The organism is Mesorhizobium sp. M0663, from assembly GCF_040320585.1.
Classification (GTDB): domain Bacteria; phylum Pseudomonadota; class Alphaproteobacteria; order Rhizobiales; family Rhizobiaceae; genus Mesorhizobium.
This window is the reverse complement of record NZ_JAMYPX010000002.1, coordinates 288,358-509,532: the sequence shown is the minus strand read 5'-3', so window position 1 is coordinate 509,532 and position 221,175 is coordinate 288,358. Positions and strand designations below refer to the sequence as shown.

The following is a 221,175-nucleotide window of genomic DNA, read 5'->3' as shown; positions in this document are numbered from 1 at the left end:
ACCCGCGCCATCCAGCGTACGGCCGGTCGCGCCCACCACATTGGCCATAGTGCCTGCCAGTACAGCGCTCGATGCTGCCGCCGAGCCTAGCGACCAGGTCAGCGCGACATTGTCGTTGATGGTCGAGGCGCGTGGCGTCAGCACGGCGAACTGCAATCTTGCCGTGCCGCCCTTGATCCGCACCTTGCCATCGAGAAAGTCGAAGAGCTTCTGGCTGGCAAAGCCCTGCGCATCGGTGACCGGCACCGGCATGGCATTGAAGGAGAAGACGGTGCGGTAGGCGCCGCCCTGCCCGGTCGTCCTGGCGGTAAGCCCCGCCCTGGGCGGGGCAAGGCCGGCTTCTCTGGCGGCGGCACGCGAAAGCGTCCGGGCAAGACCTCGGGTCATTTGGTATCTCCATTCTTGCGGGATTGAAAACGGGGTCGGCTGGGCCGCCGCACGCAACAGCGGCAAAAGCTCATGGACATTTGGATCAGTTATGTGTATCTATACACAACATGAAGAGCGCCGATGTCATTCACAGGCTGTTGGCGGATGGCTGGTACGAAGTGGCTCGAAAAGGAAGTCACGCCCAGTTCAAGCACAAATCCAAGCCGGGCCGGGTGACAGTTCCGCATCCCAAGCGCGACATCCCGATCGGCACTCTCAAGAGTATTGAAAAACGATCCGGCGTGAAGCTGAGGTAGAGAAATGCGGAACTATATCGGATTGATCCACAAGCAAGCGGACAGCGACTTCGGCGTCTCCTTTCCCGATTTTCCGGGCCTGGTGACAGCCGGCGTCAACCTGGATGATGCCCGTGCCATGGCCGGGGAAGCACTGGCCTTTCATGTCGAGGGGCTGGTCGAGGATGGCGAGGCCATTCCCGTACCGTCGTCCCTGGAGGAGGTGATGTCGGACAAGGACAATCTGAGCGGTGTCGCCATCCTGGTTCCCTTGAAAGCTGAAGCTGCGAAGGTCGTGCGTGTCAACGTCACCATTCCGGAAGATGTCCTCGATCAGATTGACCGATATGCGGAGCGCCACGGCTACAGCCGATCCGGATTTCTGGCCGCTGCGGCGAAAAAGGTAATGCAGATCGAGGCGGCGTAGCGCCCTGGAAGGCGCGACTGGAGATGAAGCTCTTTGGGTCTTGTTCGGTTACTTTCTTTGCGGATCAGGCCGTCAGACAAAAACAACCATGTCTTATTTCGTGAGGCACGGTGCCTATGTTCCGCCGCAAATGCGACCGTACTTGGCAAAATCAGCCTGCGAATTAGTTCATAGACTTCAAGGGAGTATCAGACGATGACCATGTCCAGAGCCATTGCCGCCATGTTCGTAACCGCCGCGCTGGCAGGCTGCGCGCAGACCGAAGCACAGCAGAGAACCAGCACCGGTGCGCTGCTCGGCGCCGGCGCCGGCGCGCTTGCCGGCCAGGCGATCGGCGGCAACACCAAGAGCACGGTCATCGGTGCCGGAGCCGGCGCCCTGCTGGGCGCCGTTGTCGGCAATGCCACCACGCCGCAGCCGCCGCCCGGCGAACAGCTTTGCCGCTATCAGGACCGCACCAGCGGCCGCATCTACACCGCCCCCTGCGACGACCGCTACTACAACGGCGATTATTGAGCCGGCGCGGGCTGCAAATCACGACAAGGCCGGCGGGACAGCACCCCCCTCTGGCCTGCCGGCCATCTCCCCCTCAAGGGGGGAGATTGGGTATCTTGTCTGCTTCCGCCAATCACCAACGTTGCAGGATTGGCGGCTAGGGCGAAGCTGCTGATCTCCCCCCTGGAGGGGGAGATGGCCGGCAGGCCAGAGGGGGGCGCCTCGCGCCTTTCGGACCTTATCCTACCTCCCCTCCAGCCTCGCCGCCTTCTCCAGCGCAGCCAACTGCGCCTCGTCCAGCGTCAGGAACCCCATAATATGCTGCACCACTTCGGCCCGCGCATTGCTGAGCGCGCTGTGCAGCTCGAAGCCGTTCGGCGTCTTGGTCTTGGCCAGCCACTCGCCATAGGACGGGCGGCGGTAATAGCCGGTTGCGGCCGCCAGGTCGGCCAGCACCATTTCGCCGTCCTGGCCTGAGAACACTCTGAGATAGGCCTTGGCCAGGGCATCCTGCGCCTTGGCCGGGCCGCCGGCCTGGCTGGAATGGGCGAAGCGTTTGCCGCTCATGCGCCCTGCCCGCCCGAAGCATCTTGCACACCCTGCGGCATCAGCCCGCCGAGCCCGTCGAGCAGGCCGCTGTCGCGCGCCTGCACTGCCGCCGGCACGGCATCCCTGGCGACCTTGCCGGCGGCAGCCATCGCCGCCATGCCGGCCTGTTCAGCTTGAGCCTTGGCTCTGGCATCGCGTATTCCCGCCACTTCGTCCTGGCGGCGAAAAATGCGCTGCGGGCTGCGGCCGGCGCCCTGCACGATCTTCAGCGCCTCGTCGCCGTCGATATTGTCCATCACGCCGGGATCGAACTGCGCCATCTGCATGGCCGTGGTGACAACCTGGATGGTGTCGCGCGCCTCGGCCGAACGGCGCAGCACGTCGAGCGGGCCGGTGAAGGTCGGCCGCAGCGCCTTGCCGGCAAGGCTCGCCGGCGGCAGGAAGCGGCTGTCTTCCTCGTAAAGTCCCTTGTCCTCGAGAATGCCCAGCTCGCGGTCGAGATTAGAGGCAAAGCCGGCCTGGATGATCGAGCCGGACGGCCCGAGCAGCGCGCCCTTCTCCTCCTGCCGGATCAAGGCTTCGGTCGCCGTCATCTGCGGGTTCTGTACCAGCGTCTGGAACAGATTGACGAACATCATGTCGCGGATCTCCTCGGCCCGGCTGTCGGCATAATTGAAGGCATAGGTCGGGTTCTGGCCGGTGGCGATCGGCGCGATCAGCGGCCGGCCGGCATCGTCGATGAGGCCGGGATAGTTCTCGCCGGGATTGAGCACCGGCACATAGTCGAGCCTTGCCTTGGAGGCGGTCGCCGGATCGGTGATCTGCTGCAGCGCGCGCAGGCCGGAGCGCCGCACGGCGTTCTCCTCGCGCACCGTCGTCAGCGCCTCGATGGTCGGCGAGATGCCGTACGGATCGCCCTCGTAGCGGCGCCAGTTGAAGCACGACACCGGGAACGAGCGAAAACCGCTTTCCCTGACGATCGCCTCCTCGTCCTCGATCACGTGATAGGAAGCGAACGCGGTATCGAGATACTGGTAGGAGCCGCTCAGACTGTACATCTTGCGCTCGTCGCGCGGCTGGATGCACTGGATCAGCGAGATTTTCGTCTCGCATTTGGCGGGGTCGTCGACCAGGATTTTGATCCGCGCCGGCAGTCTGTCGTAGCCGAGCAATTGCGCCGCCTGCCGCGCCGTGCGCTCGTAGCGGCGGTGGAAAATGTCGACCTGGCCCCAGCGGTTGCGGGAGAGATAGCCCTCGACCACCGGGATCGAGGCATAGCGGATCAGCGTGCCGCCAAAACCTTCCTCGGCATAGAGATACGCCGGGCCATAGCGCACGACGTTGCGCAGGCAGGCCTGCGTTGCCGGCACGAAGTTCGAATTGGCGGAGTAGCGCAGCGAGAAAAGGAAATCGCGCAGCGCTTCCGCCCATTCCTTCTCCTCGTCGGTCTCCTCGTCGTTGATGGCCGCGGTCGACAACCCATGCCATTTCTCCGACTGCGGGATGATCAGGCTTTCCAGCCCCGCGGCCAGCCGGTTGGCGGCCGAGTTTATGGTGTTGGCGTAGACCCGCGCACCGCGCCGCTCCTGCCGCTCGGCCTGCGAATCGAAGCCGGCCTTTCGGCTGCCGCTCCACATGTCGGGCGCATCGGGATCGCAGAATTCCGACACCGCCTCCCAGACATGCTCGTACTGGCTGCGCTCGCTCTCCAGTTCAGCCTGTCGCGACAGGATATCGCGAGCACGGGAATCGCTCATGGTCAGCCTCGCTTGATAAACTCAATTGGAAAAAAGAAGTGGCGGGCACGCCGAAGCGGCCGATCTCCCCACTTGAGGGGGAGACGTCCGGCAGGACAGAGGGGGTCGTCTCGCGTGGACCGGCGACCCCCTCTGTCGCCTTCGGCGACATCTCCCCCTCAAGGGGGGAGATCGGCAGCGCCTTATTCCGCCGGCGTCGTCTCCAGCGCGGCTTTGCGCCCAAAGCGCTGCACCACGAAACGGCCCATCTTCTGGCCGGGTACTTCGATCAGCGTATAGGTGATCCAGGACAGCAGGCACACCACCGGCAAGACCACGACAACAACGATCGCAAAGCGCAGCGGCGCCGACAATTCGTGGCCGAACTGGGTTATGACCAGAGCCGCCACCGGCTGGAGAACCAGCAGATGGATCAAATAGATGCTGAAGGAAAGCTCACCCATCAAATGAAAGAACCTGTTGGCGAGCGTCATGGCGATCTTTCTGGCCACGATGCCCGCCATTCCCGGCAGCATCCGGTAGAGAACCAGGGCAAAGAACCCCAGGACGAGCGCTTCGCGCATCAACAGCTTGCCCAGCCCATAGCCGCCGCCGAAGGGCAGCGCCGCCAGCAGCATGGCCAGTGCCAGATGCACGAAGGGCCGCTTCTGCCTTTGATGGACGACGCCCGCCAGCAGCATCCCGCACAGGAAAATCTGCATCTTCAACGGCAGGAACGACGGCATCGGAAAATGCACCGACAACTGCCCCATCAAGAACACCATCGCGCTGCCGGTCGCCGCGGTCAGGATGGCCGCCCATAGCCAGTCAAGCCTGCGCACCAGCAGCATGATTGCCGGAAACAGTGCGTAGAACTGCATCTCCAGCCCGAGGCTCCAGTCGGGCAGCGGCGTGCGATAGGCGAAATTCGGCACCAGGCCGAACAGGAACAGCAGATGAGCGCCGATGTTTTTCAGGCCGCTGTCGAGATAACGCTCGGGCGCCTGCGGCGACCTCAGCAGGAACTCGTCGATGACCATTCTCGACCCGTAGAGATAGGGGCCAAGCGCCAGGGCAGCGAACAGCATGACGTAGAACAGCGGCGCTATCCTGAAATAGCGGCGGGTCCAGAATTTCAGCCAGGTTTCCGGCCTTTGCCACGGCTCCTTGGCCTGGCGCAGCTGGTAGTGGAACACCATCAGGAAGCCGGACAGCATGATGAACAGATCGACGCCGAGATCCGGTTCGCCCAGAATAGGAATCTGCCAGCCGGTCAAAAGCAGGCAGTGCCCGATCAGCACCCAGATCGCGGCGAGCGCCCGAAGCCCGTCCAGGCACTCGATCCGCGATGACCGAGCTTCTGTCATGCCGAACTCCTCGATTGCCATGTTGCAATGCAGCATGGCGGCTGAGGGAGGAATGTCAACCGTGCGGAAGGAACACGATTTGCGCTCGGCTGTTACGGAGAACGCGGAACACCTGAGGGCAATTGTAGAGGCATGCACTTGAACACCCGGGGCGCGAAGGATCGCAGCTTACGCGATCCCGGCAGGCAAGCTCCCGTCTATCTCTTCTTCACCAACCTTGCATGCCGCCGCCAGTACCACCAGGCCAGCACCCGGTTGCGGAACACTCTTCTCATGGCGCCCATGTCACACCCCCAGCAGCACGCGGCGCTGGCCGGTGAGCTCACTGGGCGACAAATCGGTCTTCACCGTTCCGGCGGTGCCGTCATTGGCCGCAAGCTGGGCCCGCAAGGCGGCTTCGCGCGCCTGTACGTCCTTGTCGGCAATGGTCGGTGTCGGCGGCAACGGCTTCAGCGCCGGCGGCTTTTGAAAAAGGCACATGGTTTTCTCCAGAGTGAGAGGCTCTTGTCCAGTCGTAGAGCAGAAAATCCTCGCCGTTCCTGCCATAGCCCGGCAGGCGGCAGCGTTGCGTCGCGCCGAGCCGGCCTAGCCAGCGCAGCGCCAAATCATTGGCGGCCAACGCTCGCGCCTCGACCCGCCAGGCGCCGCGCGCCGCAACCTGCGGCCCGAGCACGGCATGAAAGAATTCCGTAATCCCAGGCACGCAGCGCCTCATGCGGCGCGTGCCCCAGCTCCAGGCGATCCACAGTCCGCTGCGCTGCTCGGCAGCGCCGAAGCCGGCCTCCGGATTGCCGTCGAGCTCGGCGACGTAGGCAAACCCTTGCAGCGCCATCAGCGCCAGCAGCGCCGGCGACCACTCGTCGAACTGGCAGTCGATCTCGGCCCGGTCCTCGGGCCGGAGGTTGGCGGCGATGTAGGAGAGGTCGCGCAGGGTGGCGGGAATGATGCGGAGGATCATGTTGGGTCACTTTCCGGCACGCTGCGAAGCGGAGAGCCCTAGGGAAACGAGGCGCCAAGCTAGATTGACTCTCTTTGCCGTCTGGATTTCCTTGGCCTGTGACTTGTGGATGTACCTATGGGAACAAGCGCATGACTTGTAGTAACTGCGCGCCGATCGAGGAGACCCGTACGATCTTTAGCACCGGTCGTCTCGCGGCGGCGATCACGATGGCCAAAGAGGCCATACGCGACGGTATTCTGCAGGAAGTACCGGGTGGTCCTATGTCGAGTGTCATCCCGTTTTCGGATCTCAACCCGGATGGACCATGGGACGATCTGCTTCGTTACCGCTTTCGGTGCACGACCTGCGCACAGGTTTTCTTGCTCTCCGCAGAGACCTATCATGGCAGCGGCGGCGAATGGGCTAAGGAGCCCGGCTAAGCTTTTCGGCGCTTCGTCCTATGCGTCCGCCGCGAATCTCAGTCCTGGCGTATCTTCGCGGACATCCGGCTGTCGATCTCGGTCAGCTTGGCGAGAATGCCTTCCTGCGCCTGCACCATCGCCTGTTGAACGCGGATCAGCTTGAAGGTGAGCCAGATCGTTACCCAAAGGCTTGCTGCGAGATAAATCAGCATCGGCATCCAGGAGATGAATATCCCGAGCAGCGAGTTTTCCGATTCCATATTGCCCCCCTAATATGATGTTGCCGCTACATCGTCGTTTTGCCGCCGGGCGTGCATAAACGCAAGCATCGTCACCGAAACGCCCCCAGCGGATCGCTCTGCCCGGCCTTCCGCCGCGCGGCCTTGAACACCGCCGGGTCGACCTGCGCTTCCCTCAGCATCATCACGCCGTAGCAGGTCGCGGCCATCAGATCGTGGCGCAGCTTCACCACTTGGCCGTCCCTGCGATGATAGAGACGGAACTCCTCGAACCAGGGCAAAAGCGTCGAAACCACCTTGAAGCGGCCTGATTGCATGCGGCCGAGCATCGGCCTCGACCGATACCGAACCGTCGGCGAACTGCGCATGGCTGGCGAGCATGTTCAGCCCATGCGCTGAATACTGCCTGGCAAGTGCGGTGCCGGCACCCTCCAGCGTCTCGCGGCGGCCGTCGCGCGGCCATGCCCATGGCAGCCAATCGCCCCACGGTTTCAGCGTCAGCGCCTGCATGGCGGGAGTCTGCTGCGAGGCACGGCAGGCTTTCGTGACATAGACCACATCGGCCTCCGTATCCCAGGCGAGCTCGACCGCCGCCGAGGGATGGTCCCAGCCGAAATCGAGCGCGCCGAGCCTTGGCCAGTAGCGCGGCAGCGGGAACGGCTCGCAGGCGATCAGTTCCTCGGCCACCGGAAAGATGCGGCCGGAGCCGAGCACCGGAATGCCTTTTGCCCTGGCTTCCCGCTCATGCGCCGGATAGGCGGCAATGATCTCGGCGCGCTGCTGCGGCGTATAGTGCTCGGCATCGTCGATGGTCATGAAGGTGACGTGACGGGTCATTGTTTTTCACCCTCGCGGCATTGAATCGTGGTGGCAGGCACTAGACGTATGGTGTTGTTTGACAAAGAACTTTCCGATGGCGGGACAGCGCCCCTCTCTGTCCTGCCGGACATCTCCCCCACAAGGGGGGAGATTGGATGTCATCCTGGTTTTCGCCAATCTTCAACGGTTGCAGGCAGGCGGGACGCGGAAAATGCCAATCTCCCCCCAAGTGGGGGAGATGTCCGGCAGGACAGAGGGGGGCGCGAAGGAACGCGAGTTGTACGAGTTCGCAGCACTGTCACCCCTTGCCCATTCCTCCCACCTCCCCCGCCGACAAGAACAACAACACCACATCGCTCATGCCGAGCAGCGGCGTGAAGGTGACGATGGTGATGCCGCCGGTGGCGTTGGTGCGGGTCAGCCCTTCGGAATAGATGTCGAGCGGCGGCTCCTCGTCGAACCAGACGCCGTGCAGCGTTTCGCCCTGCCATTTCTCGCGACCCTTCTCGTAGCTCTTGAACGACAGCACCGATTCGTCGGCCTGGACGTCGCCGCCGCCGCCCCAGCGCACCACGACGCTGTCGAGCGCGCCCGGCGCCCGTCCCGCCATCGTGCTGACGATGGCGTCGGCCGGGATCATGCCGGTGCCGGCCGCCTGCTGCTGCGGCGGGCCGATCAGGATGCGCTGCGGGTTGTCGCGCGTGCTTTCGCCGGTGACGCCGGCCGCCCACATCCGAACCGGACAATCGAAAACCTTGCCTTGCCACCAATCTGGATAGCGGCCGGTGAGGTGCATCGCCCATTCGGCGCCGCCGGCCCTGGTCTTGCCGAGCTGGTTGCCGGCCATGAACAGGCGCTCGCGATTGGTCGCGCCGGCTGCATGGAACTCGGCCTGCCTGGGATAGGGCCGATAGGCGGCAAGCTGGTTAGTGCGGCGCCTGCGGTCCAGCTCCGCCAGCAGGCTGAGATATTCCGTCCTTGCCGCCCGGCTGTGCGAGGCCTTTTGCGAAGCCCGGCTTCTCGAGGAACGGCCTAAGGACGGCTTCGAGGCCGCGGATGCGCTGCCTGATTTCGTCATCGCTCAATGCATCCAGATTGTTGATGTTGACACTAATATCCTTGGGCAGCACCGACAGCACGAGCTTCAGGTACTGGTCGGGCTTTTCGGCGCGCACCTCGGCGATAACGCCGGCGCCATGGGCGCGAAAATCGGCGCGGATCGCTTCGAGAAAGCCGTCGGCCAGCGTCTTCTTCGCCCGCTTGGTTCGGCTGCCGGGTGCTTGATCGTGCGGCTGCGAATCGCCGGTGGAAGGAGCTTCGGCCATGCCCTACTCCGCCGTCCCAGCGGAGACCGCCGGCTTCTTGTTGCCTGGCCGCACGATGCGCTTGCGCGGCCTGGCCTTCTTGCCGGCGCGTGCCGACTTCGGCTTCCGCGGCTGGCTTGCCGGTTTCGCATCAGTCGTCGTGCCGGGCTTCATCGCACCGGCGTCGGGCAAGGCATTCAGCCTTGCCCTGAGAATTGCCACCGCCTTGCCGTCGAGTGCTCCCGACGGGAAGCCAAAGCCGCCGACCGCATCGACGGTGCCGCCGCGCACCATGCCGATCCGCACGCCGGCGGCCACCTGCTCGAAGCGGCCATGGCGTGCATAGGGTGCGGTGCCGGCGAACTCGCCAATGGCGCTGACGACCTCGCGGCCGTCATCGTCGGTGATGATGGTGGCATAACGGTTGGACATGGGGTGTTCTCTGAAGTGGGCGCACGGGCGCGTTGGGAAATCTATGGACGATAGGTGGTTGCGGACCGGGATAGTCGGTCGCGTTCATTTGCGCCGACATACCTCGGCAGCACACGCAACATTCGGTCGAACAGGAGCCCGAAATGAAAAACCCGCCTCGGCGGGCGGGTCGTTGGAGCCAATTGGCACCATACCCAGATTAGTAGCACAGCTGCCGGCACAAAGCAAGAACAAAATGTGGCGCGGTGGAAGAAAATGCACTGACGACCTCGCACCCTCGTCGGTGAACGGCTGGAAGGAGGGGCGAAAAAGGCGGGCATTGCGTGAGACTTGCGTTGATGGGATGGTGGTTGCGCTTGAGGGGAACGCTTTATGGGCAATGTCACCAGTCACTACGGCAGCGACGGCATCGTCGATCGCATATTGGCCGCGATCCCGGACGCCGACCCGGCCGGAAAACTCGCGGCCGCGCAACTCTATCCATTCGATCAGCTCCATGGCCGCGAACTGATCGCCACGCGGGAGCATGCGGCCCGTCTTGCTCCTTCGCCGACAGATCGGATCCTGGATATCGGCAGCGGCATTGGCGGGCCGGCAAGGTTTCTGGCCTCGACCTATGGCTGCCAGGTCGACGGCATCGACCTGACACCAGCCTTTGTCGCCGCGTCGAGCCGACTGACCGCACTCAGCGGACTGGCAGACAAGGTTCGCTTCCATCAGGCCGACGCGACGAAACTGCCTTTTGGCGACAGCACCTTCGATGCGGCGATCTGCTTCTATGTCGGCATGAACATCGAGAACAAGGCCGCGGTCATCGACGAGGCCTGGCGCGTGCTGAAACCGCGAGGCAGGCTGATCTGGACCGAAGCCGTGCTCGCCGGCGGCGAGCCCTACTATCCCATGCCCTGGGCGGTTTCTGCGGCGACCAGCCACCTCGCCGATCGGGAAAAATTGAAAACCCTGTTTGTCGATATCGGATTTCGCATCGACGAAATCGTCGACGAAACCGGCGAACATGTTGAGCTGGCGCTGAAGAGGGCCAATTCCGGCATCGTGCCCTCGCCGGCGCAGCAGCAGGCAAATGAAGTCGTCATGGGCGCGGAATTCCTGCAGCGCCGCCGCAACTACATCCGAAGCCTGAGTGACGGAAAACTCGCCTCGCTCGCCGTGATCGTCTCCAAACCGGCCTGAAACAAAAAACCCGCCTCGGCGGGCGGGTCGTTGGAGGCAATTAGCACCATACCCAAATTAGTAGCATAGCTGCCGGCACAAAGCAAGAACAAAATGTGGCACGGCGGCAGAAAAATGCGAATTCCGTTCAGCGCCTCACCTTGTCCGCCTCCCGATTGACCTTCCAAGAAGACCGCTAGGCTGCATTCCTTCGCGCCCCTCTCTGTCCTGCCGGACATCTCCCCCACTTGGGGGGAGATCGGCTTTCGCGCCGGCTTTCGCCAATCTCCAACGTTGCAGGAAGAGCGCAGCGCCGAAACCGCCAATCTCCCCACTTGAGGGGGAGATGGCCGGCAGGCCAGAGGGGGGTACTGTCCCGGGTGCTGTCCCGCCGACTTCACAGCCGGCAACACAAGCAACGTTCGATCGAAAAGAAGCCTGAAAACAAAAACCCGCCTCGGCGGGCGGGTCGTTGGGGCCAATTGGCACCATACCCAAATTAGTAGCATAGCTGCCGGCACAAAGCAAGAACAAAATGTGGCGCGGCGACAAAAAATCCGAATTCTCTTCGGCGCCTCGCGTTGCCCGCCAGCCACTTTGTGGGCGCGAACGCAGCGTCGGCAATTGGCGGTTCCTCCATTTGCCGGGCATCTCACCGGCCGACGAGCAGCCGCAACCGCGGATCAGAACAGGCATTCGCGCGTTTGAACCCCAGCCAATGGGAGCGAAAGCCATGAACGTCGCCAATCTGCAACTCGAAGGCCTGCTGATGGCCATCGCATCGATCAATCAGGTCCTGGTCCGCAAGGGCGTGCTCTCCGTCGAGGAGATAGACATCGCATTGCGCAAGGCCGAAGCCAGCGAGACCAACGAGGAAAGGTCCGAAGGCATGTCGGCGTCGAGCCGCGACGCCGTCAACTTCCCGATCCGACTGCTGGAGTTGGCCAATCAGTGTCAGCCGGAGACGGACATGCCGTCCTTCTCGAAACTGGCGCGCATGGTCGGTCAGATCAAGGAACCTTACAACGACCAGATGTGACGCGGCGATCATAACTGACGCCGCGACAACGGCTTGCCGCGGCGGGGTGGCAAGACTGCTGGCGGCGCCTGCTAGCGGCCCTGCAGGATCTTGATCAACTTGCTGCTGTCGGCCCCCGGCGAGGAAAGCCTGCGATAGTCCGCGTAAGTCAGCCTGCCATTAGCAACGGCATTAAAGAGCCGGTTACAAAAGGCGCTGTCGTATTTTGCGACACTGACATTCATGATTGCTGCGTAAGTCTTTCTTTCGTTGAGCGGCGTGGACCTCTCGCGTGCAATGCATTCGTTGATCGCCACGCGCTTGGTGACAGGGCTGCCTTCAAGCGTGGTATGCATCGTGTTGAATTCGCCTTCGGTCAAGGTAGTGCAGCCGGCAAGCAGAGACGCGCCGATCATGGCGGCAGCAAAACGCGTGGCGATGTTCATGAATTCCCCCTCAAGACCCGCGTCTTGCTTAGCCCGCCGAATGTTGGAAGTACAGAGGGGAATGCAGGCGCATCTACAAAAAGCATAAACCTCGAACGCTCGTACTTTAGCTGTCGCTTTTATTGTGCGCGACCTGCGGATGGCCGGGATGACGGTACCCGGCCGCTCTCGATCGTCACGACGATGCTGGTGCGGATCGTGCTGCCGATCTGGCCCTGGTTGCGATCATGGACCCGACCGCCATTGTCGCAGCCACCCTTCTGAGCGCCTTTACGAGAACGCCGGATCCGAGGTTGGGGATCATCCCCTGCCAAGCCTCAGCGCCAGGACCCTGCCCGGCCCGTGCACGGCGGCGAACAGCAGCCCGGCCAGGAAGGTGAAGTGATCGACGAAGAAGCCGAACTCGGCCTGGTTGCCGGCCCAGTGCGACGGCCCGTGGAAGGCGAAGCCAAGGAACAGCACATAGGCAGCGGCGACGAGTGCTGCCCATGAGAAGAAGGCGCCGGTCAGGAAGCATAGAACGAGGACGACCTCGAGCAGGGCTGCGCACCAGGCCAGGAACAGCGGGAACGGAAACCCGGCCGCCGCGATATAGCCGGCGGTGGCGCCGATATCGATGAATTTGAAGATCACGGCCATCAGGAAGACGGCGGCGAAGATCAGCCGGCCGATGAGGATTGCCGCGGTCTGCCACGGCGACTGAACGGTTGATTGAGCGGTTTCCAAGGTCATGATGTCCTCCCAAGAGTTACGATGATTGTGCCCCAAGGACGCACCACCAGCCGCAAGCCCGACATCATCCCCCGAAAAACCTGCAGGATACAAGCGCGTAGCGAGAAGGCCTCGCAAGACCAGGGTTCCTCGCCCCCATTCATGGGGGAGAGGTGGCGCGGCGAAGCCGCGACGGAGAGGCGCCGGCAAAGAAAAGGCCCCTCTCCGGCCGCGGAGCCTGTCCTCGGGCTTGCCGAAGGCAAGACCCGTGGGCGGCCACCTCTCCCCCCGCTTCGCGCGGGGCGAGGAACCCAAGCCTGGCTCTACTCCGCAGCCTTCGGCTTACTGATCGGCTCCCGTACCGTTCCATACTGGCTGCCCCAGCGGTCGGTCATCGCCCAGCGTATGTCCCAGAGTTCCGGGAAGAAGCGGTGGCGGGCGCCGGCTTCCAGCAATTCGACCGGCCGGCCCTTCAGCGATTTCGCGCCGAGGCCGATCGTGCGGTGGATGAGATAGAGGTGGTTGGCACGGAATTTCTGGAACAGCTCGTCGAACTCGATCAGCGCTTCGGCAACGACATAGCTGTCGCCGTGATCGTAGCCGGTATCGTAGACATCCTCGACCGAAAGGCCGCGGTCGTCGAGGTATGACGCCTTGAAGGCCCGCCACAGATCCGGCGGCAGACGCAGCAGCTGCTTGAAACCCGGCGATTCCTGACCGCTGCCATTGCCGAGCTGCAGCCGGATCTGCTGGTATTCCTTGGGCGACATGGTTTCGAGTAGGTCGAGCTGCGCCGTCATCAGCCGCATCAGCCGGTGCACGCGCGCCATCAGCGTGACGATGCGATGCGTGTCCTGCTTTTCCAGGAAATCAACGACATCGACCAGCGTATAGGCGATGAGCTTCATCCACAGCTCCTCGACCTGGTGCACGATCTGGAACTGCAGCTCGTCGGCATTCACCATCTCGGCCAGCGGCTTCTGGCAGGCAAGCAACCTGTCGCATTTGAGGTAGACGCCATAGTCGCGCATCTCAGGCGTTTCGATGCGGGCATAATAATCCTGCTTGTCCATGGCCATGCTCCTTGCCCCGGCCGTTCGGCCGCAGGCGCTTGTTGGATCCCGGTCCCCCGAGTCTAATCGCTTTCTTGCCGAACATTGTCCCTTTCTGTTATTCGATTGGCGGGAAACGAAGGACGAAAATTGTCGCTGAAGCAGATTGGAAGAACGAATGATGCTGGATGCGGTCGACCGGAAGATCGTCGCGGCGCTCGAACGCGAGGCCCGTATCTCCTTTGCCGCGCTCGCCGATGAGGTCGGCTTGAGCAAGACGCCGTGCTGGAAGCGGGTCAAGGCGCTTGAGGACGCCGGCGTCATCCGCGGCTACTCGACCCGCATCGACCCGGCAAAACTCGGCTTCGGCATCGAAGCCTTCATCCAGGTGTCGATCGATTTTGAGCTGTCGGACGCCTTCGAGGCGGCAGTGCAGAAGCATCCGCTGATCCGCCGCTGCCACGCCACGACTGGCGAGGCCGACTATCTTCTGCAGATCGTCACCGTCGACATGATGGCGCTCGACAGGATGCTGCGCGAGGAGCTCAGCCGGCTGCCCGGCGTGCGGCGCACGATCACCTCGATGGCGATGCGCGAGATCAAGGGCGGCATCTCGTTCGCCAATGCCGTCGGGCATACGCAGACCAAGCGATAGACCGGTCAGGCCCTGGTCATCAATTCGCGTCCCAGCCGCTTCGGTTGCTCGGCGCGCAGAACCACATTTGTCGTCACTGTGCCGTAGTGGCCGATGCTGTCGACGATGCTTTCAAGATCGGGCGGTGACGGGACCACGACCTTGACCAGAAAACAATCCTCGCCGGTCACCCGCAGCACCTCGACCACCTCCGGCAATTGGGCGAACTTCTTCAGGCAGGCCTGGATATGCTCATGCGTGGTGCGCAGGCGGATGACCGCCATGGTGCCGAGCCCGAGCGCTGCCGAATTGATCACCGCCTTGTAACCGGTGATGACGCCGCGCTCCTCCAGCCGCTTCACCCGTTCCGAGGTGGCGGGCTGGGACAGTCCGACGCGGCGGCCAAGCTCGGAGATGCCGATGCGGCCATCCTCCTGCATGATCTCAATGATCGCCAGATCGGTGGGGTCGAGCCTTGGCCGATAATCGCCGTTCCGCATGATCGCCTTTAATCCATCGGATTTCGTCGCTGCTTTCCGATGATCTCTCATTCCGCCACCTGGGAGAAGACCTAGAATTGCACGCGCTGCATCAGGAAAGAAGGGCTTCGCATGACCGACTTCATCATTGTGCCGGGCATCGGCGGATCGGGCAAAGCCCACTGGCAGACACGTTGGCAGCAGGCAAACCCGGCGATGCGGCGGTTCAACCCGGCAAGTTGGGACGCGCCGGACCTCGACGACTGGGTGGCTGCGCTGGAAACCGCTGTATGCCAGGCAAGGACACCGCCGGTGCTCGTCGCCCATAGCCTCGGCTGTCTGCTCGTCGTACACTGGCAGCGGATCTCCCCCCGCTCTATCGGCGGCGCGTTGCTGGTCGCGGTTCCGGACCCTGCGTCGCCGGCCTTCCCCTCCTCCGCCCGGGCCTTCGCCGACGCACCGCAACAACGGCTTCGCTTTCCGTCGCTGATTGTCGCCAGCACCAACGATCCCTACGGCTCGCTGGACTATGCCAGGGCGAAATCCGAGCGATGGGGCAGCGATCTCCATATCGCCGGACCGCTTGGCCACATCAATGGCGACAGCGGGCTCGGCGACTGGCCGGCGGGAATGGAGCTGCTGACAGCTTTTCTAAGTCAAACGCAGGCAATCGCCCGAGGCGCCGTGCTTCAGCCGTAACCGCACCAGGACGGTTATCGCGCCGCCGCCCTGATCTGGTTTGCGCCGCGCCTCAGTTCGATGCTGCGGCAGGCGTGCTGAGTTCGAGGAACGGTACGGTCGAGCCCGGGATCATCGACTTTGGCAATTCGCCGTTCCATCTCTCCGCCTTGGTCAGTTCGACCAGCAGCGGATTGTTGGCGATTGCGGCGGCGCGAGCCTTGATGGCGCCCGCGGTCGCATCGCCTTCGACCCTGGTCTTGTAGGCACTGGCCTCGGCTTCGGCCTTGACGCTGTCGGCGCGGCCCTTGGCCTGGGTGACGGCGATATCGGCCTTGATCTTTTCCTGCTGCAGGTTCTGTTCCTGCTTCTGCACCTCGACCTGCGCCGTCATCCTGGCTTCGACCGCCTGCTCGTAGGCGTCGGAGAAGTCGATGTTCTCGACCTGCACGCTGTCTATCATCACCGGGCCGTCGGTTACCGCCGCGATGGCGTCGGCGACGTCCTTGTTGAACTTCGCCCGGTTCTGGATAACCGACACCGCGTCGTACTGGCCGAACACCGTCTTGATCTCCTGCGGTGCTTTCCTGGCAATGACACGGTCGGCCAGTGCCTCGATCGATCCATAATTGGTGTAGACGTTGCTGACTTCGGCGGCCGGCACGTGGAAATTGACGGTGACGCGCATGTCGGCCGGCTGCTGGTCGCGCGAATAGGCCTGCATGGCCGGCAGGCCGCTGCAATCGTTCTGGTTCTCGCAGCCCCATTTGAGCACCTGCTGGCGCAGGCTGATCTTCTCGACACGCTGTAACCACGGCAGCTTGAAATGCAGTCCGGGATCAACGACCGAACTCAGCGCTCCGTTGGTCAAGAGCACGCCGCGGTCGCCCTGATCGATCGTGTACCAGGATCCAAACAGCACAAAGACGCCGAGCGCCACGATGACGAGTGCGATCAGGCCGGAACCGATCGACCCCGATGCCATCCCCGGCTTGCCCTGCGGACGGCTTGAATTGCCTTGCGTTTCGGTCATCACCCCACCCCAACCTGATTGCCCGTGCTGCTTTTGCCCACAATAGTGGCGGCATTGCAATCCTCTGGATATGGAAGGACCTTCGCGCCAGCCGGCCGGACCAGCGGGGTGGTTCAGGCGGTCCAGGGCAATCCCTACGCCGGAATTGCTTTACGGCACCTGTGTAATGCTGCCGCTGCCTCGGACCTCCGAACGCCGCATGGTCGGGTGCCCGTAGACGTCGACGTCACCGCTGCCGGAAATCGTGACATCCGCATCCGCCTGTGCGGTAATCTCTGCGTCGCCGCTGCCGCGAATCTCGATCCGAGCGGATTGGGCGACAAGATTCCTGAGCCGGCCGGTGCCCGAACCGCGGATCTCCAGATCGACCGTCTGGGCGGTTCCGGTTGCGGTAACGCTGCCGCTGCCGCGGATGTTCAGCCGCAACCCGGGCTGATTGATCTGCGACAGGGCAAGGTCGCCGCTGCCGACCACTTTCCAGTCTGAAATTGCCGGCCCCGACACCCTGACATCGAGCCGGGATGCGAACCAGCCCGGTTCGCAATCCAAAGTGAGTCTGCTGCCTTCCATCCGCACATGGTCGATCAGGGTCGACTCGCCGCTGACGACGGCCTCAGCCTTGTCACCCGGCTGATAACGGACTGATGCTGGCAAAGCGATCGTGAAACTGCCGTCGTTGCGGAACGGCAGCGTAACCTCTTTTCTAGTCGATGTGGTTGCTCCGCAGGTTGATTGTCCACCAATCCATGAACCCCCGGCGTTGATCCAATCCGGCGCTTGTCTGTTTGGCGCCGTTCCGGACGGAAGACCGCCGACACTTTCCTGGAACCGCCCTGGTTTCCGGAACCGCCCTAGCGGATTTCCCCTGCAGCCGCGGCAGCGGGCTGGGACGCGTTGCCTGGCGTCTCCTTCTGCCGTTCGGCATCGGTTTTGCGCTTCGGGCAATCCTCGTAGTCGTGGTCGCGCCCACCGCAGTAGGAGCAGCATTTTGCTGGCGCGTCGGAGCGAAGCATCGTTGGCATGCGCAAGAATGCACGAAAGCCGACAGATTGCGAAGGCTTGCGCACCGGCAAGGTCGATTTCGCCACGGAACCGCTGCCGCCGCATGAAAGTTATCTGCTCATTGCAACGGGAGCACAGGACATGGCCGACGACCCGAACCGCTACGAGACCGGAGCGAGGAAATATCCGGCAAAGACGAACCCCGACGCGGCCGACGAATTTTCGCAGGATGCGGCCGGCAACAAGCCACCTCCCGGCGGCATGGGATTGACCAGGCCGGCTGACGATTTCGACGACAGGACCCTGCATTCGGAGGGCCAGAACCCGCCGCGCGCAGCGATCCGGCCAGACGGCAAGGCCACCGCCAAGAAGCCTGGCAAGGACGCAAGACGATGAACGTCGCCAATCTCCAGCTCGAAGGATTGATGATGGCGATCGCGGCCGTCAACAACGCGCTGTCCACAAGGGCCTGCTGTCGGTCGACGAGGTCGACATGGCGTTGCGCCGCGCCGAGGCGGCGATGACCAGCGACGAGCGTCTCTATGAAGACATGTCGCCATCCAACCGCGACGCCGTCTGCTTTCCGCTCAGGCTGCTGCAGGCGGCCAACAATGCCCAGGGTGAAACCGGCGTACCGTCCTTTGCCGAACTGGCCAGGATGGTCGGCCGGACCAAGGAGCCCTATAACGACCAGATGTGATGGAGGACGCCATGGCCGACGACAAATCCAAGACCAAGCAGGATCGCAAACTGGTCTCCGGCGAAGAGCCATACGAGGTCGCTGCGTTTGCCCGCAAATACGGCATACCGCAAAGCGAGGCCGCGACCATCATCAAGCGTTACGGCCCCTCGAGGAGGAAGCTCGACGCGCATATGGCGAGCCGCAACGCCTGATCCAATTCTGGCGGCGGCCGCCGTTCACGCCGGAAGCGTCCCTGCCCTGCCGCCTTGTCGAGAGTATCCGCACCGCCGGGCGGCCCCTCGGGCTCGCCGCTGCGGGATTCAACGCCCGGTTTCGATAGCCGCGGAATACTACCGCGGCGCAACAACTCATTTACCTCGACGCTGTACCAGTCCGGTGAGCAAAGCCGGGGGTCGGATGCAGGAACAATTATTGCGCTACGAATGTGTCATGGAGCCGAACGGCCGTTGGATGGTGTGGGACATCGTTCACGATCTGCCGGCGCAATTTTCGCAAATCGCGCTGATCGGCCTGAGCCGTCGTGAAGCGGTTTCGCTCTGCCGGCTGCTCAACGAGACGAGCCGTTCCGAGACGCGGCAGAGCCGGGCCTCCTGAGAAGCGCGTGCGTCTCAGGCCTGCCCAGGCTAAGAGGATTTTACATGCGATCGACAATATTCGGTCTGGTCTTGCTGCTGCCGGCCGCCGCCCTGGCGGAGCCGATCGAGACGCAGAAGATCATCACGGCGGCGACCGGCGACTGGAACGGCGACGGCGCCGCCGATCTGGCGATGATCGTCGAGACCGAGCCCGGCTCTCCCATGGACCTGTATTTTTTCCTCAAAGATCGCGATGGCGATTTTCTAAAACCTGCCGGGATCGTGCATGATCAGATTGACGGGGAATGGAAGGATTACGACCGGCCGGGCCCCGCCACATCCGACACCGAGCCCGAACTCACCGCGCTCCCCAACGGTTCGATCAAGCTCGATATTCCGGCGATGGAGATCGGCAGCGAGCGGACCAACAAGACGCTGACGCTCGCCTGGCGCAACGGCACGTTCGTCGTCGCCGGTTTTGCCTACGAGTATTGGGATTACATGGACGACAATGTTGCCGGCGACTGCGACTACAATGTGCTGACCGGCAAGGGCAAAAGCAGCAAGAAGCTGGCGGACGGCAGCACCAGGCAAGCGACCGTATCGGTCGAAGGCAAGGTCATCCCGTTCGCGGAGTGGACCCCGGGCACTGGCTTCAGCGCTTGCGGAGAGTGAGAGGTTTCGGTTGCCTCACTGCAGCGGCGGCTTCCACAGCAGGCTGTTGCGATCGGCGGACTTGACGCGCAGCCAGGTTTCGCGGCCATCGCGCAGCACCCGGAGCGGGATCTCGGCACCCGCCGGGCCGCTCTTCCAAAGCTTGCGATAAAAATCGGCAAGCCCATCGACCGCCGCGTCGCGGACATCCGAGATGACGTCGCCCTGGCGCAGGCCCGCCTGGGCGGCCGGGCCGCCCTCGGCGACGCTCATCACCACGACCTTGCCGTCGCTCTCGGCCGAGAAGGCGCCGAGCCACGGCCGCGGCGGCCTGGCGACCTGGCCGCGCGTCAGCAGATCGTCGAGGATGGGCGGCAGAAGATCGATCGGCACCACCATGTTGATGTCGGCGACCTCGCCGTTGCGGCTCATCTGCAGGCGCAGCGAACCGATGCCGAGCAGCCTGCCATCTGCGCCGATGAGGCCGGCGCCGCCCCATGAGGGGTGAGCCGGCGCCGTGAAGATCGCCTCGTCGAGCAGATATTCCCAATAGCCGGCGAATTCCTGCTTGGTGACGATCCGCGCCCGCACGGAGCGGCCGACGCCGTCGGCGAGCACGACGGGATCGCCGATCTTGGCCCTGGACGCATCGCCGAGCGCAATGGCGGGCAGCCCGAGCGGCGCCAGCGCCTGCACCAGGCCGAAGCCCGACTCCTGGTCGTAGGCGAGCGCATGGGCGGGAACCACGCGCCCGTCCTGATCGGCCAGCCAGACCTCCTCGGCCTCAGTGATGAGATAGCCGATGGTGAGTACCAGCCCGTCGCCGCGGATGACCACGCCACTGCCCTCGCGGCGGGTGCCAAGTGTATTTGCCGTGAAGGCGTCCTCCGGCACGGTGGCGCGGACGGCCACGATGGATCGCAAAAGGGGCTCGATATTCATGCTTTGGTTCCTGGCAATGTTCGCAGGCTGATATGGGCTATAGGTATGGCGCAGGTGATCAGGCGCAAGAGGCGGCGCCGGCTTTGGCGTGGACCGGCGCCGCGCCGTTCGCGCCGGGGTTTTGCAATAGCGCCGGCAGCCCTATCTGTACCTACGGCTATCCCAAGCTGCCCTATGCAAAGTTCCTCCGCCATCACCCACGTTGACATCTGATATCCTCCCAACCCAACCCTTCCAAAGGCCTCCCAAATGAACGACTACGCAACGGACCAATACACGCCGCCAAAAGTCTGGACCTGGAACAAGGCAAATGGCGGCGCTTTCGCCAGCATCAACCGGCCGACCGCCGGCCCGACGCATGACAAGAAACTGCCGGTCGGCAAGCATCCGCTGCAGCTTTATTCGCTGGCGACACCGAACGGCGTCAAGGTGACGATCATGCTGGAGGAACTTCTGGCGCTCGGCCACAGCGGCGCCGAATACGACGCCTGGCTTATCAGGATCAACGACGGCGACCAGTTCGGCAGCGGCTTCGTCGAGGTCAACCCCAACTCGAAGATCCCGGCCATGATGGATCGCAGTGGGAAAAAGCCGGTCCGCATCTTCGAATCCGGCTCGATCCTGCTCTACCTCGCCGAAAAATTCGGCGAATTCCTGCCGACGGAGCAGCCGGCTCGCGCCGAGACCCTGTCATGGCTGTTCTGGCAGATGGGCTCGGCGCCCTATCTCGGTGGCGGATTCGGCCATTTCTACGCCTATGCGCCGACGAAGATCGAATATGCCATCGACCGCTTCGCCATGGAAACCAAGCGGCAGATGGATGTGCTCGACCGACGCCTCGCCGAAAGCGAGTATTTAGGCGGCAGCGACTATACGATTGCCGACATTGCGGTGTGGCCCTGGTATGGCGGGCTGGCCAAGGGCCGTATGTATGACGATTCCGGCGAGTTCCTGCAGGTGGAGCAGTACAAGAACGTGCAGCGCTGGGCCGACGCCATCGACGCGCGGCCGGCGGTCAAGCGCGGCCGCATGGTCAACCGCACCTTCGGCGAGCCTTCGAGGCAGCTGCACGAGCGCCATGACGCCAGCGATTTCGAGACCAAGACGCAAGACAAGCTCGCGGCGGCCAAAAGCTAAGCGGATGACGCGCCGATCTCCCGCCTTGTAGGGGAGATCGGCAGCTTCGGCCGACTGCTCAAGCTCGCCTTCACCGCCGCCATCCACAGCCGGTCGATGTTGGCCAGGAATTTCTCGTCGAGTTTGTCGAGGTGCTTCCAGTACATGCCGTCCTCGAAGAGATAGCCGAGTTCCTTCTCGATCCTGTCGGCCTCCTCCGCCTGATCGAGCCGCAGGCCGGCAAGCATCTGCGCCTTCATTTCCGATATTCGCGAGGGAGAAAGCGCGCCGAGTTCATCGAGCGTCAGCCGCGGGAAGACCAGCCGGCTGCGCGGCAGGTCGGATAGGTTGACGCACAGGCAGCCGCGCCGAAGCGCATGGATGAGCAGGCGGGCCGACTTCGCCTCGAGGTTGCGCAGGGTGACGTCGTTGCGCAGCGGATCGGCGCGGCCGACGCCGTAAAAATGCGTGTTGCCGGGCTGGTCGTAGATCATGTCGCAGCCAAGGAATGCCAGCACGTCCGGCTTCTGACTGTGGATCGTCCAGTAGGCCGCCGTCATCGACATGGTGCCGCCGGCATAGACGAAGCCGCCAAAGCTGTTTTGCGCCGGCACGTAATGCGAGGCGCTGAAGATCTGCGCCTGCTGCAGGGGACCGCCTTGCGGCATCCGCTCCGCCGGGAAATCGCCGGCATGGACGAGGAAATCCCAGTCGGGGCGCACGCGCCAGGCGTTGTTGATGGCGACGATCTTGCCGAAGGCCTGCTTGGGTCAGGCGGCGCAGCGCACGACATCGGGGGCGCTACCGATCAGCAAGATCACATTCGGCGTTCCGTCGATCACCACAACCCTCTCGACCGGCCGAAATGCATCTCGATGCCGCCCGGTTGAACGGCTTTATAGCCTCAACGGCCCATCGAAAACACCAGCCGGATTTAAGCTGGCATCAACAAAAGGGAGCTTGCCAGCCGGTTGTAAAATGTGGCCTTAGGCACTGTCGTACAAACAGCAGGCAGGTTTTCCCACTAGCCCAAAAACGACGATATGAGTTGGGCGATATATATTAGTTGACTAAACTAGCGGAACGTCCAATGCACATTCCCAGAACCGAACATGTCCTGTCTAGACCATGATATCTATATGGGACATTACTACATAAGCTGAACGCGACCTCGACGGTTCGGCGGCACAGCCCTCAGACGCCGCGGCTTTGCCTCCGCGCTTTTCGCCCCGGATCCGTAGATCAACCGGACGACGAATAGGAAATATCCAACCTGCATGACGATCAAGGTCAAGATCGTCCAGGCCAGCGTCTTCCAGATTGAACCCGTCGCAAGGTAAGTCGAGATCGCCACGATGGACGATGTGGTGGTCAGCCCCACCAGGAACTGTGGAAAGTTCATGACTTTTCTGCGCCGCCCCGAAACTCGCTATAGCCGGGACGAACTCCCCTAACCCATTACCCCGGACCAACGTTTTCACTATTTCAGCAATTGCGCAAGCACCAAATAGAACAGCAGTTAACGCATGCTTCCGTGATCAAGGGCTGCATGTCAGGTCACCAAGGTGGGCTGGCTTGGACGGCGGCTGCGCGTCCCTCCCTCCCCAACCAGCTCTCCATAACCCCTCACCGCCCCATCAAGCCCACGTATTCGCCACGTCTCCCCTTCCCGTGCCTCAAGATGGGACGGGCCGAGCGGGACTTTCCCTCCGCCGTCCGGCAGGTCCAGCACGTAGACGGGATTGCAGATGCCCGACAGGCGCGCACGCAAGGCGCTGACCAGCGCCTGGCCCTCGGCGATCGTGGTGCGCCGGTGCGCCATGCCGCGCACGAGATCGCCGTGGTGCAGATAATAGGGTTTGACGCCAAGGCGATACATCAGCTCGCGGCACAGCTCTTCCAGCACCTCGACCGTATCGTTCACGCCTTTCAGCAGAACGCTCTGGTTCAGCAGCACGAAGCCGCCCTGCCGCAACGTGCGGCAGGCCCGCTCGGTCGCCTCCGTGATTTCGCGTGGATGGTTGAAATGGGTGACGACAGTGACCATCAGCCGGCCCTGCAAGGCTTGAATCAACCCGCCGGTGACGCGCGACGGCAGCGCGACGGGTACGCGAGTGTGGATGCGCAACAGCCGCACATGCTGGATCGCCTCGACACGGGCGCGGGTTTCCGCCAGCGCCCTATCCGGCAGCGATAGCGGGTCGCCGCCGGTCAGGATCACCTCGCGGATTTCCGGATGGACCGCGATATAGGCGAAGGCTTCGTCGAGAGCTTCGCGCGTATAACCGCGGCCGATCGACGTCAGCTGCTCCTTGCGAAAGCAGAACCGGCAATAGACCGCGCATTGATAGGTCGGGAACAACAGAACCCGGTCGGCATGTCGATGCGTCAATCTAGGCACGGGACTGAAGGCGTGGTCGGCGATCGGATCGTCGAGTTCGCCCTCCTGCTCTGCCAGTTCGTCGGGCGACGGGATGACCTGAAGCCGTATCGGATCGGCGGGGTCGTTCCAGTCGATCAGGTCTAGATAGGCCTTGGGAATGCGAACCTTGTGGCGCGTGGCCGCGGCTTCGGCCGCCGCCCGCTCGGCTGGCGACAGCGGCAGCGAATCCAGATCGCCTACATGCCGCACGCCCTCGCGAACATCGTCCCGCCATGCGGCATCCGCCTCGCGAGCGCGCCGGTCATCGGCTGCCACGCCGGCCGCATCGAGCGCCATGCTGGCGTCGGGGATGTCGGGATGTGAGGTCATCGCAGGCTCCTTGAATTTCGGGCCGGGGTACAGCATTGGAGCCAGGACTTGAAGGCAATAAGCGGTGTTTGGCCGGGTTGGAGGGCGCGGCAGGAAGCCACAACCGGCCATTGATCAGAACAATCGTCCAACATCGCTGACGCAAAACATTAGCTTGCTCTTATATTAGCTTGAGCGTATACACATAAACGGCCGGTGATCTACCCCCCAACCGGTTAGGCTCGGCGCCAGTTCCCTCCCTACCCCTCAGGTCAACGACGCCGGGCCGCTCGGGCCCGCCCGGTCGCCCGCGGTCGAGACCGGATCGACCTCTTCGATGTCGATCATGCCCCTGCTCAAGCAGCACCCAACTGAACATACCAGCTGAACACATCGGCGATGCCCGCGTCTGTCGGCCTTCCCGTCGCCGGCCGCGGTCGCTAATCTCGGATTGCGAAAAAGCTGGAGAAGAGCGTATGGCGAACGACTTGTCGCCAAGGCTTTTGGAGATCGTCAATGCGCTGCCCTTGCGGCAGGGCATGCGAGTGCTGGAGATCGGCTGCGGACCGGGTGCTGCAGCGCGCGAGATCGCGCGCCGGATCGGCGGTGGGCACGTGCTGGCGATCGACCGCTCGGCCAAGGCCATCGCGCAGGCCGGGGCCGCCTCGCGCGCCGAGATTGCGGCAGGCCGGCTGAGCCTTCGCCAGGTCGCCATCGAGGATTTCGAGTTGGAAGCCGATGAGAAGCACTTCGACATTGCCGTTGCGGTGCGCGTCGGCGCGCTGGACGGGCGTCATCCCGAAGCAGGAAAAATTGCCCTGCGACGGCTCAAGGCGGCGTTGACCGCGCAAGGCCGGCTGTTCATCGACGGCGGCGATCCGCTGCGCGAAATTGCGATACATGGCTGAGCACCTCGTGCTTGGCTTCCGGAATCGAGCGTCTACGTGACCGTGAGCGGCAGAGCCGGCCTCAGCTCCGCAACCCCGGCGCCTCCTGCCCGGTGCGCTCGACATACTCCGTATAGCCGCCGCCATAGGTGTGGATCCCCTCGGGCGTCAGTTCCAGCACCCGGTTCGACAGCGCCGCCAGGAAATGGCGGTCGTGCGAGACGAACAGCATGGTTCCCTCGTACTGCGACAGTGCCGTGATCAGCATCTCCTTGGTGGCGATGTCGAGGTGGTTGGTCGGCTCGTCCAGCACCAGCAAATTGGGCGGATCGAACAGCATCAGCGCCATCACCAGCCGCGCCTTCTCGCCGCCCGACAGCACGCGGCATTTCTTCTCGATCTCGTCGCCGGAAAAGCCGAAGCAGCCGGCCAGCGCCCTGAGCGGCGCCTGGCCGGCCTGCGGAAATGCATCTTCCAGCGTCTGGAACACGGTGCGCTCGCCCTCCAGCACTTCCATGGCGTGCTGGGCGAAATAGCCCATCTTGACGCTGGGCCCGCGCGCCACCGTGCCATTGTCCGGCTCGGAAGCGCCAGCGACCAGCTTCAGCAGCGTCGACTTGCCGGCGCCGTTGACGCCCATGATGCACCAGCGCTCGCGGCGGCGCACCTGAAAATCCAATCCCTCGTAGATCGAGCGGCTGCCATAGCCCTTGTGCACGTTCTTCAGCGTCACCACGTCCTCGCCGCAGCGCGGCGCCGGCTGGAAGTCGAACGATACCTTCTGGCGGCGCTTGGGCGGCTCGACCCGGTCGATCTTGTCCAGCTTCTTCACCCGGCTCTGTACCTGGGCGGCATGTGAAGCCCGCGCCTTGAAGCGCTCGATGAAGGCGATCTCCTTGGCCAGCATCGCCTGCTGGCGCTCGAACTGCGCCTGCTGCTGCCGGTCGGCAATCGCCCGCTGCTGCTGGTAGAATTCGTAGTTGCCGGAGTAGGCGGTCAGCGAACCGCCGTCGATCTCGACCACCTTGTTGACGATGCGGTTCATGAACTCGCGGTCGTGCGAGGTCATCAGCAGCGCGCCGTCATAGTTCTTCAGGAACTGCTCCAGCCAGATCAGGCTTTCGAGGTCGAGATGGTTGCTCGGCTCGTCGAGCAGCATGGCGTCGGGCCGCATCAGAAGGATCCTGGCCAGTGCCACGCGCATTTTCCAGCCGCCGGACAGCTTGCCGACGTCGCCGTCCATCATCTCCTGGCTGAAGCCAAGGCCGTCCAGCACCTCGCGGGCGCGCCCGTCCAGCGCGTAGCCGTCGAGCTCCTCGAAGCGGTGCTGCGCCTCGCCGTAGCGGGCGATGATCTCGTCCATCTGGTCGGCTTGGTCAGGGTCGCCCATGGCGTGCTCGAGCTCGCGCATCTCGGCCGCCACTTCGCTGACCGGCCCGGCGCCGTCCATCACTTCGGCCACCGCACTGCGGCCCTCCATGTCGCCGACATCCTGGCTGAAATAGCCGATGGTGACGCCGCGATCGACGGAGACCTGGCCCTCGTCGGGCTGCTCCTCGCCGTTGATCATGCGAAACAGCGTCGTCTTGCCGGCGCCGTTGGGGCCGACCAGCCCGACCTTCTCGCCCTTCTGCAAGGCGGCGGAGGCTTCGATGAAGACAATCTGACGGCCGTTCTGCTTGCTGATGCTTTCGAGACGAATCATGGTTTTCCGGGAAAGGCCAAAGGAGCGTTCCCGCGCCAATACGCGATAGGCCGCGCCGGCGGAAGCCCGCAGTAGTGAGGCGCCCCGCGCCAAATTGTCTGAACCCGCCAGTTGCTTCCCGGCTGGATCAGGCTTTGACGGCGTAGGGATGAGCCGGCGGATCAGCTATCGGTCAGGGCTTTTGTCGTCGCCAGTTTGACCCCGGCGGCGGCAAATGCCGCATTGTGTCGGGCGATGATCTCCGCGGCGGTCTCGCTGGCGGCGTCGAGCGTGCTGTGGGCGTCGGAAACCACGGTGACGCCCAGGCCCGCTGCAAAGGCGCCCTTCACCGTGGCCGCCACGCAGAAATCGGTCTGCGCGCCGATCAGAACGACCTCGCCGGCGCCCTGCCCGGCCACCCATTCTGCAAGGGCGGCATTGCTGAACGCATCGCCGACACGCTTGGCGAAAGTCGGCTCGTCCTCGGCCTGGCCGAGCGCCGGCCACACCGACCAGCCCGGCCCACCCGGCGCCAGAGGATCGCCCTGCGGGCCGTCATGCCTGATGAAGGCGATCTTGCGCCCGCTGCGCCGTGCCCATTCGATCAGCGCGCGGGTGCGGGCAACCATGCCGTCGGCATCATGGATCGGCGGTTCGGCGACACCGTCGAACATGCCGGTCTGAAGGTCAATCACGATGAGCGGCGCAGCGGCCGCGGGGCTGGTCCCTGACATGGTTTTTTATAGCACGAGGGCGGAGCTGATCAAGGATCAGGGCCGCGATGGCGCGCACGGGCAACCGCAAGTGGCTGGAGTTCGAGATATGTGACAATCCGCTTGCAGCAGCGCTAACATAGCGCGCCATTGGGATGTGGGTCAGTTCGAAATTCTGGCTATCGGCCGTGACCGGATTGCATTCGTGGCAAGCTCCTGCGAAGAAATTACCATGACACATGCAGCCGTAGCTTTCCTTGCGATCGTGACTTCGGTGTTGGTCGCGATCCTACCCGCACAATCGCAAGAGTGGACGCCCTCGGAGGACGCGGTTCGAGATGCAACGGAAACGGTTGGTCACTATTTCCTTTCGCTCGATAACCAAGAATATGGGCGGGCATACGAAATGAAAACTGATACCGCCAAAGCTTCGATCCCATCGAACGCCTTCGTGGAGCAAAGTAAACATTTTCATTCTCAGGCCGGCGCTGTGCGCGAGCGCCGGCCACTCAAATTCACGTGGTTGAAGGACCCGGCGAACGCTGCCTTTCCTGGCGTTTATGCCGCAGTCGACATAGCGGCGAAATTTGAAAACATCGATCGTTACTGCGGCTATATTGTTCTCTATCAGCGGCCGTCAGGTGGAAATTTTCGAGTCATGCGGGTCGAAAGCAACTTCATCGACAACGCTACCGCGAAAAGCATTGAAAAGACCCAATCGAAACTCGAATTGGATCGAGCATGGGCCGAGTTGTCGGCTAACTGTCCGAATTTTCCATCGTGAAGGTGAGGCAATTTTTTTGTACTTTCCGCGCACCATCGGCTCTCGGCTTCCCTCGCTTCGATCAGCGCAACGATGTCGGCGATCTCTTGCAGTTTGCCGGCCCTACGACGCGAACGCAGCGAGAGCGCAGCTTTTGTCCTCACCCAATCCGCCCGTCACGGCATAGGCGCCGGCGGTGCGCTTGTCACTAAACCCAAGCGCGATGTTATCTCGTCCGATCGCCCTTCGCAAAGTAGCCGGCGGCCCGGACGATCACACCCGGCCCGATGTCCCATCCTCGCCAAAAATCCCGGTCACCCAGTCGATGAACACGCGTACCCGTGGCGCCAGCTGGCGGTTCTGCGGGTAGAGCGCCGACAGCGGTGTCGGCGACGGCGGGTAATCCGGCAGCACTTCGACAAGCGTGCCGCGTGCGAAATCCCCGGCGAAGCGGTAGTGCGGCGCCTGCACCAGGCCGAAGCCGAGACGCGCCAGCTCCGCCATGGTGTCGGAGCCGTTGACCGTCACCCGGTTGGGCAGGCTGACATAGCGCAACGCGCCGCCGACGGTGAATTCGAGCGGCATGACCTCGCCGGTCCGCGACGAGCGGAAGCCGACCATCAGATGGCCTTCGAGATCGTCGAGGGTTGCCGGCATGCCGAAGCGTTCGCCCGCGAAGCGGCGCGGCCAACCTGACTGGTTGCCGCCCGGAAAGGCGGCGCCAGCCTCCGTGCCTCACTTCAACTCCACCCAGACCGGCGCGTGATCGCTGGCGCCGGTCTCGCCGCGCACGTCGCGGTCGATGCCCGCCGCTACCAGCCGGCGCGACAGCTTCTTGCTGAGCAAGATATGGTCGAGGCGCAGGCCGGCATCGCGCGGCCAGCGGTTGCGGCGATAGTCCCAGAATGTGTAGAGCGTCTCGTTCGGGTGCTTCTTGCGCAGCGCGTCAAGCCAGCCCTGGTCGACCAGCCGCTGGAACGATGCGCGGCTTTCCGGCTGGACCAGCGCGTTGTCGTCATAGGAGCGGGTCGGGTAGATGTCGCGCGGCTCGGGCACGATGTTGTAGTCGCCCGCCAGTACCACCGGCAGGCCGGTGTCGAGCAACTGCGCCGCATGCGCCTCCAGCCTCTCGTGCCAGGCCAGCTTGTACCGGAATTTCGGGCCGGGCTGCGGATTGCCGTTCGGCGCGTAGAGGCAGGCGACGACGATGCCGTTGACCGCTGCCTCGATGTAGCGCGCCTGCTGGTCACTGTCGTCGCCGGGCAGCGCCTCGCGGGTCAGAACGGGTTCTGCGCCACGCGAAAGGATGGCGACGCCGTTCCAGGTCGGCTGCCCGACCCAAACTGCGCCGTAGCCGGCGGCCGCCAGCACAGTGCGCGGAAACTGCGTCTGTCTGGCCTTGAGCTCCTGCAGGCAGGCGATGTCGGGTTTGGTGGCAGCCAGCCATGCGAGCAGGTTCGGCAGCCGACTGTTGATGTTGTTGACGTTGAAGGTGGCGATCTTCATCGGCCTGCTTCAACGCACGATGCGTTCGGTCCACGCCTTCACCGCATCAGCGAGCGTCTTCAGATGATCGGCGGTGGAGAAGCCGGAGATGTTTTTGCGCGGCTTCAGATCATGGTCGCCGTCTTCCAGCCAGAAGATCTCGATCGCGTCGGACAAAGCATAGGTCGCGACCTCGTCTTTGGTCCCGAACTCGTCGCGCGTGCCTTGGAAGATCAATGTCGGCGTCTTGAGATCGGCGAGGTGCTTTGTCCGAAGCTGCGTCGGTTTCCCCGGCGGATGGAAGGGATAGCCAAGGCAGAGCAGGCCCGAGATCTCGCCCTTCGAAAACATCTCGTCGGCGATCATCGAAGCGACGCGTCCGCCCATCGACTTGCCGCCGATGATCAGCGGACCCTTCACGCCCTTCGCCCGGAGGTCGGCGATCGCCTTGACGTATTCCGGGTTAACCGTCTCGGCGCGCGGCGGCGGCTTGCGGTGGCCGTAGCGGCGAGCCGCCATGTAGTGGAATTCAAAGCGCGCAACGCGGAAGCCGGCCTCGGCCAGCGCCTTGGCGGTGGCGGTCATCGAGGCCGAGTCCATCGGCGCCCCGGCGCCGTGGGCGAGTAGGATGGTGATTGGGGCGGTGTCGGGACCGTCGAAGAGGAAGGTTGTCATGGGGACTCCAACGCTGGTGACACCTTCTCCCCTTGTGGGAGAAGGTGGCCGAGCGAAGCTCGGTCGGATGAGGGGTGTTCCAGGGAACGCCGACGCCTCATTTCTTCCAACACCCCTCAACCGTCTCGGCGCCGCGCGCCGATCCACCTTCTCCCACAAGGGGAGAAGGAGGCGCTACTACCTCACCCTGCCGACTTTTGCGCCAGCTGCAAATCCACGAACTGTATCCCCTTGGCCGCCATGCGCGCCCATTCGGAATTGGCGTCGAGCTCGAGATAGCGCACCCAGCGACGCCGCGCCTCGGCGAGATTGCCGGTGTCGAACTCCAGCCTGGCAAGGTTGAATACCGCATCGGCATAATCAGCGTCCAATGCGATCGCCTTGAGCAAATGCCGGCGCGCCGACGCCGCCCGCCCCTCTTCGCTCATCAGCCCGGCGAGATTGAACCAGGCCTCTACGAAGCCGGGATCGAGCTTTATCGCGCGGGCATAGTCGTGCGCCGCCTCGGCCGCGTGGCCGGCGGCGCGCAGGCAGTTGGCGCGGTTGAAAGCGGCGATGGCATCGCTTGGGTCGATGACCAGGCAGCGCCGGTAGAGCGCCGCCGCCTGCTCGTGGTCTTCAGCCCCTTCCGCCGCCTCGGCATCGGCGAACAGCTCTTCCAGCGTGTCGTCATCCTGCGTTCCCAGATCGAACAGCAGCTGGCCGTCGAGTTCGCTCTGGCCGCCCTCGAGATAGATCGCATCGGCCCGCCCATGCTGTGAGCCGACGGCGAGCGACTTGGCGGTGAGCGAGGCGACCGGGCCCGACCGGTGCACCGAGCGCGCAATCGCCCCCCATGAGGCGCCGCCGGCAACCAGCCCGGCATATTTGCGGGCGAGGATCAGGTCGCGAAAGGAATACGGTTCGCAATCATGCTCGAAGGCATCGAACAGCGACAAAAGGTCGAGATCCTCGCCGGTCAGCCGCGACTGGTCGATCAGCGACTGCCGCGACAGCGCCGAAGCCTCCGGCGCTTTCATCAGGCCGAGCAGGCGCAGGAAGCCGTTCTCGCTGACCAGCTTGCGCCCGGCCGCGCGCTCGGTGACGACGCGGCGCTCAATCTCGGCATCATCGGCCTTGGCGAGGAACGTCCGCCCGAATACCACATGGGTGGTCCGTCTGGTGACTCCGCGCCGCAATTGGCCCTGCCGGCGCGCGACCTCGCGCGCCGCCATGCGAAGCGGAAACGCCGCGAGCGCGCCGATAGTGCCGAAGATCGTGCCAGTGGGCGCCGTCACCCTTTGCTCTTACCGACGGCCTGCAGCAGATTGGCCTTGAGCGGGTTTTCCTTGGCGCCGCCCTTGGCGGACTTTGCTTTGGCTGCCGGTTTCGTCGCCTCATCGGCCTTGCTCTTGGACTTGGCCGGCGGCTTGGCCGATTGGGACAGGCTCGCCTTCAGCGCATCCATGAGATTGATGACATTGCCGCGCTCGGGGGCCGCCGCGATGATCGGCTTATGGCCCTTCAGCTTCTCGCGGATCATCGCCATCAGCGCGATCTCGTAGCGGTCCTCGTAATTCTTCGGTTCGAAGGTGGTTTCCTTCTGCTTGATCAGCGCCTCGGCCAATTGCAGCATTTCGGGATCGGGGTTTCCGGCCGGGATATTGCCGAAATACTCAGCCGTGGCACGCACTTCGTTCGGATTCCTCAAGGTGCAGACGAACATGCCGTTCTCGCGCGCGCCGATCGTCACCACGCGCTCGCGGCTGGACAGCACCAGGCGGGCGATCGCCAGCTTGCCGGATTTGCGCATGGCTTCGCGCAGCACGGCGAAGGTCTCCTCGGCCATTGCGCCGTCCGGCGCCAGGTAATAGGGCGCGTCCTGATAGATGACGTCGACCGAATGCTCGTCGACAAAGGCCTCTATGTTCATCGTATGATTGGATTCGATGCGTACCGCATCGAGATCGGAGTCCTCGATGATGATGTACTGCTTGTCCTCGTATTCGTAGCCCTTGACCAGGTCTGAACGCTCGACCAGCCCGAGTTCGGGGTCGACCGGCTTCATGTTGATGCGGTTGTGCGTCTTCTTGTGCAGCTGGTTGAAGCTGATGCGCTCGCTGGCGCTGGTCGCCGGATAGAGCCGGACCGGACAGCTGACCAGACTGAGCTTGAGGTAACCTTTCCAACTTGCCCTGGGCGCCATGAAATACTCCTACGCGGCCTTGTGCTGTTGAACTGTTCGCAGCGTTCATTCGTCCGGAGGACGAACGGGACTGCCGAAATCCTACATTGCCCCTTACAATACCGGCAAATCCCTAGCGAAATCTTCCATCTCGGCTGAGGGGTCGGCGGTGGGACCCGGCGGGAAGAATAATTCAAATTTTCTGGAGCGTCGATGGAGTCTAGATGGGGCGGCTCGCAGGGTGCAGATGCCGGCGGGACAGCGCCCCCCTCTGTCCTACCGGACATCTCCCCCACTTGGGGGGAGATCGGCAGCTTCAGCGCTCCGCTCAATCCTGCGACGTTGGCGATTTGCGAAAGCCGAGGCGACGTCCAATCTCCCTCCTTGTGGGGGAGATGTCCGGCAGGACAGAGGGGGGCGCGAAGGATCGCGACGGATGTCATTTCGCGCCGTTGCGTTTACTTGTTCGAAAACGCCGGCAAATCCCTGGCGAAATCTTCCATGTCGGCCCAGGGATCGCCCGACGTCGCCAGCAGGCCCGGCAGCGACGAATAATTCAGATCCTGCGGAGCGTCGATGGATTCCAGATCACTCCAGCTCACCGGCGTCGAGGCCGGCAAATTGGTGCGGGCGCGCAGCGAATAGGGAGCCGCAGAAGTGTGGCCGCGCGCATTGCGGTGATAATCGATGAAGATGCGCCGCTTGCGGTTATCCTTGCCCATGGTGGTGGTGAAAGTGTCGGGCGCGGTGGCGGCAAGATGCGTCGAGATGGCGCTGGTCGCCTGGTGCAATTTCTTCCAGTTCTGCTTTTGCGTCACCGGCACTGATATGTGGATGCCGTGGCCGCCGGACGTCTTGGCGAACGGCACCAGCCCTAGCGCTTCCAGCTCGCCCTTAATGTGCACCGCCGCCTCAACCACCTCGCGCCAGGCGATCCCCTCGCCCGGGTCGAGGTCGAAAACGATCAGGTCCGGCTTGTCGAGCCGCGTGCGATGGGTGCCCCAGGTGTGGAACTCGACGACACCGAACTGCGCCAGCGCCAGATAGCCCTTGGCGTCTTCCACCGAGAGATAGGATTTGGTCTCGCCCTCCGAATTGGTCGCTTCGAAAGTCGCCACAGAGGACGGCATGCCGGTGAAGGCGTGGCGCTGGAAGAAACAGTCCTGCGGCCTGCCGGTCGGGCAGCGCACCAGCGACACCGGCCGGCCGAGAATGTGCGGCAGCATGAAATCGCCGACCAGCGCGTAATAGACGGCAATGTCGAGCTTGGTCGGGCCGGTCTTGCCGAACAGCCGTCGCGTCGGGTTGGTCACCCAGATGGTGGCGAGGTCGGCCTCGGCGATCAGCCGCTTGCGCTTGGCCGAAACCGGCGTCGACAGGCCGACGTCGCGCAGGCCGCGGAACACGGCATGGCGCAGCGCATTGTCGGTGGTCCGGTTGGCGTAGTGGATATGCGCCGAAAGCAGCGGCCGCACCCAGTTCATCTCGCGCATGATTTCGCGGGGAACCCCTTCGGGCGCGGATGCACCCGCCCTTAGCGGCTCCAGCCTGGCCAGCAATTCGCCGGCGGTCCTCGCATCGAAGCCGGTGCCGACCTTGCCGCGATAGTGCAATTCGCCATCCTCGAATTCGCCGAGGCCGAGTGCGGCCAGCCCCTCGGCCGCGTCGGAGACAGTGTAGCCGGCGATGACGAAGTCGCCGGTCTGAAGCGCCTTGGTCTTGGTCCAGGTCTTGGTACGGCCGCTCTGGTAGATTGCCGTGGCGCGCTTGGAGACGACACCCTCGAGCCCCATCTCGGATGCCTGGTCATAAAGTGCTTGGCCGTCTCCTTCGACATGATCGCTGAGCTGGATGGCCGAATTGGCGCCGAGACCGGACAGCAATTGCGAAAGCAGCGCCTTGCGCCGGCGGAGCGGCGCTTGTCTCAGGTCCCAGCCGTCGAGATACAGAAGATCGAAGGCGTAGAAGTGGAGCTTGTTGCCGGCGCCTTCGGCCAGCGCGTCTTGCAAAAGGGCAAAGCGGCTGATGCCCTTGGCGTCCAGCGCGACGACCTCGCCGTCGATGATCGCCTCGCGGCACGGCAGCCTGGCGAATGCAAGCGGCAGGTCGCCATAACGCTTCGTCCAGTCGAGGCCGGCGCGGGTGATCAGCCTGACTGCGCCGCTAGCGAGATGCGCCATGGTGCGGTAGCCATCGAATTTGATCTCGTGCAGCCAGACTTCGCCCGTTCGGGCCGCTGGCTCATCGCCGCCCGGCGGCTTCGGAACCTGCGTAGTCAGCTGCGGCTCGATCCGGGAAGGCGGCGGCGCCTTGACGGCGCCCGGCAAAGCGCCGGGTTTCAGCACCACCGGCCTGGCAGGTTTGGCGGCAGGCTTCGGCGTTGCCACCAGCTCCTCGATGCGGCGTCCGGATTTGACGCTTTCCGGGCGGGCTTCCAGTATGTCGAGCTTGGCGTCGGCGGCGAGATCGCGCTCCTTGAACAGCAGCCAGTTCTTCTTGCCCTCATCCTCGCCGGGCTTCGGTTTCAGCCGCGTCAGCATCCAGCCGCCATTCAGCTTTTCGCCGGCGAGGCGGAACTTGAAGGAACCGGTGCGCAGGCTCTTCTCGACATCGTCCATCGGCGCCCAGACGCCGGTGTCCCAGACGATCATCGGCCCGCCGCCATATTCGCCTTCGGGAATGACACCTTCGAAGTCGATATACTCGAGCGGATGGTCCTCGGTCTCGACCGCCAGCCGTTTGTCGGCGGGGTTGAGCGACGGGCCGCGCGGCACCGCCCAGCTCTTCAGCACGTCGCCGACCTGCAGGCGCAGATCGTAGTGATCGGCGGTGGCGTGATGCTTGTGGACAACGAAACGATTGCCCTCACCGGCAACCAGACCGCCGGCTGGTTCCGGCGTCCTCGTGAACTCGCGCTTGGCGCGATAAGCCTTGAGCTTCGAAGGAGCTGGCATGGACTAGGCGCGGGTGGTGGGCAAAAGCAACGAGCGCGGCATCAAAATCCCATCGCAGCGGCGCTCCAATGTCACGGCATGGATCCCAGGGTCTCCGCGACGTCGCTTAGCTCCTGCTCCGCCCTGGGATGACGAAGGATGGCAGGTCACGCCGCTCAATCGTCGGTGGCCGGCGTCAATTCGAGCTCGGCCGGCGACAGGCCCTGCTGCAGCTGGCTGAGCCGGAATTCGTCGACCCAATAGGCCTCGCCGTCGACCAGCACCCGCGCGCTGTAGCTGCCGGCCGAAAAACGCTGCGCAGTGATGTACACCTTGTGGCGGTCGAGCGCGTTCCGCACCGCGGCGCGCCTGGATTTCTGACTGGCGACGGAACTGGCCATGCTGGTTACTCACGCACAAGCCGCAAGGCGGCGTGCCTTAAGGATGGCCGAGAGCGTGTCGGCTGTCAATTTGGCGGTCGCTGCGAGCCGCGCGCGGTGGCGCCTCCCGCTCTGTGGAAACCGAGCCGGTGCGCTATATTGCCCTGGCGGCTTGGAACGCGATGCTGATCCGGAGAGCTTCACATGACATTGACGATGCGCAAACTCGGCAGCCAGGGGCTGCAAGTCTCGGCAATCGGTCTCGGCTGCATGGGCATGAGCCAGTCCTATGGCCCGGCCGACGAGGCGGAATCGACCGCCACGCTGCACCGCGCCATCGAACTCGGCTGCACCTTCCTCGACACTGCGGAAGTCTACGGGCCGTACGCTAACGAGGAACTGCTCGGCCGCGCGCTGAAGGGCCGGCGCGATGAGGTGACGATCGCGACGAAATTCGGCTTTCGCATCGAAAACGGCAAGCAAGTCGGCACCGAGCGCGACAGCCGGCCCGAACATATCCGCGAGGCTTTGGAAGGTTCGCTGAGGAGGCTCGCCACCGACCACGTCGACCTCCTCTATCAGCACCGCGTCGATCCGGCGGTCCCGATCGAGGATGTGGCGGGCGCTGTCGGCGAGCTGATCGCTCAGGGCAAGGTCCGCTTCTTCGGCCTCTCTGAAGCCGGCGCCGCCAATATCCGCCGGGCGCATGCCGTGCATCCGGTGTCGGCCGTGCAGAGCGAATACTCGCTATGGGAGCGCAATCTGGAACCGGAGATCATTCCGCTGCTGAAAGAGCTCGGCATCGGCCTGGTGCCGTTCTCGCCGCTCGGCCGCGGCTTTCTCACCGGCGACGTCAGGCGCGCCGAAGATTATCCGGAGGGCGATTACCGGCGCGGCGATCCGCGCTACCAGGGCGCCAACTATGGCGCCAACATGCAGGCGGCGGCCACGGTACTCGACATCGCCGCCGCCAAGCGCGTCAAGCCTGGTCAGATCGCGCTGGCCTGGCTGCTCCACAAGGGGAGCGGCTTCGGCATCGACATCGTGCCGATCCCCGGCACCAAGCGCAGAAAATACCTCGAGGAGAACGTCGCCGCGGCTTCGATCAGGCTGGACCCAGCCGAGATGCAAGTGCTCGACGACGCGCTGGCGCCGGGAAAGGTCGCCGGGCCGCGCTACGGCGAGCGCACCATGGTGATGATCGATCGGTAGGTCTTGCCTGCTCCCGTTCTTGCGCAAAGCTCCGGCCTTGGCTAGCATCCGCCGGCAGGCACCGAGCGGAGGAGAACGTCGCGGTGGACCGGCTGGAGCGCCGTTGCGTCCCTTCAAACACGAGTTGGGCGCTCGAAGGACACTCCATTTTTGAATCGACGCAAGGAACCTTCCGGAAAACCCCTTCCGGTTTAGGGGTCGTGCGCTCATCTGGGAGGAGACTAAATTGATCAACAGACGTGAATTCCTGCTGTCGTCGGCGGCGATGGGCGCTTTGGCGCTGGCCGCTCCGCAACTGGCTTTTGCCCAGGACAAGCTGACCATCCTTGGTTCGGTGCCGAGCCTCGGCTTTCCGTTCTTCGTGCACATGCTGAACCAGATCAAGGCGGAAGCTCAGGCGCAAGGCGTCAACCTGATCGAGAGCGACGGCCAGAACTCGGCGCCCAAGCAGACCGCCGATATCGAGGCGGCGCTGGTGCAGAAGGTCAACGCCATCGTCATCTCGCCGCTTGACGTCAACGCGCTGGCCCCGGCCATCGAAGAAGCGGTGAAGGCCGGCGTTCCCGTCGTCACCATTGATCGCCGCGTTGAGGGCGTCGAGGGCATCCTCGCCCATGTCGGCGCCGATAACGTCAAGGGCGGCGAGGCCGAAGCGCAGGCCATGGTGGCGGCATTCCCGAACGGCGCCAAGATCTTCCATTTGCAGGGCCAGCCCGGCGCCGGCCCGGCGATCGACCGTAACAAGGGCGTGCACAACGTCCTCGATCCCATGAAGGACAAGTACCAGATCATCTTCGAGCAGACCGCCAACTTCGCCCGCGCCGAGGCGCTGTCCGTCACCGAGGCCGGCCTTGCCGCCAACGGCAAGCCCGACGCGATCATCTGCGCCAATGACGACATGGCGCTTGGCGCGGTTGAAGCCTGCGCGGCGCGCAACTTCACCGACGTCAAGATCTACGGCTTCGACGCGCTTCCCGAAGCGCTGGTCGCCGTGCGCGACGGCAAGCTGGCCGGCACGGTCGAGCAGTTCCCCGGCGAGCAGTCGCGCACCGCCGTGCAGATCGCCGTCGCCTACGCCAGGGACAAGACCGAGCCGAAGGAAAAGCTGGTGCTTTTGACACCGATCGTCATCGGCAAGGACAATCTCGACAAGGCGGAGAGGCTGGGCGAGACGAAGTAGGCGAAGCCGACGGGACAGCACCCCCCTCTGGCCTGCCGGCCATCTCCCCCTCAAGGGGGGAGATTGGATGTCACGTCGGCTTTCGCTAGTTTTCGATCTTGCAGAAGAGGCGAAGCCAATGAAGCTGCAATCTCCCCACTTGAGGGGGAGATGGCCGGCAGGCCAGAGGGGGGCGCTGCCTCGCCAGCCTTGCGTGACAACCGAATGATCGAGGAGCAAACTTTGCCCAAGGCAGCCGCCATCGCGCCCTCTCCCGCCCTGCTCACCGTCGAGGGCGTGACCAAGCGCTTTGCCGGCGTCACCGCGCTGAACGACGTTTCGCTCGAAGTCGGCCCCGGCGAGATCCTCGGCCTGCTCGGCGAGAACGGAGCCGGCAAATCGACGCTGCTCAAGATCCTGTCCGGCGTGATCCCGCCGTCCAGCGGCCGCATCGTCTTCGATGGGGTCGAATTCAGCCCGCACAATCCGCAGGATGCCAAGCGCCACGGCATCGTCACAATCTACCAGGAACTGAGCCTGATCCCGACGCTGACCGTGGCGGAGAATATCTTCATCGGCCGCGCACCGCTCGGCCGGTTCGGGCTGGTCAGTTGGCGGAAGATGGAGGAAGATTCGCGCGCGATCATCTCTCGCGTCGGCCTCGACCTCGACCCGGCGACGCCGGTGTCGGCGCTGTCGGTGGCCGAGCAGCAGCTGGTCGAGATCGCCCGCGCGCTATCGCTGAAGAGCCGCTTGATCATCATGGACGAGCCGACCTCGGCGCTGACCGAAACCGAAGTGCACAGGCTGATGTCGATCATGGACCGGCTGCGCAAGGATGGCGTCGCCATCATGTTCGTCACCCACCGGCTGGAGGAGGCCTCGGCGATCTGCGACCGCATGACGGTGCTGCGCGACGGCAGGCTGGCCGGCCATCTCGACCGCGAAGGCGGGCCGATCAAACTGCCGAAGATCATCGAGAAGATGGTCGGCCGCGCCGCTTCCGAGCTCTATGCCAGGCCGACGCAGCGCGACGTCGCCGGCGACGTCCGGCTCTCGGTGCGCGGCCTGCGCACGGTGCGCGATCCGCAGGCGCCGCACGCGATCGTGCTCGAAGGCGTCGATCTCGACCTCAAGGCGGGCGAAATCCTCGGCGTCGCCGGGCTCGTCGGCTCCGGCCGCACCGAGCTCGCCCGCGCCATCTTCGGCGCCGACCGCATTGCAGCCGGCACCATCATGCTCGACGGCAAGCCGATCGCGCCCGCCTCACCCGCCGACGCCATCGAGCTCGGCATCGGGCTGGTTCCGGAAGACCGCAAGCACCAGGCAATCTTCGCAGCACTCGCCATCCTCACCAATTTCTCGATCGCCGCGCTCGACCGCTACTCCAATGTCGGCTTCATGGCCGAGCGGCGAGAGCGCGAGGCGCTGGCGAACTATAGGAAGACGCTGTCGATCCGCATGGCCTCGCCCGAGCAGGCGATCGAGGGACTGTCCGGCGGCAACCAGCAGAAGGTCATCCTTGCCCGCTGGCTGGCACGCGACCCCAAGGTGCTGATCGTCGATGAACCGACGCGCGGCGTCGATGTCGGCGCCAAGGCGGAAGTGCACCAGATCCTGGTGGAGCTCGCGGCGCGCGGCATCGCCATCATGATGATCTCGTCCGAGCTGCCCGAAGTGCTTGCGGTGTCGGACAGGATCGTCACCATGCGACGCGGGCGCATTACCGGCGAGATGCCCGGTATCGAGGCGACCGAGGAGAAACTGATGGAACTGATGGCGCTCGACCAGAAGCAGGAAGCAACGCAATGACCAGCACGACCGAACGGAGCCAGCGCGGCGGCGTCAATATTGCGCGCCTGCTGATGAGCTTCGGCCCGCTGATGTTCCTGGCGTTGCTGATTGTCGTCTTCACCGTGCTGAAGCCGAGCTTCATCGACCCGATCAACCTGTTCAACATCATGCGCCAGATCTCGATCACCGGGCTGATCGCGCTCGGCATGACCTTCGTTATCCTTACCGCCGGCATCGACCTGTCGGTCGGCTCGCTGCTCGCCTTCTGCGGCATGGTCGCGGCGGTGGTGGCCAAGGGCGGCACCGCCAACACGCTGTCGCTGTCGACGTCGGGCACGCAAGGCTATGGCTGGTTCGCCGCCCTTCTCGCCGCCGTCGTCGTTGGCGCCGTGGCCGGCGGCGTCCAGGGCTTTGCCATCACCAGGCTGAAGGTGCCGCCCTTCGTCGTCACGCTCGGCGGCCTCACCGTGTTTCGCGGCCTGACCTTGACGATTTCCAATGGCGGCCCGATCTCCGGCTTCGACGCCTCGATGCGCTGGTTCGGTACCGGCCTGATCGGCCCGGTTCCGGTGCCGGCGATCATCTTCGCGATTGCCGCGATCCTATGCCATATCGTGCTGCGCTACACACGTTACGGCCGCGCGGTCTATGCCGTCGGCGGCAATGCCGAGGCGGCACGGCTCTCCGGCCTGCGTGTCGACCGCATCCTGATCTCGGTCTACATCATCGTCGGCTTCTTCGCCGGCCTCGCCGCCTTCGTTTTGTCGGCGCGGCTCAACTCCTCCGAAGCCGTGGCCGGCATCGGCTACGAGCTGACGGTGATCTCGGCGGTCGTCATCGGCGGCACCTCGCTGTTCGGCGGCATCGGCAGCGTCGGCGGCACGGTGGTCGGTGCAGGACTGATCGGCGTCTTGCAGAACGGGCTGCAGTTCAACAACGTCTCGTCCTACACGCAAAGCATCGTCATCGGCCTGATCCTCATCCTCGCCGTGGCCTTCGACCGCTGGCTGAAATCGCGGGTAAGGCGGTGATGGCGGAGCGAACGCTGCGGTGCCATAAACTGCCCGGGAGGTGCCAATGCCCCAAATAAGAACCATGACCGAACAGGACGTTCCGGCGGTGTCGCGGCTGCTTGGAGGGTCCTGGCGCTACACCTATTCGCCGATCCTGGGTGCCGAGACCACGGCACGGCTTTCGGATGAGAGGCACGCGCCGGAGCGGCTGGCGGCCGAGCTCAGGGACGACAGCAAGATGTCCTTCGTCGCCGAGCGGGCTGGCGGCTCGCTCGCCGGTTATGCGATGGCAGCGATGGACGACAAGGGCGAGGTCGTGCTCGAGCGGCTCCATATAGACAAAAGCGAGTACGGCACCGGTCTTGCCGCCAACCTGCTGCATGCCGTTCTTGCCGCGCATGCGGGTATTCCCAGCATCGCCCTGGAAGTGATCGAGGGCAACGACCGCGCAATCGCCTTCTATCGCAAGCACGGCTTCGAGGTCGTCGAGCGCCGGCCGGCTGCACACGGCGTGGGCGGCCACGCCTCGCTGATCATGCGCCGGCTGCTGCCACGGGCTTAGCAAGCGAAAGCGGCTGAGCGCGTAATCTCCCCCCTTGAGGGGGAGATGTCCGGCAGGACAGAGGGGGGCGCCACGCGTGAAGCGCCAACCTTCTCTTTCGTCCCACAGGGCGTCGCGCCAGGACGTACCGACCCCCTCTGTCGCCTTCGGCGACATCTCCCCCTCAAGGGGGGACATTGGCGACTTCTCCGACCGCTCAGGCCGGGGCGTTGACGCGCTGTGCGCGCGTTGCCCAGTCGGCAACCGTCGCGCCAGCAACGCTCTCGCCGGCAACCATCCCGTTCGTCTGCGGCGCAAGCAGGTCGTTGCGGCGGGCGAAGGCGACGAAGGCGGACACGGTCCATCTGCCGTTTCGAAGTCGCGCTTTGGAAGCCTGGCCTTAGAAGTCCATGCCGCCACCGCCGGGCATCGGAGGCATGGGCGTTTCCTTCTTCGGCTTCTCGGCCACCATCGCCTCGGTCGTCACCAGCAGGCCGGCGACAGAAGCGGCGCCCTGGAGAGCAGTGCGCACGACCTTGGCCGGGTCGATGACGCCTTGACTATAGAGGTCGCCGAACTCGTTGGTCTGCGCGTTCCAGCCATAGCCGAAATCGGCCGTCTCGCGCAGTTTGCCGACGATGATCGAGCCTTCCGCACCGGCGTTCTCGGCGATCTGGCGCACCGGCGCTTCGATGGCGCGACGCACGATCTCGACGCCGGTCTTCTGGTCGGGATTGTCGACGGCGACGTTGTCGAGCGCCTTCGCCGCCCTGAGCAGCGCTACGCCGCCGCCGGGCAGGATACCCTCCTCGACCGCCGCGCGTGTGGCGTGCATGGCATCGTCGACGCGATCCTTGCGCTCCTTGACCTCGACCTCGGTCAAGCCGCCGACGCGGATGACGGCGACACCGCCAGCGAGCTTGGCCAGCCGCTCCTGCAGCTTCTCGCGGTCGTAGTCGGAGGTGGTTTCCTCGATCTGGGCCTTGATCTGGCTGATGCGCGCCTGGATTTCATCCTTGCGGCCGGCACCGTCGACGATGGTGGTGTTCTCCTTCTCGATCAGCACCTTCTTGGCGCGGCCGAGCATCTCCAGCGTGACGTTCTCAAGCTTGATGCCGAGGTCTTCCGAGATCGCCGTGCCGCCGGTCAGGATGGCGATGTCTTCGAGCATGGCCTTGCGGCGGTCACCAAAGCCCGGCGCCTTGACGGCTGCAACCTTCAGGCCGCCGCGCAGCTTGTTGACGACAAGCGTCGCCAGCGCCTCGCCTTCGACGTCCTCGGCGATGATCAGTAGCGGCTTGCCGGATTGCACGGCGGCTTCGAGCACGGGAAGCATGGCCTGCAGGTTGGACAGCTTCTTCTCGTGGATCAGCACATAGGGTTCTTCGAGCTCGACGCGCATCTTATCCTGGTTGGTGATGAAATATGGCGAGAGATAGCCGCGGTCGAACTGCATGCCTTCGACCACTTCCAACTCGGTCTCGGCGGTCTTGGCTTCCTCGACAGTGATGACGCCCTCATTGCCGACCTTTTCCATCGCCTCTGCGAGGAAGCGGCCGATCTCGGCATCGCCATTGGCAGAGATGGCGCCGACCTGAGCGATTTCGTCGTTCCTGGTCACCTTGCGGGCATTGGCCTTCAGTTCGGCGATGATTGCTTCGACCGCCTTGTCGATGCCGCGCTTCAGGTCCATCGGGTTCATGCCGGCAGCAACCGCCTTGGCGCCTTCCTGGACGATCGACTGCGCCAGAATCGTCGCGGTCGTGGTGCCGTCGCCGGCGGTATCGCTGGTCTTCGAGGCGACCTCGCGCACCATCTGCGCGCCCATGTTCTCGAACTTGTCCTCAAGCTCGATCTCTTTCGCCACCGTCACGCCGTCCTTGGTGATGCGCGGCGCGCCGAACGATTTGTCCAAGACAACGTTGCGGCCCTTGGGACCGAGCGTCACCTTCACCGCATTGGCGAGGATGTCGACGCCGCGCAACATCTTCTCGCGCGCTTCGGTATGAAATTTCACATCTTTGGCAGCCATTGGAACACTCCTCGATAGGCAGCTTTTCGTTGACTGGAATGCTTGTTCAGGCCCCCTCAGGCAGCCTTCTTCATCTCGCCCGTGGCTTCGATCACACCCAGCACGTCGCCCTCTTTCATGATGAGCAGATCCTCGCCATTGAGTTTGATCTCGGTGCCGGACCATTTGCCGAACAGAATGCGGTCGCCGACCTTGACGTCGAGCGGCTGCAACTGGCCGCTGTCGTCGCGCGCGCCGGGGCCGGCGGCGATGACCTCGCCCTCCTGCGGCTTCTCCTTGGCGGTGTCGGGGATGATGATGCCGCCCGCGGTCTTTTCGTCGACCTCGATGCGGCGGACCAGGATGCGGTCATGCAATGGACGGAACGCCATGTCGTTCTCCTCTCGGGACAAACAGATTTTCGAACATCCTCCTGACCGGACCGGCAATATCGGCCCGGCACGGGGCGCGCGACCCCTTCATCAGGCATCGCGCGCATACGAACTAGTCGCGCTTTTTTCAGCTTTCAAGAGGATCATGCAAAAATTTTAGCACTCGACGCCTGAGAGTGCCAATACGCTGTAATTGTTCGCACATTCGCCGTTTCCGGCGCGATGACCCGGCCGGATTTCCAAATCTGTCCGTCTCCTGAGCCGCTTGCGGCGGCTGGAACCTATGTGGAAGGCGAGGCGTTTTGCAGACGGAGGTTCATTGGGAAAGGAAGGATTGCATGATCAGCAGGGACTTTCAGCTCCAGATGCAAGGGTTTGGCCTCACCACGGCGGAGATCCACTACCGCCTGCCCGATCATCGAAGCCTTCTGCAGCTCTACATCTGGCAGGAATACGATATTGCCCCCGATTTCCCGACGCTGAAGCATTTCCTCGATTTCTGGGAGCGCGAGATCGAAGGCCCGCTGCATTCGGTGCGCGTCGCCCATCATCACCTGATCCAGCCCTCCGCATGGCGGGCCGTAAACGGCATTATCACCGTCCACTGAGGAGCAAGCCGGTTATTCCTCCTCGTCGGGCCCTTGCAGCAGTTCGATCAGCGTCGCTACTCTTGCCGTCGGCAGCGGTCGGCCCTCGTTCACCAGCGCCTCGTCGGCGGCGATCCAGGCCAGGGCCTCGCGCAATTCCTGGACCGTCCCGTCCGTCGCCGCAATGTCGGCGATCACGGCTTCGTCGACCGGGCCCAGCACAGAAATGATCTCGTCGCGTGTCATGGTCAGCTCCATCTGCGAGTGCCGGGAACGGGCCCGGCAACACAAGAAATCTGGGTCTTGACCTGCTGCAGACAATAACCGGCCGGGGAAGTCAGCGTTGGCAATTGAAACCAAACAGGCAATCTCCTGCCGGACATCTCCCCACAAGTGGGGAGATTGGCAGCCTCGCCGAACCGACCGAAAAACCGGCCCGAAAAACCGGCAACGCGAGAGCCACCGGGTCTTGACTTGCGGCGGACAATAACCAGATCGATGGCACCGGTCGCCGAAATGGGGCCGGCGAAACCAGGGAGCGCCCGCTCTTTGGCGCTCCTCGTATCTATGTTGCTCGATGGAGGATGTAGCTATGAGAACCGCATTCGACTTTTCCCCGCTCTATCGGTCGAGCATCGGCTTCGACCGCGTCTTCAACCTGCTGGAAAATGCGCCGCAGGCTTTCGACGCCTGGCCGCCCTATGACATCGCGCGCAGCGGCGAGAACAACTACCGCGTCACCATCGCCGTAGCCGGGTTTTCCGAGGACGACCTCGAAATCACCCATGAACCCAACCTCCTGATTGTCTCCGGCCAGCACAAGGAGCCGGACAACGCGGAGTATCTGCATCATGGCCTCGCCGCACGGCCCTTTACCCGCCGTTTCGAGCTTGCCGATCACGTCAAGGTCGCAGGCGCCTCGCTCGACAACGGCCTGCTCAGCATCGATCTGGTACGTGAGGTGCCCGAGGAGATGAAGCCCCGGCGCATCGCCATCGCGACCGATGTCGCCTCGCCGAAGACCGGGCCAAAGGTCGCGCAGGTCGAAGCAAACAAGCAGGCTGCCTGAATGCACCAGTCGAGAAAGGAGACTATGCAATGGCTATTCGTGATCTCATTCCCTGCGGCCGGGAGAACAATCAGGCCCCCAGCCTGTTCCGCAACGGCGATCGCGATCCGTTCCTGACGCTGCATCGCGAAATGGACCGCCTGTTCGACGAGGCGTTCCGCGGCTTCGACACGCGGCTGCCGTCGCTCGGTGGCTTCTCCGCCGCCCGCGTCAGCTGGCCCAGTATCGACATCGCCGATGGCGAAAAGGAGATCCGCGTCACCGCCGAGATCCCCGGCATGGACGCGAAGGACGTCGAGCTGCTGCTCGATGACGGCGTGCTGACGCTGCGCGGCGAGAAGCGCGAAGAGACCGAGGACAAGGACAGGCAGTTCTCCGAACGCTTCTATGGCCGTTTCGAGCGGCGTATCCCGCTCGGCTACGAAGTCGACGAAGACAGAGTGAACGCCGCGTTCCGGAACGGCGTGCTCAGCGTGACGCTGCCCAAGACGGAGCGCGCCCAGGCCAAGGCCAAGCGCATCGCCATCGGCAAAACCTGACAGCTCGCAGGACGACGCCCCCTTCTGTCCGCCGGTTGCGGCTGACAGAAGGGGCAAATGTCGATGACCCGTTCTCCCGACGCTCCGGTTCCGCCTGACCAGGCGCAGCACGCCCTGCAGTGCCTGACGACCGAGCATTTCGTCCTGCAAAACGCTCGCGCCGCGACCATTCAGGAAGCGAACCAGAGAGCCGATCTGTTCCTGACCTCGGTCTCGAGCGCAACGATTGCCTTGTCCTTCGTCGCGCAGGTCACGGAGATGGGCAGGCCGTTCGTGTTGTTCAGCCTGATCTTGCTGCCTTGCCTGTTCTTCATCGGCCTGGTCACTTTCGTGCGCGCTGTGCAGGTTGCCATCGAGGACATGGTGCATGCCCGCGGCATGGCCCGGATCCGCCACTATTTCGTCGAGCTGGCGCCCGTGCTGCAAAAATACCTTGTCAATTCCACGCATGACGACCCCTCGGCGGTGCTGGTCGACAAGGGCCTGAGACCCTCGCCGCTGCAATATTTCATGACCACCGCGGGGATGGTGGGCACGATCAATGGCGCCATTGCCGGCGTCTTCACCGGCATCGTTGTAAAGTCTGCGTTTGGCGGGGGCATGACGCCCGGCGTGATTTGCGGGCTGCTGGTCTTCGCCGCATGCATTCTCATCCTGCGGCGTTACCATAGTCGCGCCTGGGCGGCGGCCGAACAAAGTTTGCCCGCCCTGTTCCCGGGCGACACGGCCAAAGCGAGGACATAGCCGTCCGGCAAGTTTGCGGAAAGTGATGGGCGCCGCCCTTGCGTCTTGCGCGCCAATTGACCATCCTCGCCAACATCACTTTGCACCGCGGCCGGGGGGTTCGCACATGCCGACGCTTTATGCGCTGAAACCGGCCTTCCAGGCCAGGTTGCGGCCGCTTGCCGACGGACTGGCCAGAGCCGGCGTCACCGCCAACCAGATCACGTTGCTGGCCGCTGCCCTCTCGCTCGCCACCGGCCTTGTGGTGGCAGCCCTTGCCGGCCACCGCGTGGTCTTTCTGCTGATGCCGCTCGTGCTGTTTACGCGAATGGCGCTGAATGCGATCGACGGTATGCTCGCGAGGGAACATGGCCAGGCCTCGAAGCTCGGCATGTATCTCAACGAGCTCTGCGATATTATCTCCGACCTCGCTTTGATCCTGGCCTTTGCCGTCATTTTTCCTGCTTGGGGCGTCGTTGCATTCGCGATCGCGGCTATGATCGCGGAATTCGCCGGCGTGCTCGGCATCGCCGCAGGAACCGGGCGCAACTATGCCGGGCCGTTCGGCAAAAGCGACCGGGCGCTGGCGCTCGGCATCCTCGCCGTGCTTATCGCGTCCGGCCTGTGGGTCCCGGCGCTCACGCCGCTCGTGTTTCCGGCCATGGCTACACTCTCGCTGGCGACCGCCATCAACCGGATACGCAGCGGCCTTAACGGGAGCGGCAGCTGAATTCCGGTCTCGCCAGGGAGAACAACATGCTTCACCAACAGACGGTTGCCGCAGTGGCTTCAGCCAATATCGAGCGGGTGGCGCAGGAGCGCAGCTTCAAGAGCCATGACGGCACCGAGATCTTCTACTGCTATTGGCCGGCGCTGTCGGAAAACCGCAAGGGCGCCATCCTGCTGTTCCACCGCGGCCACGAGCATGGCGGCCGCATGGCGCATCTGGTCGACGAGTTCGAGATGCCCGACCACGCCTTCTATGCCTGGGATGCGCGCGGCAATGGCCGCTCCGCCGGCGAACGCGGCTATGCGCCGTCGTTTGCGGCGCTGGTGCGCGACATCGATTGTTTCGTGCGCGAGATTGGCAGCGACGGCTTTGCCCGGCGCGACATCGCGCTGATCGCGCAATCCTTCGGCGCCGTGCTTGCCGCCGCCTGGGTGCACGATTACGCGCCCGACATTCGCGCCCTGGTGCTGGCCTCGCCGGCCTTCTCGGTCAAGCTCTACGTGCCCTTCGCCAAGCAAGGCATTGCGTTGTGGCAGAAGCTGAAGGGCCGCTTCTTCGTCAATTCCTACGTCAAGGCGAAATTCCTGACGCATGACCCCGAGCGCATCGCCTCCTTCGACGCCGACCCGCTGATCACCCGGCCGATCGCCTCCAACATCCTGGTCGAGCTCTACGATCATGCCGCGCGCATCGTCGCCGACGCCCGCGCCATCACCGTGCCGACACAGCTTCTGATCTCCGGCAGCGACTGGGTGGTGCGGCATGGACCGCAGCACGAATTCTTCGTCAATCTGGCGAGTCCGGCCAAGGAGCGGCACGTGCTGCCCGGCTTCTTCCACGACACGCTGGGCGAGCGCGACCGCCACAAGGCACTCGACCTGATCAGGCCCTTCCTCGAAAGCCAGTTCGCGGCACCGGAAGAGCCGGTCGACCTGACCGAGGCCGACCGTGCCGGCTACACACGCGACGAGGCCGACCGGCTGGCCTCTCCGCTGCCGCTGCTGTCGCTAAGGGGCCTCTACTGGGCAATCAGCCGCGCCTCGATCCGCATGGGCGCCTGGCTGTCATCCGGCATGAAGACGGGGATTGCCACCGGCTTCGATTCCGGCTCGACGCTCGACTATGTCTATGAGAACGAGGCGCGCGGCATCAGCCCCATTGGCCGCATGATCGACCGCACCTTTCTCGATGCCATCGGCTGGCGCGGCATCCGCCAGCGCAAGCTGCATCTGGAGGAGCTGATCGGCAGCGCCGTTGAGACGCTGAAGGCCGCCGGCCGGCCGGTCCATATCGTCGATATCGCCGCCGGCCATGGCCGCTACGTGCTCGATGCCGTGCAGAAATGCGCCGCGCCGCCGGCAAGCGTACGGCTGCAGGATTTCTCCGAGCTCAACGTCTCGCTCGGCCGCAAGCTGATCGCCGAGCGCAAGCTGCCGGCGACCGTCTCGTTCCATCAAGGTGACGCCTTCGACGCCACGATGCTGGCCGGGCTCGACCCGGCGCCGGATCTCGCCATCGTCTCGGGGGTCTACGAATTGTTTTCCGACAATGCCATGATCGCCCGCTCGCTCGGTGGACTGGCCAGCGCCATGCAGCCCGGAAGCCTGCTCGTCTACACCAACCAGCCTTGGCATCCGCAACTCGAGATGATCGCGCGCAGCCTGACCTCGCACCGCGGCGGCCAGGCCTGGGTGATGCGCCGCCGCACGCAGACCGAGATAGACCAGTTGGTGGCGGCCGCCGGCTTCGAGAAGCTCGACCAGCGCATCGACCAGTGGGGCATCTTCACCGTTTCGGTCGCGCGGCGCGTCTGAGCATGGACTTGCCTGCCTCTGCCTTACCTCGCGATGCCCCTGCCCTTCCGGCCTTGCCGCGCGAGCCGTATCCCGGGATAGTCCTGCGCGCCGCATTGTGGCTGTCATTTCTGGCGCCGTTCTTCTACGCCACCTACGGCTTCGCCAATTGGCTGGCGTCGCGGCGCGACGATATCGGCAGCATCGTGTTCGGCTGGGAGCATGGCATCCCGTTCCTTGCCTGGACGATCGTGCCCTACTGGTCGATCAACCTGTTCTATGGCTTGTCGTTGCTGTTGAACAATTCGAAGAGCGGCGTCGACCGCCTTGCCGGCCGCTATCTGACGGCACAGATCGTCGCCGTCGCCTGCTTCATCCTGTTCCCGCTGACTGCGACGTTCGTGCGCCCGCAGACGAGCGGCCTGCCCGGCTTCATGTTCGCCGTGCTCGGCGGCTTCGACAAACCCTTCAACCAGGCGCCGTCGCTGCATATCGCGCTGCTGGTCATCATCTGGGACCATTGGCGTCACAGATTGACCGGCATCGCCGGCGTCGCCTGGCATGCCTGGTGTTTCCTGATCGGCGCCTCGGTGCTGACAACGTGGCAGCACCATTTCATCGACATACCGACCGGCGCGCTGCTCGGCCTTTTCGCGCTGTGGCTGTTTCCGCGCGACGGCGAGCTGCCGTTCGCCGGCTTCCGCCTGACCGGCGACCCGAAGGCGCGGCGGCTGGCGCTGTTCTATGCGCTCGGCGCAACCCTTGCGCTGGCCGGCGCCGCTGCCGGGGCATTGGTCTCGGCGCTATGGCTCATCCTGTTGTGGCCGGCACTGGCGCTGGCCATAGTCGCTTTCGCCTATGCCGGCGCCGGCGCCACGGTGTTCCAGAAAACAGCCGATGGCCGCGTGTCGCTGGCCAGCCGTCTTCTGCTGTGGGCCTACCGGGTTGCCGCCAAGGTCAATGTGTGGGCATGGACGCGAAAGCTTCCGGCGCAGATCGTCATTGCCGACGGTGTTTCCCTTGGTCGTTTTCCGACCGCCGCCGAGGCCGACGCCTTCGGCACGGTGATCGACCTTGCCGGCGAATTGGAAAGGCCGCGTGGCGCCTCGATCCGCTGGTTGAGCCTGCCCATGGTCGACCTTTTGCCGCCGTCTCGCGAGGCGCGTGCGCAAGCGGTGGCGGCGATCGACACGGCGCGGGGCCAGGGCACGGTGCTGGTCTGCTGCGCGCTCGGCTTCCAGCGCAGCGCCGCCGTCGTCGCCGAATGGCTGGTCGCCAGCGGCCGGGCCGCCACGCCGGATCAGGCGCGAGGCCAGCTCGCCGCCGCGGGCCGGCCTGTGCATCTTGGCATGGACGCGGCGACATGACCGCCTATCGTGACAAGGCCGAGACGTTCGCCGCCGGACTGATGGTGCAGGTGGCGTGGCCGCTGCTGTTGATTGCTGCTGCCTTGCTGGCGGCGCCGGTCATCGGCCTGGCGGCTGCGCCGCAAACATCGTCGCTGTCCGCGGCGGCCTGGCTGATCGCCGCCGCGGGTGCCATAGCCACAATTATTCTCTCGGCCCTGCTTTTATTCGACGCGCTGCTGTTCCGGCTGATGGCCAGCCACGCCAGCGAAGCAGGCGGCGGTGCGGCGATCGACGACGTGCTGGCGCGCATGCGGCTGAAACCCACGGCGGCCGGTGGCCGCTCGCTCGACCAGCGGATGGCCGGCACGCGCCGTCTGCTCGCCAAGCAGCGTATCGCGTTTGGCCTGTTCGCGGCGGCCTCGGTCGTCGCGGCATTCTTTTGAGCCCGTCCATGACAAAGCTTCGCGTCAGCACCTACACCTTGCTGCAGACGGTGACCTCGGTCGGCCTGTCGGCACTGGCCTGGGTGGTCACCGGAGTGCGGCCGATCTGGAACGGCAGCCAGCCATCGGACCGGCAGCGCATCTACTTCGCCAACCATGCCAGCCACGGCGATTTCATCCTGCTGTCGGCCTGCCTTAGCGAGAAGGAGCGCGCCCGTACCCATGCGGTGGCGGCCGCCGATTATTGGAGCAAGACGCGGCTGCGCCGTTTCATTGCCGAGGACATGCTGTCTTCCGTGCTGATCCACCGGCAGTGGACGGATGAAACGCAGCACCCGATCTCGATCATGCTGTCGGTGCTCGACCAGGGCCATTCGCTGATCCTGTTTCCCGAAGGCACGCGCAACATGACCGACGAACCGCTCCTGCCGTTCCGCTCCGGCCTCTACAATCTTTCGATGGCGCGGCCCGATGTCGAACTCATCCCGTGCTGGATCGAGAACATGTCGCGGGTGCTGCCCAAGGGGCAATTCGTGCCGGTGCCGCTGCTTTGCCGTGTCGTCTTCGGCGCGCCGATCGCCATTCAACCGGGTGAGGAACGCCGCGCCTTTCTCGACCGCGCCCGCGAAACGCTGCTGGCGCTCAACCCCCGGCCGCAGCGAGACGATTGAGGACCAAGGCAAGATGCTGCCGATGATGCACGAAACCCTCATTCTGATTGTCGGCCTGCTGGCGGTGCTGATCAGTGCCAGCGTCGTCGCCGGTGTCTTGTCATGGCGCGCGCCAAAGCCGTTGTCGCCGACGCTGGTCAACCTCACCCAGCGCATCAATGCCTGGTGGGTGATGGTGGTGGCGATCACCGTTGCCTTCTTCTTCGGCCGCCCCGGCATGACCATCCTGTTCGCGCTGATTTCGTTCGCCGCGTTGCGCGAATTCGTGACGCTGACGCACAGCCGCCGCAGCGACCACTGGGTGCTGCTCGGCATGTTCGGCATCGTCATCCCGTTCCAGTACTGGTTGGTGTGGACCGCCTGGTACGGCCTGTTCACCATCTTCATCCCGGTCTACTGCTTCCTGCTGATGCCGGCGATCACCGCGCTGCACGGCGACACCGAACGCTTTCTCGAGCGCGTCTCGGCGCAGCAATGGGCGGTCATGATTTCGGTCTACTGCGTCAGCCACGTGCCGGCGCTGCTGACGCTCGAGGTGCCAGGCTTCGAAGGCCGCAACCTGTTGCTGATCGCTTTCCTGATCATCACCGTGCAAGGCAGCGACGTGCTGCAATATATTTTCGGCAAGCTGTTCGGCCGGCATCTCCTGGCGCCGACGGTCTCGCCGTCGAAGACTTGGGAGGGGCTGGTCGGCGGGCTGGCGGCATCGAGCCTGCTCGGCGCGCTGCTGTCGTTCCTGACGCCGTTCTCGCCGCTGCAGGCAGCCGGCGTCGCCTTCATCGCCTGCCTGATGGGCTTCCTTGGCGGGCTGGTCGCCTCCGCCATCAAGCGCGATCAAGGCGTCAAGGACTGGGGCCATCTGATCGAAGGCCATGGCGGCATGATGGACCGTGCCGACAGCCTGGTCTTCGCCGCCCCGGTCTTCTTCCATACGGTGCGCTATTTCTGGACTGTATAAAGGTTGGCCCCGTTTGCCGCGGCGGACGGTTCAGCGCGACCTTGCGAAGATAACCTGATCCGTTTCGTTATTACCACTTTCGCGAAAGCGGTAATAACCCGACCTGCCGCAGTCTTCGCCGCGCTCATTTTGCCGCGGCGAGCGGCTCTTTCTTGCGCGCCGGCGTCAGGCGGCGCATGCGGCGTTTGGCGGTGGTCTTCAGCGCCACCGGCGGAGCGCTGGACAACGCACCGAGCACCGCGCCTACCATGCCATGTGCGACGAAATCGGCGTTGATCTCGTTGGCCAATCTGGCATCTGCCTCCTGGTTGTCGCTGTCGGCTCCCGACCACAAGACGATGCCCACTCGCAACCTTGGTTTGGCGCGTTTCAGCCGACGGACCAGGAACCGCCCGTGCTTGACGGAATCCCGGTTCAAAAATCCGACGACGACAGTATCGACGGCGTCGAGCTCAAGGCGGCGAATGCTCCCCGGTTCCATCTCGGCGAAGCTCGCTCTCAACACCGTAGCGCCCTGGACTTCGAGCACCTGCGCCAGCATGGCGGCAGCCGCGTCGTCGAGTTCGCCGCGCCCTCCGGCGCACAGCACCGACATGCCCGTGCCATCCGGCAGTTCGGTGTCTTCCTCGCCCTGAACCTCCCCCTGAACGTGCTTGTCCTCGCGTGAGCCGTGGTCCTCGGCCGCGGCCGTGTCGTCCGCTTCCGCCTCCTCCTGCGCGCTGTCGTCGAGGTTCGCCACCATCGTCAGCGCGCTGCCCGCGACCTGCTGTCTTTGCTCATCGCTCAACACACCACGCACCCGGTCCTGCTCGCCGAGCAGAAGTGCGGGAATCGCGACCTTGTCGTAGAACTCGACCAGATATTCTTCCTCCAGCATCTCCTCGGCATGGTCCGTCGCTTCCTCGGGATCGCCGGCCAGCAGCCGCTGGTAAAGCCGGGCGTGCGGTTCGAGCACGGGTTCGTTGCCGAACAGAACGTCGAGGAATTCGAACTGCGGCACATGGCGGCCGAGCACGACGAGGCAGACCGTGAGCGGCGTCGACAGAACCAGGCCCAATGGCCCCCAAAGCCAGGTCCAGAAGATCGCCGCAACGATGATGGCCAATGGCGACAGCCCGGTGCGCGAGCCGTAGAGCCAAGGTTCGATCACGTTGCCGGTGATCAGTTCCACCACGACGAAAAGCCCTGCAGTCCAGAGCACGAGCGACCAGCCGGGCGCCACGGCCAGCGCCAGGAACAGAGGCAACAGCGTCGCTATGACCGGGCCGATATAGGGAACGAAGCGCAGCGCCAGCGCCAGCAAGCCCCACAGCAATGGATTGGGTATGCCCAGCAGCCAAAGTCCGATTGCAATTGGGACGGCATAGACGATGTTCACGACCAGTTGCATGAGCAGATAGCGGCCGACGCGCTTGCCGGCATCCTGCAGCGCCTCGGTGGTTCGATGCAGATCGCCATAGCCGACGAGGCGTATGAAGCGATCGCGCAGGTCCTCCCGCTCGAGCAGCATGAATATGACGACCACGACGATCAGTCCGGCCGATGCCAGCGGGCTCAGCAGCGGGCCGATCAGATTCTGGAGAACCTCGAGCGGTCGTTCGCGCGCGACGATTTCGACCGGGATCGGTTCCCGCGGAGGCTGATCGGCGGCGGGTTGTGCGGGCTCGGGTCTGTCGAGCTCCTGGCCGACGCGTTCGATCACCCGGCTCAATCTGGAAACGATGCCGCCGCCGACGCCGGTTTCCTTGAGCGACCGGACCTTGGTCAGGATATTCGCCTGGTAAAGCGGAATGTTCTGCGCCAGTTCACTGACCTGCGTGGCGACGATGAAGGAGAACAGAGCCAGCACCGTGAATGCGCCGAGCACACTGGCGATCACGGCAGGAAGACGCGGAATGCCGGCTCGCTTGAGTGCCGACACCATGGGCACGAGCGCAAAGGTAAGCAGCAGCGCGATTGCGATCGGCAGAAAGACCTCGCGCCCGAAATAGAGCGCCGCGACGGCCGTCACGACCGACGCTACGCTGGGCAACGATGTGCGCGGAAGCGCCCTGGCCGCGGAAACAATGCCCGCCCGCCGGGGCTCCGACAGGTGCGCGTCGTTTCGACGATTTGCCGCCACTTGATACCTCCGCCCCGCCGTCGCCATGATCGGGCATATTGAGCCGGCGTGCAACTTCGCAGCGTCTCACCCAGCTGGACGCCGATTGCCCTGGTCGGCAGCGCGGCAAATTCAGTCATGGTAGAATTTTTTGCATTAATGACGTCACGGGCAATCCTGTTCCATGTCTGCGCCAGAACGTGGAACTTTTGGGTCAAAACACCGTTCCTTCGTAGATCGCTGATGGACAACCTCAAAGCAGCAGCTCAGGAGGAATGATCATGAACATCAAGACGCTTTGCATGGGCGCGATGGCGCTTTCGATGATGACCGGCGCAGCGCTTGCCGCCGGTGCCACTGGCACTTCGGCGCTCGACGATCCGCAGAAAATGAACCCCTTCTTCACCGACGCCGGCATGAAGACCATGAAGTCGGAAGCCGAATTCAAGGCGGCATGGATGGCCATGTCCACGAGCGACCGAGCCATGATGTTGAAGGAATGCAGCGACGCAGGCATTGCCACGATGCATGCCGACTTCTGCAAGATGGCCAACCAGCTCGGTGGCGCCAACAAGTGATCGTTGCCAATTGAAATAACGCACCAAGCGAAAGGGCGGGCAGGTCTGTCACTGCGACCTTCCTGTCCGCACGGGCGGGCGCTCATCTATTTGAACTCGTGCCGGAATATCCGCGTAAAAGGCCACGACTTCGATTGCCGTGGCGCCATTGGCATGGCTTGGCCGGAGCGCATGTCGCGAAGCGGCAATGCCACTACCGCCCAGGGGGTCCCAGTCTGCTCACAATCCGGGTTTTCCGGTCGGCCGTCCGCCTGGCATTAGCGGTCGGCACGCTTGGTTACCGGCACGCTGCCCCCGGCACGCTTGACCTCGCCGCCAACCGTGGGATAGGCCGGGTAATGAGCCAACCACCTCCGCACCGGAGTCCCACGAAAGACCTGCCATGACCGACGCGATCATAAGAGACAGCAATGGCACGGCGCTGCACGAGGGCGACTCCGTGACCCTGATCAAGGATCTCAAGGTCAAAGGCACGTCGGAGACGATCAAGCGCGGCACGCTGGTGAAGAATATTCGCCTCACCGGCAATCCCGGCGAGATCGAATGCAGCACCAGGCAGGTGAAGGGCCTGGTGCTGAAGACCGAGTTTTTGAAAAAGGCGTGATCGCCTCGGCACCCTTCGCTTCGCTTCCATATCAGTCGCTCTCGAATCGCTCATGTGAGTGAATCGCCCACGCGAGGAACTGGAGGAGCCGCGCCCTCCCCCTATGTTGCACTGCGTTAGATTTGTTGCATTGCAATATCGTCGCATCGGGTCGAGCCTCTGCGAGGTGGGCATTCCTTGCATGAGGTGATTGTGTCGGCATCATTTCGGCCTGACATCGAAGGGCTGCGCGCGCTGGCGGTGGCGGGTGTCATCGCCTTCCATTTTGGTCTGTCCGGCCTGCCCGGCGGCTTTGCCGGCGTCGACATCTTCTTCGTCATCTCCGGCTATCTGATCACCCGTCACCTGGTTACGGAAATCACCGAGACCGGGCGGCTGAACCTCTGGCGCTTCTACGCCCGGCGCGCCCGGCGCCTGTTGCCGGCGGCACTGTTCGTCATCCTCGCCACGCTGTTCACGGGTTACTTCATCCTGTCGCCGGAGGAACAGGCGCTTTATTCGAAAGGCGCCATGTTCGCCTCCGCCTACATGATCAACCTTTGGCTGATCCGCTGGTCGTTCGACTATTTCGCCGCCGACGCCACCAACAACCCGTTCATCCACTTCTGGTCGCTCTCGGTCGAGGAACAGTTCTATTTGGCATGGCCGGCGCTGCTTCTCGCCGCCGCTTGGCTGCGTCCCGGCAAGCGCGCCGCTATAATCGTCATCGGCGTCGCCGGCGCGGCCTCCTTCGCCGCCTGCGCCTGGCTGACGGAAGTGTCGCAGCCCTGGGCGTTCTATTTCTCGCCGCTCAGGGCCTGGGAATTCGCCGCCGGCGGCCTCGCGACCATGGCGCCGGCAAAGATCTGGCGCGACCGGCCGCTGCTGGCCACGCTCCAGGCATGCCTCGGTCTGGCACTGATCGCCTGGGCCTATCTGATGCTGGACGAAGACTCGCCGTTTCCCGGGGTGAATGCGCTGGCGCCTGTTGCCGGCACCGTGCTGCTGCTGCTCAGCGGCAGCGGCGGCCGCAATCTGCCGAGCGCCGTGCTGGCGCTGCCGCCCATGCAATGGTTGGGCCGGCTGTCCTATTCGCTCTATCTCTGGCACTGGCCGGTCATCGTCTATGCGGCGATGGTGGTTCCCAGCCTGTCCATCCTGGACCGCCTTGCCTGCGCGGCGCTGACGCTGCTTCTATCGATGTTCACCTATCATTTCATCGAGAACCCGATCCGCCGCAACGGCTGGCTGATGGCCGGAGCAGCGCGGGCGCTGGTGCCCGCCGTCGCGCTGACCGGCGCCGGCGTGGTCGCGGCCTATGGCAATGCGCGCTTTGCCGAGCACAATCTCAGCCCCGAACAGCACGTCATCGCCGACAGCGCCGCCCAGCTCTCCACCGTGCGCGCGACCAATGGCGGCTGCGTGCTCGATTTCGAGACCGTCAAGCCGAAGCCCTGCATGTTCGGCCGCAAGGATGCCCAGCGCTCGGTCGTGCTGTTCGGCGACTCGCATGCCGACCATTGGTCGACGCCGCTGATCAAGGCGGCCGAGAAGAACAATTTTCGCGTCGTCACCTTTCTCAAATCCTCCTGCCGGGCTTCGCGGGTGACGACCTGGAACTGGCGGCTGAAGCGCGACTACACCGAATGCGATCAATGGCGCGAGCAGTCGGTCAAGGACATCATCGCGCTCCACCCGCAACTGGTGGTGATCTCGGAGTTCTCGATCGGAAATGTGATGAAAGAATCGCCCGAGGAGTTGAAGCACGCCGATTGGCAAGCGCAGTGGCGGACCGGCCTCAGCTGGACGCTTCAAGCCTTCAGCCAGGCCGGCATCAAGGTCGCGGTCATCAGGGACGTTCCCTACAATGCAAGCTACGCCGACAAATGCGTGGCGCGGGCGCTGTGGCGGGGCCAGACGCCCGCGACATGCGACACGCCGAGGATCATGGCGGCAAACGACGACATCGCCACCATCGAGCGCGATATCGTGCGCTCGACACCGAACGCTGCTTACATCGACATGACCGACCGCTTTTGCGACCAGACCACCTGCCATGTCTTCATCGACGGCAAACTAGCCTTCCGCGACCGCCACCACTTGGCGACGCCCTTCGCCGAAACGCTGGAACCGGCAGTGGAGCGGGCGCTGTTTTCGGATGTGATGGCGGCGGACGTAAAGTAACGGTTCCGGATCTTGTCGGATCACGACCCAGCCCTCGGCAAGCAACCATGCGGGGGTCAGCTAAGGATAAGACCCGCCAGGAAAACCGTAAGGATAAGCGACAGCGGAACTGCAAGAAGGCAGCACAGCTCGAAAGCTCGCCAAGAAGTCATTGGGCGCTTTTCCATGTTGGCCTCCTCCCTCAACGGCCAGACCGAGACGGCAGTTCCGCTTAGATAGTGCTCACCCCCACCACTCATCATGCAATTGGCGCAACTCGTTCCGCTTCCTGGTCATCCATCGTGCACGCGCCAGATGTGTCGCCCACGCCCGGAAAGCCCTCTCCGGCTCCTGCTCCGGATCAATGTGCAGAACGATGCGGGCGACCTCACGCCAATCGGTCCCTTCAGCCGACGCGTCGAGCAGCCGGATATAAGTAAGCATGCGATCTTCGTCATAACCGGTCGGCACTGAAGACGTCGGCGCTGCGTTCGCGATATGAGAGTTTGGCGGCTTTGGCATTGCGACCTACCAGCAATGGCGCACCGTAGCAGCCTATAAAGAAGCCCGCGCCCTTTGATCGGAGGATGCGCCGATCGAGATTCGCCTCGACGGTCGGCAAATGGCGGCCTCAGGCGGAGTTCACCGCCCAGCTGGGCTCACGCCTCACCACGTCGTGATCGGGTCGAGGCAATCTATCTATTTTAGTGGAACCTAATTTAGTCGACGCAATTATGCGTGCGTGAGAAAGCGTGAAATCCAGACCGTCACTGAAAGCCGGCTATCGCGAGATCAGTTGGCCGATGATCCAGTGATTGCAGTCGATTTGACGGAACGGATATTACAGGCGGCCGACAACGACAGGATTGTCTGCCTCGTTGTGGCAACGGAGCAACTGGAAACCGACCGCATCGAGAAAGCGGAGCCTAAGGAGACCAGGATTGCCACAAGCTTCGTCCGGGACTTTGAGGTAATGCTGCTTGTTCTTTATGCGGCCTACGCCCTCGCTGTGCTGGGTGCGACCGCGTTCGTTTTGCTGGAATTGGGCCATGTTCTGTAGGCAGACGTCGGCAAAAGACGGGACTGACGCGCGATTGCCGCTGTTTGATGAGAGGAGCGGCCACGCTGCGTCGACGATCCGACCCCGGCGCAGCCAGCGGCGTTTTCGCGCCAGCAGGCGCTAAACTTCGGGCCCGTCCGTTCCTTACATCTTGCCAATCTATGGAACGAGGCTGCCCCTCGGGGGTTTTTCTATTAGAGGGACGTTAAAGAAGGAGGTAGCTATGAAGAAGCTCCTGCTTGCCTCGGTGATCGCCATCGCCTCGGCGGCTTCCGTGATCGGCCCGGCGAATGCCGGCGGCAGCGTCACGATCGGCATCGGCAACGGCTATGACGACGACTATTATTATCGCCACCATCGATATTCCGATTACGACGATGAGTACGTCCCCCGTTACCGCTATGATGTCTACGACGAGGACTACAGGCCGCGCTACCGGTACCACCACCGGCGCTGCCACACCGAAGTCATCAAGCACTGGCGTCATCACCACCGGATTATCGAAAGAATCCGTGTCTGCCGTCGTTGACGGATCGATCCGGCCGGTATTGCCGGCCGGATCGGCGGGGCTTCTCACCTCGGCTTGCGCATCAGCATCATGCCGTAATGCACGGCCAATATGTCGAGCCCGATCTTGAGTAGTTTCACCACCACGTCGCGCGGCTCGCCGGCCTGTTCGGCCAGGCTCTTGACCGTTGCGTCGGCACAGCAGACCTTTTGCACGATGCCGGCGATCTCCCAATGGACAAGCGCCCTGGTTGCCTCGGCATGGTCGCGGCCGGCGGACAGGATGTGTTCGGCGACGCCGCTGCCGGTACGGCCGCCGTCGACGCGCTCGGCCCAAGCCATCGGCTTGGCGGTTGCCTCGGACGAGTTGCGGAAATCCTGGCGGTAGCGCATGCCCGCCTCGCGCTGCTGGCGCGACAGCGAGGTGAGGCCGCTCAGCGGGTCGACGTTGCGCACCCGCACGATGCCGCCGGTCGCTGTGTGGCCGTCATTGGAGACCTCATAGAGGCGCGCTCCCTCCTGCGTCCCCTTCGCCAGCCGCTTGCGGCCGAACCGGTCGTCCTTCAGTGCGAAATCATGGCCGATCTCCTTGCGGATGCGCACCTGCTCGGCCTCGCCTTTCGGCAATCGCGGTGGCCTGGCTGTGGCCTTTTGGGCGGTTTTGGTGCTCATCGGCTCGGTCCTCCTAGGTTTTGGTCGTCGGGCTCTGGCGAACTTCCAGCCTCATTGCAGCGGGCTCAAATCGCTTCGGCCGGCAGCGTGCGCAGGAAGCGCGCAGCGTGATAGGCGCAGTAGCTTTTCGAAGGCTTTGTGCGCAGCCCGCAGCACAGCATGTCCAAACCGGGGCGGCTGCCGGGGGCGTCGTTTTCCGCATCCTCCTGCGGCGTCGTGTCGAGCGGCGCGCGGCAGCGCTCGAACAGGCAATCGATGAAGCGCATGGCAACGAAATGCGGCTGGCGACCGCCGGCGGCGATCGGGCGCGGCGCCGGCATTTCGAGCGGCGCGCCATCTGACCCGGTGATCCGAGTCGGACCCGGCTGCCAGGCCGGCGGCGCCAGCCTGGCCGACAGCCTTGCCGGGCGGCAGCGTGGCTCGGCCTTCGGAGCCGACTCCGCTTGATCAGCAGTGCTTGATGGCTCAGGCGCCGAATTTCCGAGCCGGCCGCCAGAGCGTCCGCCACACCAGCCTTTGGATCTGGCAAGGCCGATGGCGCGCAGACGGGCGGTGCGGTGGACGATGCCGATGATGGCCGCGCGCGAGGCCGGGCGGCCGCGCAGCGCGGTCAACCGGGTGGCGATCTTCGCGGCCGACAGCCCGCTCATCAGCCAGTTCTCGATTTGTTCCAGTTCCGAGGCGGAATAGCGGGCGCCCATGATGTTTCATTTCCTGCAAAAATGGTTGTGTGCGGCGCCGGCTTCGCCGGCCTCAGGCTCGAAAGCCGGTCAGCCTTCGCGTGGTCTGCTGCGATCGAGCTTCATCTCGGCCGCCTGCCTTGTTGCGCCGGACACTGCCTTGTCCGTCCGCTCGTCGAAGGCGATGACCGTGCCGTCTTCGGTGCGGATGCAGGAAACCGCGGCTTCCGCATTGCCGGCCGGCAGGTAATTCGTGGCCGGAGCCGCGAGGGGAACGGCTCCGGCCGTTCCGGCCGCTTGCGCTGCCGGATCCGAGGCGCGAGCCTCGGGCATCGTCCCGGCCGGGGAGGAGGACAGCCGCGACGAAGGGGAAAGGGTTGGCACATGACTACCTCGGCCGCCGCCTTGGCGCTGAAGGGCGGATTCGAGGACCGAAAGCTGGCGGAGCGACTTGTGCATGACCACATAAGAGCATAACTCAAACCATAATGCAAGCGATTCTTGCATAGACGAAACCGAATCTTGTGCCTCAGATGGAGCCATGGTGAAAACTGCACTGTCGATCAAGGTCGGGGCGGCGATCCGCCGGGCGCGCAAGCAGCGCGGCCTGGTGATGCGCCACATTGCCGAGCACAACGACACCGATGTCGCTGCCGTCGGCAATTGGGAAACCGGGCGCAACCTGCCCAAGACCGAGAACCTTTTGAAGACCGCCGCGTTCCTGCGCGTCGACCCGGTGGCGCTCGGCAAGGGCGAGGTCGTCTTCCTCGAAGATGCCGGGCCGGTTGCCGATGCCGAGATCGTCACCGATTCCGGCCCCCTGCCCGCCGGGCCGATGGACATCCAGCTTCTCGGCACCGCCGTCGGCGGCGACGATGGCGACTTCACCTTCAACGGCCAGCCGGCCGGCTATGTCCAGCGGCCGCCGGGGATCCGGCATCTGCGCAACGTGTTTGCGCTGCACGTGCTGAGCGATTCGATGGTGCCGCGCTACGAGCCCGGCGAGATGATCTATTGCGGCGGCCGCGAAGCGTTGCCCGGCGACCATGTGGTGATCGAGACGCTGCCCGAGGAGAACGAGCAAAACGGCAAGGCTTTCATCAAGAAGCTGGTCAAGCGCACCGCCGCCGAGCTGATCGTCGAACAGTACAACCCGCCCAAGACGCTGTCCTTCAACCGCTACGCCATCAAGAACGTCTTCCGCGTCATCCCGCTCAAGGAATTGCTGGGGTATTGAGGGCTTGTTGCCTTCTCCCCTTGTGGGAGAAGGTGGATCGGCGCACAGCGCCGAGCCGGATGAGGGGTGCTGGAAGGAACGCGGCGGAGGAAATGTAGAAGCGATTTTTATGCACTTACGCCATCAAGGTAGCGATCCGTCCAACACCCCTCATCCGACCGAGCTTCGCTCGGCCACCTTCTCCCACAAGGGGAGAAGGGAAGAGCAGCACGCCCGCCCCCTCAAGCCCGCCTCGACTGCAGCTCTCGACCGTTGAGCAGGCGCGCCTCGGCGCGGGTCCGTTGCCGGTCGTCGATGAAGGCGGCCTGGATCGAGACGGCGGCGCCCGGCAGGCCGTCGGCCCGACAGGCCTTGCAGATCAGGCGCCCCGAAAGTGCGGCCAGCGGCGTCTCCGGCCTCACCCCATGCCGCTTGAGCTCGGCCGGCTTCCACCACCTGTTGCGGCCGCAGTCGATGCATTCGACGGCAATCGAGACAACATCGGCGATCGTCGCTTCCTTGCCTGCCAATGCCATGGTCATCCCCATCGTTGTTCCTGCTTTGTTCGCAACATTATCGGTTTTTGGAGCGGAGTCGAGTCGGTTCCGCTTACATCAACGTGAAAGTTTCACTTGTTCGATTATTTGAGTTATGCTTTTATCTCGAGCAGGCTTGAATCGGCGCGAGCAACAGAACCTCGCCCGCTCCGTCCGGCCGGCAGCAAGGGAATGACGATGGACCCAGCCCAGTTCGCCCATGCTTGCGGCTATAGCGGCGACAGCCCGGCCATGCTTGCCGCTTTCGCGGCCATCCGCCAGGACGGCATCCGCAAGGCACGCCAGGGTCATCGCCAGCGCAAGGCGGCGATCGACCGGATGAAGCCGAGCCGCGCTCTGTTCCTGGCGGCGATCCGCCCGGCGCAGTCGGCCGAGGAGGCACTCGAGGATGCCACCCGCTTCCTGTCGATGTTCCGCAACATGCCGCGCTGGCGGCAGGAAAGGCGCGCCGCCGACCTCGCCCGTGCCAGACAGCAGCGCCTGTTCGCCCGCTTCTTCCGCCGCTACGGCCACCGCCTCTGGGCGCTCGAGGCCACCTGAAGGCGCGCGGGCCTCCCTTGCAAGTCAAAACGGATATTGCGATCGCTGACACCGCGCCGTATGTCTCCGCGCGATGAGCGAGATCGAATTCCGTCGCGCGCAGGCGCCCGACCTGCCGGCGATCGTTGCAATGCTTGCCGACGATGTGCTCGGCGCAGACCGGGAAGACCCGTCCACGCCGCTTGCGCCATCCTATCTCGATGCCTTTAGCGCAATCGATACCGATCCCAACCAGTTGCTGGCCGTCGCCGTCAACGCCGGGCAAGTGGTCGGAACGCTGCAGCTCAGCTTCCTTCCAGGCATTTCGAGAAAAGGCGCCTGGCGCGGCCAGATCGAAGGCGTTCGCGTCGCCCGGCAATGGCGCTCGCGCGGCCTCGGCAAGCTGATGATCGAATGGGCGATTGAAACATGCCGTTCGCGCAATTGCAGCTTCGTCCAGCTCACCACGGACAAAGGTCGACGGGAGGCGCACGCTTTTTACGAGCGCCTCGGCTTCACCGCCAGTCATCTCGGCTACAAGATGGCGCTGTAGCGCTCGGCTGATTGCCGAAGTCGGCGCTGCCCCTCATCCGCCTGCCGGCACCTTCTCCCCGTATAGCGACGGGGAGAAGGGGCTGTCCGCAAACTCGGCACTTTCCTGCAACGTTAGTGATTGGCGAAGCCATCGACGAAAGCGTCCTTCTCCCCGTCACTATACGGGGAGAAGTGCCCGGCAGGGCGATGAGGGGCGGCGCCAACCTGAAGCGATTGCCCCTTCACCTGTCGTCCGCGCTGCTTGACAATCCACCCATAATGTTCTCTTTATGTTCTCATCAAAACTCGAGACAATGCGGCGTTCGAACCGCCGCGGGCGAACGGGCCGGATGGAAGCCAACATCCTCCACGCGGATCTGGATGCCTTCTATGCCTCGGTCGAACAGTTGCTCGACCCGGCCTTGCGCGGCAAGCCGATTGCCGTCGGCGGCGGGGTAGTGCTTGCCGCATCCTATGAAGCCAAGGCGTTCGGCGTGCGCGGCGGTATGCCGGGACGGCGGGCGCGGGAACTCTGCCCGCAACTCATCTTCGTCGGCGGCCATTTCAAGGACTATCAGCGGCTGGGCGATGCGGCAATCAAGGTGCTCGGCGATTTCACGCCGGTGGTCGAGCGGATTTCAATCGACGAGGCCTTTGCCGACGTCGCCGGCTGCACCCATTTGTTCGGCTCGCCGGCCGAGATCGCCGGCAAGATCCGCCGCCGCGTGCGGGCCGAGCTCGGCCTGCCGATCTCGGTCGGCGTAGCCCGCACCAAGCATCTGGCCAAGATCGCGTCACAGGTCGCAAAACCGGACGGGCTGGTGATGGTCGATCCGCGCCGCGAGCTGGAGTTCCTGCACCACCTGCCGGTCGAGCTGATGTGGGGCGTCGGCCCGGTCACCAGGCAGCGGCTGGCCGGCATCGGCGTCAACACCATCGGCGAGCTGGCGAAGACCAATGGTGGGGCGCTTGAGCGCCTGCTCGGGCCGGCGGCGGGAGAGAAACTCAACGCGCTGGCGTGGAACCGCGATCCGCGCAAGCTCGAGACGCAGCGCCGGGCGCGCTCGGCGGGTGCGCAGTCGGCGCTTGGCCGAAAACCGGCCGAGGAGCAGGTCTTCGTGCCCGCTTTGCTGCATCTGGCCGACAGGGTCGCCACAAGATTGCGGGCGAAATCCCGGCCCGGCCGCACGGTGACGGTTCGCGTCCGCTTTGCCGATTTGCGCTCGGTGACGCGCTCGATCACGCTCGACCAGCCGATTTCGGCAACCGCCATGCTGGCCGAGATCGCCGAGGCGCTGGTGCGCAAGGTGCTCATCGACCATCCGCACGAAAAGACAATCTCGCTGCTGGCGATCGCCGTATCGCATCTGGAGCAGCATGCCGGCCTGCAACTGGAACTGCCGCTCGGGCTTGACGACGACCGCCGCCGCCCCGGCACCAGCAAGGGCGCGGCGCGCTGGACCGCGGATCGCGCCGTCGACAAGATCCGCGACCGCTTCGGCTGGGAGGCGGTCGGCTACGCCTCCGTCGCGCTCGGGCTACAGCGGTCGGTTCCCGACGCATTTCGCGAGCTGGCCGAGAAGGAACTGTGAGCCTCGATTACACTTTGGTTGCCAAGTCGCCGGAATGACGTTGAAGGCTGCGCCGTTGTGAATTTATCTTGGGACCAGTTGGTCGTGCACCGGTTTGGGTATCAGCCAGACAGGGTAGCACCCGCTCGCAAATCCTTCCGCCTTCACCTCGAACGACAGGAGATCGGCATGGGACAGAACGCCGGATATTTCGCGCTCATCGTTGCCGGACTGGTGACCAACGCAACGACGCTGGCCAAGCCGCTCACCCCGGACCGGGCGATTCCATCCCTGGGCGATATCAACTCGCCGCTGGCCAGCCCGCTATTCAAGCAGGTCAAGGCTGGGCCGCTGGAGATAAAGCTTGAGGAAACCACGCTTGCCGATGTCGAAAAAGCCTTCGGCGGAGCGATGCACGATGAAGGTGACGCCGGAGATTCACGCCACTGGCTTTGCTATGCCGGCCCCGACGCCGGCGGATCGCCGTCGATCTTCTGGTTCGTATCCGGCGAGATGGGTGGCTCCGACCACGGTGTCCTGTCCGTCGCCCTGCAGCCGAACCCGGAAGGCAAGGTGCCGGAAGGATGCGCCGGCGCGCCTGCCAGCCTGACAGCTATTGAACTCGACACGCCCGGCGTCGGAGCGCCGCTGAGCGACGTGGCCGCGAAATTTGGCGCCGCCAAGCCCGATCGTTACGGCCATTTCGGCTTCGCCGCCTCTTATCCTGCTTCGTCTCCCGACCAGAAGGACGCCACGGTCACGCAGACGCTCACCTACACAGCCGGGAACGGCAGGATAACCGGCGTGGCGGTGACGCAAGTCACCACCAATTAGGGTGTCCCCGCTCGGTCGGCGAATGGTTCACGTGTGAATGATCTGCCGCGCCCAAGCCAGGCGGCCTGGTTGCTGGCCACCTCGTTATGCAGATTGGTTCTGATGTGCCGCCCGGGCCCGCCCTCCACCTGCAAATGCGACATTCGAGGCGGCCCTGGTCGTCAGACCAAAAGCGTTGCGCCGCCCCAAGCGATCAGGGCGGTGCCGGCCGCACGGCCAACCCACGGGCCGGCAGGAAACACCGGTTCGACGAGAACCCGCGAAGGTCCGGAAATGACCCAGAAGCGGGCGTTCGGCAGCGATCCGAGCAGCAACGATTTTGGCAGGACCGGAAATCGGAATGGAATGCTGCAATCATCATCGTGTCCCGTCCAAGTTGTGGACAGTTCCTTCTCAAAGGCGCACTCTTAGCATGCGAAACGCGAGCTAGCGTTTCGTGCAACGCTTCACATGCTTGACTTGCGTCGGTGATTATCTGACCCACCCGGACACTTCCGGGTGGGCAGACCTCACATTGTGTCGCCTATCCGTGATCAGGCTACGGCCTAAGGCACGTTGCAGCCCGTTTCCGGATCAACTGGGAGGTAAACAACATGCCTGATTTTCAGCGCAGAGAACTTCTTGTTCAAGGAAGCGCGGCTCTTGCCGCAATTGCTGCTCTCTATACCTCGCGCCGGGCTTACGCTTTTCCAACACGGCCGAACGAGGAAGTTATTCGATGGCTGGATCAGCCGACCGAAAATCCCGATCCGGTGGGTATCCAGAAGCAGCTTGTCTGGGAGGATTTGGATAGCTGGATAACGCCAAACGACAAGTTCTTCAGCATCTCGCATTTCAACCGACCAACGATCGACGAGAAGACATGGTCGATGGAAATCGGAGGCCTGGTCAAGAAGCCCCTGGAGCTAACGCTCGCCGACATCAGGGCGCGACCGCGGCAGGAGGTCGTTTTCACAGTGGAATGCTCGGGCAATCACGGGTTTCCCTTTTTCACCGGCGGCATCGGCAATGCTCGCTGGGCAGGAACGCCGCTCGCCCCGATCCTTGAGGAAGCCGGCGTTCTGGAGAAGGGCATCGAGGTCGTCTTTTTCGGTACCGACACAGGCGAGATCCCGATACGCGACGTCAAGATGCAGCAGAACTTCGCTCGTAGCATGTCGCTCGCCGACGCGATGAACCCCGACAATCTCCTCTGCTATGAAATGAATGGAGCCGCCTTGCCAGCGCCCAATGGCTTCCCGGTACGGCTCATTGCGCCAGGCTGGTACGGGATCGCCAACGTCAAGTGGCTAAAGCGCATCGAGGTTCGCGATACGCGGTTCATGAGCCTTCTGATGGCCCGTGACTATGTCACCATCCGGGAGGAGGACCACAACGGTGAGACCGTATGGGCCGAGACGTCAGTCGGGCGAGCGCTGATAAAGTCCGCGCCTGCGAAGGTTACCCGGAAAGACTCAGATTACCGCATCGTTGGAGCAGCCTGGGGGGCGCCGATCGACCGGGTCGAAGTGCAAATCGATCAAGGGCCTTGGGCACCAGCGACCATTGACCACAGTGAGGAGGCAGAACACGCTTGGAAAATCTGGTCCCTGGCTTGGGCAAATCCCTCTCCTGGAGAACACACCGTAACCTCGCGCGCGGTCAGCACCACGGGACAAATTCAACCGGCGATGGACGATCCCTTGATAGCCAAGAAACACACATACTGGGAGAGCAATGGCCAGGTGACGCGCCGCGTGCGTATCGGCTAGAGGATTTTGCCGCCAAATGGAGTCATTTGGCGTCCGCATAAATGCGGCAAAACAGATAGTTAGAGCGAGTTACCGGTTCCAAGAGAACCGGAACCGCTCTAAGAACTTGCTGCCATGTGGCAATTGCGTTTGGGTCACCCAGGAGGAGGCTGCCTGATCGCCATTTCGCACTATTTCCAGCGCTCTCCTCACCCCTCCACGGCCCTGATCTCCGCGTCGACCAGGCACCAGGGCGCATAGCGGAAATCGCGGATCTGGATGACCTGATCGTCCCTCCATTCGACCAGCATGAAGCCGCGCACGGCGCCGTAGGCCGCCTGCGGGTCGCGGATGAGGATCGCCGGCCGGCCGTCGACGAAGCCGAGCGACAATGTCCAGTCGCTGATACGGTCGTAATTGCCGAAATAGGTCGAAACCTCGGTCTTGCCGCGCAGGCGGACGCGGTTGACGACGTCGAGCCGCACGTCCTCGGCGATCAGTGCCCTGACCGCGTCGAAGTCGCGCGCGTTGAACAGGTCGACATAGCGCCGCAGCCGGCGCTCGTCATCGGCGTCGAGCCTCGGCGCAAGCGCCTGTTCGGGCTGCAGCGCCAGCAGCTTGAGCTGCGCCCGCCCGCGATGCAGCGCGGCTTTGGTGGCGGCGAGCGTCGTGCCGGTCACCTCGCAGGTCTCATGCAGGCTGAGGCCGAGCACGTCGACCAGGATCACGGCGCTGCGCTGCGGCACCGAAAGCTGCATGAAGGAGCGCAGGCCGGTCTGGGCGGCGAGCCGGCTGTCGGCGCTGCCGGAGGGATCCTCGATGACGCTCATGTCGGCCTCGGTCATGCGCGACCTTTCCCGATTGCGCCGCCGCAGATGATCCTGCGCGGCATTGTGGGCGATGCGAAACAGCCATTGCTCCGGCCGTTCGACGATCGCACCGCCGTCGATCGCCTGCAGCGCCTTGATCAGCACCTCCTGGACGATGTCCTCGCCGTCGATCACCGAGCCGGCCATACGCGCGCAGTAGCGATGCAGCCTTGGCCGCAACCCGACGAGCATCGCCTCCAAAATCGCCCTGTTCATTTTCGGCGTAGCGTCCCCTTTCTGCGCGAGCGGCACGGCAGGCGCTACCCGGCTTTCTGATCCGCCAGCATACGGTAATTGCCGATGACTTTGACAGGCGATCGCAATGCCGGGGTCGAACGGCGCTCGGCGTGGTTTTCCGTAAACGCCTTGAAGGCCGCAAGCCCGGTCAGCGCCGACGAATCGCCGTCCTGGCCGACGATATGGACGAACGAGCCGTCGTCCAGCTCGAGCACGAGATAACGCACCGTCGGCGGTGCCGCCTCGCCCAGCGCTTCAAATACTTTTTCGACCAGCACGCGGTTATCTTCCAGGTCGGCTTGCTTCACACCGTATCGAATGAGCGCGTAGTTCATCATCGTCTCCTGACTGGTTGGTATGAACGAAGGACGACCGGCTGCGCTGAAAAGATTCTCCGTGCCGAAGAATCTTTTCGGTTGCCCGCATCGTCTTTCCCGCGTGGGCGGCTGCGCGGCAGCCATCAAGCAGGAGAGACGATCATGCATATCCAGTTTGCCGAGCTTCCGGTGTTCGAGCAGGACCGCGCCAAGGCGTTCTACACCAGGCATCTCGCCTGCCAGGTCATGGCCGACCAGAAGATGGGTGATGGCGGCTGGCGCTGGATCGAGCTGGCATTTCCGCATGCCGTGACGAACCTGCATTTTGTCAGGCGCGCCGACGACGCACCCGGCGCGGAGCCGGTATTGGTGCTGGTCGACGAAAATGTCGGAGCAATGATCGCGGCGCTGAAGAAGGGCGGCGTCGAGATCATCACTGAAGCGCATGAGGCGCCGTGGCAGCCGGGGCGCACGGTGGCGGAGTTTCGCGACAGCGAAGGCAACCGCATGGTCCTCGCCAGCCGATAAGGCACCGGAGCCCTCTGTCCGGCGGGGCGTCGTACCTAAGTCCTACCTCCGGCCGGACCATCGGCCGTACTTCCTTCGTATTATTATTTCGTGACCTCTGCGCGCCGGAACCTTCCCTTGCATCGGGCGTTCGGGCGCTGTATCGCGATGCCTCATATTTAGGCAGGCGGAGGAAATACGAATAAGGGCGGGTGGCAAAACAAACATGGGCCGGGGAGGAGCATCTTACCATGTCGAACCGTAAAATCGGAATGTCCCACAGTTTGGGGCTGCGCGTCGCTGACCTCAAATCCAGAATGCAAAGTGCCCAGATTACCGAGCATGAGATCAAGACGTTTCAAAAGGTTGCCGCCATTATGGGCGGCGCCACAGGCTCACTGCGCCTCGATGCGGACGATCTGATCGCCGCGTCTTTCCTTGTCGATCCCTTGGAAGATCTCCCGCTCTCCAGTTGAAGGCGCTGAACGCAGGTCGAAATCCTATCGGGTTTGAACCTGCGATTGCCGCCGGCGGAGCATCCGCCAGCCCAAGCCGCATGCGAGGATGACGTTGGCCAGCGCTAGACCAGAAAGCGCGGCCAACGTCCCGTGCGGGCCGAAGCGCTCCAGCAGCAATGCTCCGGCCGAGGGTGCCGCCGCCTGGGCGATCAGGCTCGGCATGGCGAGGCGGCCCATCAGTCTCGCGTAGCCGTTCGAGCCGAACAGCGCGAGCGGCAGCGTTCCCCGGGCGATGGATTCGAGGCCGATGCCCGCGCCGTAGAAGCCGAGCGCCAGCGGGATGATCGGCATGCCGGCCCAGAGCGTCGAAACGCCGATCGCCACAAACGTAACCGAGGCAAACTTGGTGAAAATCGGATGGTGGTAGCGCGCGATCATCATCTCGATCGCGCGGGCCGCCACCTGTGATGGACCAACCAGCACGCCGAGCCCGACGGCTGCGGCAAGCGCCATGCCGCTGCCTTGCAGGATTGTGAGCAGATGCACCGATAGTGTCGACGAGATCACCGCTGCGAGTGTCAGGGTCGCGGCCAGAACGATCACGATCGACGGATCGGCTTGGTTGTCGAGAATGGGTGCCGCCTTCTTCACTCCCGGTTTGACTGCCGGTTGCGGCGGCTCCCGGGGCAGGATCACCAGATAGAGCGGAAGCGCAATCACCAGCTGAAAGGCGGCGTAAACCAGGCAGGTGCCGCGCCAGCCGACCTCCCCCAGCAGCAAGGCTGAGATCGGCCAGCAGATGGTGCTCGCAAGGCCGCCGAACAGCGTCAGCATGGTGATGGCGGAGCGCGCGCCGTGGCCGTAGTGGCGGCCAAGCGTTGCGAAAGCGGCATCGTAGAGCCCCGCTCCCATGCCCAGGCCGATGACCAGCCAAGCCGCGATATAGGCCGCAAGATTAGGGGCAAGAGCCAGCCCGATCTGGCCGAGCCCGATGCATCCGGCGCTGAACGCCAGGACATTGCGGCCGCCATGCCGCTCGATCGACGACCCGACGCGCGGAGAGATCAATCCGGCCACAAGCAAGCCAAGAGACAGGCCGCCGACAACCCATGCCAGCGGCCAGCCGGTATCGGAGGAGACTGCCGGCGCGATGACCGCGGGAAGATAGTAGGAAGAACCCCACGCCATGATCTGCGTCAGGCCAAGCGCGGTGATGATCGCGCCGCGGCTGCGCAGGATGGCCGGCGAAGGCGGCGAAAGACTCATGCCGCGACGCTGCAGCCACAGCCGCCTTTGCCGACCGCCTTCGCCTTGGCGTCGGCGACACAGCACGCATCCACCGCTGCCGGCGCCGGACCGCCGCAGCACCCCTTGTCGGCCACGCCGATCCGCGGCACCGTGCAGACGCCGGTCTCGGGCAGCACGAGCTGGACATTGTCGGCCGCCACCATGTCTCCGGCGATCGCCGCCGCGACCGAGCGGACCTGCTCATAACCGGTCAGCAGCAGGAAGGTCGGCGCGCGGCCATAGCTCTTGATGCCGACTGTGTAGAACCCTTCCTCTGGATGGCTGAGCTCACGGTGGCCGTGCGGCGGCACGTCGCCGCAGGAGTGCTCGTTGGGATCGATCAACGGTCCCAGTGCCTTGACGCTTTCCAGCCATGGATCGAGCTCGAGCCGAAGCTCACGGGTCAGCGACAGATCCGGGCGTTGTCCGGTCGCGGCGATGATGCGGTCGACCGGGCCAAGCGCCTGCAAACCGTCCCTGGTCTGGCCTTCGACGACCAGCCGGCCGTTGGCATCGCGGATCGAAACAGCCGCAAAGCCCGTCACCAGCCTGACGCCGCCGCTCTCGGCGAGTTCGCGCACTTCGGCGCCGAGTTCGCCGCGTGCCGGCAATTGGTCGGCATCACCGCCACCGTAGATGCGCACCAGGTCGGTGCCGCGCGTTGTCCAGATGAAAGCGGTGCCGGCCTCCACATTTGCCAGGCTGGCGAGATCCAGCACCGCATTGGCGGCCGAATGGCCGGAGCCGGCGACCAGCGTCGTATTGCCGGCATAAAGGCTGCGGTCGCGGCCGAGAATATCGGGGATGCCGTAGGCGATGCGGTCGGCAAATTCGGCCTCGCCTTCTGCAGGAATTCCGCCGGCGACGAGCGGGTTCGGCATCTGCCAGGTTCCCGAAGCATCGATGACGGCACGTGCGCTGTCGCGTCTTGTACCATCGGCAGTCTCGACCGCCAGCATGAACGGCCGGTTCTCGCGTTCCTTGCTCGAGACCTTGTCGGCGCCCCAGCGCGAAATGCCGACGACCCGGGCGCCGGTTTCGATCGACGGCGACAATTGCGGAAGCGTTGCCAGCGGCTCGAGATAATCCGCGACGAGGTCGTCCGCGGTTGGGAATGCCTCGGGCTCAGGCATCCGCCAGCCATGCGCCTCGAGCAGGTTTCTGGCCGCCTGATCGACGCAATAGCGCCAGGGCGTGAACACACGGACATGGCCCCAATCCCTGAGATTGGATGCAACCGCATTGCCGGCTTCGTAGACTTTGACAGGAATGCCCCGCGCGATCAGGTGGACCGCTGCCGCCAGACCGACCGGCCCGGCGCCGATCACCGCAACGGGGAGTTTTTCGATCATCTCCATGTCTTCCATCCTTCCGGTAATTTCGAATTATAATGGCAAAAAAATCATGCCGCCGTTTTGGCGGCCGCTTCCGCCGATGCCGGCGCACAGGTGGCGTCGGCGCAGCATTCGTCTGCGAGGTATCCGATGAGCCCGTTCATGGCGGGATAGTTGGCCCGGCAGATCAGCGTCGTCGCCTGGCGCTCCTGTGTCACCAGGCCGGTGTCGACCAGCCGCTTGAGGTGATGCGACAGCGTCGAGGCAGCGATGCCCAATCTGTCCTGGATACGCCCGACCGGCAGCCCCTCATCGCCCGCCCGCACCAGCGTCCGATAGAGCTGCAACCGCGTCGGGCTGCCGAGGGCTTCAAGTTGCGAGGCTGCTTTTTCGAGTTTCATGGAAATAAGCTATTTCCAGAATCGCTGCACGTCAAGCAAATTTCGACAAAAATCGAAATAGGCCGATATCTAGACGACGCGCTTGCCGCTGGCGTCGATGACCACCTCGCCGTCCTCCTTGGTGAACGGTCCGATATCCGGATTGGGCAGGATATCGAGCACGGCTTCGGAGGGTCGGGCGAGCATGGTGCCGAGCGGCGTCACCACGATCGGCCGGTTGATCAGGATCGGATGCGCCAGCATGAAATCGAGGATCTCGTCGTCGCTCCACTGCGGGTCGCCCAGGCCAAGTTCGGCATAGGGCGTGCCCTTTTCGCGCAGCAATTGGCGCGGCGTCATGCCCGTCGCTGCGATCAGCTCGACGAGCTTTTCGCGCGACGGCGGATTTTTCAGATATTCGACCACCTCAGGCTCCTCGCCGGACTGCCTGATCATGGCCAGTGTGTTGCGCGAGGTGCCGCAATCGGGGTTGTGATAGATGGTGATGGTCATTGCGCAGCTTTCATCTGTCCGGCTGGTTTCGGTTGGGCGAGCAGCCACCCTGCCAATGCCATGGCGAGCAACGCGCCCAAAAGTTCGGCGCCGATGAAGCCGGGCAGATCGGCGGGGCGGATCCCGGCAAAAGTGTTGGAGAACGCACGGGCGATGGCGACGGCCGGATTGGCGAAGGATGTCGATGCGGTGAACCAGTAGGCGGCGGTGATATAGAGCCCGACCAGCCAGGGGATCGAATCCGGACGGGAACGCAGGCCGGCGAGGATGGTGAAGACCAGCCCGAAGGCGGCGACCAGCTCCGCAATCCATTGCCCGCTTCCGGTCCGCACCGTCGCCGACACTTGCAGGATCGGCAATTCGAACATTGCATGCGCCAGGAATGTTCCAGCGATGCCGCCGGCAATCTGGGCGGCGACGTAAGCCAGCGCTGCGTTCGTTTCGATCTCGCGTCGAAGCGCGAATACCAGCGTCACCGCCGGGTTGAAGTGCGCTCCGGATATCGGCCCGAATATGGTGATGAGCACGACCAGGATCGCCCCGGTCGGCAAGGTGTTGCCGAGCAAGGTGAGTGCGACCTCGTCGGTCAGCTTATCGGCCATGATACCGGAACCGACCACGGTGGCGACCAGAAGAGCCGTGCCGAGGGCCTCGGCAACAAGGCGGCGGGGAAGATTGCCGGAGCTCATCTGGCTAGCAGTTGCAGGTCACGGCCTGGATGACAGGCTGGCAAAGTTCCGGCGCGCCGTTGCAGCAATCCTCCATGAGGTAGGCCAGCAGATCGCGAAAGCCGGTCATATCGGCGAAGTAGCGCACGCTGCGGCCCTCTCGTTCGGTCCGCACCAGGCCGGCATGCGACAGGATCTTGAGATGGGCCGACATCGTATTCGGGAACGCGGCGAGCCGTGAGGCGATCTCGCCCGCAGCCACGCCCTCGGCGCCGGCCCGCACCAAAAGGCGAAAAACGTCCAGCCGGGTCTCCTGGCCGAGCGCGGCAAGTGCCGAAAGGGCGAGCGTCTTGTCCATATTTCCAGATTTCCAGAAATGGGGAATAGAGTCAACGCGCGGTGTCGGTGGCGCAATGCAATCGCTCGAGGTTTGAAGTCGCCCTCTGCTCTGAGCGTTGGCGCTGCCCCTCACCTGCCTGCCGGCACCCTCTCCCCGTATAGTGACGGGGAGAGGGGTGCTCTCGTCGCTGCTTTCGCCAATCGCCAGCATTGCGAGAAGGGCGCCGAGGCCGCGGTCAGCCCCTTCTCCCCGTCCCTATACGGGGAGAAGTGCCCGGCAGGGCGATGAGGGGCGGCGCCGACTTCGATAATTGGCCGTCTCCAACACCAACCTGGCGCAATCGCCTGTCCAAAGCGATTGCCCCGCGCCGGCGACGGCCCACCCCGGCTGATCAGCCAGGCACTGTGGCGGCGACCGCATCAGCGCGACCAAGGCCGGCAGCCGCTTTTCTGACCCGCTGCAGATGCGCCTGACGTCCGGCGGCCGAGACGCTGTCCATCCGGTAGAGCGCCAGGAATTTGGTCCGGCACAGCGGATGGCAGACGGAGCGGAAGCCGCGCAGCAGGGTCCGCCGGCCGGGCTGTCCCATGATCCACGACATCAGCGGCGTGGCGCCACATGTGGTCATTGCCATCACCCGGCGTATGTGCCGCAATTTGGGCCGCGGGCCGCGTCGTTCCGTCGGCATCTCGAAAGCGAAGCCCGGCACCAGCACACGCTCCAGCCAGCCTTTCAGCATCGCCGGAAGGCCATACCACCAGGTCGGATAGATGAAGACGACCGCCTCCGCCCAGAGCAGCTCCTGCGCATGTTCGTGCACCGGTTGCAGGTTCGCCGCCTTGTCGTGGTAACCGCGCCATTCCCGCGTGCGCATGACCGGATCGAAGCCGGTCGCATAAAGGTCGAGCAGGTGGACCTGATGGCCGCTTTCGGCAAGCGTCTCCAGCACCGTGTCGCGCACGGCGCCGTTGAAGCTGTCGGTGCAGGGATGGCAATAAACGACGAGGACCTTCATCTTGCGCTCGGTCGCGAGAGTGCATGCAAGCGCGTCGCATGCAAACAAGCCACCCGCAGACGTAGTCGATCAGCTGTTTTCATGTGAAGCCCCGCAGCCCCGGTATCAAGACGCAACAGCTCCGGTCGCGTCAAGGCCCGTTCGTGCGCAGACGTGGGCTTGCTGGGGCCAAAACCTAACAGTGGATTCGGTTTTCGATCAGCATTGTTCCAGAAAGCCTGCGCCCTAGCTTCACGGCGTGTCCAAAGCGTCAGGAGAGAAAACATGCACGCAGGAAAACTGAGCGGCAAGATCGCCTTGGTGACGGGCGCCTCTTCCGGCATCGGCGAGGCCACCGCCTTGGCGCTGGCGGCCGAGGGCGCCACGCTGGTGATTGCCGCGCGGCGCGCCGAGCGCCTGGACGACCTGGCGAGGCGGATCCGTGAAACCGGCAGCGCGGCACTGCCGATTGCCGTCGACGTCACCGACGAAACGCAAGCCACGGCGATGGTCGAGCGGGTCCAGCAGGAGTACGGCCGGCTCGACATGCTGCTTGCGGTTGCCGGCGTCGGCGTCGCCGCGCCGTTCCGCAACACGACGCCGGAAGAATACCGCCGGATGGTCGACGTCAACATCCTGGGCCTGCTTTATCCGATCCATGCAGCACTGCCGTCGATGCAGCGGCAAAGCGCCGGCCACATCGTCGTGGTCTCGTCCGGCACCGGCCGTTACATCCACCCTTCGGTGGTCTATTCCGGCACCAAGCACGCGGTGAGCGCGATGGCGGAATCGCTGCGTCGCGAGATCGGCAAAGATGGCATCCGCGTCACCTGCATCGAGCCCGGCGCCGTCAAGACCGAGTTCACCCAGAATATGCGCGCCGATGTGCGCCAGGCGGTCGAGCAAAGGCTGGGCGACATGGAGCAGCTGGAAAGCGAGGACATCGCCGCCGCCATCCTTTATGCGGTGAGCCAGCCGCCACGGGTCAACGTCAACATCCTGACGCTCTATCCGACCGAGCAGGCGTGAGGGCCGCAAAGGTGGTACCCTGCGCCGCCCCCGCAGCCCTGCAGCATCATCCGCCGATCATCAGCGTGAACACAAGCTGCCGCAACTTGCCGCCCGGGCCGAATTCGACCCGGTCGAAATCGCGGCTCGCCTGCCGTTGTGCCTGCGAGATTCCGGCGAGCCGTCTCGTCACTTCGATCCTGATCTTGCTGCAGCCACGGTCATCGGCGACGGTCAGGCCAATGGTGGCCGCCTCGATCTTGTGCACCATGTCGACGATGCTGGCGCCGTGCACCTTCTCGTGGGCGGCGAGGCCAGCTGCGAAAACCTCCCAGTTCTTCTGGATTGCGCCCGGCAGCCGCGCGGCCGGCTTCGGCAAGGTGTAGGTGATGATCAGCTTCGGCTGCGCCGACACCAGCACGCAGGCGTCGCCTTGCGGCTGGTAGTCCCTCACCCAGGTCAGCTTGAAATTGGTATGCGCGATGACGCGGCGTTCGCCGAGCAGCGGCCCGCGCCCGCCGATCGAGGCGTAGAGCTCCGGCCCGGATTGCCCTGAGATGGCATAGGTCTCGACCTTCTCGACCGCCTGCCAGCCGGCATGCGCCGGCGATGTCGGCAGGAAGGCGAGCAGCAGGCAAAGGCGAATGGCTGTTTTCATGCAAGTCCTCGCAGCCGCTGCGCACGACTCAAACGATATGCAGTTCCCTTCCGTGGACATAGCCGGCGGCCGGCTATAGTGGGATGCTCGTATACAAGAATCCACAGGCAACATCATGTCGCCGCGACCGAACATTGCCCGGCAACGCCCTGCCCCCCGGGCCCAGCCTCCCGGCGTCAGCCTCTGTCGCGCGCTGTCGAAGCTTGGCCTGTGCTCGCGCAAGCAGGCCGAGCTTCTGGTTGCCGAGGGGCGCGTGCGGGTTGCCGGCAAGATCGTGCGCAACGGCTCGATGCGCGTCGATCCCGGCCGCGACCGCATCGAGGTCGACGGCCGCCGCGTCGCCGCCGAGCGCAAGGTCTATCTGATGCTCAACAAGCCGCGCGGGCTGGTCACCACTCGCGACGACCCGCAGGACCGCGGCACCGTCTATGATTGCCTGGCAGGGCTCGACCTGCCTTTCGTCTCGCCGGTCGGCCGCCTCGACAAGGCCAGCGAAGGCCTGCTGTTGATCACTAACGACACGCGCTTCGCGCAGCGCCTGCTCGATCCCGCCTCGCATGTCGCCAAGACCTATCACGTGCAGATCGGCGCGCTGCCCGACGAGGCCATGCTGGCGCGGTTGCGCGCCGGCGCGACAGTCGACGGCGAATTGCTGACGGCCCGCTCGATCGAATTGCTGCGCGGCGGCACCAGCACCGCCTGGCTGGAGATCGTGCTCGACGAGGGCCGCAACCGCCATATCCGCCGGCTGCTCGCCGCCCACGATGTCGAGGTGCTGCGCCTGGTGCGGGTGGCGATCGGCCAATTGCAGCTCGGGGAGCTTGCCAAAGGCAAGGCACGCCATCTGAGCGCGGAAGAGCTGGCGATGCTTCAGGCCTAGCCGGCTGGCGGCGACTCGATAGTCAGGCAGCTGCCAGTCGAAGCCCACGTGACGCAGCAAGCAGCGCGGGCGGACAAGAGTCGCTTTCGACTCCTGGCGGATATTCCTGACCGACCGCTCACACGGGTTCGACCGATATCAATGTCTATCGGTATTACATTCCGTCAGCACACCACAGATCGCAGCCGGCGGCGTTGATTTCCTGCATAAAAATCTCGAGCGATTCTTGGGCAGGCATGGGAAGCTGGCCAACCAACGGGACAAACAAATCGATCAGGGCCTGGCGATGGTCTGGAGAGATGCTCTGCGCGAGATAGGGACCATCTGCTCTCAGCGATTCAACAAGAACTATCTTGTTTCCCTCCTTCAGAGCCGGGTCAGCCAGAAAAATCGAGGCGCCACGAAACATTTTCTCTATGCCTCCTCGAGCTTTGGCTCCGTTGGGGCGCAACATTTCGGCAGCGTTAGGTTGGTGCGCTAGGAAATCATTGAAAGCTATCTGCGAAGCGGCAGCAGCCCGAATCAAAAGCGCGAATGTCTGCGTAGCTTCATCCTGCAGAGGCAATGAGCTATTTTGGCTATAGAGCGCGAGTAGCGACCGACTTCTGTCCATTACGAAAGACAGTGCTACCAGGTCGCCCTCATCGTATGGCGGCGAACCTATCAAAGCCCCGCCGTCCCAAATCTTGTGCAGTAGATCCCGGTCCGTTGGATCTTCAAGATTTGGCAATTTGCCTTCAATCCGGCGCTGCTGCAAAAGTTCATCCAACTTGGCGAACAAATCCTTCGCATAAGCCGAGCCTGTTGGTGGAACATGGGCGTGAGCCCATGTCGAAAATAGGATGGCAAAAATCGACCACACCAAACGTTTCACGGCCGTTCCTTTACTTGACTACCTTCAGAGGGCGACGGCGTTGTGCAATCAAGGCCAAGCGATAATCGATATTGTCAATCGGAGCGCCACACTCCTTTGCTTCGAGCAGAAATTTGCGAGCCTCCTCGAACCGCAGCAAGCGCTTCTCATACAGAACCGCCAACGCCAACCGATGGCACCAGTCTGCTGGCTCCATTTCAATTGCGTGCAGCAAGGCCTTTTCTGACTCGTCGTACCGGTCTGTCAATTCGCGAAGAAAAATACCGTATTGATTATAGGTCCAAGCTGAAACACCCGAGAGTCCGAACACCTTGTCGAACGCCTTTTGAGCCTCTATGGGCGCGTCTGTTTCGAACGCCATCAGAGCGGCCAGATTCTCCCACACCTTAACATAGTCCGGCTTGAGTTTGATCGCGCGCTGATACGCCTTTTTGGCGTCGGCGAAACGGGCCAGATGATGATGATAAACAAAGCCGAGATTGAACCACGACCATGCGTGCTCCGGATCGATTTCAACGCACCGCAGCGCAAGTTTCTCAGCTTCATGGTAGCGGGCGAACCGGCGACGGAGCAGTCCCGACAACTTCCCTGTCGCCCAGCGGTAGCGTGGATCGATTTCTATTGCCCGGCGATAGGCCTTTTCAGCCGACAAATAGTTGCCGATTTCATCGAGCATTAGCCCAAACGATGCCCAGGCGACGCAGGCATCTTCTGTGGTTGCATCGAGGCGGCATTGCTTGAATGACTGATAGGTGGATTCCGCGATCTCCCACGCCGAGTTCCCAAGGCGGTGTGTGTCGGCAACGCAATCCCAGATGATCGCGTTGCGCGGGTGCGCGGCTATTCCCCGTTGCAAGGCGGCCAAAGCCAGCTGCGGCGTTTCCATTTTGTCGCGCAGGAACAAGGCAAGCAGGATATAGTCCCGCCCGGTGTGCACCTCGCCCTCTGCGCGCGTAACGTTCTCGGCACATAAGTCAGGGAGATTGAGCTTCTTGAACTGCTGAGCGAAGAAAAGGCTCGTCTGCGCGCTACGGTGCGTATCGATTTTCCACCGCTCGTAGAAGGCATGGACGCTCGCTTCGCTCAAAGCCATAGTCGGCCCTTCGGCAACTCCGCAAAACCAGACAAAATTGTCGACAAATCGCCAAAGCTGTTCCCTGTCGGATACAGCATCAATTGCCCGCAAGAGAACCGACACCGCGGTGTCCAGGCTGCTTTCCTCGGCCTCCAGTTCGACAAGCCCTGTCCAGGGATCGAGGTTAGCGGGATCACGCTCTATCTTCGCAACCAACGTCTCGCGCGATTCAAATTGAAATGTAAGGGGTTCATCAGTTGTCATTGTCGGAAGAAGCCTTGGCTTTGCCGCACTGGGCCAGCACCTTGCCGATGGCGGCGGATGAGCCGGCAAGCGGAAAGCTGTTCTCGCCATATTTGCCCGAGGCGACCGTGACCTCGCCCTTGGAGCGCAGCAGGGCCAACAGCGGGTCGGTGCTGCTCAATTCCACGGTGAAGGTGTTGTACATTTCTTCGAGTTGAAGCGTCTTGGTCACCGCCTTGCCGCCGGCCTTGAACGCGAACGAAGCGATGCCGGGTTCCAGTTGCGGACCGCTGTCGCCCAAATCATAGCTCAGCGTCGGCTTGCCGAAACAGGCCAGCGTCAGCTGGGCGCCGCCATTCGATCCGCCGCAGACCGACGCCATCAGCACTTTGCCGCCCTCCTCTTCCTCCAGTTTCGCCGTCCAGCCGCACGGCGCGGCAAACGCCGGCTGCGCCGCTTGCAGGACGACCTGAGCGGCGACGCAACCCGCCACGACGAATTTCGCCAATCCGCTTCGCATGATCTTCCCTTCCCAAGTCATCGAACCATCGTCGGCCACGTGGCATCAAGGACTATACAAAACAAATTGTCCCGTGGCATTACCGGCGACACCAGGGCGCTGTAGCAATTCAGGCGATTGATTTTCGATCGAGTGGAAGCGGCACCAGCACCGCCTGGCTGGAGATCGTGCTCGACGAGGGCCGCAACCGCCACATCCGCCGGCTGCTTGGCGCCTACGATATCGAGGTGCTGCGCCTGGTGCGGGTGGCGATCGGGCAATTGCAGCTCGGCGAGCTTGCCAAAGGCAAGGCACGCCATCTGAGCGCGGAAGAGCTGGCGCTACTTCAGGCCTGAAGTGCTGGCTCCAGGGGCCTTCGCACCGAACGGGTGATTGACATTAACATTCCTGTTTCATATTTTCCTTTTATGAAACCGAAATGCGACAGCGCAATTGAAGGGCTGGTCCGACGCGAAGTGGCTCGGCAGCCGGAGAGAAAAGCATGAGCACGGCGTTGCGGGCGGTTCCCAGATTCCTGGACGAATTGGGCACGTTTGGCGGTCTCAAGGGAACCGACATTGCAAACATCACCGACGTGTCCAAGGCCACGGTTTCGAGGTGGAAGGCCGGCGACATCAAGCCCCAGCCGCGCAGCGAGCTCATTCTATCGGACCTGCACTATATCGTCGGCCGACTGCAGGAATTCTACGAGCCAAGCGATATCCGCACCTGGCTTTACGCTCGCCACCCGCAATTGAACGGTGAAAGGGCGATAGATCTCATTCACGACGACCGCGCCCTCGACGTGCTCAAAGTCATCGACCGGCTTGAGAACGAGGTCTTTCTGTAATTGGCGATCGCCGGGCGGATGAGACGAGACAGTCGGCTCATCGATGCTATCGAGGAAATGGTTCCGGTCGAATACTCCGGGACGGTTTGGCGTGTGGTGCGCCAGGGCCGCAGCCCGATCCAGTGCTCGAGCTCCGGCGGCCGTTGGGACGATGGAACGTTCGACGTGCTCTACACCTCGCAAGAGCGCGAAGGTGCCTTGAGCGAGATGAGATTCCACCTGACGCGGGGGCAGCCAGTGATCCCTTCGCGCGTCAGATACAATCTCTTCGAGATCGATCTTGCTTTGGACCGGACGCTCAGACTGCTCGACCTGGCAGCCTTGCAGACCCTTGGCCTCGACACCGCGCGCTACGGGCAGCTTTCGTATCAGGAAAAGCACGCCGAATATCCGAGGTCGCAAGACATCGGCGAGGCCGCGCATTTCCTCGATTATGACGGTCTGATCGTGCCCAGCGCGCGATATGATTGCCTGAACGTCGTCGCGTTTTGTGATCGGCTGCCGGCCGGAGCGATGAGGATCAGAACCGATCACGGGGAAATTGCCTGGGCAGCGGCGGCCCCGCTGCCATCCATCCCCCGCACGGGTGATGCGGCCAACGGAAGTGGCGCGCTAACATTGCCTCCAAGTGCAGAGGTCTAACGCGCAAGGGAGGATCCATGCGTATGCTCCGACTGATACCGCCGCTGCTGGCGCTGCTGGCCGTCTTGCCATTGAACGCTGAAGCGACCACGAAGAAGTACCCTAAGGGCCACGGCACGAATTGCGCCGAGAAGGACCAGGCGTGCCAGAAGAAATGCCAGGCTGTGCCGATCGACTACAACAGCGTCAAATCCATCCACGGGCGCAACGAATGTCTGAATAATTGCACCATCGGCTACGATCAGTGTCTCGGGGCACCCGCCCGAATCCAGGAACAGACAACCCAGGAGGACGTCGCGCAATAGAAGCCCGCTAGATGGCTCCAATGCGCAAGAGACATAGGTGTGATCGAATGACGGCGACAGCCCGCCGTCGCCTTCATGTGCGGCCGCCGACTTCGTCGACATGGCGCGCGCATGTCCTCTGGATCTTCATAGACGCGAAACGCGCCCGATTGGCGGAGCTCCTCGGTGCCGTAGCCGCCGCCTGAGCAGGCCGACGCCCAGCAGGACCGTGCGATGCGTCACCCGCCGCGCCGCGTCATGGATTTCGGCAAAATCCAGCCCATATTCCTAGATGTGGAGCTTTGAGCGTGAAACTCGCGCGTGCGGTCCTGCTTGCCGCGGCTTTCGTGGCTGTTGCGGCCGTTTGTCCCTCTTCCGCAACCGGAGAGGCGGACGGCCGGGAGAAAATTGTGCTGCGCGTCGAGATAGACGGCGCCATCGGTCCAGCGAGTGCCAGGCAGCTCGAGGAAGCGCTGGCGGTGGCCGCGGACCGAAATGCCCAGGCTCTCATCCTGCAGATGGACACGCCCGGCGGGCTGGTCACCAGCATGCGCGAGATGATCGCGGGCATTCTCGCCTCGCCGGTTCCCGTCATCGGCTATGTCGCGCCCGCCGGCGGGCACGCGGCGAGCGCCGGAACCTACATCCTCTACGCCACCCATCTGGCGGCGATGGCGCCCGGCACCAATCTGGGCGCGGCAACGCCGATCGAGATGGGCGGGCCGCTGCCATCGTTTCCCGGCGGCAAGAACGATGGCCCCGAGGCGGACAAGGACAAGAAGAACGCACCCGCGGGCGATGCGATGATCGCCAAGGCGACGAACGATGCCGTTGCCCTGATCCGCAGCCTGGCTGAATTGCGCGGGCGCAATGCCGAATGGGGAGAAAAGGCCGTGCGCGAGGCGGCCAGCCTGTCGGCCGGCGCGGCACTGCAGCAGCATGTCATCGACTTCGTCGCCCGCGACACCACCGAACTGCTTCAACTGGCCGACGGCCGGACAGTCGAGATCGCCGGCAAAAAAGAGGCAATGGCGACCAAAGGACTGCCGGTCGAAACGCTCGAGCCAGGCTGGCTCATCCGGCTTCTCGCCGTGATCACGGACCCGAACATCGCCGTCATCCTGATGCTGGTCGGCGTTTATGGCCTCGTCTTCGAATTCACGAGCCCGGGCGCGGTCGCGCCCGGCGTGATCGGCACGATTTGCCTTCTGCTCGGACTCTATGCGCTCAATCTCCTGCCGATCAGCTATGCCGGCCTTGCCTTGATGCTGCTTGGCATCATCTTCCTGGTCGTCGAAGCCTTGAACCCGACTGTGGTCCTTGGGCTGGGAGGCGTGGCTGCGTTTCTGCTGGGCGCAGCCATGCTGCTCAGGATCGAGGGGCCCGGCTTCGAGATGTCGTGGGCCGTTATCGGCACCGCCGCCGCCCTGACGCTCGGCCTGGCGCTGCTGACCGGCAGCTATCTGTGGGCGGCCCGCAAGAACGTTCCGCGTGTTGGCGCACAGGCCATGCAGGGGCTGCCGGCGGAGGTCCTCGACTGGCAGGGCAGCGAGGGCCACGTGCTCGCCCGGGGCGAGCGCTGGCGGGCAAAAGCCGACGAACCGCTTGCTGTGGGCGACAGCGTCGAGGTGGCTGATGTCAGGGGTCTGGTGCTGACGATACGGCGCCGCAATGTGAGAAGCGATGGAGCAAGGCAATGATCATCGGTTATGTGGCCTATCTGGCAGCAGCGCTCGTCGTGGTCATGTTCCTATCCGCGGCCATTCGCATCCTGCGGGAATATGAGCGCGGCGTGGTCTTCACGCTCGGCCGCTTCACCGGGGTCAAGGGCCCCGGCCTTATCATCCTCATCCCCTTCGTGCAGCAGATGGTGAAGGTCGACCTGCGAGTGGTGGTCCAGGACGTCCCGCCGCAGGACGTGATCTCGCGCGACAACGTCTCGGTGAAGGTCAACGCGGTGCTGTATTTTCGTATCGTCGACGCCGAGCGGGCGGTGATCCAGGTTGAAGACTTCATGACCGCCACCAACCAGCTGGCACAGACCACGTTGCGCTCGGTGCTCGGCAAGCATGAGCTCGATGAAATGCTGGCCGAACGTGACAAGCTCAACAGCGATATCCAGGAGATTCTCGACCAGCGCACCGATGCCTGGGGCATCAAGGTCTCCGATGTCGAGATCAAGCATGTCGACCTCAACGAGAACATGGTCCGCGCCATCGCCAAGCAGGCCGAGGCGGAACGGCTGCGGCGTGCGAAAGTGATCAATGCCGACGGCGAACAGCAGGCGGCGGCAAAGCTCGTGGAGGCCGGCAAGATGCTGGCCGAAGCACCGCAGGCCATGCAGCTACGCTATTTCGAGGCTCTCCATGACATCGCCGGTGAGCGCTCGTCGACGGTCGTGTTTCCGGTGCCGATGGATCTGCTCGGTCATTTCATCAAGCAGGGTGGTGGAGGCGGAGGCGGCTGAGCGCGTAATCTCCCCCTCAAGGGGGGAGATCAGCACCCTCACCTCCGCCACGGCGGGACCGGCGCAAAGCGTTTGCCGATCCAGTCGGCGAAGGCACGTGTCTTGGCGGCTTGCCCCTTGGCCGAAGGCGTGACGACATAGACGGCGCCTTCGTCGGCAAGCGTCCAGTCCTCCAGCACTGGCACCAGCCGGCCGTCGGCGAGCTCGCGTCCGACCAGCCAATCCGTGCTCATCATCAGTCCGACGCCTTGCACGGCGGCTTCGACCAGCACCTCGGCGTCGTCGGTGACCAGCGGCCCGGAGACCTCGATACTGACGCGGCGACCCGTGCTGTCGGTCATCTCCCAGGCCGGAAAGGTCTGGAAACCCGAGAAGCCCAGGCAGCTGTGTTCCAGCAGCGCCTCTGGCGCAGTCGGCGTGCCCCGGCGGGCGAGGTAGGACGGCGCGGCGCACAGCAGCCGCCGCCGTGTCGCGACCTTGCGCGCCACGAGCCGCGAATCCTGCAGCGCGCCGAGACGGACGGCGACATCGAAATTCTCGGCGACGAGATCGACGAAACGGTTGGAGAACTCGGCCTCGATACGGACGTCGGGAAATTCGGTGAGAAACTGCGGCAGCAGGGGGCCGATCCACATGCGCCCGAACGAGCCGGGCAGCGCCAGCCGCAGCACGCCGCGCGGCCCGCCGCCGGCATGCGCCGACGCGACAGCCTCGGCCTCGTCGACCGCAGCCAGGATGGTGCGGACCCGGACGAGAAATTCCGAACCCGCCTCGGTCAGCGACACGCTTCGTGTCGTCCGGTGCAGCAGGCGCACGCCCAACCGCTCTTCCAGCGAGGCAAGGCGCCGCGACAGGATCGTCGCGTCGCGGCCGATGCGAGCGGCCGCCTTGGTGAAGGAGCGTGCTTCGGCGATTGCCGCGAAGGCGGCCATTTCGGCCAATGCTGCCGGTTCGTGCGATTGCTGCATTATACGCATAACTCAAATGCAAAGAGCAAGGATTACATACCTATAGCGCAGCAGCTAGCTTCACTCAATCCCGGCCCGTCAATCGGCCCATCACCCGGAGTGAGACATGAAAGCGATCGAACTGACTGCCCCGAGACTGGACGCGTTTCGCGCGGCCACCGTTCCCACGCCTGAACCGCAGCGCGGCGAAGTGCTGATTCGCCTGCGCGCCGCAAGCCTCAATTTTGTCGATGTCGCGATAGCGAGCGGCAACTATCCAGGTCCGAGCTTTCCGCTCATTCCCGTCGTCGACGGCGCCGGCGAGATCGTCGGTATCGGCGAGGGCGTGTCGAGGCTCGCCATCAACGACCGCGTCATCGCCCATGCAAAACCGCGCTGGATCGGCGGCCGTCCGCGGCCTTATGAGACCAGAGAGATGCGCGGGCTGACACTGCCCGGCTCGCTCGCCGAATATGTCGCGCTGCCGGCCAATGCCGTTGTGCCGATGCCGGCGCATCTGTCCTTCGAAGCGGCAGCGACGCTGCCGATCGCCGGCACCACCGCGTGGAATGCGCTTCGCGCCGCCGATGCCGGGCCGGGGTCGGTCGTCGTCCTGCTCGGTACCGGCGGTGTCTCGATCCTGACCCTGCAGCTGGCCAAGGCAGCCGGCGCCACGGTCATCATCACCTCGTCGTCGGACGAAAAGCTGGCCCGCGCCAAGGCTTTGGGTGCCGATCACCTCATCAACTACCGCGAAACAACGGACTGGGACGCCAAGGTGCTCGAATTGACCGACGGGCTCGGCGCCGACCTGATCGTCGAAACCGGCGGCGCGGCGACCTTCGCCCGCTCTATCAATGCCGCGGCGCCCGGCGGCACGGTGTTCGCCATCGGCTTCGTCACCGGCGCCGAGGCCACCACGAACCTGCTGCCGATCATCATCAAGGCACTCAAGGTTGTGGGCAACAACACCGGTTCAGTATCCGACCTGCGCGACGCGGCGCGCGCAATCGGCGCCGCCCGTATCGATCCGGTCATCGACACGGTCTACGGCCAGCACCAGGCGACCGAGGCCTACGCCCACATGGCGGCCGGCGGCCGGCATTTCGGCAAGCTCGCGTTCAGTCTGTCGTGGTGAGCCTGAAAAAGGAGCGGCGTTGAAGCTGCCGATCTCCCCCCTCGTGGGGGAGATGTCCGGCAGGACAGAGGTGGCGCTCTCCCTCCAGCCTATCAGGCAATAGCAGTTCGCGCACCGACGTGAGGTTCTCAGCTCATCAAGTTGAACTGAACGCCGGCGATCCTTCACGCCCCCCTCTGCCCTGCCGGGCATCTCCCCCGCGAGAGGGGATTGGCAGTTCTACCGCCTCCGCCTAAATCAGCTTCTCCAGCGTGATCGGCAGATCCCGCACCCGTTTCCCGGTGGCGTGGAATACCGCGTTGGCGATCGCCGGCGCCACGCCGACGATGCCCAGCTCGCCGACCCCCTTGCCGCCCAGCACCGAGGAATGCGGATCGGGAATACCGACCGAGATCACCTCGATGTCGGGAATGTCTGCATTGGTGGCGATGAGATAGTCGGCGAGGTTGTTGTTGACGATGCGGCCGTGGCGGCGGTCGACGATGCCTTCCTCGAGCAGCGCCTGGCCGATGCCCATGATGATGCCGCCCTTCCACTGGCTTTCGGCGAGCTTGGGATTGTAGAGCCGGCCCGAATCCAGCGCCGACACCACGCGGGAAACGCGAACCGTGCCAAAGTCCTCGTCGACGCGGACTTCGATGAAATGCGCGCACCAGCTGTGGCGGGAATAGTCGCCCTCGGTGTGCGGCAGCGCCATGGCTATGGTGGTGTAGTTCTTGTAGCGGTCCTCGACCGTCGAATTGGCCGGCATGGTGTCGCCCTTCGCCTCGATATGCTCGCGCCCGACGCTGCTGAGCAATTCGGCGATCGAAACTTCCGGGCCGTTGCCGCGCGGTGAAGCGATGCGGCCATTGGCGACGACGAGCGTGTTGGCCTGCAGTGCATGGAACGGCGAAGCCGGATCGCTGATGGCGAGCCCGATCAGTTGGTCGAGCGCGGCACTCGCCGCCTTGTGGACGGCGCCGGTCATCACCCCGGCCAGCCGCGAACCGCCGGTGACGCCGGCACGGGCATAGCGGGAATCGCCAAGCTTGACGACGACGTTTTCCGCCGGCACGCCCACCACCTCGGCGGCGGTCTGCGCCAGGATCGTGTAGGTGCCCTGCCCCATGTCGATCGATGAGCTTTCGACCTCGACCGAGCCGTCGGCGAGAATGCGCACGACCGCCTCGCCATAGGCGCGCCGCACCGGGTAGGTGCCTGCCGCGACACCCCAGCCGATCAGCTGGTTGCCGTCGCGCATCGAACGCGGCCGGGGGTTCCGCTTCGACCAGCCAAAGGCTTCGGCGCCGGCCGCGAAGGCCTCACGCAGCTGCCGTGTCGACCACGGCTTCTTCGCATGCGGATCCTGCTCGGCATAGTTCCTGAGACGGATTTCCAGCGGGTCGATACCGACCTCATAGGCGAGCTCGTCGATGGCGCTTTCGATGCCGAAGGCGCTCGGGTTCTCGCCCGGCGCGCGCAATGCCCCCGGCACCACCGTGTTGACTCGCACGACGTTCTGCCGCGACGAGAAATTCGGCGTCGCGTACATGACCGAGGTGACCGAGCCGAGCGGCTCGACCCACATGCCGTCGACCGAGGTCTCGTTGACGCCGCGATGCACGATCGACTGGATCTGACCCTCAGCGTTGGCGCCGAGCGCCACGGTCTGGCGCGTCGCCGCCCGTCCGCCATAGGCGGTGAAGGTCTGCGGCCTGGTGACCGCCAGCTTCACCGGCCGTCCCAGCATTTTCGCGGCGACTGCCGCTACAGCGCCGTAGCCATAGGCAAACGCCTTGGAGCCGAAGCCGCCGCCAATATAGGGCGAGACCAGTCGTACATTCTCGAACGGCACGCCGAACCATTCGGCATAGGTCCGCGCCATGCCGTCGAGCCATTGGCTCGGCTCCCAGACCGTCAGCTGGTCGCCCTGCCACTTTGCGATCAGGCCATGCGGCTCCATCGGCGCCTGGTATTCGCGCGGCGTGTTGTAGGCGTTGCAGATCCTGACCGGAGCCGAGGCGAACGCTGTCTCCGCCTCGCCCCATTCCTTGGTCATCGCATCGACCGGGATGCCGTCGCCGGCCTTTGGATCGCTGAGGTCGACGATCGCCGGCGCCTCGTCATAGGCGATCTTGACCAGCGTCGCGGCGGCGACCGCCTGCTCGAAACTCTCTGCCACCACCGCCGCGACATGCTGGCCGCTGAAGGTGATGTCGCGCGCCAGCGGGCAATAGGCGACGTCCGGCGGCGGCGTGCCCAGCCAGTCCGTTGCGGTTCTCAGCGGCAGGATGTTGTCGGGCGTCAGCACCAGCAGCACGCCGGGCGACGCCTTGGCCGCGGTCGTGTCGATCGAACGCACCCGGCCGGCGGCAATGGTGCTCTCGACCAGCACCGCATGGGTAAGCCCCTCGAGCTGCTGCTCGACGGCGTATTTGGCGGCACCGGTGATCTTGGCCGGGCCGTCGACGCGCGACAGCCGGCCGCCGACCTGATCGGCGAGGACGGCACCGTCCGAAGCGTCGCCGCGTTTGGCATCGCCGGGTCTTGTTCTCAACTCGTGAACGGTCATGCCGTTTCTCCCATTTTGAGGATGGCGCGGGCGACGACGCGTGGCGCCAGTTCGATCTTGTAGTGGTTGGCGCCATGGTCGACGGCGCCCTCGACGGCGAGCAGGCTGGCTTGCCTGACGACCTCCGGCTCGAGCACTTTGCCTTTCAGCGCCTCTTCGACGGCAAGGGCGCGCCATGGCTTGGTGGCAACGCCGCCAAGCGCGACGCGCAGATCGCGAATTGTCCTTCCGTCGGCCTCGAATTCAATGCCGACCGCAGCACTTGCCGCGGCGAATTCATAGGACTGGCGGTCGCGGACCTTGAGATAGGTCGAGCCGCGGGCGGCGGCCGAAACGGGAATGCTGATCGCGGTGATCATCTCGCCGGGCTCGATCGCATGTTCCCTTTCGGGCGTGCTGCCAGGCAACAGGAAAAAATCATCGACGGCGACCTGACGGTCGCCGAGATGGACGATCGCGTCGAAGGCGACGAGTGCAACCGCCAGGTCGCCGGGATAGGTGGCGATACAGGCCTCGCTGGTGCCGAGCACGGCATGGCCGCGGGTGACGCCGCCGATCGCCGAGCAGCCGCTGCCGGGCGAGCGCTTGTTGCAAGCGGGGAAATTCGCCGGATCGCGGAAATAGGGGCAGCGCGTACGCTGCATCAGATTGCCGCCGATCGTCGCCATGTTGCGCAGCTGAGCCGACGCCGCCTGCCACAATGCTTCCGAGACTGCGGGGAACCGACTCTTGATATCGGCATGGTCGGCGACGCGGCTCATCCTGGCCAGCGCGCCGATCGTGGCGCCCCGGTCATCAACGGCAATCGTGTCCAGTCCCTTGAGATGGGTGATGTCGACCACGGTCTCGGGTTCGGCAACGCCGCATTTCGCGAGATCGACAAGCGTCGTGCCGCCGGCCAGAAGCATGGCGCCGGGAAGTGCTGCTGCCTCACGGGCTGCATCGACGGAGCCGGCGCGGAGATACGAAAAGTCCCTCATGACGCGGCCTCCACGGCCGCCTGGCGCACGGCGGCGACGATATGCGGATAGGCGCCGCAGCGGCAGAGATTGCCGGCCATGTATTCGCGGATCTTCTCATCCGAGCCGGCATGGCCTTCGCGAATGCAGGCGACCGCCGACATGATCTGGCCCGGCGTGCAATAGCCGCACTGGAAGGCATCCTGTTCGAGGAAGGCGGCCTGCACCGCATGCAGCGTGCCATCCTCCCCGGCAAGCCCTTCGATGGTGGTGATGTCCCTGCTTTCAGCCTGAGTGGCAAGCGTCAGGCAGGCCAGCACGCGTTGGCCGTCGATATGAACGGTGCAGGCGCCGCACTGGCCCTGGTCGCAGCCCTTCTTGGTGCCGGTCAGGCCGAGATGGTCGCGCAAGGCGTCGAGCAGGGTAACGCGCGGTTCGACCTCCAGCTCATGTCGATGTCCGTTGATTCGAAGTTGGATTGGAGTTCGGGTTTTGCTTGTCATGGGGCGTCTGGCTCCAGTTGCTTGACGCGGGAGGGGATAATCTGGTGCCCGGCCAGCGAGCGGCAAGATCAGCTTATGGCTAGGTGAGCTAATCTCCCCCCTTGCGGGGGAGATGCCCGGCAGGGCAGAGGGGGGTCGGTTCGACTTGGCGCGAGCTCCGGGAAGGCTGCGGCTTGCGAGGTCGAAAGACGTGACATACCCGATCCCGTGATTACATGAGAAAGGCGCTCCACAATCGGAGGCGCCTCCGCTTATTACCTAAGGGCCTGCTCCGCCCTGTTCAAGCCCAGGATCGAAAATGATCAAAATTGGAGGAAATTGGCAGGGCAGCCGGCCGTCATGCCTGGAGACAAAAAAGCACCACCGGCCCAAGCCGGTGGTGCTCTCTGAACTGTCTGTAGGGGCAGGACAGTCCAATGATCCTGAGGGGATCGTGCTCAACGTGGGCTCATTTTTGCCCCACGGCATCGGCCGAACAGATGACGAGTGCCGGCCGCGAGGAAATATCCTCCGTCGTCATCCACCGGACGTCATCCACCGGCCGTGCACCGGAGGCGGGCAAGATGCCTCCGCCTGCCGGAACGCCGGCCCAGACTCGATCCTGTGATTATATTTACTTGCGATTATATTTGTCGGAGACGTAACGAAGGTGGAAGCGTCTGCGTTCTTGAGACGGGGCCTGCCTGTCCGGTTATGCTTCGGATCAACACTGGAGAAAAAATTGGCCGCGGAGCCGCCCGTCATTTCTGGAGACAAAACCGAAGCCGCCGTTGCAAAACCGCTGCGCGCCGACGCGCAGCGCAACCGCGATGCGCTGGTCGAGGTCGCGGCAAAAGCCTTTGCCGCGCAAGGTGTCGATGCCTCGCTGGAGGAGATTGCGCGCCAGGCCGGCGTCGGCATCGGCACGCTCTACCGGCATTTCCCAACCCGCGAGCACCTGGTCGAGGTGGTTTATCGGCGCGAAGTGGAAGGACTGTGCCAGGCGGCCGACGAACTCGCCCGCGATCATGCGCCCGACATGGCGCTCGAACAATGGATGCAGCGCTTCGTCGACTACATCGCCACCAAGCGCGGGCTGTCGACAAGCCTGCGCATCCTGCTCACGACCAACTCAACCCTGTTCTCCGACGTTTCCGGCAGGGTGACGCTCGCCTTGCGGCGGCTGATCGATGCCGCGGTCGCCGACGGCTCGATCCGCGGCGATGTCGATGCCTCCGACGTGCTGCATGCGCTGGGCGGCATCTATTCGGCCCCGGACACCAAGGACTGGCGCGACCGCTCGCGCCGATTGGTGTCGCTGCTGATGGATGGGCTGCGGTTTGGAGCGGCCAAATCCGGCCCATCCAAGGAATAACGAATGCAGTGACTGTCCTTATTTCAGCGAGATGCTCATACCGCTGAGATCGGCATTGACTTGCAGGCCTACCTGCCTGCCCGTGAGTTCGAGTTGGGCACCCTTGTCATTGGTCATGACGATCACCTGGGCTCCTTTGCCGAGCGCGCCGCCACCGCCCGCTGCACCGTACACCCCCGTCACATCCCGGGCGCGGCGTATGTGGCGCACGGTACCTTTGAAATAGGTCTTGGAGGCGCCGAAGGCGAGGCCGCCCGAGATGCCGCCGACCGAGATGGGATATCGGCGACCATGGAAGGTCAGTGTGCCCTCGCCTCCGGAGCCGCCGATGAAAAAGGCCGCCTTGTAGACGGCGAAGCGGATCGTACCGCTGTCGGCATGCGCGACGCTGGCAAAGCTAACTGCCGCCGCAGCGATGACGGCAACTGCGACTGAACGAAATCTGGACGAAATCTTCATGATGAGAACTCCTCAAGATCGCCGCATGCCCAGCCGGCCGGGCACGTCGGCGTCGTATCAAAGTCATAGCTGAACAGTCTCGCCCGTCATTGGTTCCAAGCACGCGGCCTGAATCCGGCTGCGAGAAGACCGCCACGAAACGAGGCGGATGGCGAGCATAGTCCTGGCTGTAAGAACAGTGGCCGAATGGTGGGGATGATCGTAGGTGTTGAGGCGGAATGGTATTAGTCTGCGCTGTCTGGGGTTTCGGGAGCGCGGCAAAGGAATGGACTTCAACTCACGACATGGCTACCTGCTGATCGGTGGCCTGATCCTGGTCGGTGCCGGGCTCCTGGTCGTTTCGCTGATCGTCAATCTTCGCGTGGCGCACAGTGTGCGTGACGACGTACGCCATCGTGAAAAGCTGCTGGAATATTATCGCAATATCTTTTCGCAGCTGGGCGTGATCCTGATCGGGATTGGCGTGTCCCTGTTCATCTTCTTTTTTCAGCAGAATTATCAGGACCAGCGCAAACGCGAAACGGAGCTCCAGCAGGTTCTCGCCAAACTGGCGGCGCGTGTTGCCCGCGGCAGCGCTGTCGTGGAGGCCCTCGGCGAATTCGACGCGCTGCTGGATGATGGCGGCGCCTATGTCAGTCCGGAACACGGCGGAAACAATGCCGCCGTCAGCGCCCACGGAACGGCGCTCGCCAAGCAGGTTTCGCAGATCCTTCTGGTCGAGCGCGACGTCGATGTTCAGGGGTTCGATATTCTCAATCTGTCACGCGATTTCGAAGCATCGTTCGTCGTCAACGAGCTCAACCCAATGCTATGGTTCAACATCGTCCGGGACGAGAGCGACATCAAATATGCCACTACCCAGATCGCCCTGGATTACAAGGACCTGCAGGATGCGATCGGCGGCGAGCCGATCGAGGTTGCGATCGCCAATCCCGAAAAGGAGCGGAAGATCAAGCGGGAGGTGCTCGACGTCTTTTATGATGCCGATCTGCTGCGCCAGCGCAGCAGGCGGTTTCTCGGCCGCGCGTGCTGGCTTTTCAGCAACGGGCGCGGCTTCGTCAAGCTTGCACCGGCCAATGAAATCGAAGCCGATGCCAGATCGCACCAGGAATGGCTCGACCGGTCGAAACCCTTCCTGACGAAGGCGACATCGGGCAGCGGCGATTGCTTCAAATTGCTTCAGTACGGCCCGGCGTCTTTGAGTTGAGAACGAGCCAAACACTCAACGACCAGGTTCGACCCATTGCGGACGATCAGTCAGGCGCCACAAACGCGTATGACTTCATCAGATCAAGTGTTGTCTCGGCGCGTACAGAAAGGTTGTCTGGCACCTCGATCCGAACGAGTAAAATGTCTGTTCCTTGATCAATTCCGAACAAAGCGGCAATCGGTCGGGGACCATCGAAATGGCACGATGCCCATCGCTGTGGAGATGCATCTGTATCGGTTTCTTTGAGCTCGTCTTCGAGAATCCTACGCAATCCGACATCAAGGGCCTCGCCAGCCATGTGACCGAGTTCATCGATCAGCGGGTTCCAATTAACTAGCCAGACCCAATTCTGCACCCAGGCCACCTGCTGGTCTCCAATTTGGGACGAAAGCCGACTGGTCTCGTTAGTCGGTCTTTGCATGATTTGTCGAATCCGCTATCGGCGATTCCTACCATAATAAGCTTGACTGCTTTTTGACCATCTCGGCTGTTGGCGGCAGCCAGCTGATTGAATTTTGACCTAAAGCGGTTCAGCTTTTGATAGTCGCTGACCCGCTCCAAATATCTGTTTTTACGCAATTATGGACGGAAAGCCGCTCCGCACTTTCCTGGAATTGCTCTAATCTCCCACGCGCCGCAGCGTGCCGAGATGATTGTCGTCGAGAAATTCGACGGTCATGGCCGACGCCTTGCCGTCGGGGCCGACCGCAAAGCTGACGGCCGAGGGCCTGTCCGGCATCTCGGCATCAGGGAAGGTCACGAAGAGCTCGCGGTCGAAATGCTTCAGGGAATAGGACCGCGCACCGGCAGGCCCGACCTTGAGGACAAGAGTGTCTCCTTCGCCCGATACAATAGCTTCGCCGAAGAAGTCGTTGAAGTAACGGCCTGCATAGGCCCTGGCCGGCTCGACGGGACTTGCTGGAGAGGGCGGCGCGGCATAGGTGGCCTTGGCCGCCGCAATCACCGGGCCGAACATGCTCGCATAGATATTATTCCATGCCTTTACCTTATCCTTCCCCAGCGTTCCGTCGAAAACGAGATCGGCGAAGCTGTCGGACAGCCCCTCCGGCACGCCTGTCGGAAAGGCGTTGGCGACGACGACGATGCCAAGCTTCTCCTCGGGGAAGAGCATCACCAGGCTGCGTGCGCCGGCGCTGAAGGCGCCCGCGTGACCCCAGATCGGCCCGTGCCGGCCGAATTCGATATTCCAGCCGAGGCCGTAGAAGGCCTCGCCTCCGGAGACGGGATTCTTGCCGCGAGCCGTCAAGGGAATATGTGTCTGGTCCAGCGCATCGGCGGCAATGAGTCTCTTGCCGGCATAGACCCCGTTGCCGAGCACAAGGCGCATCCATTGCGAGAGGTCGCGTGCGGTGGAACTGACGCCGCCTGCTGGCGCCTGCGCATCCGGATAGCGCTGGACTTTCGCGGTCCAGGCGCCATCGATTTTGGCGTGAAGCTCGGCGCGGTTGGCGTGCTTGATGAAGTCCGAATGACGGGAGCTGGTCGAGGCCATTCCAAGCGGACGGTAGAGCTTCTCTTCGGCGACCTCTTCCCATGATTTGCCCGTCGGCTTCGCGGCCGCGACGGCACCCTCGGTCAGTCCGAAATTGCTGTAGGAATAGCCGGCACGAAAGCTCGATGACGGCAACACGAACCGCAGCCGGCGCAGGATCTCCGCGCGGTCATAGCCGATGTCCTCGAGGTCGTCGCCGGCGGTGCCGGGAAGCCCGCTGCGGTGCGCAAACAGGTCGCGGACCGTGAGTTCGCTGGTCGGATAGGGCTGGGCGAGCCGGAAAGCCGGATCGAGGTCGGCGATCTTGGAATCCCACGAAGCGATCCCGTCGCTGACCAGCGCCGCCACGACGGTGGCGGAGACCGGCTTGGAGAGCGAGGCGATCTGGAAGACCGTGTCGGCGTCGACGGCCTCCGGCTTACCGGCCTCGCGATGTCCGAATCCCTTGAGGAAGATCACCTCGTCGCCGTGCACGACGCCGATGGCCAGACCGGGCACGCTACCATCCGCGACGACGCCTTCGGCAAGCAATTCGAGCTTCGCAAGGGCCGCGGCGATCCTGTCTAGTGGGATGGTATCGGCCGACGCCGCTTTCGGCAAAAGCACCATGATTGCGATGAAGGCCAACCTCCAACGGAGGTGGTTCCGGTTTGTGAATAGCCGCATGCTCAGCCCCCTCCGCCTCCCGGCGTGCACTATCGCAGGCCGGCGCCGGGAAGGCCAGCCTCACGCTCGACCCACCATCCATTGACGGATGTCCGCTTCACACCAGTCGAAATTCAGACAGCCGCCGCCTGAGCTAGGATGCAGCACGCAGGCGGAGGCGCCGTCTGCTGGCGCGGGCCTTCTCCGCCACCGCGGCGGTGATCTCGACCACGCCGTCTTCACGCGGTCTGGCGTTGGTGACCTTGTGGAGCCGCTCATAGGGTAACAGTTCCTTGACCCGGGCTTGAAGCGACGCGACTTCGGCTCGCAGATCCTCGCATTCCTGCCTCTGGACGTCGAACTGTATCTGTTCGGAAGCCTGCTGCAGGGAAAGCTGCGAAAAATTCGCGCTGATTGCGGAAAGGTTCATCTTGTCGTTTTCGCTCTCCTTCGTGAGAGCGGACAATTTTTGCTCGACAATTTGCTTTTCGGCCACCGCGTCGCTCGCTTGGGCCTTGAGCCTGGCGATCTCGCTGGCGGCTTCGCTGTTCTGGTTGGAGGCGGCCTCCAGCCGCGATCGAAGGTCCTCGATTTCAGAACGCAAGCCGGTCATCTCCGCGACACTGCGTGAAAGCTCGGCTTCCCTGTCACCGTCCCTGAGGCGGGCCGCTTCCGTTATTTCCGATAGCTTTGCCTGCGCCATATCGAGCGATTTCTGCAGCCGCATCTCCTCTTTCTCGCTCTTGCCAAGTGCGGCCAGCAGTTCCGAAACCTGCGCGGCGTCATTGGCATGGACAGTCGAGAGTTCGTCCAGCCTGTGCCGGGCCTCGGCCTCCCGTTTCAGCGCCTTGTCGAGGTCGATCGACAGGCTGACATGTTTTTCCCGCAGCATCTCGTTCTCGCGCGAGCGTCTGTTGGCCTCGACCGCTCTGGCCGAGAGCGTTTTGACAAGCTCGCCGAACTCGGCTTCGCGTTTTGCGCTCGCATTGCCTGCCACGACGAGTTCCAGCCTTGCCGCCGCCAGCGCGCCGCGAAGTGCTTCCTTGTCCTCGACCAGGCTCGCCTCGTGCTGCTGCAGGGCCTCGATAGCGCTGTCGCGCTCGCGCTGCTTTCTGGTCGCTTCGTGGAGCTGTTCGGACAGCACTCTTTGCTGCGCGGTCAGGCCGGTATTTGCCAGCTCCAATTCGTTGGCGCGAAGAATGTCGCCGTGGAGGAGTTTTAGGAATTCGCCTGTCAGATGATGCGAGGTCGCGATCTCCGACAGTTTCGCATTGATCTCCCCCAGATACTCCTGCGCGTCGTGAAAGAGCCCATCGACCGCACTTAAGGCAGCCAGCCGGGTTTGCGTATGGGGGGACAGCCGTCGTGCGGTCTCGAAGGCGTCCGCATTGGCCTCGAGCTGCGAGCTGTCATCCGTTGCCGCGAGATTCTCATCCGACACAGTCTCATCCGGAACAGTGACGTCGTTCAACGGCGACTGATCGTCCACGTTGAGACATTCGCTAAACGCATCCGCCAAATCGGTTTCGAGCTCCTTGAACGCTCTCTCCACAGTCTCGGCACGCTTGATCAAACCTTTGAAATTCATGACCGAATATCCCTCTCGTGCAGCGCCGTTAAGGAGCGGACTTTCAACACTTGACCCTCGCCTCCCCCGAATGCGGGTTCATCTCCTGACGTGCGCTCTGGCCGACGCACGCTAGGGACAGGCTTGGCCACTGTCCTCGTGTGTTTGAATGACGTGTTCTGCCGCGCTCCATGCCCGAGGCGTTGGCACCGCTCGAAAAATGCCCACTCATTTCACCCGAAACGGATATGAACCGGCGCAAGCATGAGGATCGCCTGGTGACTGTTGTAAGGATCGGCCGAGCGCCTCGGTGCTCTGCAGCAGCTACAAGTCACACTCGGACGAGGCGCGTTACGGCCGGGAGGCCTGACCTAATAAATGATTGTGTTGAATACGTTTCGCTGATTAGCTGCTGTGCATTGACCAGGGACAAGACCGATAAATGTTGTCCCGGGAGGACCGCGATGCCGGTGCTTGAGGTTCGCCACGTCTCCAAGAATTTCGGGGCTATCCAGGCCCTGACTGACGTCAGCTTCCAGGTGGAGCGAGGCGAAGTCGTTGGTCTGATGGGGGACAACGGGGCCGGCAAGTCGACGATAGTCAAGACTGTGGCCGGGAATTTTCCTCCGAGCGACGGCGAAATTGTAGTCGAGGGCGAGGTGTGCCACTTCCACCAGCCCGTGCAGGCCCGCGCCAAGGGGATCGAAGTTGTTTATCAGGACCTGGCGCTCGCCGATAATCTGACGGCCGCGCAGAACGTCTTTCTGGGGCGCGAGATCAAGAAAGGCTTCTGGCCGATCAGGATTCTTGACAAGCAGGCGATGATCGATCGCTCGGCAGCGCTGTTCAAGGAACTCAAATCGGAAACCCGGCCGCGCGACCTCGTCAGGAAGATGTCGGGTGGGCAGCGCCAGGCGGTCGCCATCGCGCGGACCCGGCTTTCAAATGCTAAGCTGGTGCTGATGGACGAACCAACGGCCGCCATCTCCGTGCGCCAGGTGGCGGAAGTACTCGAACTGATCCGACGCCTCAAAGCACAAGGAGTCGGCGTCATGCTGATCAGTCACCGAATGCCTGACGTGTTCGCCGTGGCAGATCGCATTATCGTCCTCAGGCGGGGCTCGAAAGTTGCCGACAAGCCAGCCGACAAAACATCGCCCGAGGAAATCACTGGACTGATAACGGGGGCCATCCGTGGCGAATAGTGTTCAGGAGTCAGTTGGCGTTCAGGGCTCAGTCGAAGAACATGGCCGGCCGGCCATGTCGGATTTCGTTCCGACCAAGGAAAAAACAGTTCTCCAACGTGTGATTTCAAGTCAGCCCTTCTGGGTGACGATCGCGCTCATCGCGCTCGTCATGTTGATGACTGCGATGGAGCCGAGCTTCGGCACCTCTGAAAACGTCGCCAATGTGACGCGCAACTTCGCACCTTTCGGCATCATGGCACTTGGCATGACGATCGTCATCATCACCGGCGGCATCGATCTGTCGGTCGGCTCCGTCATGGGTCTCGTGGTCATCGTCGCCGGCCTGTTCCTCACCTGGCATTATCCCTGGTACGTCGCCTTCGCCATGGGCCTTTTCTCCGGTCTGGCCTGCGGCGCGGTCAACGGATTCTTTGTCGCCTATGTCGGGATGCCGTCCTTTGTGGTCACCCTCGGCATGCTGTCCGTCGCGCGCTCGCTGGCGGTCGTATTCTCGGCCAACCAGATGCTCTACCAGTTCGGGCCCGATGCTCCGATCGTGAAGGCAATCGGTCAGTGGAAATGGCCGCGGCATGGTCCGAACGACTGGGCACCGCATTGGATACCAGAACTGTCGTCACAATTCTGGACCATGGTGATCTTGGCCCTGATTGTCGGCTTCGTATTCAACTTCACAGCCTGGGCCCGGCATCTCTTCGCCATCGGCGGCAATGAGGAGGCGGCACGGCTCACCGGCGTTCCGGTCAACTGGATTAAATTCCAGGCCTATGTCTTCTCGGCTTTCACCGCCGCGCTCGCCTCGCTCCTGCTCCTCGGCTATAACGGCTCGGCCATCAATGCCATGGGCCAGGGCTATGAGCTGCGCGTTATCGCCGCGACAGTCATTGGCGGCGCCAGCCTCATGGGCGGCGCCGGCACGGCCTTCGGTGCGATCATCGGTTCGGCCTTCCTCGAGGTGATCAGGAATGCGCTGCTGATGGCCGGTATCGATTCAAATTGGCAGGGTGCCTTCGTCGGCGCCTTCATCGTTCTTGCGGTTCTTTTGGGCATGCAAACCGGCGGCAAATCGATTCTCGCCGCGTCGCTGGCAGTCTTGATGCCCAAAAAACGCCGCTAGAAACCCGCCGGCGGGAGGCTTGCGGGATCACACCCAGGAGGAGAACGTCACATGAAAAAACATCTGCTGACGGCCGCCGTGGCGCTTGGCGCAATGGTGCTCGCCGTTTCCGGCGCCCAGGCGAAATACACCTTCGCCCTGGTGCCGAAGAACATGAACAATCCTTTCTTCGACCAGGCACGCGACGGCTGCAAGAAGGCCGAAGCCGAATCCAATGGCGCCGTGGAGTGCATGTATATCGGCCCCGGCGAACATGGTGGTGGCGACGAGCAGGTGCAGATCGTGCAGGACCTCGTGGCCAAGAAGGTGGACGGCATCGCCGTGTCGCCATCGAACGCCGCGGCGATGGCGGTTGCGCTGCAGGCCGCCAAGGAAGCCGGCATCCCGGTCCTCACCTGGGACTCCGACCTCCTGCCCGAGAACAAAGATCTGCGCGTTGCCTATATCGGCACGCACAATTACGAGATCGGCGAGAACCTCGCCAAGCTTGTCATGCAGATCAAGCCCAAAGGCGGCACGATCTGCATCCAGTCCGGCGGCGCCGCGGCGGCCAACCACAACGAGCGCATGCAGGGCATTCGCGATACACTTTCGGGCACCAAATCGGCGGCCTCGCCCGGGGATCGGCTGACGGGCCAGAACGGCTGGACCGAAATCGAAGGCTGTCCGCTCTACACCAACGATGATTTCCCGCTTTCGGTGCAACAGTTCGAGGATATCATGGCGAAAAACCCGAACCTCGACGCATTCGTCCCAACCGGTGGCTTCCCGCAGTTCATTCCCGATGCCAACCGCGCCGCGGTCGCACCGTACAAGGACAAGATCGCCTCGAAAGCCCTGGCCCTTGTCGTTGCCGACACGCTTCCGGTACAGATCGACCAGATGAAGGAAGGTTTCTCCCTTGGCCAGGTCGGCCAGCGGCCGTTCGAGATGGGCTACAAGACGATGATGGCGCTGAAGGAAATGAAGGAGGGCAAGGCTCCGCCGGCCGACCCGACCTACACGGGCCTCGATGTCTGCACTCCGGAGACAGCCGACACTTGCGTCGCCAAATAGTGCTTTTGGGCGGGAGGAAACTCCCGCCCTTTTCATAGGGGATCTCAATGCCGGAATTGTTCTCGCTCAAGGGCCGTGTCGCATTGGTCACGGGTGCCTCGCGTGGTCTTGGTTTTGCCATGGCCAAGGCACTTGCGGAAAACGGCGCGACGGTGATCGTCAATGCGCGCGACATGGCCGCCCTTTCCGCGGCCGCCGAAAGGATCGGTGCAGAAGCCCTGCCGTTCGATGTCACCGACGCGGCGATCTCAAGGGCGTCGCTCGAAGGAATCGTCGAACGCCACGGCCGCCTCGATATTCTGGTCAACAACGCCGGCATCCAGCATCGGAAACCGTTAGTCGAATGGCAGGACGAGGATTTCAACCATGTGGTTGCCGTCAATCTGTCGGCTTGCTTCCGCATGATGCGCGACGCGGTGCGCCTGATGCTGCCAAACAAGTTCGGGCGCATAATAAACACCGGATCGGTCGCAGCGATCCTTGGCCGTCCCACCATTCACGCCTATGTGGCGGCAAAGGCGGGCCTGCACGGGCTGACACGCTCCACTGCCGCTGAGCTGGGCCGTCACGGCATCACCGTCAACGCGATCGCCCCCGGCTATTTCGCCACCGAGCTCAACACCGCACTTATGCGCGACGAGGCCTTCACCAAATGGGTCGAGGCACGAACCCCCGCGGGCCGCTGGGCCCAGCCTGAGGAGCTCGGCGGAGCCGTGGTGTTTCTCGCCTCCGACGCTGCCGCTTACGTCAACGGGCACGTGCTGGCGGTTGACGGCGGGCTATCGGTTTCCCTGTAATTTCAACCGGTGACACCGTGCCGGCAGGGCGTGCGTGCTAGCCGCCTGAAATGACGACTTGCTGCATCCGCTGCTGGCCCGGTCCCCTGCACGGACGCCGACGCCAGACGATTGGATGACGCGCCGTATTGCAGCCGCCGACTTTCGATTCGCAACGGGTTATTTCGACGTCCGGCGGCATCGATGCTTGATGCCGCCAATATTTCATTCCACACACCGGTCACGATGATAAACGACATACGGGATCAGCGCCGGGTACTCGGGTGGGCCTTGCCCACCTCGATTGCGCTGCATCTGCTCATCGTCGCGCTTTTGTTGTTCGGACTGCCGGCAACGCTCTCGCAGCCAGGGAAGGAGCAGCCCATCGCAGTGGATATCGTGCCGCCGCCTAAACCGCCGGAAAAAACCAAACCTCCGTCCCCCGCTGAACCGCCCAAGCCGGAAAAGCAGCCGGAAGCCAAGGTCGAGACCTCGGCGAGCCGTGAGGTCGCCGCGCAGAGACCTGTCTTCCAATTCGGTGAGAAGGACGCCGGTCCTCGCAAGTCTCTGGACGGCAACAGTGCGGAGGATGGTTCGGAACAACCGCCAGCGCCGCAAGATCCCAATAAACAGGACCTTGCACAGGCGCCGGACGTGACCGCGGTCGGCGGCAAAGTCTCGGCTCCGTCGCCTGGCGCTTCACCGCCGCCGAAGCCCAAGCCAGCGGATGTCGCCAAAGTGCAAAGGCCCTTGAAGCTTCAGGAAGCGAAGAGATTGTTCTCGAAATCAGCAACCGGTGATCCGGTAGCGACAACCGCGATGAAAAATGTGCCGCGCGCCGTGCGGATCGGTCAGCTCTGCAACACGGAACTCGCACAGCAATTGGTGCACGCGTCGCCCCCCTATTTCCCAAACAGCCTGCTTGAGTATCGGCTGAAGGCCGGCACGGTCATGAACGTCGCCAGTGCGCCGTTCCCTGCAAACGGGCAGTGGTACGATCTGAGCTTTCGCTGCGAGGTCGACCCGGACGCGACGAGAGTCGTGTCGTTTGCCTTTCGTGTTGGAAATCCGGTGCCGCGCAGCGAATGGAAGCGCCGCGGGTTGCCCGCCGAATAGGTGGTCGAGGCGACGGAGGCTGGCTGGCCGGCGCCATCAAATCCGGCCGGCGATGTCTTCGCGCGCTCCGGGCTGCCGAACCAACACGCGCCAAAAGTGGCTTTCGTCAGCGGCCGCCGAAGTCTAGCATATGGCTTTGGGAGGAGGCTTCGATGACTTCAAGTTTCAACGTTCATCATGCTGCCGGCTATGAGCAGCTCATGGGCCGCTGGAGCCAAAGACTCGCGCCGCTGTTCATCGACTTCGTGGGGCTTGCCGACGGCGAAAAGATCCTCGACGTCGGTTGCGGTACCGGCAGCCTGACCTTCGCGCTCGTCAAGGCCGCTGACCTCGGTGAGGTCGCGGCGATCGACTTTTCGGCCGTTTTCGTCGAAGAGGCAATCCGGCGCAACACCGATCCGCGGATAAAAATCCGTCAGGCGGATGCCTGCGCCCTGCCCTTTGAGGATGGCGCGTTCGACCGTGCCCTGGCCCTGCTCGTGCTCCATTTCGTGCCCGAAGCCGGCAAGGCAGTCGCCGAGATGCGCCGCGTCGTGCGGCCGGGCGGCGTCGTCGCGGCGACGGTATGGGACCATCTCGGCGGCATGCCGGGGATGCGCATGATGATCGACACGGTGGCGGTGCTCAGTGAAGGCGGACGCCAGCTGCGTGCCCGCTATTGCACGCAGCCGATGATGCAGCCGGGTGAAATGAAACGGACCTTTGTTGAACAGGGTCTCCGCGACATTACGGAAACCCAGTTGATGATCCGCATGGACTACCAAAATTTCGATGATTACTGGGCGCCGATTGCCGCCGGCGAAGGGCCGCTCGGTAAGTATGTGGCCACGCTCGACCCGGAAGAGCGGGCGCGCACCGACGCCGCCATGCGCGACGCCTACGAGGCCGGCCGGCCCGACGGCCCGAGGTCCTTTGCCAATGTCGCCTGGGCCTGCCGCGGCGTCGTTGCCTGACCTTGGCGCTAATGCATGCCGCGCAAAAAGCGCGTCGCATGAGGCCGATCGAACGCGACGCGCTTTAGCCGATCCCGTAGACCAGCCCGACGCGGCCGTCCGAAAGCTGCTCGACCTTGCGCAGTTCGAGCCCACGACGATTCTTCGCCGTTCCAAACAGCGCCTTTCCGTCACCGGCGAGCAGCGGATAGACGATCAGCCTGAGTTCATCGACCAGCCCGGCATCGATAAGGCTCGCGGTAATTCGGGCGCCGCCCATAAGGTAGATGTCCTTGCCGGGCTGCTGTTTCAGCGCAGCGATATCCTCGAAATTCCGCACGAAGCGCGTCTTTGGCCAGGCCGCCGAAGTCATTGTGTTCGACAGCACATAATGCGGCGTCTGCGCGGCGAAGCGGGCCCATTCGAGCTCGGCCGGCTTCGGCAATTTGCCGGTCATCGGCAGCGGCTTGTCGGGCTCGTTCTGGATGGCGCTCCAGTAGCGCTCGTAGCCGGCATACATGACGCTGCCAAGCAGGCAAGCGTCGATTTGCGGCGTCAGGCCGTATTCGTCCGACCACGCGTCGACCCAATCGGCATAACCCTCGGGCCCCTCCATCTTGCCGTCGATGGAAATCTTCATTCCAGCGATCAATTTGCGCATGACTTCCTCCATCAGGCTTGCGGGATGCAAGCACGTTTCATCGTTTCAGCGTTGCTTCGTGTTGCTGGCGGCGACCTCAGGGATGGCCGCCGCGAGTTACATCAGGCCGGCAGGCGGCGGTCGTATTCTTCCCGCAGGCGGCTCCAGCCGTCCCAGAACGAGGTCGGCGTCTTGCCCGCCAGGCGGGCGGCCAGCAGGTCGAGGTGTATGTGCCAGCCGGCCGTGATGTTGAGCTGGATTGCACGTTCCGGCAGGCGGCGATGAACGACGGTGAGCAGCACATCGCTACCCTTCGCCTCCAGCAAGAAGGAGACGCCGCCGGTGTTTCCCCAGGTGATGGAAAGCTTGCGCGGCGGATCGAGTTCGGTGATCCGGCCCGCCATCCGATGCTCTTCGGGAAAGCCCGCGGGTCGCTGGCCAGGCGGGTCCGTCAGCTCGTCGTTACGCCAGACCAACTCGAACGAGCTGCCGGCCTTCATTTCCATCTGGCCCGCGGCCATCCATTGCCGGCGCAAGTCACTCTCGGTGAGATAGGCCCAGACGCGCTCGATGGGGCCGGGCAAGAGGCGCTGGATGGTGAACGTGGCGGGCTCGCTCAGCTCGCCATAGGCGTCGATGGTTCTCATCTGGTTCATTGCTCGTCTCCTTCTTTCGGGTTGGGCGATTTCCTGGACTCATCCTGGGCTTTGCGTGCGTCCTCTTCGCGAAGAAGGCGTTCGAGAACATCGAGACGACCGGTCCAGAAGCGCTCGTAGAAGCTGAGCCACTGATGGGCGCTGGCCAGCGGTCCAGGGGCTAGTCGGCACAGATGCGTGCGGCCCCTCACCTCTCGACGAATAAGCCCTGCGTTCTCCAGCGCCTTGATGTGCTTGGAGGCCGCCGCGAGCGACATCACGAAGGGTTCCGCCAGCTGGCTTACCGTTTTCTCGCCATCGGCGAGATCGCGAAGCATGTGCCGCCGGGTGGCGTCGCCAAGGGCGTGAAAAACCGCGTCCATCTGGGGTGTCTCTAATTCAACCATGTAGTTGAATATAGACGCACGCTTTGAGATAGTCAACCGTTTGGTTGAATAATTTTTGTGAAGCGCCGCGGGGCCGTTTGCGCCATCGAGCGTGTCGACGTGACGGGAGATACGGACGCGCCCCGCGACAGCAAGGGCGAGGCCCTTATTTGCCGTCGAAGAAACTGTGGATCGCGGCTTCCAGCTTTTCGATAAGCTGAGGGTTGTGGCAGCTGCCAGCCCAGATCAGGGCGTTTAGCCTCATCTCTTTGTTGATAAAGCTCACTTTCCCAGAATCCAGCAGGTATTCCGCGATCTCGTAGTGCCGCCCCTTGATAGCCTCGATGAGCGCGTTGTTTCTCCCCGTCTTGTCGGTCAGATTTACTTCCGCGCCATTCACCACGAGCAACTTGACGACTTCGAGATGCCCGTTCTTCGCCGCCTCGATAAGAGCCGTTCTGCCGTAGTAGTCAGCTCGCGCGTTGATCTCTATTTGGGGGTGTCTCACGAGGACAGAGATACACGCGTAATGTCCCTTGGCCGACGCAAGGCTCAAGGGCGTGCTCTTCCACTTGTTTCTGGAATTCACGTCGATTTCCGGGTCTTCGATCAGCGCCTCCACCACAGCTGTGCGGTCATTGAGGGCTGAAAGGTGAAGTGCAGACCAGCCGCCGTCGTCCGACTGATTGATGTCGGCGCCAGCCGCCAATTCCGATCGAACCGCCTCCGCATCGCCTTGTTCTGCCGCGACCAGCAGGGGCGACCAGTCTCTTGCCCCTTCGGCTTCCAAGCTGTTGGTCAACGCAGTCGCCTCCTCGGATAGTTCACAGAATACCACAGAATCCGCGATAGTGGGGTCGTCCTGCATTGAGTTCCCTGGAGCCCGTGGGTCACAGAGAGCTGTCGGCCCGAAGCGGAGGATCAGCGCTTCACGTCCGTCTCCTCACATTCTCCTGATATCGACTGGCTTTGGCGGCCATTCAGACTAGATAGAGCCTGCGCCGGGCGGAACGATGCAGAAGGACCTGAACATGCCTGAACAGATTACCCTGAATAGACCTGAACAGATCAGATTGAACGACGGCTCCGCCATTCCGCAAATCGGCCTCGGCGTATGGCAGGTCGATCCAGCCATCACCGCCAAGGTGGTGCGCTGGGGAATCGAGGCCGGCTACAGGCTGATCGACACCGCCGAAGGCTATCAGAACGAGGAAGGTGTCGGGCAGGCGATCCGCTCGGCCGGCGTGCCGAGAAGCGAGTTGTTCATCACCTCGAAACTGCGCAACGGCGCACATCAGCGCGACGCCGCCTTGCGCGCCTTCGACGAGACGATGAGCAAGCTCGGCATCGAACAGATCGACCTGTTCCTGATCCATTGGCCGGTGCCCAGCCAGGACAGATATGTCGAGGCCTGGAAGACGCTGATCGAACTCAGGCAATCAGGCCGGATCAAGTCGATCGGCGTTTCGAACTTCAACCAGAACCACCTCGAACGGATCATCGGCGAGACCGGCGTCACGCCGACCGTCAACCAGATCGAGCTCCACCCCCGCTTCCAGCAGCGTGACAAACGTGAATTCCACGACAGGCACAACATCCGCATTGAGAGCTGGAGCCCGCTGGGCAGCGGCCGGCTGTTGAGCAATCCGACGCTTGAAACCATCGCCAGGAAACACGGCAAGTCGGTGGCGCAGACGATCGTCAGGTGGCACCTTCAGGAAGGGCTGATCGTCATTCCAAAGTCGATCCACCAGGACCGCATCGCCGCCAATTTCGAGGTCTTCGATTTCGAGTTGGAAGCGAAGGACCTCGAGCTTATCCGGGGCATGGATTCGCCCGACGGCCGCACCGGCCCGAACCCCGCCACGGCCGCATTCCTGTTCTAACGAGGCGGGCCAACCCGGACGTTGGCATTCCTTCACACCCCCCTCTGCCCCGCCGGACATCTCCTCAAGGGGGGAGATCGGCAGCTTCAATAGCCGCGCCCTTCTTGCAGCGTCGGAGATTAGCGAAGGCCGCGATGAGGGCCAATCTCCCCCTTGTGGGGGAGATGTCCGGCAGGACAGAGGGGGGCGCTGTCCCGGCAGCGATCAAAACTACCCTTCCCGCTAGCTCATATCCCGGAGCCATCCACCAGCGGCACATCTTCGCCCTCCCAGGGGCTCGGCATCGATCCCTTGCTGAGATTGGCCGACGGCAGCGGCATCCAGCACTTCAGTTCGGGTTCGGCATATTCGACGATGCGTCCTGGAGACGAGTCGGAGGCGCGCCAGCCTTCGCTGCCGAACTGATCGGCGCGGGCCCAGTAAGCCATGTCGACCTCGGCCGGACCCTGTTCGGACGGCCGAACCGTGACAAGGATTCTGCTGCCGTCCCTTGGCGCGCTCGACATGTGGCGCCACTGACCGGGCTCGTCCATTGCATTTCCTCCTGCGATCTTCGCCTCGAACGAATAGTCGCTTCGCGTTCGGAAGCGGTCAACCCGAACTTTTTTGCCTGAGACAAAACCCCTGTCCCGTCGTCGCGGAACAAGTCATGGCACGCCGGGTTTGGGCAAGTTGTGAAGGAAGCAAAATGAGACCAGCGCCGCGACCGATCCTTACCATTATTGCATGGCAGGCCGCGTCTTTCGTTCGCAACCCGGTCCGGTCGCAATGAGGCAGGCCGGTTCCGATCATTCCATCCCACCGAAGGAGGGCAAAGGTGGCATAGGACGAGCGCTCGGCCTCGGACTGATAACAGGGGCGGCCGACGACGATTGTTCCGCAATAGGCACCTATGCCAGTGCCGGCGCCCGTTTCGGACCCGACCTGCTCTGGACGGCTCCGGTGACGTTGCCGATGATGTACGCGGTCGTCTACCTGTCGTCGAAGCTCGGCCAGGTGTCGGGGCGCGGATTGTTCCACGTCATCAAGGACTTCTACCCGCGGTGGCTGCTCTGGTCGGTGCTGTTGGGTGTGCTCGTCGGCAACACCATCGAGGCAGCGGCCGATCTTGGTGGAATGGCGGCGGCGATCAACATATTCGTGCCGCTTCCCATTCCGCTGATCGTGCTGTTCGTCGCCGCCCTCATCTTCGCCCTCCAGGTCTTCGGCTCCTATACTTTGATCCGCAACATCTTTCGCTGGCTGGCGCTGGCGCTGCTCGCTTATGTCGGTGCCGCCATTCTGGCCAAGCCGGATGCCGCGGCGGTGCTGCGCGGAACGCTGCTTCCCAGGATCGAATTCAACCGGGAGTTCCTGTCGATCCTGGTCGCCATCATCGGTACGACGCTGTCCGCCTATCTCTATACGTGGCAGTCCAATGAGGAGGTCGAGGAGGAGATTGCCCAAGGGCGAACGACGCTCAGGCAAAGGAAGGGCGCCACCGCCGGCGAACTCCGCCGCTCGCGCCGGGACATCCTCATCGGCATGACGTTTTCAAATCTCATCATGTATTTCATCATCCTGTCGACCGGGGCGACGCTCTACAAGGCGGGGCATCACGATATCGACACGGCCGCGCAAGCCGCGGAGGCGCTGCGCCCACTCGCCGGCCAGGCCGCAAGCGTTCTGTTCGCCGCAGGCGTGATCGGCGTCGGTTTCCTAGCGGTTCCTGTCATGACCACCGGCGCTGCCTATGACGTGGCACAAGCCATCGGCTGGAAAAACAGCCTGCACGCCCGGGCTCGAGAAGCGCCAAAATTTTATCTCGCCATCGGATTTTTTACGGCGATCGCCGCCGGCCTCAACTTCCTCGGCTTCAATCCGATGAAGGCGCTGGTCTGGTCCGGCATCGTTCAGGGCTTCTCGACGCCGCCCTTGCTGCTGCTCATCATGCTGATGACGAACAGCCGCAGGATCATGGGGGAGCAGGTGAACAGCCGCAGCACCAACATACTCGGTTGGGCAACGACCGCCGCCATCTTCTCGGCGACGATCGGCCTGGTGGCCACCTGGTTCATGTAAATCCGGCAGGACAAGGGACGCCGCTAGTTGGATTACCCGTTCCCGCTTGCGGATTGCCCCAGCTTTGCCGACCTTGGAAACTCCACAACATCTCCCACCGGCCGCTTGTATTGCGCTGCGACAATTGCATCGATCAGGAGATCCAGAGCCGCACGAGCCGTGCGGCTCGTCTCGTCCTCGCCGCTCAAATAGTGGCAGGCTCGTTCAAGGTGCAGGTGTGCGGCGGCAAAGTCGCTTGTCATAGGCATCTCCCTGTTGCCCGCCCGCCGGCAAGATGACCGCCTCGATTTAGCCAAAAGCAAATATCCACAGCCGGATTTAAATCAAATTGACCTGATTCACCGCAGCCGCGGAGCCACTCCAGCGCCGTGGCCTGTGCCTTGCTTGCATCCTCCCCGAGGACCGCTAGGCCGTCGAGGGATTGTACCACAGGCACATGGTTCCCCGACGTCTCGCCGGGAGCGCCCGAGGGCGACTTGCCTGATATGTCCGGCCGGCTGTTTATGCGCTCTATCCGACGCGCTGCGCCATCGCGGCTGAAGGCGCTGCGGCGGATCTTGCAACGCGCTGCGGCGCGTTGAATGAACCAATTGCGGGCGATGTGCCGCAAACTCAGTTCGCTCATCACCCAGCTTTTGAAATTTTCTCGCTCTTTTAATTCTACAAACTCTCTAGACTTAAAATAGATCGCTAGACCCAAGATCTTGAAATAGAGCGCTTGAGAGGGAGCCAGGAATGTCGAAAAAGCTCGTGGTGGGGCTGTCGGGCAACTTGACCCGGCCATCGAAGACCAAGGCGTTCGTCAGCCACATTGTCGGGCAGGCCGCCGAAAGCATCGGCGCGGCCTCGGCCGTCTTCGACATCGAGGATCTCGGCGCGTCCCTGCCGCAGGCAAGGCGCCTCGGCGACCTCGACCCGGCGGCGCGCAACATCGTCGAACGGCTGCTGGGCGCCGACATCCTGGTGGCCGGCTCGCCGACTTTCAAAGGCAGCTATACCGGGCTTTTCAAGCATTTCTTCGACCTGCTCGATCCGTCATCGCTGAGGGGCAAGCCCGTCATCCTCGCCGCGACCGGCGGCGGCGAGCGCCATTCGCTGATCGTCGAGCACCAGTTGCGGCCGCTGTTCGGCTTCTTCGAGGCGCTGACCGTGCCGACCGCGATCTACGCCTCCGACAAGGATTTTGCCAATGGCGTGCTGGTGTCGGAAGCCATCCACGCCCGCGCCCGGCAGGCGGTCGCCGAGGCATGCCGTGTAACCGGGGTGCCCTACGGCGTCGGCCTTGCCGCCTGAACGCACCGCTGACCCGAGATCCCCTTTCCGATCCGTCCAGGAGCACGCCGCGATGACCAGATCCACCAAATCCAGGCAAATCAAACTGGGCGCTTTCCTGCCCGGCGGCGGACAGCATATCGCCGCCTGGCGCCACCCCGAGGCGCCGGCCGACGGCGCCACCAATTTCGAGTTCCACAAGCAGCTCGCCCTGACCGCCGAGCGCGGCCTGTTCGATGCCTATTTCCTCGCCGACAATCTGACGGTCGGGCTCGGCGCCCGCGAAGGCGGCAATGCCAAGATCGCCGGCTTCGAGCCGGTGACGCTGTTTGCAGCGCTGTCGCCGCTCACCACGCATCTCGGCTTCATCGCTACCGCCTCGACCACCTACGAGGAGCCCTACACGCTCGCCCGCAAATTCGCCTCGCTCGATCATCTGTCGAATGGCCGCGCCGGCTGGAACGTCGTCACCTCGGCCGGCGACGAAACCGCGCGCAACTTCAATCGCGAGACGCAGCCTGCCCACGCCGAGCGCTATGCCCGCGCGCATGAACATGTCGAGACGGTCAAGGCGCTGTGGGACAGCTGGGAGGACGATGCCTTCATCCGCGACAAGAAATCGGGGCGCTTCTACGACAAGGACAAGCTCCACGACATCGACCACAAGGGCGCGCATTTCAGCGTGAAAGGGCCGCTCAACGTGCCGCGCCCGGTGCAGGGGCATCCGGTCCTGGTGCAGGCGGGGCAATCGGAAGACGGTCGCAAGCTCGCCGCCCACTCGGCGGAAGTCATCTTCACCGCCCATCAGAACCTGGCGTCGGCGCAGGAATTCTATCGCGATATCAAGGCGCGCGTGACGGCCGCCGGCCGCGATCCCGAGCAGGTGCTGATCATGCCGGGCGTGGCACCCTTCGTCGGCCGCACCGAAGAAGAAGCGCGTGCCAAGTACCAGCAGCTGAACGATCTCATCCTGCCCGAAGACGGCGTCGCCCTGCTCAATGGGCTGGCCGGCCAGACGCTCGACATCACCGGCTATCCGCTCGATGGACCGCTGCCGCCGAGCAAGGAGACCGAAGGCATGAAGAGCCGCCAGGCGCTGATCCGCCAGATTGCCGACGAGCACAACTTCACCATCCGACAGCTCTACCAATGGGTGGCAACGGCCCGCGGCCATTATACCGTCATCGGCAGCGCCACGCAGGTCGCCGATCAGCTGGAGGAATGGTTTGGCAACGAAGCCGCCGACGGCTTCAACATCCTGCCGCCCTGGCTGCCCGGCGGGCTCGACGACTTCGTCGAGCTGGTGATCCCCGAACTGCAGCGCCGCGGTCTGTTCCGCACCGCCTATGAAGGCAGGACACTGCGCGAGAACCTCGGCCTCAGGCGGCCGGAAAACCCCTGGACCGCCGCCCGCTCGGCGGTGCTGGCCGCCGAATAATCCCGAGAAGCCCGATATTTTCCAAGCAGGAGGCAACACGATGACCTTGCAGCACATCGAACAGGCCGCCAGCCTCGGCACGCCTGACAGCACGACAAGCCTCGGCACGGACTTCCTGCGCCTCGGTGGCCGGGCGGGCATCCGCTTCCTGTCGCGCTACGGCGTCCTCATCGCTTTCCTCGCAATCTGGCAAGTGTCGAGCAGCGCGGGCTGGGTCAACGCGGCCGTGCTGCCGCCGATCGACATGATTGTCGCAGCACTTTGGAAGGGGCTGGCCGGCGGCACTCTGCTCGGCGACATCGCCATCAGCCTGCAGCGCGCCGGTCTCGCTTTCGCGGCCGCCGTGCTGGTCGCCATCCCGCTCGGCCTGTTCATGGGCCAGGTGCGGGCGGTCGAGACCGCGCTCGATCCCATCCTGCAGGTCTTCCGCCAGACCTCGGCGCTGGCGCTCTATCCCGTCTTCATCCTGCTGCTTGGGCTCGGCGAAGCCTCCAAGGTGTTCGTCATCTTCTGGGCGACGCTGTTCCCGTTGCTGCTCAACACCATCGGCGGCGTCAAGCAGGTCGATCCGAAACTGCTGGAGATGGCCCGCGTCTATGGTGCCAGGCAGCTCACCGTCTTCCGTCGCGTCGTGCTGCCCGGCGCCGTGCCGTCGATCTTCGTTGGGCTTAGGCTCAGCGCCACCACGGCGCTGCTCCTTCTGATCGCCTCCGAAATGATCGGCGCCAACAAGGGCATCGGCTTTCAGGTGATGAACGCGCAGTACAACTTCCAGATCCCGCTGATGTTTGCGGCAATCGTCATCCTCGCCGGCCTCGGCCTGATCGCCAACCAGGCGCTGGTCAGCCTGCAGCGGCGGCTCTGCCGCTGGAGCAATGCCGTCGACTGACCACCCGCGCTTACCAATCTCAACCAGGCCAGAACTCAAATCAGGAAAGACCCGGACCATGAAAATCTCCCGCCGTTCCCTGCTTGCCGGCGCGCCCTTCGCCGCCGGCCTTCTCGCCGCCGGCCTGCCGCGCTTCGCCTTTGCCGAAGCGGCACCCGTCAAGTTCCGCTCCCTCGCCAGCCGTGGCAGCATCTCTCCGCATGAGCTGGCCGGCGAGCTCGGCTATTTCAAAGGCCTCGGTATCGAGGTCGAGAATGTCGGCTATTCCGGCGGCGGCCCGGAATCATTGTTTGCGCTCGCCTCCGGCAGCGTCGATATCGGCTCGGCTGCAACCGCAGCCGTGATCAACTCGATCTCCGGCGGCAACGACTTCGTCGCCGTCTATCCGAGCAACGGCATCAACAGCAAGGTGCGCAGCGTCTTCTACGTGCTCGATGACAGCCCGATCAAATCGATCGCCGACATTGCCGGCAAGACCATCGCCGTCAACACGCTCGGCGCCCATCTCGACTATACCGTGCGCGAGGCGCTGCACAGCGTCGGCCTGTCGCCGGACGCCGCCAATCTCGTCGTCGTGCCCGGACCGCAGCTCGAACAGACCTTGCGGTCCCGCCAGGTCGACATCGCGGCGCTGGGCTATTGGCAGGCGACATTTGCCGGGGCGCTGGTCGACAATGGCGGTGTGCGTGGCGTGTTCAACGACACCGACGTGCTGGGCGAGCTGGCGGGCGGCTTCGTCGTGCTCAGGCGCGACTTCATCGCCGCGCATCCCGACGCCGCCCGCAATTTCGTCGAGCAATCGGCGCGCGCCTCAGACTGGTCGCTGCAGAACCCCGACGAAGCGCGCAAGGTGCTGGCAAACATCCTCGACAAGCGCGGCGAAAACGGCGAGCTGGCGCGTTACTGGACCGGCTTCGGGCTGCGCCAGGGGGCAAAGGCGACGGATCGCGACATCGACTTCTGGGTCAGCGTGCTCGAGCGCGACGGCCGCCTGCCAAAGGGTAAGCTGAGGGCAGCGGACATCCTCTACCGGCCGGGCGAAACCAAGACCAACTGACAAAGGCAACCGACCAACCAGTTGGGAGACGCGCGCGATGAGCAGCACAAGCGGCGGTCAGGTCAGCATACGCGACCTGTCCAAATCGTTCAGCATCGGCGGGCGCTCGCTCGCCGTGTTGAGGACCCTCAACCTCGACATCCACTCGGGTGAATGCCTTGTCATCGTCGGCGCCAGCGGATCGGGCAAGACCACGCTGCTGCGCATCCTAGCCGGGCTGGAGGCTGCCGACAGCGGCGGCGTCGCCATCGACGGCATGCCGGTGCACGGCGTCGGCGCCGAGCGTGCGGTGATTTTCCAGGAGCCGCGCCTGCTGCCCTGGCTGACCGTGCTCGGCAATGTCGCCTTCGGTCTCGAAGTGCGCGGCGTGCCGAAGGCGGAGGCCGAGGAAAGGGCGCACTTCTATATCGCGCTGGTCGGCCTCGCCGAATTCAGCGATGCCTTTCCCCGGCAGCTATCGGGCGGCATGGCACAGCGCGTCGGCATCGCCCGCGCCTTGACCGTGCAGCCCGAAATCCTGCTGCTTGACGAGCCGCTGGGCGCGCTCGACGCGATGACCAAGATCGGCATGCAGGAGGAACTGGCGCGCATCTGGAGCGAGGAGAACGTCACCATGGTGATGGTGACGCACGACCTCGAGGAAGCGATCTACCTTGCCGACCGGGTGCTGATCCTGCCCAAGGAGAAAGGCGGCGCGGCGCGGCTGATCGACATCGACCTGCCCCGCCCGCGCGAGCGCAGCGAAAGCCGTTTCGTACGCTACCGCGAGGAACTGCTGCGCGAATTCGGCCTGCACTGAAAGCCGCCTAAGAGGCCTTGGTTCCTCGCCCCGCGAAGCGGGGAGAGGTGTCTCGGCGAAGCCGAGACGGAGAGGGGCCCCTCTTTGAGTGCCCCGCGCTTTCCTGGAACCGGATTCCCCGCCCCCGCATTTCCTTAACCGGGAGGCGAAGGAGCGCGGCATGAAAGCCTTGTTCGCAATCTTTGGCGGCTTCGTGCTGACGCTTGCCGTATTCGCCAGCGGCCTCGCCTTCGCCACCTGGCTTCTAATAGCCAAGCCGGTACGGCCGGCCGCCCCGGTCTCCAGCGTCGCCGAACTGTGGGCCAAGGACCCGCGACCGGTGAACCCGGCCTCGCAGCGCCTCGAGCGCCTCCCGGCCCGCCCGGTCCCCGTTCGCACCTCGGAAGTTGATCGCAGCTCGAAACCCGCCGATGCCGCAGCGTCGACAACCGACATCACCGCGACCGGCTCTACCCAGCCACCAGCGGAAGAGCAGCAGACGCTACCCGCCGCCCATATCGAATGGTGCGCCAGCCGCTACCGCTCCTACCGGCCGGACGACAACCGCTACACGTCCTACAGCGGACAACAGCGCCCCTGCATCTCGCCCTATCTCGACATCACCGATGACGGCAGCTACGTCGAGGCGAGCGATAGGTCGTCACTGGAGGGCTACCCGCCATCGGACGAAACCGGCGCCGCCGAGCTCTCATCCGATCACGTGCAATACTGCTTCAGCCGCTACCGGTCATATCGACCGGAGGACAACAGCTATCAGCCGTATTCCGGGGGGCCGCGCAGGCAGTGCGAGTAGGCAGGCCGGGGGGTGGCTGGCGGCCGCAGTGCATGGCGCCTTGTGCGACCCACCCAACGATCAAGCAGATTTCTTGGATCGTTCGGGTTGGCGCGGCGTTCATCCGATACCCAAAGGAGAAGTCAACATGGGCGACGACCGGGAAGACAAGATTCGTGAGCGCGCATACCAGATCTGGGAACGCGAAGGCGGGATCCATGGCGATCCCAAGCGGCACTGGCACCAGGCCGAGGCCGAGATCGACAGGGAGGCAGCCCTGCCACTGACGGCAGGCGATGCCCTGCCGGAAACCCGCGAGGTCGCGAGCTCCGACGTTTTGACGGTGGAGGCCCTGGCGGTGCGCACCGGCATATCGGGCGAACAGGCGCAGGAGCTGATCGACAGGCTGGGAAACGACAGGGCGGCTATCGAACAAGCCGCGCGCAACCTTAAGGGGAAGCAGCGGCTCGGGGAGTGACAGATGATCAGAAAACTCAAGGACGGAAAATACCGCCTCTATTCGCGCAAGAAGGACGAAAAGACCGGCAAGCGCCGCAATCTCGGCACCTTCGATACCCGCGAGGCCGCCGAAAAGCACGAACGCGAGGTGCAGTATTTCAAGAGGCATTGAGGGGCGTGCTGTCGCTTCCCAGGCAGCCGCGCCGGAGGGCAGCCTCCTAGGCTGTCCAGCGTCACGATGTGGTCCTTGGCGGTGCCTCCAGCGTTCCTGTTGAAATTGAACAAAACGGGAACAAAAATGTCAAGAGCGAATTGACTCTGCGAGGAATGCCTTCCTATTTGTCAGTAGGCGGGGCGGTTGCTCACAAATCGAGGAGAGCCGCGATGGGCAGACGAAAAAGCCGGTTTGACAGGCTGTCGGCGAGGGATGCGGAGGCGATCATCAGGGACACTTTGAGCCTGCGCAAGACGGTGCTGTCGTCGCAGCTGCATCTGAAGGCGCATGGCGAGCTGTTCTGGCAGCTTTGCGGGCTTGTCGAGAAATTGCACGAGGTGCTGGCCAGCGTCGCGGAGAAGGAGCCCGATTACCGGATGGCGGAGCTTGGCCTGCTTCCCCTCCCCGAGGATTACTCGACCCGGAAATGAGCCATGGCCGGGCCGATGGACAGCGTTGGGCGTGCCGCCAAGGCCAACATGCTGCTCATCGTGGAGTGCGGCCATTGCTACCATGTCGGACGCTTCAGGGCGAATGACGTGGCCCAGGTGGTGGGCTGGAACAAGCCGCTGGAAGCGATCAGGTTCAGGTGCAAACGATGCAGCCGCAAGGACACGACGGTGAAGACGCAGTTCATCGACCAGGACCATCCACCCAAGGGCTACATCTGGGTGCTGCAGAAGTTCAAGCGCTAAAACAACGAGCCTTGCACCGGCGCCTGCTGCGGAAACTTGATCTGTGTCGCCGGCTTGTCGACGATCACCAGCGCGTCATCGGGCGCCGTGCGCTGCAGGTGCCTTGCCTCCGACCACGGCGCGGTGAGCCAGGCCTCGGTTTCTTCCGGCGTGGTCAGGATCACCGGCATCGCCTTCTCGTGGATCGGCGCGATCAGCGCGTTGGGCTGGGTCGTCATGAAGCCATAGACCTGGTGATCGGCGGGGCCGTCCTTGATCTTGCGAATGCCCTGCCAGCGCGTCCACAGGCCGGCAAAGAAGAATAGCGGGCGGTCCTCGCCGAGTGCAAACCAGTAGTTGCGCTGAATGCCGGTCTCGGGGTCCTTGTCGCCGGGCGTCGGGCTGGGCTCGGCGAAGCTGGTGACAGGCACCACGCAGCGGTTCTCGATGCCGAGATATTGCTGCCAATGGCCATATTGCGGATTGCGGATATTGGTGGTGCCATAGTCGGCCTTGCCCTTGACCCGCTCCAGTGGCGTCGGCATGCCCCACAGCAGATTGGCCAATTCGCGTTCGCCGTCCGGCGCGTTGCGCACCACCGGGCCGGGCTGGTTGGGATAGATGTCGATGGAGGGTTCGAGATTGCCGAGGATGTCGCGCAAGGCGCGGGTCCACTGGCGGATAGCCTCCTGGCTGGTCGTGATGTTGTAGAGATTGCACATTTTCAGGCCGTTCCCGGATGCTCAGGCATCTTGTTGGAAACGGCCCGGAATTTCCAGCGCTGTCCGTTGAGTTGCTGACACGGCAGGCCGTGTCAGCAATGGCTTTGTGAGACCTACCGCGCCGATTGTCTCATAGCTTGTGCGGCTACCGCCGCGAGAAAAGCCCTCGCCGCGGCATCGCAGGCCGCTCGAGACGGGCCTTTGGCGAAAAGAAGAAGCTCGGCGGCTCGAATGTTGAGCCCGTGCTTCCTTGCGAATGTGGCTAGATCGTAAGGCTTGTTGTCGTAAGGTTCGTCGTAATCGATCGTCAGATCGTAGTTTTCTTTCATTTTCTTCCTCCCGTTAGCGATCTCCCCCCTCCTGTCGCTAACGCAAAATTAACGTCGATGGCGGCGGGCGAGTCCACCAATCACAGATTGTGTAAAAAACGTACGAGCTCGCATGCTCGCCCTCGCAACGGGCCTGCGAGCAATCGCCGCCGACCGGACCGGTCGAAAGAGCCGATTATGATGGCAATGTTGGAAAGGCTGCCACGGCCTGGTGCTACGAGGTGTCCGCGACGCCTAGCGTGCCTAAATGGCCGGCATTTTCATCTTCCGGGCCCCGGTCCGCAGCCGGCCTCGTTGGGTCCAGCTAAAGGATAAATCCGGCTAATAATACCGTAAGGAGTAGTGATAGCGGAACGGCCGCAAGACACCAGATCTCCAACGTGTTGTTTTGCATCGGGTCCATCATCAGCCTCACTTTTTGGTTTGTCATTGTGACACTAACGGTTGGTCGGAGGTAGCGGTTCCAAGCGACCCCGTTCATAGAGCGCTGCCTGTGCTGCATATTAGCAACAGCTTGACGACCGCTGAGCCCGTACCGCTTGGACAACTTCACTGGCGCCGGTGGATGCGTATTCCGCAGGACTGCAAGCGCCCCTCGGCATCAGTCGTGCGGGGATCGATCGCCGCCCATCATCAGCGCCGAGCCGGTCATGCCCCGGAACCCAATGGCTGCATCTATCTCCGGCCGAAGTTTCGCTACCACCGAGCCGATCCGATGTTCACTCCAGCCAGCGATGCGCGTTTACAGGGACCTAAGTCTGACCTGCCTGCGCAATGGTCTTGTGTACGGCCGGCGTCGGGAACAACTGCGCCCGTCTTCAGTTGATGGCGTCACCTCCTCGAGGAGACATCGGCGCAGAATCAGTCCCTTCATGCGCTGATTAGGGTCCGCCTGCCATTGCTGGATTTGGCAGGCGGACCCTTGGTTCGGTACGCTCCAGATGGAAAGCGGGTAAGCTCGGGATCACTCATCATCCCAGAAATCCCGTAGAGACGTATGGCGGAGGTCTTCCTCGCCCCTGAGATGCTTGACCTGGCTTGACATCCGAGACGACCTCCCAGCGCGCGCATGCAGCGGGGTCGCCCTCAGCCTTCCAGCGCCTCGTGCTGGTAAAGCTCGTCCATGCTGAGCGTCGCCAGGGCGGCGAAGGGTGCCTGCTTTTTCACGCGGCCGTGGCTCAGGATCACGACGTCGTCGCAGAACGAGATGGTGCTGCGATGATGGCTGATGACGATGGTGGTGCGACGGCCGGCGCGCGACTTGAGCGTCTCGACGATTGCCGCTTCCGACAGGCCGTCCACCGCATTGGTGGCTTCGTCGAGGATGAGGATATCGGGATCGCGCACCAGGGCCCTGGCCAGCGCGATCCGCTGCCGCTGTCCCGCCGAGAGATTGACGCCACGGTAGCCGACGACCGTCCGGTAGCCTTGCGGCAGTTGCTCGATGAAGCCATGCGCTTCGGCCAGTTTTGCCGCGCGCTCGGCGTCATCGGCCGAGGCCGCGTCCTGGCCGTAGATGATGTTGTCGAAAATCGTGCCGTCGACCAGCTCCAGCTCCTGGCTGGCGAGCGCGATGTGCTTTCGCCATTGGCTGGGGTCGATGCGGTCCAGAGGCGATCCATCAACGAGAATCCTGCCGCTATCCGGTTCGACGAAGCGGCACAAAAGATTGACGATCGTCGTCTTGCCGGCGCCCGACCGGCCGATCAGCGCGGTCGAGCGGCCGCTGCGGAGGTCGAAACTCGCCGCATGCAGCACCACCGCGCGCTGCTCCGAGCCGGAATAGGTAAAGGTGACGTCCTCGAACTTGATGCCTTGGCTGAGCCCGGGGAACGCTGCGCTGCCTTGCGGCGGCGCGGGCTTGCCGGACGGGTCCAGCATCCACGTCACCTCTTCCAGCGATCCGCTCAGGCCCTGCAGCTGGCTCCAGGCCATTTGCAGCGACCGCATGTAGGGCTGCAGCCGGTAGAGCAGGATGACGAAGGCGACGATCAGCGGGAAGGAAACATTGGCGAACCAGGCGCCGATCACCACCGCCAGGAACAGCATGGCGTGCAGAACCTCGGTCAGCGGCGGCAACGCTCCCTGGCGGGTTAAAAGCACGAAGGCCGCCCGGCGCACCGCGTCGGATGCCTGGTCGAAAGCCGCTTTCTCGCGTTGCTCCTGGCCAAAAATGCGGATCAGCCGCCCGGCATGCACCAGATGCAGCATCTGCGATGCGAGCTGGCTGTTGCGGGAGGCGACGCTGCGGCTCGGCGCCTTCAGATTGGCCGACAGCATGGCGTGCGCGACCTGGACGAGGGCCAGCCCCAGCGTGACCAGCAGCGTCATTTGCCACGACAGAAGCAGCAGGAAGGCCAATAGGATGATTGCGGCCGATGCATTGACGATTGCCCCCAACGTGATCTGGATGGCATCCGAGGCCCGCCAGGATTCGTTGGAGATGATGTTGAGCAGCCGTCCGGGGCTTTGCTGCAGGAAGAACGGGTAGCCCACCCGCAGCAGCTGCTCCGATAGCTCGCTGCGGATCGAATGGCTCGCCTTGCCGTAGATGAAGGTGGTCAGCAGCGTGTTGGCGAAAGCGAACAGGTTCTTCAGCACGATCGAGCCGAGAATCGCGACGGATATGACGATCAGGCGGTCGCGCTCGCTCAGGCTCGATCCGACATGCTGGAAGACGGCGGAAAAGCCGGCCATGCCGGTCTGCCCCTGCTGCCCCATGATTATGTTCAGCAACGGGATGATCAGGCCGATGCCGAAGCCTTCAAGCGCGGCGCTGAGCAGCCCGAGCACCACCACGGCAGGAAGCAGGCGCAACTGCTTTCTTCCGAGCGCGCGGCGCAGCATCGGCAGGCTGGGCGGCATCAATCGCATGGTGGCGGATCACCTCGCCTCGGCATTTGCCTGTTGCTCCTGTCGCATTTGCGCCGGCTGCGGCGATTTCGCCAGCAAAAGCACCGCGAACTTGGCCGCGCCGAGCAAATTCATGCCGACGATCGGCCAGTGCGACAGCTTGAGTTCACGGTCGAACAGAGGGCCTTTCACCAGTTCGCGCATGGCCGCCCTCATCGACCAGTAGCAATGCCGAAGCAGCCACGGCGCGTGGCGGATATGTTTCAGGCAAAGCCCGCCATTGCCCATGCTGTAGTCGCGGTGCAGCTTTTCGATGGCCTTGCGGTCGCGCCGGCCGTGATGGTGATAGATAGTCATGTCGGGCACATATTCGACCGGGATCCCAAGTAGCACCGCCCGCACTAGATAGTCCGTATCCTCTGCGGAGCGCAGCGGGCCGCCGGCGCCGAACCGTTCGTCGAAACGGCCGATGCGGGCTGCAACATCGCGGTGCATCGTCATGTTGCAGCCAAGCACGAAGCCGCCGGGATGGACGTCTGGGGTAAGCCGCGCGCGTACCGGCGACCGCTTGATGGTGAACGGCAGGTCGCGGGGATCGCCGATCTCGACGCGGCCGCCGCGGATGACCCGTTCGCCTGCCGCATAGTGCCGCTGCAGATCGCGCAAATAATCCCGGTGGACTGCGCAATCATCATCGACGAAAACCAGCACGCGGCCCCGCGCCCGCTCCAGCCCGGCATTGCGCGCGGCCGCCAGTCCAGGTCGTGGTTCGCGAATGGCCGTGAACGGAATGTCCGAAAGTTCGGCTATGCCGGCCAGCCGCTCTGCTGTGCAGTCGGTCGAACCGTTGTCGACAACCACCAGTTCGGCAGAGAAGGCAGCGTAGGCGCGGCACGCGGCCTGGATCGACTTTATGCAAGGCTCGAGCACGTTGACGCGGTCGCGTGTGCAGACAATGAAGCTGACCTCCGATGCCGGCCCGTGCTGCGGCCGGGGCGACATGGCCGCCGGCACCGTCGAGCGGCCGCGCTGCTGGAGCTGATGGGATTTGACGAACATGCGCTGCTAGCTCAACTGGTTCGAAGGCAAAACCGCCGCGGCCGGCACGGATTGCAGATACCGCGACAGGGCATCCACCTGCCTGGTGACCGACATCGAGGCGAGACTGAAACGCGGCGCGAAGGCACCGGTGCGAAACACGTACTGCTCGCGGCGCCGGATGAGTTTCCATTTCGCAGTCCGTGTAAGGAATTCGTGCATCAGCAGCGGCTGTCTTTCCCCCGATATCAGCTGGTAGAGGAAATAGAACAGGTTCAGCGTGCCAGCCTGGTAGCTCGGCCTCGTCTCGGCCGGCAGCGCGGCAATCCTTTCTTCAAGCGAAAGGATCCATTCGGCGGCACGGCGAACCGTGTCCATCGACAGGACTTCACCGATGCCGCGGAGGTCCTGCGTCTCTTGTACGAGCCCTTCGCGCTCGAGGTTCTCGGCGACGATCTTCAAATGCGTCCTGCGCATTTCGCGCTTGTGCCTGTTGGTCACGCTGTCGTCATGGATACGATAGGCGATCAGGCTTTCGGGGCTCATGGCCGCCGGGTAGCGGTCGGTCAGCCGCCTGAACAGGTCGAAATCCTCGGCATGCTTGTAGCTGGTATCGTAATATAGAACATCTTCTTCTATGACATTCCTGTTGTATACCACGGTGGAATGCATGAAGATCGTGAAGAACATCGACAATATACGCAGCGGATTGTCCTGGAATATCGGATCGGGCGAACCCCTGACGACGCGGTTGCCGAGCAAGGTATCGAAACCCGCGCCGCATAGAGCGAGGTCAGGCTGCTGGTTGAACAGCGCGACCTGCCGCGACAGGCGCTGGGGATAGGCGATGTCGTCGGCGTCCATCCTGGCGACCAGATCGCCGCGCGCCACGGCCAGGCCTTCGTTCAAAGTTGCGATCAGGCCGCGGTTTTCGCGTGAGATGATCGAGATGCGATTGTCGGCCTGGCGGTATTTCTGCAGGATCTGCAGCGAGTTGTCGGTCGAGCCGTCATCGATGGCGATGACCTCCAGACACTCGTAATCCTGCCGCAGGATGCTGCCCAGCGCAGCGGCGAGATAAGGTCCGGCATTGTAGATCGGCAGCACGACGGACACCAAGGGAGCAGCCATGATCAGCTCCGATCGGTTCGCTGCAGCTTGCGGGGGAAGCGTGATGCGCCATCGAGCGGCCTGCCCGGATATGCTCCCGCTGCGAGCCATCCGGCATTGCCCACGTCGATGCCTGCCGGGATGGCGCCGCGGCCCTTTCGAGCAACATAGGGGAAGTGGCGTTTGAGGCTGTTGAGCGGCTTCTCGAAAAGCAGCCACGAGACCGAGGCCAGCATGAGCGTCGCAGTTCCCGCGACCAGGAACCGTCCCGGCCCTTGTTCCGAGACGTTGAGCGGGATCCACGGCTGCGATTTGACGACCAACGCCAGCACTATCGGATGGCAGAGATAGACGCCGTAGCTGATGCGGCCAAGGCCAAGCAGCGGCGGCAGTTCGAGAAGTTTTCCGATATAGCCGCCAACCCCTGTCGAACAGCTTGCAACGATGACCACCAGCGGTACGAGAGGCAGGATCTGCAACAGCAGCCAGAGGCCCCATTCCTGCACCGGATTTGCCGGCGCCGGCGCAAACCACTGCAGAACGAAAAACGCCACCGCGAGCCCCGGCCAGCCATTTCGAAGCCATTGCGGCAAGCCGGCTGTTCTTGACCGGTAGGCGGCGAGCAGCGCGCCTGACGCCAGTGCATCCATCGACGCCGGCGGCAGCAGGTCGCGCGCCAAACCAGGCGTTCCAGCGATCGGCCAATAAAACCGATAGGCCAGCGACAGCACGATAACGCCGATGCAGATCGCTTCGAGGCGCTGGCGCGGCGCCAGCAGGACGATCAGCGGCCAGGCGATATAGAACTGCTCCTCGATGCTCAGGCTCCAGAAATGGCAGAGCAGCCAGGGCGTCCATTCATTCTGCGCCGCGTACCAGAAATTCGACAGATAGAGCGCATGCCAGGCCAGCGATCCTCTGGACTGCTCCAGGTCCACCAGCCAGACGAAACCCAGCACGGCGAAATAAGGCGGGAATATCCGCAGCGCCCGCCTGATATAGAAGGATTTCAGCGCCGGTCCGGTTTCGAATTCGGCGGTCGAGCGGGCTTCGAGCAGCAGGCGGGTGATCAGAAAGCCGCTCAGCACGAAGAACAGACGCACGCCGATATGGCCCCAGAACGAGGACCCTCCAGCCGCGAAGAAATGGGAGTACAGCACCATCGTCACGGCGATGGCCCTCAGCGCGTCCAATTGGGTGTCGCGCGCATTTCCCATTAGTGACGTACGCCGGCGGGACGGCGAAACTGCCAATCGGTCAATATAGCGGCTTCGTTCACGGCGCATTCCAATCGGAAGCGCCCCCCTTGCGCAGAATAGGACCACCATTGTGCAACGCAACACAAAAAGTTGACACATTTGAAACAGGAACGTGAGGCACGGCTAATAAAAGCCAAAAAACAGCAGGAACCAGCCCGAATTGTCCATTTTTGACGATTTTCTCGCACTCCCTTGGCCCGCCGATATCGGCGGCAGGGTGCTGCGATGCAGCATGTTCGCCGCCATCACGGGCGCGCAAGATCTGGGTCTGGACACAGATGCCCCCCACAGGACCGGCCGGCAACCGACGCTCGGCGACCTTTTTGCTGCGCTGGCGCGGCTGCTGTTAACGCGACAACAGTGGGAGCAAGCGCAAGCTTCCCCCTCCGAGTTACGCCTCCTTGCTGGCATTCGCGAGCACCACTGCGCGACGCTCCGGGAGCCCCAATCCGACGAGCGCGCCGGCGAGCGAGAGCAGAGCGGAGACGTCGATTGCCGAGGTGAAGCCATCGCTGAACGCGTCGGTGGACGAGAAGCTTCCAGTGCCGGCGAACACCGCACCGGCGATCGCGATCCCGGATACGCCACCAAGGAAGCGGAATGTGTTGAACGTGCCGGCAGCCTTGCCGACCTCCGGCCGGGCGACCGCATTGAGAACCGCGTTCTGCGCGGCAGGCATGGCCATCGACACGCCGGCACCGGTAATGATCAGCGGGGCGACTAGCTGGATATAGGGCAGATCAGGTGCTGCGATCTGCGCCAGCCAGGCCATTCCAGCCGCTTGCAGGATCAATCCAGCCACGACAAGCCAGCGCTCGCCAACGCGGTTGATCAGGCTGCCGGCGATCGGTGCGACCACGAAAAGCGTGGCGGTCCAAGGCAGCAATCCCATGCCGGCGCCGAGCGGCCCACGGCTCTGGGCAAACTGCAGAAACTGCGGCAACAGGAACACGAGCCCGTACATGGCGGCGCAGAGCAGGAAGTTCGCCCCTACGCCCGAGGAGAATGCGCGCGCCTGAAAGAACCGCAAAGGCAGCATGGGCTCACGGGTACGCAGCTGCCAAAGGACGAATGCGATGGCCAGAAGCAGCCCGGCCGTCAGCGCCGACAGCACTTCAGAGCTGCTCCAGCCCACAATGTTGCCGCGCATCAGACCCCAGACCACTCCAAATGCCGCCGCGGTTACCAGGACGACGCCGAGGACATCGATTGCCGTGCCCGGCCCGTGACTCTCCGGAATCCGACGCAGCACCAGCGGAATGAGAACGATACCGACCGGGACATTGAGCCAGAAGATCCAGTGCCAGGAGAGCCCTTCGGAAATCGCACCGCCCGCCATCGGGCCGATGATCAGGGCCAGGCCGGTGATGCTGCTGAAGATACCCAGCGCCTTGCCTCGCTCCTCCGGGGGAAAAGCGACGCTCAGCAGCGCCATGGCCAGCGGCATGACCATTGCGGCACCTGCGCCCTGGATCGCACGGGCCGCAATCAGCAATCCGGCATTGCCGGCGAGCGCGCAGGCAACCGACGCTGCGGCGAACAACGCCAATCCGGTAACGAGCGTACGGCGGCGGCCGAACCGGTCACCGAGCGCAGCCCCGGTCATGAGCAGGACGGCAAAACTCAAATTATAGGCGTTCATCGTCCATTGCAGCGTCTCCAGCGAGGCATCGAGCTCGACCCGCATCGTGCTCAATGCCGTCGCCACAACCATCGCATCGAGAACGACCATCAAGGAGCCTATCGACGTGAGGGCGAGAACCCAGACCTTCGTTGATCCCGCACTTTGCTTGCTCATGACTATGGCGCCTCCGGCTTGAACAAAGGGCCCGCCAGGTTACGGGCCCGTGATCCAGAGACGCGTAGGAACCATCAAAGGATTCCAGCTAGAGAAAGTTTTTTCGACCGAATCCTTTTGCCATCGTCGAGCGTCTATAAGCCGCTGCGCCTGATGACGGGCGCCCTGCCTGGGAGATACGCATGAAATTGATCCTTGTGCGATGACCGGATCCGCAACCGGCACCCCAGAAGGACGGGAGCCATTTGACCGGCTGCTCGGCGAATTGCGGCCGAAACTGCACCGCTATTGTGCCCGCATGACCGGTTCGGTGATCGATGCCGAGGATGTCGTCCAGGAAGCTACGGTCAAGGCGCTCGAGGCGTTCCCCGGGACCGGGCCGATAGCCAATGTCGAGGGCTGGCTGTTTCGCATCGCGCACAATGCCGCGCTCGACCACCTACGCCGTCGTGCCAGGTTGGATGCCGCGCATGTCGTTGAGGATATCGATATGATACCTGACCCCGGTATGTCGGCCGAGGGTCGACACACTGCAGCCGCAAGCCTGCAGACTTTCATGCGCCTGCCCGCGGCGCAGCGTAGCAGCGTCATCCTCATGGATGTGCTCGGCTATACGATCGAAGAGATCGGCAACATTATCGACAGCAGCGTTCCGGCGGTGAAAGCCGCACTGCATCGCGGCCGTTTGCGCCTGCGCGAAGTCTCCGGCGAGCCTGACGATCGGCCTGTGCCGGTGTTGGCCGAGCCCGAGCGGGCGCGTCTGGCAGCCTACGTGGAGCGGTTCAACGCCCGCGACTTCGATGCGATCCGCGACATGCTGGCCGAGGACGTCCGGCTTGACCTCGTCAACCGGCTCCGGGCGAGCGGCCGCACGAAAGTGGGCCGGTACTTCCATAACTACGCGGGTATCCACGATTGGCGGCTGCTTCCAGGCCTGGTGGATCGGCAGCCAGCCATTCTTGTGATCGATCCGGACGACTCGGCCGGAGGGCTAAAATACTTTATCCTGCTGGAATGGGCCGGCGACAGATTGGCGAGAATTCGCGATTTCCGCTATGCGCGCTACACGCTTGACGGCGCCGAGGTGGTGCCTCTGCGGGCATAGCAATTCGCGTTTCATAATGCCGAACAAACACTGCCAGCTATTTTTGGATCGCGGCCGCTTGCCATCCAAGCGGCCGCCCTTTTCCGCCGATCCTGCTTTAAGCCGGTTGCAACTCCCTGCGCGGCAGCGGCGGGAAGGCGATCGCAATCGCCATCGCGCCAAGCCCGACAAGGGCCGAGCCGATGAACAGCCAAGAATAGCTGGCATAGGCATCGAACACCATGCCGCCGGCGAGCGGGCCGAAAGCCATGCCGAGGCTGGACAGCATGGTTACTGCACCGAACACCGTACCGAGGATGCGCTGGCCGAAATATTCCCGCGCCAGCACCGCATAGAGCGGCATGACGCCGCCATAGGTGGCGCCGAAGATGACGGCGAGCGTGTAGAATTGACCAAGCTCGCTGACCGCAAGATAGGCTGCGATGACCACGGCCTGTATGGCCAGCCCGGTGATCAGCACCGGCTTGACGCCCAGCCGATCGGCAAGCACGCCGTAAAGCAGCCGGCCACCCAGCCCTGCCAGGCCCTCGATGCTGTAGATGCTGACCGCCGCCATCGGCGCTATGCCGCACAGCATCGCATAGCTCACCATGTGGAAGATCGGCCCGGAATGCGCCGCGCAGCAGGCAAAGAAGGTCAGTCCCAACACGATGAATTGCGGCGAGCGCAGCGCCTGCGGAACCGTCATGCCGGCACCCTCGGCGGCAACGCTTGGGGTAGCGCTGTCGGCAGCGGGTTGGGGCGGCTGGCGCACCAGAAGCGCGGCCGGCAGTAGCAGCACCCACGCGGTTATGCCGATGTCGAACATCGCGGTGCGCCAGTCGTAGGCCGAAATCAGCCAGCGGGCGAACGGCGAGATGGTCATTGGCGCCACGCCCATGCCGGCCGAGACCAGCGAGACGGCAAGGCTGCGGTTCGTGTCGAACCAGGCGGAGGTGAGCGCAATCATCGGCGCGAAGAAGGCACTTGCCGCGAGGCCGACGAGCACGCCGTAGGCCAACTGGAAAACGAGCAGCGAACCGGTGCGGCTGGCCAGGACCAGCGCCAGGCCAAGCAGCACGGCGCCGGTCATGACGACGATGCGGGCGCCAAAGCGGTCGTAAATGGCGCCCCAGGCGAAGCCGCCGAGGCCCATTACCAGGAAGTTCAGCGTCATCGCACTCGATATGCCGGCGCGCGACCATTGTGTGTCGAGCGCCATCGGTTCGAGAAAGATCGCCAGCGAGAACATCGCCCCGAGGGCGACACAGGTCATCAGCGCGCCAGCCGCGACGATAACCCAGCGATAGGGAAGGCTCATTTCACTTTTCTCCCATGCCGGAAGCGTTGATACGGCACGACCTTTTCGAGCTCCGCCGAGCCGCTTGCGTCCGAAGGACGTTGGACTTGTCTTGAATCCGACAATCCGGTTGCATTTTTTATCCAGTCGGCGTGATGGCGCCATTCCACGGCTTTCTGGATTGACCGCGCACCATTCGAAGCTAGATTTCCAACCGGCGATCAGGAGCTGTCAAGCATGGCAAATCAGGAACTTCATCGCGGCCGTCTCATCGACCACCTCCAGCTGGTGGTCAGGGATCTCAAGGCCAGCCGCCGCTTCTACGAGGCGGTTTTCAAGGTGCTCGATATTCCGATCGGTGGCGCCGGCAATGATTATTTCTGGGCCGACGAGCTGTTCATTTCCAGCCCCGACAGCCCGGCGGCCCTGGGAAAGCTGACCGGGCGCCACCACCTGGCCTTCCAGGCAAAGGACCGCGCGATGGTCGATGCCTTCTACAGGGCCGGGCTTGAGGCCGGCGGCACCGACAATGGCGCGCCGGGCGAGCGATCCTACCATCCCGGCTATTGCGCCGCCTTCCTGCTCGACCCCGACGGCAACAACATCGAGGCCGTCCACCACGGCGCGGCCAACCGCAGCGCCGATTCAGTGAAGATCACGTTCTAGCTTCCGGTAAGGGTGGTTCGCTCGCGCAAACGGCCGGCACGGTTGGTCTCTGCCAAACCTGGGTGCTTGCGTCAGACCGCGTCTGCCCTATCGCGTCAGTGCCGCCATTTGGCCCACCACGAAGTCGACGAACAGCCGCGCCCGGACCGGTAGCTGCCGCCCGTAGGCATGGACGATGTGCACCGGCATGGTCGGCATCGCCACCTCGGGCAGCATGCGGACCAGGCGGCCCGCGTCGAGATCGTCCTGCACGGCAAACCGCATCAGATGCGCGATGCCGGCGCCGGCAAGTGCCGCATTGCGGATGGCGCCGCCGTCATCGGTATCGAGCCGCCCATCCGGCACGATCATCGTACCGTCGGCAAACGTGACCGGATAAGGCCGGCCAGCCATCTGGTGGCGGACGAATTCATGGTCCCGTAAATCCTCGACCGATGCCGGACGGCCGCGCCGCTCGACATAGGCCGGTGAGGCCACCAGCACGATCGGCAGATTGGCGATCTTGCGCGCGACGAGCCCGGTGTCTGAGAGCGGCCCCATGCGCACCGCAACGTCATAGCCTTCGCGGATCAGGTCGGCGTGGCGGTCGGTGACGCTGAGCTCGACCTTCACTTCGCCATGCTGCGCAAGGAACGCTTGCGCCCATGCCGCGATCAGGCCGCGACCGAGTTCGACCGGCGCTGTAACGCGCAGCAGGCCGCGCGCCGTATCGGCCATCTGGACGATGTCTTCGGCATCGTCCAGCGCCCTTAGCAGTGGCGCCACGCGCTCGTAGTAGGCGAGGCCTTCGCTGGTGAGCCCGAGCCGACGCGTAGCCGACGGGCTGGAGCCGACCAGCCGGCTGGCGGCATGGAAAGAGCCGGCATCGACGGTTCGGACGAAGGCGACGAGACCGGCGGTCTTTTCGAGGATGGTGGTCATTCCGGAATTCCAGGCACGAAAGAACGGATTGTGGGCACCATAATACGCGTTTCGATCATGATTAAATACCGCTCATCGCCAACAAAGGAGAGATTTGATGAGCAAACTGAACGGCAAGGTCGCCATCGTCACCGGCGCCTCCAAGGGTATCGGCGCCGCCATCGCCAAGAGTCTTGCCACGGCCGGCGCCGCAGTGGTCGTCAACTACGCCTCGTCACGGGAAGGCGCCGACCGCGTCGTCGCCGAGATCGAGGACCGTGGCGGCCGCGCCGTCGCCGTCCAGGGCGACGTGTCGCAAGCGGCTGATGTGCGCCGCCTGTTCGAGGCGGCGAAATTGGAGTTTGGCGGGCTCGACATACTGGTCAACAATGCCGGAGTCTTCGCATTCGAGCCGCTGGAAGCGGTTACCGAGGCCGAGTTTCACCGCGAGTTCGACACCAATGTGTTGGGCATCATTCTGACCACGCAAGCAGCGGTGAACCATTTTGGCGCGGGCGGCGGCAGCATCATCAACATAAGCTCGGTCGCCAGCCGCAATCCGCAGCCGAACTCGCTCGTCTACGCCGCGACCAAAGGTGCGGTGGACACGATCACGCTGTCGATGTCGCGGGAGCTCGGCGCACGCAACATCCGCGTCAACGCCATCGCGCCCGGCGGCATCGATACCGAGGGCCTCGCGCGCATCGGCATCGTCGGCAGCGAATTCGAGAAGCAGATCATAGCCATGACGCCGCTCGGTCGCTTCGGCCTGCCCGACGACGTCGCCCGCGTCGCGGTGTTCCTCGCCTCCGACGAAGCGTCCTGGCTGACCGGCGAGCGCATCACCGCCTCCGGTGGCTGGCGATAGGCATGGAGGGCGCGAACCTGCCGGCTCGCGGACCGTGCTACTCGCGGCGCGACGCACTGCAATCGATGACGAGAGCGATCTAAGCCCTATGTAGCAGCGAGGGAGGAGCGCCGTGCGCCATCGATGACGGCGAGATGCCAGGGAGGTAACGGATGACGGGCGACGAAAAAGCAATCCGAAAGCTGGTCGAGACGTGGATGGATGCGAGCAAGCGTGGAGACATCGCGACCGTCCTCAGCTTGATGACGGACGACGCGATCTTCATGGTTCCCGGCCGGGAACCCTTCGACAAGGAGATCTTCGCGGCAGCCGCGCGGGAGACGGCCGGCGTTCATATCGACGGCACGAGCGATATCGTGGAACTACAGCTTCTCGGCAATTGGGCCTTCATCCGCAGCCGCATCAATATGACCGCGACTCCGCCGAATGGCGAGCCGGTCCATCGATCGGGATATGCGCTGACGCTCCTGCGCAAGGAGGCGGATGGTGAGTGGCGGCTCGCGCGCGACGCAAACCTGCTGACCCAGCAAGGCTAGAGCCGGTCTCCGGCATCTCTGCACCTAGGCGAAGATGCGATGCAGGTCGCTCTGATCCCCCTCCACCTGATCACACCGGCAAGAGGGCGTTCGGCTTGACATCGGCGATGGAGGCGAAAGTGTGCGTTTCGCGCACGCCAGGCAGTGGCAGGATGACCCGCTGCAGGAAATCCTGGAACACCGCCATATCGGCGATCCGCGCCTTGACCAGATAATCGAAACCACCAACCACCATATGGCACTCCAGAACCTCCGGAGCTTTCGCCACGGCTTCGGCGAAGCGGTCAAAGACATGCGGCGCCGTGTGGTCAAGCCGGACCTCGATGAACACCAGCGTTCCCCGGCCGACCTTGCGCGGATCAAGCACGGCCCTGACCGCGGTGATGAACCCGTCGCGGAACAGGCGCTTCACCCGCTGGCTGGTTCCGGTCGGCGACAACCCGACGCGCCCGGCAAGATCAAGCGTCGTCCGACGGCCGTCTTCCTGGAGCAGCCTGAGCAGGCTGCGGTCTATCTGGTCGAGATCCTCCATTCCACAATCCACGCTATCTCAGAGATTTTTGTGCTTATTTCACGCAGAGATGCCAAAAACAACGTATTTCATCACATAAAACGTCGCAATAACCTGCGCTTCCCTCTCTCACCTAAGCAAACGCGGTGAGCCGATTTCGACGACCACAGGAGTGCAGGATGACCAAACAAGCGTTCAGCCCAGCCGGCAGGAGTGCGGCGGAAATCAGCAAGGGAGCGACCGAGATCCTGGTGCTGAGCGAAGCCGACGTGATGGCATGCATCGACCTCAGCCAGCTTCTCGATGTTCTGGAAGACGGCTTCAAGGTGCTGTCACAAGGCAAGGTCGTCAATCCACCCCGACCACAACTCGACATCCCCGGGGCCGGCTACAGCCTCGCCATGCCGGCCTGGATGGAGGGCATGAACCTGACCGTCAAGATCGTCAACGTCTTCGAAGGCAACCTGGCCAAGAACCTGCCCAGCCACCTTGCCACCATCAGCCTGTTCGATCCGCTGTCCGGCCTGCCGGTCTGCATCATGGACGGCACCTTCATAACCGCAGTGCGAACCTCCGGCTCCGCCGTGCTGTCGGTGCGCGCGCTTGCGCGCCGGGATGCCAGGATAGCGACCGTGGTGGGCGCCGGCGTGCAGGCCAACCAGCACCTGCATCTGTTGCCGCTGGTGCGCGACTTTGCCGAAATCCGTGTCGCTTCAAAGAGTTTCGACGATGCGGCAGCGCTTGCCCGGCTGCATCCGTCGGTGGTGGCGGTCGCCGACCTCGAGGCGGCAGTGCGCAGTTCCGACGTGGTGTGCCTGGCGACCCACTCCTACCAGCCGGTGATCGACGCAGGCTGGGTCCAGCCGGGCACGCATGTCTCGTCGGTCGGGGTGGCACCGCCCGGCGGTGAAATGCCGATCGAGCTCATCGGCAAATCCAGTCTTTTTGTCGAAACCAAGGATGCGTTCAAACCGACCCCGGTCGGCTCTTGCGAGCTTGCCGGCTTCGATCCGGCTTTCGGCACCGAGCTTGGCGCCATGCTGCTCGACCGCGCGCCGGGTCGCGTTTCGGATCAGCAGATCACCACCTACAAGGCGATGGGCATTGCCATGGAAGACATGGTCGCCGCCGACCTCGCCTATCGTTGCGCCCGGCGTCTGCGCAAGGGAAAGCTCATCGTGCTGTAGGCGCGCGCCGCGCGCCAGGCGGGATCGACGGTGCTGACAATGGCGCTTTCGCGCAAGCGGCCGGGCTAAAGGCCGGCCCCTCAGGCCGGCTCGCGCTTCAGCGCCTGCGCCATGCAGTGAATGCCGCCGCCGGTCTTCGAGATCTCGCTCATGTCGATGGCCGCCACCTCGAAGCCGCGCGCCTTGAGCTGACCGATCAGCGTCTGGCTCGAGGTCGGCGCGATCACCCGGTCCTTGCCCAGCGACATGAAGTTGCAGCCGAGCGCCATGGTATCCTGGAACGGCACGTCGATGATTTCGTGGCCCTTGCCCTTCAGCCAGTCGACGATGCCCGGCTCCGTGCAGGCGAGGCAGACAGCGGTCAGTTTTTCAGCGATCGGCACCACCATCAGGTCGATATGGACATAATATTCGTCGATGAAGGCGATGCGGGTCTCCCAGCCCTCCTTGTCGAACCAGGCCTGCACTTGGCGCGCGCCCTCCTCCTGCGTGCGGGCGCCACCGCAGCCGATCAGCACGACGCCGTCCTCGATGACGTTGAAGTCGCCGCCCTCGAACGTGCCCGCGGTGACCATGTCGTAGATCGGGATGCCGAACTTCTCATAGGTGCGGATCGCCGCGTAGTTCTCGCCGCGCCGCCACCACTGGGCCATGGCGGTGATGATGGCGCCATACGGCGTCATGACGCTGGAATCGCGCGAGTAGACCTGCATCGGCAGTTCCGGCGTCGGCTCGTGCCAGTGGATGTTGACACCGAAATGCTCATAGGCGGCGACCAGATCCTTGTGCTGCGCTTGCGCGATCTGGACGTTGCATGGCGCTTCGCGCAGATGCTTGCGCGACAGCGAGCTGGTCGAGAGATGGCGCAGGAAATTCGGCGAGCCGAGCAGCACGTCGGTCAGCACGTCGGTCTCGTTGGCGAAGCCCCAGGCGGTCAGCGGCTTGGTTCCGCCGGCCGGGTTGCGGCGCTGCAGCGAAAACGGCTCGGTGACGATGCGGTCATGGACGGTCATGGGGTTTCTCCTCGTGAAGGGCGGCTTGGTTGATCATGCGGCTTGGTTGCCTGGTATCCACCAATCCCGTCCGCGCGGGGTGGTGATGTATTCCGGCCAGCGAAATCCGATTGGCGGATCGTAGTCGCAGAGCGGCGCGATCCAGTTCGAGCCACCGATGCCGCCGCCGGTGCGGGTGACGAATTCATCCATCGCAGCGTCGCGCGCAGCCTCGTCTTCCAACAGGCGAAGTGCTGCCAGCGCGACCGTCTTTGCGGCGCAGATGACCATCGGATCGATGGTGGCAGAAATGCCGCCCAGCGCATTCATCGCCCAGGACGGAAACGCGTGGCCGTTCTCGGATCGCAGCGCCGGCCGGGCGACGTAGAATCGTGCCGTCGGCGTGTGCCACGACATGTCGGTGTAATCGTCGGAGGTCGAATTGAGCTGCGACGGCGGCAGGTCGCGGCGCAGGATCGCCTCTGCATCCTGCGGCGCAATGAGCTGCTCCAGCTCGGCGATGAACGGCTCGTCGGTCGCCGCCCCGCCGGCATTGACCTGGATCTCGCGGGCGATCGCCTTGGCCGCCTCGTCCCAACGCGGCGGCCCAACTGTCGACAGCGCTTCATAGGCGATACTTGCCATGGCATGGTTGGCCAGCCCCGGCCGCGACTTCGACACCCAGTGCCGCTCATGGCGGCAGCCGCTCATCTTGGCTGCGGCTTCCGCATTGCGGTCGAGCATGGCGGTGACCTGCTCGGCCATCGCCAGCGTCGGCACGCGGATCATGTATTGGATCTCGGCCAGCCCGGCCGGCAGATTGTCGGCGGTCGCCTGGCCCGCCGTCAGGATCGCCTCGCTGATCGACCAGCCGCCCTGATGCGGCAGCATGGAATCGCGCAGCGCCTTGGAGGCCATATACATCATCATCAGCGCGTCGTTAGCGCCGGGCGCCCTGACCGCCGAATGCGCCTGCGGGATGGGTGCTGCATCGCTTGCGCGAACCCAATTTTCGGGTTCGTCGCACACAAAGCGGTAGATCATCGCATAGGCCGCACCGCAATGCGTGTCCCAGCGCGCGGTATTGCAGAGCGGCAGCATATAAAAAGGATGGAAGGAGACCATGCCCGCCAGCCCATCGTAATAGCCCTTCGCGGCATGGATCGGCTTCGACCCGCGCACCTTCTCCGCCGGCTCGCCGGTGAAGCGCAGCGTGCCTGATATGCCGTGGCGTTCCATCGCCGCCTTGGTCGCCAGCAGCCCGCCGAGGCTGGCAATGCCGAGGCCGGAATGCGGATCGGTGTGGCCGCCGGCCTGTTCGCCGAGGCCAGGGCGCGGTCGCTTCACCGTCGCCGCATCCTGGCAATTGCCAGGCACCGCGTCGTACTCGGCATACATGCCGATGGTCGGGCCGGTCCCGTTGGTCCAGTGGGCGCAGAAGGCGGTCGGCATGCCGCCCGATCCTTCCTCGACCGAAAACCCTTCGTGCTTCAACTGCTCCACATACCAGGCCGCCGACTGGTATTCGCGCCAGGCGGTCTCGCCGAAATCGAAGATCGTCCGCGTCCACGCCGACAGCGACGGCTGGATGTCGTCCAGACAGGCAAGCGTGGTCGCTTGCGCGGAGGTCACCGGTATCTTCATCCGTCAAAGAAAGCAGTGAAGCGCCTCGCCAAAAAGTGATATGTTTTTCCGGCTCATGCAAATTCGGTTCACCTCTTGAGAATTCCCTCGACGCAGGCGCTGCGCGCCCTCGACAGTTTTGCCCGCCACGGCAGCGTCTGGCGCGCCGCCGACGAACTGCATCTGACCCGCAGCGCAGTCAGCCATCAGCTTCGCCTGCTCGAACGCGATCTCGGCTTCGACCTGCTCGAGCGCATCGGCAAGGGCGTGGCACTGACGCCGCGCGGCCAGCGCTATGCCAGCGACGTGCGCAAGGCGCTGACGGTGCTGGGCGACGCGGTGACGCGCCATGCCGGCACCGGCATCGGCGGCTCGTTCAGCGTCAGTTGTACGCCGGGTTTCGCCTCGCTGTTCCTGTGCACCCATATCGGCGAGTTCCGGCAGATGTACCCCGATGTCGCGCTGCGCATCCTGACGCCGCGCCGTCTCGACGACGTCAGCAATGCCGAGGCCGATGCCTTCATCGCCTTCGGCGTCGGCAATTGGCCGAACCGCGCGGTCGAGCTGTTGTGCGGGATCTCCTTTACGCCGCTGTGCAGCCCGACGCTGCTCAACAAGATCGGCGGCTTCTCCAAGCCGGCAGACGTGCTGCGCGCCAATCTCCTGCATCTCGGTGACACCGAGGACTGGGCGCGCTGGCTGGCGCTGTCCAAGGTCGAGAACCCCGACCCGGAAGGCGGCATCTTCTTTTCCGACATGAACCTGGTCTTTTCGGCGGCGATCGCCGGCCAAGGCATCGCTATGGGCGACGAGCTGACCAGCGGCCGGGCACTGAGCGAAGGCCGGCTGGTCCGCCCCTTCGACATAGCGATCAATTCACCGCGCTCGTATTTTCTGGTTTCCGAGCACGCCAAGGCGGCGCATCCGGTGCTGGAGGCGTTTGGGCGGTGGCTGAGGTCGAAGCTGTCGGAGAACCAGCGTTAATCTCCCCCCTCGAGGGGGAGATGGCCGCGAAGCGGCCAGAGGGGGTCGGTCCAACTGGGCTCGGCCTGCTGCTGCAGAGGAGGTTGGCACTTCAAGCGAAGCGACCCCCTCTGTCGCCTTCGGCGACATTTCCCCCTCGAGGGGGGAGATTGGCGCATAGATGAATCAAATTTGCCGATCAGGCGAAAACTATTCGGTTGCGGTGAGCCGCCGCCCTGCCTACGATTTCGCCTACGCTAAGGAAAGGGCAGGATGCAGCAACCCGGCCGGGCCGCAGAGATCAAGGCAATCGGGATCGGCAAGAGCTTCGGCTCGTTCCGTGCGCTGGACGATCTGACGCTCGATATCGGCCGTGGCGAGTTCCTCACCTTGCTCGGCCCCTCCGGTTCCGGCAAGACCACCTTCCTGATGATCCTTGCCGGCTTCATTCAGCCGACCGACGGCCGCCTTTACAGCGACGGCGTCGACATCACCGAGCGGCCGGCCGAGCAGCGTGCCGCCGGCATGGTGTTCCAGGGCTATGCGCTGTTCCCGCATATGAGCGTCGAGGCCAACATCGCCTTCCCGCTCAAGGTGCGCAAGAAACCGGCGGCCGAGATCAAACGCCGCGTCGGCGAAATGATCGAGCGCGTCGGGCTCAAGGGCCACGAGAAGAAACTGCCGTCGCAATTGTCCGGCGGCCAGCAGCAACGCGTGGCGCTGGCGCGGGCGCTGGTGTTCGAGCCGGGCGTACTTTTGCTCGATGAGCCGTTTTCGGCACTCGACAAGGGCCTGCGCGGCCAGATGCAGGCCGAGATGAAGCGGTTGCACCAGGAGACTGGCACCACCTTCGTCTTCGTCACCCATGACCAGAGCGAGGCGCTGGCGTTGTCATCTCGCGTCGCCATCTTCAACCATGGCAAATTGCTGCAGGTCGGCGCGCCGGACGAGGTCTACGACCGGCCGGACAACCGCTTCGTCGCCGAGTTCCTGGGCGAGATCAACATGCTGCCGCTGAAGGGCGTGCGCCCGGCCGACAATGGCTCGACGGGCCTCTGCGAAGACCGCGCGATCAGCATGCGCTGTAGGGCCGAGAAGGTCCGTGGCGATGCCATCCTGGCGATCCGGCCGGAATACATGTCGATCGCTCGCGAAGCCGCGGCAGGCGAGAACGGCATTGCCGCGACTGCCGTCGCCTCGACCTATCTCGGCGCTGCAACGCGGCTCGATCTGACGACGCAGCAAGGCGCCAAGGTGACGGTCTCGGTGCCGAACGAGGTCGCCGCCTCTGCCCTCAGCAAGGGCAATTCCGTCTGGCTGACCTGGCCCGCGGAGAAAGGCTTCCTCCTTCCGAACGGAGGACAATGACGATCGGCGAGGCGAAGTCGCCACGCTGACTTTCAGGAAATACCAACGACAAAAAAGGGGAACTGACATGACAAACCAAACCAAGAAAAATTCCATCGAGGCGCTATCCGCCAGGGCGGTGCGCGGCGAGATCTCGCGCCGGCAGTTCACGCAGCTGGCCGCACTGGTGCTGGCCGGCACGCCGATACTGCTGCGCTCGACCGGCGCCTTTGCCGCGGCGAAGGAACTGGTGCTGGTCAACTGGGGCGGCGATGCCATCACCGCCTACGATGCGGCTTACGGCCAGGCCTTCACCAAGGAGACCGGCATCACCGTCAAGATGGACGGCTCCGGCCCGACCGAAGGCGCGATCGCGGCGCAGTTCAAGAGCGGCGCGCCGACCTGGGATCTGGTCGACGTCGATCCGTTCTCGGCCATCACGCTCGGCGCCCAAGGCATGCTCGAGCCGATCGACTATGCGGTCGTCGACAAGAAGAAGATGCGGCCGGGATTCGGCTGGGAGTACGCTGCCTCGACCTATTTCTTCTCCTACGTCATCGCCTACGATGCCGAGAAATACGGCAGCCAGGCACCGACCGGCATGGCCGACTTCTTCGACGTGGCAAAATTCCCCGGCAAGCGCTCGCTCTACAAATGGGGCGTGTCGAGCTGGGAAGCGGCACTGCTCGCCGACGGCATCGCGCCGGCCTCGCTCTACCCGCTCGACCTCAAGCGCGCGCATGACAAGATCGCCGCCTTCAAGGAAAACGTCGTCGCCTATTGGGGTGGCGGCGCCGAAAGCCAGAGCGTGCTGCTCAATGGCGAGGCCTCGATGGCGATCGTCTGGTCGACCCGGGCTTCGCTCATCGAGCAGGATTCCGGCGGCAAGATCAAGTTCATCTGGGACCAGGGCCTGATCTCGCCCGGCGCGCTCGCCGTGCTCAAGGGCAATCCCGGCGGCAAGGACGCGGCGATGAAGTTCATCGCCAGCACCCAGGACCCGGAGAAGGAACTCATCATGTTCGACAAGCTCGGCCAGGGTCCGGCCAATCCGGCCACCGATGCGCTGATCCCCGCCGACAAGAAGCGCATCAATCCGGTCGATCCCGAGAACATGAAGAAGCAGATTCCGCTCGACATGGATTGGTACGCCAAGAACTACGGGGCGGCACTCGACGAATACACGAAGATCATCTCCGCCTGACAAGCCGGGATAATCGGATGAGAGCATACCTCTCCGACAGGATGGGCGCGGCGCTGTTGATGGCGCCGCTGCTCCTCTTTCTTGTGCTGGCCTACGCCTGGCCATTCCTTGGCGTGGTCAAATGGAGTTTTACGCTGCCCACGCCGGGGCTGGGGCAGTACAATGCGCTGCTCACGGATCAGTTGGTGCAGTCGGTCTTCATCCGCACGCTGCGCATCGCCGCGATCGTCACCATCGTTTCGGTTGCCGCCGCCTACGCCATCACCGTTGTCTGGGTACGCGGCACGCCGGTGCAGCGCGTCGTGGCCGAGTTCTGCATCCTGGTGCCGTTCTGGATCTCGGTGCTGACGCGCGCCTTCGGCTGGGTGGCGCTTTTGTCCAATCGCGGCCTGATCAACACCTGGCTGCAGGCGGTCGGCTTCATCTCGGAGCCGCTGGCGCTGGTGCGCAACGAGTTCGGCGTCATCGTCGGCATGACGCATTTCCTCATTCCCTTCGCCGTGTTTCCGTTGGCCTCATCGATGCGCAGCCTCGACGATCGCGTGCTGCTGGCGGCGCGTGGCCTCGGCTCCAGCCGTATGCGCACCTTTTGGTCGGTATTCGTGCCGATGACCCGCTCCGGCATCATCGGCTCGGCGCTGATCGTCTTCGTCTTTTCGCTCGGCTTCTTCGTCACGCCGGCGATCCTCGGCGGCGGCCGCAGCGTGATGATCGCCGAGCTGATCTATCTCCGCATCTTCCAGAGCCCGGACTGGGGCCTGGGTGCGGCAATCAGCGTGGTGCTGGTGCTGTTCGTCGGCGCGCTGATGGCGCTGCTTTTCCGCTATATCAGACCAAAGCAATTGGTGTAGCGCGATGCCGACCTACCGCCCCGGTCCCGTCTCGCTGATCCTCGCCGCCCTGGTCGCGCTCTTCCTGCTGCTGCCGCTGCTCGCCGTCATCCCGGTATCGCTGACGCCGAGCCGCATGCTGGCGATGCCGTCGGGCGAACTGTCGCTGCGCCATTACCAGGCGCTGATCGAGGATCCGCGCTGGATCAATTCGATCCTGCTCTCGATCAGGATCGGCATAGTCAGCAGCGCCTTTTCCACGGTGCTGGCACTGTGCTTCAGCCTCGGCGTCTGGATGTTCCAGCCGCGCTTCACCGCCGCTCTCGTCGGCTTCGTGCTGCTGCCAATGGTGGTGCCGCCGGTGGTCTCGGCAATCACGCTCTATTTCCTGCTGACCTCGATCTCGGGGTTCTCGTCGTTCTTCGGCTATGACACCTGGCTGGGTGTCGCCATGGCGCATGCGGTGATGACGGTGCCCTTCGCCACGGTGCTGATCCTGGTGTCGCTTAGCCAGCTCGACCGCCGCATCGACCTCGCAGCCCGCGGCCTCGGCGCGACCGTGTGGGAGCGCGCCACCCGCATCATCATGCCCAACATCAAGTTCGGCATCGTCACCGCAGCACTGCTGTCCTTCGTGCTGTCCTGGGAAGAGATCGGCGTCACCCTGTTCATCACCTCGGTCAACGCCATCACGCTGCCGCGGCTAATGTGGATGGGCCTGCGCGACAACATCGACCCGGCGATCGCAGCGCTCTCGGTGATCCTGATCGTCATCACCGTGCTGGTGCTTGTGGCGCGAAGCGTCGTGGTCAGGCTGCGCGCGGCGCAGTAGACGCCGCCTCACGCCGTGGTGACTGGCGCGAATGAAACCTTGGGCTACGATTTTCGTTATAGATGGTTCAACAGGTCGAAGGCCCCGCCATGAACCAAGGATGGTTTGCCAAGCCGGTTGCGGTTGCGGTCGGCATCGTGGGAGATATCCGCAACATTTCCAACGCACGGCAGGCTGTCGCGTTGCTGGAAGCCCACTGGCGTGACACCGGCAGCGCCAAACACGGGGTGGCACTGCGCACATGCCGCCGCGCCATGAGCGACGACCGCTGGACCGAAGCCGCCAGGAACGCATTCGTCGAGGCCGCGCGGGAGGCGCATGTCCTGGTCGAGCGCGCCGTCGAACCGGAGAACCGGTCCAGGCAGGCAGGACCGTGATCGATTTTTGAGAGCTCGGTGGTCCGGCGGATTTATTGCATCTCAGGCAGCATGCAACCTTGGAACGGCGCTGACGTCGACCTCGCGCTCCGCATGCCAGGCATCATAGGCAGCCTGCATCCTGAGCCAGATCGCGGCGCCGTCGCCGAACATCTTTCCAAGACGGGCAGCGACAGCCGGCGACACCGGCTTCTTTTCGCGGATGATGTCATAAAGCTGCTGGCGCGAGATTCCGAGCAGATTGGCGATTTCCACCTTGGTCTTTCCGGTTGCCGGGATAATGTCGTCGAGCAGCGCCCCAGGGTGGGATGGGCAGCGCTCCATCGGACGCATCGGCTCATACACGCTCATAATCGATTCTCCAATCTAAGCCGTCTCAATGGTACTGTTCGAAATCGACGCGGGCAGCATCATTGGCGTCGAATTCGAATGTGATGCACCACGGCCCGTTGACATGCACCGTGTAGCGGGTCGGGTTAAAGCCCTTCAAAGCGTGGAAGTCGACGCCGGGCAGGTCCATGTCATCAGGCCTTTCCGAGACTTCCAAGCGGTCAAGACGGACAAGGATGCGCTTATGCATCTTGGCGTCGATCTTTCCGGTCTTTCCGGTTTGAAAGAGGTCCCGCCAGCGCCTTGTGCTTGAACGACTTGATCATGCAACATGTAAGCATATTGCTGACGCGGGTCAAGCAGGTGTAAGCAAATGATTTACAGAATGGTCCGAGCCAATCGGAGGCAATAGCTACGCCCGCTGGATGCTGGGCCGGGCCAGCCGAATACCTGGCGGACCTATGTCACGGCATTATCCGCTATCCCATGGCGTGGCGAATAGTCTTGGACAGGCGGCTCAAAAATGCCGGCCTCGACGATGCGTCGAGCTTCCACGACAGCACTGCCGTCGCCATTTTCCGCGGCAACAGTCCGACCGACAGGAACCAGGCGGCAAGGATGGCGCGCCGCCGCAAGGATGCGGTCATTTCGAGGCTGGCGACGGCGCCGGCCGCCCCGAGCGCCAGCCGGGAATCATCGGCCACGGGGTGTCGGCCGCTGTCGGCGCAGAGCGACGCCAGCCGCTCTTCCAGGTGGACCGGATCGTGGCGGACAGCATCCGACGGCACGATGGTCAGGCCGATCCCCGAGGCCTGGTCCGACAGCGCCTGCATGCGGCGGAAATCGTGGGTTACCCGCCAGCGTGCCCGCTCGGCGAGCTTTTCACCGAAGACTGAATGGTTGGCGCCGTGGATCCGGTAGGCGCCGAGGCATTCGTCGATCGATTGGACATGCCCGTACATCGGCGCCAGCGTTGCCAGATAGCCGTCGGCGCCCTGGCGGAATTCCGGCTCCGGTATCGGCATGATCGATTCGAGCGTTGCGCGGTCAAAGGCCAGCCCGCTGGTCACTGTCGTCTGATAGCGGCCCTTGTGCAGGAGTTTCGGCATGACGTCACCGCTGTCGAAAGGCAATTCGGGCGGCGGAAAGACATCCTTGATGCGTTGCCCCTCGTCGACGATATGCAGTCTGGACTGGACCTGGGCGGTTGCATCATCCCAGGTTTCGACAATGGTGGAGACGGCGGTTGGATAAAGGTAATCGTCGGCGTCGAGGAACAGGACGATCTTGCCCGAGCTCGCCGCAAAGCCGGTGTTGAACGCCGCCGCGTGTCCGCCATTTTGCGCCCGCGGGCATGCAAGGATCTCGTCGCGATAGGATTCCATGATTGTCGTGGAATTGTCCTGCGATGCATCGTCGACGACGATGACTTCGACATCCGCGTAGTCCTGCTCGAGGGCACTGTCGATGCTGCGTTTGAGGAAACGCGCGTAGTTGTAATTCGGGATGATGATGGATACCGGAATTCTCGGGACAGGCTGCATCGCGTTTGACCTCGCATCTTGCTTTGGTTCGGCAAAGGCCCTCATGGGCCTGCCCCCCTCTTCAAGCGCCCTCTTGGCGCGCAACGAGTTCCCTGGGAGAAAGCCTGCGCTTTCCATCAGGAGACGGGTCACGTTTCGCTTTGCGACTTCGTATTGAGGCCGCCATTGCCTTCGAGGCTGCTGCCATGGTCAGGGTTGGCGGCAGCAAAAGCTCCGACGGTTCGGCCAAGGTGAGTCGCAACCGAGCCCGACGAAATGTCTCGCCTCGCGATCAGGTCGGGACCGAAGCGGACGGTGCCATGAAGGCATGGCGGATACTGGCCTTCAAATGCGGCTGGAACAAGCCCCGCGTCGAAAACAGGGTCACTTCAGGTTGCGTTTCAGGCGGCATACTGCGACCGCCGGCGCTTTTGCCCCGGAGCCGGCGAACCGCCTCCGGGCCTTATAGTCGTGTGGCCTAAACAGTCAGGCGGCCTGCAAACCCGGCTGCGACAGGTCGACTTCCTCCGGCAAGTCACCGGCCATAGCGGCGGCAAACTTCGTCTGGTCGAGTTCTCCCTCCCAGCGCGCCACCACCACTGTCGCCACCGCGTTGCCGATGAAGTTGGTCAGCGCTCGGCATTCCGACATGAAGCGGTCGACACCGAGGATCAGCGCCATGCCGGCGACCGGCACGGTGGGGACGACTGAAAGCGTTGCCGCCAGGGTGATGAAGCCGGCGCCGGTGATGCCGGCGGCACCCTTGGAGCTCAGCATGGCGACGGCGAGCAGCAGGATCTGGTCGCCATAGGTGAGCGGCGTGTCGGTCGCCTGCGCGATGAACAGCGCGGCAAGCGTCATATAGATGTTGGTGCCGTCGAGGTTGAAGGAATAGCCGGTCGGGATGACCAGGCCGACCACCGAGCGGTTGCAGCCGGCGCGCTCCATCTTGGCCATGAGGCCCGGCAATGCCGCTTCCGAGGACGAGGTGCCGAGCACCAGCAGCAGCTCTTCCTTGATGTAGCGGATCAGCGCCAGGATCGAGAAGCCGTTGTAGCGGGCAACCGCGCCGAGCACCACCAGCACGAACAGCAGCGCGGTCAAGTAGAACGTGCCGATCAGCATGGCGAGATTGGCGATCGAGCCGATGCCGTATTTGCCGATCGTGAAGGCCATGGCGCCAAACGCGCCGATCGGCGCGGCCTTCATCAGGATGGCGACGAGGCGGAAGATCGGCGTGGTCAGCGCTTGCAGGAAATCGACGACGGGACGGCCGCGATCGCCGACCAGCGCCAGGGCGACACCGAACAGCACCGAGAAGAACAGCACCTGCAAAATGTCGCCCTGCGCGAAGGCGCCGGTGATGGTGTCAGGGATGATGTTCATCAGGAAGCCGACGATGGTTGTGTCGTGCGCCTTCTCGGCATACGCCGCCACCTTGGCGGTATCGAGCGTCGCTGGATTGATGTGCATGCCGGCGCCGGGCTGGACGACATTGGAGACGACCAGGCCGACGACCAGCGCCAGTGTCGAGAACACCAGGAAATAGATCATCGCCTTGCCGGCGACGCGGCCGACCTTCTGCAGGTCGGAAACGCCGGCGATGCCGGTCGCCACCGTCAGGAAGATCACCGGCGCGATCACCATCTTGACCAGCTTGATGAAGGCGTCGCCGAACGGCTTCATCGCCTCGCCGGTTTCGGGATAGAAATGGCCGAGCAGCACGCCGGCGGCGATCGCCGCCAGCACCTGCACATAAAGATGCCGGTATAAGGGAAGTTTGCCGCGCGGCTCGGCGGCAGCGATTGCTGTCTGCATGACGTCCTCCATGGCGCCCCGATCGAAAGCTCGACTCCCCGGGGCAGTTGTTTTGAGACCAGCAGCCTCGCGACTGCTGAATTCGTGTTTGCAACAGCCGTGCCAGATACGCAGAAGAGTGCTTCAGCATTGATTTTATTGAGCATTCGCAAACGTCCGTACTGCCGGACGCATGGTCAAGTGCGACTCTCCGCATAGGTCGAATTGTGTTTTGTGCGAATTCATGCACAAATGGGCGATGCTGCAACGCCCCGCTGGTGCCTTGTCTTCGACGCCCGAGCAACTCGCCAGGCGGGCGCGCCGAGCCTGGCTGCTGTTTGCGGCCATCGCGCTTTTGATCGTCACGGCAGCGCTCTACGGCGCCGGCCTCTATGGCCGCACCGCCGAGGTCGGGACCCTGGCGGCGCAGGGGCGTACCGACGCCAACCTGAAGGTCGCGCTGCTGCGCGCGGTGCTCGAAAGCCCGCGCGCCCTGCCGCTGCTTTTGTCCGCAGACCAGCAAGTGCGTGACGCGCTGTCGCAGAAGAATGCCGCGGCAATCGATGTGCTGAACCGCAAGCTCGAGGGGCTGGTCTCCGGCACCAAGGCGTCGGTACTCTATGTCGTCGGCACCGATGGACTGGCGATCGCCTCCAGCAACTGGCGCGAGCCGATCAGTTTCGTCGGCAATGACTACCGTTTCCGCGATTATTTCTCCGGTGCGATGCGGGCCGGAACCGCCGAGTATTTTGCGCTCGGCAATGTCAGCAAGCGCCCCGGCCTCTACATTTCGCGGCGCGTCGGCGATGCAGCCGCACCGCTCGGCGTCGTCGTCGTCAAGATGGAGTTCGACCAGCTCGAAGCCGACTGGCGCGAGGCGAACCGCCCGGCTTATGTCAGCGACGAGAATGGCGTCGTGCTGATCACCAGCGTGCCGTCCTGGCGCTTCATGACAACCGCACCGCTGGCCGCACCCAAGCAAGCCGCGATCCGCGACAGCCAACAGTTCGGCGACGCGCCGCTTGTGCCGTTGCCGATCACGCACCCGCGGGCGCTCAGCCCGGATGTGTCGATCGTCCACGCGGTGACGCCCGGCGGCAGCGACGCGGAGTATCTCAGCCTTTCCACGACGGTTCCTTCGACCCCCTGGCGGCTCGACTATCTTGTCCCGGTCGAAGCGCCGATCGCCGCTGCCGTCCGCGAAATGCGGCTTCTTGCGCTCGGCGTCGTCGTCCCGCTGCTCGGCCTTGCCGCGTATCTGTTGTGGCGCCGGCAGTCGGCGCAGATGCAGATTGCCGCCGAACAGGCGGCCCGCACCGAACTCGAACGCCGCGTCGTCGAACGGACCGAGGATTTGAGCCGCGCCCGCGACCGGTTGCAGGCCGAGATAACAGGCCACCGCAGCACGGAAGCCAAGCTCCAAATCGTGCAGCAGGATCTGGTCCAGGCCAACCGCCTCGCCATCCTCGGCCAGGTCGCGGCCGGTGTCGCCCATGAGATCAACCAGCCGGTCGCCACCATACGCGCCTATGCCGACAATGCCCGCACCTTCCTCGACCGCAAGCAGACCGGGCCGGCCGAGGAAAACCTCGGCGCTATCGCAGCCCTTACCGAACGCATCGGCTCAATCACCGAGGAGTTGAAGGCATTTGCCCGCAAGGGCCGCACCGCCGCCGAGCCTGTCGAATTACGTGGTGTTATCGAAGGCGCCGTCATGCTGTTGAGAAGCCGCTTTGCCGGCCGGCTCGACGCATTGGCCATCGACCTGCCGCCGCCGAGCCTCAAGGTCATGGGCAATCGGGTGCGGCTCGAACAGGTGCTGATCAACCTCTTCCAGAACGCGCTCGAAGCACTCGACGGCCGCGACGACGCTCATGTGCAGGTGTCGGTCGAGGAGACCGCGGACGGCGTGACGGTCGGCGTGTCCGATAACGGACCGGGCATTCCACCCGCGATCCTCAAATCGCTGTTCACGCCGTTCAACACCTCCAAGGAAAAAGGCCTTGGCCTTGGCCTCGTCATCTCGAAGGACATTGTCGCCGATTATGGCGGCCGCATCGAAGTTTCGAGCGACGACAGCGGCACCCGCTTCACCATTCATCTCCAGACAGCAGCGTAAGCCATCATGACGAACGACAATGCCGCGCCGGTGATCCTGATCGACGACGACCGCGATCTCCTCAAGGCCACCGTGCAGACGCTGGAGCTTGCCGGCTTCTCGGTCTCCGCCTTTGCGGTGGCGGCTGAGGCGCTGGCCGGGCTCGACGCCGGTTTTACCGGCGTCGTGGTGTCGGATATCCGCATGCCTCAGATCGACGGCTTGCAGCTTTTCAATCGCATCCTGCGGCTGGATACCGACATTCCCGTCATCCTCGTCACCGGCCACGGCGACATCGCCATGGCCGTCAAGGCGATCAAGGACGGCGCCTACGACTTCATCACAAAGCCCTTCGCCGCCGACCGGCTGGTACAGAGCGTGCGCCGCGCAGCGGAAAAGCGCCGCCTGGTGATGGAGAACCGCGCCTTGCGCGAGGCGGCCGGAGAGGCGCAGGACGGCCTGCCGCTGATCGGCCAGACGCCGGCGATGGACAGGCTGCGCCGCACGCTACGCCAGATCGCCGACACCGACGTCGACGTGCTGGTGACCGGCGAGACCGGCTCCGGCAAGGAGGTGGTGGCAAGCCTTCTGCATCGCTGGAGCCGCCGCGCCAAGGGCAACTTCGTTGCGCTGAATTGCGGCACGCTGCCGGAGACCGTCATCGAAAGCGAGTTGTTCGGCCATGAGGCCGGCGCCTTCACCGGCGCGCAGAAGAAACGGATCGGCCGCATCGAGCACGCCAGCGGCGGCACGCTGTTCCTCGACGAGATCGAAAGCATGCCGGTCTCGACACAGGTGCAGATGCTGCGCGTGCTGGAGATGCGCGAGGTCACGCCGCTCGGCACCAACGAGGTACGGCCGGTCGACCTGCGCGTCGTCGCCGCCGCCAAGGTCGACCTCGGTGATCCGCGCCAGCGCGGCGCCTTCCGCGAGGACCTCTACTACCGGCTCAACGTGGTGACGATCTCGATCCCGCCGCTGCGCGAACGCCGCGACGACGTCGCCCTGCTGTTCTTCTATTTCGCCGAGCGCGCTGCCGCCCGTTTCCACCGCCAGGTGCCGGCAGTGCCGGCTTCGGTGCATCGCCATCTGAGCGACCATGACTGGCCGGGCAATGTGCGCGAACTGGCGCATTTCGCCGAGCGGTTCGTGCTTGGATTGGAGGAAGGCGCCGGAGCACAACCCCCTGCCCCGACCCAATCGAACACCGCCATGAAGCTGCCGGAGCGGCTGGAGCGCTACGAGGCCGACATCATCCGCGAGACGCTTGGCCGCAACGAGGGCGACGTCAGGCGCACGATCGAAGCGCTGGGGATTCCGCGCAAGACCTTCTACGACAAACTCCAGCGCCACGGCATCGTGCGCAGCGATTTTTCCCGGTAACCGCCGCCGGGCCTCGACCGGGCGGCTCGGTTACTTGGCGTCGTGGAAGATGATGCCGACGGTGTGGCGCATGCCGGAGCGAAGCCGGCTGACGCCGTGCCTGAGATTGACCCGGTAATTACCTCGTGTGCCCTGGACCGGTCGATTGTGGACCGCGAAAGCGACCGCATCGCCCTGGCGCAGCGGCACCACCTCGGCGCGGCTCTGCATGCGCGGACGCTGCTCGGTCAGCACGAACTCGCCGCCGGTGAAATCCTTGCCTGGTTCCGACAACAGGATCGCCACCTGCAGCGGGAAGGCAAGATCGCCGTAGAGATCCTGGTGCAGGCAGTTGAAGTCGCCGGGAACATATTGCAGCAGGAGCGGCGTCGGCCGCGTCTGGCCCTGCTCGTGGCATTGCTCGAGGAACGCGGCGTGTTCGTCGGGATAGCGCTGCGCGATACCCATGCGCTCGTTCCAGTCATTGGCGACCGCGGCCAGGCGCGGATAGAGCGCGGTGCGCAAGCCGCCGATCAAGTCGGGCAAGGGATAGCGGAAATAGCGGTACTCGCCCTTGCCGAAGCCATGCCGCGCCATATGGACATGGCTGCGGAAATGGCTCTCGTCCGAATAAAGTTCGGCAATCTGCCGGCACTCCTGCGGCGTCAGCAGCTTTTCCATCACCGCGCAGCCATAGCCGCTCAGCTCATCGGCCAGCGTCCGCCAATCATATCCGGCAACGCGCAGCTCCGCCGATTTCACCGCCGCTTTCGCGCCTGTCGAATGGATGGTCATGGCTTCGCCTCCTGTGGCTTCTGGTCATTGAGATGGGTGAAACGGCGCGCGCGGACCACCCGTTTCTTGCCGGGTGAGCCTCGCGGGATGGGACACCATCCAATTTCCCATTTCGTTGTTGTGCGCTAAACTTGTTCCACTTCAACGGGCCGCCACCCCCATGATCGTCCAGACCTGCATCAATGGCGCGCGCAGCGCCGATTATCATCCGCAACTGCCGCTGACGGCGGAGGCCATGGCGCGTGACGGCGCGGCCTGCATCGCCGCCGGCGCCGCCGAACTGCATGTTCATGCCCGCGGGCTGGACGGTCGCGAAAGCCTGGCTCCGGCGGCGATGGACCGGACGGTGCTGGCGCTCCGCCGCGCCTGCCCGGGGACGCTGATTGGCGTGTCGACGGGTGCCTGGATCGAGAACGACGACCAGCGGACGCTGGCCGCGATCGCCGCCTGGAGCGAGCTGCCCGACTATGCCTCGGTCAATCTCAGCGAGAATGCAGCGCCCGCCGTCATGGAAAGCCTGCGACGGCGCGGTATAGGCATCGAGGCCGGCCTCGCCTCGGTCGCCGATGCCCAGCGCCTGGTCCGCCTCGACCACAGCAGCCAGGTGCTGCGCATCCTGATCGAAATCTCCGAGCAGGAGCCGGACGCGGCGCTGGAGGTCTGCGACGGCATCGCCGCGGTGCTCGACGGCGCCGGGATGCGCCGGGCGATCCTACTGCACGGCGCCGACGCCACGGTCTGGCCTTTCGTGCACCGGGCGGCGGAGCGCAACTGGTCGACGCGCGTCGGACTGGAAGACGGCAAGGAGCTTCCTGATGGAACGGTGGCGTCCGGTAACGCCGCGCTGACAGCGGCAGCCGTCGCGATCTTCGAGACCAGCCGGTAACGCGAGGAAAGCGTTGATGACGGCCATTCTCCTCTTCACAGGGGAGATGCCAAGTTTTGGCAAGGAGGGCAGCACGAGGGGCCTGCCCGTTGACGCTCCGGACCAAACCCGAAAAGCCCCGGCCGAAGTCAGGCGGATCTAGAGTGCGGCCGCACGATAATGTCAGTAAATCTTATATAAAACTTTATGTATTAATTAAACCGGCGATTAATCAGCACATCAACGATCCCGTATGTTAATGTTCTCCTGCTTCGGGGACCATTTTTTAATGAACATCATTCCAGAGAATGATCACGCTGCGCCGCGTCGGGTTCAACAGTATACATCGATACAGGTCTTGCGCGGGCTGGCAGCTCTCATGGTTGTTGTCTATCATCTTCCGGCCGCACTGGGCATGCTCGATCTGCGTATTCCCATTCTAAACAGTGGCGTTGACCTGTCTAAACAGTGGCGTTGACCTGTTTTTCGTCATCAGCGGTTTTGTCATGGTTCTCTCGACGGAGAACAGACGTCGTGACCACCGTGCTTTTTTGATGCAGCGGTTCACGCGCGTCGTTCCGTTCTATTGGGTTATGACCTTCCTCATGGTCGCCGCACTTTGGTTGTTTGCCGGTCGTGCAGTGTCTCTTGAGCAGACCACCAATAGCCTGCTTTTCATACCCTATCTCGATACGGTCACAGGCTATGTCCAACCGGTGCTTGGCGTGGGTTGGACGCTCAATCTGGAAATCCTGTTTTACATTCTGTTCGCGGCGACTATGGGTTTTGGCAGGTTGACGCAAATGGCCGCGGTCGGCGTTGTCTTTGCAATCGCCGTTGCTGCACGCATCATCTTCAAACCCGCCGCCGACACTGTGCTGTTTTTCTACACCACGCCAATCCTGTTTGAGTTCCTTGCCGGCATGGCTCTCGGCCACCTGGTCCGCGGGCTGACGCGTTTGCCTGTTTTCCTGGGTGCCTCGGCAATCGTGTTCGCCATCATGTCCGTGCTGGTGATGGTACTTGGCTTCAACTTGCCGCGAACCCTTGCTCAGGGAATCCCGGCGTTGATCCTTGTCGCGGCTTGCATCAGCCTGGAAAGCTACTTCCGGCTTTTTGCTCCTCGCGTGCTGGCAATATTGGGCGATGCTTCCTACTCTCTCTATCTAACGCACCCTATCGTGCTGCTTGCGACCGCTCCTGTCGTTGCAAGCGCCAATCTGTCACCATGGCTTGCAGGCGTGGTTATTGTCACCGCCTGCATTGCCGTCTGCCTGGCCAGCTACAGTTTTATTGAAAAGCCGCTTTTGGCCATATCGCGGATGAGCCGTTCCGCCCATCAGGTGAAGGCGCAATGAGTTGCTGCTGCGCCCCCACCAACTTGGTCGGCGTGCTATGGAGGTGCGTTGCACCTCTTGCGCACCCTCGAACACAGCGCGTCCCGAACGGCGCTGTCCCGCCAGCCTCAAACCGGCGGCGCTGAACCTCCAAAGGTGTCCTGAACACAAAAAAACCGCCTCGGCGGGCGGGTCGTCGGTGTGAATCAGCACCATACCCAAATTAGTAGCATAGCTGCCGGCACAAAGCAAGAACAAAATGTGGCGACATCGACGAAACTGCCGATAGGCACAGCGGCACGGCGGATGACATGGCTCTTGCCGTTATTAAAAATCTCTCATAAGGTATTTTCATATCAGAAAGAAAATACGATAGTTTCTTTCCTTTTATGAAAGCCTGAGCGTTTGCGGGAACATCTGGATCAGACCGACCGGCGACTGGTCAAGCTGCTGTCGCAAGATGCGCAGCTTGGCGTCAACCGCCTCGCCGAGAAGATGGCGATCTCGGTGCCGACGGTGCGCATGCGGCTGCGCAACCTGCTCGACCGCAACCTGCTCAAGATTGTCGGGCTGCTCAACCTGACCGAACGCCCCGAGCTGATCTCGGCGATCGTCGGCATCAATGCGCAAGGGCGCGGCCGGGCGCGAGAACTGGCGCAGCGCATCTCCGAACTGCCTTTCGTGAACTCGGCCGCCGTCGTCACCGGGCGCTTCGACATCATCGTCGACGTAACCGTGGCCGGCGATGTCGCCGATCTCTACCGCGTCACCAGCGAGTTGATCCCCGGCGCCGGCGAGCCGGGCGAGGTCGTGCGCAGCGAAACCTTCGTCGTCATGGCGTCCTGCAACAAATGGGTCAGCCTGCCGGAAGGCTGCTGGTCGGACGAGACGCGGAAGGAAATGGCATGAAGATCGCGGTTCTCGGCGGGCTCGGCCTGCAAGGCCGGGCGGCTATCGCCGACCTCGTTGCCAGCGACGGCGTCGAGCAAGTGGTCTGCGTCGACACTGCAACCGGCGGCGCTGCGCGGCTTGGCGGCCTGACCGACCTTGCCCGCGTGCGTTTTGTCGTGCCGGAGGGCGCGATCGGTCCGGCGCTGGCCGAGGTGATGAAGGACGTCGGTGCGGTCATCGACCTGTTGCCGCAGCCGCTGATGCGCGACGCGGTGCAGGCGGCGATCGCCACGCGCACGCCGCTGGTCACCACCAATTACGGCAAGGCCATCGCCGATCTCGCGCCCGAGGCCGAAAAGGCCGGCGTGTCGATCGTGACCGAATGCGGGCTCGACCCCGGCATCGACCTTGTGCTCTACGCGCGCGCCGCCAGCCAGTTCGACACCATCACCGCGATCGATTCCTACTGCGGCGGCATTCCCGAGCCGAAGGCGGTGGTCGAGCCGCTGCGCTACAAGGTGAGCTGGAATTTCGACATGGTTCTGGTCAGCCAGAACCGCGACAGCGTGCTGGTCGAGGACGGCAAACGGGTCGATGTGCCGGCCGCCCGCCAGCACGACAATCGTTTCATCCACGAGATCGAGGTGGCGGGACTGGGCAGGCTCGAAGCCTTCCCCAATGGCGACGCGCCGCATTATGCCGGCATGCTCGCCGCCGCCAAGGGGCTGCAGCGCTCCGGCCGCTATTCGCTTCGCTGGCCCGGCTGGTCGGCGTTCTGGGCGCCGCTGAAGCAGCTCGGCTTCCTGTCCGAGGACAAGGTGCAAAGCACCGGTGCCAGCCCACGCGAATTCCTCGGCCGGCTGCTTGGCCCGCAACTGCAATATGGCGCCGACGAAAAGGACCTTTGCGTCATGCGCAACGTCTTTGTCGGCAGCGAAGGCGGCCGCCGCAAGACGGTGACCTCGGAGCTGGTCATCGAACGCGACCTCGCCTCCGGCCTGTTCGGCATGAGCCTTGGCGTCGGCTATCCCGCCAGCATCGTGGCGCAGATGCTGGCACGGCGCGAGATCGCCACGCCCGGCCTGCTCAACCCGCTGCTGCATGTGCCGGATGGCCGCTTCCTCGATGAGCTCGCCAGGCGTGGCATCAATGTCGCCGAAACGGTGAGCTGGGATTGAAGATTTTCGAACGGTGGTTGCCGCCGGCAACGGCGCCGCCGCTCAAAAGCTCCCCCCAACGGAAATCAAAGGGGTGAAACAACAAGTGGAACAACAAACGACAACAAGGAGGAATGCCCAAATGAAGATTGCCAAGCTTTTTATCGCCGGCCTTGCGCTCGCTGGCCTTACCGCTGCCGCCAGTGCGGGAACGCTCGACGAGATCACCAAGCGCGGAGAGTTGCGCGTCGCCGTGCAGACGCAAGGACCGCCCTTCTCGCTGGTGGGTGCTGCCGGCGAACGCACCGGCAGTTCGGTCGAACTCGCCGAACTGATGGCCAAGGAAATGGGCGTCAAGATCACCTTCCTCGACTTCGACTGGGACGGCCTGATCCCGGCGCTGCTGTCGGGCAAGGCCGATCTTCTGGTCGCCGACATGACCCCGACACTGGCGCGTGGCATGAAGGTCGCCTTCACCAAGCCTTACATGTACACGGGCAGCACCGTCTTCACCAAGGCTGGTACCGCCTTCAAGTCCACCGAGGACTGCAAGGCCAAGGGCACCAAGATCGCCGTGCTGCTCGGCGCCACCGGCGAGAAGGAAGCCAAGGCCGCCTTCCCCGACGCCGATATCAAGAGCTACAAGGGCGGCGGCCCGCTGCTGCTCGACGCCGTCAACAACGGCCAGGCCGATTGCGGCGTCAACGACGTCTCGGCGGTCAAGGGCCAGTCGACCGCTTATCCCGCCGACAGCTTCATCATCATGCCGGACATGCTGTCGAAAGAGCCGCTGGCCTTCGCCACACGCTATGACGAGCAGGACCTGCTGGTCTGGATGAACCTGTTCCTCGACCAGGTCAGCCTCGACGGCCGCCTGCAGAAGAACCTCGATTACTGGGTCAATTCCGACGCCTGGAAGAAGGATCACTAAGCGGCAATAGATTTCGGGCGGTTTCGCGCGCGTTCACGAAACCGTCCGAAGTCGCTTGTCCGCTAGAGGAACCCCGCCCCACCATGCTCGAAAACTTCAGCTTCCGCACCATCGTCGAATATCTGCCCCTGTTCGGGCAGGGCCTCGTCACGACCGTGTGGCTGTCTGTCCTCTCCTTTGCCGGCGCGCTCGCCGTCGGCATCGTGCTCGCCGCCATGAACCTGCAGCGCGGCCGGCTGTTCCGCGTCCCGGCCAAGGCCTATATCGACGCGGTGCGCGCCACGCCGCTGCTGGCGCAGCTTTATTTCCTCTATTTCGGCCTGCCGCGGCTCGGCTTCGTCCTGCCCGAGCTCGTCGTCGGCATCTTGGCCCTGTCACTGAACAGCGGCGCCTATGTCGCCGAGATCATCCGCGCCGGCATCCTGTCGATCCCGCGCGGCCAAGTGGAGGCCGGCGTTGCTTCGGGCATGACCTATGTCCAGCGCATGCGCCTCGTCATCCTGCCGCAGGCGTTCAAGGTGACGATCCCGCCGCTGCTCGGCCAGGCAATCGTGCTGGTCAAGGATTCCGCCCTGTTGTCGCTGATCTCGGTCGCCGAACTGACGCGCGCCGGACAATTGCTCGCCTCCGACCGCTTCATGCCGGCCGAAGGTTTCATCACCATCGCCGCCTTCTACCTCCTGCTCTATTACGGGCTGAAGGGGCTGGCGGCGCTCTCCGGGCGCTGGCTCGGCCTGGCGGGGGCACGGACATGATCTGGCAGCAGCTGCAAAGCGTCGCCGGCAGCTATCCGCTCGCGCTGCGCGGCCTCGGCATGACCGTGGTGCTGTCGCTGATCAGCCTGGTGCTGGGCACGCTGCTCGGCTTCGGCCTCGGCATCCTGCGCACCGGCGGCAACCGGCTGATCAGCGGCGCGATCGGCGCCTGGGTCGACCTGATCCGTGGCACGCCGTTCCTGGTGCAGATCTTCCTGATCTTCTTCATCCTGCCGGAACTCGGCATCGAGCTCGACGCCTTCACCGCCGGCATCATCGCGCTGACCAACCTGGCCGCCTGCTTCATCTGCGAGATCGTCGTCGCCGGCATCCGCTCGGTGCCATCAGGCCAGGTCGAGGCAGCGCTTGCGTCCGGCCTGTCGCGCTGGCAGCGCATGCGCCAGGTGGTGCTGCCGCAGGCGATGCGCATCGTGCTGCCGCCGCTGGTCGGGCAATATGTGCTGCTGATCAAGGATTCCTCGGTCGTCTCGGCCATCGGCCTCACCGACCTCACCCGCGTCGGCTGGCTGGTGGTGCAGCGTGTACCCAATGGGCTGCTGGTCTTCTTCCTCGTCGGGCTCGGTTACTTCATCGTCTGCTACCCCCTGATCATGCTGGCCCGCCGGCTGGAGCAACGCATGGGCGCGGCGCATGGCGAGGTGCAGTTGTGACATCGAACCTCAAGGGTCCGGCAATATGACCAAAACCGGCATGATCGAATTTCGCGGCGTCAACAAGTGGTTCGGCACGCTCAACGTGCTGAAGGACATCAAGCTCAGCGTCGAGCCGCGCGAAGTGGTCGTCGTCTGCGGCCCAAGCGGCTCGGGCAAGAGCACCCTGATCCGCTGCATCAACGGCCTGGAGACGATCCGCGACGGCGACCTGACGGTCGACGGCCAGCGCCTCGGCGACCCCGCCACCAACATGACGCGGCTGCGCACCGAGATCGGCTTCGTCTTCCAGTCGTTCAACCTCTATCCGCACAAGACGGCGCTCGAGAACGTCACGCTGGCGCCGATCCATGTCCGCAAGATCCCGCGCGCCGAGGCCGAAATGGCCGGGCGCGAATTGCTCGCCAAGGTCGGTCTTGCCGACAAGGTGAACGCCTATCCGGCGCAGCTGTCTGGTGGCCAGCAGCAGCGCGTGGCGATCGCCCGCTGCCTCGGCATGCGCCCCAAGATCATGCTGTTCGACGAGCCGACCTCGGCCCTCGATCCCGAGATGATCTCCGAAGTGCTCGACGTCATGGTCGCGGTGGCCGAGGAAGGCATGACCATGATGGTGGTGACGCACGAAATGGGCTTTGCCCGCAAGGTCGCCCAGCGCGTCGTGTTCATGGACGCCGGCGCCATCGTCGAGAGCGGCACGCCGGACGAGTTCTTCTCCAACCCGAAGACCGACCGCAGCCGCGCTTTTCTCAGCAAGATCCTGCGGCATTAGGGCTAACAACTCAATTAGCTGACTGCCGGCTGCGACAGAGATGAGTGGAAATCGACCTTAGGACTCGCGCACCGTGACCTTGGTCACAGCTCTGTCGCCACGCTCAATCTTAATGCGCTTGTCACTCGGGATAGGCGGTGGAGCTACGTTAGCAATCTTTCCATCCTCTAACCGATCCGCAGTCAAAAGCTCTTCCCCTTTCGCCGTCTTTAGGCGCTCTAATTGATTGATTACAATCCTGACATGCCGGCCTCCCAAACGAAAAAATCGGACAAGAATATTGTTAATAGCGAGCAGGCAGGCGGAAGAAGCAACTTGCGAATTAGAGAAAGCGCATCACGCTTTCAATATAGCGGCCGAGTCCCTGGCCCTCAATATCAACTAACGGACGTGGTTTACACAGCATGCCGAGAGGTCTGCAGAGGGTTCAACTCGGTCGTTCAGAATGATTGGGTTTTGACCTAAAACGTCAGCCGGCCGTGGCCGGCGTCTTCAGCCAAACGTCGCCAGAGGGTCGGCGCTGATCTCGACCCAGCCGACGGGCTGAAAGAAGCACAGTTCCGGCTCGATGGCGCCGGCAGAGCCGATGGTCCCGCCAGCGCAATTCCTTTCTCTGCCCGTTTCGGACCGACGCTTCTCAGAACGCGAAATCCGCGGACTGAACGACATCGGCTGGGAGCCAAGTTTCATGAACTTGCAAGATCTCGGGCCCCCGGCTGTAGCCGCGATCGCGGACCACCATCGTCGTGACCCGGCCATTGTTCGGTTGATCGGAGTCCTTCGCGTCGCGTTGCCATTCGTGGTAGTTCACGACCGCCAGGTCGGCGCTTTGATGGCTGATCCGGATGTCGCGTATCTTGATACGGAAGGCCGGATTCGATCCGTAGATGCTCTTCATGTAACCTGCGAAGTCTTTTTTCCCGAACGCCCTGCCGCCTGGCATGATGGCGACCAGATCTTCGCTGATCCGGTCGAGCGCGTTCTTCTTGAACGTCGCATCGTCGCCACGGCATCGGCCCGTCACCCAGTCGGTGAAGAATTCGTGGACGTCGTGGATCGTCGCTTCGATTTCCTTCGTTTGAAGGGACATTTTTTCCTCCTGTCTTACGATGATGCTGGATCAGGCGCTTTGCGCTGTGGCTTGCCCGACCGGAGGCTCCTTGAGGACAGCCCGTACCACGCGAGCCACAGGCACATGAGAAGCGAGGAAATCAGCCAGATCGGACCTCCGATGCCGATCCCGAGCTGCTCACCGAGTGTCCACCCGGTTGCCGAAAGGATACCGAACGCCGAGCCGACGATCGCGGCCCATCGGGGCAGTATCCCGACGTCATCGCGGGCGTCGTGATACGCGACAAGCGCTGTCGCCAGGGCGAGCGCCCAGAATCCGTTACCCATGCCGCCGGAAAACGCCCACCAGGTCATGAAGGCGCTGGTGTCACCCCGGTCCGCCGCGACCGCGACCACCGATGCCTCGGCGACTGCGGTGGAGAACGTGGTCAGGGCGCCGAGAGCCATCACCATCCAGGCAGAACTCAGCATCGGCGAATGCCGGACCCGGGGGTTGAGCGCCAGGTTCAGGAACGAAGCGCCGGCGATCAGGAACAGCGCCGCTGCCGCCGTCCAATGGACCGTAGCCCATCGCCCATGGCCCTCGGCGATATTCTGCATCTGAACAGACAAATCCGCGTCCGGTGGCCCGTGAAAGACGAGCGCAGCCGCCAGCAGCAGCGTTCCGGTGGCGAGCCAGACACCGCCCGGCCCGCTCATGTTGTTATTATTCGTTTGCATCGGGAAAACCTCCTGCGGCCTTTACCACGCCATGAGGTTTAGACCCGCGCCACGGTTGCCCGCTTCGGCGTAAGTACCCACGCAACGAGAAATTTTGGCTTGGGTAGGATTACCCAAACACGTCCATGCCGATCAGGGCGTGCTCGACCGCATAGGCCGTGGCTGCCGCGCGCGTGCGCACGTTCAGCCGCGTCAGGATATCGCTAACGTGACGGTCTACCGTCCGCTGGCTCAGACCGAGCTCGCCGGCAACTTCCGGGTTGGTCAGGCCTGACGCGATCAGGCGCAGAACCTGCGTCTGTCTGGGGGTGAGAACTTCGCTGCCTGTCGCCGTCATAGTGACCCGCAGCTTGCCGGCAACGGCTTCGTCGGGGCGCGCGCCGAGCTCGCGGAAAAGTTTTATCGCTTCGTCCAGTTCGGTCCGCGCCGCTTCAGTATCGCCGGTTGCGAGACAGGCCCGCGCTGTCAGCACCCGCATCCGGGCAAGATGATAGGGCGCCCGAAGCTCCCATAGGATCGCTACCGCGCGCCGGATATGGGCCAATGCCTCCGCGGCTCGACCAGCATGGATCAGCACCCGCGCGGTAGCCTCAGCGGCTGCGGCGCGGACTGCATCCGCGGAATATTGGCGCGCGCAGTCGTGCAGTGTTTCGCACAGCTCCCAAGCGTCATCGGCCGAACCGACAGCGAGAGTGATTTCCACCGCAGCCGGCAAGAGGCGGAGTTTGCCCGGCATGTCGTCGACGGACTGCAGTGCGCGGCGGATCGCCGAAAGGGCCGGCTGCTCGTGCCCCTGCTGAAATCGCATAAGCGCCAGCCCCGGCTGCGGATCGAACCCGAGCCTGCTCGCTGCGCGATAGGCGGCATCGGCCTCGTCCCATTGGCCGCGGAGGCGAAATACCTCGCCCTTCTGGTAGAATGCCGGACCGGCGTGGTGCTTCGAGGGCCCCTGCTGAAGGCGGATGCTGGCGACACCGGCCTCGCGGCCGGCCTCGTCCCAGTGGCCGTCGAGGATCAGGATTTCGGCCCGGTGGATCAGGCATCTGCCGGTGAAGGCAACGATGTCGGGCTGTCCCGCGCACCATCCGACCAGCGCCGATGTCCATTCCCTCGCCCGGCCCGTGGCATGAAATTTCTGACAGATCTCGATCACGCTGCAGTAGACCAGCCCGGTGACGATTGGTGAGAGCCGGCCCGAGGTGACCGAAACCATCACCTCGTCCAGCAGTTCGAAGCCGCGCACATAGTCGCCGCGCAGGATCAATATCCGCCCCTGAAGCTGGCGCACGATAGCCAAGAGGTCCGGATCTTCGCAGCGCTGTCCGATCTCCGCGGCACGTGTTGCGTGCGCGAATGCTTCGTCCGGACTGTCGGCGGCGAGGCTTTGTTCGACCATTGGGAGCTGAAGGTAACCGTGTTCTGCACATTCCTGCGTATGATCCTCGACCAGCCGGTTGGCGCGCGTCAGCCATCCGCTGCCTTGGGCGAATTCACCGCGAAACATCAGGGTGAGCCCGATCCAGAAGCCGCAACGCGCTGCGGATCGTTCGCGTCCGTTCCGGAGATGCTCTTCGAAGGCCCTTTCGTAGTCCCGAACGAATTCCTCCTCGCGCCCAAGCATGTAGGCGGCTTCCCCGAGGCGCTGGAGCTCGGCGCCGCCAAGTTCACTGCAGCGGTCTCTGTCTGACAGTTCGCGGTGAAGTCTGGACCAATCGCCGCGATTGGCTAGCTCCGCATACGGATCCGATGCAACTGCACCGTCTTCCGGCGACTTGTCGGGTGATCGGTCGGAGGGCGCGGGCATAGCCTCAGAATAGCACATATTTTGCTGAGGAGGTGGCGGCAGATTACCGATGTGACAGAAGTTCGTTTCGGGCTCAATCGAGCCGTTCATCGCGTCCGCCGCCGAGGACCGGGAAGGGTGGAATGCTGCCATTCGTCTCGTCGACGGGAACGAGTAGGTAGCGCCAATATCGCGACATTCATGGCGCTTCTCAAAGCTCCCCTCGCGCAACGGCTCGATCGACCCATTTCTGCCGTTCCGATATCGGCCTCACCACCTCCAAGGCGGACATTCACCCATTATTCGGCGAAAAATTCGGCGAAAAATCTCGTTCCGATCAAAGCCGCCCTACTTCGTTGCAGCGGCTGCGGCTCGCCCGAGCAGGTGGCTGACAGCTGACCGCAGGAACATTCGGCGCGCCGCGTGACCATGGCTGGCTCCTCTCAAGATTCCCTGAACGATATCACTGCGTATCGGTGCTCAATTCTGCCCGCTTCTCATCCGAGACGACGGCGAGGTCCAGGACCTTCTGCAATTCGGCTGCGTGGCGGAATGACGGTTCGGCCTGGACGCCGTTGCGCACCGCATCGACGAAGCGCTGGTAGTTGGTCTGCACCGTTCCGGCGTCCAGAACTTGCCATTTGGCGTTCTCGACATCCTCGCCGATGCAGGCTTTCAGCTCCGAGCCGGTCAGATTGTGCACGACTTCGATGCCGCCCTTGTCGCCGTAGATGCGCAGGCGGAGTTCATTCAGATGGCCGGTTGCCCAGCGGCTGGCATGGACGACGCCGAAGGCGCCATTGCGGAAATCAAGCGCCATGGTGAAACTGTCATTGGCGTCGAGCTCGTATTCGCCGATGCGGTTTTCGGGCGCCTTGTCGAAGGATCTCAGGCGGCAGAACACATGGTCGATGTCGAGCGCCGCGCCATAGCTGGCGAAATCGAGGATGTGGATACCGACGTCGCCCAGCACGCCGTTGGAGCCATGGCCGCGCGACAGCCGCCACAGCCATTTCGAATCGGTGCGCCAGTCGCCCCAGAATTTGGACACCAGCCAGCTCTGCAGATAGGACGCCTCGACATGCCTGACCGTGCCGATGTCGCCGGCCAGCACCATGGCGCGCGCTCTCTGCAGCGGCGCGACATTGCGATAGGTCAGGTTGACCATGTTGATGATGCCGGCTCGCTCGGCGGCATCGGCCATCTCACTGGCCTTCTCGAAGTTTTCGGCCAGCGGTTTTTCGCACAGCACCGGCTTGCCCGCCGCGATCAGCATCATGGTGGTCGGATGGTGGATGCGATCGGGCGTCACGTTCGCCACCGCGTCGAACTTGCCCCATGCCAGCGCCTCGTCCAGCGACGCGAAGCGGTTGGGGATACCATAGATGTCCGAAAACTTGTCGACGCGCGTACGGTCGAGATCGACGGCGCCGATCAGTTCGACGCCCTCGATCTTGCCGAACTGCCTGGCATGCTCCTCCGCCATCCAACCGGTACCGAGTATCAACAGACGCATGATTCTTATCCTTAGGACAGGGCTTTATCTTCTTGTTCGATCATGGATTTGTCGTCTAGCGGAAGCCGGCTTCGCCGGCGGAATGAAGCTTTCCGCCGCGCTCGACGATCGGCTCGAGCGCCTTTTCCACCGGCACGTTCGGCGCATCAAGGATGGCCGGATTGGCGCCTTGCGGGTTGTGCGCCCATCTCACCGCATTGCGCAGCACCTTCTGGACATTGGGGTCGTGATAGGTCGGATAGGTCTCGTGGCCCGGCCTGAAATAGAAGATGTTGCCGGCGCCGCGGCGATAGGTCAGCCCCGACCGGAACACTTCGCCGCCCTGGAACCAAGAGATGAACACGGTCTCGAGCGGCTCCGGCACAGCGAACTGCTCGCCATACATCTCCTCGTTCTCGAGCTCGAAATACTCGCCGATCCCGGCAGCGATCGGGTGGTTGGCGCTGGTCACCCAAAGCCGTTCGCGCTCGCCGGCCTCGCGCCATTTCAGCGTGCAGGGCGTGCCCATCAGCTTCTTGAAGATCTTCGAGAAATGCCCGGAATGGAGAACGATCAGCCCCATGCCTTCCCAGACGCGGCGCGCCACGCGCTCGACCACTTCGTCGGCGACGGCGCCATGGTCCTTGTGCCCCCACCACAGCAAGACGTCGGTCTCGGCCAGACGGTCGGCCGGCAGCCCATGCTCCTTCTGCTCCAGCGTCGCCCACGACACCGAAATCTCCGGGTCGAGCTTCAGCGCATTGGCAATCGTCGCGTGCATGCCCTCGGGATAGATGCCGGCGACCACCTCGTTGGTCCGCTCATGAATATTCTCGCCCCAGACGACAGCGCGTATTGTCATGATGTCCTCGTGATTGTTTGAAGCTGGAGCCGCCCCTACGGGTCAGTCATAATATCCTCGGCCGGGAATGAAAACCTTCGAGATTGGCCAAACCTCCCCAGCTTCGTCATCCCAGGGCGGAGCAGGCGCGAAGCGACGTCGCGAAGACCCTGGGATCCATGCCGTGACCTCTCCGCGCTGCAACGGGCGGGACTTTTTGATGCGGGAAGGACAGGAGGTGAAAGGGATCGCTACAGAACGGCTTTCAATCTGCGTCGTTGCATTCTTCGGCTGACGTAACGGCATGGATCCCAGGGTCTGCGCTCCGCTTCGCGTTCGCTCCGCCCTGGGATGACGAAGCCATGAAGGGCTGCCGCGAGCAATCTACGCCCCTCGCCCCTCTTGGGCGACGCGTGTCAGCGGCTTCGACAGGCGCGGCACCACGACGAGCCGCTTGATCTTGCCCTTCTTGTAGGCGGCGAGGAAGCGGGCATAGTCCTTGAAGACGACGCAGCCATTGGATTCGGCGCGCCCGCCGCGCAGCATGTAGGTGTGGGCGAGCAGGCCGTCGCGGCCATATTTGTTGCTGCCGCTGGCCGGCGTCAGACGGATCGCCTCGACACCGTGAAAGCGCGATTCCCGCATCGTCAGATTGTAGGTATCCGGCGGCGTCGGGCCGACATTCTTCTTGTGGACGTAGCGTGGCTGGTCGACCATCGCGCCCAGTCCCGAATGTGCCTCCAGCCGCGAGCCGTCGGGCATATAGACGGTCTTGGCCGAGATGTCGTAGACGGCGACGCCAGTACCCATGTTGGGCGTGGTGAACAGGTTCCTGAAGGCTCCGCCGAGACCGCCGGAAGGCATGTCGGGCTTGGCATAGGCCAGCATGTCGCCGCCCTGCGTCTTCGACCGTTTGCCCGGCTTGCCCGACACGGCCGGCACTGCCGCTTGTGACGAATTGCGAGGCGACAGGCTGCCGGGTAGCGTCTCGGCCGGCGGAGCGTCGGCCGTCTGCACCTTGCTCGCCCTGGCGGTCCTAGAGGTCTGCGCCTTGGGCGGCTCCGTTTTCGATGCTTGATCCTTTTGCGCCTGGGCCCTTGGCGCCTGGTCTTTTGGCGCCTGATCTCTTGACGCTTGAGCCCGCGGCGCCTCGGCCGGCTTATCGATGTCCGCCCGCGGACGCAGCGTCGGCAGCGGAATGCTGTCGGGCATGTCGTCTTGCGGCGGCAGCGAGGCTAGCTGGACCTCAGGTTCTTGCGGCTCTTGCGAAGCCGCGGGCTCGCTTGCCGCGATGGCTGCCGGGAGCACATCGATCATCTGCTCCGGCAATGTATTCGCCAGCGCCAGCGCCAGGCGCGACGAGCGTTCGATCTCCGCCACCTCCGGCCCGAAGCGCACCGGTGCCGGGCCGTTCGGGTCGGGTATGCGTACCGGCTCGGCGAACCGGGCGTGGGCCGGCAGGCTGGCGAGCATGACGGGAGAGCGGGCTGAGGCACGGGCAAAGGCGGCGGCAAGCTTTTGCGGCGACAGCGCGGCCTTGGCGACCACGTCGTCGAAGCTCGATTGCCGCGACGCATCGGCGACAAGCGGCACGGTGTTGCGCTTGAGGCGGGCCGATTTTCCCTGGTGGACGAAGTTCGACGCCGACCGCAGGCAGTTGGCATCGCACCCGTGCTGCAGCAGCTTGGCCGACAGCGCCGCGTTGGCCGCGGCCCATGTCGGGGCCTGCGCCTTTGCAAGGCTGCGGCGAGGATCGGCAAGCGCGATGGTGCGCGGCGCGAGCAGGCTTTGCGGGAGACCGTTGGAAGCGGCGCTGAGCGAGGTTCCCACTGAATAAAGGCCGGCCAAAGTCGCCACCGACCATAAAGCAATGGCTGCGCCGACGGCCGGAACCGCGACCCAGCGTAGGCCGGGCCTCATCGAAGTCAATCCAGTTGCAGGACTGTCACCCCGGGTTTTCGCACTTACAAACGCCATTCAACCACTCTCAATCGGCCGATGCCGGCTAGCGGATTTCGCAGCCGTGACATTCACAGTTCGCCTGGTGCCCCCAGCACGCTTTGCGTCTGTTGCCGATTGATTCAAAAGATGGACAAAGTTGGTTAACCAATCCCTCTACCGACCGCCGATTGGGCGACGGTCACACCGAAAAACGCCCTCCAAAACCTGCATAGTTGGCAAAACTGCCCTCCAATGATGACTTTGCTGCCCGTTTTTGTCGGCCGAGTCAAGAAAGCGAAATGACTAGACCTTGCTGGGCGGAGTCGGCCATGGCTGCGAAAGTGAAGCCGGGCCGACGAGAATCGCGCGGCCGGCAGCCGCCGCCATCAAGCCCCGGCGATCGGTCAAACCGGCGATTATCGACCTGGCACTTGTCGACCTGCCACTCGGGCGAATGAACGTTAACGTCTGAGAATTCGGGATAGCGGCAAGATGTTTGCCGCACAGCAGCTGAATGTCGCCAAGTGCCGGAGCGGGATATCCAACACTTAGGCCACAGCCACCACTATGTGAGCCTGGATTTTGGCAGCAACCTCGCCGCTGCCATGCCTGTCTGCAATCGCGGCTGCGGCGTAGTCGGTTGCAGCGTCCAGTTTTCCCGCCTCTCTGGTCTCGATTTCATTGCGAAGGAGAGTGCCCTGGCAATAAGCAACGGCCGGAACGCGGGGCGAGGAGGCACGGCTTTGTTCGGCTCTCGTCTCGATCACCACACCGGAAAAACCTGCGTCCTCCAGCTCGCTACGGATCAGTGCCGTATCGTGGTAGCCATGCGGCGTGCGTGCCAGAAAGCGCGGCGGATCGTTCGGAAAAATCCTCGCCAGGGCATTCGTCACATCGTCCGCAAATACATTCTCTTCGATGCGATCCCATACGCTGAATAGAAAATGTCCTCTGGGCTTCAGGACTCGCCGGGCTTCACGATAGGCAGATGAGCGGTTGGGAAAGAACATCGCACCGAACTGACAACAAACGAGATCGAAGGCCGCATTTTCGAACGGTAGCGCCAGAGCATCAGCCTGACGCCATTTGATGCGATCGTCGGGAGCTTGCCGCGAAGCGGCGTAGTCGAGCATCGGCTGGTTGAGGTCGGTTACGACATAGCTTGCATCGGCGGACAGTTTTGGCGCCAATGCGCGGGTGACAACCCCGGTGCCCGCGGCGGTTTCCAGAACGGCGCTTGGCGACAAGGACGCTGCCCGTCGTGCAAGATCTGCGGCGAACGGCTCGAAAATCAACGGCACCATATAGCGGTCGTAGTTTTCCGGAATTGAGCCGGCGAATACCTTGTCCGTTTCCAACATTGCTATCCCCCGCCGTCCGTTTGATGGCTCGCCAGCATAGCATGGAATTGTTTGCTGTTCGGTCGCATTCGACCGGGAGGCGGTTCGCTCCCGGAAGCTCCGAAACGCCGTACTGCAATTATCTGCATATGTGTTAATATATTGTGGTCATGCGCATTGGTGCGTGGCCAAACATAAAATGGGAGGATGCGATGAAAACCATAAATCGCAGGTCTGCAATCGCGCTCGGCGTGACGGCGGCAGCGGTAACGCCTTTGTTCACGCTGGCGGCTGCTGCAAAGGTCAAGAAATACGGCCCGAAGGAAGGCAAGGAGATAGCCCCCGGCGTCAGATTGGTCGAGGTCGGCACCGGCAATTCCGATATCCCCGCTTACAAGAGCATCTCAATTGTCGATATAGTCTTTCAGCCCGGAGCAGCCGCCCCTCAAATGGTGATGGACAACGACATGGTCTGCACCATTGCTGCCGGTGAATTCACGATCAAGAAGGCGGACAAGGAATTCAAGCTCAAGGAAGGTGACGTGTACACCTGCTCCAAGGGCAAGACCGACGAGGCAGCCAACACCAGCAAGGTGGTCGGCATCCACCGCATCGCCGTCTTGATACCTGCCTAGGGCATGCCGCCGAAAATCGGGCCCGCGTCCTCCATCAGGGACGCGGGCCTTTTGATGACGTGCGTGGCCTTGAGCGGTTCATCGTTTCACCGCTTCGACCCGGTCGACTTCGTCCAAGTGTGGTGAGGCTCATGCTGTTCATGGTTTTCCTCCGATTTTTACTTATGAGCGGTTCTCCCTCCGCCCGCTTTGAAAGGGTGCGATTATATTAGAGATCGCGCAGGTTTCCGGCTGACTGCTGCATTGGCGGAGTGGCAATCGGCAGCGCGCTGAGCGTTTTGGAGTTCACGAAATGGCCCGGTGCTCTTCCCGAGCTGCCCCCCAGACCTCGCGCGCCGCGTCTGCATTCAGTGCCGCGATTCCCAGGCCGACGATCAGATCCGGCCACGCCGAGCGCCACAGGAAGGCCGTCACCAATCCGGCCAGTATGATCGCAACATTGGCGACCGCATCGTTGCGGGCCGAGAGGAATGCCGCCCTGGTAAGACTGCCGCTGTGATGGCGGTAGCGCGCCAACATGTAGGCGCATGACAGATTGACCGCGAGAGCGCCCAACCCCGCCAGCGTCAGAGCCGTTGGCTGCGGCGGCACCGGCATGTTGAACTTTTCCCACGCGGTCCACAGCGTCGCCAGGCCCGGCACCAGCAGGATAAGCGCCAGCGCCATGCCGACCCGCGAGCGGGCACGCAGCGACCATCCCATGGCGAGCAGTATGAGGAGATTGACCGAGGCATCTTCCAGAAAATCGACGCTGTCGGCGAACAGCGACACCGAGCCGATCGCCAGCGCGACGGCGAATTCAATGCCGAAATAACCCAGGTTCAGCAGTGCGACGACAAGCACCACCCGGCGAAGGCCGTCCGACGTGATGGCTTGCTGCATGGTCTGCCCTAACACGATGCCGTTGTCGCTCTTACCAGCTGCTCTTCCACCGCAACAGCCGCATGGCATTGGCCGTCACCAGCACCGTCGCCCCGGTGTCCGCGAGAATGGCGGGCCAGAGGCCGGTGATGCCGGCGATCGTCGTCACCAGGAACACTGCCTTCAGGCCCAACGCAATGGTGACGTTCTGCTTGATGTTGGCCATGCTTGCTTGGGACAGCCTGATCATGGCCGCAACGTCGCCGACGCGTCCATGCAGCACCGCAGCGTCAGCCGTTTCAAGAGCCACATCGGTGCCGCCGCCCATGGCAATGCCGACATCGGCCGCGGCAAGTGCCGGCGCATCGTTGATGCCGTCGCCGACCTTGGCTACCCTAAGCCCCTGCCCCTTCAACTCGCCGAGGATGCGCTGCTTGTCCTCCGGGAGCAGTTCGGCGCGCGCCTCGATGCCGAGCTGTTTGCCAATGGCAGCCGCCGTGCGCTTATTGTCGCCGGTTAGCATGACTGTCCTGATGCCTGCATTGGTCAGCGCCTTTAGCCCGGCGAAAGCATCCGGCCGGGGTTCGTCGCGCATGGCAATGAAGCCGGCCAGCGCGTTGTCTACAAGCAGCACCGCCACTGACTTGCCTTCATCGTTCAATGCCACGATGCGTGCCGCCTGGTCTGCTGGCAGCAGGTTTATCTCGCGCGCCGCGACTGGCGATCCCAGAAACAGGTTCTTGCCGCCGACACGACCGATAACCCCTTTACCGCCGATCGCTTTGGCTTCGGCGGCAGGCGGCACGGGAATGTTGCCGGCTTTGGCCCTTTGGAGGATGGCCAAAGCGAGGGGATGGCTCGAGCCGATCTCAAGCGCTGCCGCCAGCGAAAGGATGTCGCGTTCACTGGCACCCACCGCAACGACATCGGTGACCTGTGGCTTGCCGAGCGTCAGCGTGCCGGTCTTGTCGAGCGCCACGGCGTTGATGGTCGCGAGCCCTTCCAGCACCGCCCCACCTTTCATCAGCAGGCCGTGCCGGGCTCCGGCTGAAAGCGACGCCGCGATCGCCGCCGGAACTGAAATGACCAGCGCGCACGGGCAGCCGATGAGCAGCAGCGCCAGCCCCTTGTATATCCATTCGTTCCAATCGCCGCTCAAGAGCAGCGGCGGTGTGGCGGCCACGAGCGCCGCGACGGCGACAACGCCGGGCATGTACCAGCGCGAAAAGCGATCGATGAAGCGCTCGGTCGGCGCCTTGTTTTCCTGCGCCTCCTCGACCAGCTTGATCACGCGTGCAATCGTGTTGTCTGCGGCGGTCGCCGTCACCTTGACGCGCAGCACGCCGTCGCCGTTGATAGTGCCGGCAAAGACCGTGTCGCCGACGTCCTTGCGCACCGGCACGCTTTCACCGGAGACGGGAGATTCATCGATGGCGCTCCCGCCTTCGGTGATCTCGCCGTCAGCCGGAATCCGGTCGCCCGGCCGCACGAGGATGATGGCGCCCACAGCCAGGCTTTCTGCCGGCACCTCGCGGGTCTGGCTGTCTTTCTCGACGAACGCGGTTTTGGGAACGAGGGCCGTGAGCGCTTGAATACTGGACCGTGCCTTGCCGGCCGCAACCCCTTCGAGCAACTCGCCGATCAGGAACAAGAAGACCACCGTCGCCGCTTCCTCGCCGGCACCGATGATGACGGCCCCGACCGCCGCCACAGTCATCAGCATTTCGATTGTGAACGGAATGCCTGCGGCTGCGGCCATGGCCGCTCGGCGCGCGATCGGAGCCAGGCCGAGCAGCATTGCGGCGATGAAGGCCCACGGGCCGGTCGCGGGCCAGGCGTAATCAATCGCGAAAGCCACGGCCAAGGCGACCCCGCTGGCGATGACCAGGCGGCCCTTGGCGCTGTCCCACCATAGCTCCGACGCCGGCGCATCATCGTTATTATGTAACCCCGCTACGTTCTCGTCGTGATTGTGCCTTCCGTCGGCATGGTCGTCGGCGGATTGATCGGATGCCGGCGTCCCAGACTTGGAGGTCAGCGGAGCGACGGCGTAGCCGAGGCCGGTGACCTTCCTCTCGATCGCGCCGAGATTGCTTTCGGGAGTATGAGTGACCGTCAGAGTGCCCGCCGAAACGGATACGTTGATGTCCTGAACACCAGGCATCCGCCGCACGGCCGTATCGATTTTGCTGGCGCAACCGGCGCAATCCATGCCTTCCACGCGGTAGCGGGTCTGTTGTTTGGTCGCAGCCATGGTGAACCTCTTGTATCTTCGACCGCGACGCTACATCCTCTAGCGACTAGAGGAGCAAGCGAAATGTCAACAGGTGTGACCATCGGTGAAGCGGCCCGACACAGCGGCGTGAAGGTTCCAACCATCCGCTACTATGAGCAGATCGAGTTGCTTCCTGCCCCTGCCCGCAGCGAAGCCAATCGCCGGCATTATGAAGCGGCAGACTTGCGCCGGCTCGCCTTCATCAGGCACGCGCGCGAGTTGGGGTTCGGGATCGAAGCCATCAGGGCGCTGCTGACGCTGCAGGATAATCCCAGCCAGCCTTGTGCGACCGCCGACGCCATTGCCCAGGCCCGTCTGTCCGACGTGGTTCAGCGGATACGCAGCCTTACAGCATTGAAAGCCGAGCTGGAGCATATGGTCGAAGGCTGCCGGCACGGAAAAGTCTGCGAATGCCGTGTCATCGAGGTGCTGGCGGATCACGATAAATGCGAGCATCCTCACCATTGATTTGCCAGAGCAGAGCTCGCGTCAGCCCCGATGTCGCGGCATCCGGAGCTTGCAAAAGCCGCACTTTACGGTCAACCTGAGCGGATGATGGCGCGCCTGTCACCAAAACACCTCCTGGTCATGCTTCTCGCGGTCGTCGTGACCGCCGGGTTCAGCCTGTCCGCCGCTCAAGCTGCCGTCATGTCGGCCAGGATGGCAGTCGACGGCCGCATGACCATGGCCGCGGATACCGGCACCACCGACGCCGACATGGCCAAGATGGCCGATGGCAGGGACGGTGACTGCAACGCTTGCCTCAAGGGCTCGGCCGGCAATGACAAACCGATGCAATGTGCGCCGACCTGTGTCGCACCTGTTCTGGCGGTGCTGCCGGAGGCTCTCCCCGTGACGGGACTGCCGCAGGCCGAGCTGCCGTCCGCGCTTCCCGCCCCGTTCCTGCACGGGCGAAGTCTGCTGCCGGAGCCATTCCCTCCAAGACCCAGCGCTCTCGTCTGACGCCGTTTCTGCCGTTCCACGGCTGATTAGCGGCGTTTGATCGCCCGGTTGCGCGTAACTGCGCAGCGGGCGCGGTAGCAATTCAATCGACGTCGCGACGTTCGCCGTCGGTTACCGCAGGGGTCACAAAAGTGAATTCCGTTTCAAATCCGTTCATAACGCGCCGCAAATTCCTGCTTGCGGCAGCGAGCATTGCCGCCGCAGTGCCGATCCGCCCTGCGCTGGCGATGGCCACCGGCGAATACCGGATCAGGGTGGCGCCGAGCCAGGCACGGTTCGCCGGCCCTGATGGTCCGCGCACTCCGGTATGGGCCTATGATGGCACGGTCCCCGGCCCGACACTGCGCTTACGCCAGGGGCAGCCCGCTCGGATCATCGTCGAGAACGGACTGGACGAAGACACCACGGTTCACTGGCATGGCATCCGGCTGCCGAACGCCATGGATGGCGTGCCCGGCCTGACGCAGAAGCCGATCAGGCCAGGTGAAAATTTCATCTATGAATTCACCCCGCCCGATGCCGGCACCTTCTGGTATCACCCGCACGCCAACAGCCTGGTCCAGCTCGGCCGTGGCCTTGCCGGCGCACTGGTCGTCGAGGAGGTCGAGCCGGTCGCCGTCGACCGTGACATTCTGTGGCTGCTGCAGGACTGGCGGCTTGCGGCCGATGGGCAGATCGCCGGCGGCTTCGGCAGTGCCATGGATGCGTCGATGTCGGGCCGCGTCGGCAATGTCGTCACCGTCAACGGCACGGGGCCAGGCGATCGGAGCGTGAAGGCCGGCGAGCGCGTCAGGCTGCGGCTCGCCAATGCCTCGCTTGCCCGCATGATGGCGCTGCGCTTCGAAGGCCACCGTCCGGTCGTCGTCGCCATCGACGGCCAGCCCTGCGATCCGCATGAACCGGAGGGCGGTCGCCTGGTGCTGGCGCCCGCCATGCGCATCGACATCGTGCTCGACATGCAGGGCCACCCCGGTAGCCGCCACGCGGTGATCGACGATTTCTACGACGGCCTCGCCTATACGCTGACCACGCTGGCCTATGACGCAGCGCCGCCGCTGAGAACCCATCCGCTCGACACGCCTGTCGGCCTGCCGCGCAACCCCTTGCCCCAGCCCGACCTCGCTGGCGCCGAGCGCCAGGAGATCGTCCTGCAGGGCGGCATGATGGGCGGCGGCAAGCTCAAGGGCGTCGGCGGCATGATGGGCATGGGGATGATGGGCATGAACGGCGGTGCGGCCTGGGCGATCAACGGCATGTCGATGACCGGCGACGGCCATGCCGGCATGGCGCCGCAGTTCACGCTGAAACGCGGTGTGACCTGCCATCTCACCATGCGCAACGAAACCGCCTGGTGGCACCCGATGCATGTCCACGGCTTCAGCCTGTCGGTCATCTCGCGCAACGGCTCGCCGGTGCCGCACCGGCAATGGCAGGACACGGTGCTGCTCGCCCCCAAGGATACGATCGAATGCGCCTTCGTCGCCGACAATCCAGGCGACTGGATGCTGCACTGCCATGTCGCCGATCACCAGATGGCCGGCCTGATGACGACGTTCCGCGTGACCTGAAACTTTTATCCAACCAAGGAGAACTGCAATGAAACTGACCTACCGCCTTGCCGCACTGTCCCTGCTGATCGCAACGCCGCTGCCCGCCTTCGCCGCAACGATCAACGCCGTCATGTACAAGAACCCGCAATGCAGCTGCTGCGAGTCCTACGCCAACTATCTCGAGCACAACGGCTTCAAGGTCGACATCAAGCCGGTCAACAATCTCTCCCAGATCAGCAGCGATGCCGGCGTGCCGGCCGACCTCGAAGGCTGCCACACGCTGATGGTCGACGGCTATATCGTCGATGGCCTGGTGCCGGTCGAGATCGTCAAGAAGCTTTTGACCGAGCGCCCTGCCATCACCGGCATAACGCTCGCCGGCATGCCGGCTGGCGCCCCAGGCATGGGTGGCGAGAAGCAAGGCCCCTTCGTCGTCTACGCCTTCACCAAGGACGGCAAGGCGCCCACCGTCTACGCGACCGAGTGAGGACATTGTGAGCAAACTGGCCATGGTCCTGATTGGCATGCTGCTGGCATTTTCGCTGCCGGTATCAGCCGCTGAGCCGCCGCAGAACTTTGTCGTTCACGAGGCGCCTGTCCCCGTGCCGGAAATCAGCTTCAAGGACGGCAATGGCAAGCCGAAAACGCTTGCGGATTTCCACGGCAAGGTCGTGCTGCTTAACGTCTGGGCGACATGGTGCGCGCCCTGCCGCAAGGAGATGCCGACGCTCGATCGGCTGCAGGCCAAACTCGGCGGTCCGGATTTCGAGGTCGTCGCGTTGTCCATGGACCGCGCCGGTCCTGAGATTGTGAAGAAGTTCTTCGGCGACATCGGCATCAAGCACCTCGCCCTCAACATCGACGTCTCGGGCAAGGCCATGTTCGCCATCGGCACCGTCGGCCTTCCGGCAACCCTGCTGGTCGACCGCGACGGCAAGGAGATCGGCCGGCTGATTGGGCCGGCCGAATGGGACGCCCCCGACATGGTCGACTTCATCCGCAGCCGCATCGCCGCCAAGTGAGAAAGGGACAGATATGTTCGGGCTAAAGGCTCGCTGCGTTGCATCGGCTTTGAACGAATGGAGGTGCTTGCTGCTAAGCGTAATTGCCATTGCGGCGCTGACCGCGGGCTTTTCGTATCAGGCGCAAGCCCACTCGCTCGACGAAATCGACGCCACGCTTGAGGCCGACGAGAAATATTTCCAGCCGATCGACAAGCCGGCGCCTGATTTCACGCTGCGCACCGCCGACGGGCGTGTCGTGCGAACGGCAGACCTGCGCGGCAAGGTGGTCGTCCTCCACTTCATCTACACGCCGTGCCCGGATGTGTGCCCCCTTCATGCCGAGAAGATCGCCGAGATCCAGAAAATGGTGAACGGCACGCCGATGAAGGACCGGGTCAGCTTTGTGACCATCACCACCGACCCGACCAGGGACACGCCGGACGTGCTCAGCAAATACGGGCCGGCGCACGGGCTCGATCCCGTCAATTGGCTGTTCCTGACCACGATGGAGGATCAGCCGGAGGATGCGACCCGCAGACTGGCGGAGGCCTTCGGCCACAAGTTCACGCTGACGGATGATGGTTATCAGATGCACGGCACCATCACCCATGTGATCGACAAGGAGGGCCGCTGGCGGGCGAATTTCCATGGCCTGGATTTCGCGTCGGTCAATCTCGTCACATTCGTCAATGCGCTTACCAACAATGTCGAGCGCCCGCACCATGAGCAGGAAACGGGATGGTGGACGAAAATCAAGGGCATGTTCTGAGGCATCATTTGCACGTGCCGGCGGTCCGGCGAAACAGAGGGAAGGAGAACCCTGTGACCCACAAGTCCAATCCATTGAGCGGAGCCGTCGGCAAAATGGCCCGTGCCGTCATGCTGGCCGGCGCGACGATCTGGCTCGCGCTCGGTCTCCACAATCAGGCGATCGCCGCCGTCGAGATGTCCCAGGACCAGTTCGACCAGCGCATCCACGACTATATCCTCGCGCATCCCGAGGTCGTCATGGAGGCGCTGCAGAGCCTCGATGCCCGCCAGCGCGAGGCTGCGGCAAAAGAGGCGAAAGCCGCCCTGGTGGCGAAGGCCGACGATATCTTCCGGGACCCGGCGAGCCCAGTCGGCGGCAACGCCGAAGGCGACGTCACCATGGTCGAGTTCTTCGACTACAACTGCCCCTATTGCCGGCAGGTTGCGCCGATCATGGCGCAAGCAATGGCCGACGATCCGCAGCTCAAGATCGTCTACAAGGAATTCCCGATCCTCAGCACGGATTCCGTATTTGCTTCCAAGGCGGCTCTCGCCGCAGTGCGCCAGGGCAAATACATGGCGTTCCACAAGGCCTTGTATGCGGTGAAGACGCGGGTGACCGAAGCGGTCGTGCTGAAGGTGGCTGCCGACGTCGGTCTCGATGTGGCTAAACTGAAGACCGACATGCAGCGGCCCGATATCCAGGCGTCGATCGACCGGAATACGCAACTTGCCCAGGCGCTGAAGATCAGCGGAACGCCAAGCTTCGTCGTTGGCGAGCAGATTTTCCCCGGCGCGACCGACCTCGCAACGATGAAGAAACTGATCGAGCAGGCGAGGACCAGCAAATGAGCCGAATATTTTGCCCAAACCGACGGACGGTTGTTCTGGGAAGCGCCTTTGGCGCCGCTGCGGTCGTCGGCTTGCTCAAGGGGCCGGATTTGGCGATCGCCGCTGAGGATCCCGATCTGGCACGCCGTTTCAGATATCTCAGCCAGAACGGCAACAGCACGTGTTCGACCAAGTTCACGGAATCGATTGCGACCATGCCGGCAACGTCGCGGATCACGGGCTCGTGCTGCAGCCCGATGGAGACGAAGCGCTATGCCGAGCAGGTGAGCGGCCTGGCCAGGTACCGCGAGATCGCGATGATCCCAAGCGATCCGTACGATATTCCGGCCGGCATCGCACAGAAGATGATGCCCTACTACGATGTGAAACTCTCCGGCGAAGAGCAGCAGGCCTACGACTATGCGATGGCCAATTCCAACGAGAAAGGCCCATGCTGCTGCCAATGCTGGCGCTGGAAAGTGTATGGCGGGCTGGCGAAGTTCCTGATCCGCGAGCACGGTTTCACCGGCAAGCAGGTCGTCGACGTCTGGGATCTCTCAGACGGCTGCGGCGGAGGAGAGTAGAGCCGGGCGACAACTCGGCTGCGGTTCAACAAGCGCTCTCAACCTGTTCTACCTTCTTGAAAGGAGCGCTTGACCTTCCGGTGGCTGGAACCGTCAGGCTTATTGCTAACTTCCGGAGGTCGTCCTCCGGAGGTCGTCCAATGGCGGACCGAACCATGAATGTCGAAAGGCAGCTACTGGCCCTGTTAGAGAGGCATATCGGCAAGGCAGATCAGATGTCGTGGAACACTTGCTGCGGGCGCTGGAGGCGCTGGATTAAAGCCTTGCCCTTCCGGAGTTACCGCGCGGTCAGCATGTTCTGGCAGAAGCCTATTATGAACTCGTTCGTCGATAGCATTGAACGTGCCTTGATTGACCGGCAAGCCACTGCCTTCGTGGGCTGATCGAGTTCGCCTTGACGGGCGTACATGGCGAACTAGTTCCCCTCGCAATCGCCGGTGGCAGCGGCGGGAGGGATGATTGTGATGATGATGGACGGTTCAATGTGGATGATGGGCGGCATGGCGCTCATTTGGGTCCTGGTGCTTGTCACCCTCGTGCTCGCGATCGCGGCGCTGGTCAAATATTTGCGAACCTGACGGCATAGGCAGTCGGGGTCAAAAGAGCAAAAACGGCGGAAAGTTGTAGTCGTCATCGGAAGCAGCAGCATCATCGGGTCGGCGTCGGAACTGGTCCGGCCCCTCGGCTCTTAACGTCTGTCGCCTTCGGCCCTCTCAGGAGTGGCAAATCGCCGGCTATGAGGTCTGGATGGCGAAGCGCAAAGACACGGTTATTGTTACCGGCAGCACCGGCTTCATCGGCTCGGCTCTGGTCAACAGCTTCGCCGACCGGTTTGCTCTCGTCGGCCTCGACCGGGCGGCGACGCGTCAGCCGCCGCCGGCCGCGGAGTGCGTCTGCATCGACCTGACATCGGAGGACGCCGTGGCAGCCGGTTTGGCGCGCGTGCGGACGGCCTATGGCGCCCGCCTCGCCTCGGTGATCCATCTTGCGGCCTATTTCGATCTCACAGGCGAACGGAACCCGCTCTACGAAGAGATTACGGTTGGCGGCACCGAGAAGCTCCTGCGCGCCCTGAAACAATTTGAGGTCGAGCAGTTTGTCTTCATGAGTTCGATGCTGGCGCACAAGGGTGGCCGACCGGGCGACATCATCGATGAGGATTGGCCGCTCGAATCGAACCTACCCTACCGCACCTCGAAGATCGAGACCGAGCACCTGATCCATGAGCAGCACGGGGCGATCCCTGTCGTCTATGCCAGGCCGGCCGGCGTCTATGATGATCTCGGCCGTAACGCATTCCTCGCCAATCAGATTGCGCGTATCTACGAAGAGGATCCGACCGGGCATGTATATCCGGGTGACCTGCGCACAGGGCAGTCGTTTCTGCATCTGGAAGACCTCACCGATGCGGTGGCGCGCCTTATAGATCGGCGGAAGAAACTTCCCACGGAGCTGGCGCTGCTTCTCGGCGAGCCTGAGGTCATGGGCTACGGCGAACTTCAAGCCGAGATTGGTCGGTTGATCCGTGGCGAGAACTGGGAGACACGGGAGGTGCCGAAGGCGCTCGCCAAGGCGGGTGCCTGGGTCCAACAGGACGTGCTGGGCGAAGAATCATTCGTTCGTCCCTGGATGGTCGATATCGCCGACGACCACTACGCGATCGATATCAGCCGTGCCCGCAATGTCCTCGGCTGGCAGCCCCGGCATTCCCTGCGCGAGACGTTGCCGCGGATCGTCGACGCGCTCAAGGCAGATCCCGCCGGCTGGTATCGGGCCAACAAGCTCAACGCCGCCAAGGTGGCCGGCAGCGGAACAAAAGCGCGAGAGAAAGACAAGGCGTTCGAGGCCAAACACGACAAGATGAAACCCGGACACATGGCCGAGATGGCGGGGATGGGCAAGCAGATGCTCTGGGCTCATTTCCTGGTCATCACGCTTGGCGTGTGGCTCCTCACCAGCCCGCTTCAGTTCGCGCTGTTCGATCCGGCGGCGGCCGGCACTGTGCGTGACGTCACGCAAGAGCGTGGACTGTGGGAACCGGTGCTGCGCAACGCGCTCACCGGCTGGAGCGACATTGTCTCGGGCTTGCTGCTGATGCTGTTTGGCGGGCTCGCACTGTCGCCGCGTTTTTCCTGGGCGCAATGGGGCACGACGATCGCCGGCCTGTGGCTGCTCTTCGCGCCGCTGTTCTTCTGGACGCCGAGCGCCGCCGCCACCATGAACGACACGATCGTCGGCGCGCTGGCCATCGCTTTCTCGGTGCTCGTCCCGATGATGCCGGGCATGAGCCACGAAGGGATGATGGACGAGAGCACCGTTCCGCCTGGCTGGACCTACTCGCCGTCATCCTGGCTGCAGCGCCTGCCGATCATCGCGCTCGGTTTCTTCGGTTTCCTCATCGCCCGCTATCTCACTGCCTACCAGCTCGGCCATGTGGGTGCTGTCTGGGAGCCGTTCTTCTCCGGCGGAGACGGCAGGAACGGCACGGAATTCATCATCACATCCGACGTTTCTCAAGCCTGGCCAGTCGCTGATGCCGGGCTTGGCGCCGTGGCCTATATGATCGAAACCCTGATGGGCGCGATGGGCACGGCGACCCGCTGGCGCACCATGCCCTGGATGGTGACCTTCTTCTTCATCCTGGTGGTGCCGCTCGGCGGCGTCTCGATCTTCTTCATCATCATCCAGCCGATCATGATCGGCACCTATTGCACACTGTGCCTCATCGCGGCGGCGGCCATGCTGGTCATGATCCCGCTGACGCTGGACGAGGTGGTCGCCATGGGCCAGTACATGCTGCGCAGCGTGCGGGCAGACCGTCCGTTCTGGCGCACCTTTTTCCAAGGCGGGCCGGAGCCGAACGGCGAGGCGGACAAGAACGATCCCGGCTTTTCCGCCGCGCTTGCCGCACAGTCCGCCGCAGCCATTCGCGGTGTCACGTTTCCATGGACGCTGGTCGCATGCTGTATCGTCGGCGGTTGGCTGATGGTCTCGCGGCTGGTCTTCGGCACAGCCGGCGCCATTGCAAACAGCGATCACCTCTCGGGCGCCATGATCATCACGATCGCGGTCTGCGCCATGGCCGAGGTGGCACGGCCGTTGCGTTTCCTCAACCTGCCGTTCGGGTTATGGCTGATCGCAGCGCCCTGGCTGCTCGACGGCGCGACCAGAGGTTCGACATTGAACAATGCCGTTGCAGGGCTAGTTGTGATCGGCCTCAGCCTGCCTCGGGGGCGCCGAAGCAAGGAGCACTACGGCTCATGGGACCGCTATGTCGCCTAGACGAAGCCTGGAACCGGCTTGGTCTTGCCGCTCAGTTGCGCGCCCAGCGTCAGTGCCTGCGGGAAATTCCGGACGATCGCCGCCATCAAGGTGGCGCTGCCGGGGCGAAGGGCAATTCCGGCAACGGCCGCGGCGGCGTAGACCCGGGTCGAAAACAGTCTATTCCAGGCCGCCTCGTAGCGTCTGGCGGCAGCCTCGCGCCCTGCTCGGCCACTTGGCGCGCATTCGAGTTCGCAAGCCAGCAGCCAGCCGGACTGAAGCGCCATCGAGATGCCCTCGGCGATGACAGGATGAGACTCTCCGGCTGCATTGCCGACGCGGAAGATGTCCCCTTCGTAGCACGAGCGAATTCCCGGCCGGATCGGACCTGCGGCAAGCCACGGACCGTCGAGGAGAGCCGGTTCCAGGGCGTCCCGCACGCCCCGGCATGAATTCAGGAGATGCCGGGAGACCGCATCGGCGGCCGACACGTGGCTCCGTTGTTTGGGGCCATATTGTTTACGCAGCCGCGCGAGCATATCGCGCCGGATGCAGCACGAGATCGACAACCGGCCATGATCCGCCGAAACCATGCCGCCATAGCCGCCGGGGAAGGCCAGCAGAGGCATCAAATCCGGCGCCAGCGACGACCCGGTGAAATGCGCCTTGAAGCCGAGTAGGTCCGACGGGCGATTGGCCTTTCCGAGCTGGCTGGGCAATGGTCCCGGTTCCCAGGAGCCGTGAGCGGCGACAATCACCGGCGCACGCAACATCGCCGCTTCATCCCCGGCCTGAATTCGCACCCTTTGCATCTCACCGTCCGGCTCGATGGCGACGGCGCGGCAGGGTTGAAAGATTTCGACACCCGCCGATCGCGCCGCTTGCAAAAGCAGAGAGTCGAGAATGTCCCGGCCGAGCGCCCGGCCGAAGCTGTCTTTCCCACGAGGCCCAGCTCCTGCACGTGGCATTGCCGCCTCGACGCAGGTCTCGCCGGAAAACAAGCCGACGCGGCGGATTTCGGGGCCGGCATTGGTACGCCAGGCATCGCCGATCTCGAGCCGGTCGAGAAGCGCAAGATTGCTTGCCGAGATGTATTCGCCGCAGACCTTGCGGCGCGGAAATGCGCTTTTTTCCACAATTGCCACGGCCCATCCGCGCCGGGCCAGCGTGAGCGCGACGGAGGTGCCCGCCGGGCCGGCACCAATGACAATCGCGTCATGAGTCGACAATCGCGTCATGACTCGACACTGGCACTGGCGCCGACGAAGATGTGGGAAAACAGGCCGGCGCGCCGCTCCTCGACCGGTTTGCCGTTGGCCGCAAGCCAGAGACGGGAAAGCTCGCTGCCGCGAAAGCCGGCACGCACGCTTTGCGCCGCGTCGTTTCGTGTGACGTCGTTGGCGCCGATTGCCGGCAGAAGACGGGTCGCGGCCAGCGGCAGTTTCGCCCGCAGCGGCTCTGTCGCGATGAGCAACGGGGCTTTCGGCCTGATCAGCGAAAACAGACGCACGAGCTGCGCATTGTCGAGGTGATGCAGGAACAGATTGACGGTGACGGCGTCGAACGGCGCACCCTCGATCTTTCCTGCCCAGTCGAAGACATCGGCGGTGACGCCTTCGGCCTTCCATCCCAGCCTGTCAAAATCACCGCGCAATTGCGCGGTGACGAGGCCGACGCGGTCGAGCATTACCAGTTCGACCCCGGGCCAATGCGTGGCCATGCGCCGCGCCACCGCCAGCATGAAGGAGCCGTCGCCGGCGCCGATCTCCAGGATGCGGCGTGGCGGCGTTGGCACGAACCTCCTGAGCAACGACGTCATGATCGGCACCTGAAACATCAGCATATTGATGCGCCGAAGGTCGCGGCGCGCGGCCAGCGCTCGCGGATCTTCGGCCGCAAGTCCGTCGAGGATTTCCGGCGCGAGCTGCCGGTGCTCCAGGCCGCTCATGACACCGTTCGAAAGAGCATGGTTTCGGCCGTCAGCCCGGGTCCGAACGACATGCCGCAGCCGAGCAGGCCGGGTGGCGCCTTCAACATCTCCTTCATCACGAACATGACGGTCGCCGACGACATGTTCCCATACTGGCGCAACACCTCGCGCGATGGTTCCAGCGCGGTGGGCTCCAGTTCCAGGGCCCTTTCGACGGCGTCGAGCACCGAACGTCCACCCGGATGCACGGCCCAAAGGTCGATTGCCTCGGTCGGCCGGCCGCCGAGCATGGCGGCCTGGCTGTTCCGCAACGCCTCATGAATCGCTGCCGGCACCTGGCCGGAAAGAACCATTTCGAAGCCGTGGTCGCGAATATTCCAGCGCATCAGATCCCGCCGCTCCCTCGCCACCAGACAGTGAAAGCTATCGAGCTCGATGCCGGCCGGCTCGGCGGTAATGAGCGTGGCCGCGCAGCCGTCGCCCCAGAGGCAGAACGACAGCAGTTTTTCCAGTTCGGTGGTTTCGCGCAGATGCATCGTGCAGAGCTCGATATTGACCAGCAGGATCTTGGCCTGCGGGTCCGAGCGGACGATGTGACGGGCCAGCTTGAGGCCGTTGATCGCCGCGTAGCACCCCATGAACCCGATCATCGTGCGTTCGACACTGTCGGGCAGCCCGCAACGCGCAATCAGCTCCAGATCGATGCCCGGCGCCGAAAAGCCGGTGCAGGTGGTGACGATCAAATGGGTGATGCGGGAAGCGTCGTCGCCAAGCTGCAATCCGTCGATGCCCTTTTGCGCCAGAACAGGTGCGGCATCGTCGAACATCGCCATTCTCATGGCCGTTCCGGGAAACGCGCCCCGGATGAAGGTCCCGGCCAGGTCGGCAGTTTGTCCTTCGGGGTCGGACGCCGGCGCAAAGCAGGAATAGCGGTGCTCGATGCCGGCAAGATCGGCCATGCGTTCGAAGATCCTCCGGCGATCGGCTGCGAGCATGGAGGCCGCGAAACGCAGGTAGAATTGATGAACCTCGTGCTCCGGCACCGCCGTCGCGATCCGGTTGATATAGGCGTTGACGGGCATATTCTGTCTCCTCGGCGTGTGCACGGTGTAACGTGCCGCCGGAGGGTCCTTGCTCATCGGCACCCGGTGTCGAACACCGGGTTTTGAGCGCTGTTCGATAAACGTTTCCGAAAACTGATTTCTTCCCGAAGGTTTAGTCTGCGCTGTTGGCAGGCAAACGGTTGGAGCGGGCGGGCGGTTGCGTCGGGCATCCAAAATCGCCACATCATGTTGACCTTCCATCTACTGGAAGGTCTATTTCCTCCGACAAAGGAGATTTCCACCATGAACATCGGTATCGCATCCGAAAAATCCGGCCTGCCGGCCAAGACGATCCGTTACTACGAGGATATCGGGCTCTTGCATCCGGCTCGGACAGACAATGGCTATCGCGATTACTCGACGGCCGATATTCACCGGCTGCGCTTCCTGCAGCGCTCGCGAAGCCTGGGGTTTTCGGTCGACGAATGCCGCCAGTTGCTCTCGCTGTATCAAGACAGGGAACGTGATAGCGCCGACGTGAAGGAGATCGCGAAAGCCAAGCTGGTGGAGATCGACAGGAAGATCGCTGAACTGGTCGGATTGCGCGGCTTGCTCCACCATCTGGTCAGTCACTGCCACGGCGACGAGCGGCCGGATTGCCCGATCATCGACGAGCTGGCAGGACAAGGCGTGGCCCAGTGAGGCTCGCAGCCGCTGTAACGGTGCTGTCGCTTGCCTGCGTCTCTGTCGTGCTCGCTGCCGCCCATTCGAGCCGTGATGCGATCATCGAGGCTCGCCAGGCCTCGATGAAGGAAATGGCCGCGGCGGCAAAGGCGATCGCTGGGATGTTCGACGGCAAGCAGGCGTACGACGCCGCAGCCTTCAGGGCGGCGGCCGAGACCATCCGCGCCCGCACCGGCCCTGCCCTGATTGCCGAATTCCCCAGCGCGACATTGGGAGCGCCTTCAGGCGCCAAGGCGGATATCGACCCCGCCCGCGCGGAGTTCGAAGGGCTGGCACGCCACATCGGAACGCTGGCCAGCGCCCTGGCCTCCGACGCCGAGCGGGCACCACCGCATATCACCGACGACATGAGAATGGGTTCCGGCCTGGCAATGGGCGGTGGCAGCCTGCTTGGCAAGCGACCATCACTCGCGGAAGCCGATCCCACTAAATTGCCGGCGGAGCACCTCCTGCATCTCATCTTGCAGGATTGCTCGAGCTGCCATTCGAAGTTCAGGCAAAAGGTCGAGTGATAGCGTCAGCTCCGCTGCAGCTGACCCGCCATGAAATTGCGCCAGCCGCCGAAATGCGAGATCTCCTTTGCATCGGTGAGGCCGGCACTTTCGACGAGAAAGCCCTTCGGCGACGTTCCGTCATCAAGCAGAAGCGTCCCGATGCCGAGCGGCGGCGGGATCGCGGCAACAAAGCGCCCGAACGCTTGTGGCGAGAGCCGCCAGACTTCGACCTCGATCGCTGCCCCCTTGCCATTGCAGCTGCGCTCGAGCCCCGGTCGCGACACCGACTGGCCGGCGAGCGCATAAAGCCGGTAGAGCGGCGCCGTTCTTGCCGCCCGGGCGAAAATCGCGCCGAGCTGCTGCAACTGGCCGTTCAGCGCCATCCCCGATAGATGCGCGCCGACCACGGCCAGCTCGATCGTGCCCTCGTCCACGTCCACGCGAACATCGCCACGCGGCGGCAGCGGCCAGCCTGTAGCGCCCAGCGCAAGGCCGCTTGCCGCATGGACATCCTGCGCAAGCGACGCCGTCAGATGGTCCTTGCCCGCCGCGGCAAGCAAGGTGACGCTCATCGGCAAACCGTCGCTACGAATTCCGGCCGGCACGGCTATGCCGCACATGTCGAGCAGATTGACGAAGTTGGTGTAAGTGCCAAGCCGGCTGTTGGTGACGATGGGGTCTGCCAACACCGCTTCAACCGTGTAATGCGTCGGCGCGGTCGGCACACAGAAAAGATCGACCGAGGCGATGACCGGCGCAAGCCTGGCCTTATAGCCTTGCAAGGCATAGAGCCCGTTGAAAGCGTCCGCGGCTGAAAGTTTTCGCGCGCCGCCGATGATCGTTCGCGTCACCGGATGCATGGCGGCCTCGTTGGCTTCCATGAAGCCCTTGATCGCGGCATAACGCTCGGCCACCCAGGCGCCTTCGTAGAGCAGGTTGGCGGTGGCGTAGAAATCACCGAACGGGATTTCGACCAGCCGGCAGCCCAGCGTCTCCAGCGAGGCAAGAGCGGCCTCGAAACCCGCCTGCATCGCCTCGTCGCCGAAGAAGGTCCAGTCCGCCCTAGCCGGCACGCCGACAGTCAGCACCGGCGGGCGCGCGGCAAGGCCCTGGACGCCGAGGTCTCGCGAATAGGGGTCGGCGTCGTCCTTTGCCGCCGCCGCCTCGAACACGCGGTAGGCGTCATCGACGGTGAACGCGAAGACCGAGATGCAGTCGAGCGTGCGGCAGGCCGGCACGACGCCGGCGGCCGACAGCGCGCCGACGCTCGGCTTCAGCCCGACGATGTTGTTGAGGCCGGCGGGAATGCGCCCAGAACCGGCGGTGTCGGTGCCGAGCGCGAACGAGACGATGCCGCGCGCGGTTGCGACGGCCGAGCCGCATGAGGAGCCGCCCGGCACCAGTTTCGGGTCGATCGCATTCCTCGGGATCGGATAGGGCGTGCGCACACCGACCAGGCCGGTGGCGAACTGGTCGAGGTTGGTCTTGCCGACGACCAGCGCGCCGACGGCCTTGAGCCGCGCGACGACGGTGGCGTCTTTCGCCGGCAAGTAGGCATATTCCGCACAAGCCGCCGTGGTCGGCATGCCGGCAACATCGATGTTGTCCTTGACCGCGAACGGCACGCCCCACAGCGGCTTTGCCGCGGGATCGAACGGGCCGAGCTTTTCCGCCTCGGCAAGCAACTCCGCCCTGCTCGCCAGATGGATGAAGATGCCGGGGTCATCGGCCGCCGCGAGCCGCGCATGGACCGTATCGATCATCTCGCCGATGCTGACGCCGGCCTGAAAGGCAGCGTGCAGGCTCGCTATGTCGAAGCGGATGTCGCTCATTAGGCAACCTCGCCCAGAATGACTACCGGCAGGTTCCACTGGATGAGCACGACGCAGCCATCCTTCGTCCACACCGAGTGTTCGGTTCCGACCGGGTTCAGGATCACGCTGCCCGCGGCATAATCGCCGTTCTCGTCGCTCTGTGTGCCTTCCAGCACGATGATCGTTTCCAGCCCGGCATGGCGATGACGCGGCACGCCGGCGCCCGGCCGGTAGTTCAGGATCGCCACCGACGGTTCCATCGGTCCACCCTTGAGCAGCCAATGCACCGTGATGCCTTCGCGAAAAGGCTCGAATGGCAGATCACGCCAGCCCCCTTGAATGAGAGCCTGGTATGCAATGTTAGGCATTGGAAAGTCCCTCGAGCACCTGGTCCGTCGTTGCCGTCCAGCCGACGATGGCGCCCTGCGCCCTGATCATGGCAAGGGCTGCCGCCTTGAACTCCGGAAAATAGCTCTCCGTCGCATCCTCGGCGAGCAGGCATTCATAGCCGCGGTCGTTGGCCTCGCGCATCGTCGTCTGCACGCAGACCTCCGTCGTCACCCCGGCAAAGACCAATTGCTGTGCGCCAAGCCGCTTCAGGTCATCGCCGAAGCTGGTGGCATAAAACGCCCCCTTGCCCGGCTTTTCGATGACGATCTCGCCAGGCAGTGGCGCAAGTTCATCGAGGATCGCCGTTCCCGGCTCGCCGACAATCAGCACGCGACCCATCGGCCCGACATCGCCGATCCTGATCGACGGATTGCCGCGATTGCGCTTGGCCGGCGGCAGATCCGAAAGGTCTGCCTTGTGGCACTCCATCGTGTGGATCACCGGCAGGCCGGCGGTGCGAAACCCCTCGATCAGCCTCTTCACCGTCGGCACGATCGCCGTGACTCGGCTGACGTCATTGCCGAGGCTGGCGCCGAAGCCGCCGGGCTCAGTGAAATCGCGCTGCATGTCGATGACGACCAGCGCCATCGCCTCAGGCTTGAAGGCGAACGGAAACGGCAGCGCCTCGATCTCCGCCATCAGTGATGTCCCGCCATGTGCTCGCCAATCGTCTGCACGCTCGCCTGCGCGATCGGCGTCTCGTAGACCAGCGCGCCGTCCGACATGACGAAGATGCGGTCCGAGAGCTCGAGCAGCTCATCAAGGTCCTCCGACATAAGGAGCACCGCGGCGCCGGCATTGCGCGCCTTCATGATGCGGGCGCGTATTTCGGCGACGGCGGAGAAGTCGAGGCCGAAGCAGGGGTTCGACACGATGAGCAAATCGACCTCGCCGGTCAGTTCCCGCGCCAGCACCGCGCGCTGCACATTGCCGCCCGAGAGCGACGAAATCGGCGAAGCAAGCGATGCCGTCTTGACCTTGAACTGTTGGACCAGACGGGCCGCGTAGTCCCTGATCGCACTCATCCTGATCCAGTTGACCTGCTTGCCGGCCTCGTTGAGGTCGAAGGTCCGGAAGGCCATGTTTTCCGCCACCGTCATCTTCGGTGCGCAGGCATTGCGCAAGGGCTCCTCCGGAATGAAGCGGACATTGAGCGTGCGCGCCTCGCTGCGGCTGGCGCCATAGGGCGAGCCTTTCACCAGAACGTCGCCGCCATTGCGCGCCCGCTGTCCGGCAAGGACTTCGAGAAACTCCTTCTGGCCGTTGCCGGAGATGCCGGCAATGCCGACGATCTCACCCGACTTCACATCGAGTTCGCCGATGTCGATGGTTTTCAAGCCGGTGCGGTCGGGCGCCTTCAGTGACTTTACCGTCAGCACCTGCCTGGCGCCGGCCGGCACCGGAGCGCGGCTGTCGAGTGCGGCGATCGGCTGGTCGCCGATCATCATCGCCGCCATCTGCTTGTGCGAAAGTTCGGAGACCTTTCCGGTTCCGGTCAGCCTGCCCTTGCGCAGCACGGTGATATCGTCGGCAAAGGCCGTCACCTCGTGGAATTTATGCGAGATCATCAGCATGGTGAGGTCGCCGGTCCTGGTCATGTCGCGCACCAGGCCAAGCACTTCGTGTGCCTCGCCGGGAGTGAGCACCGAAGTCGGCTCGTCGAGCACCAGGAAACTGCGGCCGAGATAGAGCTGCTTGATGATTTCGAGCTTCTGCTTCTCGCCGGCCGCAAGTTCCGCCACCTTGACGTCGAGCGGCAGCTTGAACGGCATACGCTGCATGAATTGCGCAAGTGCGGCGCGCTCCTTGCGCCAGTCGATGACGCCGGGCACCTTCTCGCGCGAAATGACCAGGTTCTCCGCGCCGGTCAGCGACGGGACGAGCGTGAAATGCTGGTAGACCATGCCGAGCCCCAATGCCGAGGCATCCTTCGGACTGGCGATCGCGACCTCGCGGCTATCAACCAGCATGTCGCCGGCGGTCGGATGGTAAAAACCCATCATGCATTTGACCAGCGTCGATTTGCCGGCGCCGTTTTCGCCGAGCAGCGCATGGAACGATCCCGCCGGCACCTTGATCGAGACGTCGTCCAGCGCGGTGAAGGCGCCGAAGCGCATGGTCATGCCGATGGTCTCGACGCCGACGGCTTTCTTACCGATGCTTCCGCTCAAGATCGTGTCCTCACGGCAGCTGCGCGACGAAGGATGCCGAGTTCGACACCACGCCGAACACGCCGCCCTGCATCTTGATCATCTTGATCGCCGCGAGATGGTTGCCGTAGTCGGTTGCGCCGCAGCAATCCTCCAGCATCACGCATTCGAAGCCGCGATCGTTGGCCTCGCGCATCGTCGTGTGGACGCAGACATCGGTGGTGATGCCGGTCAGCACGATGTTTTCGATGCCGCGCTGGCGCAGGATCAGCTCGAGGTCGGTGGCGCAGAACGAGCCCTTGCCCGGCTTGTCGATGATCGGCTCGCCAGCCGCCGGATAGAGGTCGGGGATGATGTCCCAGCCGGGTTCGCCGCGCACCAGGATGCGCCCGCAAGGCCCGGGGTCGCCGATGCCGGCATTGATGCGGCGCGAGCGCCAGCGCTTGTTGGCCGGCAGGTCGGCGAGATCGGGCCGATGGCCCTCGCGCGTGTGGATGATGGTGTAACCCTTAGCCCGCATGGCTGAGAGCACCGACTTGATCGGCTCGATCGGCGCCCGCACCAGCGAAAGATCGTAGCCCATATGATCGACATAGCCGCCCGGCCCGCAGAAATCGGTCTGCATGTCGATGATGATCAATGACGTATTGTCCGGCCGCAGCTCGCCATTATAGGGCCATGGATAGGGGTCGGCATCGATGTAGCGCTGGGTGATCTCGGCTCTGGCGTTCATCGAAAAAACTCCAGTCATTTGGTGATCGACAACTCGCCCGGCGCGCCGGCAAGCGAGCGGTTCGGCGACGAGGTGGCGATCATGATGATGAGCGTGAGGATGTAAGGTGCGGCGTAGAAGAGATAGTAGCCCTGCGTCACCCCGACCGACTGCAACGCCGGGCCCAGCGCGCCGGCGCCGCCGAACAATAGTGCCGCGGCAAAGCAGCCAAGCGGGTTCCAGCGCGCGAAGATGACCAGCGCCACCGCCATCAGCCCCTGCCCCGACGAGATGCGTTCGGTCCAGCTGCCGGGATAATAGAGCGACAGATAGGCGCCGCCGATGCCGGCGAGCGCACCGCCGACGCCTGTCGCAAGCAGGCGCACGGTGTTGGGATTGAGGCCCATGGCCCGCGCCGCATCGGAGCTGTCGCCGACGACGCGCACGATCAGGCCGGCGCGGGTGTTGCGGAAGGCCCACCACAGGAACAGCGCAAGTGCGGCCCCGATCAGGAACAGCACATTGACGTTGAGCGCCGCCTGCACCTGCGGGATATCCGACCAGCCACCGAAGGCGATGGCCGGCAGGTCTGGTGCCGAGGGCTGGATGAACGGCTTGCCGAAGAAGAAGGCGAGACCGGAGCCGAACAGCATAAGCGCGATGCCGATGGCGATGTCGTTCACCCCGCGGAATTTGCAGATCCAGCCATGGAACAGGCCGAAGCAAAGACCGGCACCTGCGGCAGCCAGCAGACCGAGCCATGGCGAGCCGGTCATCACTGCGACCGCATAGGCGGTCATCGCACCGAAGACCAGCGTGCCTTCGAGGCCAAGATTGATGCGGCCGGAGCGCTCGGTGATGGCTTCGCCGAGCGAGACGAAGATGAAGGGCGTCGAAACGCGGATGGCGCCGCCGAGAATGGCGAGCGGCACGCCCCACAGGCCGATCTCGGTCGCGTCCATCAGGAGCCCCTCTTCCACAGATCGGGATTGAAGACCTTGAAGCGGCCGTAAAAGGTTTCGCTGAACAGGATGACGACGAAGAGCATGCCTTGCAGCACCAGCACGGTCGCGTCGGGCAGGTCCATCCGGCGCTGGATCAGCCCGCCAGAAGCGCCGATACCGCCGAGCAGGAAAGCGACCGGGATGATGGCGAGCGGATTGTGGCGGGCGAGGAAGGCGACGAGGATGCCGGTATAGCCATAGCCGGCGGCGAGCGAGGCGTTGGCGCTGCCTTGAACGGCGCCGACCTCCAGCATGCCGGCCAGCCCGGCGAAGCCGCCGGCGAGCCCGGTGAAGCCGACGATCAGCGGCCCGACGGCAAGCCCTTGCACCTGAGCTGCCCTGACATTGCCGCCGGCGATGCGGGCGGCAAACCCCCAGCGCGTCTTTTCGATCAACAGCCAGGACAAGACGCAGGCGAGAATGCCGACGACCAGGCCCCAGTGCACGTCCATGCCTGGAATGTTGCCGATGTGGTAGGCATCCGCCAGCGGCTCGGTCGAGGGTTTGTTGAGCGAAGCCGGATCGCGCAGAGGCCCTTCGACCAGATGGTTCATCAGCGCGATGGCGATATAGGCCATCAGCAGACTGGAGATGGTTTCGTTGACGGCGCGGTAGTGGCGGAGTGCGCCGACGGCACCGATCCAGATGCCGCCGGCGACCGCGCCCGCCACGCCCATCAGCAGGATGACCAGAAAAGCCGGCGCGCCATTCGCCGCGACGCCGATGGCGGCGGCGGCAACGCCGCCCAGCACGATCGCGCCTTCGCCGCCGATGACGACGAGGCCGAGCCGGGCCGGCAGCGCCACGCAGAGCGCTGCCAGCAAAAGCGGTGCTGCCCGTGACAGCGAGTTCTGGATCGAGAACCACGAGCCGAAGCCGCCGCGCCACATCGTCTCGTAGAGTTGCACCGGCGATTTGCCGACCAGCGCGATGAACACGCTGAACAGCGCCATGCCGACGATCAGTGCCGCGAGCGGTATGACGAAGGCTTCCGCCCGCCGCGCCGCCCATTCGAGCGCCGCCGGATAATTCCTGGCGCCAAACAGCGCCGGTGCGCCCGCAGTGCTGATCGTGTCTGCCATGGCCCCGTCTCCGATCCGGTTCAGGCGGTCGAACCGACGACGCCCTCGACCAGGTAGTCCATGCTTTCGAGTTCGAGCGCGGTCTCGGCGAAGGCCTGGCCTTCGGTCGCGACGACGACGCCCTTGTTGCTCTTCAGCGGACCCTTGATGACGGAAAAGCCGCCTTTCATCATTTCGGCCAGCGTGCCGTCGAACTGCTTGCGGGCGGCATCGCCGACGGCCGGGCCGAGCGGGCTCATCTTGACGAAGCCGTCGGCCAGGCCGCCGCGCGTGAAATTGGGCAGCGGCGTGCCCGCCACCAGATCGTCGACGAACATCTTGTAGACCTTGGCCCAGTTCCATTCCGCGCCGGTCAGGTATTTTTCCGGCGCCAGCGGGCTCTGGTTGGCATGATAGCCGCAGACGAAGGCGCCACGCCCGGCCGCCGTCTCGACCACCACCTTGGGGCTATCGACATGGCAGGTGATGACGTCGGCACCCTGGTCGACCAGCGCATTGGTGGCCTCGGCCTCCTTGACCGCTAGCGACCACTCGCCGGTGAAGATCACCTGGCAGGTGATGGTCGGGTCGACCGAGCGCGCGCCGAGCAGGAAGGAATTGATGTTGAGCAACACCTGCGGGATCGGCTTTGCCGCGACGAAGCCGAGCTTCTTGGTTTTGCTGGTGTGACCGGCGACGACGCCGTTCAGATACTGGCCCATGCCGATATAGCCGAAATAGGAACCGGCATTCATCGGATGCTTGTCCTTGTTCCACATGCCACCGCAATGGCGGAACTGCACGTCGGGGAATTTCGCGCACATGGCGAGCATGTGCGGATCGAAATAGCCGAACGAGGTCGGGAAGATCAGCGACGCACCGTCGAGATTGATCATCGATTCCATCGTCTTCTGCACGTCGACCGTCTCCGGCACGTTCTCCTCCTCGACGACGGAAATTCCTTCGATCCCCTTCAGCGTGGCGGCGCCTTCGGCATGCGCCTGGTTGTAGCCGTAATCGTCCTTTGGCCCGACATAGATGAAGCCGACAGTGGCCGTCGCGGCGAAGGCCCTGCTGATCGGAAACGATGCGGACGCAAGGCCGAGCGCCGCTCCGGCGGCGGAGGTCTTGAGCAGGTCGCGGCGGCTAAGCATGAATCTCTCGGACATTTGAATGCTCCCTCTATGGGGCCTTTGGGGCCGGTTAACACCTCAATGAGAGAAGTGTATGCAATCAGCGTGCCATTTTTAGAAATTGAATTTATTCAGCAATATCAATGAATGTGCCGATGTGGCCTGCACAAAGCCGGAGCAATTGCATACACTTTTTGCCTCCAAAATCGCCAATTTGACATGAAGGCTAAAACGTAGGCATACAGAGATGCGGAGGAATCGAAGCCGGTGAGTGGCTTACGGCTGCGCGAAAAGACTGGACGGAGGAGACGTGTCGGGAAAGCGCAATTTGATCAGGTCGGGCACGACCGTCGATCAGATGGTGAGGGCGATCAGCGACCGGATCGTCACCGGTTTCCTGCGCCCGGGCGAAAAGCTCGACGAAGCCTCGCTCGCCGCCCGCTTCGACATCTCACGCACGCCGATCAGGGAAGCGCTCAGCCGGCTCAGCGCCATGGGGCTGGTCGAAAGGCGGCCGAACCGCGGCGCCACCGTCGCCGTGGTGACGCAGGAGCACCTCGCCTCGATGTTCGAAAGCATGGCCGAGCTTGAAGCGATCTGCGCGCGGTTCTCGGCCGAGCGCATGACCGCTGGCGAGCGCCGCACGCTGGAGGCCGAGCACCAGGCCTCGGCGCGCTTCGTGCAGCTCGGTGCCGAAGAAGAGTATGAGCTTTTCAACACCGAATTCCACACCCGGCTCTATCGCGGCGCCCACAGCAAGCACATTTATGAACTGACCGTCATGACCCGCGGCCGCCTGGCGCCGTTCCGGCGCGCGCAATTCATGCTGCCCGGGCGGCTGGCCCAGTCCTGGCAAGAACATGACGCCATCGTCACCGCAATCATGCGCGGCGACAGTGCGGCGGCCGGAACAGCCGCCAAGGATCATGTCTCGATCGTCAGCGAGGCGAGCGCCGTCTTTGCGATCGGCGATCGCCCCAAAGGCAGGACCGAGCCGTTCCCGACATCGGCTTCCTAGAGCATTTTGCAGCCAAGTGAATCACTTGGCGTCGCAGAAATGCGGCTAAACAAACAGATAGAGCGGGATGGGCGTTGAACGCATCCCGCTCTAGCCCTCAATCGACCAGCATGGCGATCACGGCAGCGCAGTCGCCGGCCTTGACCAGCCCCGGAAAATGCCGCGCCGCCAACAGACCGGACATTTTGGCCCGGATCTCCTGCGGAGCGCCGCCGGTGCGGCCTATGGAATGGATACGTGCCAGCACCTGGTTCTCTGCCACCGGCTCGCCGAGATCGATCATCGTTTCGACCATCCCGTCGTCCTCGGCGAACGAGAAGCAATCGCCGGACGGCATGTCGAGCCAGCGGGTTGGCTGCATCTCGACTGCGCCGGCGACGATGCCGGCATGGCGCAGCACATTGAGCACGCCGCGACGTGCGATCCGCACCGTTTCGGCGCGCGAAGTCCCGCCGCCGCCAAGCTCTGTGGTGATGAACAGCTTGCCCATCTCTTCGGCGGCAGTGTCGAACATGCCGACCGCGTCGATCTCCAGCATTTTCATCGACCATGGTGCGGAGAAGGCTTCAACCGCAGCGAAACCCTTCGCTTCCAGCACCTTGTCGGGCCGGATGTGGGCGGCGCAGAACGGCACGAAGTCGAGCGTCTTGCCGCCGGAGTGGAAGTCGAGCGCGATGTCTGTACGGGGCAGAAGCTCGCGCTGGAAATAATCGGCGATCTTCTCGGTCACCGTGCCGTCGGGCCGGCCGGGAAAGCTGCGGTTGAGATTGCCCTTGTCGATCGGCGAGGTGCGCGTGCCGGCGCGGAACGCCGGATAGTTCATCGCCGGCACGATGATGATCGTGCCGCTGACTTGCTTCGGATCGAGCGTACGGGCGAGATCGAAGAGCGCCAGCGGCCCCTCATACTCGTCGCCATGATTGCCGCCGGTGAGCAACGCGCTCGGCCCCTTGCCGTTGCGGATGACGCAGATCGGGATCATCACCGATCCCCAGGCGGAATCATCGCGGCTGTAAGGCAGGCGCAGGAAACCGTGCTGCACGCCGTCGCGCTCGAAATCGACGGTCGGCGTGATCGGTGACGGACGAAGGCTGGACATCGGGCTCAATTCTTCACCACCAGTTTGCGCGGCACATTCGCCAGGCACTCGACGCCCGTCTCGGTGATCAAGATGGATTCGGTGATTTCAAGCCCCATCGTCTCAAGCCACAAGCCGGTCATGAAATGGAAGGTCATACCGGGCTTCAACTCGGTGCGGTCGCCTGGACGCAGGCTCATCGTGCGCTCGCCCCAGTCAGGCGGATAGGAAAGCCCGATCGGGTACCCGGTGCGATTGTCCTTGACGATGCCGTACCGCTTCAGCACCGCGAAGAAGGCGTTGGCGATGTCCTCGCATGTGTTGCCGGGCTTGGCGGCGGCAAGTCCCGCCTCCATGCCTTCCAGCGTCGCCTTTTCGGCATCGAGGAATTCCTGCGTCGGTTTGCCAAGGAACACAGTCCGCGATAGCGGGCAGTGATAGCGGTTGTAGCAGCCGGCGATCTCGAAGAAGGTGCCCTCGCCCGATTTCATCGGCCGGTCGTCCCAGGTCAGATGCGGCGCCGATGCGTCGGCGCCCGACGGCAGCAGCGGCACGATCGCCGGATAGTCGCCGCCGATACCGTCAACGCCGCGCGTGCCGGCATCGTAGATCTCGGCGACCAGGTCGCATTTGCGCATGCCAACCTCGATCTTGTCGACGATACGCTGGTGCATGGCCTCCACGATCCGCGCGGCTTTGCGCATATAGTCGATTTCGGTCGGGCTCTTCACCGCGCGCTGCCAGTTGACCAATGCCGTGGCATCGACGAAGCGGGCATTGGGTAGATGCTTCTGCAGCGATGCGAAGGCAGCGGCCGAGAACCAGTAATTGTCCATCTCGACGCCGATGCTGAGCTTCCCCCAGCCGCGATCGGAGAGCACGCTGGACAGAAAATCCATCGGATGGCGCTCGGTCGACTGCACATAATGGTCGGCATAGCCGACGATGTTGTCGTGCGCGAGATAGGCGGTGCGCTTGGCGCCGTTGGCGTCCTGGCCGCGCCCGTACCACACCGGCTCGCCCGACGGCGGCACGATGACAGCCTGATGCACATAGAACGACCAGCCGTCATAGCCGGTCAGCCAGGCCATGTTGGACGGATCGCTGACGATCAATAGATCAACGCCCTTGGCCGCCATGGCCTTCCGCGTCTTGGCGAGGCGCTCCGCATATTCGCCGCGCGAGAATTTCAAATTGGGCTGCATTGTTCTTGGTCCTCGTTTGTTGGGCCTTGCGGCCGGTATCAGCTTTCGAAAATCGTACCGGTCTTGGCTGCACGCGCGCGGTCGCGGGCGAGCGTGGCGATTGCCGTGTCCTGCACGCCGGTGCCGGTCAGGTCGGCGATTGTGATGTCGCTGTCCGAACGCCGGCCATGCCTTTCGCCGGCGATGATGTGGCCAAGCTCGGTGATCTCGGCATCGGCCGCCATCACGCCCGCCGCGATAGCATGGTGCAGTTCGCCCAGCCGGCGCGTCTGTTTGGCGCTATCGGCGACGTAGAGATCTGCCATGCGCAGGATCGCCGGCGCGATCTCGTTCTTGTGCTCGGCATCCGAGCCCATGGCAGTGATATGCTGGCCGGCGGAGACGAAGCCGGCCTTGATCAGCGGCTCGGTCGACGGCGTCGTGGTGACGATGATGTCGGCATCGGCCGCAGCCTTTGCCGCGTCGGGCTCGGCGTGAACGGCGATGCCCAGTCTTTCGGACAATGCGTCGGCCGCGGCCTCGGCCTTGGCGGCATCCCTTGCCCAGATGCGAGCCTCGGTGATCGGCCGCACCAGCATCAGCGCTTCGAGCTGCAGTCCGGCCTGAACACCGGCGCCGAAGATCGCGGCAACGGAGGAACCCGGCCGCGACAGATGCTTGGCGGCAACCGCGCCGGCCGCCGCCGTGCGGATGTCGGTGAGATAGCCATTGTCGAGCAGCAGCGCCTCGACCAATCCGGTTTTCGCCGACAGCAGCACCATCATGCCGTTGACGCTGGGCAGGCCGAGCTTGGGATTGTCGAAAAAGCCGGGGCTGATCTTGATCGCAAAACCGTCGATACCCGGTACATAGGCGGTCTTGACGTCGACCTCGCCGCGATGCTCTGGAATGTCCAGCCGCAGGATCGGCGGCATCGCCACCGGCAAGGTGGCGAGCGCCCGGAACGCGTTCTCGACGCAGGCCATGGCATCAAGATCGAGCTTCACGATCTTGCGCAATTCAGCTTCGGTGAGGATCGTCATCCGGCTCATGCTGCGCTCTCCGCAATTGCTTCGCCGCAGATGATCTTGCGGTGCAGTGTCATATCGATGTTGCGGCCGGACAGCACGAGCACCGTCGGGCCGCTCGCCCTGACCTTGCCGGCAAGCACGGCCGCGATGCCGACCGCGCCGGCGCCTTCGACGATCTCGCGCTCCTGTTCATAGGCATGGCGGATGCCGGTGGCGATCTCGTCCTCGCTGAGCAGGATCACATCGTCGAGCAGGTCGCGGCACATGGAAAAGGTCAGCCGGTTGTCGAGGCCTATGCCGCCGCCGAGGGAATCGGCCAGCGTCGGCAGTTCCTCGACCAAAACCGGATGTCCGGCGTCGAGGCTCGCCTTCATCGCCGCACCGCGCGCCATTGAAATGCCCATCACCTTCGTCGCCGGGCTGACGCCCTTCACGGCAGCGGCGACGCCAGCCGCCAGCCCACCGCCGGAAAGCGGCACCAGCACCAAGGCGGCGTCCGGAACCTGTTCGATGATCTCCAGCCCGAGCGTGCCTTGCCCGGCGACAATGGCAGGATGGTCGAAGGGCGGCAGCATGATCAGCCCCTCTTCCGCGACCAGCCGTTCGACCTCCCGCTGCGCATCGTCCTGGCTGTTGCCGACGATGCGGATCTCGGCGCCGAGCCGACGGATCTCGTCCAGCTTGTTCTGCGGCACCAGCCGCGACATGCAGATCGTCGCGTGGATGCCTTGCAGTCGAGCAGCATAGGCAAGCGCCCGGCCGTGGTTGCCAGTCGAGGCAGCGACGACGCCACGCGCCCTCTCCTCGTCTGTCAGCGAAGCGATAGCGTTCGAGGCACCGCGCAGCTTGAAGGCGCCGGTGGTCTGCCGATGTTCGAGCTTGAGATAAACAGGAGCGTCCAAGTGCTGGGAAAGACTCCGGGAAGGAACGGTCGGCGTACGCTCGATCTTGCCTGCGATGCGCTCGCGCGCGGCGCGGATATCGGAGAGGCTTATCCTGGACGTGGTCATGGCTCTGCAATCAGTTCAACGGCAGCGTCATCAGACGGCCGAATTCAGGACGCGGCTCGTCGTCGCCGCAAAGGCGCAGGCAATTCCAGGCCGTCGCCTGGTTGCTGGTGACGACGGCGCGGCCGATGGCCTCTTCCATGCCGACCACTGCCAGCGCCGACCGCAGCGCCGTGCAGGACACGAACAGCGCGTCGGCTTGCATATCGGTCGCTTCGCGGGCCAGATCGACCAAGGATTTCGGCGCAATCCGTGCCATCTCGCGGTCGTCCTCGAAGCCGAGGCAAGTGAAGCCGGCGATCTCGAATCCATGTTCGATGAAATAGGCCGCCATCGGCCGGCTGGTCTCGACCGTATAGGGAGTGAGAATGCTGATCGTCCTGGCGCCCAGCGCCTTGAGGCCGCGCACCCCGGCCATCGGCGGCGTGACCACCGGCACGCCGGGCTTGGCGGCCTGCACCGCCGCCTCGATTTCGGCATCGCCGATCACGACGGAAGCCGAGGTGCAGGAATAGCAGATCGCATCGAGCGGCTCGTCGGGCAGGATCAGGGCCGCGGCCGCCGTCAGTGACGGCTGCATCTTGCGCAAATTGTCCGGCGTCGTCGGGTTGGCGTAGGGGATGCGCGCGACATAGACGCCGATGCGGTCGCTTGCCACCATGCGGTGAAAATCCGGTTCGCTCGTATGGTCGGTGGCAAGGATGATCAGGCCGACCCGCTTTTCCAGCGGACGCGCATCGAGCGGCGGCCGGGCCGAGTGCAGGCGGATATCGGGTGCAGCGCTCATCGTTCGATCCGCCCATAACGGTGTTCCAGCCAGCGCAGCAGCACCACCGAGAACAGGCTGATGGCGAGGAAGAAGGCGCCGACCAAGGTGATCGGTTCGATATACCGATAATAGGTATTGGCGACGCTCTTGGCCTGGTTCATCAGTTCCAGCACGGTGATCGCCGATAGCAGCGGCGTCTCTTTGAACATGGCGATGAAATAATTGGCAAGCGCCGGGATCATCGGCGGGATCGCCTGCGGAATGATGATGTGCGTCCAGGTCTGGGTGGCGTTTAGATTGCAGGCCTTGGCCGCTTCCCACTGGCCGCGGGGCACATTGTCTATGCCGGCGCGGTAGACCTCGGCCGTGTAAGTTCCGTAATGCAGCCCGAGACCGATGACGCCCGCCACCAGCGGCGGCAACAGGATGCCGAAATCCGGCAGCACGTAGAAGATGAAATAGAGCTGCACCAACAGCGGCGTGCCACGGATGAACTCGGCAAGGAAACCGACGGTGCGCGACAGAGCCCTGTTCGGCGACCGGCGCGCCAACGCGATGCCCAGTCCAATGATGGCCGCCAGTACCGAGCCGAGCAGCGTCGCCAGGATGGTGATCTTCACCCCCTCGATCAGCGTCGGCAGGATCTGCCGAACAAAATCCCAATCCCATTCCATTATCAGGCCCGATCCATCATACGCGCACCCCGTCGAGGCCACGAGCCATACGGCGTTCCAGCGACCGCACGCCCCATGAGATGAGCAGCGCCAGGACGAAATAGATGACGAGGATGGTGCTGAACGGCACCAGAGTATTGCCGGTCTGCGAGCGCACCACCTGCGCCTGGAAGGTCAGGTCGGCGAGCGAGATTAGCGAAACGACGGCGGTGGCCTTGAGCAATTCAATGGCGTTGTTGCCGAAGGTTGGCAGCATCACCAGAAGCGCCTGCGGCAGGATGATATGGCGCATGGCTTGCCAGCGGCCGAGATTGAGGGCGGTGCAGGCCTCATATTGTTCGCGGCCGATAGACTTGATGGCGCCACGCACCACTTCCGCCGCATAGGCGCCGACATTGAGGCCCAGCGCCAGCACCCCGGCCTGCAGCGGCGTCAACGAAATGCCGGCAAAAGGCAGCACGAAATAAGCCCAGAACAGCTGCACGAAAATCGAGGTGCCGCGGAAGAACTCGATATAGGCGGTGGCCAGCGCGCGTAGCACGAAAAACCGCGACAGCCGCCCCAGCCCGGCAAGAAAGGCCATGACCAAGGCCAGCACCGACCCCATCAGCGTCAGCTCGATGGTGACAAGCGCTCCTTGCAATATCAGGCCGAAATAGCCGGACCATTGGGTCATTGGGGCTAAGCGTTTCCTCGCTTGGTGATCATTGCAGAACGCCGGCGCCGCCCCTCATCCGCCTGCCGGCACCTTCTCCCCGTTATAGGGACGGGGAGAAGGGTGAAGCTCCAGCGTTGACGCCCCCCTCTCCCCGTTTTTGACGGGGAGAGGCTAGGGTGAGCGGCACTTTTTACTTCGCCGAGCAGAGCTTGTCGCGGCTCGTCGACATTGCCGCCGCCGCCGAGAAGCCGTAAGGCTCGATGATCTTGGCGAACTCGCCGGACTTCTTCAGTTTCGCCAGCTCGACATCATAGGCGTCGCGCAGCGCTTCGTCGCCCTTCTTGAAGGCCGCGCCGTCGCAATAGACCGGCGCACCGACCACCGGCGCGATGACTTCGAGGTTCGGATCATTGGCTTTCTTGACCAGGTCGTTGATCGACAGCACGGGCAGCGAATAAGCATCGATGCGGCCGTCCTGCAGCATCTTCAGGCCGCTCTGGCCGTCCGGCACGACGATGACGCGCTCGCGCGGCACACCTGCGGTGAGCGCCAGCTTCTCTTCAGTGCCGCCACCCGGCGCGCCGATCGTGGCGCTCGCGTCCTTCGCGACGTCCTCGTAGCTCTTGAAACCCTTCGGGTTGCCCTTCTTCACCAGCATCGCCTCGGCGTCGCACAGCACCGGTTCCGAATAGGCGACCGCAGCACAACGTTCCGGCTTCATGAACAGGCCGGCAGTGACGACGTCGAAACGGCCGGCCTGCAGGCCGGGAATCATGGCGCCATATTCCGAGATCGAGGCGACGATATCGTTGACGCCAAGGCGCTTGAAGATTTCACGGGCAACGTCAGGCGCCGCACCCGAAACCTTGCCGTCGGCAGCGACCGCCGTATAGGGCGGCTCGTTGGCGATGGCGACGCGGGCAAAGCCTTGCGCCTTGAGCTCTTCGAGCTTGCTGTCGTCGGCCGAGCCGGCCGTCGAGGCGGCCAGCACCGCCGTCAGCGCAATACCGGCGACGCCGGCCAAAATGGCAAATTTCTTCATTGTTCCCAACTCCTTGTTTGTCTGTCTTCTTGGCTTGCTTGAGGCGTCGCCGCCTCGCATGGCAGTCAGACCCGATGTCCGGCCGCAATGATCTTCTTCAGGAAACCTTGCGTACGCTCCTGTTTGGGATGGCGGAAAATCTCGTCGGGCTTGCCCTCCTCGACTATTCTGCCGCGATCGAAGAACAGCACCCGGTCGGCGAAGTCATGGGCGAAACCCATCTCGTGGGTGACCAGCAGCATGGTCATGTCGGTCTCGGCGGCGAGCTTGCGCATGACGTTGAGCACCTCGTCGACGAGCTCAGGGTCGAGCGCCGAGGTGACCTCGTCGAACAGCATGATTTTCGGCGACAGCGCCAGCGCCCGCGCAATCGCGACGCGCTGCTTCTGGCCGCCTGAAAGCTGCGCCGGCATCGCTTTGGCCTTGTCGACCATGCCGACCATGTCGAGCAGTTCCATCGCCCGCTTTTCGGCGGCGGCCCGCGGCACGCCTTTGGTCAGCATCGGTGCCAGCGTCACATTGTCGATGACGCATTTGTGCGGAAACAGATTGAACAGTTGGAAGACCATGCCGATCTTCTGGCGCATTTTTGCCAAATGCCGTTCATCGGCCGTCAGCAGCCGGCCGTTACGCTCCATGTGGTACAACTGTTCGCCGTCGACTTGGATGTGGCCGCTGTCGATACGCTCTAGCGTCATCAGGATGCGCAGGATCGTCGTCTTGCCCGAACCCGATGGACCGATCAGTGCCAGCTTCTCGCCGGGCATGACTTGCATCGAGAGGCCGTCCAGCACCTTGAAGGTGCCGAAGCTTTTTGAAATGCCGTCGATCTTGATGATGGGAGCCGACAATGAATTTCCCGTGCTGGAGAAGCTTGCCTTTAACGATGCGGATCGCGGCAAATCATGTCAATCAAGAAAATAATATCATGACAATATTTCGGATTCCGCACAATTTCGCGCCATTCGCCGTCTAGATCGCAAGCAGGAGATGCTCGGGATCGCCGAGCAGAAGCTTGGTGACAACGCCGAGACCGGCACGCAGTTCCCCCTCCGTGGTCGAGCCCAGCGAAATCCGTACGGCTGGATGCCAAGGCATCTGCGAAATGCGAAACGACGTGCCGGGCGCGATCGCCACGCCCTGCAGGCGGGCCTGGGAAACAAAGCTTTCCTCACCGCGGTCATCGGGCAGTTGCAGCCAGACATGCAGCCCGTCGCGATGAGCCCGATAGTCCACTCCGGCAAGCACCTCGGCGGCTATGTCCAGACGCCGCCGCAAAGCCAGGCGCTGCCATCGCACGAGTTCCATCGCGGTGCCGTCGGTCACCCATTTGGTGGCGATCTCGGCCACCAACGGCGTCGCCATCCAGTTCGAGACGAGATGGCGATTGGCGACCGCGGCGACATAACGATCGGGCGCCGCGAGATAGCCGATGCGCAGGCCCGGCACCACGATCTTGGTGAAGGAGGTGACGTAGAGCGTGCGCTCGGGGGCAAACGCCGCGACGGGCGGCGGCCGGTCCTCGACCAGCGGGCCGAGCACGTCGTTCTCGATGATGGCGATGTCGTGCCTGCGCGCCACCGTCGCGATCTGCTCGCGCCGGGCGGCATCCATTAGCGTTGCCGTCGGGTTAATCACCGAGGGCTGCACGAACACGGCGCGGATGTCGGACAGCCGGCAGGCCTCGTCGAGCGCTTCCGGGATCAGCCCATTGTCGTCGATGGGCAGACCCTCGAGATTGAAGCCGAGATAGCGCGCCAGCGGGATCAGCGTGTGATGGCCGATCGCCTCGGTGGCGACGGTCGAACCGGGCGGCGCCACGCTCATCAGCGCTACCGTCATACCGGCGGTGGCGCCGTTGGTCAGGCTGATGTTCTGCGGCGACGCGTCGAGGCCGCAGAGGCGTAGCCACTCGACACCTACCGCGCGGTGGCGCGGGAACACCATGTTCGGCCTGAACGACAGCGCCGAGCTCGACGGCAGGTTTTCGGCGAGCCAGCCCAGCGCCTGCCTCAGCCGCTCCAGATGCATCGGTTCGCAGACCGGCTTCAGGATGGAGAGATCGATGACCTCGCCCAGCCGCTCCGGCAGATAGGGCGGCTCCGGCTCGCGGCGCTGCGTCTGCACAAAGCTGCCGCGGCCGACCTCGCCGGACACCAGCCCGCGGCGGATCAGCTCCTCATAGGCGCGGCTGACCGTCTGCACGGAAAGTTGCAGATCATCGGCCAGTTGCCGGTGCGTCGGCAAGCGCGCGCCATTGGCCAGACGCCCGTCATGGATGGCCCGCGCGAACTGGTCGGCGAGCGATTGATACGCCGGCCGCCGGATAAGAGCGGGATCTGGTCGCCAAAATGTCATGACTTATTAGAGATCGAAATCAGTGCAATTGACAATCGAAATAATGCGCCGTCATGGTGTCGGGCACTGGAAGTGGGCGATCATGGCTGCAGCGAAACTCGATCCGATCGATCTCAAAATCCTCGACGCCATCCAGCGCGACGGGCGCATCACCAAGCTGGCGCTGGCCGAGAAAGTCGGCCTGTCGCCGACGCCGTGCTGGATGCGGCTGCGCAAGCTGGAAAAGGCCGGCATCGTCTCGGGCTACCATGCCAGGATCGCCATGCGCGCCATCGCGCCGGTCGCCACCGTGCTGATGGAGGTGACGCTTGCCAACCACCGCCAGGCCGATTTCGACCGTTTCGAGCGTGTCATCCGCAACATTCCCGAGATCATCGCCTGCTGGTCTGTCGGCGGCGGCGTCGATTACCTGCTGAAAGTCATGGCGCGCGACATCGACGCCTATCAGCGGCTGGTCGACAATCTGCTCGAGCGCGAGATCGGCATCGACCGCTATTTCACCTATATCGTCACCAAGACGGTGAAGGAGGAGAGTGTGCTGCCGGTGGCGGACCTGTTGCCGGCATCTTCCTGATACCGGAGAGATCGTCTGGCTGGGCAGGGCAATAGAGACAATCTCTCTACGTGCAGGCACGCAAACAGCCTCTCTGTTTGCGCGGCAGAGATAGTCTTGCGGCATCACCCGAACCGGGAGCCCGATGATGTCCGCACATTTTGCCCGCTCGCACCGCCATGAAGCACTTGATCGCCTCGCCGACCGGCGGCTGCTGCGCGAACTCGCCTATGTCGCTGGCCACTGGACGGCGAGCGAGACCGCGGAGAATTTCGAGGTGACCGATCCGGCCACCGGATCCACCGTCGCTTTCGTTGCCGCGCTCGATGCCCGGCAGACCACATTGGCGATCGATGCGGCATCGCGCGCCTTTCCTGCCTGGCGCGCATTGCTGCCGCAGGAACGGTCGAAAATCTTGCGAAAATGGTTCGATCTGATCGTCGCCGCCAAAAATGACCTGGCCCTTCTGATGACGCTAGAACAAGGCAAGCCGCTGAAGGAATCGCGCGGCGAGATCGACTATGCCGCCTCTTTTGTCGAATGGTATGCTGAGGAGGCCAAACGTCTCAACGCCGAAAGCGTCACCAGCCATCTGCCAAATGCCGAGATGGTGGTGCGACGCGAACCGCTTGGTGTCGTCGGCGTCGTCACGCCGTGGAATTTTCCCGCGGCCATGCTGACCCGCAAGGCGGCGGCCGCCCTCGCCGCCGGCTGCACCATCGTCGCGCATCCTTCCTCGGAAACGCCGCTGTCTGCACTGGCGTTGGCCGAGCTCGGCGAACGCGCCGGCCTGCCGGCTGGCGTGTTCAACGTTCTCACCGGCAAGGCTTCGACCATCGTCGGGCGGATGTGCGAAGATCCGCGCGTCCGCGCCATGAGCTTCACCGGCTCGACCGAGGTCGGCAGGTTGATCGCCGCGCAGAGTGCGCCGACGATGAAGCGTCTTGTGATGGAACTCGGCGGTCATGCGCCGCTGATCGTCTTTGCGGATGCCGATATCGACAAGGCGGTGAGAATAGCCGTCGACGCTAAATTCGCGACCTCCGGCCAGGACTGCCTCGCCGCCAACCGCATCTATGTCCAGCGTCCGATATACGATCGGTTCTGCGCTGCTTTCGCTAAACGCGTCGAGGCATTGCGGGCCGGCAATGGCCTCGCTGACGACACCGAAATCGGACCCTTGATGCACGAACGCGCGGTCAAGAAGGTCGAGGAGCAGGTGGCCGATGCGCTCGCCAAAGGCGCGCGTTGCCTGACCGGCGGCAAGCGCCATCCTGCCGGGCCGCTGTTCTACCAGCCGACCCTGCTCGCCGACGTTGGAGACGACGCTTTGATCATGCGCGAGGAGACCTTCGGTCCGGTTGCGGCCGTGACGCCTTTCGACAGCGAAGACGAAGTCGTCGCCCGCGCCAATGCGACAGAGTACGGCCTGGTCGCCTATGTCGTGACTGAGAATGGCGGTAGGCAATTGCGCATCGGCCGCGCGCTCGACTATGGCATGGTCGCCATCAACCGCGTCAAGATCACCGGCGCGCCGGTCCCGTTCGGCGGCGTCAAGCAGTCCGGCATCGGTCGCGAGGGCTCGCGTCACGGGCTCGAAGCCTTTACCGACTTCAAATATCTCTGCCTCGACGTGGCGTAACGCCCCGTCAGGCTTTTGCTTTCAAGGAGTAAAAAATGCTCGACCAGTCCAACGAACTCGCCGCCTGGGATCGCAATCATTTCTTCCATCCCTCGACCCATATGGGAACGCACGCGCGTGGCGAGAGCCCGACGCGTGTGATCGCCGGCGGCGAAGGCGTCACCATCTGGGACAACAACGGGCGCAAGAGCATCGATGCCTTCGCCGGGCTCTATTGCGTCAATGTCGGCTATGGCCGCCAGAAGATCGCCGACGCCATCGCCGCGCAGGCCAAGAACCTCGCCTATTACCACGCCTATGTCGGCCACGGCACCGAGGCGTCCATCACCCTTTCCAAGATGATCATCGACCGCGCGCCGCAAGGCATGTCGAGGGTCTATTTCGGCCTCTCCGGTTCCGATGCCAACGAAACCAACATCAAGCTGATCTGGTACTACAACAACGTGCTCGGCCGGCCGGAGAAGAAGAAGATCATCTCGCGCTGGCGCGGCTATCACGGCTCCGGCATCATGACCGGATCGCTGACCGGCCTCGACCTGTTCCACAACGCCTTCGACCTGCCCCGCGCGCCGGTCCTGCACACCGAGGCGCCCTACTACTTCCGCCGCGCCGACCGCTCGCTGAGCGAGGAGCAGTTTTCGCAATACTGTGCCGACAAGCTCGAGGAGATGATTCTCGCCGAAGGGCCGGAGACGGTCGCCGCGTTCATTGGCGAGCCGATCCTCGGCACCGGCGGCATCGTGCCGCCACCTGCCCTCTACTGGGGAAAGATCCAGGCGGTGCTGAAGAAATACGATGTGCTGCTGGTCGCCGACGAGGTGGTCACCGGCTTCGGCCGGCTGGGCACAATGTTCGGCTCCGACCATTACGGCATCAAGCCCGACCTGATCACCATCGCCAAGGGCCTGACCTCGGCCTATGCGCCGCTGTCGGGCGTCATAGTCTCAGACAAGGTCTGGCAGGTGCTGGTGCAGGGTTCCGACAAGCTCGGCTCGCTCGGCCATGGCTGGACCTATTCGGCGCATCCGATCTGCGTGGCCGCCGGCGTCGCCAACCTGGAACTGATCGACGAGATGGACCTAGTGCGGAACGCCGGCGAGACCGGTGCCTATTTCCGCGCCGAGCTAACGAAAGCCGTCGGTGGTCACAAAAATGTCGGCGAGGTACGCGGCGACGGCATGCTGGCGGCAATCGAGTTCGTCGCCGACAAGAACGATCGCGTGTTCTTCGACGCCTCGCAAAAAATCGGGCCGCAGGTCGCAACCGCTCTTGCGGCAAGCGGCGTCATCGGCCGGGCCATGCCGCAGGGCGACATTCTCGGTTTCGCGCCGCCGCTCTGCCTGACGCGGGAAGAGGCCGATATCGTCGTGTCGAAGACGGCCGACGCGGTGAAGAGCGTGTTTGCAAACATCTGAAGAGCCGACATGAATGCCATGACCAAAACCCTCCCCGCCACCATGGCCGCCGTGCAGCTGATCGGGCACGGCGGACCGGAAAAGCTCGTCTACCGCACCGACGTGAAAGTGCCCTCGCCCGCCCGGGGCGAGGTGCTGGTCAAGGTCACCGCTTGCGGCATGAACAACACCGACGTCTGGGTGCGCCAGGGCGCCTATGGAACGGAGGAGGATGCCGCCGCTGTGTCGACCTGGCGTCGTCAGGGCAATACGCTGAGCTTCCCGCGCATCCAGGGCACCGACACGGTCGGCAACATCATTGCCGTCGGCGACGGCGTGTCGCCGGCCCGCATCGGCGAGCGGGTGATGGTCGATTTCTCCATCTACAATCGCGACGACGATTCACTCGCCGACATCGACTATATGGGCCATGGCCGTGACGGCGGCTATGCCGAATACCAGGCAGTACCGTCCGAAAACGCCCATGTCGTCGACACCGATCTGAGCGATGTCGAGCTTGCCACTTTCTGCTGCGCCTATCTCACCGGCGAGCAGATGTTGGAACGCGCCGCATTGAAAGCCGGCGAGCGTGTGCTGGTCACCGGCGCCTCGGGCGGCGTCGGCTCGGGCATCGTGCAGCTGGCGCGGGCGCGCGGCGCCATTCCCTATGCGGTTGCCGGCAAGGGCAAGGAACAGGCCGTGCGTGACATCGGCGCCGAGGCGGTGATCACCCGTGGCGTTGCCGATCTGCCGGCCGCCGTCAGCGCGGCGACCGGGGGCCAGCCGATCGACGTGGTGGCCGATCTGGTCGGCGGCGCGATCTTCAACGACCTCCTGCGCATCTTGAGGCCGGAAGGCCGCTATACCACGGCTGGTGCAATTGCCGGCCCGGTCGTGCAGCTGGATCTGCGCACCATGTATCTGAAACAGCTGCAACTGCATGGCTCGAGCCAGGGCACGCGGGCGGATTTCCGCCGCATAGTGCGCTACATCGAGGACAAGAAAATCCGGCCGCTGGTCGGCGGCGTCTACAAGCTGTCCGATTTCCATCGCGCCCAGGCGGATTTCATCGCCAAGGATTTCGTCGGCAAGCTGGTGGTCGTTCCGGATGCGGCCGCAAAAATAGCGCGTCGACCACAAACGCCTATGACAGGCTCGGGCCGTTCGTCGACGCGGAATGAGCAAAACCCATTCTGATTTGGCTGCACGCCGGCAACAAGGATTCCTGACCTCTCCTGCGGCGTTATAAGGTTTTCGCGATTTTCTTATAACCCCCGCTTGCGTCCCTTGAGGTCATGGCGCTATAAGAGAACCGCATTTTTCTTATAACCGGAGCCGCCCGACATGAAGACGGTCGACCTCGTTTACCGCACGATGTATGCGGAACTCGTCCAGCGATCCTTGGACGCAGCCTTCGAAACGGATTTCCCTACGACGGGCAATCTCGTCAAGGTGCCCGTCAAGGGCAAGGTATACTGGTATTTCGAGGAAACGCAGCCGACGAAGACGCGACGATATGTCGGGCCTGACAGCGATCCCGAGATTGCAAAACGCGTTGAATCCTTCCGTCAGATCAAGGACGACCTCCGCGCCCGCAGGAAGCTGGTATCCACGCTCGTGCGCGAGGCAGGGCTGACAGAACCCGAAAGGTTCACCGGGGATGTCGTCGAGGCGCTGGGGAAGGCTGGCATCTTCCGCTTGCGCGGCGTCCTGGTCGGCACAGTCGCCTTTCAGTCCTACGCGGGCTATCTGGGCGTGAAGCTGCCCGGTGCAGCGTTGCAGACGGGCGATGCAGACTTCGCCCTATTCCATTCCGTGTCGGCCGCGGTCGAGGACAGCCTGCCGCCCATCCTCGAAATCTTGAGGGAGATCGACCCAACCTTCAGGGAAATCCCTCACAGATCAGATCCCGGACACGCGACGCAATTCGAGAACGCAGTCCGATACAAGGTCGAGTTCCTTACACCGAACACGGGCAGCGATGACTACGCCGATCATGCAACCTCGATGCCGTCTTTGGGCGGTGCATCCGCGCAGCCTCTTCGGTTTCTCGATTTCCTGATCCACGAACCAATCAGAACTGTGCTGCTGCATCGATCGGGAGTGCCTGTCGTGGTACCGTCGCCCGGACGATATGCGGTTCACAAGCTGATCGTTGCCTCGCGCCGACAGAACAACGCAAACGGCGTAGGCAAGCGGGAAAAGGATGTCCACCAGGTAGCACTTCTGGTCGAGGCACTGGAAGCTACCCGTCGCCAGGACGATCTCGCCATCGCGTTTTCGGAAGCGTGGGACAGGGGGAAACATTGGCGTGAAGCGATACAAAAAGGACTTGGCTTGATTCCCCAGAAACAGCGTGGCGACGTCGAGGCGACGATCGTCAACGCACTTTCAGGAATCGGCGAGGAACTGGAAGGATTCAGCGGCTCATCTGCGAAAACAAAGCACGGAGACTAAACGGCAGCAACGGGTGTGGAGGGTAACCTTATGCCAGCCGTCGCCGAGGCGTTTTTGTTTTCAGGTTTCAAAATCGACTTTGCCTATTCAGCTCTGCGATCGGACCTGCTTGACGGCAGCCTCGAGCGACCGTTCAAACGCGTCGATCACCTGGTCGACCTGCGGCTCGGTGATGATCAGCGGCGGGCAGAAAGCCAGCGCATCGCCCATATTGCGCGAGATGACGCCGTTCTGCTGCATGAAGCCGTTGACGAGCCCGCCCAGTTCACCGGTCTTCCCCCACGGCGTCTTGTTTGCCTTGTCGCCGACCAGCTCGACCGCCGCGACCAGGCCGATGCCGCGCACCTCGCCGACAAGCGGGTGCGAAGCGAGCGTGCGCAGCCGCTTCTGCAAATGCGCGCCGACCGCACGCGCATTGCCGACAAGGTCGCGCTCCTCGATCAGCTTCAGGTTCTCGAGCGCGACCGCTGCCGCAACAGGATGGCCGCCGCCGGTGAAACCGTGGCCGAAGGTGCCGATACGGTTGCTTTCGTCGGCGATCGGCTCGAATACCTTGTCGTTGATCAGCAGGGCTGAGATCGGCAGGTAGGACGAAGAGATCTGTTTCGACAACACCATGATGTCGGGCCTGATGCCGAAGGTCTGCGAGCCGAACATCTCACCTGTTCGGCCAAAGCCGCAGATCACCTCGTCGGCGATGAGCAGGATGTCGTATCTCGACAGCACCGCCTGAATCTTCTCCCAGTAGCCGGCCGGCGGAACGATGACGCCGCCGGCGCCCATGATCGGTTCGCCGAAAAAGGCGGCGATGGTTTCCGGTCCTTCGGCGAGGATCAGCTTTTCCAGCTCGTCGGCAAGCCGGCTCGAAAACAGCTCTTCGCTTTCACCCGGCAGCGCCTCGCGCCAATGGTGCGGCGTCGAGGTGTGCAGCACATTGGCGATCGGCAGATCGAACGAAGTGTGGTTGTTGGGCAGTCCGGTCAGGCTTGCCGAGGCGATGGTGACGCCGTGATAGCCCTTCTTGCGGCTGATGATCTTCTTGCGCGCCGGCTGGCCGAGCGCATTCGACCGGTACCAGATCATCTTCATGGCCGTATCGTTGGCCTCGGAGCCGGAATTGGTGAAATACGCCTTGCTCATCGGCACCGGCGCCATCTGCACCAGTCTCTCGGCGAGATCGATCAGCGGCGAATGCGATTTGGAGCCGAAATCGTGATAGTAAGGCAGCTTCGACATTTGCCGTACTGCCGCATCGACCAGCCGCTTCTCCGAAAAACCGACCGCGACGCTCCAAAGCCCGGCCATCGCCTCGATATAACGGTTGCCGGCGAGGTCCTCGACATAGATGCCGTCGCCCTTCTCGATAATGAGCGGCCCCGATTCCTGATGCTTGCGCGCATTCGTATAGCCATGCATGTGAAAGCTTATGTCGCGGGCTTCGGGAGAATTCGGTCGTGCGTCCATGATGGCTCCTGTGCTGCACGCGGAAACAGTCCTGCCGCCGGTCCGGCTCGGCAGGTCCCCGTGCATTATGCCGTTTGATGCATCTTTCTCGAACGGTATAGTGTCAAGCGCTTTCGACAGGGCCAGCGGATGGATGGACGCATGCAGAACTTCGGCTTGACCTGACCGTGGACCATGTCGACTGCATTGTCGCCGGCGCCGGCGTTGTTGGCCTGGCGATCGCGCGAGAGATGGCGCAGCGCGGCATCGATACGCTGGTCCTGGAAGCCGAGAGCGCTATCGGCACCGGGACAAGTTCGCGCAATTCCGAGGTCATCCATGCCGGCCTCCACTATCCGGTTGGATCGCTGAAAGCCCGGTTCTGCGTGGCCGGCCGGGAAAGACTCTATCGCTATTGCGAGGAGCGGGCGATCCCGCACGCGCGCTGCGGCAAGCTCATCGTTGCCACAAATGCCGAACAGGAGCCGGTGCTCGCCTCAATCCGGGCCAATGCACGCGCTTGCGGCGCCGGCGACCTGTTGCGCTTGAGCGAAGCCGAGGCGCATACGCTGGAGCCCAGCCTTAAGTGCACGGCGGCGCTGCTGTCGCCCGCCACCGGCATCATCGACAGCCATGCCCTGATGCTCGCCCTGTTGGGCGACGCCGAGGAGCACGGGGCGGCACTTAGTCTCAACACGCGCATCGCCTCCGGCCGCATCGAAGCAGGCCGCGTCGTGCTCGAGACGGTGGACGCTGCCGGCGGCGAGCGCTTCGAGATCGCCACTCCGCGTTTCGTCAATGCCGCCGGGCTTGGCGCCGCAGCACTTGCCGGTTCGCTTGAAGGGCTCAATCAGCAATTCGTGCCAAAGCTCCATTATGCCAACGGCAATTATTTTTCGGTGGCCGGCCGGGCGCCGTTCTCGCGATTGGTCTATCCGGTGCCCGAACCCGGCGGGCTCGGTGTTCATCTGACACTCGACCTTGATGGCGTCGCCCGCTTCGGGCCGGACGTCGAATGGACCGATCAACTCGACTATCGCGTCGACCCGGCTCGTGGCGAGCGCTTCTACAGCGAGATCCGCAAATACTGGCCGGACCTGGCCGATGGCAGCCTGCAACCCGCTTACAGCGGCATCCGGCCAAAACTGTCCGGTCCCGGTGAGGCCAATGCCGACTTCGTCGTCCAGGACGTGGCGGTGCACGGCGTGGATAGCCTGGTCAACCTGTTCGGCATCGAAAGCCCCGGCCTGACCTCCTGCCTGACGATTGCCGACCATGTCGCGCAGTGCCTCGCGCCGAAGTTGTAGCGTGCGGCGCCCCGCGCCGCGATCTGCACTGTATCAAGGCGCATTGCGTGAACTTTCAGACGCAAGTCCCCTATGAGGCACATCGCGCACTTGCAGCCCGCTCCGCGCTCTGATTCCCTGCATTCTGGGGCTGTCCTGATTCGCACTGCCCGGTTCAGAGTTTTCGCAGTGCGCCCGGGACAAGCTTCCAGCGACCACTCGGCGTATCCAGGGAGAACGGCAATGAACACCGCGACGAGGCCGGTAATCTCGGAGATGAGGCCCAAGATCACCGTCGTCGGGGTCGGCGGCGGCGGCGGCAACGCCGTCAACAACATGATCGCCGAAGGCCTGCAGGGCGCGGAATTCATCGTCGCCAACACCGATGCCCAGGCCCTTGCCATGTCGAAGGCAACGAGGCTGATCCAGTTGGGCGCTCATATCACCGAAGGTCTCGGCGCCGGGTCCCTGCCCGAGGTCGGCCGTGCTGCGGCCGTGGAATCCATCGACGAGATCATGGATCACCTTGCTGGAACGCACATGTGCTTCGTGACCGCCGGCATGGGAGGCGGAACCGGCACTGGTGCCGCGCCTGTGATAGCGCAGGCAGCGCGGGCAGCCGGAATACTGACCGTTGCCGTCGTCACCAAGCCATTCGTCTTCGAAGGCAGGCGCCGCATGTACGCTGCCGATGAGGGCATCGAGCGCCTGCGCGAAAGCGCCGATACCGTCATCGTCATTCCCAACCAGAACCTGTTCAGGATCGCCGACGCCAGAACCACGTTCGCCGACGCCTTCGCCATGGCCGACCGGGTCCTCTATGCGGGTGTCGGCTGCATCACCGATCTGATCGTCAAGGAAGGCCTGATCAATCTCGACTTCGCCGATGTGAAGTCGGTGATGCGCGACATGGGCCGCGCCATGATGGGAACCGGCGAAGCCGCCGGAGAAGGCCGCGCCAAGAAGGCAGCGGAAGCGGCAATCGCCAACCCGCTGCTCGACGAAGCTTCGATGATGGGCGCCAAGGGCGTCCTTGTCTCGATATCGGGCGGCATGGACATGACGCTGTTCGAGGTCGACGAAGCCGCTACCCGCATCCGCGAGGAGGTCGACAACGATGCCGACATCATCGTCGGCGCCATCTTCGACAAGGCACTCGCCGGAAAATTCAGGGTGTCGGTCGTGGCGACCGGCTTGCGGCGTGGCTTGGAGATTCCACTGCTTGCCGAACCGGAAGTTCGCATGAACTGAACGCGTATCGCTGCAACTCGCTCAGCCGACTGCCAGCCTCGCGTCACCAGGGCCGCGCGCCGTCGATGACTTCCATGGCGCGTGCAGCAAAACGGCCGGCCAGCGGTGCCACATCCGCCGCATCGGCCGCAACCGCGCTGCCGGCCAGCACGCGGTCGGCGATGCCGACGAAGATCACGGCAAAGCGGAACATGGCAAACACCAGATGGAACCGCTGCAGCGGCGCCGTCGGCACGGCGTGGGCGAAGTAATGATCGAGGAATTCGCGCTGTGTCGGAATCCCGAGGGCTGCCTGATCAAGGCCGAGGATGCCGCCATATTCGTCCGATGAGGAATGCCAGGGCATCGAGCAGAAGCCGACATCGGCAAGCGGATGACCAAGCGTCGACAATTCCCAGTCGAGAATGCCGATCACCTCGGGCCGCTCGGGATGGAAGATGAGATTGCCGAGACGGAAATCGCCATGCGCGATCGAGACGCGGCCGTCATCTGGCGGAAGATGTCGCGGCAACCATTCGGCGACGGCTTCGAGCGCGGCAATGCGCTCGCTCGGCGATTCCCGCAACTGTCTGGTCCAGCGCGCGATCTGTCGCTCAAAATAGTTCCCGGGACGGCCATAGTCGCCGAGCCCGACCTCTTCCGGCCGGACTGCGTGCAGCTTTGCCAGCGCCTCGGCCATGCCGAAATAGATGCCGCGCCGCTCGTCCGGCGCCAGTCCCGGCAACGCGCCATCGTGGAACACCCGGCCGTCGAGCCGCTGCATCAGATAGAACGGCGTGCCGAGCGGCTCGTCGCCGTCGTGATAGAGCACCGGCCGCGGCACCGGCACCTTTGTCGATGCTAGCGCCTCGATCACCCGGTACTCGCGATCGACTGCATGAGCGCTGCGCAGGATCGGTCCCGGGGGTTTCTTGCGCAGAACCATGCGGCGGCCGCCATAGTCGACGAAATAGGTCGGGTTGGATTGGCCGCCGACGATCCGCTCAAGCGACATTTGGCCATCGCCAAAATGCGCTCTCAGAAAATCCTCCAGGCGTACCGGATCGAAATCCATCCTCATTGCCGGCTCAGCGGTTCCCGCCGCGACCTGTTTCGTCTTGTCTGCCGGCTTCGACATGCCAGCGCCAGAAGCCCGCACCTTCCTTGTTGAGAAAGCGGTTGAGCACCATCTTGTGGACCTCGTCGGCGCCGTCGACCAGGCGAGCCTGGCGGGCGTAGCGGTAGATCCATTCGAGTACAGTGTCTTTCGAATAGCCGCGGGCGCCGTTGATCTGGATCGCCACGTCGGCGGCGTCATGCAGCACGTTGGCGACCTGGATCTTGGCCATGGAGACCTCCTTGCGGGCAAAGCCGCCGCGATCGAGCTCCCAGGCCGCCTTCATCACCAGCAGCCGCCCGATCTCGATGCGCATGGCAAGGTCGCCGAGCATCAGCTGGATACTCTCTCGGTCGGCCAAAAGCTGCCCGAAACCGCTACGCTCGGCGGCATAGGCGCGCGCGATCTCGATGCAGCGCTTGGCAAGCCCGAGCCAACGCATGCAATGGGTGAGCCGCGCCGGACCGAGCCGGACCTGGGTAACCCGGAGGCCGCTGCCTTCGCCGGCAAGCACGTCCTCGACCGGGACTTCCAGGCCGTCGAATTCCAACTCGCAATGGCCGCCATGTTCTTCCGGTCCCATGATCTCGATGCGCCGCACGATCCGCCAGCCCGGCTGGTCCTTGTGGAACAGCAAGGCCGAAAGGCCGTGACGCGGATCGTCCGAAGTGCGCGCAATGAGAATGAAGTGGCTCGCCTCTTGCGCGCCGGTGATGAACCATTTGCGGCCTTTGACGACATATCTGTCGCCACGCCGTTCGGCTCTGGTCATGATCATCGACGGGTCGGAGCCGCCGCCCGGATGCGGTTCCGTCATTGCGAAAGCCGAACGCACCTTGCCCTCGACGATCGGCTTCAGCCATCTTTGCTTCTGCTCCGGCGTTCCCAGTCGCTCCAGCACCATCATGTTGCCATCCTCGGGGGCCGCGGAATTGAACACGACCGGACCGAAGATCGAGCGGTTCATCTCTTCATAGCAGACGGCCATATCCACCTTGGAAAGGCCGGCCCCGCCGGTCTCGGGTTTGAGCTGCAGGCACCACAGGCCGGCTGCTTTCGCCTTGCCCCGCAGCGTTTCGAGCAGCGGCAGCGCGACATTGCCATGGCCGTCGTAGGAAGCCTTATCTGCCTCGAGCGGCAGGATTTCGCGCTCGACGAAATCGGCGATCCGGCTGCGGAAGGCCTCGGTTCGGACGGAAATGTCGAAATTCATGGCGCTCACAAGGATGAAACGAGATGCCGCCATCGGCTCCGATGGTCGCGCCGCTAGTGTAACTGCCGTCATTGAATGCGAGCAACAGCAGTGTGCTGACGGAGCCCTGCGCACGTCAAAGCGCCGGTTCGATATGGATCGATGCCGGCGTGCTGCCGATGGCGGTCGAATTCCAGGATCAAAGAGTACTCAGGTTTCGTATGGCTAACGTCCGCGACAATGCTCAGATCAATTCGAGGACAGCGCAGCCATAGCCGTCCAGCGTCAACACTCCGGAGACAGGTCCTTGGCTATCGAGCAGGTTGCTGCCGAAGGGAACGCCGGTTACCGCAACGGGCGTGTCTTTGACGTTTTGCACGAACAGCAGCCGGCGTTCGTCATTCTCGCGCATCGTGACCTCGACGCCGTCCGGCAGATCCGGAACCAGAGGCTCCACATTCGCATCCACGAAAGTGCGCGTAGCGAGTTGAGCTGTCAGCTCCGGGGTTAGATAAGTGCCGACATAGAGCACACGGCCCTTGCCGACGGCGCGGGAGGTAATTGCAGGCGTTCCTGCCGCGTAGCGGTTCGACCAAACCCCTACAATTTCGACTTCCGGTTCGACTGCAAGGTTCTCATAGAAATAACCGGCATCGAACTCGTGGTTTCCGACGGTGAAACGACGGATACGGCGGCTGGATTCGGCCGGTCTGTCGGGAGGAATGACGAGCCCGCCGGAGCGCGACATGGTATTGAACAGGCCATTGGCCCCAGGTGCCGCCAGCCGCCCGAAATCCTCGACGCGAACGCCGGTCAGCTTCGACAGCGACCGGCCCGGCGCTGTGTCGCGGATGACGTGGTTGTTTTCGTCGCGGGTTCCCGTGCGCGCGCCGATGATGACGGTACCGCCATTTTCGGCAAAGACTTGCAGCCGCTCGGTCCAGCTGTCCTTCCAGATCACCCAATGCGGCACGTAGAACACCTTGAGCTTCGACAGATCGTCTTCCGGGTGGATGAAGCCGCAGGCGATGCCGCGGTCATAGCAATACTGATGCAGCAAGGTTGCATCATCCTGCGGACTTGGCAGGCCGATGGGGAAGGTCTTGTGGGCTTCCTGATTGTCGAAGTCCGAGCCGGCGATGCCGACATCCATCCGCACATGGGTGCCTAGGATCTTGTCTTTAAGCGCCGTCATCTCGGTGGCGAACTGCCTGGCTTCGTCATAGCGGCGGCGAGCGACATCATCGTGATCGATGATGCCCATCCAGTATATCTCGGCGCCGAAATGTGCGGGACGCCAGCGGAAGAACATGATCCCATCGGCGCCACGCGCAACCGACGACATCGCCATGCGTCGCATTTCGCCCGGCTCCGGCGTCAGCGTGCAGAAGCCCGGCTGGGCGCCAAAACCCGACTGTTGTTCCGGCACTATGTAGTTGCCGGAAAATCCCCGGCAGATGTCGAGATGCAGCGCCTGGATCTTGGCGTGATTGCCGAGGCGAAAGAACTCGTCATAGAGGAACGGATAGATGTCGTAGCCGACGAAGTCGAGATCGGTGGAGAATTGGCCGCGAAAGTCGATGTCACGCAATCCGCCGAGATTGTGGAAGATGAACCAACTGGCATTCGCTTTTCTCAGGATCTCGACCTGGTCGTGCTGGAACCGTGCTGTCGAAAAGCCGAGAAAACGGTGGTAGTCCTGGAGGTGACCGGGACCGGGAAAGGACGGGGAAAAATCCAGCGGGAAGACAATTTCGCTGAAATCGCCGTAAGCCGTCGCCCAGAAATCGCCACCCCAGGCGAAGTTCAGCCTGTCTATCGTCTTGTAGGTTTCCTGGAGATAAGCCTGGAATTCCTTCAATGCCGACGGCGAATAGGATTCCGGCATGCTGGTGTTGAGTTCGTTGTCGGTCTGCCAGCCTATGACATTTGCATTGTCGCGGTAGTGGTCCGCCATCGCGTTGGTGATCTTGCGGCTATAGTCGCGAAACACCGGGCTGCTGGTGTCGGCATACTGGCGCGAGCCGTGGCCCATCGACCGGCCATTTCCATCAAGCCGCAGGATTTCCGGATGCTTTGCGGTCAGCCAGCGCGGCGGAGTGGCGGTCGGCGTGCACAAGATCGTGTTGACGCCGTGACGCGCCAGCCCCTCGATTGCCCGGTCGAACAGGCTGAAATCGAAGATGCCTTCACGCGGTTCGAAAATGTGCCAGGCGAATTCGCCGAGGCGGGCGACGTTGAAGCCGGCCTCGGCCATGCGCCTGGCGTCATTGTCCCAGTAACTCTCGTCCACATGCTCGGGGTAATGCGGCGCGCCGACCAGAAAGCGGTCGGTCTGGATCGTGCGCCAGACCGACAGGGCGCGGCCGTTTGAAGTCTTGTTCACGAAGGATACTCCTGCAGGTCAGTCGGTGATGGTGGATTTGCGGGCACTGATTGTCCGCTCATCGACAGAGGAAAAGAGATAGACGTCACGCGGCTCGACCTTGAAGCCGACGGTCGCATCGGCGGCGACGGCACTCGCATGGCCGATCTGGACGGTGACGTTGCCGCTGCCGCTTTCGGAACTGACGCATTGCAGCGGGCCGGCGTCGGCATAGAGGATGGTCTCGCGGCCGAGATGCTCGACCAGCCGTACCCGTCCGGCAAAACTCGCCGTCCCTTCCGCGGCCAAGCTGATGCTCTCCGGCCGAATCCCCATCGTCACCCTATCGCCGACCTGTACGGATGCCGCTTCCGTCAGTTCGACAGTCAAAGGAGAAAGGCCGGCGGTCGACAGCGTGGCGGCGCCGCCGGAGACAGCGGCGACGGTCACTTCGAAAAAATTCATTCGGGGTGCGCCGAGGAAGCCCGCGACGAAGAGATTGGCCGGATTGCGGTAGAGTTCGAGCGGAGCGCCCACCTGCTCGACCGAGCCGCGATTGAGCACGACGATACGGCTCGCCATTGTCATCGCCTCGGTCTGGTCGTGCGTGACATAGACCATGGTGGCGCCGAGCCTGGCGTGCAGATCGGAAAGCTCGACGCGCATCTGCGTGCGCAGCGCTGCGTCAAGGTTGGATAGCGGTTCGTCGAACAGGAACACGTCGGGCGAGCGGGTTATGGCACGGCCGATCGCCACACGCTGACGCTGGCCGCCGGAAAGCTGTTTCGGCCGCTTGTCGAGCTGGTCGGTAATGCGAAGGATCTTGGCGGCTCGCAGCACGGCGGCATCGATCTCGGCCTTGGGGCGATGCGCCATGCGCAGGCCGAAACCCATGTTCTCGGCGACCGTCATATGCGGGTAAAGCGCATAGGACTGGAAGACCATGGCAATGCCGCGCTCACCCGGCTCGGTGGTGGTGACATCACGGCCGTTGATGAGAATTTCACCGGTCGAGACGGTTTCAAGCCCGGCGATGATCTTCAACAGCGTTGACTTGCCACAGCCGGACGGCCCGACGGTGACAATGAACTCGCCCTGTTCGACGCTGAGATCGATGCCGCGCAGCGCGTGGTAGCTGCCATAATTCTTTTGTATCTGCCGGAGTTCAAGACTGGTCATGGAGCCCTGCTTGCGAAATGAGTTTCGGATCGGGGCGACGCCTTGAAGCCATGGTCGCTCATCCCTTGACCGCTCCCATGGTGAGGCCGGTGATGAAGTGCTTCTGCATTAGGAAGAACATGGCAACCGGCGGCAAAGCCACAACGATGGTTCCGGCCGAGATCAAGTTCCAGGCCGAAACCCATTCGCCGCGCAGGTTGGCCAGGCCGGCGGTTACCGGTTTGACGGTATCGCTGATGGTGAGCACGACCGCCCAGAAATAATCGTTCCAGATGAAGGTGAAGAGCAGGATCGCCAGCGCCGCAAGAGCCGGCCGCACCAGCGGCACCACGACATGTACCAATGTCTGAAACGGTGTCGCGCCCTCGGCCCTGGCGGCCTGAAACAGTTCTCCCGGCAACGCGGCGATGAAGTTGCGCATGAACAGTGTCGCAAACCCGGTCTGGAAGGCGATGTGGAAGATGATCAGGGCGGCCATCGTGTCGTAGAGGTTGAGCCGCACCATGAGATCGCGCACCGGGATCATCATGATCTGGTGCGGCAGGAAGTTTCCGCCGACGAACAGGGCGAAGACGAGCATGTTGCCGCGAAAACGGTAACGGGCGAGCACGAACCCGGCGAGCGTGCTCAAGATGAGAACGCCGATCACCGAGGGGATGGTGATCGTCAGGGTGTTGAGGAAGTAGCGGGCCATCGGCGTCTGGGTGAAGACCGCCGTGTAGTTGTCGACCAGGCCGAATTGGGTCGGCCAGCCCCACAGATTGCCGCCCATGACATCCTGCGTAGAGCGGAACGAGGTAAGGATGATGGCAAAGAGCGGCGCCAGCCAGACAATCAGGATGCCGACCACCAGCACGACATAGAGGCCACGCTGCCAAATAGCAATCTCGGGAATCGGGCGGGGAAACATCAGCCGCCTCTTTCATCGGCGCGGATCATCCGCGTCAGGTACCAGGCGATGAAGACCGCCATGATCACGAACAGCACCGAGGCAATGGCCGCGCCATAGCCGAAGCGGTAGGAAAATATGGACTGCTCGAACATCTGATAGGCAAGCACCTCGGACGAACCGAAGGGGCCGCCGCTGGTCATCACCGAGACCATGTCGAAGGAACGCAGTGCGCCGACGACAGTGACGGCGATGGCGATAAAGGTGACCTGCGTCAGCTGCGGCAACACGATGTGGCGCAGCATGTTCCAGCCCCTGGCGCCGTCGACCCGCCCGGCGCCGATCAGGTCCTCGCTGAGATTGTTGAGGCCGGCGAGATAGAGCACCATGCAGAAGGCGATCTGCGGCCACAACGCTGCGATCACGACGGCGAAGGTGACGAAATTTTCATCCGACAGCACTGCCGGGGCGGTCGCGCCGAAGGTGCGGAAGATCAGGGCGAGAAGTCCGAATTCCGGCGTATAGACCCAGGTGAAGACCACGCCGACGGCAACCGAAGCCAGCACCAGCGGAATGAAGAACAGCGATTTGAGCAGGCGCATGCCGCGGATTTTCTGGTTGACGAGCAGCGCGATGGCGAGGCCGAGCGGCGGCGCCAGCATGAACATCACCAACCAGATCAGATTGTTCTTCAGCGAAACATAGAACTGCGGGTCGGCGAACAGTTCGCGGTAGTTGCCGAGGCCGATCCAGACCATCGGGCTGAAGCCGTCCCATTCGTGCAGGCTGATCCATAGGCTCTCGACCGCAGATGCCAGAATGACGACGGAAAACAGCACAGCGGCGGGCAGAATCAGAAGTGTCGGTGTCAGCCACCAGCGATGGCGGCGCCAAAGCTTCGTCATTTTGGGAGACCTCATTCACGGAAAGCATCGGGGAGCAGAGCACGAACCCCGCTCCCCTCCGCTGGGAGGCGCTAGATCTTGAAGATCCGGCGACGGGTTCCCTCGAGACGCTGAAGAATGGCGTCCCGGCGCTCCGGCTTGGCCATGAATTCCTGGAAGCCGACCAGGCCGGCCTGGGCCATGTCGGGATCGGTATCGCGGTCGTAATATTGCGATGTGCCGGCCACCGTCTTCAGGCTTTCCACGGCTGCGTTGACCAGCGGATCCTTGCTGGCCGGAAGGTCGTTGCGCGGCGGAACGTTGCCGCCAGGTTCCAGATAAGGGCCGAAATTTTCCGGCTGGTAGAAGAAGGCGAGGAACTCGCGGGCACCCGCCTTGTTCTTGGCGTTGGCCGGGATGTGGACCGAATTGACCGAGAATTCTTCGTAGCGGTCGAGGGCGCCGTCAATCTTCGGGAAAGGAGCGAATGTCAGCTGCTCGAGATCCTGCTCAGGGAAAGTAGCCTTCACGAAGGCACCGAGGTTCATCATGCCGGCCTTCTTCTGGGCGAGGAAGGCGCCGGCCTCCTGCCAGCCGAACGACGTCTGATCCGGTGTGAAGAAACCCTGCTTGATCAGCTCTTCCCAGTGGTCGAAAACAGGCGTCAGCGCCGGGTCGGTGTAAGCCATCTTGCCGTTCATCAAGGCAAAGTGCTTGTCGAGACCGTTGATCCGCAGGTTCATCTGGTCGAACCATCCGGCCGCCGGCCAGAGTTCCTTGGTGCCGATGCTGACGGGAATAAGGCC

General features: G+C 63.4%; 231 protein-coding genes and 7 pseudogenes (2 of these 238 cut by a window edge). 117 read left to right on the top strand and 121 right to left on the bottom strand.

Annotated features, from left to right (window positions below; all coding sequences use genetic code 11):
* Positions 1 to 387, bottom strand: partial view of a hypothetical protein gene (locus NKI54_RS05745; RefSeq protein ID WP_352690841.1) — the 5' portion only. Its footprint begins 186 nt before the window's first position; only the first 387 of its 573 coding nucleotides appear in the window; the start codon lies at positions 385 to 387; its stop codon lies off the left edge, out of view.
* Positions 388 to 497: 110 nt separating this feature from the next.
* Here NKI54_RS05745 and NKI54_RS05740 point away from each other — a divergent pair, with 110 nt between their 5' ends.
* The 3 genes from NKI54_RS05740 to NKI54_RS05730 all read left to right on the top strand — a co-directional run bounded on the left by NKI54_RS05740 (position 498) and on the right by NKI54_RS05730 (position 1,608).
* On the top strand, positions 498 to 686 hold the full coding sequence (locus NKI54_RS05740; RefSeq protein ID WP_352621462.1) for a type II toxin-antitoxin system HicA family toxin: 189 nt from the start codon (positions 498 to 500) through the stop codon (positions 684 to 686).
* Positions 687 to 690: 4 nt separating this feature from the next.
* On the top strand, positions 691 to 1,092 hold the full coding sequence (locus NKI54_RS05735; RefSeq protein WP_352621460.1) for a type II toxin-antitoxin system HicB family antitoxin: 402 nt from the start codon (positions 691 to 693) through the stop codon (positions 1,090 to 1,092).
* Between the two features lie 195 nt (positions 1,093 to 1,287).
* A complete protein-coding gene (locus NKI54_RS05730) occupies positions 1,288 to 1,608 on the top strand; it encodes a YMGG-like glycine zipper-containing protein (protein ID WP_352458164.1) in 321 nt (106 codons plus the stop codon).
* 222 nt (positions 1,609 to 1,830) lie between these two features.
* On the opposite strand, the gene NKI54_RS05725 is transcribed toward NKI54_RS05730, so the two are convergent.
* The 4 genes from NKI54_RS05725 to NKI54_RS05710 form a co-directional block, all read right to left on the bottom strand.
* Positions 1,831 to 2,154: a Bbp19 family protein gene (locus NKI54_RS05725; protein ID WP_352690839.1), complete on the bottom strand. Its 324-nt coding sequence runs from the start codon at positions 2,152 to 2,154 to the stop codon at positions 1,831 to 1,833.
* The gene (locus NKI54_RS05720) at positions 2,151 to 3,893 is read right to left on the bottom strand and encodes a portal protein (RefSeq protein WP_352690838.1); all 1,743 of its coding nucleotides are present in this window, start codon (positions 3,891 to 3,893) and stop codon (positions 2,151 to 2,153) included. Before NKI54_RS05720 ends, NKI54_RS05725 begins: the two co-directional genes overlap by 4 nt.
* Positions 3,894 to 4,075: 182 nt before the next feature.
* Positions 4,076 to 5,239 (bottom strand): acyltransferase family protein, encoded by a 1,164-nt coding sequence (locus tag NKI54_RS05715; protein ID WP_352690836.1) that lies wholly within the window; start codon positions 5,237 to 5,239, stop codon positions 4,076 to 4,078.
* Positions 5,240 to 5,603: 364 nt separating this feature from the next.
* A complete protein-coding gene (locus NKI54_RS05710) occupies positions 5,604 to 6,197 on the bottom strand; it encodes a hypothetical protein (protein WP_352690835.1) in 594 nt (197 codons plus the stop codon).
* A gap of 131 nt (positions 6,198 to 6,328) precedes the next feature.
* Here NKI54_RS05710 and NKI54_RS05705 point away from each other — a divergent pair, with 131 nt between their 5' ends.
* Complete coding sequence (locus NKI54_RS05705; RefSeq protein ID WP_352690833.1) at positions 6,329 to 6,619, top strand: hypothetical protein; 291 nt, start codon at positions 6,329 to 6,331, stop codon at positions 6,617 to 6,619.
* A gap of 38 nt (positions 6,620 to 6,657) precedes the next feature.
* Here the strand turns inward: NKI54_RS05705 and NKI54_RS05700 are convergent, their stop codons facing one another.
* The 5 genes and pseudogenes from NKI54_RS05700 to NKI54_RS05680 all read right to left on the bottom strand — a co-directional run bounded on the left by NKI54_RS05700 (position 6,658) and on the right by NKI54_RS05680 (position 9,395).
* Positions 6,658 to 6,861 carry a hypothetical protein gene (locus NKI54_RS05700; protein WP_023675723.1) on the bottom strand — a complete coding sequence of 68 codons (204 nt, stop codon included), beginning with the start codon at positions 6,859 to 6,861 and terminating at the stop codon, positions 6,658 to 6,660.
* A gap of 9 nt (positions 6,862 to 6,870) precedes the next feature.
* Positions 6,871 to 7,677 carry a terminase large subunit domain-containing protein gene (locus NKI54_RS05695; protein ID WP_352690832.1) on the bottom strand — a complete coding sequence of 269 codons (807 nt, stop codon included), beginning with the start codon at positions 7,675 to 7,677 and terminating at the stop codon, positions 6,871 to 6,873.
* Between the two features lie 316 nt (positions 7,678 to 7,993).
* Positions 7,994 to 8,620: pseudogene (locus NKI54_RS05690) on the bottom strand (terminase large subunit domain-containing protein); the annotation flags it as partial.
* On the bottom strand, positions 8,586 to 8,984 hold the full coding sequence (locus NKI54_RS05685) for a hypothetical protein (RefSeq protein ID WP_352638342.1): 399 nt from the start codon (positions 8,982 to 8,984) through the stop codon (positions 8,586 to 8,588). The gene NKI54_RS05685 and the pseudogene NKI54_RS05690, both read right to left, overlap by 35 nt.
* A gap of 3 nt (positions 8,985 to 8,987) precedes the next feature.
* Entirely contained in the window at positions 8,988 to 9,395 is a 408-nt protein-coding gene (locus NKI54_RS05680) for a hypothetical protein (protein ID WP_023675716.1), read from the bottom strand.
* Positions 9,396 to 9,767: 372 nt separating this feature from the next.
* Here NKI54_RS05680 and NKI54_RS05675 point away from each other — a divergent pair, with 372 nt between their 5' ends.
* Together NKI54_RS05675 and NKI54_RS05670 are read left to right on the top strand one after the other, a co-directional pair.
* Complete coding sequence (locus NKI54_RS05675) at positions 9,768 to 10,586, top strand: class I SAM-dependent methyltransferase (protein ID WP_352690830.1); 819 nt, start codon at positions 9,768 to 9,770, stop codon at positions 10,584 to 10,586.
* A 712-nt stretch (positions 10,587 to 11,298) separates the two neighbouring features.
* Positions 11,299 to 11,604 (top strand): hypothetical protein, encoded by a 306-nt coding sequence (locus NKI54_RS05670; protein ID WP_023675713.1) that lies wholly within the window; start codon positions 11,299 to 11,301, stop codon positions 11,602 to 11,604.
* Positions 11,605 to 11,675: 71 nt separating this feature from the next.
* Here NKI54_RS05670 and NKI54_RS05665 read toward each other — a convergent pair whose 3' ends face one another.
* The 3 genes from NKI54_RS05665 to NKI54_RS05655 form a co-directional block, all read right to left on the bottom strand.
* Positions 11,676 to 12,029 (bottom strand): hypothetical protein, encoded by a 354-nt coding sequence (locus NKI54_RS05665; RefSeq protein WP_352638345.1) that lies wholly within the window; start codon positions 12,027 to 12,029, stop codon positions 11,676 to 11,678.
* A 300-nt stretch (positions 12,030 to 12,329) separates the two neighbouring features.
* Positions 12,330 to 12,761 (bottom strand): DoxX family protein, encoded by a 432-nt coding sequence (locus NKI54_RS05660; RefSeq protein ID WP_352638346.1) that lies wholly within the window; start codon positions 12,759 to 12,761, stop codon positions 12,330 to 12,332.
* 302 nt (positions 12,762 to 13,063) lie between these two features.
* On the bottom strand, positions 13,064 to 13,813 hold the full coding sequence (locus NKI54_RS05655; RefSeq protein WP_352453705.1) for a tryptophan 2,3-dioxygenase family protein: 750 nt from the start codon (positions 13,811 to 13,813) through the stop codon (positions 13,064 to 13,066).
* Between the two features lie 157 nt (positions 13,814 to 13,970).
* On the opposite strand from NKI54_RS05655, the gene NKI54_RS05650 reads away from it, so the two are divergent.
* Entirely contained in the window at positions 13,971 to 14,447 is a 477-nt protein-coding gene (locus NKI54_RS05650; RefSeq protein ID WP_502897310.1) for an Lrp/AsnC family transcriptional regulator, read from the top strand.
* Between the two features lie 5 nt (positions 14,448 to 14,452).
* Here NKI54_RS05650 and NKI54_RS05645 read toward each other — a convergent pair whose 3' ends face one another.
* A complete protein-coding gene (locus NKI54_RS05645; protein WP_352453704.1) occupies positions 14,453 to 14,926 on the bottom strand; it encodes an Lrp/AsnC family transcriptional regulator in 474 nt (157 codons plus the stop codon).
* Between the two features lie 111 nt (positions 14,927 to 15,037).
* Between NKI54_RS05645 and NKI54_RS05640 the strand changes: the two genes are divergently transcribed.
* The gene (locus NKI54_RS05640) at positions 15,038 to 15,604 is read left to right on the top strand and encodes an RBBP9/YdeN family alpha/beta hydrolase (protein WP_352638128.1); all 567 of its coding nucleotides are present in this window, start codon (positions 15,038 to 15,040) and stop codon (positions 15,602 to 15,604) included.
* A 52-nt stretch (positions 15,605 to 15,656) separates the two neighbouring features.
* Here the strand turns inward: NKI54_RS05640 and NKI54_RS05635 are convergent, their stop codons facing one another.
* A complete protein-coding gene (locus NKI54_RS05635; protein WP_352638126.1) occupies positions 15,657 to 16,616 on the bottom strand; it encodes a prohibitin family protein in 960 nt (319 codons plus the stop codon).
* Positions 16,617 to 16,766: 150 nt separating this feature from the next.
* Positions 16,767 to 17,390 (bottom strand): annotated as a pseudogene (locus NKI54_RS05630) (GIN domain-containing protein); the annotation flags it as partial.
* A gap of 246 nt (positions 17,391 to 17,636) precedes the next feature.
* Between NKI54_RS05630 and NKI54_RS05625 the strand changes: the two are divergent.
* From NKI54_RS05625 to NKI54_RS05605, 5 genes and pseudogenes are all read left to right on the top strand, one after another.
* Positions 17,637 to 18,014: a hypothetical protein gene (locus NKI54_RS05625; protein WP_352638123.1), complete on the top strand. Its 378-nt coding sequence runs from the start codon at positions 17,637 to 17,639 to the stop codon at positions 18,012 to 18,014.
* Positions 18,011 to 18,318: pseudogene (locus tag NKI54_RS05620) on the top strand (hypothetical protein). The gene NKI54_RS05625 and the pseudogene NKI54_RS05620 overlap by 4 nt, the downstream one beginning before the upstream one ends.
* 11 nt (positions 18,319 to 18,329) lie before the next feature.
* Complete coding sequence (locus NKI54_RS05615; RefSeq protein ID WP_023675702.1) at positions 18,330 to 18,512, top strand: DUF3606 domain-containing protein; 183 nt, start codon at positions 18,330 to 18,332, stop codon at positions 18,510 to 18,512.
* Positions 18,513 to 18,732: 220 nt separating this feature from the next.
* Positions 18,733 to 18,915, top strand: a complete 183-nt coding sequence (locus tag NKI54_RS05610; protein WP_352638122.1) for a hypothetical protein — start codon at positions 18,733 to 18,735, stop codon at positions 18,913 to 18,915.
* 44 nt (positions 18,916 to 18,959) lie between these two features.
* Complete coding sequence (locus NKI54_RS05605) at positions 18,960 to 19,571, top strand: hypothetical protein (RefSeq protein WP_352638121.1); 612 nt, start codon at positions 18,960 to 18,962, stop codon at positions 19,569 to 19,571.
* A 15-nt stretch (positions 19,572 to 19,586) separates the two neighbouring features.
* On the opposite strand, the gene NKI54_RS05600 is transcribed toward NKI54_RS05605, so the two are convergent.
* On the bottom strand, positions 19,587 to 20,492 hold the full coding sequence (locus NKI54_RS05600; RefSeq protein WP_352638120.1) for a S1C family serine protease: 906 nt from the start codon (positions 20,490 to 20,492) through the stop codon (positions 19,587 to 19,589).
* A 249-nt stretch (positions 20,493 to 20,741) separates the two neighbouring features.
* Between NKI54_RS05600 and yghU the strand changes: the two genes are divergently transcribed.
* On the top strand, positions 20,742 to 21,629 hold the full coding sequence (gene yghU / locus NKI54_RS05595; RefSeq protein WP_352638119.1) for a glutathione-dependent disulfide-bond oxidoreductase: 888 nt from the start codon (positions 20,742 to 20,744) through the stop codon (positions 21,627 to 21,629).
* Here the strand turns inward: yghU and NKI54_RS05590 are convergent.
* The 3 genes from NKI54_RS05590 to NKI54_RS05580 all read right to left on the bottom strand — a co-directional run bounded on the left by NKI54_RS05590 (position 21,626) and on the right by NKI54_RS05580 (position 24,327).
* Entirely contained in the window at positions 21,626 to 22,330 is a 705-nt protein-coding gene (locus NKI54_RS05590; protein ID WP_352638117.1) for a hypothetical protein, read from the bottom strand. The two genes, yghU and NKI54_RS05590, sit on opposite strands and share 4 nt — an antisense overlap.
* Positions 22,331 to 22,758: 428 nt before the next feature.
* The gene (locus NKI54_RS05585; RefSeq protein WP_023675695.1) at positions 22,759 to 23,010 is read right to left on the bottom strand and encodes an exopolysaccharide production repressor protein; all 252 of its coding nucleotides are present in this window, start codon (positions 23,008 to 23,010) and stop codon (positions 22,759 to 22,761) included.
* A gap of 150 nt (positions 23,011 to 23,160) precedes the next feature.
* A complete protein-coding gene (locus NKI54_RS05580; RefSeq protein ID WP_502894501.1) occupies positions 23,161 to 24,327 on the bottom strand; it encodes a KamA family radical SAM protein in 1,167 nt (388 codons plus the stop codon).
* Positions 24,328 to 24,815: 488 nt separating this feature from the next.
* On the opposite strand from NKI54_RS05580, the gene NKI54_RS05575 reads away from it, so the two are divergent.
* Positions 24,816 to 25,247, top strand: coding sequence for an SAM-dependent methyltransferase (locus NKI54_RS05575; protein WP_352453694.1), 432 nt, complete (start codon positions 24,816 to 24,818; stop codon positions 25,245 to 25,247).
* Positions 25,248 to 25,308: 61 nt separating this feature from the next.
* Here NKI54_RS05575 and NKI54_RS05570 read toward each other — a convergent pair whose 3' ends face one another.
* Positions 25,309 to 26,931, bottom strand: a complete 1,623-nt coding sequence (locus NKI54_RS05570; RefSeq protein WP_352472101.1) for an ABC-F family ATP-binding cassette domain-containing protein — start codon at positions 26,929 to 26,931, stop codon at positions 25,309 to 25,311.
* Positions 26,932 to 27,092: 161 nt separating this feature from the next.
* Positions 27,093 to 27,644 (bottom strand): isochorismatase family protein, encoded by a 552-nt coding sequence (locus NKI54_RS05565; protein WP_352638114.1) that lies wholly within the window; start codon positions 27,642 to 27,644, stop codon positions 27,093 to 27,095.
* 211 nt (positions 27,645 to 27,855) lie between these two features.
* Here NKI54_RS05565 and NKI54_RS05560 point away from each other — a divergent pair, with 211 nt between their 5' ends.
* Entirely contained in the window at positions 27,856 to 28,407 is a 552-nt protein-coding gene (locus NKI54_RS05560) for a DUF4019 domain-containing protein (protein WP_352638113.1), read from the top strand.
* Between the two features lie 252 nt (positions 28,408 to 28,659).
* On the opposite strand, the pseudogene NKI54_RS05555 reads toward NKI54_RS05560, so the two are convergent.
* The 7 genes and pseudogenes from NKI54_RS05555 to NKI54_RS05525 form a co-directional block, all read right to left on the bottom strand.
* A pseudogene (locus NKI54_RS05555) lies at positions 28,660 to 29,055 on the bottom strand (LysR substrate-binding domain-containing protein); the annotation flags it as partial.
* 66 nt (positions 29,056 to 29,121) lie between these two features.
* Entirely contained in the window at positions 29,122 to 29,892 is a 771-nt protein-coding gene (locus tag NKI54_RS05550) for an exodeoxyribonuclease III (protein WP_352638112.1), read from the bottom strand.
* A 9-nt stretch (positions 29,893 to 29,901) separates the two neighbouring features.
* A complete protein-coding gene (locus NKI54_RS05545; protein WP_352638111.1) occupies positions 29,902 to 30,546 on the bottom strand; it encodes an alpha/beta hydrolase family protein in 645 nt (214 codons plus the stop codon).
* A 182-nt stretch (positions 30,547 to 30,728) separates the two neighbouring features.
* The gene (locus NKI54_RS05540) at positions 30,729 to 31,760 is read right to left on the bottom strand and encodes a tetratricopeptide repeat protein (RefSeq protein ID WP_352638131.1); all 1,032 of its coding nucleotides are present in this window, start codon (positions 31,758 to 31,760) and stop codon (positions 30,729 to 30,731) included.
* 59 nt (positions 31,761 to 31,819) lie between these two features.
* A complete protein-coding gene (gene ku, locus NKI54_RS05535; RefSeq protein WP_352638110.1) occupies positions 31,820 to 32,731 on the bottom strand; it encodes a non-homologous end joining protein Ku in 912 nt (303 codons plus the stop codon).
* Positions 32,732 to 33,168: 437 nt separating this feature from the next.
* On the bottom strand, positions 33,169 to 35,664 hold the full coding sequence (gene ligD, locus NKI54_RS05530; protein WP_352638109.1) for a DNA ligase D: 2,496 nt from the start codon (positions 35,662 to 35,664) through the stop codon (positions 33,169 to 33,171).
* 155 nt (positions 35,665 to 35,819) lie between these two features.
* Positions 35,820 to 36,044: a hypothetical protein gene (locus tag NKI54_RS05525; protein WP_352690827.1), complete on the bottom strand. Its 225-nt coding sequence runs from the start codon at positions 36,042 to 36,044 to the stop codon at positions 35,820 to 35,822.
* Positions 36,045 to 36,227: 183 nt separating this feature from the next.
* On the opposite strand from NKI54_RS05525, the gene NKI54_RS05520 reads away from it, so the two are divergent.
* From NKI54_RS05520 to NKI54_RS05500, 5 genes are all read left to right on the top strand, one after another.
* Positions 36,228 to 37,235, top strand: coding sequence for an aldo/keto reductase (locus NKI54_RS05520; protein ID WP_352690826.1), 1,008 nt, complete (start codon positions 36,228 to 36,230; stop codon positions 37,233 to 37,235).
* 229 nt (positions 37,236 to 37,464) lie between these two features.
* Complete coding sequence (locus tag NKI54_RS05515; RefSeq protein WP_352467966.1) at positions 37,465 to 38,415, top strand: substrate-binding domain-containing protein; 951 nt, start codon at positions 37,465 to 37,467, stop codon at positions 38,413 to 38,415.
* Between the two features lie 222 nt (positions 38,416 to 38,637).
* Positions 38,638 to 40,206, top strand: a complete 1,569-nt coding sequence (locus NKI54_RS05510) for a sugar ABC transporter ATP-binding protein (RefSeq protein ID WP_502898198.1) — start codon at positions 38,638 to 38,640, stop codon at positions 40,204 to 40,206.
* Positions 40,203 to 41,219, top strand: a complete 1,017-nt coding sequence (locus NKI54_RS05505; RefSeq protein WP_352453856.1) for an ABC transporter permease — start codon at positions 40,203 to 40,205, stop codon at positions 41,217 to 41,219. Before NKI54_RS05510 ends, NKI54_RS05505 begins: the two co-directional genes overlap by 4 nt.
* Before the next feature lie 46 nt (positions 41,220 to 41,265).
* Positions 41,266 to 41,763, top strand: coding sequence for a GNAT family N-acetyltransferase (locus NKI54_RS05500; protein WP_352638106.1), 498 nt, complete (start codon positions 41,266 to 41,268; stop codon positions 41,761 to 41,763).
* Positions 41,764 to 41,959: 196 nt separating this feature from the next.
* Here NKI54_RS05500 and NKI54_RS05495 read toward each other — a convergent pair whose 3' ends face one another.
* Genes NKI54_RS05495 through NKI54_RS05485 form a run of 3 tightly spaced genes read right to left on the bottom strand, consistent with a single transcriptional unit; the run spans position 41,960 to position 44,145 of the window.
* Positions 41,960 to 42,100 (bottom strand): hypothetical protein, encoded by a 141-nt coding sequence (locus tag NKI54_RS05495; protein WP_352638105.1) that lies wholly within the window; start codon positions 42,098 to 42,100, stop codon positions 41,960 to 41,962.
* 42 nt (positions 42,101 to 42,142) lie between these two features.
* Positions 42,143 to 43,774 (bottom strand): chaperonin GroEL, encoded by a 1,632-nt coding sequence (groL, locus tag NKI54_RS05490; RefSeq protein ID WP_352638104.1) that lies wholly within the window; start codon positions 43,772 to 43,774, stop codon positions 42,143 to 42,145.
* Positions 43,775 to 43,830: 56 nt separating this feature from the next.
* Positions 43,831 to 44,145, bottom strand: coding sequence for a co-chaperone GroES (locus NKI54_RS05485; RefSeq protein ID WP_352579505.1), 315 nt, complete (start codon positions 44,143 to 44,145; stop codon positions 43,831 to 43,833).
* Positions 44,146 to 44,483: 338 nt separating this feature from the next.
* Between NKI54_RS05485 and NKI54_RS05480 the strand changes: the two genes are divergently transcribed.
* Complete coding sequence (locus NKI54_RS05480; RefSeq protein ID WP_352638102.1) at positions 44,484 to 44,753, top strand: usg protein; 270 nt, start codon at positions 44,484 to 44,486, stop codon at positions 44,751 to 44,753.
* A gap of 12 nt (positions 44,754 to 44,765) precedes the next feature.
* Here NKI54_RS05480 and NKI54_RS05475 read toward each other — a convergent pair whose 3' ends face one another.
* Positions 44,766 to 44,978, bottom strand: a complete 213-nt coding sequence (locus NKI54_RS05475) for a hypothetical protein (RefSeq protein WP_245274651.1) — start codon at positions 44,976 to 44,978, stop codon at positions 44,766 to 44,768.
* A 346-nt stretch (positions 44,979 to 45,324) separates the two neighbouring features.
* Here NKI54_RS05475 and NKI54_RS05470 point away from each other — a divergent pair, with 346 nt between their 5' ends.
* The 9 genes from NKI54_RS05470 (at position 45,325) to NKI54_RS05430 (ending at position 53,007) form a co-directional block, all read left to right on the top strand.
* Positions 45,325 to 45,801, top strand: coding sequence for an Hsp20 family protein (locus NKI54_RS05470; RefSeq protein ID WP_352638101.1), 477 nt, complete (start codon positions 45,325 to 45,327; stop codon positions 45,799 to 45,801).
* Positions 45,802 to 45,830: 29 nt separating this feature from the next.
* A complete protein-coding gene (locus NKI54_RS05465) occupies positions 45,831 to 46,340 on the top strand; it encodes an Hsp20/alpha crystallin family protein (RefSeq protein ID WP_352638099.1) in 510 nt (169 codons plus the stop codon).
* 63 nt (positions 46,341 to 46,403) lie between these two features.
* Positions 46,404 to 47,084: a hypothetical protein gene (locus tag NKI54_RS05460; protein ID WP_352638098.1), complete on the top strand. Its 681-nt coding sequence runs from the start codon at positions 46,404 to 46,406 to the stop codon at positions 47,082 to 47,084.
* 106 nt (positions 47,085 to 47,190) lie between these two features.
* Complete coding sequence (locus NKI54_RS05455) at positions 47,191 to 47,793, top strand: CDP-alcohol phosphatidyltransferase family protein (RefSeq protein WP_352638097.1); 603 nt, start codon at positions 47,191 to 47,193, stop codon at positions 47,791 to 47,793.
* Between the two features lie 26 nt (positions 47,794 to 47,819).
* A complete protein-coding gene (locus NKI54_RS05450) occupies positions 47,820 to 49,607 on the top strand; it encodes a bifunctional alpha/beta hydrolase/class I SAM-dependent methyltransferase (protein ID WP_352638096.1) in 1,788 nt (595 codons plus the stop codon).
* Between the two features lie 2 nt (positions 49,608 to 49,609).
* The gene (locus NKI54_RS05445; protein WP_352638094.1) at positions 49,610 to 50,953 is read left to right on the top strand and encodes a phosphatase PAP2/dual specificity phosphatase family protein; all 1,344 of its coding nucleotides are present in this window, start codon (positions 49,610 to 49,612) and stop codon (positions 50,951 to 50,953) included.
* A complete protein-coding gene (locus NKI54_RS05440) occupies positions 50,950 to 51,378 on the top strand; it encodes a hypothetical protein (protein ID WP_352638093.1) in 429 nt (142 codons plus the stop codon). The genes NKI54_RS05445 and NKI54_RS05440 overlap by 4 nt, the downstream gene beginning before the upstream one ends.
* A gap of 8 nt (positions 51,379 to 51,386) precedes the next feature.
* Entirely contained in the window at positions 51,387 to 52,049 is a 663-nt protein-coding gene (locus NKI54_RS05435) for a lysophospholipid acyltransferase family protein (RefSeq protein WP_031211476.1), read from the top strand.
* 22 nt (positions 52,050 to 52,071) lie between these two features.
* Entirely contained in the window at positions 52,072 to 53,007 is a 936-nt protein-coding gene (locus NKI54_RS05430) for a phosphatidate cytidylyltransferase (RefSeq protein WP_023675663.1), read from the top strand.
* 124 nt (positions 53,008 to 53,131) lie between these two features.
* Here the strand turns inward: NKI54_RS05430 and NKI54_RS05425 are convergent, their stop codons facing one another.
* Positions 53,132 to 55,129, bottom strand: coding sequence for an AI-2E family transporter (locus NKI54_RS05425; protein ID WP_352690825.1), 1,998 nt, complete (start codon positions 55,127 to 55,129; stop codon positions 53,132 to 53,134).
* A 260-nt stretch (positions 55,130 to 55,389) separates the two neighbouring features.
* Here NKI54_RS05425 and NKI54_RS05420 point away from each other — a divergent pair, with 260 nt between their 5' ends.
* The 3 genes from NKI54_RS05420 (at position 55,390) to NKI54_RS05410 (ending at position 58,453) form a co-directional block, all read left to right on the top strand.
* Positions 55,390 to 55,686, top strand: a complete 297-nt coding sequence (locus tag NKI54_RS05420) for a hypothetical protein (protein ID WP_023675661.1) — start codon at positions 55,390 to 55,392, stop codon at positions 55,684 to 55,686.
* Between the two features lie 382 nt (positions 55,687 to 56,068).
* Positions 56,069 to 56,290 carry an alkylphosphonate utilization protein gene (locus tag NKI54_RS05415; RefSeq protein ID WP_023675660.1) on the top strand — a complete coding sequence of 74 codons (222 nt, stop codon included), beginning with the start codon at positions 56,069 to 56,071 and terminating at the stop codon, positions 56,288 to 56,290.
* A gap of 192 nt (positions 56,291 to 56,482) precedes the next feature.
* Entirely contained in the window at positions 56,483 to 58,453 is a 1,971-nt protein-coding gene (locus NKI54_RS05410) for an acyltransferase family protein (protein WP_352638091.1), read from the top strand.
* A 222-nt stretch (positions 58,454 to 58,675) separates the two neighbouring features.
* On the opposite strand, the gene NKI54_RS05405 is transcribed toward NKI54_RS05410, so the two are convergent.
* Entirely contained in the window at positions 58,676 to 58,954 is a 279-nt protein-coding gene (locus tag NKI54_RS05405; RefSeq protein WP_352453505.1) for a hypothetical protein, read from the bottom strand.
* A 274-nt stretch (positions 58,955 to 59,228) separates the two neighbouring features.
* Between NKI54_RS05405 and NKI54_RS05400 the strand changes: the two genes are divergently transcribed.
* Both NKI54_RS05400 and NKI54_RS05395 read left to right on the top strand, forming a co-directional pair.
* Positions 59,229 to 59,492 (top strand): hypothetical protein, encoded by a 264-nt coding sequence (locus NKI54_RS05400; protein ID WP_245274650.1) that lies wholly within the window; start codon positions 59,229 to 59,231, stop codon positions 59,490 to 59,492.
* Positions 59,493 to 59,715: 223 nt separating this feature from the next.
* Positions 59,716 to 60,021, top strand: a complete 306-nt coding sequence (locus tag NKI54_RS05395) for a hypothetical protein (RefSeq protein WP_023675656.1) — start codon at positions 59,716 to 59,718, stop codon at positions 60,019 to 60,021.
* A gap of 44 nt (positions 60,022 to 60,065) precedes the next feature.
* Here the strand turns inward: NKI54_RS05395 and NKI54_RS05390 are convergent, their stop codons facing one another.
* The 3 genes from NKI54_RS05390 to NKI54_RS05380 all read right to left on the bottom strand — a co-directional run bounded on the left by NKI54_RS05390 (position 60,066) and on the right by NKI54_RS05380 (position 61,684).
* The gene (locus NKI54_RS05390; protein ID WP_352690824.1) at positions 60,066 to 60,671 is read right to left on the bottom strand and encodes a DUF6456 domain-containing protein; all 606 of its coding nucleotides are present in this window, start codon (positions 60,669 to 60,671) and stop codon (positions 60,066 to 60,068) included.
* A 65-nt stretch (positions 60,672 to 60,736) separates the two neighbouring features.
* The gene (locus NKI54_RS05385) at positions 60,737 to 61,372 is read right to left on the bottom strand and encodes a high mobility group family protein (protein ID WP_352638089.1); all 636 of its coding nucleotides are present in this window, start codon (positions 61,370 to 61,372) and stop codon (positions 60,737 to 60,739) included.
* 69 nt (positions 61,373 to 61,441) lie between these two features.
* Positions 61,442 to 61,684 carry a hypothetical protein gene (locus NKI54_RS05380; protein ID WP_352638088.1) on the bottom strand — a complete coding sequence of 81 codons (243 nt, stop codon included), beginning with the start codon at positions 61,682 to 61,684 and terminating at the stop codon, positions 61,442 to 61,444.
* Between the two features lie 208 nt (positions 61,685 to 61,892).
* Here NKI54_RS05380 and NKI54_RS05375 point away from each other — a divergent pair, with 208 nt between their 5' ends.
* On the top strand, positions 61,893 to 62,588 hold the full coding sequence (locus NKI54_RS05375; protein WP_023675652.1) for an XRE family transcriptional regulator: 696 nt from the start codon (positions 61,893 to 61,895) through the stop codon (positions 62,586 to 62,588).
* A 221-nt stretch (positions 62,589 to 62,809) separates the two neighbouring features.
* Here NKI54_RS05375 and NKI54_RS05370 read toward each other — a convergent pair whose 3' ends face one another.
* A complete protein-coding gene (locus tag NKI54_RS05370; RefSeq protein WP_352690823.1) occupies positions 62,810 to 63,115 on the bottom strand; it encodes a hypothetical protein in 306 nt (101 codons plus the stop codon).
* 180 nt (positions 63,116 to 63,295) lie between these two features.
* Between NKI54_RS05370 and NKI54_RS05365 the strand changes: the two genes are divergently transcribed.
* From NKI54_RS05365 to NKI54_RS05345, 5 genes are all read left to right on the top strand, one after another.
* The gene (locus NKI54_RS05365; RefSeq protein WP_352690822.1) at positions 63,296 to 63,664 is read left to right on the top strand and encodes a hypothetical protein; all 369 of its coding nucleotides are present in this window, start codon (positions 63,296 to 63,298) and stop codon (positions 63,662 to 63,664) included.
* A 73-nt stretch (positions 63,665 to 63,737) separates the two neighbouring features.
* Positions 63,738 to 64,196 carry a GNAT family N-acetyltransferase gene (locus tag NKI54_RS05360; protein WP_352569172.1) on the top strand — a complete coding sequence of 153 codons (459 nt, stop codon included), beginning with the start codon at positions 63,738 to 63,740 and terminating at the stop codon, positions 64,194 to 64,196.
* Positions 64,197 to 64,527: 331 nt separating this feature from the next.
* Positions 64,528 to 65,769 carry a DNA polymerase IV gene (gene dinB, locus NKI54_RS05355; RefSeq protein WP_352690821.1) on the top strand — a complete coding sequence of 414 codons (1,242 nt, stop codon included), beginning with the start codon at positions 64,528 to 64,530 and terminating at the stop codon, positions 65,767 to 65,769.
* A 168-nt stretch (positions 65,770 to 65,937) separates the two neighbouring features.
* Complete coding sequence (locus NKI54_RS05350) at positions 65,938 to 66,582, top strand: hypothetical protein (protein ID WP_352690820.1); 645 nt, start codon at positions 65,938 to 65,940, stop codon at positions 66,580 to 66,582.
* A 593-nt stretch (positions 66,583 to 67,175) separates the two neighbouring features.
* Positions 67,176 to 68,333 (top strand): sulfite oxidase, encoded by a 1,158-nt coding sequence (locus NKI54_RS05345; protein ID WP_352690819.1) that lies wholly within the window; start codon positions 67,176 to 67,178, stop codon positions 68,331 to 68,333.
* A gap of 188 nt (positions 68,334 to 68,521) precedes the next feature.
* Here NKI54_RS05345 and NKI54_RS05340 read toward each other — a convergent pair whose 3' ends face one another.
* Together NKI54_RS05340 and NKI54_RS05335 are read right to left on the bottom strand one after the other, a co-directional pair.
* Positions 68,522 to 69,397, bottom strand: coding sequence for a sigma-70 family RNA polymerase sigma factor (locus NKI54_RS05340; RefSeq protein WP_352690818.1), 876 nt, complete (start codon positions 69,395 to 69,397; stop codon positions 68,522 to 68,524).
* Positions 69,398 to 69,441: 44 nt separating this feature from the next.
* The gene (locus tag NKI54_RS05335; protein ID WP_352690817.1) at positions 69,442 to 69,753 is read right to left on the bottom strand and encodes a hypothetical protein; all 312 of its coding nucleotides are present in this window, start codon (positions 69,751 to 69,753) and stop codon (positions 69,442 to 69,444) included.
* 144 nt (positions 69,754 to 69,897) lie between these two features.
* Here NKI54_RS05335 and NKI54_RS05330 point away from each other — a divergent pair, with 144 nt between their 5' ends.
* Positions 69,898 to 70,263 (top strand): VOC family protein, encoded by a 366-nt coding sequence (locus NKI54_RS05330; RefSeq protein ID WP_352690815.1) that lies wholly within the window; start codon positions 69,898 to 69,900, stop codon positions 70,261 to 70,263.
* 230 nt (positions 70,264 to 70,493) lie between these two features.
* Positions 70,494 to 70,718 (top strand): hypothetical protein, encoded by a 225-nt coding sequence (locus NKI54_RS05325; RefSeq protein WP_352690814.1) that lies wholly within the window; start codon positions 70,494 to 70,496, stop codon positions 70,716 to 70,718.
* 24 nt (positions 70,719 to 70,742) lie between these two features.
* Here the strand turns inward: NKI54_RS05325 and NKI54_RS05320 are convergent, their stop codons facing one another.
* From NKI54_RS05320 to NKI54_RS05290, 7 genes are all read right to left on the bottom strand, one after another.
* The gene (locus NKI54_RS05320) at positions 70,743 to 71,966 is read right to left on the bottom strand and encodes an MFS transporter (protein ID WP_352690813.1); all 1,224 of its coding nucleotides are present in this window, start codon (positions 71,964 to 71,966) and stop codon (positions 70,743 to 70,745) included.
* Entirely contained in the window at positions 71,963 to 73,339 is a 1,377-nt protein-coding gene (locus NKI54_RS05315) for an FAD-dependent oxidoreductase (RefSeq protein ID WP_502898201.1), read from the bottom strand. The genes NKI54_RS05320 and NKI54_RS05315 overlap by 4 nt, the downstream gene beginning before the upstream one ends.
* 50 nt (positions 73,340 to 73,389) lie before the next feature.
* Positions 73,390 to 73,722: an ArsR/SmtB family transcription factor gene (locus tag NKI54_RS05310; protein WP_352490030.1), complete on the bottom strand. Its 333-nt coding sequence runs from the start codon at positions 73,720 to 73,722 to the stop codon at positions 73,390 to 73,392.
* Between the two features lie 69 nt (positions 73,723 to 73,791).
* Entirely contained in the window at positions 73,792 to 74,214 is a 423-nt protein-coding gene (gene arsC / locus NKI54_RS05305; RefSeq protein ID WP_352690811.1) for an arsenate reductase (glutaredoxin), read from the bottom strand.
* Positions 74,211 to 74,903, bottom strand: a complete 693-nt coding sequence (locus NKI54_RS05300) for an aquaporin (protein ID WP_352690810.1) — start codon at positions 74,901 to 74,903, stop codon at positions 74,211 to 74,213. The genes arsC and NKI54_RS05300 overlap by 4 nt, the downstream gene beginning before the upstream one ends.
* A 4-nt stretch (positions 74,904 to 74,907) precedes the next feature.
* A complete protein-coding gene (locus NKI54_RS05295) occupies positions 74,908 to 75,240 on the bottom strand; it encodes an ArsR/SmtB family transcription factor (protein WP_352490024.1) in 333 nt (110 codons plus the stop codon).
* 373 nt (positions 75,241 to 75,613) lie between these two features.
* Positions 75,614 to 76,237 carry an NAD(P)H-dependent oxidoreductase gene (locus NKI54_RS05290; RefSeq protein ID WP_352636065.1) on the bottom strand — a complete coding sequence of 208 codons (624 nt, stop codon included), beginning with the start codon at positions 76,235 to 76,237 and terminating at the stop codon, positions 75,614 to 75,616.
* A 264-nt stretch (positions 76,238 to 76,501) separates the two neighbouring features.
* Between NKI54_RS05290 and NKI54_RS05285 the strand changes: the two genes are divergently transcribed.
* Positions 76,502 to 77,245 carry an SDR family oxidoreductase gene (locus NKI54_RS05285; RefSeq protein WP_352636063.1) on the top strand — a complete coding sequence of 248 codons (744 nt, stop codon included), beginning with the start codon at positions 76,502 to 76,504 and terminating at the stop codon, positions 77,243 to 77,245.
* A 46-nt stretch (positions 77,246 to 77,291) separates the two neighbouring features.
* Here the strand turns inward: NKI54_RS05285 and NKI54_RS05280 are convergent, their stop codons facing one another.
* Positions 77,292 to 77,882: a DUF922 domain-containing Zn-dependent protease gene (locus NKI54_RS05280; protein WP_352569159.1), complete on the bottom strand. Its 591-nt coding sequence runs from the start codon at positions 77,880 to 77,882 to the stop codon at positions 77,292 to 77,294.
* Positions 77,883 to 77,997: 115 nt separating this feature from the next.
* On the opposite strand from NKI54_RS05280, the gene NKI54_RS05275 reads away from it, so the two are divergent.
* Complete coding sequence (locus tag NKI54_RS05275; RefSeq protein ID WP_352569158.1) at positions 77,998 to 78,762, top strand: pseudouridine synthase; 765 nt, start codon at positions 77,998 to 78,000, stop codon at positions 78,760 to 78,762.
* A gap of 154 nt (positions 78,763 to 78,916) precedes the next feature.
* Here NKI54_RS05275 and NKI54_RS05270 read toward each other — a convergent pair whose 3' ends face one another.
* The 3 genes from NKI54_RS05270 to NKI54_RS05260 are packed head-to-tail and all read right to left on the bottom strand — an operon-like array spanning position 78,917 to position 81,474.
* Positions 78,917 to 79,636 carry a hypothetical protein gene (locus NKI54_RS05270; protein WP_352636060.1) on the bottom strand — a complete coding sequence of 240 codons (720 nt, stop codon included), beginning with the start codon at positions 79,634 to 79,636 and terminating at the stop codon, positions 78,917 to 78,919.
* A 10-nt stretch (positions 79,637 to 79,646) separates the two neighbouring features.
* Entirely contained in the window at positions 79,647 to 80,975 is a 1,329-nt protein-coding gene (locus tag NKI54_RS05265; RefSeq protein WP_023680353.1) for a tetratricopeptide repeat protein, read from the bottom strand.
* On the bottom strand, positions 80,965 to 81,474 hold the full coding sequence (locus tag NKI54_RS05260) for a hypothetical protein (RefSeq protein ID WP_245274855.1): 510 nt from the start codon (positions 81,472 to 81,474) through the stop codon (positions 80,965 to 80,967). The genes NKI54_RS05265 and NKI54_RS05260 overlap by 11 nt, the downstream gene beginning before the upstream one ends.
* Positions 81,475 to 81,614: 140 nt before the next feature.
* Here NKI54_RS05260 and NKI54_RS05255 point away from each other — a divergent pair.
* The 4 genes and pseudogenes from NKI54_RS05255 to NKI54_RS05240 form a co-directional block, all read left to right on the top strand.
* Positions 81,615 to 81,809, top strand: a pseudogene (locus NKI54_RS05255) (pseudouridine synthase); the annotation flags it as partial.
* 146 nt (positions 81,810 to 81,955) lie between these two features.
* A complete protein-coding gene (locus NKI54_RS05250; protein ID WP_023680350.1) occupies positions 81,956 to 82,303 on the top strand; it encodes an antitoxin Xre/MbcA/ParS toxin-binding domain-containing protein in 348 nt (115 codons plus the stop codon).
* Positions 82,304 to 82,945, top strand: coding sequence for an RES family NAD+ phosphorylase (locus tag NKI54_RS05245; RefSeq protein WP_352636057.1), 642 nt, complete (start codon positions 82,304 to 82,306; stop codon positions 82,943 to 82,945).
* 23 nt (positions 82,946 to 82,968) lie between these two features.
* Positions 82,969 to 83,250 (top strand): hypothetical protein, encoded by a 282-nt coding sequence (locus tag NKI54_RS05240; protein ID WP_352636055.1) that lies wholly within the window; start codon positions 82,969 to 82,971, stop codon positions 83,248 to 83,250.
* Positions 83,251 to 83,323: 73 nt separating this feature from the next.
* Here the strand turns inward: NKI54_RS05240 and NKI54_RS05235 are convergent.
* Positions 83,324 to 83,429: pseudogene (locus NKI54_RS05235) on the bottom strand (HAD family hydrolase); the annotation flags it as partial.
* A 108-nt stretch (positions 83,430 to 83,537) separates the two neighbouring features.
* Here NKI54_RS05235 and NKI54_RS05230 point away from each other — a divergent pair.
* Both NKI54_RS05230 and NKI54_RS05225 read left to right on the top strand, forming a co-directional pair.
* Positions 83,538 to 84,929 carry an NfeD family protein gene (locus NKI54_RS05230; RefSeq protein WP_352636053.1) on the top strand — a complete coding sequence of 464 codons (1,392 nt, stop codon included), beginning with the start codon at positions 83,538 to 83,540 and terminating at the stop codon, positions 84,927 to 84,929.
* Positions 84,926 to 85,696 carry a slipin family protein gene (locus NKI54_RS05225; RefSeq protein ID WP_023680344.1) on the top strand — a complete coding sequence of 257 codons (771 nt, stop codon included), beginning with the start codon at positions 84,926 to 84,928 and terminating at the stop codon, positions 85,694 to 85,696. Before NKI54_RS05230 ends, NKI54_RS05225 begins: the two co-directional genes overlap by 4 nt.
* Before the next feature lie 38 nt (positions 85,697 to 85,734).
* Here NKI54_RS05225 and NKI54_RS05220 read toward each other — a convergent pair whose 3' ends face one another.
* Positions 85,735 to 86,664 carry a LysR family transcriptional regulator gene (locus tag NKI54_RS05220; RefSeq protein ID WP_352636051.1) on the bottom strand — a complete coding sequence of 310 codons (930 nt, stop codon included), beginning with the start codon at positions 86,662 to 86,664 and terminating at the stop codon, positions 85,735 to 85,737.
* A gap of 106 nt (positions 86,665 to 86,770) precedes the next feature.
* On the opposite strand from NKI54_RS05220, the gene NKI54_RS05215 reads away from it, so the two are divergent.
* Positions 86,771 to 87,781: a zinc-dependent alcohol dehydrogenase family protein gene (locus tag NKI54_RS05215; protein WP_352636049.1), complete on the top strand. Its 1,011-nt coding sequence runs from the start codon at positions 86,771 to 86,773 to the stop codon at positions 87,779 to 87,781.
* Positions 87,782 to 88,013: 232 nt separating this feature from the next.
* Here the strand turns inward: NKI54_RS05215 and NKI54_RS05210 are convergent, their stop codons facing one another.
* Genes NKI54_RS05210 through NKI54_RS05200 form a run of 3 tightly spaced genes read right to left on the bottom strand, consistent with a single transcriptional unit; the run spans position 88,014 to position 91,797 of the window.
* A complete protein-coding gene (locus tag NKI54_RS05210; protein ID WP_352636048.1) occupies positions 88,014 to 90,335 on the bottom strand; it encodes a xanthine dehydrogenase family protein molybdopterin-binding subunit in 2,322 nt (773 codons plus the stop codon).
* Entirely contained in the window at positions 90,332 to 91,315 is a 984-nt protein-coding gene (locus tag NKI54_RS05205; protein ID WP_352569152.1) for an FAD binding domain-containing protein, read from the bottom strand. The genes NKI54_RS05210 and NKI54_RS05205 overlap by 4 nt, the downstream gene beginning before the upstream one ends.
* A complete protein-coding gene (locus NKI54_RS05200; protein ID WP_352690809.1) occupies positions 91,312 to 91,797 on the bottom strand; it encodes a (2Fe-2S)-binding protein in 486 nt (161 codons plus the stop codon). Before NKI54_RS05200 ends, NKI54_RS05205 begins: the two co-directional genes overlap by 4 nt.
* Positions 91,798 to 92,518: 721 nt before the next feature.
* On the opposite strand from NKI54_RS05200, the gene NKI54_RS05195 reads away from it, so the two are divergent.
* Positions 92,519 to 93,151, top strand: a complete 633-nt coding sequence (locus tag NKI54_RS05195; RefSeq protein ID WP_023677324.1) for a TetR/AcrR family transcriptional regulator — start codon at positions 92,519 to 92,521, stop codon at positions 93,149 to 93,151.
* 18 nt (positions 93,152 to 93,169) lie between these two features.
* On the opposite strand, the gene NKI54_RS05190 is transcribed toward NKI54_RS05195, so the two are convergent.
* A complete protein-coding gene (locus NKI54_RS05190) occupies positions 93,170 to 93,610 on the bottom strand; it encodes a lipid-binding SYLF domain-containing protein (protein ID WP_352451439.1) in 441 nt (146 codons plus the stop codon).
* Positions 93,611 to 93,875: 265 nt separating this feature from the next.
* On the opposite strand from NKI54_RS05190, the gene NKI54_RS05185 reads away from it, so the two are divergent.
* Positions 93,876 to 94,817, top strand: a complete 942-nt coding sequence (locus NKI54_RS05185; protein ID WP_352569151.1) for a hypothetical protein — start codon at positions 93,876 to 93,878, stop codon at positions 94,815 to 94,817.
* A 46-nt stretch (positions 94,818 to 94,863) separates the two neighbouring features.
* Here NKI54_RS05185 and NKI54_RS05180 read toward each other — a convergent pair whose 3' ends face one another.
* The 3 genes from NKI54_RS05180 to NKI54_RS05170 form a co-directional block, all read right to left on the bottom strand.
* Positions 94,864 to 95,184 carry a hypothetical protein gene (locus tag NKI54_RS05180; RefSeq protein ID WP_352569150.1) on the bottom strand — a complete coding sequence of 107 codons (321 nt, stop codon included), beginning with the start codon at positions 95,182 to 95,184 and terminating at the stop codon, positions 94,864 to 94,866.
* Between the two features lie 255 nt (positions 95,185 to 95,439).
* Positions 95,440 to 96,999, bottom strand: a complete 1,560-nt coding sequence (locus NKI54_RS05175) for a serine hydrolase (protein WP_352587108.1) — start codon at positions 96,997 to 96,999, stop codon at positions 95,440 to 95,442.
* Between the two features lie 133 nt (positions 97,000 to 97,132).
* Positions 97,133 to 98,566 (bottom strand): coiled-coil domain-containing protein, encoded by a 1,434-nt coding sequence (locus NKI54_RS05170; protein WP_352587111.1) that lies wholly within the window; start codon positions 98,564 to 98,566, stop codon positions 97,133 to 97,135.
* Between the two features lie 443 nt (positions 98,567 to 99,009).
* Between NKI54_RS05170 and NKI54_RS05165 the strand changes: the two genes are divergently transcribed.
* From NKI54_RS05165 to NKI54_RS05140, 6 genes are all read left to right on the top strand, one after another.
* Positions 99,010 to 99,750, top strand: coding sequence for an ATP-binding cassette domain-containing protein (locus NKI54_RS05165; RefSeq protein ID WP_254819718.1), 741 nt, complete (start codon positions 99,010 to 99,012; stop codon positions 99,748 to 99,750).
* 55 nt (positions 99,751 to 99,805) lie between these two features.
* The gene (locus tag NKI54_RS05160) at positions 99,806 to 100,867 is read left to right on the top strand and encodes an ABC transporter permease (RefSeq protein WP_023677317.1); all 1,062 of its coding nucleotides are present in this window, start codon (positions 99,806 to 99,808) and stop codon (positions 100,865 to 100,867) included.
* Positions 100,868 to 100,918: 51 nt separating this feature from the next.
* A complete protein-coding gene (locus tag NKI54_RS05155) occupies positions 100,919 to 101,923 on the top strand; it encodes a sugar-binding protein (RefSeq protein ID WP_023677316.1) in 1,005 nt (334 codons plus the stop codon).
* A gap of 47 nt (positions 101,924 to 101,970) precedes the next feature.
* Positions 101,971 to 102,720 (top strand): glucose 1-dehydrogenase, encoded by a 750-nt coding sequence (locus NKI54_RS05150; RefSeq protein ID WP_352451446.1) that lies wholly within the window; start codon positions 101,971 to 101,973, stop codon positions 102,718 to 102,720.
* A gap of 183 nt (positions 102,721 to 102,903) precedes the next feature.
* Positions 102,904 to 103,815 (top strand): DUF930 domain-containing protein, encoded by a 912-nt coding sequence (locus NKI54_RS05145; RefSeq protein ID WP_352636044.1) that lies wholly within the window; start codon positions 102,904 to 102,906, stop codon positions 103,813 to 103,815.
* Between the two features lie 152 nt (positions 103,816 to 103,967).
* Positions 103,968 to 104,768 (top strand): class I SAM-dependent methyltransferase, encoded by an 801-nt coding sequence (locus tag NKI54_RS05140; RefSeq protein WP_352636042.1) that lies wholly within the window; start codon positions 103,968 to 103,970, stop codon positions 104,766 to 104,768.
* A gap of 64 nt (positions 104,769 to 104,832) precedes the next feature.
* On the opposite strand, the gene NKI54_RS05135 is transcribed toward NKI54_RS05140, so the two are convergent.
* The 4 genes from NKI54_RS05135 to NKI54_RS05120 form a co-directional block, all read right to left on the bottom strand.
* Complete coding sequence (locus NKI54_RS05135; protein WP_031211957.1) at positions 104,833 to 105,408, bottom strand: dihydrofolate reductase family protein; 576 nt, start codon at positions 105,406 to 105,408, stop codon at positions 104,833 to 104,835.
* Between the two features lie 101 nt (positions 105,409 to 105,509).
* Positions 105,510 to 106,043: an SRPBCC family protein gene (locus tag NKI54_RS05130; protein ID WP_352587117.1), complete on the bottom strand. Its 534-nt coding sequence runs from the start codon at positions 106,041 to 106,043 to the stop codon at positions 105,510 to 105,512.
* The gene (locus tag NKI54_RS05125; RefSeq protein ID WP_023677309.1) at positions 106,040 to 106,429 is read right to left on the bottom strand and encodes an ArsR/SmtB family transcription factor; all 390 of its coding nucleotides are present in this window, start codon (positions 106,427 to 106,429) and stop codon (positions 106,040 to 106,042) included. The genes NKI54_RS05130 and NKI54_RS05125 overlap by 4 nt, the downstream gene beginning before the upstream one ends.
* Before the next feature lie 145 nt (positions 106,430 to 106,574).
* Positions 106,575 to 107,210, bottom strand: coding sequence for an ankyrin repeat domain-containing protein (locus NKI54_RS05120; RefSeq protein ID WP_352587120.1), 636 nt, complete (start codon positions 107,208 to 107,210; stop codon positions 106,575 to 106,577).
* Between the two features lie 229 nt (positions 107,211 to 107,439).
* On the opposite strand from NKI54_RS05120, the gene NKI54_RS05115 reads away from it, so the two are divergent.
* Complete coding sequence (locus tag NKI54_RS05115) at positions 107,440 to 108,294, top strand: aldo/keto reductase (RefSeq protein WP_031211956.1); 855 nt, start codon at positions 107,440 to 107,442, stop codon at positions 108,292 to 108,294.
* A 227-nt stretch (positions 108,295 to 108,521) separates the two neighbouring features.
* On the opposite strand, the gene NKI54_RS05110 is transcribed toward NKI54_RS05115, so the two are convergent.
* Entirely contained in the window at positions 108,522 to 108,827 is a 306-nt protein-coding gene (locus NKI54_RS05110; protein WP_023677305.1) for a hypothetical protein, read from the bottom strand.
* A gap of 235 nt (positions 108,828 to 109,062) precedes the next feature.
* On the opposite strand from NKI54_RS05110, the gene NKI54_RS05105 reads away from it, so the two are divergent.
* From NKI54_RS05105 to NKI54_RS05055, 11 genes are all read left to right on the top strand, one after another.
* Entirely contained in the window at positions 109,063 to 110,355 is a 1,293-nt protein-coding gene (locus NKI54_RS05105) for an Nramp family divalent metal transporter (protein ID WP_031211955.1), read from the top strand.
* Between the two features lie 735 nt (positions 110,356 to 111,090).
* Positions 111,091 to 111,648, top strand: a complete 558-nt coding sequence (gene msuE, locus NKI54_RS05100) for an FMN reductase (protein ID WP_023677302.1) — start codon at positions 111,091 to 111,093, stop codon at positions 111,646 to 111,648.
* A gap of 52 nt (positions 111,649 to 111,700) precedes the next feature.
* Entirely contained in the window at positions 111,701 to 113,065 is a 1,365-nt protein-coding gene (locus NKI54_RS05095; RefSeq protein WP_352621356.1) for an LLM class flavin-dependent oxidoreductase, read from the top strand.
* A gap of 40 nt (positions 113,066 to 113,105) precedes the next feature.
* Positions 113,106 to 113,954, top strand: a complete 849-nt coding sequence (locus tag NKI54_RS05090) for an ABC transporter permease (protein WP_023677300.1) — start codon at positions 113,106 to 113,108, stop codon at positions 113,952 to 113,954.
* Positions 113,955 to 114,012: 58 nt separating this feature from the next.
* On the top strand, positions 114,013 to 115,011 hold the full coding sequence (locus NKI54_RS05085; RefSeq protein ID WP_352587126.1) for an ABC transporter substrate-binding protein: 999 nt from the start codon (positions 114,013 to 114,015) through the stop codon (positions 115,009 to 115,011).
* Between the two features lie 37 nt (positions 115,012 to 115,048).
* Positions 115,049 to 115,810, top strand: a complete 762-nt coding sequence (locus tag NKI54_RS05080) for an ABC transporter ATP-binding protein (RefSeq protein ID WP_352636036.1) — start codon at positions 115,049 to 115,051, stop codon at positions 115,808 to 115,810.
* A gap of 160 nt (positions 115,811 to 115,970) precedes the next feature.
* Positions 115,971 to 116,603 carry a BA14K family protein gene (locus NKI54_RS05075; RefSeq protein ID WP_352690807.1) on the top strand — a complete coding sequence of 211 codons (633 nt, stop codon included), beginning with the start codon at positions 115,971 to 115,973 and terminating at the stop codon, positions 116,601 to 116,603.
* Positions 116,604 to 116,730: 127 nt separating this feature from the next.
* Positions 116,731 to 117,060, top strand: coding sequence for a DUF2934 domain-containing protein (locus tag NKI54_RS05070; protein WP_352621363.1), 330 nt, complete (start codon positions 116,731 to 116,733; stop codon positions 117,058 to 117,060).
* Positions 117,061 to 117,063: 3 nt separating this feature from the next.
* Positions 117,064 to 117,213 (top strand): hypothetical protein, encoded by a 150-nt coding sequence (locus NKI54_RS05065; protein ID WP_023677295.1) that lies wholly within the window; start codon positions 117,064 to 117,066, stop codon positions 117,211 to 117,213.
* A 212-nt stretch (positions 117,214 to 117,425) separates the two neighbouring features.
* Positions 117,426 to 117,686 (top strand): hypothetical protein, encoded by a 261-nt coding sequence (locus tag NKI54_RS05060; protein WP_352621365.1) that lies wholly within the window; start codon positions 117,426 to 117,428, stop codon positions 117,684 to 117,686.
* 3 nt (positions 117,687 to 117,689) lie between these two features.
* On the top strand, positions 117,690 to 117,950 hold the full coding sequence (locus tag NKI54_RS05055; protein ID WP_023677293.1) for a hypothetical protein: 261 nt from the start codon (positions 117,690 to 117,692) through the stop codon (positions 117,948 to 117,950).
* Here the strand turns inward: NKI54_RS05055 and NKI54_RS05050 are convergent.
* From NKI54_RS05050 to NKI54_RS05020, 7 genes are all read right to left on the bottom strand, one after another.
* The gene (locus NKI54_RS05050; protein WP_352587144.1) at positions 117,947 to 118,651 is read right to left on the bottom strand and encodes an SOS response-associated peptidase; all 705 of its coding nucleotides are present in this window, start codon (positions 118,649 to 118,651) and stop codon (positions 117,947 to 117,949) included. The genes NKI54_RS05055 and NKI54_RS05050 overlap by 4 nt on opposite strands.
* A gap of 113 nt (positions 118,652 to 118,764) precedes the next feature.
* Positions 118,765 to 118,980, bottom strand: a complete 216-nt coding sequence (locus tag NKI54_RS05045) for a hypothetical protein (RefSeq protein WP_023677289.1) — start codon at positions 118,978 to 118,980, stop codon at positions 118,765 to 118,767.
* Positions 118,981 to 120,066: 1,086 nt separating this feature from the next.
* Positions 120,067 to 121,854, bottom strand: a complete 1,788-nt coding sequence (locus NKI54_RS05040; RefSeq protein ID WP_352636032.1) for an ABC transporter ATP-binding protein — start codon at positions 121,852 to 121,854, stop codon at positions 120,067 to 120,069.
* A gap of 9 nt (positions 121,855 to 121,863) precedes the next feature.
* Positions 121,864 to 122,892 carry a glycosyltransferase family 2 protein gene (locus tag NKI54_RS05035; protein ID WP_502898197.1) on the bottom strand — a complete coding sequence of 343 codons (1,029 nt, stop codon included), beginning with the start codon at positions 122,890 to 122,892 and terminating at the stop codon, positions 121,864 to 121,866.
* Between the two features lie 6 nt (positions 122,893 to 122,898).
* The gene (locus NKI54_RS05030; RefSeq protein ID WP_352636030.1) at positions 122,899 to 124,002 is read right to left on the bottom strand and encodes a glycosyltransferase family 2 protein; all 1,104 of its coding nucleotides are present in this window, start codon (positions 124,000 to 124,002) and stop codon (positions 122,899 to 122,901) included.
* A 2-nt stretch (positions 124,003 to 124,004) separates the two neighbouring features.
* On the bottom strand, positions 124,005 to 125,198 hold the full coding sequence (locus tag NKI54_RS05025) for an acyltransferase family protein (protein ID WP_352690806.1): 1,194 nt from the start codon (positions 125,196 to 125,198) through the stop codon (positions 124,005 to 124,007).
* A gap of 433 nt (positions 125,199 to 125,631) precedes the next feature.
* Positions 125,632 to 127,038 carry a DHA2 family efflux MFS transporter permease subunit gene (locus NKI54_RS05020; RefSeq protein WP_352690804.1) on the bottom strand — a complete coding sequence of 469 codons (1,407 nt, stop codon included), beginning with the start codon at positions 127,036 to 127,038 and terminating at the stop codon, positions 125,632 to 125,634.
* Between the two features lie 202 nt (positions 127,039 to 127,240).
* Here NKI54_RS05020 and NKI54_RS05015 point away from each other — a divergent pair, with 202 nt between their 5' ends.
* On the top strand, positions 127,241 to 128,143 hold the full coding sequence (locus tag NKI54_RS05015) for a sigma-70 family RNA polymerase sigma factor (protein ID WP_352690803.1): 903 nt from the start codon (positions 127,241 to 127,243) through the stop codon (positions 128,141 to 128,143).
* A gap of 97 nt (positions 128,144 to 128,240) precedes the next feature.
* Here NKI54_RS05015 and NKI54_RS05010 read toward each other — a convergent pair whose 3' ends face one another.
* The gene (locus NKI54_RS05010) at positions 128,241 to 129,443 is read right to left on the bottom strand and encodes an MFS transporter (protein WP_352569124.1); all 1,203 of its coding nucleotides are present in this window, start codon (positions 129,441 to 129,443) and stop codon (positions 128,241 to 128,243) included.
* 216 nt (positions 129,444 to 129,659) lie between these two features.
* Here NKI54_RS05010 and NKI54_RS05005 point away from each other — a divergent pair, with 216 nt between their 5' ends.
* Positions 129,660 to 130,088 carry a VOC family protein gene (locus tag NKI54_RS05005; protein WP_352690802.1) on the top strand — a complete coding sequence of 143 codons (429 nt, stop codon included), beginning with the start codon at positions 129,660 to 129,662 and terminating at the stop codon, positions 130,086 to 130,088.
* An 87-nt stretch (positions 130,089 to 130,175) separates the two neighbouring features.
* Here the strand turns inward: NKI54_RS05005 and NKI54_RS05000 are convergent, their stop codons facing one another.
* Entirely contained in the window at positions 130,176 to 131,009 is an 834-nt protein-coding gene (locus NKI54_RS05000) for a substrate binding domain-containing protein (protein ID WP_352690801.1), read from the bottom strand.
* A gap of 97 nt (positions 131,010 to 131,106) precedes the next feature.
* Between NKI54_RS05000 and NKI54_RS04995 the strand changes: the two genes are divergently transcribed.
* Positions 131,107 to 131,856: an SDR family NAD(P)-dependent oxidoreductase gene (locus tag NKI54_RS04995; protein WP_023677277.1), complete on the top strand. Its 750-nt coding sequence runs from the start codon at positions 131,107 to 131,109 to the stop codon at positions 131,854 to 131,856.
* A 152-nt stretch (positions 131,857 to 132,008) separates the two neighbouring features.
* A complete protein-coding gene (locus NKI54_RS04990; protein WP_023677276.1) occupies positions 132,009 to 132,392 on the top strand; it encodes a YybH family protein in 384 nt (127 codons plus the stop codon).
* A gap of 70 nt (positions 132,393 to 132,462) precedes the next feature.
* Here NKI54_RS04990 and NKI54_RS04985 read toward each other — a convergent pair whose 3' ends face one another.
* On the bottom strand, positions 132,463 to 132,924 hold the full coding sequence (locus NKI54_RS04985) for an Lrp/AsnC family transcriptional regulator (protein WP_352455438.1): 462 nt from the start codon (positions 132,922 to 132,924) through the stop codon (positions 132,463 to 132,465).
* Between the two features lie 158 nt (positions 132,925 to 133,082).
* On the opposite strand from NKI54_RS04985, the gene NKI54_RS04980 reads away from it, so the two are divergent.
* Positions 133,083 to 134,090: an ornithine cyclodeaminase family protein gene (locus NKI54_RS04980; protein WP_352621386.1), complete on the top strand. Its 1,008-nt coding sequence runs from the start codon at positions 133,083 to 133,085 to the stop codon at positions 134,088 to 134,090.
* 80 nt (positions 134,091 to 134,170) lie between these two features.
* Here the strand turns inward: NKI54_RS04980 and NKI54_RS04975 are convergent, their stop codons facing one another.
* A complete protein-coding gene (locus tag NKI54_RS04975) occupies positions 134,171 to 135,103 on the bottom strand; it encodes a dimethylarginine dimethylaminohydrolase family protein (RefSeq protein WP_352621388.1) in 933 nt (310 codons plus the stop codon).
* A gap of 33 nt (positions 135,104 to 135,136) precedes the next feature.
* A complete protein-coding gene (locus NKI54_RS04970) occupies positions 135,137 to 136,726 on the bottom strand; it encodes a zinc-binding metallopeptidase family protein (protein ID WP_352621389.1) in 1,590 nt (529 codons plus the stop codon).
* Between the two features lie 75 nt (positions 136,727 to 136,801).
* Between NKI54_RS04970 and NKI54_RS04965 the strand changes: the two genes are divergently transcribed.
* From NKI54_RS04965 to NKI54_RS04940, 6 genes are all read left to right on the top strand, one after another.
* Positions 136,802 to 137,689 (top strand): LysR substrate-binding domain-containing protein, encoded by an 888-nt coding sequence (locus tag NKI54_RS04965; protein WP_023677271.1) that lies wholly within the window; start codon positions 136,802 to 136,804, stop codon positions 137,687 to 137,689.
* A gap of 252 nt (positions 137,690 to 137,941) precedes the next feature.
* Positions 137,942 to 139,036 carry an ABC transporter ATP-binding protein gene (locus tag NKI54_RS04960; RefSeq protein WP_352690800.1) on the top strand — a complete coding sequence of 365 codons (1,095 nt, stop codon included), beginning with the start codon at positions 137,942 to 137,944 and terminating at the stop codon, positions 139,034 to 139,036.
* A 67-nt stretch (positions 139,037 to 139,103) separates the two neighbouring features.
* Positions 139,104 to 140,219 (top strand): ABC transporter substrate-binding protein, encoded by a 1,116-nt coding sequence (locus tag NKI54_RS04955; RefSeq protein WP_352690798.1) that lies wholly within the window; start codon positions 139,104 to 139,106, stop codon positions 140,217 to 140,219.
* A gap of 17 nt (positions 140,220 to 140,236) precedes the next feature.
* Positions 140,237 to 141,070, top strand: a complete 834-nt coding sequence (locus NKI54_RS04950) for an ABC transporter permease (RefSeq protein WP_031194462.1) — start codon at positions 140,237 to 140,239, stop codon at positions 141,068 to 141,070.
* A gap of 4 nt (positions 141,071 to 141,074) precedes the next feature.
* On the top strand, positions 141,075 to 141,881 hold the full coding sequence (locus NKI54_RS04945; RefSeq protein ID WP_352569115.1) for an ABC transporter permease: 807 nt from the start codon (positions 141,075 to 141,077) through the stop codon (positions 141,879 to 141,881).
* Positions 141,882 to 141,970: 89 nt separating this feature from the next.
* Positions 141,971 to 142,258, top strand: a complete 288-nt coding sequence (locus NKI54_RS04940) for a DUF982 domain-containing protein (protein ID WP_031211945.1) — start codon at positions 141,971 to 141,973, stop codon at positions 142,256 to 142,258.
* A gap of 42 nt (positions 142,259 to 142,300) precedes the next feature.
* On the opposite strand, the gene NKI54_RS04935 is transcribed toward NKI54_RS04940, so the two are convergent.
* From NKI54_RS04935 to NKI54_RS04920, 4 genes and pseudogenes are all read right to left on the bottom strand, one after another.
* On the bottom strand, positions 142,301 to 142,609 hold the full coding sequence (locus tag NKI54_RS04935) for a HigA family addiction module antitoxin (protein ID WP_023677265.1): 309 nt from the start codon (positions 142,607 to 142,609) through the stop codon (positions 142,301 to 142,303).
* Between the two features lie 25 nt (positions 142,610 to 142,634).
* Positions 142,635 to 142,914: pseudogene (locus NKI54_RS04930) on the bottom strand (type II toxin-antitoxin system RelE/ParE family toxin).
* Between the two features lie 153 nt (positions 142,915 to 143,067).
* Complete coding sequence (locus NKI54_RS04925; protein WP_352621392.1) at positions 143,068 to 144,132, bottom strand: glycosyltransferase family 2 protein; 1,065 nt, start codon at positions 144,130 to 144,132, stop codon at positions 143,068 to 143,070.
* 465 nt (positions 144,133 to 144,597) lie between these two features.
* Positions 144,598 to 145,929: a dicarboxylate/amino acid:cation symporter gene (locus NKI54_RS04920; protein ID WP_352578468.1), complete on the bottom strand. Its 1,332-nt coding sequence runs from the start codon at positions 145,927 to 145,929 to the stop codon at positions 144,598 to 144,600.
* A 238-nt stretch (positions 145,930 to 146,167) separates the two neighbouring features.
* Here NKI54_RS04920 and NKI54_RS04915 point away from each other — a divergent pair, with 238 nt between their 5' ends.
* Complete coding sequence (locus NKI54_RS04915; RefSeq protein WP_352636004.1) at positions 146,168 to 148,027, top strand: sensor histidine kinase; 1,860 nt, start codon at positions 146,168 to 146,170, stop codon at positions 148,025 to 148,027.
* Between the two features lie 6 nt (positions 148,028 to 148,033).
* Positions 148,034 to 149,389, top strand: a complete 1,356-nt coding sequence (locus NKI54_RS04910; protein ID WP_352636002.1) for a sigma-54-dependent transcriptional regulator — start codon at positions 148,034 to 148,036, stop codon at positions 149,387 to 149,389.
* Positions 149,390 to 149,419: 30 nt separating this feature from the next.
* Here the strand turns inward: NKI54_RS04910 and NKI54_RS04905 are convergent, their stop codons facing one another.
* The gene (locus NKI54_RS04905) at positions 149,420 to 150,163 is read right to left on the bottom strand and encodes a 2OG-Fe(II) oxygenase (RefSeq protein WP_352587198.1); all 744 of its coding nucleotides are present in this window, start codon (positions 150,161 to 150,163) and stop codon (positions 149,420 to 149,422) included.
* 160 nt (positions 150,164 to 150,323) lie between these two features.
* Between NKI54_RS04905 and NKI54_RS04900 the strand changes: the two genes are divergently transcribed.
* From NKI54_RS04900 to NKI54_RS04860, 9 genes are all read left to right on the top strand, one after another.
* Complete coding sequence (locus NKI54_RS04900) at positions 150,324 to 151,049, top strand: 3-keto-5-aminohexanoate cleavage protein (RefSeq protein WP_023677257.1); 726 nt, start codon at positions 150,324 to 150,326, stop codon at positions 151,047 to 151,049.
* Positions 151,050 to 151,317: 268 nt separating this feature from the next.
* Positions 151,318 to 151,506, top strand: coding sequence for a hypothetical protein (locus NKI54_RS04895; RefSeq protein ID WP_352635999.1), 189 nt, complete (start codon positions 151,318 to 151,320; stop codon positions 151,504 to 151,506).
* Positions 151,481 to 152,386 (top strand): acyltransferase family protein, encoded by a 906-nt coding sequence (locus NKI54_RS04890; protein ID WP_352635997.1) that lies wholly within the window; start codon positions 151,481 to 151,483, stop codon positions 152,384 to 152,386. Before NKI54_RS04895 ends, NKI54_RS04890 begins: the two co-directional genes overlap by 26 nt.
* 384 nt (positions 152,387 to 152,770) lie before the next feature.
* Positions 152,771 to 153,274 (top strand): Lrp/AsnC family transcriptional regulator, encoded by a 504-nt coding sequence (locus NKI54_RS04885; RefSeq protein ID WP_023677254.1) that lies wholly within the window; start codon positions 152,771 to 152,773, stop codon positions 153,272 to 153,274.
* Entirely contained in the window at positions 153,271 to 154,434 is a 1,164-nt protein-coding gene (locus NKI54_RS04880) for a saccharopine dehydrogenase family protein (protein ID WP_352569106.1), read from the top strand. The genes NKI54_RS04885 and NKI54_RS04880 overlap by 4 nt, the downstream gene beginning before the upstream one ends.
* A gap of 121 nt (positions 154,435 to 154,555) precedes the next feature.
* A complete protein-coding gene (locus tag NKI54_RS04875; RefSeq protein WP_352569105.1) occupies positions 154,556 to 155,344 on the top strand; it encodes an ABC transporter substrate-binding protein in 789 nt (262 codons plus the stop codon).
* Between the two features lie 83 nt (positions 155,345 to 155,427).
* Positions 155,428 to 156,099 carry an amino acid ABC transporter permease gene (locus NKI54_RS04870; RefSeq protein ID WP_023720609.1) on the top strand — a complete coding sequence of 224 codons (672 nt, stop codon included), beginning with the start codon at positions 155,428 to 155,430 and terminating at the stop codon, positions 156,097 to 156,099.
* On the top strand, positions 156,096 to 156,770 hold the full coding sequence (locus tag NKI54_RS04865) for an amino acid ABC transporter permease (RefSeq protein ID WP_352451493.1): 675 nt from the start codon (positions 156,096 to 156,098) through the stop codon (positions 156,768 to 156,770). The genes NKI54_RS04870 and NKI54_RS04865 overlap by 4 nt, the downstream gene beginning before the upstream one ends.
* Before the next feature lie 25 nt (positions 156,771 to 156,795).
* On the top strand, positions 156,796 to 157,539 hold the full coding sequence (locus NKI54_RS04860; RefSeq protein ID WP_352569104.1) for an amino acid ABC transporter ATP-binding protein: 744 nt from the start codon (positions 156,796 to 156,798) through the stop codon (positions 157,537 to 157,539).
* Between the two features lie 637 nt (positions 157,540 to 158,176).
* On the opposite strand, the gene NKI54_RS04855 is transcribed toward NKI54_RS04860, so the two are convergent.
* From NKI54_RS04855 to NKI54_RS04845, 3 genes are all read right to left on the bottom strand, one after another.
* Complete coding sequence (locus tag NKI54_RS04855) at positions 158,177 to 158,629, bottom strand: nuclear transport factor 2 family protein (RefSeq protein WP_352587213.1); 453 nt, start codon at positions 158,627 to 158,629, stop codon at positions 158,177 to 158,179.
* A gap of 14 nt (positions 158,630 to 158,643) precedes the next feature.
* The gene (locus NKI54_RS04850) at positions 158,644 to 159,330 is read right to left on the bottom strand and encodes a hypothetical protein (RefSeq protein ID WP_352569100.1); all 687 of its coding nucleotides are present in this window, start codon (positions 159,328 to 159,330) and stop codon (positions 158,644 to 158,646) included.
* A gap of 109 nt (positions 159,331 to 159,439) precedes the next feature.
* Positions 159,440 to 160,726: a LuxR C-terminal-related transcriptional regulator gene (locus NKI54_RS04845; protein WP_352690797.1), complete on the bottom strand. Its 1,287-nt coding sequence runs from the start codon at positions 160,724 to 160,726 to the stop codon at positions 159,440 to 159,442.
* Between NKI54_RS04845 and NKI54_RS04840 the strand changes: the two genes are divergently transcribed.
* Entirely contained in the window at positions 160,715 to 161,017 is a 303-nt protein-coding gene (locus NKI54_RS04840; RefSeq protein WP_198023562.1) for a hypothetical protein, read from the top strand. The two genes, NKI54_RS04845 and NKI54_RS04840, sit on opposite strands and share 12 nt — an antisense overlap.
* Before the next feature lie 559 nt (positions 161,018 to 161,576).
* Here NKI54_RS04840 and NKI54_RS04835 read toward each other — a convergent pair.
* The 4 genes from NKI54_RS04835 to NKI54_RS04820 form a co-directional block, all read right to left on the bottom strand.
* Entirely contained in the window at positions 161,577 to 162,629 is a 1,053-nt protein-coding gene (locus NKI54_RS04835) for a Gfo/Idh/MocA family protein (RefSeq protein ID WP_352690795.1), read from the bottom strand.
* 55 nt (positions 162,630 to 162,684) lie between these two features.
* Complete coding sequence (locus NKI54_RS04830; protein ID WP_352690794.1) at positions 162,685 to 163,470, bottom strand: ThuA domain-containing protein; 786 nt, start codon at positions 163,468 to 163,470, stop codon at positions 162,685 to 162,687.
* Between the two features lie 363 nt (positions 163,471 to 163,833).
* A complete protein-coding gene (locus NKI54_RS04825; RefSeq protein ID WP_023677239.1) occupies positions 163,834 to 165,369 on the bottom strand; it encodes a DUF2778 domain-containing protein in 1,536 nt (511 codons plus the stop codon).
* A gap of 569 nt (positions 165,370 to 165,938) precedes the next feature.
* The gene (locus NKI54_RS04820; RefSeq protein WP_352690793.1) at positions 165,939 to 166,751 is read right to left on the bottom strand and encodes a class I SAM-dependent methyltransferase; all 813 of its coding nucleotides are present in this window, start codon (positions 166,749 to 166,751) and stop codon (positions 165,939 to 165,941) included.
* Between the two features lie 191 nt (positions 166,752 to 166,942).
* Here NKI54_RS04820 and NKI54_RS04815 point away from each other — a divergent pair, with 191 nt between their 5' ends.
* On the top strand, positions 166,943 to 167,365 hold the full coding sequence (locus NKI54_RS04815; protein ID WP_031211929.1) for a cupin domain-containing protein: 423 nt from the start codon (positions 166,943 to 166,945) through the stop codon (positions 167,363 to 167,365).
* A 285-nt stretch (positions 167,366 to 167,650) separates the two neighbouring features.
* Here NKI54_RS04815 and NKI54_RS04810 read toward each other — a convergent pair whose 3' ends face one another.
* Complete coding sequence (locus NKI54_RS04810; RefSeq protein WP_352569092.1) at positions 167,651 to 168,247, bottom strand: cation efflux transmembrane domain-containing protein; 597 nt, start codon at positions 168,245 to 168,247, stop codon at positions 167,651 to 167,653.
* Positions 168,248 to 168,278: 31 nt separating this feature from the next.
* The gene (locus tag NKI54_RS04805) at positions 168,279 to 170,480 is read right to left on the bottom strand and encodes a heavy metal translocating P-type ATPase (protein ID WP_352690792.1); all 2,202 of its coding nucleotides are present in this window, start codon (positions 170,478 to 170,480) and stop codon (positions 168,279 to 168,281) included.
* Positions 170,481 to 170,543: 63 nt separating this feature from the next.
* Here NKI54_RS04805 and NKI54_RS04800 point away from each other — a divergent pair, with 63 nt between their 5' ends.
* From NKI54_RS04800 to NKI54_RS04755, 10 genes are all read left to right on the top strand, one after another.
* Positions 170,544 to 170,969 (top strand): MerR family transcriptional regulator, encoded by a 426-nt coding sequence (locus tag NKI54_RS04800; protein WP_352690790.1) that lies wholly within the window; start codon positions 170,544 to 170,546, stop codon positions 170,967 to 170,969.
* 87 nt (positions 170,970 to 171,056) lie between these two features.
* On the top strand, positions 171,057 to 171,464 hold the full coding sequence (locus NKI54_RS04795; protein WP_352690789.1) for a hypothetical protein: 408 nt from the start codon (positions 171,057 to 171,059) through the stop codon (positions 171,462 to 171,464).
* A 131-nt stretch (positions 171,465 to 171,595) separates the two neighbouring features.
* Complete coding sequence (locus NKI54_RS04790) at positions 171,596 to 173,032, top strand: multicopper oxidase family protein (protein WP_352569090.1); 1,437 nt, start codon at positions 171,596 to 171,598, stop codon at positions 173,030 to 173,032.
* A 28-nt stretch (positions 173,033 to 173,060) separates the two neighbouring features.
* The gene (locus NKI54_RS04785) at positions 173,061 to 173,501 is read left to right on the top strand and encodes a DUF411 domain-containing protein (protein WP_352452325.1); all 441 of its coding nucleotides are present in this window, start codon (positions 173,061 to 173,063) and stop codon (positions 173,499 to 173,501) included.
* Positions 173,502 to 173,508: 7 nt separating this feature from the next.
* Positions 173,509 to 174,036, top strand: a complete 528-nt coding sequence (locus NKI54_RS04780; RefSeq protein ID WP_352690788.1) for a TlpA family protein disulfide reductase — start codon at positions 173,509 to 173,511, stop codon at positions 174,034 to 174,036.
* Positions 174,037 to 174,103: 67 nt separating this feature from the next.
* Positions 174,104 to 174,787: an SCO family protein gene (locus tag NKI54_RS04775; protein ID WP_352690787.1), complete on the top strand. Its 684-nt coding sequence runs from the start codon at positions 174,104 to 174,106 to the stop codon at positions 174,785 to 174,787.
* A gap of 53 nt (positions 174,788 to 174,840) precedes the next feature.
* On the top strand, positions 174,841 to 175,620 hold the full coding sequence (locus NKI54_RS04770; RefSeq protein ID WP_352690785.1) for a DsbA family protein: 780 nt from the start codon (positions 174,841 to 174,843) through the stop codon (positions 175,618 to 175,620).
* A complete protein-coding gene (locus tag NKI54_RS04765; protein ID WP_352690784.1) occupies positions 175,617 to 176,183 on the top strand; it encodes a hypothetical protein in 567 nt (188 codons plus the stop codon). Before NKI54_RS04770 ends, NKI54_RS04765 begins: the two co-directional genes overlap by 4 nt.
* Positions 176,184 to 176,323: 140 nt before the next feature.
* Positions 176,324 to 176,566 carry a hypothetical protein gene (locus tag NKI54_RS04760; protein WP_352690783.1) on the top strand — a complete coding sequence of 81 codons (243 nt, stop codon included), beginning with the start codon at positions 176,324 to 176,326 and terminating at the stop codon, positions 176,564 to 176,566.
* Between the two features lie 364 nt (positions 176,567 to 176,930).
* Positions 176,931 to 179,465: an NAD-dependent epimerase/dehydratase family protein gene (locus tag NKI54_RS04755; protein WP_352690782.1), complete on the top strand. Its 2,535-nt coding sequence runs from the start codon at positions 176,931 to 176,933 to the stop codon at positions 179,463 to 179,465.
* Here the strand turns inward: NKI54_RS04755 and NKI54_RS04750 are convergent.
* The 3 genes from NKI54_RS04750 to NKI54_RS04740 are packed head-to-tail and all read right to left on the bottom strand — an operon-like array spanning position 179,462 to position 182,456.
* Positions 179,462 to 180,682, bottom strand: coding sequence for an NAD(P)/FAD-dependent oxidoreductase (locus NKI54_RS04750; RefSeq protein WP_352635971.1), 1,221 nt, complete (start codon positions 180,680 to 180,682; stop codon positions 179,462 to 179,464). The genes NKI54_RS04755 and NKI54_RS04750 overlap by 4 nt on opposite strands.
* Positions 180,679 to 181,392, bottom strand: coding sequence for a methyltransferase domain-containing protein (locus NKI54_RS04745; RefSeq protein WP_352635969.1), 714 nt, complete (start codon positions 181,390 to 181,392; stop codon positions 180,679 to 180,681). Before NKI54_RS04745 ends, NKI54_RS04750 begins: the two co-directional genes overlap by 4 nt.
* The gene (locus NKI54_RS04740) at positions 181,389 to 182,456 is read right to left on the bottom strand and encodes a type III polyketide synthase (protein ID WP_023677219.1); all 1,068 of its coding nucleotides are present in this window, start codon (positions 182,454 to 182,456) and stop codon (positions 181,389 to 181,391) included. The genes NKI54_RS04745 and NKI54_RS04740 overlap by 4 nt, the downstream gene beginning before the upstream one ends.
* Before the next feature lie 264 nt (positions 182,457 to 182,720).
* Here NKI54_RS04740 and cueR point away from each other — a divergent pair, with 264 nt between their 5' ends.
* The gene (cueR, locus tag NKI54_RS04735) at positions 182,721 to 183,119 is read left to right on the top strand and encodes a Cu(I)-responsive transcriptional regulator (protein WP_031211920.1); all 399 of its coding nucleotides are present in this window, start codon (positions 182,721 to 182,723) and stop codon (positions 183,117 to 183,119) included.
* Positions 183,116 to 183,673, top strand: a complete 558-nt coding sequence (locus NKI54_RS04730) for a cytochrome c (RefSeq protein ID WP_023677217.1) — start codon at positions 183,116 to 183,118, stop codon at positions 183,671 to 183,673. Before cueR ends, NKI54_RS04730 begins: the two co-directional genes overlap by 4 nt.
* Before the next feature lie 5 nt (positions 183,674 to 183,678).
* Here NKI54_RS04730 and atzF read toward each other — a convergent pair whose 3' ends face one another.
* The 8 genes from atzF to NKI54_RS04690 are packed head-to-tail and all read right to left on the bottom strand — an operon-like array spanning position 183,679 to position 191,955.
* A complete protein-coding gene (atzF, locus tag NKI54_RS04725) occupies positions 183,679 to 185,487 on the bottom strand; it encodes an allophanate hydrolase (protein ID WP_352635966.1) in 1,809 nt (602 codons plus the stop codon).
* Positions 185,487 to 185,837 carry a cupin domain-containing protein gene (locus tag NKI54_RS04720; protein WP_352635964.1) on the bottom strand — a complete coding sequence of 117 codons (351 nt, stop codon included), beginning with the start codon at positions 185,835 to 185,837 and terminating at the stop codon, positions 185,487 to 185,489. Before NKI54_RS04720 ends, atzF begins: the two co-directional genes overlap by 1 nt.
* On the bottom strand, positions 185,830 to 186,498 hold the full coding sequence (locus NKI54_RS04715) for a cysteine hydrolase family protein (protein ID WP_352690780.1): 669 nt from the start codon (positions 186,496 to 186,498) through the stop codon (positions 185,830 to 185,832). Before NKI54_RS04715 ends, NKI54_RS04720 begins: the two co-directional genes overlap by 8 nt.
* Positions 186,498 to 188,030, bottom strand: a complete 1,533-nt coding sequence (locus tag NKI54_RS04710; protein ID WP_352690778.1) for an ABC transporter ATP-binding protein — start codon at positions 188,028 to 188,030, stop codon at positions 186,498 to 186,500. Before NKI54_RS04710 ends, NKI54_RS04715 begins: the two co-directional genes overlap by 1 nt.
* A gap of 10 nt (positions 188,031 to 188,040) precedes the next feature.
* Positions 188,041 to 188,742: a biuret amidohydrolase gene (gene biuH, locus NKI54_RS04705; protein ID WP_352690777.1), complete on the bottom strand. Its 702-nt coding sequence runs from the start codon at positions 188,740 to 188,742 to the stop codon at positions 188,041 to 188,043.
* A 14-nt stretch (positions 188,743 to 188,756) separates the two neighbouring features.
* Positions 188,757 to 189,683 (bottom strand): ABC transporter permease, encoded by a 927-nt coding sequence (locus NKI54_RS04700; RefSeq protein WP_352569074.1) that lies wholly within the window; start codon positions 189,681 to 189,683, stop codon positions 188,757 to 188,759.
* On the bottom strand, positions 189,683 to 190,807 hold the full coding sequence (locus tag NKI54_RS04695; protein WP_352690776.1) for an ABC transporter permease: 1,125 nt from the start codon (positions 190,805 to 190,807) through the stop codon (positions 189,683 to 189,685). Before NKI54_RS04695 ends, NKI54_RS04700 begins: the two co-directional genes overlap by 1 nt.
* 20 nt (positions 190,808 to 190,827) lie before the next feature.
* The gene (locus NKI54_RS04690) at positions 190,828 to 191,955 is read right to left on the bottom strand and encodes a BMP family ABC transporter substrate-binding protein (RefSeq protein WP_352467659.1); all 1,128 of its coding nucleotides are present in this window, start codon (positions 191,953 to 191,955) and stop codon (positions 190,828 to 190,830) included.
* 322 nt (positions 191,956 to 192,277) lie between these two features.
* Here NKI54_RS04690 and NKI54_RS04685 point away from each other — a divergent pair, with 322 nt between their 5' ends.
* Entirely contained in the window at positions 192,278 to 192,937 is a 660-nt protein-coding gene (locus tag NKI54_RS04685; protein WP_352636088.1) for a GntR family transcriptional regulator, read from the top strand.
* 97 nt (positions 192,938 to 193,034) lie between these two features.
* Here the strand turns inward: NKI54_RS04685 and doeB are convergent, their stop codons facing one another.
* The 10 genes from doeB to ehuR form a co-directional block, all read right to left on the bottom strand.
* Positions 193,035 to 194,036, bottom strand: coding sequence for a N(2)-acetyl-L-2,4-diaminobutanoate deacetylase DoeB (doeB, locus tag NKI54_RS04680; RefSeq protein ID WP_352635951.1), 1,002 nt, complete (start codon positions 194,034 to 194,036; stop codon positions 193,035 to 193,037).
* 5 nt (positions 194,037 to 194,041) lie between these two features.
* The gene (gene doeA / locus NKI54_RS04675; RefSeq protein WP_352635949.1) at positions 194,042 to 195,220 is read right to left on the bottom strand and encodes an ectoine hydrolase DoeA; all 1,179 of its coding nucleotides are present in this window, start codon (positions 195,218 to 195,220) and stop codon (positions 194,042 to 194,044) included.
* A 38-nt stretch (positions 195,221 to 195,258) separates the two neighbouring features.
* Positions 195,259 to 196,251 carry a cyclodeaminase gene (locus tag NKI54_RS04670; RefSeq protein ID WP_352635947.1) on the bottom strand — a complete coding sequence of 331 codons (993 nt, stop codon included), beginning with the start codon at positions 196,249 to 196,251 and terminating at the stop codon, positions 195,259 to 195,261.
* On the bottom strand, positions 196,248 to 197,240 hold the full coding sequence (eutB, locus tag NKI54_RS04665; RefSeq protein ID WP_352635945.1) for a hydroxyectoine utilization dehydratase EutB: 993 nt from the start codon (positions 197,238 to 197,240) through the stop codon (positions 196,248 to 196,250). Before eutB ends, NKI54_RS04670 begins: the two co-directional genes overlap by 4 nt.
* Positions 197,241 to 197,250: 10 nt before the next feature.
* A complete protein-coding gene (gene eutA, locus NKI54_RS04660) occupies positions 197,251 to 198,024 on the bottom strand; it encodes an ectoine utilization protein EutA (protein WP_352635943.1) in 774 nt (257 codons plus the stop codon).
* Positions 198,021 to 198,680 carry an ectoine/hydroxyectoine ABC transporter permease subunit EhuD gene (ehuD, locus tag NKI54_RS04655; RefSeq protein WP_352635941.1) on the bottom strand — a complete coding sequence of 220 codons (660 nt, stop codon included), beginning with the start codon at positions 198,678 to 198,680 and terminating at the stop codon, positions 198,021 to 198,023. The genes eutA and ehuD overlap by 4 nt, the downstream gene beginning before the upstream one ends.
* Before the next feature lie 16 nt (positions 198,681 to 198,696).
* Positions 198,697 to 199,356: an ectoine/hydroxyectoine ABC transporter permease subunit EhuC gene (gene ehuC / locus NKI54_RS04650; RefSeq protein WP_254819481.1), complete on the bottom strand. Its 660-nt coding sequence runs from the start codon at positions 199,354 to 199,356 to the stop codon at positions 198,697 to 198,699.
* Positions 199,357 to 199,528: 172 nt separating this feature from the next.
* Positions 199,529 to 200,380, bottom strand: a complete 852-nt coding sequence (gene ehuB / locus NKI54_RS04645; RefSeq protein ID WP_023677200.1) for an ectoine/hydroxyectoine ABC transporter substrate-binding protein EhuB — start codon at positions 200,378 to 200,380, stop codon at positions 199,529 to 199,531.
* A 65-nt stretch (positions 200,381 to 200,445) separates the two neighbouring features.
* Positions 200,446 to 201,231, bottom strand: coding sequence for an ectoine/hydroxyectoine ABC transporter ATP-binding protein EhuA (gene ehuA / locus NKI54_RS04640; RefSeq protein WP_023677199.1), 786 nt, complete (start codon positions 201,229 to 201,231; stop codon positions 200,446 to 200,448).
* Between the two features lie 121 nt (positions 201,232 to 201,352).
* The gene (ehuR, locus tag NKI54_RS04635) at positions 201,353 to 202,738 is read right to left on the bottom strand and encodes a MocR-like ectoine utilization transcription factor EhuR (protein WP_352635938.1); all 1,386 of its coding nucleotides are present in this window, start codon (positions 202,736 to 202,738) and stop codon (positions 201,353 to 201,355) included.
* A gap of 82 nt (positions 202,739 to 202,820) precedes the next feature.
* On the opposite strand from ehuR, the gene NKI54_RS04630 reads away from it, so the two are divergent.
* The 5 genes from NKI54_RS04630 (at position 202,821) to NKI54_RS04610 (ending at position 208,784) form a co-directional block, all read left to right on the top strand.
* The gene (locus NKI54_RS04630; RefSeq protein WP_352635936.1) at positions 202,821 to 203,312 is read left to right on the top strand and encodes an Lrp/AsnC family transcriptional regulator; all 492 of its coding nucleotides are present in this window, start codon (positions 202,821 to 202,823) and stop codon (positions 203,310 to 203,312) included.
* Between the two features lie 127 nt (positions 203,313 to 203,439).
* Positions 203,440 to 204,933 carry an NAD-dependent succinate-semialdehyde dehydrogenase gene (locus NKI54_RS04625; RefSeq protein WP_352635934.1) on the top strand — a complete coding sequence of 498 codons (1,494 nt, stop codon included), beginning with the start codon at positions 203,440 to 203,442 and terminating at the stop codon, positions 204,931 to 204,933.
* Positions 204,934 to 204,968: 35 nt separating this feature from the next.
* Complete coding sequence (locus NKI54_RS04620) at positions 204,969 to 206,348, top strand: aspartate aminotransferase family protein (RefSeq protein ID WP_352635932.1); 1,380 nt, start codon at positions 204,969 to 204,971, stop codon at positions 206,346 to 206,348.
* Positions 206,349 to 206,357: 9 nt separating this feature from the next.
* Positions 206,358 to 207,524: an alcohol dehydrogenase family protein gene (locus NKI54_RS04615; protein ID WP_352635930.1), complete on the top strand. Its 1,167-nt coding sequence runs from the start codon at positions 206,358 to 206,360 to the stop codon at positions 207,522 to 207,524.
* Positions 207,525 to 207,671: 147 nt separating this feature from the next.
* Positions 207,672 to 208,784 (top strand): nucleotidyltransferase family protein, encoded by a 1,113-nt coding sequence (locus NKI54_RS04610; RefSeq protein ID WP_352635928.1) that lies wholly within the window; start codon positions 207,672 to 207,674, stop codon positions 208,782 to 208,784.
* Positions 208,785 to 208,871: 87 nt separating this feature from the next.
* Here the strand turns inward: NKI54_RS04610 and NKI54_RS04605 are convergent, their stop codons facing one another.
* Positions 208,872 to 210,248, bottom strand: coding sequence for an aspartate aminotransferase family protein (locus NKI54_RS04605; RefSeq protein ID WP_352635926.1), 1,377 nt, complete (start codon positions 210,246 to 210,248; stop codon positions 208,872 to 208,874).
* Between the two features lie 167 nt (positions 210,249 to 210,415).
* Here NKI54_RS04605 and NKI54_RS04600 point away from each other — a divergent pair, with 167 nt between their 5' ends.
* A complete protein-coding gene (locus tag NKI54_RS04600) occupies positions 210,416 to 211,534 on the top strand; it encodes an NAD(P)/FAD-dependent oxidoreductase (protein ID WP_352690773.1) in 1,119 nt (372 codons plus the stop codon).
* A gap of 222 nt (positions 211,535 to 211,756) precedes the next feature.
* Positions 211,757 to 212,764: a cell division protein FtsZ gene (gene ftsZ, locus NKI54_RS04595; RefSeq protein ID WP_023677189.1), complete on the top strand. Its 1,008-nt coding sequence runs from the start codon at positions 211,757 to 211,759 to the stop codon at positions 212,762 to 212,764.
* A 43-nt stretch (positions 212,765 to 212,807) separates the two neighbouring features.
* Here ftsZ and NKI54_RS04590 read toward each other — a convergent pair whose 3' ends face one another.
* From NKI54_RS04590 to NKI54_RS04560, 7 genes are all read right to left on the bottom strand, one after another.
* Positions 212,808 to 213,824, bottom strand: coding sequence for a phosphotransferase family protein (locus NKI54_RS04590; RefSeq protein ID WP_352636086.1), 1,017 nt, complete (start codon positions 213,822 to 213,824; stop codon positions 212,808 to 212,810).
* Positions 213,825 to 213,831: 7 nt separating this feature from the next.
* Positions 213,832 to 215,073 (bottom strand): acyl-CoA dehydrogenase family protein, encoded by a 1,242-nt coding sequence (locus tag NKI54_RS04585; RefSeq protein WP_352636084.1) that lies wholly within the window; start codon positions 215,071 to 215,073, stop codon positions 213,832 to 213,834.
* A gap of 223 nt (positions 215,074 to 215,296) precedes the next feature.
* Positions 215,297 to 217,438, bottom strand: coding sequence for a beta-galactosidase (locus tag NKI54_RS04580; protein WP_352635924.1), 2,142 nt, complete (start codon positions 217,436 to 217,438; stop codon positions 215,297 to 215,299).
* An 18-nt stretch (positions 217,439 to 217,456) separates the two neighbouring features.
* Entirely contained in the window at positions 217,457 to 218,596 is a 1,140-nt protein-coding gene (locus NKI54_RS04575) for an ABC transporter ATP-binding protein (protein ID WP_352455369.1), read from the bottom strand.
* Between the two features lie 58 nt (positions 218,597 to 218,654).
* Positions 218,655 to 219,506 (bottom strand): carbohydrate ABC transporter permease, encoded by an 852-nt coding sequence (locus tag NKI54_RS04570; protein ID WP_352690772.1) that lies wholly within the window; start codon positions 219,504 to 219,506, stop codon positions 218,655 to 218,657.
* Positions 219,506 to 220,390: a carbohydrate ABC transporter permease gene (locus tag NKI54_RS04565; protein ID WP_023677182.1), complete on the bottom strand. Its 885-nt coding sequence runs from the start codon at positions 220,388 to 220,390 to the stop codon at positions 219,506 to 219,508. The genes NKI54_RS04570 and NKI54_RS04565 overlap by 1 nt, the downstream gene beginning before the upstream one ends.
* A gap of 71 nt (positions 220,391 to 220,461) precedes the next feature.
* On the bottom strand, positions 220,462 to 221,175 hold the 3' portion of the coding sequence (locus NKI54_RS04560) for an ABC transporter substrate-binding protein (RefSeq protein ID WP_352576428.1). Its footprint extends 558 nt past the window's final position; only the last 714 of its 1,272 coding nucleotides appear in the window; the start codon falls outside the window, past its right edge — the gene reads right to left on this strand; the stop codon is at positions 220,462 to 220,464.

Bases quoted from the DNA above. Each gene is read 5' to 3' on its own strand.
- NKI54_RS05075 (WP_352690807.1), top strand. From the start codon at position 115,971: ATGAAAGCCTTGTTCGCAATCTTTGGCGGCTTCGTGCTGACGCTTGCC.
- NKI54_RS05685 (WP_352638342.1), bottom strand. From the start codon at position 8,984: ATGGCCGAAGCTCCTTCCACCGGCGATTCGCAGCCGCACGATCAAGCA.
- atzF (WP_352635966.1), bottom strand. From the start codon at position 185,487: ATGAGCGACATCCGCTTCGACATAGCGAGCCTGCACGCTGCCTTTCAG.
- NKI54_RS04835 (WP_352690795.1), bottom strand. From the start codon at position 162,629: ATGCGTCTGTTGATACTCGGTACCGGTTGGATGGCGGAGGAGCATGCC.
- NKI54_RS05570 (WP_352472101.1), bottom strand. From the start codon at position 26,931: ATGATTCGTCTCGAAAGCATCAGCAAGCAGAACGGCCGTCAGATTGTC.
- arsC (WP_352690811.1), bottom strand. From the start codon at position 74,214: ATGACCATCACCATCTATCACAACCCCGATTGCGGCACCTCGCGCAAC.
- NKI54_RS05725 (WP_352690839.1), bottom strand. From the start codon at position 2,154: ATGAGCGGCAAACGCTTCGCCCATTCCAGCCAGGCCGGCGGCCCGGCC.
- NKI54_RS04845 (WP_352690797.1), bottom strand. From the start codon at position 160,726: ATGGTCGAACAAAGCCTCGCCGCCGACAGTCCGGACGAAGCATTCGCG.
- NKI54_RS05655 (WP_352453705.1), bottom strand. From the start codon at position 13,813: ATGGACAAGCAGGATTATTATGCCCGCATCGAAACGCCTGAGATGCGC.
- NKI54_RS04615 (WP_352635930.1), top strand. From the start codon at position 206,358: ATGAATGCCATGACCAAAACCCTCCCCGCCACCATGGCCGCCGTGCAG.
- doeB (WP_352635951.1), bottom strand. From the start codon at position 194,036: ATGTCCAGCCTTCGTCCGTCACCGATCACGCCGACCGTCGATTTCGAG.
- NKI54_RS05060 (WP_352621365.1), top strand. From the start codon at position 117,426: ATGGGCAGACGAAAAAGCCGGTTTGACAGGCTGTCGGCGAGGGATGCG.
- NKI54_RS05565 (WP_352638114.1), bottom strand. From the start codon at position 27,644: ATGTCAGGGACCAGCCCCGCGGCCGCTGCGCCGCTCATCGTGATTGAC.
- NKI54_RS05615 (WP_023675702.1), top strand. From the start codon at position 18,330: ATGGCCGACGACAAATCCAAGACCAAGCAGGATCGCAAACTGGTCTCC.
- NKI54_RS05150 (WP_352451446.1), top strand. From the start codon at position 101,971: ATGCCGGAATTGTTCTCGCTCAAGGGCCGTGTCGCATTGGTCACGGGT.
- NKI54_RS04685 (WP_352636088.1), top strand. From the start codon at position 192,278: ATGGTGAGGGCGATCAGCGACCGGATCGTCACCGGTTTCCTGCGCCCG.
- ehuC (WP_254819481.1), bottom strand. From the start codon at position 199,356: ATGACCCAATGGTCCGGCTATTTCGGCCTGATATTGCAAGGAGCGCTT.
- NKI54_RS04865 (WP_352451493.1), top strand. From the start codon at position 156,096: ATGATCTGGCAGCAGCTGCAAAGCGTCGCCGGCAGCTATCCGCTCGCG.
- NKI54_RS05475 (WP_245274651.1), bottom strand. From the start codon at position 44,978: ATGACACGCGACGAGATCATTTCTGTGCTGGGCCCGGTCGACGAAGCC.
- NKI54_RS05450 (WP_352638096.1), top strand. From the start codon at position 47,820: ATGCTTCACCAACAGACGGTTGCCGCAGTGGCTTCAGCCAATATCGAG.
- NKI54_RS05580 (WP_502894501.1), bottom strand. From the start codon at position 24,327: ATGGCGCTCGATGCGGCCGGCGTGGCAGCCGATGACCGGCGCGCTCGC.
- NKI54_RS05015 (WP_352690803.1), top strand. From the start codon at position 127,241: ATGACCGGATCCGCAACCGGCACCCCAGAAGGACGGGAGCCATTTGAC.
- NKI54_RS05445 (WP_352638094.1), top strand. From the start codon at position 49,610: ATGGACTTGCCTGCCTCTGCCTTACCTCGCGATGCCCCTGCCCTTCCG.
- NKI54_RS05260 (WP_245274855.1), bottom strand. From the start codon at position 81,474: ATGCGAAGCGGATTGGCGAAATTCGTCGTGGCGGGTTGCGTCGCCGCT.
- NKI54_RS05695 (WP_352690832.1), bottom strand. From the start codon at position 7,677: ATGACCCGTCACGTCACCTTCATGACCATCGACGATGCCGAGCACTAT.
- NKI54_RS05050 (WP_352587144.1), bottom strand. From the start codon at position 118,651: ATGTGCAATCTCTACAACATCACGACCAGCCAGGAGGCTATCCGCCAG.
- NKI54_RS04755 (WP_352690782.1), top strand. From the start codon at position 176,931: ATGGCGAAGCGCAAAGACACGGTTATTGTTACCGGCAGCACCGGCTTC.
- NKI54_RS05320 (WP_352690813.1), bottom strand. From the start codon at position 71,966: ATGAGTCTTTCGCCGCCTTCGCCGGCCATCCTGCGCAGCCGCGGCGCG.
- NKI54_RS05390 (WP_352690824.1), bottom strand. From the start codon at position 60,671: ATGAGCACCAAAACCGCCCAAAAGGCCACAGCCAGGCCACCGCGATTG.
- NKI54_RS05210 (WP_352636048.1), bottom strand. From the start codon at position 90,335: ATGACCGTTCACGAGTTGAGAACAAGACCCGGCGATGCCAAACGCGGC.
- NKI54_RS05055 (WP_023677293.1), top strand. From the start codon at position 117,690: ATGGCCGGGCCGATGGACAGCGTTGGGCGTGCCGCCAAGGCCAACATG.
- NKI54_RS04970 (WP_352621389.1), bottom strand. From the start codon at position 136,726: ATGAAGATACCGGTGACCTCCGCGCAAGCGACCACGCTTGCCTGTCTG.
- NKI54_RS05670 (WP_023675713.1), top strand. From the start codon at position 11,299: ATGAACGTCGCCAATCTGCAACTCGAAGGCCTGCTGATGGCCATCGCA.
- NKI54_RS05460 (WP_352638098.1), top strand. From the start codon at position 46,404: ATGACCCGTTCTCCCGACGCTCCGGTTCCGCCTGACCAGGCGCAGCAC.
- NKI54_RS05135 (WP_031211957.1), bottom strand. From the start codon at position 105,408: ATGCGCAAATTGATCGCTGGAATGAAGATTTCCATCGACGGCAAGATG.
- ehuB (WP_023677200.1), bottom strand. From the start codon at position 200,380: ATGAAGAAATTTGCCATTTTGGCCGGCGTCGCCGGTATTGCGCTGACG.
- NKI54_RS05065 (WP_023677295.1), top strand. From the start codon at position 117,064: ATGATCAGAAAACTCAAGGACGGAAAATACCGCCTCTATTCGCGCAAG.
- NKI54_RS04810 (WP_352569092.1), bottom strand. From the start codon at position 168,247: ATGCAGCAAGCCATCACGTCGGACGGCCTTCGCCGGGTGGTGCTTGTC.
- NKI54_RS05145 (WP_352636044.1), top strand. From the start codon at position 102,904: ATGCTTGATGCCGCCAATATTTCATTCCACACACCGGTCACGATGATA.
- NKI54_RS05035 (WP_502898197.1), bottom strand. From the start codon at position 122,892: ATGTTCGTCAAATCCCATCAGCTCCAGCAGCGCGGCCGCTCGACGGTG.
- NKI54_RS05720 (WP_352690838.1), bottom strand. From the start codon at position 3,893: ATGAGCGATTCCCGTGCTCGCGATATCCTGTCGCGACAGGCTGAACTG.
- NKI54_RS05345 (WP_352690819.1), top strand. From the start codon at position 67,176: ATGCCTGATTTTCAGCGCAGAGAACTTCTTGTTCAAGGAAGCGCGGCT.
- NKI54_RS04630 (WP_352635936.1), top strand. From the start codon at position 202,821: ATGGCTGCAGCGAAACTCGATCCGATCGATCTCAAAATCCTCGACGCC.
- NKI54_RS05470 (WP_352638101.1), top strand. From the start codon at position 45,325: ATGAGAACCGCATTCGACTTTTCCCCGCTCTATCGGTCGAGCATCGGC.
- NKI54_RS05190 (WP_352451439.1), bottom strand. From the start codon at position 93,610: ATGAAGATTTCGTCCAGATTTCGTTCAGTCGCAGTTGCCGTCATCGCT.
- NKI54_RS05550 (WP_352638112.1), bottom strand. From the start codon at position 29,892: ATGAAGATCGCCACCTTCAACGTCAACAACATCAACAGTCGGCTGCCG.
- NKI54_RS04700 (WP_352569074.1), bottom strand. From the start codon at position 189,683: ATGGACGCGACCGAGATCGGCCTGTGGGGCGTGCCGCTCGCCATTCTC.
- NKI54_RS05500 (WP_352638106.1), top strand. From the start codon at position 41,266: ATGCCCCAAATAAGAACCATGACCGAACAGGACGTTCCGGCGGTGTCG.
- NKI54_RS05070 (WP_352621363.1), top strand. From the start codon at position 116,731: ATGGGCGACGACCGGGAAGACAAGATTCGTGAGCGCGCATACCAGATC.
- NKI54_RS05300 (WP_352690810.1), bottom strand. From the start codon at position 74,903: ATGAGCTCCGGCAATCTTCCCCGCCGCCTTGTTGCCGAGGCCCTCGGC.
- NKI54_RS05440 (WP_352638093.1), top strand. From the start codon at position 50,950: ATGACCGCCTATCGTGACAAGGCCGAGACGTTCGCCGCCGGACTGATG.
- NKI54_RS05315 (WP_502898201.1), bottom strand. From the start codon at position 73,339: ATGATCGAAAAACTCCCCGTTGCGGTGATCGGCGCCGGGCCGGTCGGT.
- NKI54_RS05010 (WP_352569124.1), bottom strand. From the start codon at position 129,443: ATGAGCCTTCCCTATCGCTGGGTTATCGTCGCGGCTGGCGCGCTGATG.
- NKI54_RS05155 (WP_023677316.1), top strand. From the start codon at position 100,919: ATGAAAAAACATCTGCTGACGGCCGCCGTGGCGCTTGGCGCAATGGTG.
- NKI54_RS05350 (WP_352690820.1), top strand. From the start codon at position 65,938: ATGGGACAGAACGCCGGATATTTCGCGCTCATCGTTGCCGGACTGGTG.
- NKI54_RS04950 (WP_031194462.1), top strand. From the start codon at position 140,237: ATGAGAGCATACCTCTCCGACAGGATGGGCGCGGCGCTGTTGATGGCG.
- NKI54_RS05215 (WP_352636049.1), top strand. From the start codon at position 86,771: ATGAAAGCGATCGAACTGACTGCCCCGAGACTGGACGCGTTTCGCGCG.
- NKI54_RS04815 (WP_031211929.1), top strand. From the start codon at position 166,943: ATGAAAACCATAAATCGCAGGTCTGCAATCGCGCTCGGCGTGACGGCG.
- NKI54_RS05645 (WP_352453704.1), bottom strand. From the start codon at position 14,926: ATGCGGAACGGCGATTATCGGCCAAGGCTCGACCCCACCGATCTGGCG.
- NKI54_RS04900 (WP_023677257.1), top strand. From the start codon at position 150,324: ATGATCGTCCAGACCTGCATCAATGGCGCGCGCAGCGCCGATTATCAT.
- NKI54_RS05680 (WP_023675716.1), bottom strand. From the start codon at position 9,395: ATGTCCAACCGTTATGCCACCATCATCACCGACGATGACGGCCGCGAG.
- NKI54_RS04910 (WP_352636002.1), top strand. From the start codon at position 148,034: ATGACGAACGACAATGCCGCGCCGGTGATCCTGATCGACGACGACCGC.
- NKI54_RS05365 (WP_352690822.1), top strand. From the start codon at position 63,296: ATGACGATGGACCCAGCCCAGTTCGCCCATGCTTGCGGCTATAGCGGC.
- NKI54_RS04670 (WP_352635947.1), bottom strand. From the start codon at position 196,251: ATGAGCCGGATGACGATCCTCACCGAAGCTGAATTGCGCAAGATCGTG.
- NKI54_RS05430 (WP_023675663.1), top strand. From the start codon at position 52,072: ATGATGCACGAAACCCTCATTCTGATTGTCGGCCTGCTGGCGGTGCTG.
- NKI54_RS05095 (WP_352621356.1), top strand. From the start codon at position 111,701: ATGACCAGATCCACCAAATCCAGGCAAATCAAACTGGGCGCTTTCCTG.
- NKI54_RS05310 (WP_352490030.1), bottom strand. From the start codon at position 73,722: ATGAAACTCGAAAAAGCAGCCTCGCAACTTGAAGCCCTCGGCAGCCCG.
- NKI54_RS04690 (WP_352467659.1), bottom strand. From the start codon at position 191,955: ATGTCCGAGAGATTCATGCTTAGCCGCCGCGACCTGCTCAAGACCTCC.
- NKI54_RS05575 (WP_352453694.1), top strand. From the start codon at position 24,816: ATGGCGAACGACTTGTCGCCAAGGCTTTTGGAGATCGTCAATGCGCTG.
- NKI54_RS04765 (WP_352690784.1), top strand. From the start codon at position 175,617: ATGAGCCGAATATTTTGCCCAAACCGACGGACGGTTGTTCTGGGAAGC.
- NKI54_RS05640 (WP_352638128.1), top strand. From the start codon at position 15,038: ATGACCGACTTCATCATTGTGCCGGGCATCGGCGGATCGGGCAAAGCC.
- NKI54_RS05540 (WP_352638131.1), bottom strand. From the start codon at position 31,760: ATGGCGGCGCGCGAGGTCGCGCGCCGGCAGGGCCAATTGCGGCGCGGA.
- NKI54_RS05455 (WP_352638097.1), top strand. From the start codon at position 47,191: ATGCCGACGCTTTATGCGCTGAAACCGGCCTTCCAGGCCAGGTTGCGG.
- NKI54_RS05090 (WP_023677300.1), top strand. From the start codon at position 113,106: ATGACCTTGCAGCACATCGAACAGGCCGCCAGCCTCGGCACGCCTGAC.
- doeA (WP_352635949.1), bottom strand. From the start codon at position 195,220: ATGCAGCCCAATTTGAAATTCTCGCGCGGCGAATATGCGGAGCGCCTC.
- eutA (WP_352635943.1), bottom strand. From the start codon at position 198,024: ATGAGCGCTGCACCCGATATCCGCCTGCACTCGGCCCGGCCGCCGCTC.
- NKI54_RS05700 (WP_023675723.1), bottom strand. From the start codon at position 6,861: ATGGAATCGGAAAACTCGCTGCTCGGGATATTCATCTCCTGGATGCCG.
- NKI54_RS04720 (WP_352635964.1), bottom strand. From the start codon at position 185,837: ATGCCTAACATTGCATACCAGGCTCTCATTCAAGGGGGCTGGCGTGAT.
- NKI54_RS04870 (WP_023720609.1), top strand. From the start codon at position 155,428: ATGCTCGAAAACTTCAGCTTCCGCACCATCGTCGAATATCTGCCCCTG.
- NKI54_RS05140 (WP_352636042.1), top strand. From the start codon at position 103,968: ATGACTTCAAGTTTCAACGTTCATCATGCTGCCGGCTATGAGCAGCTC.
- NKI54_RS04875 (WP_352569105.1), top strand. From the start codon at position 154,556: ATGAAGATTGCCAAGCTTTTTATCGCCGGCCTTGCGCTCGCTGGCCTT.
- NKI54_RS04895 (WP_352635999.1), top strand. From the start codon at position 151,318: ATGAACATCATTCCAGAGAATGATCACGCTGCGCCGCGTCGGGTTCAA.
- NKI54_RS05275 (WP_352569158.1), top strand. From the start codon at position 77,998: ATGTCGCCGCGACCGAACATTGCCCGGCAACGCCCTGCCCCCCGGGCC.
- NKI54_RS05080 (WP_352636036.1), top strand. From the start codon at position 115,049: ATGAGCAGCACAAGCGGCGGTCAGGTCAGCATACGCGACCTGTCCAAA.
- NKI54_RS04905 (WP_352587198.1), bottom strand. From the start codon at position 150,163: ATGACCATCCATTCGACAGGCGCGAAAGCGGCGGTGAAATCGGCGGAG.
- NKI54_RS04975 (WP_352621388.1), bottom strand. From the start codon at position 135,103: ATGACCGTCCATGACCGCATCGTCACCGAGCCGTTTTCGCTGCAGCGC.
- NKI54_RS05330 (WP_352690815.1), top strand. From the start codon at position 69,898: ATGCATATCCAGTTTGCCGAGCTTCCGGTGTTCGAGCAGGACCGCGCC.
- NKI54_RS05250 (WP_023680350.1), top strand. From the start codon at position 81,956: ATGAGCACGGCGTTGCGGGCGGTTCCCAGATTCCTGGACGAATTGGGC.
- NKI54_RS04955 (WP_352690798.1), top strand. From the start codon at position 139,104: ATGACAAACCAAACCAAGAAAAATTCCATCGAGGCGCTATCCGCCAGG.
- NKI54_RS05175 (WP_352587108.1), bottom strand. From the start codon at position 96,999: ATGCGGCTATTCACAAACCGGAACCACCTCCGTTGGAGGTTGGCCTTC.
- ku (WP_352638110.1), bottom strand. From the start codon at position 32,731: ATGGCGCCCAGGGCAAGTTGGAAAGGTTACCTCAAGCTCAGTCTGGTC.
- NKI54_RS05435 (WP_031211476.1), top strand. From the start codon at position 51,387: ATGACAAAGCTTCGCGTCAGCACCTACACCTTGCTGCAGACGGTGACC.
- NKI54_RS04855 (WP_352587213.1), bottom strand. From the start codon at position 158,629: ATGTCCCTTCAAACGAAGGAAATCGAAGCGACGATCCACGACGTCCAC.
- NKI54_RS05660 (WP_352638346.1), bottom strand. From the start codon at position 12,761: ATGACCTTGGAAACCGCTCAATCAACCGTTCAGTCGCCGTGGCAGACC.
- ftsZ (WP_023677189.1), top strand. From the start codon at position 211,757: ATGAACACCGCGACGAGGCCGGTAATCTCGGAGATGAGGCCCAAGATC.
- NKI54_RS05125 (WP_023677309.1), bottom strand. From the start codon at position 106,429: ATGGTTGAATTAGAGACACCCCAGATGGACGCGGTTTTTCACGCCCTT.
- NKI54_RS04850 (WP_352569100.1), bottom strand. From the start codon at position 159,330: ATGCAAACGAATAATAACAACATGAGCGGGCCGGGCGGTGTCTGGCTC.
- NKI54_RS05665 (WP_352638345.1), bottom strand. From the start codon at position 12,029: ATGAACATCGCCACGCGTTTTGCTGCCGCCATGATCGGCGCGTCTCTG.
- NKI54_RS04590 (WP_352636086.1), bottom strand. From the start codon at position 213,824: ATGAGGATGGATTTCGATCCGGTACGCCTGGAGGATTTTCTGAGAGCG.
- NKI54_RS05735 (WP_352621460.1), top strand. From the start codon at position 691: ATGCGGAACTATATCGGATTGATCCACAAGCAAGCGGACAGCGACTTC.
- NKI54_RS05025 (WP_352690806.1), bottom strand. From the start codon at position 125,198: ATGGGAAATGCGCGCGACACCCAATTGGACGCGCTGAGGGCCATCGCC.
- NKI54_RS05675 (WP_352690830.1), top strand. From the start codon at position 9,768: ATGGGCAATGTCACCAGTCACTACGGCAGCGACGGCATCGTCGATCGC.
- NKI54_RS04925 (WP_352621392.1), bottom strand. From the start codon at position 144,132: ATGCAGCCTGTCCCGAGAATTCCGGTATCCATCATCATCCCGAATTAC.
- NKI54_RS05635 (WP_352638126.1), bottom strand. From the start codon at position 16,616: ATGACCGAAACGCAAGGCAATTCAAGCCGTCCGCAGGGCAAGCCGGGG.
- NKI54_RS04715 (WP_352690780.1), bottom strand. From the start codon at position 186,498: ATGGCGGAGATCGAGGCGCTGCCGTTTCCGTTCGCCTTCAAGCCTGAG.
- NKI54_RS04820 (WP_352690793.1), bottom strand. From the start codon at position 166,751: ATGTTGGAAACGGACAAGGTATTCGCCGGCTCAATTCCGGAAAACTAC.
- NKI54_RS05170 (WP_352587111.1), bottom strand. From the start codon at position 98,566: ATGAATTTCAAAGGTTTGATCAAGCGTGCCGAGACTGTGGAGAGAGCG.
- NKI54_RS05375 (WP_023675652.1), top strand. From the start codon at position 61,893: ATGGTGAAAACTGCACTGTCGATCAAGGTCGGGGCGGCGATCCGCCGG.
- NKI54_RS04695 (WP_352690776.1), bottom strand. From the start codon at position 190,807: ATGGCAGACACGATCAGCACTGCGGGCGCACCGGCGCTGTTTGGCGCC.
- NKI54_RS05710 (WP_352690835.1), bottom strand. From the start codon at position 6,197: ATGATCCTCCGCATCATTCCCGCCACCCTGCGCGACCTCTCCTACATC.
- NKI54_RS04585 (WP_352636084.1), bottom strand. From the start codon at position 215,073: ATGAATTTCGACATTTCCGTCCGAACCGAGGCCTTCCGCAGCCGGATC.
- NKI54_RS05525 (WP_352690827.1), bottom strand. From the start codon at position 36,044: ATGGCCAGTTCCGTCGCCAGTCAGAAATCCAGGCGCGCCGCGGTGCGG.
- NKI54_RS05625 (WP_352638123.1), top strand. From the start codon at position 17,637: ATGCGCAAGAATGCACGAAAGCCGACAGATTGCGAAGGCTTGCGCACC.
- NKI54_RS05360 (WP_352569172.1), top strand. From the start codon at position 63,738: ATGAGCGAGATCGAATTCCGTCGCGCGCAGGCGCCCGACCTGCCGGCG.
- NKI54_RS05165 (WP_254819718.1), top strand. From the start codon at position 99,010: ATGCCGGTGCTTGAGGTTCGCCACGTCTCCAAGAATTTCGGGGCTATC.
- NKI54_RS04880 (WP_352569106.1), top strand. From the start codon at position 153,271: ATGAAGATCGCGGTTCTCGGCGGGCTCGGCCTGCAAGGCCGGGCGGCT.
- NKI54_RS05240 (WP_352636055.1), top strand. From the start codon at position 82,969: ATGCTCCGACTGATACCGCCGCTGCTGGCGCTGCTGGCCGTCTTGCCA.
- NKI54_RS05020 (WP_352690804.1), bottom strand. From the start codon at position 127,038: ATGAGCAAGCAAAGTGCGGGATCAACGAAGGTCTGGGTTCTCGCCCTC.
- NKI54_RS04565 (WP_023677182.1), bottom strand. From the start codon at position 220,390: ATGACGAAGCTTTGGCGCCGCCATCGCTGGTGGCTGACACCGACACTT.
- NKI54_RS05295 (WP_352490024.1), bottom strand. From the start codon at position 75,240: ATGGACAAGACGCTCGCCCTTTCGGCACTTGCCGCGCTCGGCCAGGAG.
- NKI54_RS05105 (WP_031211955.1), top strand. From the start codon at position 109,063: ATGAGGCAGGCCGGTTCCGATCATTCCATCCCACCGAAGGAGGGCAAA.
- NKI54_RS05600 (WP_352638120.1), bottom strand. From the start codon at position 20,492: ATGAATATCGAGCCCCTTTTGCGATCCATCGTGGCCGTCCGCGCCACC.
- NKI54_RS04605 (WP_352635926.1), bottom strand. From the start codon at position 210,248: ATGGACGCACGACCGAATTCTCCCGAAGCCCGCGACATAAGCTTTCAC.
- NKI54_RS05405 (WP_352453505.1), bottom strand. From the start codon at position 58,954: ATGCCAAAGCCGCCAAACTCTCATATCGCGAACGCAGCGCCGACGTCT.
- NKI54_RS04795 (WP_352690789.1), top strand. From the start codon at position 171,057: ATGGCGCGCCTGTCACCAAAACACCTCCTGGTCATGCTTCTCGCGGTC.
- NKI54_RS04625 (WP_352635934.1), top strand. From the start codon at position 203,440: ATGTCCGCACATTTTGCCCGCTCGCACCGCCATGAAGCACTTGATCGC.
- NKI54_RS05465 (WP_352638099.1), top strand. From the start codon at position 45,831: ATGGCTATTCGTGATCTCATTCCCTGCGGCCGGGAGAACAATCAGGCC.
- NKI54_RS05420 (WP_023675661.1), top strand. From the start codon at position 55,390: ATGAACATCAAGACGCTTTGCATGGGCGCGATGGCGCTTTCGATGATG.
- NKI54_RS05325 (WP_352690814.1), top strand. From the start codon at position 70,494: ATGTCGAACCGTAAAATCGGAATGTCCCACAGTTTGGGGCTGCGCGTC.
- NKI54_RS05185 (WP_352569151.1), top strand. From the start codon at position 93,876: ATGGACTTCAACTCACGACATGGCTACCTGCTGATCGGTGGCCTGATC.
- NKI54_RS05200 (WP_352690809.1), bottom strand. From the start codon at position 91,797: ATGACAAGCAAAACCCGAACTCCAATCCAACTTCGAATCAACGGACAT.
- NKI54_RS05650 (WP_502897310.1), top strand. From the start codon at position 13,971: ATGATGCTGGATGCGGTCGACCGGAAGATCGTCGCGGCGCTCGAACGC.
- ehuD (WP_352635941.1), bottom strand. From the start codon at position 198,680: ATGGAATGGGATTGGGATTTTGTTCGGCAGATCCTGCCGACGCTGATC.
- NKI54_RS05045 (WP_023677289.1), bottom strand. From the start codon at position 118,980: ATGAAAGAAAACTACGATCTGACGATCGATTACGACGAACCTTACGAC.
- NKI54_RS05265 (WP_023680353.1), bottom strand. From the start codon at position 80,975: ATGACAACTGATGAACCCCTTACATTTCAATTTGAATCGCGCGAGACG.
- biuH (WP_352690777.1), bottom strand. From the start codon at position 188,742: ATGAACGCCAGAGCCGAGATCACCCAGCGCTACATCGATGCCGACCCC.
- NKI54_RS05280 (WP_352569159.1), bottom strand. From the start codon at position 77,882: ATGAAAACAGCCATTCGCCTTTGCCTGCTGCTCGCCTTCCTGCCGACA.
- dinB (WP_352690821.1), top strand. From the start codon at position 64,528: ATGGAAGCCAACATCCTCCACGCGGATCTGGATGCCTTCTATGCCTCG.
- NKI54_RS05335 (WP_352690817.1), bottom strand. From the start codon at position 69,753: ATGAACTACGCGCTCATTCGATACGGTGTGAAGCAAGCCGACCTGGAA.
- ligD (WP_352638109.1), bottom strand. From the start codon at position 35,664: ATGCCAGCTCCTTCGAAGCTCAAGGCTTATCGCGCCAAGCGCGAGTTC.
- ehuR (WP_352635938.1), bottom strand. From the start codon at position 202,738: ATGACATTTTGGCGACCAGATCCCGCTCTTATCCGGCGGCCGGCGTAT.
- NKI54_RS04960 (WP_352690800.1), top strand. From the start codon at position 137,942: ATGCAGCAACCCGGCCGGGCCGCAGAGATCAAGGCAATCGGGATCGGC.
- NKI54_RS05485 (WP_352579505.1), bottom strand. From the start codon at position 44,145: ATGGCGTTCCGTCCATTGCATGACCGCATCCTGGTCCGCCGCATCGAG.
- NKI54_RS05415 (WP_023675660.1), top strand. From the start codon at position 56,069: ATGACCGACGCGATCATAAGAGACAGCAATGGCACGGCGCTGCACGAG.
- NKI54_RS04800 (WP_352690790.1), top strand. From the start codon at position 170,544: ATGTCAACAGGTGTGACCATCGGTGAAGCGGCCCGACACAGCGGCGTG.
- NKI54_RS05040 (WP_352636032.1), bottom strand. From the start codon at position 121,854: ATGCGATTGATGCCGCCCAGCCTGCCGATGCTGCGCCGCGCGCTCGGA.
- NKI54_RS04575 (WP_352455369.1), bottom strand. From the start codon at position 218,596: ATGACCAGTCTTGAACTCCGGCAGATACAAAAGAATTATGGCAGCTAC.
- NKI54_RS04785 (WP_352452325.1), top strand. From the start codon at position 173,061: ATGAAACTGACCTACCGCCTTGCCGCACTGTCCCTGCTGATCGCAACG.
- NKI54_RS05560 (WP_352638113.1), top strand. From the start codon at position 27,856: ATGACACATGCAGCCGTAGCTTTCCTTGCGATCGTGACTTCGGTGTTG.
- NKI54_RS05715 (WP_352690836.1), bottom strand. From the start codon at position 5,239: ATGACAGAAGCTCGGTCATCGCGGATCGAGTGCCTGGACGGGCTTCGG.
- NKI54_RS05160 (WP_023677317.1), top strand. From the start codon at position 99,806: ATGTCGGATTTCGTTCCGACCAAGGAAAAAACAGTTCTCCAACGTGTG.
- NKI54_RS04995 (WP_023677277.1), top strand. From the start codon at position 131,107: ATGAGCAAACTGAACGGCAAGGTCGCCATCGTCACCGGCGCCTCCAAG.
- NKI54_RS05110 (WP_023677305.1), bottom strand. From the start codon at position 108,827: ATGGACGAGCCCGGTCAGTGGCGCCACATGTCGAGCGCGCCAAGGGAC.
- NKI54_RS04915 (WP_352636004.1), top strand. From the start codon at position 146,168: ATGCTGCAACGCCCCGCTGGTGCCTTGTCTTCGACGCCCGAGCAACTC.
- NKI54_RS05395 (WP_023675656.1), top strand. From the start codon at position 59,716: ATGAAGAAGCTCCTGCTTGCCTCGGTGATCGCCATCGCCTCGGCGGCT.
- NKI54_RS04805 (WP_352690792.1), bottom strand. From the start codon at position 170,480: ATGGCTGCGACCAAACAACAGACCCGCTACCGCGTGGAAGGCATGGAT.
- msuE (WP_023677302.1), top strand. From the start codon at position 111,091: ATGTCGAAAAAGCTCGTGGTGGGGCTGTCGGGCAACTTGACCCGGCCA.
- eutB (WP_352635945.1), bottom strand. From the start codon at position 197,240: ATGACCACGTCCAGGATAAGCCTCTCCGATATCCGCGCCGCGCGCGAG.
- NKI54_RS04945 (WP_352569115.1), top strand. From the start codon at position 141,075: ATGCCGACCTACCGCCCCGGTCCCGTCTCGCTGATCCTCGCCGCCCTG.
- NKI54_RS04750 (WP_352635971.1), bottom strand. From the start codon at position 180,682: ATGACGCGATTGTCGACTCATGACGCGATTGTCATTGGTGCCGGCCCG.
- NKI54_RS04860 (WP_352569104.1), top strand. From the start codon at position 156,796: ATGACCAAAACCGGCATGATCGAATTTCGCGGCGTCAACAAGTGGTTC.
- NKI54_RS05740 (WP_352621462.1), top strand. From the start codon at position 498: ATGAAGAGCGCCGATGTCATTCACAGGCTGTTGGCGGATGGCTGGTAC.
- NKI54_RS05285 (WP_352636063.1), top strand. From the start codon at position 76,502: ATGCACGCAGGAAAACTGAGCGGCAAGATCGCCTTGGTGACGGGCGCC.
- NKI54_RS05520 (WP_352690826.1), top strand. From the start codon at position 36,228: ATGACATTGACGATGCGCAAACTCGGCAGCCAGGGGCTGCAAGTCTCG.
- NKI54_RS04740 (WP_023677219.1), bottom strand. From the start codon at position 182,456: ATGCCCGTCAACGCCTATATCAACCGGATCGCGACGGCGGTGCCGGAG.
- NKI54_RS05290 (WP_352636065.1), bottom strand. From the start codon at position 76,237: ATGAAGGTCCTCGTCGTTTATTGCCATCCCTGCACCGACAGCTTCAAC.
- NKI54_RS04620 (WP_352635932.1), top strand. From the start codon at position 204,969: ATGCTCGACCAGTCCAACGAACTCGCCGCCTGGGATCGCAATCATTTC.
- NKI54_RS05005 (WP_352690802.1), top strand. From the start codon at position 129,660: ATGGCAAATCAGGAACTTCATCGCGGCCGTCTCATCGACCACCTCCAG.
- NKI54_RS05605 (WP_352638121.1), top strand. From the start codon at position 18,960: ATGCGATCGACAATATTCGGTCTGGTCTTGCTGCTGCCGGCCGCCGCC.
- NKI54_RS05220 (WP_352636051.1), bottom strand. From the start codon at position 86,664: ATGCAGCAATCGCACGAACCGGCAGCATTGGCCGAAATGGCCGCCTTC.
- NKI54_RS04990 (WP_023677276.1), top strand. From the start codon at position 132,009: ATGACGGGCGACGAAAAAGCAATCCGAAAGCTGGTCGAGACGTGGATG.
- NKI54_RS05030 (WP_352636030.1), bottom strand. From the start codon at position 124,002: ATGGCTGCTCCCTTGGTGTCCGTCGTGCTGCCGATCTACAATGCCGGA.
- NKI54_RS05730 (WP_352458164.1), top strand. From the start codon at position 1,288: ATGACCATGTCCAGAGCCATTGCCGCCATGTTCGTAACCGCCGCGCTG.
- NKI54_RS05585 (WP_023675695.1), bottom strand. From the start codon at position 23,010: ATGAACTTTCCACAGTTCCTGGTGGGGCTGACCACCACATCGTCCATC.
- NKI54_RS04745 (WP_352635969.1), bottom strand. From the start codon at position 181,392: ATGAGCGGCCTGGAGCACCGGCAGCTCGCGCCGGAAATCCTCGACGGA.
- NKI54_RS05505 (WP_352453856.1), top strand. From the start codon at position 40,203: ATGACCAGCACGACCGAACGGAGCCAGCGCGGCGGCGTCAATATTGCG.
- NKI54_RS04760 (WP_352690783.1), top strand. From the start codon at position 176,324: ATGGCGGACCGAACCATGAATGTCGAAAGGCAGCTACTGGCCCTGTTA.
- NKI54_RS04825 (WP_023677239.1), bottom strand. From the start codon at position 165,369: ATGAGGCCCGGCCTACGCTGGGTCGCGGTTCCGGCCGTCGGCGCAGCC.
- NKI54_RS05545 (WP_352638111.1), bottom strand. From the start codon at position 30,546: ATGACAACCTTCCTCTTCGACGGTCCCGACACCGCCCCAATCACCATC.
- NKI54_RS04985 (WP_352455438.1), bottom strand. From the start codon at position 132,924: ATGGAGGATCTCGACCAGATAGACCGCAGCCTGCTCAGGCTGCTCCAG.
- NKI54_RS04830 (WP_352690794.1), bottom strand. From the start codon at position 163,470: ATGACAATACGCGCTGTCGTCTGGGGCGAGAATATTCATGAGCGGACC.
- NKI54_RS05380 (WP_352638088.1), bottom strand. From the start codon at position 61,684: ATGCCCGAGGCTCGCGCCTCGGATCCGGCAGCGCAAGCGGCCGGAACG.
- NKI54_RS04610 (WP_352635928.1), top strand. From the start codon at position 207,672: ATGAAGACGGTCGACCTCGTTTACCGCACGATGTATGCGGAACTCGTC.
- NKI54_RS05705 (WP_352690833.1), top strand. From the start codon at position 6,329: ATGACTTGTAGTAACTGCGCGCCGATCGAGGAGACCCGTACGATCTTT.
- yghU (WP_352638119.1), top strand. From the start codon at position 20,742: ATGAACGACTACGCAACGGACCAATACACGCCGCCAAAAGTCTGGACC.
- NKI54_RS04570 (WP_352690772.1), bottom strand. From the start codon at position 219,506: ATGTTTCCCCGCCCGATTCCCGAGATTGCTATTTGGCAGCGTGGCCTC.
- NKI54_RS05225 (WP_023680344.1), top strand. From the start codon at position 84,926: ATGATCATCGGTTATGTGGCCTATCTGGCAGCAGCGCTCGTCGTGGTC.
- cueR (WP_031211920.1), top strand. From the start codon at position 182,721: ATGAACATCGGTATCGCATCCGAAAAATCCGGCCTGCCGGCCAAGACG.
- NKI54_RS05205 (WP_352569152.1), bottom strand. From the start codon at position 91,315: ATGAGGGACTTTTCGTATCTCCGCGCCGGCTCCGTCGATGCAGCCCGT.
- NKI54_RS05480 (WP_352638102.1), top strand. From the start codon at position 44,484: ATGATCAGCAGGGACTTTCAGCTCCAGATGCAAGGGTTTGGCCTCACC.
- NKI54_RS05085 (WP_352587126.1), top strand. From the start codon at position 114,013: ATGAAAATCTCCCGCCGTTCCCTGCTTGCCGGCGCGCCCTTCGCCGCC.
- NKI54_RS04980 (WP_352621386.1), top strand. From the start codon at position 133,083: ATGACCAAACAAGCGTTCAGCCCAGCCGGCAGGAGTGCGGCGGAAATC.
- NKI54_RS04940 (WP_031211945.1), top strand. From the start codon at position 141,971: ATGAACCAAGGATGGTTTGCCAAGCCGGTTGCGGTTGCGGTCGGCATC.
- NKI54_RS04920 (WP_352578468.1), bottom strand. From the start codon at position 145,929: ATGCAGACAGCAATCGCTGCCGCCGAGCCGCGCGGCAAACTTCCCTTA.
- NKI54_RS05000 (WP_352690801.1), bottom strand. From the start codon at position 131,009: ATGACCACCATCCTCGAAAAGACCGCCGGTCTCGTCGCCTTCGTCCGA.
- NKI54_RS05370 (WP_352690823.1), bottom strand. From the start codon at position 63,115: ATGGGGATGACCATGGCATTGGCAGGCAAGGAAGCGACGATCGCCGAT.
- NKI54_RS05115 (WP_031211956.1), top strand. From the start codon at position 107,440: ATGCCTGAACAGATTACCCTGAATAGACCTGAACAGATCAGATTGAAC.
- NKI54_RS05340 (WP_352690818.1), bottom strand. From the start codon at position 69,397: ATGAACAGGGCGATTTTGGAGGCGATGCTCGTCGGGTTGCGGCCAAGG.
- groL (WP_352638104.1), bottom strand. From the start codon at position 43,774: ATGGCTGCCAAAGATGTGAAATTTCATACCGAAGCGCGCGAGAAGATG.
- NKI54_RS05385 (WP_352638089.1), bottom strand. From the start codon at position 61,372: ATGGGCGCCCGCTATTCCGCCTCGGAACTGGAACAAATCGAGAACTGG.
- NKI54_RS05130 (WP_352587117.1), bottom strand. From the start codon at position 106,043: ATGAACCAGATGAGAACCATCGACGCCTATGGCGAGCTGAGCGAGCCC.
- NKI54_RS04935 (WP_023677265.1), bottom strand. From the start codon at position 142,609: ATGAGCGTGTATGAGCCGATGCGTCCGATGGAGCGCTGCCCATCCCAC.